This is a genomic window from Rhodococcus sp. OK519, assembly GCF_003051005.1.
In the GTDB taxonomy this organism is placed as follows: Bacteria; Actinomycetota; Actinomycetes; order Mycobacteriales; family Mycobacteriaceae; genus Prescottella.
Map to the genome: position 1 here is coordinate 1368475 of NZ_QAOW01000001.1, position 208751 is coordinate 1577225.

Consider the following 208751-nt stretch of genomic DNA (forward strand, 5'->3'; position numbering starts at 1 on the left):
CGGTAGAGGATTTCGTCCGGGGTGCGTGCCCCGATCACGAGCGTGACGTTCCGGTATCGCGTCCGGTGCGCGACGGCGGCGAGTACCGGAGACCGCACCGCCGCGAGTCCCACTCCGCCGGCGACGATCACCAGATCGGCGCCGACGGCACGATCGAGGTCCCACGCGGTCCCGTACGGGCCGCGTGCCCCGACATTCGCGCCGACCGGGGCATCGTGCAGTGCTGCACTCGCCTGCCCGACACGGCGGACGGTGTGGGTCAGGACGCCGTCGTCACGTGTCGGATCCCCGCACGACGAGATCGGGACCTCTCCGACGCCGGGGACGCTCAGCATCATGAACTGGCCCGGCCGGAAGCTCGGCAGTGCGGCCGCGGTCGGTGCCAGTTCGAGCGTGACCGAGTCATGGGTCTCGACCGTGCGGTGCAGCACTCGGTGTGCCGTCGGGACCAGTACTGATGTCGGCGTGGTCACGACGCACCCCGATTCGCGTACAGATCGAGCAGCCGGGCCCGGGTGGCTTGTAGGCGGTCGAATAGCAGTCCCGACATCGCGCGCGCCACCGCATACCCGAACGCGGGATCCCGTTCGGCCGCCTCGTGCAGCTCCGCGACGTCGATCTGCAGCGCCTCGGTCGGTTCGGCCGCACGCGCCCCGAAGCTCCACACCTCCGGCGGCCGCAGCCAGGACCAGCCCAGCACGTCGCCGCCGGACAGTGTCTCGATCACCACGTCGCCGCGACCCGGCATCGCGGTGCTGAGCTGCACTCGTCCCTTCCGCAGGAGCCAGCATCGCCGGGCGGGTTCACCCTCGCGGAAGACGATCTCGTCCGGCACCCACAATGCGGGAGTGGACAACTCCGCGAGCCGGGCGCGCGCCGCATCGGACAGGCCCGGCAGCAACAGCGATCCCATCACGGCTCGGGCCCCCGGTCCTCGGGGTCGATGGCCGGCAGCGCGCCAGTGAGCCGCGCGGCCTCGGCGGTGATGTCGATGCCGACCGGGCACCAGTCGATGCAGCGCCCGCACCCGACGCAGCCGGACGAACCGAACTGGTCGAACCAGGTGCCGAGTTTGTGGGTCATCCACTGGCGGTAGCGGGCCGCGCCGCTGGTACGTGCGTTCCCGCCGTGCAGATGCGAGTAGTCGAGTTCGAAGCACGACGCCCACCGCTGCTGCCGCTCGGTGCCCTCGCCGCCCAGTTCGCTCACGTCCTCCGCACTGGTGCAGAAGCAGGTCGGACACACCATCGTGCAGTTTCCGCAGGTCAGGCAACGGTCGGCGACGTCGTCCCACACGGGTTCGTCGCGGGCGGCGCGCAGCAGCGCCCGCAGGTCCACGTCGGGCATCGCACGTCCCATCCGTCCGCGCGCGTCGTCGACGGCCGCGCACGCCTCGTCGGCGTCGGCTCGGGTGGCGGCGGTGTGCGGGATCCGTGCGAGCAGGCGGGCCCCGGTCTCGGTGCCGGCGTCGACGACGAACCGGTGCCCGCGGTCGTCGATGCGCTCGGTGAGCGCGAGGTCGTAGCGGCCGCCGACGCCGGGTCCGGTGCCCATCGAGGCGCAGAAACACACCCCGCCGGGCTCGATGCAATTGACGGCAACCACCACGAGGTCTGCGAGGATCCGTGCGGTGTAGCCCCCGGGGTCGGCGCCCAGCACGCTTCCCAGCGTGCGGATCGCCGCGAGATCGCAGCCACGCACGCCGAGAAACGCGAATCGGGGTTCCTCGGGTTCTGGGACCGAGAACGTCCCCCCGCGCTCCGACCAGAGCACCTGCCGTGGCGGATGGACGAACGACTTCCACGACATCGGGCCCGCCGAGTGTGAGAACACGGCGCCGTCATCGCGGCGCGCGAGCCGGTACTCGCCCGGCGCGGTGACCACGCCCCAGCCGTCCGGCAGGTCGGCGCCGGACTCGAGGTCACCCAGGACCACGGCGCTCTCGCGTACCGTCGGCCCCACCACCCGACGCCCGTCGTCGCGCAGCGCGAGAACGAGGTCGTCGAGGCCGCGGCGGTCGATCAGAGCTGTCTCCCAAGTGGCCATGGCACTCCTCCCATCCATTGGCGCAGGTCGGCCGCATCATGTGAAGGGCCGTTCGGCCCTGTACCGGCCGGACCGTGCCGCCCACGATCGGATGGGGGGAGCGGGCATTCATCCGTGTCACCGCCCGGGCCCGAGGGAGGCGTCCTGCGATGCCGGCGATCGTCACGCTCACCATGAATCCGGCGCTCGACATCTCGACGACTGCCGAATGCGTCGGCCCCACCGACAAGATTCGCTGTAGCGAGCCCCGCTACGACCCCGGCGGTGGGGGGATCAATGTCGCCCGGATCGTGCGTGTGCTCGGCGAGTCCGTCGTCGCGGTGTTTCCCGTCGGCTCCGCCACGGGTGGGGTGCTCGGCGGACTGCTCGACAAGGAGGGCGTGTGGACGCGCCGCATCCCGATCGACGGAGCCACTCGCGAGAGCTTCACCGTCGACGAGGACAGCTCTGGCGAGCAGTACCGCTTCGTGCTCCCCGGCCCCCGTCTGACCCGCGCCCAGCAGGAGCAGTGCCTGGTGATGCTCGAGGAGGTGGCTCGCGACGCCCGATTCATCGTCGCGAGTGGCTCGCTGCCGCCGGGTACGCCACCGGACTTCTACGATCGAGTCGCCGCGACGGCCCACGGCCTCGGTGTGCGGTGCCTGCTCGATACGTCGGGAGAGTCATTGCAGCGCAGCAGATTCGGAGTGTACCTCCTCAAGCCGAGTATCCGGGAGCTGCGGGAGCTGAGCGGAGACGACCTCGCCGACGAGGCGGACCGGCTCGCCGCCGCCCGCCGACTCGTCGACGGCGGGCGATGCGAAGTCGTGGTGTTGTCGTTGGGTGCCGGCGGCGCCTTGGTCGTCACGGCCCATTCGGCCGCCCGGTTCGCGGCCCTTCCCGTCGCGATCCGCAGTGGGGTCGGTGCGGGCGATGCGATGCTCGCCGGGATCACCGTCGGACTGGCGCGCAACCAGCCCCTGCACGATGCGGTGCGACTCGGCATCGCTGCGGGTGCCGCGATGCTCAGGATGCCTGGCACCCGTCCGTGCCGGCGCGAGGAGATCGAGATGCTGTTCCACCGCGCCCCGGCCGCCGTCTCGGTGGACGGGGCGCGGATCGAGTCGTAGGAGCGAGACGGAGTCACGATGGCGCGCGTCCCGGCAACCGACCTCACCACGGCGACGACCGGACTGTCCTCGTCCGCCGCGGCCGCACGCCTGCGCGCCGACGGCCCCAACGTCCTTCCGTCGGTGCGGCCGGTGCCGGCGTGGCGCACGCTGCTGGCCGAGTTGACACACTTCTTCGCGCTGATGTTGTGGGTGGCGGCCGCGCTTTCGGTTGTGGCAGGAATGCCACAACTGGCGATCGCGATCGTCGTCGTGATCGTGGTGAACGGGTTATTCGCGTTCGTGCAGGAGGAGCGGGCGGAGAAGGCGTCCGAACGGCTGCGGGACCTGCTGCCGTCGGCGGTGACCGTTCGCCGGGACTGCGCGCCGCGCGTCGTGGGGGCGGCCGACGTGGTGGCCGGGGACGTGCTGCTCCTGTCCAGTGGCGACCGGATACCCGCGGACGGTCGCGTGCTTCACAGCGACGATCTCGCCGTCGACGAATCGACGCTGACCGGCGAGAGTGAACCGGTCCACGCATCTACGGGTGACGGTGTCTGCGCCGGCACTTACGTGGTGTCCGGCCAAGGGGAAGCACTGTGCGTCGCGACGGCCGACGACACCCGGCTGGCGGGGATCTCGTCCCTGACTGCCGAAGTGCGACGGCCTCGGAGTCCGTTGGCAGTCGAGCTCCAGCGCGTGGTGCGGATCATCGCCGTTCTCGCGATCGTCGTGGGATGCGCGTTCTTTGCGCTGTCGCTGCTGGTCGGATCACCGGCGCACAACGGATTCCTGTTCGCGGTCGGCGTGACCGTCGCGTTGGTGCCCGAAGGGCTCCTCCCGACAGTGACCCTGTCGCTCGCAATGGGCGCGCAGCGAATGGTACGACGCCATGCCCTCGTACGGCACCTCGAGGCGGTCGAGACCCTGGGTTCGACGACCGTGATCTGTACCGACAAGACCGGAACTCTGACTCAGAATCGGATGACTGTGGTCCGGGCGTGGACGCCCGAAGGAGAGGTGTCCATCGTCGGCGAGGGGTACCAGCCGACCGGCCAGGTCACCGCGTCCGCCGCGGCGCGCCGGGCCGGAGCGCACATGGGACGGGCAGCGACCACCGCCTCTCAGGGCGGGATCGCCTACGCCGACGGCGACTGGTCCGTGGTCGGCGATCCAATGGAGGCGGCGATCGACGCGTTCGCGCGCCGCGTGTCCGACGGGTCCGATCCGGTCCGAATGCCCACCGAACGCCGTTATGCCTTCGATCCTCGGCGCCGCCGCGAGTCGGCAGTGTCCGGTAGCACCTTGATGCTCAAGGGCGCACCCGACTCCGTCCTGCCACTGTGTACGGGGCCGGGTCGCGCCACACTCGCGACCGCGCGCCGGACCGTCGACGATCTGGCCGGACAGGGCCTGCGCGTACTCGCGGTGGCAGAGCGGGAACTCCCCGGAACCACCGAGTCGGATGTGCCGATGCCCGTGGAATCGATCGAGCGGGATCTGACCTTGCTCGGACTGTTCGGGATCGAGGACCCGCCACGCCCGACCGTGACCGACGCGCTCGACGCGACTCGCCACGCCCACATCAAGGTTGTCATGTTGACCGGCGACCATCCCGCAACGGCACTGGCGGTGGCGCGGGAGGTCGGACTGATCGGAGGGGACCGCGAACCCGTCGTGGTCGAGGGTCACGATCTCCCCGCCGACGACGCTGCGCTCGGAGAATTGCTCGACCGCGACGGAGCCGTGGTCAGCCGAGTGTCGCCCGAGCAGAAACTCGCCGTCGCCCGAGCGCTTCAGGCACGTGGTCACGTGGTCGCGATGACCGGTGACGGCGTCAACGACGGTCCAGCGTTGCGCGAGGCGGACATCGGCGTAGCGATGGGACGGGGTGGCACCGACGTCGCGCGGGCGGCCGCGGATCTTGTGCTGCTCGACGATGATTTCTCCACGATCGTGACCGCCGTCGAGCAGGGTCGCGCCACCTACGCCAACATTCGTCGATTTCTCACCTATCACCTGACAGCGAACGTCGCCGAACTCACGCCCTTCGTCGTCTGGGCGTTATCGGGCGGACACATCCCGCTCGCGATTGGAGTCCTGCAGGTGCTCTGCTTCGACATCGTCACCGATCTGTTGCCGGCACTCGCTCTCGGCGGCGAACCACCGAGCCGCGGAGTGATGGAGCGTCGGCCCGAGCACCGTCACCTCATGGACCGCGCGGTGCTGACCCGCGTGTTCGGCGTGCTGGGTCCGGTCGAGTCGTCGTTCGAGATGATCGCCTTCCTGACGGTGCTCACGCTCGCAGGCTGGCACCTGGGGGCCGACGCGCCGAGTGGCACTGTGCTGGTCACTGCGTCTGGAGCGGCATTCACCGCGGTCGTCCTCGGCCAGATCGCGAATGCTTTCGCGTGCCGCAGTGCTACCCGCCCGGTGTGGCAAGTCGGATGGCTGACCAATCGCCTGCTGGTCTGGGCGGTGGCCGCCGAATTCGTCATCCTGATTGCGCTTCTCGTCATCGGCCCGGTCGCCGCCGTGCTCGGGCAGTCCCCGCCGTCGATCGCGGGGTGGGCCATCGCGATCGCCGGCATGCCCGCTCTCCTCGCGGCGGACTACTCGAACAAGCGGATCCGACGCACCGGTGCCGGTAGAGCACGGAGGCCGAGTCCGCCGTGACATCTCTGAGGACCGTCAGGGTCGTGAGTTCGGCGCTCCGGTCGTCACTCCGGACCGTGCTGCGACCACTGCCGCCTGCGCGCGGCGTTTCACACCGAGCTTGGCCAACAAATGGGAAACGTAGTTCTTCACGGTCTTCTCGGCCAGGAACATGCGGGCGGCGATCTCGCGATTCGTGAGACCTTCGCCGAGCAAGGCGAGAAGTCGCCGCTCCTGTGCGGTCAGATCGGCGGGGAAGGCACGCCGCCGAGCCGGTGCCGCGGGCGGCGGCAGGGTGCGACCCGCGCCGACCTCGCGCACCGCCTCGATCAACTTCATTCCACGAATGTCCTTGACCACGTAGCCCTTTGCTCCGGCCGCGGCAGCCTCCTGCATGGCGCGCTCGTCGGCGAAGGCGGTGACGACGAGGCAGCACAGACCGGGAATCCTGGTCCGTAGTTGGCGGCACACGTCGATTCCGTTGCCGTCCGGTAGACGCACGTCGAGCAGGACGACGTCGGGCCGGAGTGCCGGGATCCGGGCGAGAGCCTGGGACCGGTTCTCCGCCTGCCCGACTACCCGCATCTCGTTGTCCGTTTCGACCAGTTCGGCGAGGCCGCGGCGCACCACCTCGTGATCGTCCACGATGAACACCGTCAACATTCTCGGCACCTCCCGGGTGCATACGATCCGATCGTACGACGATCCGTCCTCCACCACGTCGTGGCGGGACTTCCGGCCCTACCCGACGGTGCTTCTCGCGGCGAACGATGGGAGGCAGTCGAGGTTCGGAGGTTGCCTTGGACGCGCGCGGAGCGAAGGACCCGGTCGTCGTCGGAATCGACGGATCCGTCACGTCCTTTGCCGCCGTCAGCTGGGCGGCTCGAGCCGCCCGCCTGCACGACTGCCCCCTCGAGATCGTTTCGGCGCTGGGTACCCCGACCCCGTACGGAGACGAGATCCGGCTCCCCGCGAGCTATTTCTCCGACCGCGATCGCGCCGCACGCGCCAATCTCCGGGAGGCGAACGCGGTCGCCCGCACCATCGAGACGGCTGCGGGCGGCCTCGACATCACCACCGAGATCCTCGAGGGGCCCGCTCGACCAGCCCTGATTGAGGCGTCGAGGTCGGCACGAATGGTCGTGGTCGGCAGCCGAGGATTGGGACGGATCACGGCCGCGCTCGCGGGCTCTGTCGCGGTGGCGCTCGCCGCTCACGCTCACAGCCCGGTCGTGGTGATCCGCGGCCACGCCGGGCAGACGTACGGCGCCGGACACCGGTGCGTGGTTGTCGGTGTCGACGGGACAGAGAACAGCACGCCGGCACTCGCGACGGCGTTCGGCGAAGCATCCCTGCGCGGTGCGGGACTGATCGCGATCCACACATGGTCGCCGTTCGACCTGTCCACCGCATTCGACGACCAACTCGATCTCCAGTGGGACGAGGTCGAGGTCGCAGAGCGGGCGGTGCTCGCGGAAAGCCTCGCGGGCTGGGAGGACCGTTATCCGGAGATCGCGGTGACCCGCATCGTTCTCCGCGGCAACGCTGCGGAGGAGTTGCGAAAGCGTGCAGCGGACGCTGAACTCCTGGTGGTCGGCTCGCACGGGCGCGGCGGGTTCGCGGGAATGCTCATCGGATCGACCAGCACCGTGCTCCTGCACACCGCGGACTGCCCCCTGATGATGGTCCGGTCGTCCGGGGAGTGACCGAGCGGACAGCCGTGGATGCCCGCGACGACGAGGCCCATCTCCTCGCGGGATCGTCGGTCCCGGTGACGGACGCGATCACCTGCGCCTACGCCCAGCGCCGGCAACGCGTGGTCTGCGCAGAGGCCCTGTACGACCACGACGAATCAACCGACGGATGACATTGGACCCTGGGACGAGCCCGGCAGGAGGTGTTTGCTGGAGGGGACCCTCGAATCACACCGAGGAGCGGTGATGACAGCTCAGTCGGCCCCGGCGGGGCAACGGTGGACCGCATCGATCGACCACCTCGGGCCCACCGACGCCCCGTCGGTCGGCGGAAAGGCCGCCAACCTCGGAGAACTCGCCCGCGCCGGATTCCCGGTGCCGCCGGCGTTCGCGATCGCCGAGAACGCCTACATCGCGGCGATGGACGCGGCCGGCATCCGTGCCGAACTCGCCGACCGCGGCGCTGCGTGCCGGACGGCGGAAGATGCAGACCTCGACAGCGAATCGCAAAGCCTGCAGGACCTCGTGCGCAGGGTGAACCTGCCTGACGACATGCGAGCCGAGATCTGCCGCGCCTACCGGGGTCTCGGTCCGGACGTTTCGGTTGCGGTGCGGTCGTCGGCACCCGCCGAGGATGCCGCTGACACGTCGTTCGCGGGCATTCACGAGAGCTACACCGACGTCGTCGGTGACGACGCACTGATCGACGCGGTCCTCGCGTGCTGGTCGTCGTTATGGACGCCACGCGCGCTGACCTATCGGATCCTGCGTGGCTACGGCGACGAACCGTCGATCGCGGTCGTTGTGCAGCGCATGGTCCGGTCCGAGTGTTCCGGTGTCGCGTTCACGGCGGATCCCCGCACCGGGGCCCGGGACCGCATCGTCATCGAGGCCGCCCTGGGGTTGGGGGAGGTGATCGTCGGTGGGCAGGTCGAGCCTGACACGTACGTCGTGTCGAAGGGCAATTTCTCGCTCGTCGACAAGAACATCGGGGCGCAGGCGTTCGCGATCCGTCCCGGTCGTGACGGTGACCGGCGGGTCGACCTGCCCCGGGAGGATGCCACCCGGCAGGTCCTCGGACCGGGTCTCGTCCGCGAGATCGCGAAACTTGCTGCGGCAGTGGAGGAACACTACGGCGCCCCGCAGGATCTCGAGTTCGCAGTCGAGGACGGTGACGTGTGGCTCGTCCAGACCCGACCGATCACCACCCTCGGTGACACCGACACCGAGACCGACACCGATGGCGGCACCGGGTCCGGCGCCGCCACGACACCGCTGGTCCACGGGCTCGGTGCCGGTCCCGGGACTGCCACCGGCACCGCGCGGGTACTGACCGCGCTCGGGGACTCCGCCCGACTCGGAGACGGCGACATCCTGGTTGCCCCGATGACGCGACCCGACTGGCTGCCCGTGTTGCGGCGCGCCGCGGCGATCGTCACCGACGGTGGGGGAGTGACGTGTCATGCCGCGATCGTCGGCCGCGAACTCGGCCGGCCCGTCATCGTCGGCACCCACGACGCCACCAGCGTCATCACCGACGGTTCGGTGATCACGGTCGACGGCGACCGGGGGACGGTCTTCGCCGGGGCCGTGGCCCCGGCACGAGCCTCCCGCCCCGAGCCCGCCACGCTGCCGCCGAGCGCGGCGACGACCGAGCCGACCGCGACCGCGCTGTATGTCAACCTCGCGACCCCGGAGGCGGCCGACGCCGTCGCGGCCACTGACGTCGACGGTGTGGGTCTGCTCCGCGCCGAGTTCATGATCACCGGCGCGCTCGGTGGCAGACACCCTGCCGCGATGATCGCCGCCGGACGCCGGCGGGAGTACATCGACGACATGACGGCCGGCGTCGAACACATCGCCGCGGTCTTCGCTCCCCGTCCAGTCGTCTACCGCGCGGTCGACCTGCGTTCGAACGAGTTCGCGGAGCTCGAGGGTGGAGACGTGGAACCGGATGAGGACAACCCGATGATCGGCTACCGGGGTTGCTTCCGGTACGTGCGCGAACCCGAACTGTTCGGCCTCGACCTCGACGTCCTGCATCGTGTGCGGAGTCGCCTTCATAACGTGCACTTGATGATTCCGTTCGTCCGTACGCGCTGGGAGCTTGCGGAGTGCCTTGCCCAGCTCGACGCCCATCCGCTCGGCGCCGACCGTCGGATGCATCGCTGGATCATGGCCGAGGTCCCGTCCGTCATGTACTGGATGCCGGAGTACGCCCGGCTCGGCATCGACGGCGTGTCGATCGGTAGTAATGACCTGACCCAGCTGATGCTCGGAGTCGACCGGGACTCCGAGGTGTGCAAGGACCTGTTCGACACGATGGACCCGGCCGTCCTCGACGCAATCGATCGCATCATCGACCGTGCGCGTGCGTCGGGCCTGACGACGTCGCTGTGCGGGCAGGCCGTGTCCACCGATGCCCGATTGGCCGAGCACTTGGTCCGGAGTGGCATCACGTCGGTCTCGGTGACTCCCGATTCCGCCGCGCGCACACGTCGGGTCGTTGCCGCCGCAGAACGCCGCATCCTCCTGGACCAGGCGCGCGAGACTGCAGCAGGGACGTGATCAGATGCACGTCGTCGACGCCGGGCAGATCAGCGTCTCGGACGCCATGGCCACCCCCGTCCTGGCGGTGCGCGCCGCGACGGATTTGCGCCACGTCGCGGCGGCGTTGTCGGGCGCCGGCACCTGCGCCGTGCCTGTCGTGGACGGTTTCATCCCGATCGGGACCGTCACATGGCTCGAACTCGTCCGGGCGCTGACCGCGGATGAGCCACCCGCGTGCTGCCCCGGCGACGGCCACGGAATCAGCTCCCTTCATTCGCCGCCGATCGCAGGCGGCAGAGGAGGGGCGTTGGGCACAGGCGTCGTGCGCGGAGGACGATGGCCTCCCAGCAGTCGGAGCCCGACACAAACTGCGGGTCTCCTGAACGTCGTGGGGGATCGGCTTGCAAGGCCAGCGCTTCCACGTCACGGTCAGAGCGCTGTCCGCGATGCGATCGCGTTGTTCAACGTGCTGCCGCTGCTGATTGCGAAAGCGGTTGAGGAGGGCGGTGCCTTCTTCCGTGAGGTGCAGCACGGTGCGGCGGCCGTCCCGCTGCGAGGCCGCGCGGATCAGATAGCCGTGGGAGATGCAGTCGCTCACCATACGGCTGGCGACTGACGGGTCCACCAGGAGGTGGTCGGCAAGCCCGCCGACCGTCATCTCCGTGTTTGCCTCGGCTGCCTCGGCTGCCTCGTCTGCCTCGTCGACGATGTTGAGGGACCAGGTTGCGCTTGAGGTCCTTGGGTCCCACCGGGGCCTGCATCGCCGAAGGCCTGCGGGCCGACTTGCTGCTCGTTGACGGCGACCCCACCACCACGATCAGCGACACCCTCAATTTGCGTGACGTGTGGCGCCGAGGCACCCGCACCACGCTGTCGGCCCACTAGAAGGTCGCTCCCAGCGAAAGATCGCTGCCCGCCGTGTTTCGGACTATCGGAAAAACTCCAGCTGTGCAGCCGAATTCGCGAGGAGCGTGTTTTCTTCGGCCAGGCGCACCTGGGTGTCTTCGAGTTCGAGGATGCGGGCGATGCCGACGAGGTTCACTCCCAGTTCGACGAGCTCGCCGATCCGCTCGAGGCGCTGCAGGTCGTTCGGGCTGTAGCGCCGGGTTCCGCCCATCGTGCGGGTGGGCGAGATCAGGCCCCGCCGCTCGTAGAGTCGCAGCGTCTGCGGGCCCACCCCGGACAGTTCCGAGGTCACCGAGATTCCGTACACGCCGCGACTCTCACGTGCCCCCGCCGCAGCATCTCGCGCCACCGTGTCCTCCGCATCGATCGTGGTTGGAACTTCGATCACCCGCCACGATAGATCGTCCGCGCGGAGATTACCCGGCAGCAGCCGCACGCCGAACCGGTTCCCGGCCCGAACCCTGTGCGGCAAAGAACCTTTCGGGGGTGGGCCCAGTGCTGCTTCTCGGTCGTGCGGGCAACGGTGGTCAGTTCCGCTCACGCGGACTTGATCGCGGCGGGGATGGCTCGGGAGGGGGCGCTCGCTCTGCTCGACCGTCGACCGGGGGGGGGCGTCGAGGTGTTCGAGCTGCCGTTCTCGCTCGTCTTCCACGCGCTGTCGGTCCACATACACGCGGTGCCAGAGCGCTGCGTCGCGGGTGAGGGGAACAGGTTCCGCTCTGTCAGTGCGCGGTTCGCCGGCGTGAACCGGCGGCGAGATGCGTGCAACGCACCCTCCCGCCGGCCCAGAAACGCGTCGCGGGCTACTTTCGGTGACGTGACCTGCAGATCCGCACTAGTGACCACCATCACAGAAAGTCTGTAGTGGCGACTGTAGACAATCGTGTTTGGCCGTTGTAATCTTCCTTTCGTAAACGAGAGACGGGTCCAAAAAGCGTGGTAGAGGACGAACTGCCCGCATGAAGGCACGACTGGTTAGTAGTGGGGCGGGACGCGTCGAGAAGGTGTGTTGATGTGTTTCGGAAGGACTCGATGCGTTCCGCCGTCTACCGGGTGGTCGGATCGGCCCGGTAGGGAAAACGCAGGGAAAAGGTAGTTGCAGGACATGCGGTGCTGTCGGCCGCAGACGGGGCGGTAGCGAGATCGCCGCTCCGGAACATCGGAAAACACTCGACTGGGAGGTGGTGCACGGTCAGCTTCGACACGATCGCGTTCCGTCCGCCGAGGCGGGGAACAGGTAAGTGAATCCCCTAGGGCCCCGGCGCCGTAAAGGCGCCGGGGCCGCCCCGTCCGTTTCGACGAGAGGCGTCACGCACATTCCGACGAAGTCGAAATCCTTCGCAGCCTCGACACCGCAAAACTGGTCACCCCGATGAGATCCGAGGGTGGCCACCGGCGGTACTTCCGATACCAGCTACGCATCGCGCCACGCGCCCGCGAGCTGATCGACCAGGGCACCGCGCTCGATGCCGCCTGCCGCATCATCATCCTCGAAGACCAACTCACCGAGGCTCAACGCATCAACACCGAACTCCGGCAGGCCCAGCAGCACCCACCAACCGGCCAGGCCCCAGAACCCGAAATCTCCACCGAATAGCGGTGGTCCGGGAACGCAATGGAATTTGGTCGCGGCGCTGTGCCAATGCGGGCGCGCGCCCTTGGGGCGCCCCCCAGGGCCTCAGCTAATGGCTTTGGGGAGGCCGTGCCTGCAGCTTTGATCGCTTCCAAAGGGCCGACGAACGCCTGGATGGTGTTCATTGTGCCTTTGATGTTGAGATCGATTTGAGCGTCCCAGTTGGCGACGGCGAGGTCGCTGATTCCGGAGATGAGCTGCACGCCTGCGTTGGCGAAGAGCAGGTCAACTGTGCCGAGCTCGTTGGCGATCCGATTCGCGGTCGCAAGGACGGCGTCGCGGTCGGTGATGTCGGTCGGTAGTGCATGCGCGGTACCGCCGTTGGCGCGGATACGGTCTTCGAGTGCGTCGATGCGGTAACCGAGTCGGGCGATGAGAGCGACTGAATCGCCGAGTTCGGCGAAGCGCTGCGCGGCGGCAGCACCGATCCCGCTGGAGGCTCCGGTGACGACGGCGACTCTGTCGGCGAGTGGGCTTCGGTCTTCCCGTTGTCGGGCATCGACGCGTTCCCGGCCTTCGGCGCGACCATGTGGCGATGGGCGCAGACATCAGCGTGGACTACTACCGGTGTATGGAGCAGGGGGCGGGAGCGCCACCCTCCGAACAGATCCTCGCGGAACTGGCGCGCACCTTGCGACTCACACGCGATGAGCAACGACATCTTCACACCCTTGCTGGCGTCGCGTGGAAACTTGATGGCGACGCAGTGAAAAAGCCTGTGCCACAAGAGCGTTGCCTGCTTCTCAACACCTGGCGGGAGGCGGGAGCGGTTGTTCTCGGCCCTGTCCTCGATGTCATCGCGCTCAATGCGCGTGCCGAGGACTTGTTCAGCGGATTCGCGGACAGAAGGAATCTGCTGGAGATCGTGCTCCTCGACCCGCACGGGCGCTCGTTCTTCGTTGATTGGGAATCATCGGCACGGTCCACTGTCGCCAATTTGCGGGCTAGCGCTGATTTCGGGGCTGAGCCGGCGCGGCTTCGTGAACTCGTCGAGGAGTTGCGGCGGGACAGTCCGGAATTTTCAGTGTTCTGGGCCATGCACGATGTTCAGCCGAAAACGTACGAAATAGAGGAACTCCTCCATCACGGACGTGGCGTTCTGAAAATTGATTTCCATGCTTTCGGTGTGGCGAGTGCTCCCGGGCACCAGCTCCGCGTTTACCGGAAACGATTGCAGAACGGATCGTGACAGCGTGGGGCGCATCTGGTTTCGCCGCGGTTGTCGATCACGCCGCAAGCCCTGCATGAATGGAAGGCTTTCGCCATGGAGGACATCCCGTTCGGGCCGGCACAGGAGCCGCCTTTCGTGGCGGCCATTGTGCTGTTTCGGTTGGGCCGGCGCAGGTAGCCTATGGATCATGGTCGCCGTGATCACCCAGGGGAGTTTCCGCCACAAGGACCGAGCTCCAGTCGGGAAAAGCGTCCCTGCGCGGGCCGAGGGGACGGGCGCGCGCTCGTCGGCCCCGCCCGCGGCGTCCGAGCCGGCTGTTCGCAATGACGTACGCCGGAACTCGTTGACTGCATGTGGTCTCGAGGAGCCGAACAAGCCGGTGTCGGACACCGTCGGCGAGCCGCAGCGGCTGTGGAGAGAGGTCGTCGGTGAGCAGATCCGGCAGATCCGCACTGACCGTGCCGAGCGCTTGACGGACGTTGCCGCGCGGGCCGGGGTGTCGCCACAGTATTTGTCGGAGATCGAGCGTGGAGTGAAGGACCCGTCGTCTGAAGTGCTCGCCGCGGTCGCCGGCGCTCTGGGGACGAGCGTCGAGGGTTTAGCGCGGCGGGCATACCGGCTCGCCCCGGTTCTGCAGTTGCGCGCTGCGCCGAGTTTCGCCGGAGGACGCGGGGCGGCGGCTGGGCCGGTGCTCCTGGCAGCCTGAGCACATCTGCGCGTACGGCCGTTTCTTCAGTACACGCTGTTCGGCGGGCCCATCGCCCTCGCGATAGGCCCGCGGTCGTCGTCAGAGAGCGGAGCGGTTGCCGATGACGGTGTCGACGATGCCGTAGTCGATCGCTGCGTCGGGCGTGAGGACCAGCTGCCGTTCGATGTCGCGGCGCACCTGCTCGGCGCCGCGGCCGGTGCGGGCGGCGAGGATCTGCTCCTGCAGTCTGCGCACGCGTTCGATCTCCTCGGCCTCGATCACGAGGTCCGGGATGGGCGCGCGGCCGCCCTCGGTTATGGGCGGGTGCAGCACGACCCGCCCGTGTTGCAGTATCGCGCGCCGGCCCGGGGTGCCGCCGGCCAACAGCAGCGCCACGCTACCCACCGCCTCGCCCACACAGGTGGTCTCGATCGGGGCGCGCACGAACTGCATCGCGTCGTACAGGGCCAGGACCGACGGGATCGCTCCTCCGGGCGAGTTGATGTACAGCGCGATCGGCCGGTCCGGGCTGTCGTTCTCGAGGTGGAGCAACTGCGCGATGATCGCGTTCGCGACGCCCTGGTCTACGGCGGTGCCCAGGTAGACGATCCGGTCAGCGAGCAGGCGGCTGTAGATGTCGATGGTGCGGTCGCCGGCCGAGGTCGACAGCGTGACGTAAGGGATCGTGTAGGTGCTCACCGGGCCACCCCCAGACCGAACGTGCGCGGGAGCCGCCGTGGGATCACGTCGTCGAGCGAGGTCGCGATCCGATCGATGAAGCCGTAGTCGCGGGCCCCTTCCGCGGTGAACCAGCGGTCCCGTACCGAGTCTTCTGTGATTTCGTCGAGGGGTCGTCCGGTGTCCTCGGCGATGCAGGCGAGGACGGTGTCGCGGGTGTGGCGGATGTCGGCGGCCTGAATCGCAACATCCGGGGCCGACCCGCCTACGCCTCCGGATCCTTGGTGCAAGAGCACTTTCGCGTGTGGGAGTGCTACCCGCTTACCGCGGGTCCCGGCCGACAGCAGGAACTGGCCGGCGCTGTAGGCCATGCCGAGGTTCACTGTGGTGATGTCGTTGGGCACAGCGCGCATGCAATCGCGGATCGCGAGCATGCCGGGCACCGAGCCGCCGGGCGAGTTGATCACCAGAGCGATATCGGACTCCGGGTCCTCGGCGGCCAATACGAGCAGGGCGGTACAGATCCGGTTGGTGTTGGCCTGTTCGAGTGCATCCCCGAGCAGGATCATGCGCTGTGCGAACAGCCGCTGGTTCAGATCGCGGTCCAGCACCGCGGTGGGATCGAACGTGTTCTCGGACATGCCACTACCCTCCGACGCAACGGTCCCGGCAGGCAATGCCGCGCTGCTGTGAGCAGATCCGCCCACAGCGAAACCGCTTCTCCCGTGCACACCGCTTGCCGCGAATTTCGAACATCGGACAGGTGCGAGTGGAATCCGGGGAACGTCATCCGAGCGGCTAAGAGGCACAACGCTTTCGGCGATGCCCTTGCGCGCCCACGTCCAGACTGTGACTTCCACTCGACCGGCATCTCACTGGAGAAACCCGGCAGGACGTGGTGTACGTGGGGGCCTGCGCCCGAGCAGCCCGACGGCGCGGGGTGCAGCGCCGCGGGCTGGTCAGGGTCAGCACTCCCGCAGGTGCTGTTGCAGTGACCGTGATCTTGCTCAGTTTCCACCCCCCCTGGACCGCTGGGCGCACCGCCCTCGCCGCGGGAGCCGGTGAACGTGATGTCACAGAACACCTGTGACGATCAGTCATGTGTGGCAGGGTGGCCCGGCGGGATTTCGGCGAACGGAGGACGACCGACATGGGTAGGCACGAGGCTCTGCGACGGACGGGGCGGGGCGGGACGATCCTGCTGGTCGTCGCTGCGCTGATCCTGCTCGCGGGGGGTGGCGTTCTCGTCGCCCGTGGGTTGCAACCCGAGCCGGCGGCCGCTGCGCCGGTGCCGCGCTCGACGTTCGATCTGTCACCGGACGGTGTCGCCGACCCGGTCGACGGGGCACTGCCGGGGGTCGGTGCGGGTGGGCAGGCGCGCAAGCCCGGTCCGGCGGCGGCGGATCCGGCGGACCGGCCGCAGGTGCCGTTCGGACCGTTGCCGGACAACAGCATCGTGATCCCGGCAATCGGGGTGGAGACGACTCTCGATCCGCTGGGGTTGGCCCCCGACGAGAGCCTGTTGTTGCCGCGTGACGTGGGACAGGTGACGTATTGGACGGGTTCGGCACCGATCGATGCCGCGGACGGTGGGATCCTGGTGGCCGGTCACGTGGACAACGCGAACCAGGGTGAGGGCGCGTTGTATTGGATGCACACGTTGTATCCGGGGGACGCGGTGTACGTGACGAAGGACGGCGTCGTGACCCGGTGGAAGGTCACGAAAATGGAGCGGTTCGTCAAGCAGGCTTTGCCGGAGTGGGCGTTCCAGGGGTCGGGTGGGCCGCGTGAACTGCACATCGTCACGTGTGGCGGGGAGATCGTGAAGGACTCCCAGGGGCGGGGGACCTATCTCGAGAACGTGGTGGTCACCGCCGTCCCGTTCTGATCCGGGCGATCGGATCGGCGTCCAGGACTGCGAACGAGTGGCCGGGCAGTTCCACTGCGGACGCGGTCTCGTCGACGGTGGGCTCGTCCCACCACAGCAGCGGAATCCCGCCGACCGGCACCGTCACCGCTTCGGTTCCGAGGTTGCACACCACGCGCAGCGTTCCGCGGATCATCGCGATCCATTGCGCGTCCTCGTCGTACTCGATGCCGAGATGCTCGAGCCACGGATCGCTGATCTCGGATCGGCTACGCCGCAGCGCGATCAGGGCGCGGTAGGAATCCAGCAAGCGGGCGTGCGGCGGAACGGCCGGCTCCTCCCAGTCGAGCTTGGATCGCTGGAAGGTGGACTCCTCCTGCGGATCCGGCACGATGCCTGAGTCCCAGCCGTGTTCGGCGAATTCGCGGCGCCGCCCCTCCGCCGTCGCCTTCCCGAGCGCCTTCTCGGGGTGAGACGTGAAGTACTGGAACGGCGTCCGAGCACCCCACTCCTCGCCCATGAACAGCATCGGGGTGTAGGGGGAGCACAGGACCAGGGCCGCTTTGACGGCCAGTTGGCCGTCAGTCAGGTACGTTCCGGGACGGTCGCCCGTGGCGCGGTTGCCGATCTGGTCGTGAGTGCAGGTGTATGCGAGCAGTGCGTCGGCGGGGATACGGCGAACATCGATGGGGCGACCGTGGATTCGACCGCGGAACGTCGAGTACGTGCCGTTGTGGAAGTAGCCCTGGGTGAGCGTGCGGGAGAGGGCCTGCAGCGAACCGAAGTCGCCGTAGTAACCCTGCCGTTCACCCGATACTGCCGCGTGGATCGCGTGATGGATGTCGTCGTCCCACTGTGCGTCCAGACCGAGGCCGCCGGCGGCCCTCGCCGTGATGACGCGCGGATCGTTGAGATCGCTCTCGGCGATCAGGGTGAGTGGACGGCGTAGGTGCGTCGACAGTCGATGGACCTCGATCGAGAGTTCCTCGAGGAGATGGGTCGCGGAGTTGTCGACGAGGGCGTGGACGGCGTCGAGGCGAAGCGCGTCGACGTGGAAGTCACGGAACCAGCGCAATGCGTTGTCGACGATGTAGCGCCGAACCTCGGCGGATTCGGGACCCGACAGATTGACGTTCGCGCCCCACGAGTTGGCGCCGTCCGCGAGATAGGGGCCGAACCGGTCGAGGTAGTTGCCGGACGGGCCGAGATGGTTGTAGACGACGTCGAGGGCAACCGCGAGACCGCGTCGATGACACGCATCGACGAACCGCTGCAGTCCGTCCGGACCGCCGTACGCCTCGTGGACGGCGTACCAGAGCACGCCGTCGTAGCCCCAGTTGTGGATCCCGTTGAAAGCGGCGACCGGCATCAGTTCGACGAATCCGACACCGAGGTCGACGAGGTGGTCGAGGCGCTCGATCGCAGCATCGAACGTGCCCTCGGGGGTGAAGGTACCCACGTGCAGTTCGTATACGACGCTGCCGGCCAGTTGCCGTCCCGTCCACGCGGCGTCCGTCCAGCGGGCGGTGTCGAGGTGGTGTAGTTGGGACGGCAGGTGAACGCCTTCGGGCTGGCGTGGCGACCGGGGATCGGGCAGCACCACCGGTGAGTCGTCGAGCACGAATCCGTACCGTGCACTCGGTTCGACCGCGATTTCGGCGCGCCACCACCCGTCGGCCGCCCGCGTCATCTCGTGCTCGACCCCGTCCACGTGGACGCGAACCGAGTGGGGAACCGGGGCCCAGACCTCGAAGGTGTGCACGAAATCAGCATGCCCCGATCCCGTGCACACCGCACCCGACCGAGGTCAGCGAATGAGCGTGCCCAGGTCGACCGGCAACTGGATGCCCGTCACGTGCCGGGCCTCGTCCGACGCGAGCCACGCGACGGCGTTGGCGATGTCCTCGGGCTGGCTGATCTGGTCCGGCAGGCTGCCCATGAAGATCGGCGCCAGCGTGGTGGCGTACTCCTGGACCAGCGCATGCATGTCGTTGACCTGCATACCCGTCTCGACGCCGTTGGGATGCACGGTGTTGACCCGGATGTTGTGCGCACCGAGTTCCACGGCCAGGGTCTTCGCGAGGCCGGTGACGCCGTGCTTGCTGGCCACGTAGTGGCCGAGGAACGGCAGCCCGCGCAGACCTGCGACGGAACTGGTGATGACGATCGAGCCGCCCTCGCCCTGCTCGATCAGGTGCGGGATCGCGGCCTTGACGGTGTAGAAGACGCCGGTGAGGTTGACGTCGAGCGTCTCCTGCCACTGTTCCGGCGTGATCTCCCACGACATGGCGCCCGAACAGATGCCGGCATTCGCGATGACCACGTCGAGGCGGCCGAGTGCGGTGATGCCGTCGGACAGGGCCGCGGAGATCGCGGCGAAGTCGCGCACGTCGGCCTTGGTGGCGACGATCTTGCGGCCCAGACCCTCGACGAGCGCGACGGTCTCGGCGAGATCCGCCTCGGTGGCGCCGTCGTACGCGGTGGACTCGAAGTCGGTGCAGGCATCGACGGCGATGATGTCGGCGCCCTCGGCTGCCAGCCGCACCGCCTCCGCGCGGCCCTGGCCACGTGCTGCTCCGGTGATGAATGCGACCTTGCCGACGAATCGGTTCGCGCTCATGGGTACTGCCTCCAGTCCTCGACGATCATGTGATCTGGACCATAGGGAGTGCCGACGGCTCGGGAGGGTGCGGTCTCGGTGACCGGGAGGACAATCGAGGTCGGAGGTGCTGCGATGAATCAACCTCGGGGAGTCGGTGCCACCGCGGTGTTCGTCGCCGCGGCGCGTGCGCTCGAGACTGCGCGGGACGATCGACTGTTCGACGACACTTGGGCAGGCGAGTTCGTGCGTCGTTCGGGATGGAGTCCGCCCACCGAACAGATGGACGACGGTATGCGTGAGGTCCTGACTGCCTGGGTGGCGGCGCGGACGAAGTTCCTCGACGACTTCGTCCTCGGTGCCGTCGGTGCCGGGCTCGACACGCGTGCGTTTCGGCTTCCGTGGACCCGTCCGGTCACGGTCTACGAACTCGACACCCCGGACATGGTCGGGTTCAAGAGCGAAGTGCTCGGCGATGCCGCACCGGAGGCAGCGACTCGCGTCGTCGTACCGATCGGTCTTCGTGACGACTGGCCGGCCGCGCTGCGCGGCAGAGGGTTCCGGCCCGAGGTCCCGACCGCGTGGATTCTCGAAGGTCTGCTGATGTATCTGCCCGACGACGCTGTCGACGGGCTGATGACGCGCGTCGGAGAGTTGTCGGCGCCGGGTAGCGCTGTCGGCGCGACGATCACCAATGTCGATCCCGCGGCTGTGATGAACGACAGCCCGCTGTTCCAGAACAGCCCGATCAGCAGGGAGGAATGGCTGGCGATGCTGCGTTCCACCGGTCCTGAGGATCCGGTGACGTGGTTCGACTCATACGGATGGCGGGCCATCGCGGTGTCGGTCGACGACCTCGCCGAGCGGTACGGACGCGCGCTCCCCGAGTCGTCCGAGGCCTGGCGGGTGCGGCCTGGCCGCCGGTGGCTGGTGTCGGCCGCGAGAAAGTGATGGATACCCCGGCGAGCGGTCAGGCCCCGCCCGATGCGGGCAGGGCCTGTCCGAGGGTTCGGTAGTTCCGTCTGCTATCCCGTCTGCTATCCCGTCGACTGCACCGATGCCGCGAGGATCGCGCGGGCGGTGTCGCGTCCCATCCGGATGGCGCCGTCGACGTGCTGGTATCCGGCTCCCGCGAGGTCCGAGCACGAGAAGTGGATCGGCCCGACGGGGGTCCGCTGGTGGCGTCCGTAGCGGTGCAGCCCGCCGAGATCGTAGCTGGCGGCGTAGGCGCCGCGGGTCCATTCCTCTGCGCCCCAGTCGGATTCGTAATACACGACTGGCTCGGCTGCCTGCGGGCCGAGGAAGCGGGCAACGGATTCGAGGATCCGGCGCTTGCGCTCGTCGGCAGTCAGCTCGAACATCGCGTCGGCCTTCTCGTCCGAGACGAACGCCACCAGCGTGCCGCGGCTGTCGCCGTGGTTCGTGTTGTCGTAGACCTCCTGAACCAGTTCGGCGCCGCTGAAGCAGGTGCCGGACAGGCCGTCCGCCCGCCAGAACGGGGTCTCGTAGACCGCGTGGACCTTGATGACCAGACCGAGCGACTGATGCTGGTGCATCTGGTGCTGGCGGCGCGGTAGCGGCGGATCGAAGGAGATCCGGGTGTAGAGGTTCGGCGGGACCGCGAGAACGACGCGGCTGGCCCGCACCTCGAGGTCGCCGTCCGCGAGAACGGTGACGCCGTCCTCGTCCCAGCGGACGGTCCGGACGGGTGCGCCGAGGAAGACGTCGTCGCCGAGACGATCCGCCAGACGGATCGACACCTGCTGCATGCCGCCGACCACCCGCCGGTCGAGGATGAAGTCCTCGTCGACGAGGTTGCTGAACGAGCCGGCCGAGGCCGCCATCAGAACAGCCTGCAGTGTCGAGAACGCGTGCGCGGGCTTGGTCAGCATGCCGCCCGCGACGAACAGGCCGATGTTGTCGCGGGCCTCACGATCGTCGCTGAGGTCCTCGAGCCAGCGGCTGAAGGAGACGGTGTCCAGTTCGCGGGCGCGCGGGTGCGCCCAGGGCTCGTCGGCGCCGATCTCGGCGGCGAGGTCGTCGAGGATCGCGATGAGCCGGTCCATCTCGGAGGGCGTGTGGTCGGAGACAGGGAAGCTGTCGCCGGAGTACACGGTCCGGTCGCTGCCGGTGGCGATGTACACCGAGTCGCCCTCGCGATACCGCCCGTACGTGTCCATGCCCAGTTCCTCGAGGGTCTCGTACAGCGCAGTCTGGTCGGGCGAGACCCACTGCCCGCCGATCTCGAGAACAGCGCCGTCGATGGTGTCGGTCCAGGTCCGTCCGCCGACGCGGTCGCGTGCCTCGAGGACTGCCACGGACAGTCCGGCCTTCGTCAGCTCGGTGGCAGCGGTCAGTCCGGACGGGCCGGCACCGACGACAACGACGTCACGTGTGATTGAGGGCAAGGGATCTCCTTCGTCGGGGTGATGGCTTCGGATCTCGAAGGTGCTGATGTCAATTCTGTGGCCTCGAGCACACCCGCGGGGGTGCCTATGCGTCGAATCTGCACTCCTGGAATGCGCCACTATGGCGTGATCGGCAAGGCGTGATCAGCCGACCTACTGCGGCGGCGTCACTGCCAGGCACGGCGGCGCTGGATCCGAACCGCCTCTTCGCTGAACCAGCGGAGGAACTCGCCGCGTAGGCCACCTCGGATCGGCTCTCCGCGAGCGTCTTTCCCATTTCCTCGGTCATCAACAGCGCGGGATCCTCGGTGCGCTCGATCTGGCGAGGAGGCGGTCAGTACTGCGCATGGGCGATCCTGTTCGAGATGGTGCGGGTGGAAGGTCAGGCGGAGGTGGCGGCGCGGATGGCAGCCTCGAGCACGGTCAGCGCGTCGTCGAGCAGTTCGTCGCCGATGACCAGCGGCGGCAGCAGGCGGATCACATTGCCGTAGGTGCCGCAGGTCAGGACGATCACGCCCTGCTCGAGCGCGCGCGCCGCGATCGACTTGGTGACGCCTGCGTCGGGTTCGGCGGTGCCGGGCACGACCAGTTCGATCGCGATCATCGCGCCGCGTCCGCGGACGTCGCCGATCGCCGGGACCTCCTCGGCGAGGGCGCGCAGGCGGGCGGTCGCGGTTTCGCCGATCCGCCGGGCGCGGGCGGGCAGATCGAATTCCCGCATCGTCTCGAGTGCGGCGAGGGCGGCGACGCACGCGATCGGGTTGCCTCCGTAGGTGCCACCGAGGCCACCGGTGTGCACCCGGTCGAGCAGGTCGGCGCGACCGGTGATCGCGGACAGCGGCAGGCCACCGGCGATGCCCTTGGCCATCGTGATGATGTCGGGGACGATCTGCTCGTCCTCGCACGCGAACCACGAACCCGTACGCGCGAAGCCGGTCTGTACCTCGTCGGCGATGAACACCACGCCGTTCTCGCGCGCCCACGCCACCAGCGTCGGCAGGAATCCCTGTGCGGGAACGATGAATCCACCCTCACCCTGGATCGGCTCCAGGATGATCGCGGCCACCGACGCGGCGCCGATCTGCTTCTCGATCTGGGTGATCGCGCGCCGGGCAGCCTGCTCGCCGGTGAGACCGGCCTCGTCCCGGAACGGGTACGACATCGGCATCCGGTAGACCTCGGGCGCGAACGGGCCGAAGTTCGTCTTGTACGGCATCGCCTTCGCGGTCAGCGCCATCGTCAGATTCGTACGGCCGTGATACGCGTGGTCGAACGCGACGACGGCGTCGCGACCGGTGGCCAATCGGGCCACCTTCACTGCGTTCTCCACGGCCTCGGCGCCGGAGTTGAACAGCACGGTGCGCTTCTCGTGATCGCCGGGCGTGAGTGCGGCGAGTTCCTCGGCGACCTGTACGTAGCTCTCGTAGGGCGTGACCATGAAGCACGTGTGGGTGAAGCGGCCAACCTGCTCACGCACCGCGGCCGCGACCCGTGGATCCGACGCGCCGACGCTGGTGACCGCGATGCCGGCGCCCAGGTCGACGAGCGAGTTGCCGTCCACATCGACGATCACGCCACCGTCGGCGTCGGCCGCGTACACCGGGACGCTGGAGCCGACACCGGCCGCGACCGCGGCGCGGCGGCGCGCGCCCAACGCGATCGACTCGGGGCCGGGCAGGCCGGTGACCAGTACGCGCTTCTGGGGCAGGCGGTACGAGACGGTGCTCATGGCGGCAGTTCCTTCGAAAGAAGTTGTGGAGCAGAGATTTCGCGGCACAGATCAGTCGTGCGAGCTCATGACGTGCTCGATCCGGGTGTAGTCCTCGACGCCGTACGCGGACAGGTCGTTGCCGTAGCCGGAGTGTTCGAAGCCGCCGTGCGGCATCTCGGCGACGAGTGGGATGTGACGACCGGGCCGGCGAAGAAGCTCAACTGGTCGGCTCCGACCTTGATCTCCTCGACGGCGATGATCGCCTTCGGCCGGCCGGTGTTGCGGCATTGGGCTTCGACGAGTTCGTCGCTGTGCGCCTCGATCGCGTCGGCGAGGGCGAGTAGCGCGCTCTGACGCTGTCCGGGGGTCGCCTTGTCGGACGCGGAGTCCACGAAGGCGCCGTCGATGTAGTTCTTCAGGAGTTCGGTCGTCATCGCGCTCGGTCCTCTCGATCGGTCGGGCAGCGCCGCTCGTCGATTTCCGCCGTCAGTGGCCTTCTCAATCTGCGCTGCCTCACAAGATGCGCCATCTGCCAGAGTGACAGGGTCGGGAGTCGCTCATCCGCCGATTCGGCAAGTGGGTCGGCGCGTGGCGCCCGCCGCAGGTGATGGAGTATCGGATGACCCATTGGACTCGGGCATGTCGATCAGATCCTGGTTGGAGGAGGCCACGGACGAGTCGATGGCCGGTGCCGTCCGGCAGTGCGGGCCGAGTTGCTGCTTGCGATTATCTCCCGACGGAGCTGACCGCGAGCGCCAACTCCGCGTCGACGACGTAACCGTGAGCGCAGGGGACTCGGCCTGCGCGGCGCAGGTCGCCCATCGGATCGGTGAGGCGGGCGGTGCTGACCGGGGTGTGTCCTGCGCCAGCGGTTCACGGCGTCCGCGAGGTTCGTCCGGGCCGAGCTCCCGCAGTGCCAACTCCACGAGCCCGTGGTGGCGCTCCGACAATTCATCGGCGGATTACGTCTGCCGCCAGCGTGTCCCAGTACCGGCGCCGGCGGCGATCAGTTGTCCAGGGTCAGGGCCGGTCCAGTCGGACCAGGAGAGCGACCGGTAGGCGGTCGAACATCTTTGCCAGGGGGGTCGAGCCCGAATGGAGTTCTCCCGTGAGGCGGTCGAACCAGTTTCCCGTCGGCAGCGTGATGCTGGAACTGCCCCAGCCGCTTTCGGTGAGCAACACGCTGTGTCGAGTTGCCAACACGATGACATCGGAGGTGGTGCCGGCCGGTCCGCGCGCGAAGCCGAGCAGGTGGTCCCGGGCGGGGCCGACGCCGAAGACCGGACGGTAGTGCCCGCCGACGAAGCTGCCGGGGCGCTCCCGCCTCAACCGCAGGGCGATGCGCGTCATGTGGAGTTTGGCCGCGCCCGACGCGTCGATCGGTGGAGCGTCGACACCGGGAGTGTCCATCGATTTCAGGAGTGCACGTCGCACCGAGAAGTCGACGGAACGCCGATTGTCGGGGTCCACCAGCGAGTCCTCCCACAGCTCGGTGCCCTGGTACACGTCGGGGATGCCGGGCCCGCACAGTTGGAGGAGCTTCTGCCCCAGCGCATCCGACCATCCGTGCGGAGCGAGATGCTGCGAGATGCGGCCGATGCTGCGGCCCACGGGACCGTTGACGACGCGGTCGATCCAACCGTGGAGGGCACCCTCGAACTTCGTGTCGACCTCGGCCCAGGAAGTGTGCACGCCGGCTTCCCGGACGGCCTTCTCCGCGTACGCATGCAGGCGAGCGCGCAGATCGCCGTTGCCGGGGTCCGTTCCGTCGACCGGCCACACGCCGAACATGTTCTGCCACATCATCAGTCCGGTCACGCCGTCCGGGCTGGGTGCAGACATCTCCCAGTCGGCAACGCATCGCGCCCATAGTTCCGGGACCTGCGAGAGCACCCCGATCCGGGCACGCACGTCCTCGCCGCGCTTGGTGTCGTGGGTCGACAGCGTCGTCATCGTACGAGGCCAGTGGTGGGCCCGCTCGTGCGCGCGCAGATGGAATTCGGCGGGAGAGCAGCCGAAACCTCCGGGGTCGCCGCCCACTTCGAGGAGTGACACGAGGCGCGCCGTGCGATAGAACAGGCAGTCCTCCACCGCCTTCGCGGTGACCGCACCGCACACCTGATGGAACCGGGTGCGGGACTCGGTGCCGTCGACGATCGCGCTTGCGAGCGTGGTCAGGGCCGTCTGCCAGTCCGGGTGCCGCAAGGCTGTCTCGCCGATCACGCGCGGCAGCACCCCGGTCAATGGCATGTAGTCCGCCCGGTACACCGGCATGTGCGCGAGGACTTCGACCACGGCGTCCCGCAGTTGCTCCGGATTGCAGAAGGTCGGGGAGTCCCGCAGGACGGCCCGGATCAGCCGTCGAATATCCGGCGCGAGGTCACCGCGAGCGGCATTGCGGCGCAGCTCTTTCCCATTCGACTCCACCCAGGCGCGGTCGCCCGGCGCACCGGTGCGGGCCGCGAGTTCGGTGAGCGTCGCGGCCCCCGCCGGATCGAGGAAGACGCCACCGTACTCGGCGAGCGCGTCGTATCCCGTGGTGCCGTCGATCGGCAGTGTGGCATCGAGTGGCTCCCCGGGGGCGAGCACTTTCTCGGCCACCAGCCAGCGCTCGGGCCCGATCACTTCGCGCAGGTTGCGCAGGTAGCCGGCGGGATCGCTCAGTCCGTCGGGGTGATCGACGCGGACACCGTCCACCAGCTCGTCGCGCACCCACGACGCGAACTGGTGGTGGGTGGTGTCGAACACCCGCGGGTCCTCCTGGCGCACTGCGGCGAGATCGTTGATCGCGAAGAATCGGCGGTACCCCACTTGCCCGGCCCGCCACGGCACCAGCCGATATGCCTGCCGGGCGTGGATCTCCCGCGGTTCGCCGTCGTCGGTTCCCGGCGCGAGAGGGAAGCGCTGCTCGCCCAGCGCCAGCAGGGGAGTGCCGCCGGTGCGATCGACCTTCAACTCGGCGAGATCGCTCTCGTCCGCCAGCACGGGCAGCGCGATCCGCCCGTCGGCGCCGTTGTCGTCGCGCCAGTCGAGGTCGAAGAACCGCGCGAACGGCGATCGGTGCCCGTTTGTCAGTACGTCCCACCACCAGCGGTTCTGTCTCGGTCGGCCTATTCCGAGATGGTTGGGCACCAGATCGACGATCAGTCCCATGTCGCGTTCGCTGAGTTCGGCCGACAGCGCGACCAGTGCGGGCCGTCCACCCAACTCCATCGACACGGATGTCGGGTCGGTGACGTCGTAGCCGTGTGTGGATCCCGACACCGCCGTCAGGATCGGTGACAGATAGACGTGCGAGACGCCGAGGCGGTCGAGATAGTCGACGAGGCGGCGCGCGTCGTCGAGGGTGAGGGTGTCACCCTGCAGTTGAAGGCGGTACGTCGCGGTGATCGGTCTCATGGACGCGTATCCCGACGCGTGTCCCGGCGCAGGACGAGGAGGGATCGGGACGGCACCGTGAGGGTGTCGCCGGAAGACACAGCGAGATCTGTTGCCCCGTTGGGGGCGTCGGTGTCGAGGACGCCCACCCACCGAGTGTCGGCCCCGCCCCGCGGGATCGTGAAGTCGAGGCCCTCGTCGTGGGCGTTGAAGAACAGCAGGAACGAGTCGTCGACCACTCGTCGGCCGCGCTGGTCGGGTTCGGGGATCGCATCACCGCCCAGGTACACGACCAGGCCCTTGCCGAATCCGCTGTCCCAGTCCTCGGTGGTCATCTCCCGCCCGGACGGCGTCAGCCATGCGATGTCGCGACTGTGTTCGTCGCGGACCGGTCGGCCCGCGAAGAACCGGCGACGGCGGAAGACGGGGTGCTCGGCCCGCAGTGCCGTCGTGCGGCGGGCGAAGTCGAGGAGGTCGGCGTTCGATTCGGCCAGCGACCAGTCCATCCAGGACAGTGGTGAATCCTGGCAGTAGACATTGTTGTTGCCGTTCTGGGTGCGGCCCATCTCGTCGCCGTGCGAGAGCATCGGGGTGCCCTGGCTGAGCAGCAGCGTCGCCAGCATGTTGCGACGTTGACGGGCACGCAACGCGAGGATCGCCGGGTCGTCGGTGGGCCCCTCGACGCCGCAGTTCCACGAGCGGTTGTGGCTCTCGCCGTCCCGGTTGTCCTCGCCGTTGGCCTCGTTGTGCTTTTCGTCGTAGGACACCAGGTCGGTGAGTGTGAATCCGTCGTGGGCGGTGACGAAGTTGATGCTCGCACCGGGACGACGCCCGGTCGCCTCGTACAGGTCCGACGAACCGGTGAGGCGGGAGGCGAATTCCCCGAGGGTGGCCGGTTGCCCGCGCCAGTAGTCGCGGACCGTGTCGCGGTATTTACCGTTCCACTCGGTCCACAGGCCGGGAAAGTTGCCCACCTGGTAGCCGCCCTCACCCACGTCCCACGGTTCGGCGATCAGCTTGACCTGGCTCACCACCGGATCCTGCTGCACCAGGTCGAAGAACGCGGAGAGCCGGTCGACGTCGTGCAATTCGCGTGCCAGCGTCGATGCCAGGTCGAAGCGGAAGCCGTCGACGTGCATCTCGGTGACCCAGTAGCGCAGCGAGTCCATGATGGGTTGCAGCGTGTGCGGATGCCGCGCGTTGAGGCTGTTCCCGGTGCCGGTGTAGTCCTTGTAGAGGCCTGGATCGTCGTCGTCGAGTCGGTAGTACGCGGCGTTGTCGATGCCGCGGAAGCCGATGGTAGGCCCGCGGTGATCACCCTCGGCGGTGTGGTTGTAGACGACGTCGAGGATCACCTCGATCCCCGCCTCGTGAAACGCTCGGACCATGGCCTTGAACTCGGTGACCACCCCGCTGGGTTTGGTGGCCGACGAATATTCGGCATGGGGGGCGAGAAACCCGAAGGTGTTGTATCCCCAATAGTTTCGCAATCCCTGATCCAGCAGGATCTGGTCGTGCATGAACTGGTGCACCGGCATCAGCTCGATCGCGGTCACCCCCAGCGCGCGCAGGTGCTCGATCACGGCGGGGTGCGCCAGCCCGGCGTACGTGCCGCGCAGATCCTCCGGCACGCCGGGATGCGTCGCCGTCATGCCCTTGACGTGCGCCTCGTAGATGAGGGTCTCGTGGTACGGGGTACGCGGCGGTCGGTCCGTGCCCCAGTCGAAGTAGGGGTTGATCACGACGGTCGTCATGGTGTGCCCGAAGGTGTCGGCGCCGTGGGTGCGCAGCGACCGATCGTCGTCGAAGCGTCCGTCGAACGCCTTGCCGTACGGATCGAGCAGCAGTTTGGACGGATCGCAGCGGAGACCGGCGTCGGGGTCGTACGGACCGTGCACCCGATAGCCGTAGCGCTGCCCGGGTGTCACCGAGGGGAGATAGGCGTGCCAGACGTAGCCGTCGACCTCCTCGAGCGTTACCCGGGTCTCCGTCCCGTCCTTGCCGATGAGGCAGAGATCGACAGCCTCGGCGACCTCCGAGAATATGGAGAAGTTGGTGCCGCCCCCGTCGTAGGTCGCACCCAGCGGATACGCCCCCCCCGGCCACGTCTCGGCCGACGGTGATCCGTCCGACCTGCCGCTGCCCTCCATGCTGGTGAACCCTAGTCGGAAGCGCCCCCGTTCTCTTTGCGCGCGCCGACGTCATTCGGGGCTGACGTGATTCGGGGCTGTCGAAGCCGTGCAGGTCCGGGCTAGCGTGGAGGGAAGTCGAGTCGTCCGTCGAGGTGAGGTTCGATGTTGTCGTACAGAGATGTAGTGAGGGATGTAGCGAGGTCGGGGGCCGCCGTGTTGTGTACCGCCGCGGCGGTGTCGGGAGTCCTGTTGGCCGGGGCTGGTAGTGCGCAAGCGCAGGAGTCGCCGCGGGCGCCCGGAATCCTGGGATTCGAACTCGACGAGGAGGACGGCCGACCCACCGTCGAGATCGATTTCGTGGATCTCCAGGGCGAACGGCGCGAGATCGACGTGGATCTGCAGACCGGACGCATCGTGGAGGACGAACCCGAGGACGACACGGCGGCCGTCGCTGGGTGACGCCGACGCCGAACCGTCGACGCTCGTCCGGTGCGCCCGCGACACAGCGGTGGTAGCCGATTCTGGGGACTGACACCGCGAGATCTCTTCTCTAGACTGAAGGTTCGGCGACGCCGCACTCGCGGCAGCGCCGATCGGACGGTTTGTCCCGCATCCGACTCGTGACCGCCGGGGCGACCGGAGCATGCTCTCCGGAGGTGGCTTCCGTGACCGCAACGAATCCCGTCGACGCCGGCGACACCGCGTGGGTCCTGGTGTGCGCGGCACTGGTGCTGTTCATGGTCCCCGGGCTCGCCTTCTTCTATGCCGGAATGGTGAAGAGTCGCAACGTCTTGGTGATGATCCAGCAGAACTTCGTTCCGCTCGGTGTCGTGACAGTCGTGTGGGTGCTGATCGGCCACAGCATCGCGTTCAGCGACGACGCCGTCGGCGGACTGTTCGGTGATCTGAAGCTGTTCGCGTTGCAGAATCTGGACGAAGCGCCTAGTCCGGCAATGCATGTCGTGATGCCTGGGGTGGCCATTCCCGCGCTGGCGTTCGTCGCCTATCAGATGATGTTCGCGATCATCACCCCCGCGCTCATCACCGGGGCGACCGCGAACCGGTTGAAGATCGCGGGGTGGGTGACGATCCTCGCCGTGTGGCCGGTGATCGTGTACGCGCCGATCGCGCACTGGCTGTTCAATCCCGAGGGATGGCTGGCTCGCCGAGGGGCGCAGGACTGGGCCGGCGGGATGGTGGTGCACGCGTCGGCCGGCGCTGCCGCGCTCGCGATCCTCCTTGTCGTGGGCAGGAGGACCGGGTGGCCCGAAAGCGAAACCGTCCCGCATTCGGTGCCGCTCACAATGATTGGCGCCGGAATCCTGTGGTTCGGGTGGTTCGGGTTCAATGCGGGAGATGGGTTGCAGGCAAACGGTATTGCTGCCCAGGCCCTGCTGAACACCCACGTGGCCGCGGCGACGGGCATGGTGATCTGGCTGATCGTCGAGCGATTCCGGCAGGGACGCGCCACCGTGGTGGGCGCGGCGACCGGCGCGGTGGCGGGGCTGGCCACGATCACGCCGTGTGCCGGCTACGTGGACACCGCGACCGCGCTGGCGATCGGCGCGATCGCGGGACTGGTGTGCCAGGTCGCGCTCCGCCTGAAGGTCCTCTTCCGGTTCGACGACGCGCTCGATGTGATCGCCGTCCACTTCGTCGGTGGCATACTCGGGTCGCTCCTGCTGGGTCTGTTCGGCAAGAAGGCCATCAACGCGATCGGCGCGGACGGGCTGTTCTTCGGTGGAGGCTTCTCGCTACTGGGAAACCAGGCGCTCGCGCTCGTGGTCGTGGTGGTGTTCTCCTTTGTCGTCACCCTTGCGATCGCCTTTGCGGCGGAGAAGACCGTGGGACTGCGCCTGCCGGCCGACGAGGAGTTCGGACTGGACCGCCGGCGTCAGGGCATGGATGCCTACCAGTTCGCGCCGTCCTTCGTCGCCGGTGCGGGTCTCGCGTCCGGTGCCGTCGATCAGCCGCCGGTGACGTCCACCCGGATCGCGCCCTCGCCACCGGGCGAGCGCTACCGCCTCGTCACCGTGCTCGTCCGGGCGCTGGACGCGGGCCGCCTCGAACGGGCGCTGCGGGACGCCGGTGCGCGGTCGATCGTCGTGACCGAGGTGCATGCGCCGTCCGTGCATCGGGACACCGTGGTGATGCGCGATCGACGCAGCGAACTTGCGTTGGCGCAGCGGCTCAAGGTGGAAGTGCTGGTCCGGGAATCGGATGTCGAGGCGGTGCTCGACGCCCTCGACGAGAACACGATCGGCGGCCACGACGGATTCGTGCAGGACGCGGCGCAACCGCTGACGCCGCAGCCTCGTTCCGACGATCCCGTCAGCTGACGTGTTTCTCGAGTGGGGCGGTGTTCGGTCCCACCACCAACTGCCCGCGGTGGACGGCGATCAGCCAGACCGGCAGCACCGCGATGCACAGCACCGGGATCACCCCGAACGACGCCACCATCGTCGCGCCGATGAACAGGCCCAGCCAGCAACTGCGCACCGCCACCACCAGGGCACCCAACACCGCACACGACACCGAGAGCGCCAGCGGAACCGTGTCGAACACGGCGTGGACGAACAGACCGACATTGAGCCCGACGAACACGGACGCGAACGTCCGACCGCCGCGGAAGCCGCAACTCGACGCGACGAGTAGCGCGACGAGATTGATCAGTGCGAACAGGGCGAGGCGGCCCACCGACTGATTTCCGGCGTCCGCGGTGACCCGACCCATGTTCTCCGCGTCCTTGAAGAGAGTGTCCGGTCCGCCGACCGCGCCGAGCACGCCGAGGACGGCTCCGCCCAGACCGATCGCGAGAACCGGATTCGGCAGCGCATGGAACAGTGCGTGCATCCGGTGGAACGCCGGAACACCGAGCAGGAAGAAGACCGCAGTTCCGACTGCGATCGCCGTCCCGATCAGGACGTGACCGATCGTGGGCCACCGGTACTCGGGGACGTCGATGATGAGCATCGGGCGATCGAGCAGGAGCATCGTCGCCGTTCCCGCGCCGGCCGCGACGAGGGGAGCGAACATGTTCTCCCAGAGTTCGCCTTTCGGGCGCCGTCCGGCGAGTTCGACGAACGCCAGCGGGCCGGCCAGCGGGGTACCGAACAGCACGCCGATCGTCGCAGACGTCGTCAACCAGACGACGCGCTTGGTCGGCATGCTCGGCCACAGCCGCCCCAGAACCCACGCCGCGACCGCGACGTTGATCGCGATGAGCGGATTCTCGGGACCCAGACTGACTCCCGCGCCGAGGGCGAGGGCGACGACGAGCGCGAGCGACGGGAGCGACCTCAGCGGGATCGGTGGGCCCACCAGACCCGCGGTGGCAGGGTCCGGGCCGCCGTGGCCGGGTAGCTTCCACACCAGCAGACCGACCAGGAGTCCGATTCCGGTGAGTACCGCGAAGATCCACCATCGGGCATAGCCGTCGAATCCGACGAGGTCCGGAATCCAGGTGTACAGCAGTGCGGTGACCCGGTCGGTCACGATCACCATCACGATCGGGATGACGGCGGCGCAAACTCCCACGAGAACCGAGGGGACGGCCTCGCGGGCAATCGTTCCGGTGCTCGGGAACACGACGTCCAACAGTGCCTCCGGCGGTTGCCCGATCGACGGGTCGGAGTGCTCGCTCCTCCACGCTACGACTCGTGATTGCCCGCCCGCAGGTTCTCGCGCAAGAGATATCCGAGCAACACCAGCGCCGGGATGCACCAGATCCAGTAACCCCAGCCGAACAGCATCAGCGCGACATGGAAGGCGATCGCGCCGAACAGCCCGATTCGTGTCCACACGCCCCCGGCCAGGACGAGCACGCCGATGGCAAGTTCGCCCGCCGCGACAACCAAACCCCACAGCGCCGGGTGCGCCATGAAGACATCCCGCCACGCCGTGCGAACGAACGGCAGGTACGACAGGTCTGCGAATGGCCGGTACAGCTCGGCGTCGGCCGCGACGATGCCGACGTGGATGCCGGCGGTGAAGACGAAGAGTCCACCGACGAGCCGGCGGAGGAGATCGGCCGTACCACTCACGGCGCTCGGGGTGCTCGGGGCGCTCACGGCACGATGACTGCCCGGCCGCGCAACGTGCCGGCCGCGAGTCGGCGATACGCCTCGACACCGTCGTCGAGGGAGAACCGCTCGACCGCGATGTCGAGCACACCCTGGTGCGCGAGGTCGATCAGCTCGATGAGTTCGCTGCGCGAACCCCAGTACGGCGAAGCGACATTCGTCTCGTATGCACCGGTGAAGAAGCCGACGCGCGCAGCAGATTTCCCGTCGCCGAGCCCGACGATGGTGACGTCGGATCCGACGCCGGCGACCGCTCGGCGATCGCGCCGGGCGCACCGAGCCCGGGCGGCGCGATGCCGAGTTCCCGTGCGCGGGAGCAGTAGTTCTCGAGTCCCTGCGCGCAGTGCCAGCACCGCCCACAGCCCCACGGCCCGTACACCACGACGTTCGTGCCGATCTCGAGGTCGGTGACGCCGGCGCCCACAGCGGCGACGCTTCCGGCGCCCTCATGTCCCAGTGTCATCGGGAGGTCGTACCCGAATTGCTCGGCCGGCAGGCCCATCACGAACTCGTCGGAGTGGCAGACGCCCGCGGCAGTGATCTGGAGTAGGACTTCGCCGGGGCCGGGTTCGGGGGTCGGTATCTCGACGAGTTCCGGCTCGGCTCCGATTCGCGTGTACTGAATTGCCTTCATCTCGCGCTCCTTCGACCTGGCCGTCACATCCTGAAAATTCGCTCTGCGATCGAGCATCGCACGGATTCGTTCACTCTCGGGACAGTGCCGAACCGCGGCGCTAGGTTCAGGGTATGGGAGAGGAGACACCGGATCCCGAGCATCTCTACCGCTGCCTGTCCGAGCGGGCGCGACTTGCGTTGCTGCGCAACCCTCAGGGATTCGTGCCGCCGGAGTTCATCGGCCAGGTCATGAGCGTGTGCGGCGAAGAGAGCGTCTGCTACGCAGCCCCTGACGACGCACTGCCGCATTTCGCGATCTTTCAGGGCCCGGTGTCGGACTACCTGTATGCCCGCCGGCGGGACCTCGACGCCTGGTGGGAGGCGCTCGATCCGCAGGCACGCCGTGACCTCGCCCGTGGCCACCTGGCGCGCGAATCGGCGCTACTGGATTCCGACTACGCCGCGCTGCGCACGACTGGATCCGATTTGCGCTGATTGCCCCGGTGTTTCGATGACGGGGCGGCGTCGGCGCCGCGTCTACTGTGGAGGCTCGGATCGACGACGGGACCGGTTCGGGAAGGTGTGAGAGCGTGACGGAGGGCGTGCCGGCCGAGCTGTGGCTGCGGGGCTATCTGACGACGACGCTCTCGCGTGAGGACCTGAGCGAGTTTCTCGCCGGACTCGAGGAGTCGTTCACGACAGATGTCCCCGAACTCGCTTCGGACGCCGAACTGCAGCGGGACCTGCGCGCCGCGCTGCGCAGTCAGTTGGCCGCCTTCCTCGACGCGAGCCGGCTCTCGGCAGACGGGCCCGCTGGCGCGCCGGTGTCGAAGGAGGCGCACGGGCTGGCCCGCACGGTCGCGCAGCGGGGGCTCGAGTTGCGGGTCCTCTCGCAGCTGTACCACGCCGGTCATCGCGCGATGCTGACCTTCGCCACGGCCTTCCTCCACCACGAGGACCTGGACGCGGACTTCAAGCTCCAGGTGCTCACCACCATGTGGTCGCAGACCAGCGAGCTGCTCAATGCCATGTTGGACGAGCTCGCCGTCACGTACTCGCAGGAACGGGAACAACTCCTGCAGGGCGCCTTCGCATCTCGCGTGACGACAGTCCGCGAGATACTCGATGGCGGCGGAGATGCCGAGCAGGCCTCGGCTCGCCTCGGTTATCCGTTCCGACTCGCGCACACGGCCGTTGTCGTGTGGGCCGAGGATCCTGCACTGCTCACGGGCTCGCTCGACGGGGTCGTGTCCCGGATCGCCGGATCCCGACGAACTCTGTCCGTTCCCTCGGGGGCGCACGGAGTGTGGTCGTGGATTGTCGACGACAACCCCGAGGCAGGTCCGCCGATCGTCGACCCCCAGGCGATTCCGGTGGGTGTGAGGGTCGCTGTCGGCGGCAGCGCACTCGGTGTCGAAGGATTCCGGCGTAGCCACCGCGAGGCACAGGCCGCGCAGCGTGTCGCCGAGACCGGGCGTCGGCGTGATTCGGTGACGCGGTACCCGGATGTCGAGATCGTGTCGATGTTGTCGGCGGATCCGGTCGCCATGCGGGCGCTCGTCGAGCGGGAGCTGGGCGGACTGCTCGGGGATGAGGCCGCTTCCGAACGTCTGCGCGACACCATGCGAGCGGTGCTGGCCTGCAATGGCAACCAGGAGGCGGCGGCGCGGAGGCTGGGGATTCACAAGAACACAGTCCGATACCGTATCCAGCGTGCCGAGGAGATTCTCGGCGTCGACCTGTTAGCGCACCGGCAGAAGCTCGAACTCGCGTTGGAGTGTCTCGACGTCTTCGGTGACTGAGCTGAGCTGCGAGGCCCTGCTTCCGTCGATCTGCGACGGACGATGTGCGGCTGTTCCTCAGCTCGATCCGCTCCTACGAGATGGGCTGACGAGCCCACGTGGTGACAGGCGGCACCCCGCTGCAGGTGTCGCCTATCGGTCCTCATGCCGCGCGTGGTCCTGCGCGGTTGTGGGCGGGGATGGGTTTCCGGTACGGGTCCACCGAGCCTGGCGGTGTGAACCACGGGTGGTGATCTTCGCCGATGGCTACTTCCCAGTGGGAGTGGTGGAGTAGCCGGTGGTGGTAGCGGCAGAGCAGCACCAGGTTGTCGAGGTCGGTGGGTCCGCCGTCGGCCCAATGTGTCACGTGGTGGCCTTCGCAGTGGGCGGGTGGTGTGCCGCAGCCCGGGAAGGTGCATCCGTGGTCGCGGGCCACGAGTGCGCGGCGCTGCTTTTTGGAGACTGTTCGGCTGCTGCGTCCCAGGTTCAGCGGCACTCCGTCGTCGATGACGATGGGGGTGAGGTGGCAGTCGCAGGCGAGGCGTCGTGCGGTGGCGATCGAGAGTGGCCCCATCCATGGCATGTGGGCGATGTCTTTGTCGCCGAACGGGTCTGGATTCCCGTTGTCACCCTCATGTTCCGTGTCGGTGCGCGTGAGGTCTGTCGCGTTCACGTGCAGGGATAGGTGTGGTTTTTCGCCGCCTTCGGTGGGTGAGTCTCCGGAGTCGAGGTAGTGGCGGAGGATTTCGGTGAAGGCCTCGGCACGGCGGCTCCCGGGACTGCGCATGCCGGCGGGGTCGTCGACCGGATTCGTCGGCTTCGTCAACGCGGACAGCGCGGTGAGCAGCATCTCGCCGGTGACGGCGTCGAAATCGCCCTTCACGGCCACCCGACCGTTCAGAGTCTTCGACGCATGGAATTCGTTGCGGTCGGTGTCTTCGCTGGCGGGGAGGTCGTCGGATTCGAAGATTCGCTCGAGTTTCGCGATCGCACCCCGTAGCGCTTCCGTCGTCGCGGCAGGTCCGGTGGCGCAGTCGAGCAGCGCTTGTCGGCAGGGGCCGAGTGCTTCGTCGGGCATGCCGTTGGGGGGTTTCTCGCAGAACTTCGCGATCAGCGCGGCGTGGCCTCCGGAGATGCGACCACTCTCGTACTCGGCGGAAATCTCGGGTTGCCGACCGAGTGCGCGTCCGAGGGCGAGAATCCCTGCGGCGGCAGGCACTTCGAGCAGGGTGTTCGCCGCGAGCCACAGTTTGACGCTGCGGAACCCGAGGGTGTCGAATGAGACTGGCCGTTGGTCGATCTCGGCGACCATGGTGACCCGCAGGGCTTCGAGCCGTTCGATCTCGCGGGAGACGTCGAGAGTGGACTGCAACATCTGCGTCTCGGGGAGACGGCGCGCGTCGTCGGCGTGCAGCGATAGCGCTGAGGTGCTTGGTTCGATGATTCCCCCCGGATTCATGTACCCAGTTTAGTTCGAACTAGTGTTCGAGTCAACGGCGTCTTCTTGCGCCATCTATCGGTGGGCATATCGCAAGTTTTTGCCGCACGAGGAGCTCGGGCGTCGGTTGTAGATCGCCTGCGCCCGTTCGGATGTGGAGATCCCGCCCGGGTGGGAGGTGCATCCGCCGGTAATGGCGACCCACTGGTCGAGATCGTCGCGACGCGCTACCATTGCGCCAATGACGACTTATTCTGATCCAAGATTGGGGGCCCAGTTCACCAACGGTGAGTGCTGATGCACACTCCGACCGTGAACGGGACGGGTCCCCGACTGGCCTTCTGGCTTCGTACGCGCGAGTTCGCCGTGCCGCCGACCATGATCGAGAATGCGACAGGCCGACGTCTTGTGGGCGACTGGTCTGGCGCTTGTGCCGCAGCAGGTTTCGATACCGACATTGATCTACGGGCACTGGCCCGCCGGCACGGTCGGGATGTCGCGGGACAGGTGCTGGCCGACCTGCAGCATCTTGCACCCGACCTGCTTCGTTGGCACCTGCCGCGGGTGGCACCTGCCGGACTGCTACGCCCCGGATTGACCGTCGCGCTGGCTCGATACGGTCGGCCCGAACTTCGAAGACGTTGCAGCGGGGCCGGTTCGGTGCAACTGGTGGCCCGCACAGCTCCAGTCTGGGCGGAGGCCGGGCAGCGGATCGTGCTGACTGTGTGGGACGGCACGGATTCCACCCACCATCCCCACCCTCACCCCAACCGGCGTTACCGACTGGACCTTCACCGGCACCTGTGGGATGCGCGCAGATCCGGCGAACTACGAATGCGTTGCGGGACAGGTCGATTGCCAGACGAAGCCGTAGCCGATGTTGCCCTGGTCAAGGCGGCTCTGGGGGGCTGCGCCGTCGACCGCTGGGCAGCCGAAGCCGACATCCTGCTCCGTGTGGACGGGCAGGGCGACAGCCCCGTGAGGGTGCGGTGCGGGGGCGGGTCCGACTTGGTGGTGGAGCCGGTAAGGGCCGGCGTCGAACCCGCCGGGGTGCGAATCGTGGACGGCTACCCGCGCGGACGGTTCGCCGCGCTCCCCGTGCTACCCGATGCTGCCACCTGGGTGCTGCCCGACCTCGAGCTGATCCGCTCGGGAGCGATCACCGCCGATCAACTGCACCCGCTGGTCGGCGCCGCCCTCGATCCGGGCTGGTCGCCGCCCACTCAATCCCTGGCATCGACCCGGGAGAGCCGCACTCGCCTGGTGGACTGCCGCGGTGAACGACACCGGATCGGGCTGGTCGACGGCGTACTGGCCGCGCTCGATCACAACCCAGCCGAGATCCGGCGCGAGGAAATGCTCGTCGCACTGGGCGGCACGCCGCTTCCGTGCCTGCAGGCTATCGACCAGGCTCACCGTCGTCCGGATTGTCTGCCCGGCGTTCGTGAACGTCTGGACCACGGAGACGCCGTAGGGGCGCTGGCCGTTGTCGAAGGACTGCTCGGCCCCGACGCGGTCCTCCGTGACGGTCCGTTGCTGGACGAACTCCGGGCGTCCGCGGACCGCCATCGCACGTACGAACGGTTTCGCACCGACCCGGTGGAGGCGCCACCTGTATCGCGACCTCGGCGCGCCGAGCGGACGCGTCGCGCCCGCTCACGGTGAGCCTCCCCACACATCCTCGAAATCCGCTGTTCTGCAGTGCGGTCGGATGGCCGCATCCTGCGACTTCCCTCGACAACACAGGTGATGCACATGTCTTCCATGCTCCTTCCGAACCGGTCCGAGACCGAACTCGACAGTGCCGCAGCGCTGTCGGCGATGCTCGGCGCGGTCGCTACCGAGCCCCGTCCCGACGATCAACTCGAGGCCCTCACTCTGGCGGTGGCCGCGGACCTACCGGTATTGCTGTGGGGTGAACCGGGGATCGGCAAGACAGCCGCCCTGACTCAGCTCGCCGAGGCGGTGGATCTGCCGCTGACCACGGTCATCGCGAGCGTTCACGAGCCGTCGGACTTCTCGGGTCTGCCCGTCCTCGGGGACGACCCGGCGACACGCGGTGTCCCGATGGCCCCGCCGGATTGGGCCGTCCGGCTCGTGCAGGCCGGTCGGGGGCTGCTGTTCCTGGACGAACTGTCGACGGCGCCGCCCGCCGTGCAGGCGGCCCTGCTGCGGCTCGTCCTGGAAAGACGAATCGGGGCACTGCAACTCCCGCCTGACGTCCGCATCGTGGCGGCCGCCAACCCGCCGTCGTCGGCAGCGGACGGCTGGGAGCTGGGTCCACCGTTGGCCAACCGTTTCGTACACCTGCAGTGGACCCACGACCACGACGTCGTCGTCCGTGGTCTCGGCGGCACCTGGCCACGCGCGACGTTGCCCCGACTCGACCCGGAGAAGTTCTCCGACGCAGTGGCATTCGCCCGCCGCGCGGTCTGTGAGCTGCTCGCCGCTCGGCCCGCTCTCGTGCATCAACTTCCCAGCAGTCAGACCCGCCGCGGCGGTGCCTGGCCGTCGCCGCGGAGCTGGGACATGACCGTGCGGCTGATCGCTTTCGCGACTGCCGCCTCGTCGTCGACGGACGTGCTGTCCCTTCTGGTCCGGGGCAGCGTCGGTGACGGGCCCGGTTTCGAACTGCTGGCCGCGATCGACAGAATGGACCTCCCGGACCCCGAGACGCTGCTCGCCGATCCGACGGTTGCCGTGCTCCCCGAGCGCGGTGATCTGCGTCAGGCCGTGCTCGACGCGGTGGTCGACGCCGTCCGCCGGCGGCCGGAGAAGCCGCGCTGGGACGCGGCATGGGCGCTCCTGGTCGCCGCGGTGCAGACCGGGCCACCGGACCTCGTGGTCGTCCCGGCGACCACGCTGGCCACCCTGCGCCGAGACGACTGGGCGGTGCCGGCCGAGATCGACCAGCTCGCGGGGGTCGTGTCGGTGTCCCTGGCGGCGGACGGAGCCGCCGACCGTGTCGCTGCGCGGTCCTGTCGATGACGGCGTCGGCAGCGCTGGAAGCAGACAAGGTCTACGCGGCGCGGCTGCACGCCGCCCGCGTGCGGCCCTACCTTGCAACCGCCCTGTATGCGCTGAACATCGTTGCGTCGTCCCGCGTACCGACCATGGGTGTGGACCGGTACTGGCGCTGTTATGTCTCGCCCGTCTTCGTCGCCCAGCGGCCGGTGGAGGAGCTTGCCTCGATGCTGGTCCACGGGGTGTCGCATCTGCTGCGTGACCACCACGGTCGCAGTGATCGCTACGCCCGAGCACACGATCTGACCGGGCGCGGCGATCGGCTCCGGATGAATCTCGCCGCCGATGCGGAGATCAACGACGACGCGTTCGGCGACGGATTGCCTGCACCCGACGATGCCGTCCTGCCATCGACGCTGGGACTGCCCCCCGGCCAGCTCATGGAGGACTATCTGCGCCAGTTCCGCCTTGGCCCCGGCACGGACGGGCTGACCTGGCTCGACTGCGGCAGCGGTGCCGACGGGTTGTGTCGGGAGTGGGAGCTGGACCCGGACGGGGCGAACGCGCTCAGTGACCAGCAATGCGACGCGGTTCGTTTCCGGGTGGCGCACAGCATCGTCGGCCGGCCCGGACAGGCACCCCGCGGATGGCAGCGGTGGGCAGCGGAAGCTCTGCACCCGACGCAGCCGTGGCGAGCCCTGTTGGGCGCGGCGATTCGCTCCGCCACGTCTTCGTCCGGCACCGGTGAGAACTACACCTACCGGCGTCCGGCACGGCGCTCCGCCTCGGTGCCCGGCGCGGTGCTGCCGAGCCTGCGGCGTAACCCACCCCGGGTCAGTGTCATCGTCGACACCTCGGGATCGGTCAGCGACGGCGACCTCGGCAGCGCACTGCTCGAGGTCGCCGCCATCACTCGGGCCGTGGGGGGGCGGCGCGACCTGGTCACGGTGCTGTCGTGCGACGCGGCCGCCCGGGTCGTGCACCCGCTGTGCCGCGCCGAGGACATCCCGCTGTTCGGGGGCGGTGGTACGGACCTGCGCACCGGTTTCGCCAGGGCGCTGCACAATTGGCCTCGCCCGGACGTGATCGTCGTCCTCACCGACGGGCAGACACCTTGGCCCAGTTACCGACCCGGGTGCCGAACGGTCGTCGGTCTGTTCCCTCGGATGGATACCCGGGGTTGGCCGGGCGACGACTACGTGCCCGACCTGCCACCGGACTGGGCGCGTGTGGTGGAGATCGGCACACCTCGATCCTGAGTGTCCGGGGCGGAGGTTGGACGCTGGGTGGCCGGATCAGCTGACGATGCGGCCACGAAGAGTTGCAAGACCGGAACCCTCGAGTTCGTCCAGAACGCCGGGGCGGCCCGCCATCGACATGAGTAGGGCTTCGCCCGACCCGCGAATCTCGGGTCCAGTTCCGGAGGCCCAGTCGACGTCTGTGGCGACCAGTCGGAGGCCACGGACCCGTCGTATCGCGCCGATAGGGGGCGCGTAGCGCGCGAAATCCAAAGCGGGAATCAGTCGTCGGGCGGGGATGTCCCGTGCAATGCCGAGTGGTCGACGGATGTCCTGCTGATGGATCATCCCGTCGACGAGCGCGATTCGACCTCCGAAAGCGGTGGGGAGCCCTCGCGGCTCCAAGCTGCGATCGAGCCGATCGATGAGCTGCTGTGGGCCGTGGTCGCCGAAGTCATCGAGCCCGATTGCGTTGGCGCCGTTGAATCGCAGCCGACCACGAGCGAATCGGCGAGCGAGACCGGTCGGGCTCAGCTCTTCGTAGCTGAGCATGTGGGCGACGACGTCGCGGACTGTCCAGCCCGCGCACAGCGAGGGCGTTTGCCATTGGCTGGGCGTCAGGGATCGCAGGAGGACTGCCAGTTGGGCTCGCTCGGCGCGCGCCAGATCCTTCACGCTTCGCATCTCGGCTCCTTACCGACAGCCGACATGGGGACTCCCGTGACCGCAGACATGGGCGGAGTATTTCCCACGCGAGGGCGGCTGTGGGCTGCTTTCGCTGTCTTCAGGGAATTCGAAACCCTCGGAACGTCACGTTGCGACGTGTCCGGAAGCCGAGACCCGCGTAGACACTGATCGCCTGGGTGTTGCTCGCAGCGACGTGGAGGAAGGCGCGTTCGCCGCGTGCGGAGATTCGCTCGGTGAGCGCCCGGACCAGGCGGGCTGCGTGGCCGTGTCCGCGGGCCTCGGGTGCCGTGCAGACGGCGCTGATCTCGGTCCATCCCGGAGGGCGGAGGCGTTCGCCCGCCATCGCGACCAGTGCGCCCCGATCTCGAATCCCGAGGTATGTGCCGAGTTCCGGGGTGCGGGACCAGAACGGTCCCGGGCGGGTTCGCTCGATCAGGTCGAGCATCTCGGGACGGTCTTCGACCTCGAGTTCGACAAGTTCGACACCCGCCGGAAAGCCGTCCGCAGTGGTCGCCACAACCGGCGGTGCAACCATCTGCAGTCCGTCCAGCGTGAACACCGGATCCCATTGTCGCGGTGGCAGTTCCGGGCAACTGAACAGGTCGGCGAAGCCTCCGGGTCCGAGGAGTCGCGCCAGATCGTCCCAATCACTCGGCTGCGGGGCGACGGGAACCGAACAGAACGTCGACACGTCAGCGGCGTAGGTGGCTGCCCGGCCGACGGCGCGGGACAGGTGCGAATGCGGTCCCGCGAGGGAGGCGTGGACCGGATGGTCGAGCCCGATGTCGTCGATTCGCGCCCAGTCGTCGACCGGCGGCGAGTCCTCACGGGGTTCCGCGGGATGCCGGATCGGGAGCGTGGTCGAGTGTGGATCGGACGACATGTCTTCCACCCTCGCATTCCGCCAGGCTGTGGGTGAAATCGGCGCGGCGTCCTCGGCTGTGCAGCACTGTGCGAACCGGTACGTGGCGTGTATGTGTGGGTCGCACAAGTTTCCCCGGCGCTGCTGTTCGAATCGGCCAAGCGGGACCGCGCACCCCCGTGTGATCATGGTCACGCAGGCCGGTGTGCGGTCGGCGAGGGTCCGCGAACGAAGGAGTGTGGCGTGACAGTTCCCGGTGTTCCCGAGGGCTTCGATTTCACCGATCCCGACGTCTACGAGAAGCGTCTGCCGATCGCCGAGTTCGCGGCGCTTCGCAAGACGGCCCCCGTCTACTGGGTGGATCAGCCGCCGACGAAGGGTGGGTTTCCCGACGAGGGCTACTGGGCGGTGAGCCGGCATGCCGACGTCAAGGAGGTCTCGCGCGACAGTGACGTCTACTCGACGTGGGAGAACACGGCGATTGCGCGGTTCTCCGACGACATGCCCCGCGACACCGTGGAACTGATGCGGCACCTGCTGATCAACAAGGATGCCCCCGATCACACCAAGCTCCGCAAGGTCATCGCGCGGGGCTTCACCCCGCGTGCCATACAGGGACTGCGCCCAGCGCTGAAGGCGCGTGCCGAGAAGATCGTGCAGGACGCCGTCGCGGCGGGTTCCGGTGACTTCGTCGAACAGGTGGCGTGCGAGTTGCCGCTGCAGGCGATCGCGGAGCTGATCGGTGTGCCGCAGGAGGATCGTCACAAGATCTTCGACTGGTCGAACCAGATGATGGGCTACGACGATCCGGAGTTCGCGCAGGAGTCGGCGACGGCGTCCGCGGAGATCCTCGCTTACTCGTACGCAATGGCCGAGGACCGGCGCAAGTGTCCCGCGCCGGACATCGTCACCCAACTCGTCGAGGCCGACATCGACGGCGATGCGCTGGCCTCCGAGGAATTCGGTTTCTTCGTGCTGCTGCTCGCGGTTGCCGGCAACGAGACCACCCGCAACGCCATCACGCACGGGATCATGGCGTTCATGGACAACCCCGACCAGTGGGAGTTGTACAAGGCGGAGCGCCCGGCCACCGCGGTCGACGAGATCATCCGCTGGGCCACCCCGGTCGTCGGCTTCCAGCGAACCGCTTTGACGGACACCGAACTCGGCGGCCAGAAGATCCGCAAGGGCGATCGTGCCGTGATGTTCTATTCGTCCGCGAACTTCGACGAGGACGTGTTCGAGAATCCCTCGAAATTCGACATCACCCGCACCGACAACGACCACCTGAGCTTCGGCGGTACGGGCGCACACTTCTGCATCGGCGCCAATCTTGCCCGGATGGAGATCGAGTTGATCTTCAATGCGATCGCGGACCACATGCCCGACATCACCCAGCTCGGCGATCCGCGGCGCCTGCGCTCGGGGTGGATCAACGGCATCAAGGAACTTCAGGTGGACTACCGCGGGAAGTGCCCCGTCGCGCACTGACCGGTCCGTCACCACCATCCGGTAAGTGGTCCGAGGCGCTCTCCGAGTTCCGGGGTGAGGGTGCGCACATACGACGCGGTGAGGTGGTTCGAGTCCCGGTAGACCAGAACGTTGCCCTCGATCACCCGGCAGCGGTCGGTGCGGCAGACCGCGTCGGAGAGGTCGAACACGTTGACCGTCGGCAGGCTCGCCGACGCTGCCTGTGCCGGGTCGATCCGGGCCAGGACGGCGTTGCGATCGATGCCGCAGGACTCCGCGTCGCCACCCCGGCGGGCGAGACAGTCGGCGGCCCGGTACTGGACGCCGTCGTTCTCGAGCCACGGGGTGTCCCGGAGTGCGATCACCGGCAGATCCCGGTCGGCAAGGGTCTGCCACAGTGCGACGTACGTGTCGGGCGTGTAGTCGCCGGGACCGTCGGTGCGCGGTCGCGTCGAGGTGCTGAAGACGATGTCGGGACGTGCCGCGTCGAGCGCGTCCACGACGCCGAACGTCCATTCCTCGCATTCGCCGACCGGGGCGTCCGCGTCGGGTGGGAGAACCGCGGGGCATCCGACCTTCAGGAACGTTTCCACTCGGAAACGTTGCTGTCGGCCGAGGCTGTCGAGCGCCGGTAGCCAGTGTTCGGCGTGTGAGCCGCCGATGAGCGCGATCGAACGCTCCGCGTCGGGGTCGCCGTAGGTGCAGGCGAGTGCATCGGTGTCGCCCACCTGCGACATGCAACCGTCCAGCGTCGCGGCCGGGAGATCGGCGTGCGCGACGTAGCGGGAGGGTTGTTCGCGCTGCGGCGGGACGTCGATGCCCGCGAGAAGCGCCGCGGCGCCGGGATAGGTCTGCGGATCGAGGTCGGTCTGCTGCGCCCACTGCTCGGACCGGTGGTCGATGAACTGGGTCCATGCCACGGTGGCACTCGTGACGGTGACGGCGCCAGCCGCGACCAGTGCCACCAGCGCCGTCCTGGCGCCGCCCGATCCCGGCGGTCGGCGGATGGGGTTCTCGATCAGCCGCGTGGTCAATTCGGCGAGCACGAGCGACAGCGCGATGACGACGAGACCACCCTTCAAGCCCACGTGGGTCTCGTCGCGCAACACGAGGTAGCCGATCAGGATCGGCCAGTGCCACAGATATAGGGCGTAGGCCATGGTGCCGAGGCGGAGCATCGGGCGCGCCGTCAGGAGGCGGCTGACGGGATTACCGTCTGCCTGTTCCTCGCTCGTCGCGCCGGCGACGATCAGTGCCAGCGCGGCGCCGACCGGAACCAGGGCCCACGGCCCGGGAAACTGGTTCCGTCCGTCGAGCAGCGTTCCGCACGCGAACACCACTGCAATACCTGTGACGGACAGCACTATTCGCAATATTCGGGGGACGCGCAGCCAGGGCGCGACACACGCCAGCAGCCCGCCGGCGAGAAGTTCCCACAGTCGCGCACCGGTGTCGTAGTACAGCCACGACTGCGGCATCGAACTGGTGGTGGCATATGCCAGCGATATCGCCGTGAGCACCCCGAGGAGAACCGCTACCGGGCCCCGGACGGGTCGACCGCGGGAGCGCAGCAGCCACGCTGCGCCGAACACGACGACGAGTGCCGCGACGTAGAACTGGCCCTGCACCGCGATCGACCACAGATGCTGCAACGGGCTGACCGACGGATCGGCCGCAAGGTAGTCGCTGGCCGTGTCGGCGAGATGCCAGTTCTGGAGGAACAGCATCGACGCCGTCGTCTGCTTCGCCGTCTCATACCACGCGGTTGCAGGGTGATGGAGGACCGTGAACGCCGCGACGGCGGCGAGGATCACCACCAGCGGGGGCGTCAGACGCCGGGTGACTCGCCGCACAATGGGGACCGGATCGAGCGGATGCGACGATTCGGCAGCCCGCAGCAGCGAACCGACGAAGAAGAAGCCCGACAGAACGAGGAAGATATCGACGCCGCCGGAGACCCTGCCGAACCACACGTGATAGATCACGACCAGTGCGATCGCCAGGCCTCGAAGGCCGTCCAGATCATGCCGGTGAGCTGCGCGAACGCGGTTTGGAGAGCCCTGACGCCCCGAAGTGGGAGCGGTGGAGCGGGCTGACACGCCATCCTCTCAGGTCGGCTGGAGCGGGGAGGGTTCGAGCGCCGCACGCGGACGCACCGCCTGCGGCCACTCCACGCTACCTGCTGCTACGCCGATCGGCTGGGCCGCTTACAGTCGTGCGGCGTGAACCCCCTGAGCATGTCTTCCGACCGGATCGTCGATATCGACACGATGCATCTCTGGCATCCCTACGGCGCGTTTCCGGCGTCGACCGTCCCGCTCGTCGTGGACTCCGCGGCGGGGGCTCGCCTCACGCTCGCCGACGGCACCGAACTGGTCGACGGCATGAGTTCGTGGTGGTCGGCGGTGCACGGCTACCGCAACCCGGTCCTCGACGCGGCCGTCACCGATCAGCTCGGCCGGATGAGTCACGTGATGTTCGGCGGTCTCACCCACGCGCCGGCCGCCCGGCTCGCCCAACTGTTGGTCGAGATCACGCCGGCGGGGCTGGACAAGGTGTTCCTCGCCGACTCGGGTTCGATATCGGTGGAGGTCGCAGTGAAGATGTGCCTGCAGTACTGGCGCAGCCTCGGTCGCCCCGAAAAACACCGGTTGCTCACGTGGCGCGGTGGCTATCACGGTGACACGTTTGCGCCGATGAGCGTGTGCGACCCGGACGGGGGCATGCACGCGATGTGGACCGATGTCCTCGCCCGGCAACTGTTCGCGCCCGCACCACCGCGCGAGTTCGACCCCGGGTACGTCGCAGAGTTCGAGCGGATCGTCGCCCGGCATCGGGACGAACTGGCCGCGATCATCGTCGAACCCGTGGTCCAGGGGGCCGGCGGCATGCGGTTCCATCACCCCGACTACCTCCGGGAACTGCGACGCATGTGCGACGAGCACGGGTTGCTTCTCGTGTTCGACGAGATCGCCACCGGCTTCGGCCGCACCGGTGAACTGTTCGCCGCGGACCATGCCCGGCTGGCGCCCGACGTGATGTGCGTCGGCAAGGCGCTCACCGGTGGATATCTCACGCTCGCCGCGACGCTGTGCACGAGCGAAGTCGCCGAGGCGATCAGTGCCGGTGAAGGCGGCGGCATCATGCACGGCCCGACGTTCATGGGGAACCCGTTGGCGTGTGCAGTCGCGGTGGCCGCGGTGGAGTTGCTGCTGTCCCGGGACTGGCGGGCGGAGGTCGCCGCACTGAACGAGGGGCTCGCGCGCGGACTTGCCCCGGCTCGGGAAGTGACGGGCGTCGTCGACGTCCGGGTGCTCGGCGGCATCGGGGTGATCGAACTCGCCGAGCCGGTCGACATGCAGACCGTGACCGACGCGGCCGTCGCTGCCGGTGTGTGGCTGCGGCCCTTCCGGAATCTGATCTACGCCATGCCGCCGTACGTGTGCACCCCGGAGGAGATCGACCGGATCGCGGCGGGCATGGTCGCGGCGGCGCGCAGCCAGGCTCCCGAGCGTTAGTCTCGGAGAGTGACCGGCGACGGGGGACCGCGAGGTACTGGAACCGCTGGCCTTCTCGTCGTGTCGGGCCTGGTCATCGGTCTGTTCTCCGCTGCTCTGTGGCACGTGGCTGTGGACCCGGGTGTCCCGGTCGGTCGCGATCCGTTGCGCCCGTGGTCCCTCCCGCCCGGGCCGGGGTGGTGGCCGAGCGTCGTGTTGCTTCCGCTTGCCGGCGCCGTGATCGGCGGGCTCGTCGCCGTCCGCGCCGATGCCGCCGGGTGGCGACTGGTTCGCGATCGGCACCCCACCTGGCGTCCCCTCGGCGGCCTGGTACTCGGCCTCGCGCTCCTTTGTGGGATCACCTTCGCGGCGGCCTGGAGCGTCGCGCCGCGGCCCGGCGCCATTGCAGAGGAACCGCAGTTGACGATGATCTTCGGAACCGACGACCCCGGAGTCAGCGTGTGCTCACACGACGAGGTTCTCTGTATCGCGAACAGGGAGGATCCGGCCCACGATGCCTCGGCGGCGGGGTCGTCGCCCCGCATCGAGGTCGGTTCCCCGTGGATTGCCTTTCCTGTGCTGACCGCGCTGGCGGGGCTCGGGGTGCTCGGGATCCTCCTCGGTGCGCAGTTGCGTCTGGTGCGGCGTTCCGGCCTGCTCAGCTGAGCGTCGAGCTGTCCGGACAAGCCCACTTGAACACCGTTCAAGTGGGCTTGTATCGTGCTCCGGGTGGGTACCGATGCGACTGCTCTGGATTGGCTCGACGACGTCGAACGCGTGCGTCGCGCCGCGGGTCTGCGCCGCGAGCTGCGTCCGCGCGGTGATGCCGATGCGGTGATCGACCTCGCCTCCAACGACTACCTGGGTCTCGTCCGGCACCCCGAGGTGATCGAGGGGGCTGTCGATGCGGTCCGCCGGTGGGGTGGGGGAGCGACCGGTTCGCGCCTCGTGACGGGGACGACGTCCGATCATGCGGTTCTCGAACGGGAACTGGCCGCGTTCGTCGGCGCGGAGGCGGGATTGGTCTTCGCGAGCGGCTACGCAGCCAATCTCGGTGCCGTGACGGCGCTTTCGGGCAAGGATGCGCTGATCGTGTCGGATGCGGGCTGTCACGCCTCGCTCGTCGACGCGTGCAGGCTGTCGCGATCCCGCGTCGTGGTCGCCCCACACGCCGACACCGAGTTCCTGGCTCGAGCACTCGGCGAACGCGCCGAGGAACGCGCCCTCGTGCTCACCGACTCCGTCTTCAGTGCCGACGGCGATCTCGCGCCGCTCGCCGCGATGCACCGGGTGTGCCGCGAGCACGGCGCGGTGCTGCTGGTCGACGAGGCGCACGGCATCGGCGTCCGCGGCCGCGGTGGCCGCGGACTCGTCGAGGAGGTGGGCCTCGCCGGTGAACCGGACATCGTCGTCACAGCCACGCTGTCGAAGTCGCTGGCCAGTCAGGGGGGCGTCGTGCTGGCTTCGGGCAGGGTGCGGGCCCATCTGATCGACACGGCGCGCACCTTCATCTTCGACACGGGCCTGGCGCCCGCCGCGGTCGGGGCGGCCCGTGCGGCGCTGGCAGTGCTGATCCGCGAACCGCAGCGCGCCGCAGCGGTTCTCGATCGCGCCCGCGAACTCGCGCGCATCACCGGTTCCGCAGAGCCTGAATCGGCTGTCGTGTCGGTGGTTCTCGGGGATCCCGATGTCGCGTTCGCGGCGGCAGCGGCGTGCCGTGACCTCGAGTTGCACGTCGGCTGCTTCCGGCCGCCGTCGGTGCCGGAGGGTACGTCGCGGCTGCGACTGACCGCCCGGGCGACCATCGGTGCAGACGAGATGGTGCACATCGAATCGGTTCTGGCCAAGGTGCTTTCGGATCGCCTCGTGGGCGTGTCGGCGTGAGCATCCTCGTCGTCTCCGGGACGTCCACCGACGTGGGCAAGACGGTCGTCACTGCCGCCCTCGCTGCCACCCTGCGGGCCGCAGGTCGGTCCGTCGCAGTCTGTAAGCCCGCGCAGACGGGCGAAGTGCCGGGCGCACCCGGAGACCTGGCCGAGATTGCGCGGCTCAGCGGTGTGACAGCGACCCTCGAAGTGGCCCGCTACCCGGAACCACTCGCGCCGGACACCGCCGCGCGACGCGCCGGACTGCCGATGGTGACGCGCGAGGAGGTGGTGTCGGCGGTGCGCGAACTCGCCGCCCGGCACGACGTGACGTTGGTCGAGGGCGCCGGCGGACTGCTGGTCCGACTCGGCGCCGGCGGATTCACGGTGCGCGATGTCGCCGTCGAACTCGACGCCCCGGTCGTCGTGGTGGCCGCGCCCGGTCTGGGCACGCTCAACCACTGCGCGCTCACCGCGGAGGCGCTCGCGTCGGCGGGCGTGAAGTGCAGTGGCTTCGTCGTCGGGTCGTGGCCGGCGCAGCCGGATCTCGCGGCGCTGTGCAATCTCGACGACCTGCCGGACGTCACGGGGGTGCCGTTGGTCGGGCGCGTGCCCGAGGGTGTTGCGGGTCCGGATGTTTCGAGATTCGTCGCGGCCGCGCCCACCTGGTTCGACCGTGACTGGCTCGAGTCGATCCAGCTCAGACGATGATGCGGCAGTAGAGGCGATCTCCGCGGGACACGGCGGTGGACGCCAGCGCGGCCAATGCGCTGACGAACGGGACTGATTCCTCGGAGGGTCCGGCGGCCTCGTCGAAGATCCAGTTCCGGGCGGCAGTGACGAGAGCGCGCGGGTCGGAACCGGCGAGTGCGTCCCGGAGTTCGTCGGCGACGGATAGGACGAACGAATCACCGCTATCGCTGTCGGCCACCATCGAACCGCGCCGTGGTCCGGCGGCGACGTCCTCGTAGCTTCGGTCGGTGAGCGCGGACTCGAGCCTGCCGAGCGCGACCGTCGGGTCGATTCCCTTCGCCTGGAGGACCGGAGTTCCGCTAGCGGCGATGCGGACGCGGGGGACTGCGGCCTCGTCGGGTGATGTGCGGTAGAGCTCTGCGGCCGAGGCGATGTCCTCCGGATCGAGGTCGATCAGGCCGTCGAGGGCGGCCGCGGCAGCGGCGTCCGAGGGCGCAGAGAAGTAATCGGTGATTGCGGACATAGCGGCATCGTTGCACAGCGATCCGACACGGGGACGGAGGTTCAGGACGCGTCGAGGGCAGCCCGTCAGCGATAGCCGACTGACGTTCGCGAAAGCCCGCCCCACGATGTCCGCCGCGACTTCACCTCACGGCCTACCTGACGAACACGCCGTAAGGCTCTTTCCCCCCCGGTGGTTTCCTCGGCGCGTCGCCAACGGGTGTGCAGGTCCGGTCGTGCCCGCGCTCGCGTGATGACGGCGTCGGCGTCGGATTCCTGCCAGCCTGTGCGCAGCATCTTGTCCAGTCCGGCGTGAGGATCGGCGACTACGGCCTCCGGGACGCTCAATCCACTGGCGCGGAGCGCGGCGAAGTGCAGTCCGCCGCGCAGTTCGCGGGCCAACATCAGCGCGTGGGCGAATCGCTCGGCGGGCGCCAGCGGCCGCTCCTGTATCTGCCATCCGGCAACCAGCGGCAGCGCCGTCAGATCGGCGCCGTCGACGACCCGGTACAGCAGTTCGGTGGCCTCGTCGGTGCCGTCTGATCGGGGAAGTTCCGCGGACCCCCACGCGCCGCAGGCCCGGGTGTAGCCGCGGATCGCGTCGCCGGCGGCCACTACCGGGGCGGCCTCGCCCAACATGAGCTCGATCAGCCAGGCCGGGAAAATCCCGAACAGTGACGCGACGACCGCCGCCGGCGGGTCGCCGAGGACCGCGGAGCGACCGCGGAAGTACAGCGACCGGGCCCACATTCCGAGCCGTTCCTCTTCCGCCGCCAGTTGTGGTGACGTCATGAACGCCCCGCCCAGGTCGACGATCGGGTCGCGCATCGCCCGCGCGGCGGCAAGGTATTCCATTCGAGGTTCCTTTCATCGAAGACCGCGACTGCCGACGAGATGTCGGGGGCGGTTACCGCTTCTGCACGGAGACGTCCAGGGCCTCCAGGGCCTCGAGGAGCAGCCGGGTGTGCTCGGCGTACACCGCATAGGGAACGCCACTGCGCGCTATCAGCTGCTCGAACCGAAGTTCCAGCAGCTGCTGGCCCTTCTCGACCAACTCCTTCCCGTCGGCCGTCAGGGCCAGCTGACGTCGGTTGCCGCCAGCCGGGTCGGGGCGCAGGTCCAGGAGCCCCGCCTCGGCCAGCACACCGACGGTTCTGCTCACCGAGGGCTCTGTCACGCCCATTCGCTCGGCAAGGGCGCGCTGCGTCGCGGTCCCCAGTTCCCCGAGCATCAACAGTGCGAGGAACCGCCGGTAGGACAACCCGCATTCGGCCATCAGCAGCCGATCTGCGGAGCGGTCCATTCGGGCCGTCAGGGAGTGCAGTTCGTAGATCAGGTGACGTTCCACCGCATCACATTAACACGCTAACTTAGTGTCACAAGTTGCCGATCGGCGCAACGCCCTCGGGGGCGTCGTCGGTCGGGATCGCAGTCATCTCGGAAGCGAAGTTCGGCGATGACGCCGAGTGTGGCGTGACTAGTTGTCGGGGTGGCTCGAACAAAACCTCGCTACGCCTTCCTTCGATCAAATTGCTGCAGGTCCAACTTCACGCCCGTAATGGCCATTTATGGCCGCTACGAGGTTGTGGACTAAAGTGGCCGTCTCAAATGCGTACTTGCGCAAGGCTCTTCCGTTACGGTCGGTCTGCGGCAGGTTTCTGCGGGTACGTCATCGTGGCGGCCGACCGGACGACGGGCTCTGCGGCTTCCATTCCGGATCGTCGACGACGTTGTGCTGCAAGGGTTTTTCCTCACCGCGACGTCCGCTTGCAGGAGGTCGGGGATCAACAGGTCATTGATTAGTAGTGAGGCGGTGCTCGGTGACGACACAGGCGAGGCAGATGCGGAAGACAGGCCGGTGGCAAGGGGGTCGAGTCGCTGGGATGGCTGCGGTGGTGGGACTGGCGGTCGCGGGAACGGCAGCGACGTGGGGCGCGGGAGCGGCGGCTGCTGCTCTTCCGGCAGCGTGTGTGCAGCCGACCGCGGACGGGCCGGTGACTTGCACATACCGCACCACCGACGCCGAGCAATCACTGGCGATCCCGAGAGGGGTAACTACCGTGCACGTGACGGCGGTCGGTGGCCGCGGCGGCGGCGCCCTGGACTACATCCAGCCGGGTGCTGCGGGTCGGGCCGCCGGTGATGTGACCGTCATCCCCGGCTCCACCCTCTACATCGAGGTCGGCGGTCACGGAAAGGCCAGCGGCGAAGCCGACAGTGCGGGTTTCAACGGCGGCGGCCGTGGTGGTGGACCTTATCGGCAGTACTTCGGCGCCAGTGGCGGCGGTGGTGGCGCCTCTGATGTGCGGACCGTCAGCAGCGCCGATCCCGACTCGATGAACAGTCGACTGCTCGTCGCTGCCGGTGGCGGCGGCACCGGGTGGGCCTCACCCGGAGGCGGCATGTATTTCTTGTACAACGGCGGGGCCGCCGGCGCCGCGGCTGGGCCGGCGCAAGGCGCCGGCCAAGCAGGATCCGCGAGCGCGGGCGGCGCCGGCGGAACCGGAGGCTCTCCCGGGGCGGACGGCGTACTGGGACAGGGCGGCACCGGTGGCCATGCCGGCTTCACGGGCAACGGCGCCGAAGGGGGCGGCGGCGGTGGCGGCGGCGGCCTGTGGGGCGGGGGCGGTGGCACCGGCATCGCTGACCAGACAGGTGGCGGTGGCGGTGGCGGTGGCTCCTTCCTGATCCCCGCAGGCGGTGCCACCGACCTCGTCGATGCGAGCGTCGAGCCGCAGATTGTCATTACCTATCAGCCCGTCAGCACGCCACCTGACTCGCCGTGCGTTGGGTCTCTGGACGCCATCGGAGTGGTCGGCCTGGACTTCCTCTGCTCATCGAGCTGACCACAAGGCACGCCTCGCCCCAGTGCACGTTGCCGTCACAGTGGGTGCGCTGGGGGAAGGTAGGGCGAGGTGCTCGGAAACGACCCCGGGTTCGGCGCCGCTCGGCGCCGAACCCGGGGTCGTTCGCTGGGACGCGAGTGTCAGCCGGCCACTGCCGCCGAGTCCTCCGTAGGAGCGCTCGTGCGGATGAGGTGGTCGAACGCAGACAGTGCGGCGGTCGCGCCGGCACCGGCGGCGATCACGATCTGCTTGAACGGCACGGTGGTGCAGTCGCCTGCGGCGAAGACCCCGGGCACCGACGTCTGGCCGCGGTCGTCGATCACGATCTCGCCGCGCGGGGACAGTTCGATGCTCCCCTTCAGCCACTCGGTGTTGGGCAGCAGGCCGATCTGGACGAACACGCCTTCGAGATCGACGCTGTGCGACTCGTCGGTCGTGCGGTCCGTGTAGGTCAGGCCCGTGACCTTGCTGCCGTCGCCGAGCACCTCCGTGGTGAGCGTGCTCAGGAGGATGGTGACGTTGGGCAGGCTGCGCAGCTTGCGCTGGAGCACCTCGTCCGCACGCAGCACGGAGTCGAACTCGACCAGCGTGACGTGGGCGACGATGCCGGCGAGGTCGATCGCCGCCTCGACACCGGAGTTGCCGCCGCCGATCACTGCGACGCGCTTGCCCTTGAAGAGCGGTCCGTCGCAGTGCGGGCAGTAGGTGACGCCCTTGTTCCGGTACTCGCTCTCCCCGGGGACGTTCATCGAACGCCACCGGGCGCCGGTGGACAGGATCACCGTTCGTGCGAGCAGCGAAGCGCCACTTTCGAGTTCCACCTCGACGAGACCGTTCTCGGTGACCGACGGGACGAGCTTCGCGGCGCGCTGCGTGTTCATGAGATCGACGTCGTACTGGCGGACGTGGTTCTCGAGCGCGGCACCGAGCTTGGGACCCTCGGTGTAGGGGACGGAGATGTAGTTCTCGATCGCCATCGTGTCGAGCACCTGACCACCGAAGCGCTCGGCGGCGATGCCGGTGCGAATTCCCTTGCGCGCGGCGTAGATCGCTGCCGCGGCGCCGGCCGGTCCACCGCCGACCACGAGGACGTCATAGGGATCCTTCTCGGCGATCGCGGCGGCGGCACGATCCGCGGCACCGACGTCGAGCTTGCCGATGATCTCCTCGAGGGTCATCCGGCCGGAGCCGAACAGCTCGCCGTTGAGATAGACGGTCGGCACTGCCATGATCTGACGGCCGTCGACCTCGTCCTGGTACAGCGCACCGTCGATCGCGACGTGGCTGACACCCGGGTTGAGCACGGCCATCAGGTTCAGGGCCTGCACGACGTCGGGGCAGTTCTGGCAGGACAGCGAGAAGTAGGTCTCGAAGTGGAACTCGCCTTCGAGATTGCGGGCCTGCTCGAGCAGTTCGGGCGCTTCCTTCGACGGGTAACCGCCGACCTGGAGCAGCGCGAGTGCGAGCGAGGTGAATTCGTGGCCGAGCGGGATTCCGGCGAAGCGGACCTCGATGTCGGTGCCGATGCGGCGAATCGCGAACGACGGACGGCGCTCGTCGTCATCGCGACGTTCGTAGGTGATCTTGTCCGACATCGTGGCGATCTCGGCGAGCAGTTCGGCGAGCTCGACCGACTTGGCTCCGTCGTCGAGGGAGGAGACGAGCTCGATCGGCACGGTCAGCCGCTCGAGGAGGGACTTCAGTTGGCCGGCAAGTGAGGCATCGAGCATGCGGATCTACTCCATCCATGGGGGCGGACTGTGATCGGGTGTTTGGACCTGGTACCCATCTGGTTTCGAGGTCCGGAGCAGCCGAGGAAGCTGCGGGTGGGGCGCGGGCCCGGCAGAACCGGGCCCGCGCCGCGCGACGCGACTACGTCAGATCTTGCCGACGAGGTCCAGCGACGGCGCGAGGGTCTCTTCGCCCTCTTCCCACTTGGCGGGGCAGACCTCGCCCGGGTGCGACCGGACGTACTGAGCAGCCTTGACCTTGCGGAGCAGCTCGGCAGCGTTGCGGCCGATGCCCTCGGCGGTGATCTCCATGAACTGGATGATGCCGTCGGGATCGACGAGGAAGGTGCCGCGATCGGCCAGGCCCTGGCCCTCGCGGAGAACCTCGAAGTTGGTGCTGATCTCGAGGGTCGGGTCGCCGATCATCGCGTACTGGATCTTGCCGATGGTGGCGGAGGAGTCGTGCCACGCCTTGTGCGTGAAGTGGGTGTCGGTGGACACCGAGTAGACCTCGACACCGAGGCGCTGCAGCTCCTCGTAGTGGTCGGCCAGGTCACCGAGCTCCGTCGGGCAGACGAAGGTGAAGTCGGCGGGGTAGAAGAAGAAGATCGCCCACTTGCCCGTGATGTCATCGGACGACACGTCGATGAACGCGCCGTTCTTGTACGCGGTCGCGGTGAAGGGCGTGATCGGCTTGTTGATCAGGGCCATGTGAACCTCTGTTCGGTCGAAGTGTGGAAATCCGGACGTTCCAAAGGCTAATCAACGAGCTTGAATAGGTCCAATCTATGAGAGCTATTTCATAGATACCCATTACCTATCAACGCTGGCGAGTGCTTGGTGGGCGATTCGCCGGACTTGCCCCGCTTGCGGGCGGGTGGGCGCGACCGCGCGGGGTCGTGGTCGGTCTACCTGCGACGTTGCGCGACCGTGAATCAGCGCCGCCCCTGCGACGCCTCACGTACTGTGAGAGGCGTCACAAAGTGTAGGCAGATCGGGCAGTGGACCGGCATCTCTGCCGTCGCCCGATCCGACCGACGAATCGACCGACGCTTGTTCGGAGGTACGGATGACCACCACCGAAGTGATGGACCTGCAGCGCACCATCGGCCATCTGCGCCAGTGTGTGGGGTCGCTGCGAAACGTCTACGGCGATGCCTCGGCCGTGCGCCGGCTCGCCAACGACGTGGACCGTCTCGACATCGACGCACACGATCTCGACGAGTCGCCGCCGAGGCCGACGACGATCGCCGGTGGGGAGCGCGTGCAAGTGCCCGACACCCCGTACGACCGCTCGCTATGGCAGGGCGCGGACGACGAGGGACTCGGCGGCAATCCGCACGAGAACGCGTGAGGACGCCTCGTGTGACCGAGATCGGTGCGCCGCCGCCGGCTCGGGCGGATATCGCTGCGCGCACGCTCCGGACCGACCGGTGGTGGCTCGCACCACTTCTCACGACGCTCGGGCTCGCGGTGTTCGTCGTCTACGCGACGATCCGCTCGTTCGTGCGCACGGCCTACTGGGTCGACGACTACCACTACCTGACGCCGTTCTACTCGCCGTGCATCAGTGAATCCTGTGTCCCCGGGGCCAGCCACTTCGGGACGTGGGTGGGCGAGTTGCCGATGTGGATTCCGCTGGGGTTCCTCGTCCTGCCGTTCCTGCTGGGGTTCCGGTTGACCTGCTACTACTACCGCAAGGCCTACTACCGGTCGATCTGGTTGGCGCCCCCCGCGTGCGCGGTGGCCGAACCACATTCCACCTACTCGGGCGAGACGCGGTTTCCGCTGATCGTGCAGAACGCTCACCGCTACTTCTTCTATGTCGCGCTGGTGGTCTCGCTCGTCAACACGTACGACGCGGTCCGCGCGTACGAGGGTCCGAACGGCAGCTTCGGTGTCGGTCTGGGGAGCCTGATCATCACCGCGAACGTGATCCTGCTGTGGGCGTACACGGTGTCGTGTCACTCCTGCCGGCACGTCACCGGGGGCCGGCTCAAACACTTCTCGGCACATCCGGTCCGCTACCGGCTGTGGACCTGGGTGAGCAGGCTCAACACGCGGCACATGCAGCTGGCGTGGACCACGCTCGCGACCCTGATCATCACCGACTTCTACATCATGCTGGTCGCGAGCGGCACCGTCTCCGACCTGCGGTTGATCAACTGAGTTCCAGCGATTCCGACGTCAGCGCCGGATGTACAGAGGACGGATGCACCGAGAGGGGGAGTGCGCATGGCCGAGGTCGAGCGACACAGATACGACGTGGTGGTGATCGGTGCCGGCGGCGCCGGTCTGCGCGCGGTCATCGAGGCCCGTGAACGCGGACTCTCGGTCGCGGTGGTGTGCAAGTCGCTGTTCGGCAAGGCCCATACCGTGATGGCGGAGGGCGGCTGCGCGGCGGCGATGGGCAACGCCAACTCGAAGGACAGCTGGCAGGTCCATTTCCGCGACACGATGCGCGGCGGCAAGTTCCTCAACAACTGGCGGATGGCGGAACTCCACGCGCGCGAGGCGCCCGATCGGGTGTGGGAACTCGAGACGTACGGCGCGCTGTTCGACCGCACCGAGGACGGCCGCATCAGCCAGCGCAATTTCGGTGGGCACACCTACCCCCGCCTGGCGCACGTCGGCGACCGCACCGGGCTCGAGTTGATCCGCACGATGCAGCAGAAGATCGTCTCGCTGCAGCAGGAGGACTTCGCCGAGACCGGTGACTACGAGGCCCGGGTCAAGGTGTTCGCCGAGTGCACCATCACCGAATTGCTCAAGGACGGCGACCAGATCGCGGGCGCATTCGGGTACTGGCGGGAGTCGGGCCGTTTCGTGCTGTTCGAGACGCCGGCCGTGGTGATGGCGACGGGCGGCATCGGCAAGTCGTTCAAGGTCACCTCGAACTCGTGGGAGTACACCGGTGACGGACACGCGCTCGCGCTGCGGGCCGGCGCGAACCTGATCAACATGGAGTTCGTGCAGTTCCATCCGACGGGGATGGTGTGGCCGCCGAGTGTGAAGGGCATCCTCGTCACCGAGGGTGTCCGCGGCGACGGCGGGGTCCTCAAGAACTCCGACGGCGAGCGCTTCATGTTCTCCTACATCCCGGCGGTGTTCAAAGGCCAGTACGCGGAGACCGCAGGTGAGGCCGACAAGTGGTACGAGGACCCCGACAACAACCGCAGAACCCCCGACCTGTTGCCGCGCGACGAGGTGGCCCGCGCCATCAACTCGGAGGTCAAGGCCGGCCGCTCCACTCCGCACGGCGGCGTCTACCTCGACATCGCGTCGCGCATGCCCGCCGACGAGATCGTGCGGCGCCTGCCGTCGATGCATCACCAGTTCAAGGAACTCGCCGACGTCGACATCACCAAGGAACAGATGGAAGTCGGCCCCACCTGTCACTACGTGATGGGCGGAATCGAGGTGGATCCCGACACGGGGTCGTCCACCGTGGCGGGGCTTTTCGCTGCCGGTGAGTGTTCGGGCGGCATGCACGGTTCGAATCGTCTCGGCGGCAATTCGCTGTCGGACCTGCTGGTGTTCGGACGGCGGGCCGGTCTCGGTGCGTCCGACTACGTGCAGTCTCTCGACACGCGCCCGGTGGTGGCGGAGTCCGATGTCGCGACCGCGGCGCGGGCCGCGCTGGTGCCCTTCGATCCGCCGTCCGAGGGCGCGGGCGAGAACCCGTACACGCTGCACACCGAACTGCAGCAGACGATGAACGACCTGGTGGGAATCATCCGCACCGAGTCGGAGATCGAGCAGGCCATCGCCAGGCTCGACGACGTCCGGTCGCGCCTGCCCGGGGTGACCGTCGAGGGGCACCGGCAGTTCAATCCCGGATGGCACCTCGCGCTGGACCTGCGGAACATGGTGCTGGTCAGCGAATGTGTCGCACGGGCGGCGCTGATGCGGACAGAGAGTCGCGGCGGCCACACCCGTGACGACTTCCCGTCAATGGATCCGCGGTGGCGGTCGACGCTGCTGGTGTGCAGCACGGTGGCGGGGGATCCGGCGGCGGAGGACGGCGCGACCGTGCCCGACGTCCTCGTCACCCGCGAGGAGCAGGTCCCGATGCGTCCGGACCTGTTGGCGCTGTTCGATTTCGACGAACTCGGCAAGTACTACACCGACACCGAAATCGACGCTCATCCGGGAAGGGAGACCTGAGGTGGGATACGACGCGAAGTTCCGGGTCTGGCGCGGCGACGCGGCGGGCGGCGACCTGCGGGACTACACCGTCGAGGTCAACGAGGGGGAGGTCGTCCTCGACATCATCCATCGGATCCAGGCGACGCAATCGGCCGACCTGGCGGTCCGGTGGAACTGCAAGGCGGGCAAGTGTGGATCGTGTTCCGCGGAGATCAACGGCCGGCCCCGGCTGATGTGCATGACGCGGATGTCGACATTCACCGAGGACGAGATCGTGACCGTCACGCCCATGCGGACCTTTCCGGTGATCCGTGACCTCGTGACCGACGTGTCGTTCAACTACACGAAGGCCCGCGAGATCCCGTCGTTCACGCCGCCGCCCGGACTGGCGCCGGGGGAGTACCGGATGAAGCAGGTCGACGTGGAGCGCTCGCAGGAGTTCCGCAAGTGCATCGAGTGCTTCCTCTGCCAGAACACCTGCCACGTGGTGCGCGACCACGAGGAGAACAAGGAAGCCTTCGCGGGTCCGCGCTACCTGATGCGTGTCGCCGAGTTGGAGATGCATCCGCTCGACGTCGCGGATCGCCGCGATGCCGTGCAGGAGGAGTTGGGTCTGGGCCTGTGCAACATCACCAAGTGCTGCACGGACGTGTGCCCGGAGGACATCCACATTACGGACAACGCGCTGATTCCGATGAAGGAACGGGTCGCCGACAAGCGTTACGACCCGGTGGTGTGGTTGGGCAACAAGCTTTTCCGTCGAGGTCGATAGCGCCCGGGGGACGGGCGTTCTGCGGTGGCGGTCAGGCGTGTTGATTCGGTCGCGTGCTTCGGGCGGTGATAATTTCGAATCCCGTAGTTTCGTTCCTCTAAGGAAGTATCGCGCTCCCGATGTCTGTCCTCACCGACCGCCCCACGCCCGACCCCGATTTCGAACCCGAGCCCGCCGCGGAGCGGCCGCCGATTCTCGAAGCGGTGACCGCCTACCTGCGACGCTCGGGCGGAGACGCGTCGATAGCGCTCGGGGCGCTGTCCGTTATCACCTTCTGGACGTTCGGTTTGGGAATCGTCCTCGGCGCGGGGGCGATCGTGTCAGGAGTCGTCGCTGCGCGTGCTCGCACGCCTGACGACGCCGAACCCCGGTCTCTCGAGCCATTGTTCGGAATCCTCAGTGGCGCTCTCGGAGTCGCGGCGGGGTTGACGTTCCTGGCGGTCGCCGGCCCACAGTGGTGAGAGGCGACACGTCGGGTCACGGTTGACCTGTCGCGTCCGCGCGGCCGACGCGAAATCGTCACTCGCGTGCCCACGGAGGTCCGCCGTATCGTGAGTGCAATGACGAATATCGACGCAATTCCCGCGTCGGCGAGCGTTCTCAGCGCTCCCCGCGTGGATGGTCGGCACACGAGGCCCTGATCGAGGAGTGCCGTCGGGCCTCAGGCCCGAGGATCGGACCGACAGGTTCGTGAAAAGGTGCGGTTCTGCTGATGGAGCTTCCGTTTCGAGTCGATGCGACGCCCGGCGTGACGGACGTCGATGATCGCCTGCCGGGAGCGTTCGACCCGGCGCAGGTCATGCCGCTCACGCCGGCGCAGACAGGCCAGTGGCTGGCCCAGGAACTCGATCCCTCGGTGCCGATGTCCGTCGCTCAATTCATCGACATCCGAGGGCGCCTCGATGTCGACATTCTTTCGCGGGTCGCCTCCGAGGCGGCCCGCGAATTCGGTTCGGGCCGGATTCGTCTCGTTCTTCTCGATTCGACGCCGCACCAGATCGTCGATCCCGCGGTCGAGACCGGGACTCGCCTGATCGATTTGCGTGGCGACCCGAACCCGGCCGCCGCGGCGCACGAGTGGATGCGCCACGACGTCGAGGCGCCCCTCGATCTCCTCCGGGACCGGCTTGCCGTGTCGGCGCTGCTGCAGATCGCCGACGAACACTACTTCTGGTACACCCGCAGCCACCACATCGTGCTCGACGGCGTCGGTGCCGCGACGCTCATGTACCGCGCCGCCGATCTCTACAACGCCGCGACCTCGGGGACACCGCCACCGCCTGCAACCGCCGACGACCTGCCGAAGGTGCATGCGGCGGAGGCGAAATACGTCGGTTCGTCCCGTTGGGAGGGCGACCGCAGGTACTGGCTCGAACGAACGTCGGGTATGCCCGAACGATGCAGTCTGTCGCCGCGATCGGCCGCAGCTGTCGCGTCCAGCCGGGACGTCGGGGCAGTCCTCGACGACGACGTCTGCGCCGCGCTGGCCGACGCCCGATCCCGCTACGGGGTGAGTACCGCCGTCCTGGTGGCCGCGGCGATCGCCGCCTACACCGCGCGGCACACCGGCGGCCGGGACATCATGCTCAGTCTGCCGGTCTCCTCTCGGACCACCGCCGTGCTCCGGCGCTCGGGGGGCACCCTCGCGAATGTCGTTCCGCTGCGCTTCGACGTCGCGACCACGACCACGGTCGGAGAACTGATCGCCGATGCCGGGCGGGAACTGTCGGGGGCGCTGCGGCATCAGCGATATCGGCACGAGGATCTGCGCCGGGATCGAGGGGAACGCGGCCGCGGCCGCGGCTTCGCGGGGCCGCTGCTCAATCTCATGCTCTTCCCGACGGAGTTGCGCCTCGGTGACACGGCGACATCCCTCGAGGTGCTCTCCTCCGGTCCGATCGAGGATCTGCTCGTCAACGTCTATCAGCACGGCGCGAACGGACCCGTCCGGCTCGACTTCAAGGCGAATCCGCGGTTGTACGACGATGCAATCTTGCGCCGGCACTACGGGCGGTTCGGCAGGCTCCTGCGCGGGCTGCTGGATGCCGACCCCGGAATGTCGGTCGGAGAGTTGCCGGTCGTCGACGAGCAGGAGGCTGCCCGTGCCCTGGCGGCTCCGCACGCGCCCGCCAGCCACGACGGCGCCCCGATTCCCGAGTCGGTCGTTCGTTGGGCTGAGGAGAATGCCGACCGCGTCGCGGTCGTGTCCGACGGACACTCGCTCACTTACCGGGAGCTGACGTCCCGCGCGAATCGTCTTGCACGACAATTGCTCGCGCTCGGAGTGGGGCCCGAGGAGCCCGTCGGGGTCATTCTGGACCGCGACGCCGACCTGATCGTCGCGCTGCTCGCGGTCCTGCTCGCCGGCGGCGCATACGTTCCGATCGAGTCCGGCACGCCGCGGGCGCGGCGCGACTACGTGCTGGCCGACGCACACGTGCGTTGCGTGCTGACCACCTCCGAGGTCGCCGACGACCTGAGCCGACAGGGGATCGCCTTCGTCGTCCTCGACGATCCGGTCACCCGGGGCCGGCTCGCAACCCTGCCGGACGGCCCGATCACCGTCGCCGAGCGTCCCGGACCGCTGCGACCCGCCAACGCCGCGTACACGATCTACACGTCGGGTTCGACGGGGCGTCCGAAGGGCGTGCGGGTGAGTCATCGCAGCGCCGCCGATTTGCTCGCCAACGCCGCCGCCGCGTTCGCGATCGACGACTCGGACGTGTGGACGATGTTCCACTCGTACGCCTTCGACTTCTCGGTGTGGGAGATCTGGGGTGCGTTGACCACCGGCGGCGCCCTCGTCGTGGTGGATCAGGACACCGTCCGCGCACCGGAGGCCTTCGTCGAACTGCTCCGCCGCGAGCACGTCACCGTCCTCAACCAGACACCCGCCGCGTTCTTCCAGCTGGCGGAGGCCGAGCGTGCCACAGAGTCGGACCTACCGGACCTGCGGCGGGTGTTCGTCGGCGGTGACGGGTACGACCAGCGCCGGATGTGCGACTGGCTGGAACGGCACGACGCACCGGCGTCGCTGGTGAGCGTCTACGGCATCACGGAGACGACGGTCTTCCTCAGCCAGTGTCCGATGACGCCCGAACTCGCGGCGTCCGGTGAGGGCAACGTCATCGGACGCGGGCTGCCCGGGGTGCGGCTGTACCTGCTGGACCGGTGGCTCCACCCGGTGCCGGTCGGTGTCGTCGGCGAGCTCTACGCCGGCGGCACACAGGTGGCCCGCGGGTACGTCGGACGCGCCGGGCTCACGGCCGAGCGAATCGTCGTCGACCCGTTCGCGCGTGACGGCACCCGGATGTACCGGTCCGGTGATCTCGCGCGCTGGGACGAGCAGGGGCGACTGGTGTTCGTGGGGCGCGGCGACTTCCAGGTGCAGGTACGCGGGTTCCGGGTCGAACCAGGTGAGATCGAGGCCGCGCTCGTGGACTGCCCGGGCGTCGCGCACGCGGTGGTCGTGCCGGTGCGCGACGGCGACGAACCGGTCCGGTTGGCGGGCTACGTGGTGCCGGAGGCCGGTGTGGTCGTCGGCGCCGCAGAGGTTCGCGAGCACCTGCGGGGGCGCCTCGCGTCGTACATGCTCCCGGCGGCCGTCACGATTCTCGAGCGGCTGCCCCTGACCGTGAACGGCAAGGTGGACCGGAAGGCGTTGCCGGCGCCCGATTTCGGGGCCGGATCCGGTCACGGTCGAGCACCGAACGGGGTTGCCGAGGAGACCCTCGCCGGCCTGTTCTGTCAGGTTCTCGGGGTCGACACGGTCGATGCCGAGGACTCGTTCTTCGCGCTCGGCGGCGATTCGATCATGGCGATTCAGCTGGTCTCGCGAGCACGTGAGGCGGGGCTGACACTGACCCCGCACGACGTGTTCGAGCAACTGTCCGTAGCCGGACTCGCGGCGGTGGCGAAGGTCGTCGAGCGCCCCGGCGCAGCACCGGAGGCGGAGTCCGGCGGCGTCGGGCGGGTGGAGGCGACACCGATCGTCCGCTGGCTCCTCGAACGCGGCGGACCGTGGCAGCGTCTGTCCCAATCGGTCTGTGTCGCCCTGCCGCCGGGCGTGCGGGACAGCGATCTCCTCGCGGCAGTGCAAGCACTGCTCGACCGGCACGACATGCTCCGGGCCCGGTTCGCCGACGGCGTGTTCGACGTCCCGACCCCGGGGGCGGTCACTGCCGACGACGTCGTGCGCAGGTTGCGGGTCCCGGAGGGCGATGTCGCGGCACTGGCACGTGCGCGGGACGCCGCGACCAATTCTCTTGATCCGGGCGCAGGAAGGATGCTCGCGGTCGCCTGGTGCGATGCAGGCCCCGGACGCCCCGGGCGGCTCGTGCTCGTCGTTCATCACCTCGTGGTCGACGGGGTGTCGTGGCGAATCCTGTTGCCGGACCTGGCGACTTCGTGGCAGCAGGCGACGGTTGGACAGGTGCCGCTGCTGCCCACCGTCGGCACCTCGATGCGGAGGTGGTCCGCGGCGCTCGTCGAACGCGCGGGAGGCGACCACGCCGCCGAGATCGCCTACTGGCGGAATGTGCTCGTCGGTGCCGATCCGCCGCTCGGCACCCGACCCCTGGACCCCGGCCTCGACGTCGCGTCGACGGTCGAGACCGTGCTCGTCGACCTTCCGGGCGCGGTCACCGAGGCGCTCTCGACCGTGGTCCCGGAGTCGGTGCACGGCACCGTCAACGATGCGATGATCGCCGGGGTCGCTCTGGCCACGGCCCGCTGGCGGGGCACGTCCGACGTCCTCGTCGGCGTCGAGGCACACGGCCGCGAGGACGACGTGCTCCCGGGTGCGGATCTGTCGCGGACCGTCGGATGGTTCACGACGGTCCATCCCGTCCGGGTGGACCTGTCGGGCATCGACCTCGACGCGGTGTTCGCGGCAGCGCCCGAGGCGATCCGGGCCCTCGCGACCGTCAAGGAGCAACTTCGCACCGCACCCGACCACGGCCTGGGCTACGGCGTGCTGCGGTATCTCGCCGACCGACCGGACGGCGCGGGCGCGCTGTCGGGTCTGCGTGAGCCGCAGATCAGCGTCAACTATCTGGGCCGGATCGCGACCGCACCCCACGGCGACGGGGCCGCGGCGTGGTTGCCCGTCGACGACCTCGGCGACCTGGGCGCCGGGGTGGACCCCGGCGCGCCCGCCGGCGAGGCCCTCGACATCAACCTCATCACCGTCGACACCGCGTCCGGTCCGGTGCTGCGGGCGAGTTTCGCGTATCCGGCGGGCGTGCTCGACAGGGCTCGGGTGACCGAACTCGCGGATCGCTGGCAGGCCGCCTGCGGGGCGCTGGCGGAAGCAGGATCCCGTCCCGGAGTGGGTGGCCTGACCCCGTCGGATCTGACGGCCGACGGAATCGACCAGTCGACAATCGTCCGTCTCGAACAGGAGCACCCCGGGCTGGCCGACGTGTGGCCGCTGTCCCCGCTGCAGGCAGGACTGCTGTTCCAGACCCAGTTGGCCGGCGACGACCACGACCCGTACCTCGTCCAACTCGAATTCGACCTGCGCGGGCGGGTCGACGCCGATCGCCTGCGCCGGTCGGTGCAGGCCCTGCTCGACCGGCACGAGATCCTGCGGGTCTCGTTCACCGCCGGCCCCGACGGTGATCCGGTGCAACTGGTGCCGGATCGAGTCGAACTTCCTTGGGCGCAAGCCGATCTCGACGAACCGCTCGAGGTCGAGCGAGTGCTTGTGAACGATCGGGCCCGGCAGTTCGACATGAGCGCGGCGCCACTGCTGCGTGGGCTGTTGATACGTACGGGATCCGATCGGCACCGACTGGTCCTGACGTATCACCACATCCTGCTCGACGGATGGTCCGTACCACTGCTGGTCCGTGAACTGCTCGCGCTGTATGCCTCGAACGAGTCTGCGGGGCTACCGGCGGCGCCGTCGTTCCGGAACTATCTGACGTGGCTCGGCACCGTCGACACGTCCGCGTCCACATCGCGGTGGGCGGAGGTTCTCGCCGGCGTCGACGAGCCCACACTGCTCGGCCCGTCCGCGCGCGGACGGCAACTACCGACTGTCCCGCTGGGCGAGCGACTCCGACTCGGTGCGGAGGAGACCGCCCGACTCGACGCTGCCGCCCGCGCGCGCGGTGTCACCCTCAGCACGATCGTGCGGGCGGCGTGGGGAATCGTACTGGGCGCGTGGACAAGACGCGACGACGTCGTGTTCGGCGCGATCGTCTCCGGCAGGCCCCCACAGATCGACGGCATCGAGTCGATGGTCGGCCTCTTCATCAACACGATTCCGGTGCGGGTGCGACTGAGGCCTGGGGAGACCCTCGGGGCGCTGCTCGACCGGTGCCAGGCCGAGCAGACCGCCCTGCTCGACCACGAGCACGTCGGACTGGCCGACATCGAGCGCGCGACCGGTGCGGCGGTTCTCTTCGACACCATCACGGTGTTCGAGTCCTATCCCGTCGACCGCGGGGGTCTGACCGCGGACACCGACATCGCGGGCGTGCGGGTCGGCGACGTCACCGTGCGCGACGCGACGCACTACCCGTTCGCCCTGGCCGCGACGGTGAACGACGGACTCGAGGTTCGAATCGACTATGCCCCCGGCCTGTTCGAGCGCGCCGACGTCGAGGCTGTGTCCGAGCGACTGGGCCGCGTGCTGCGGACGATCGCCGCCGACGTCGACATCACGCTGGCAGAACTGCAGTTGCTCTCCGACGAGGAGTACCGGCTTCTCACCCCCGTCCACGGACGACCGGGACCGCCCCGGAGGACGCTCGCACGCATCCTCACCGATGCCGCGACGGTCGACCCCGCCGCACCCGCGCTGACCTGTGGCGACCGGACCATCACCTACCGCGACCTCGATGCGGTGTCGAACCGGATGGCGCGGTGGCTGATCGCGGACGGCGTGGGCCCCGAGAGCGTGGTGGCGCTCGGGCTCACCCGCTCGGTCGAGTTCGTGCAGGCCGTGTGGGCGGTCGCGAAGACCGGCGCCGCGTTCGTGCCGGTCGATCCGACGTATCCCGCGGATCGGATTTCGCACATGCTCGGCGACTCGGGCGCCCTCGCGGGCCTGACGGTGCGCGCGCACCGTGCGATGCTGTCGGACGAGGTGCCCTGGCGGGAGCTGGACGCCGACGACTACCGGTCCGGGCTCGCCCGTTTCGCGGACCATCCGGTGACCGACGCCGACCGCACCGCGACGGTCCGGATCGACAACGCCGCCTATCTGATTTACACGTCGGGATCGACGGGTACCCCGAAGGGCGTCGTGCTCACCCACCGCGGGCTCGGGAACCTGGTAGCGCAGGAACGGGAAAGCCTCACCGTCACCGCCGATTCGAGGGTGTCGCAGTTCACGTCGCCGAGCTTCGACGCCTCGGTGTTCGAACTGCTGATGGCCTTCGGATCGGGCGCACACCTGATGATCGCGCCGCCGGACGTGCTCGGCGGGCCGGACCTGGCCCGGCAACTCGCCGGTGACCGCGACACCCACGCGTTCTTCACCCCGAGCGTTCTCGACTCGTTCGAGCCGGACGGACTCGACGCACTGCAATCGCTCGCGCTCGCGGGGGAGCGGTGCCCACCCGAACTCGTGGGGCGATGGGCGACCGAGCGGCACCTGTTCAACGCGTACGGGCCCACCGAGGGCACCATCATGTCGAACATCGCCGGTCCGCTGGCACCCGACGAGCCGGTCACGATCGGTGGTCCGACACTCGGTTTCGTCGAGTTGGTGCTCGATGCGCGACTGCAGCCCGTCCCGATCGGCATCCCCGGTGAGCTGTATCTCGGCGGCCCCGCCATCGCCCGCGGCTACCACCGTCGACCGTCCCTCACCGCCGAACGCTTCGTCGCGAGCCCGTTCGTCTCGGACACCGAGCACCCCACCGAGGAGGACGAGGGCACGATGCCCGGCGACCGCCTCTACCGCACCGGCGACATCGTGCGATGGAAGCAGACCGAGGCGGGCCTCGTTCTCGAGTATCTGGGGCGCAGCGACTTCCAGGTCAAGGTCCGCGGGTTCCGGATCGAGCTGGGGGAGATCGACGCCGCCCTCGCCGAGCATCCCGGAGTCGAGTTCGCGGCAACTCTCGGCCGGACCGCCCCGTCCGGGGAGTCCGTGTTGGTGTCGTACGTGCGGTCGGGCGACGACCCGGCCGTCGATGCCGCCGAGCTGACCCGACACCTGGCGGCCCGTCTGCCCGCGCACATGGTGCCTGCACTGATCGTGTCGATCGACGACGTGCCGCTCACCCCCGCCGGCAAGCTCGACCAGAAGGCTCTGCCGCAGCCCCATTTTCCGAGCCGGGCGGACACCACCGTGCCGTCGGCACCTACACCGGTCGAGGAAATCGTCGCCGAGCACCTGCGTGTGGTTCTGGGGATCGACCGGATCGGTCTCGACGACAGCTTCTTCGACCTCGGCGGCAACTCTCTCATGGCCACCCGGGTGATCCGGCGTCTCGACGCCGCGCTCGACGCGGACCTCGACGTGCGCGCCCTGTTCGAGGCGCCGACGGTGCGCGGACTCGCCGCGCTGGCGCAGCGGACTGCCGGCGACGCCCACAGGCCGGTGCTGCGCGCCTATCCGTGGCCGCAGGTGCTTCCGCTGTCGTCGGCGCAGTTGCGGATGTGGTCGATCAATCAACTCGATCCCGAGTCGCCTGCCTACAACATCGTGATGGCGGTACGACTGCACGGCGACCTCGACGTCGAAGCCCTCCTCGCGGCCGTCGGTGACGTCGTGGAACGGCACGCGAGCCTGCGCACCACCTACCCAGTGGTGGACGGCACGCCCGCGCAGAAGATCGTCGATGCCGCCGAGTTGGCGGCCCCGGCAGTGCTGTCGGTCGTGGACGACGAGGAACTGACACACCTGCTGGAGTTCGCATCCGGGGGTTTCGATGTCAGCCGGGAGGTGCCGCTGCGTGCCGAATTGCTCCGGGTCTCCGCCACCGAACACGTCCTCGTGGTGGTGGCCCACCACATCAGCGCCGACGGGTTCTCGATGACGGCGTTGGGTCGGGACGTGCTGCGCGCCTACGAGTCCCGACGCGAAGGGGTCGCGCCGCCCTGGGAGCCTCCCGAGGTGACCTACGTCGACTTCGCGCTGTGGCAGCGGGACCTGCTCGGTTCGCCCGACGATCCCGGATCGTTGTACAGCCGCCAACTCGACTACTGGCGTCGCATCCTCGACGGCGTACCGGATTTCCTGCCGCTGCCCACGGACCGGCCCAGGCCGGCCAGGCAGTCGCTGCGTGGCGCCACCGTCGGCTTCGTCATCGACGGTGACCAGCGCGCTGCGCTCGCCGACCTCGCGCACCGCGGCAACGCCACGATGTTCATGGTCGCCCACGCCGCCCTCGCGGTTCTCGTGGCACGGATGGCGAGTACCGACGACGCCGTGATCGGCACTCCGGTGTCCGGGCGCGGGGAGGCCGCGCTCGACGACGTCGTCGGGATGTTCGTCGGAACCCTGGTGCTGCGCACCCCGATGGACCTCGGGGACGGATTCGCCGACGTCCTCCACCGGGTCCGGGACACGGATCTGGGTGCCTTCGCGCACACCGATCTGCCGTTCGAACGCCTGGTGGACGAGTTGGCTCCGGTGCGGTCGACGTCGTACGCGCCGCTGTTCCAGGTCCTGATCGAATACCGCACCGACATGTCGGGGAGCCTGCGGCTGCCCGGCATCGACGTCGAACCCGTCACCCACGACCTCGGGATCTCGAAGTTCGATCTGCAGCTGAGCGTGTCGGACATCGCAGGGGCCGAAGGCGCCCCCGCGGGAATGCGTTTCGACCTCACCTACGCCACCGATCTGTGGGATGCGACAACCGCGGAGGGCTTCGCGGAACGACTGCGCCGCATCCTCGCTGCGGCGGCGTTCGCGCCGCACCGACCGGTCGGCGACGTGGACCTGCTCACCGCTGGTGAAAGGGAGTCCCTCACCGCGCCTGCCACCGGCGGCGTCGACATCGGCGGGACCACTCTCGCGGACGTGTTCGGTGATACCGCACGTCGGTGCGGTGCCGCGCGCGCCGTCGCGGCGGGCGAGGCCACGTGGACGTACGACGATCTCGCGGCCTCGGGTAACCGCCTGGCCCGTCTGCTCGTCGCGCGCGGAGTCGGTCCGGAATCCGTCGTCGCGCTGGCGCTGCCCCGGTCGCCCGAGATGATCGCGGCGATCGTGGCCGTCACCGTTGCGGGCGGTGCCTACCTCCCCGTCGATCTCGGTTCACCGCCCGACCGGATCGCCCTCGTCCTCGGCGACGCCGAACCGGCGTGTGTCGTCACGACGACCGGCGCACGCGGCGGGCTCGGCGACGTCGCGATGCCTGTCGTGGTGCTCGACGACGCCGAGACCGCGTCGGCGTTGGACGCGATGTCCCCACGACCGCTCGGGGATGCCGATCGGGTGGCGCCCCTGCACCCGTCGAACACCGCGTACGTCATCTACACCTCCGGGTCGACGGGGCGGCCGAAGGGTGTGCAGGTGTCGCACCACAGCGCTGTCGGACTGCTCGCGAACGGCCGGCAGATCTTCGGCTTCGGAGCCTCCGATGCGTGGGCGATGTTCCACTCCTTCGCGTTCGACGTCTCGGTGTGGGAGGTGTGGGGCCCACTGTCGACCGGCGCCGTGTCGGTCCTCGTCGACGCTGTCACCGCGCGCTCGCCCGAGAGCTTCGTGGACCTCCTGCGCCGCGAGAACGTGACGATCCTGAACCAGACGCCGGCGGCCTTCTACCAGATCGTCGCGGCAGAATCCCTCGACGACCTCGCGCTGCGGTATGTCTTCGTCGGCGGTGAAGAACTCGCGCTCGAACAGGTGGAACGCTGGTACGGCCGGCGGCCCGACACGACCGACTCGGTGATCGAGATGTACGGCGTCACCGAGGCCACCGTCATCGACAGCACCGCGACCCTTCCTCGTGAGAACCTCGCGGACATTCCTGCCTCCGTCATCGGCCATCCGATGCCGGCTGTCGCACTGCACGTGCTCGACGACAGGCTGCATCCCGTCCCGGACGGTGTCGTCGGCGGTATCTACGTCGCGGGCAACGCGGTCGCGCGCGGATATGTGCGACGTCCCGGGCTCACGGCGGCGCGCTTCGTCGCCTCGCCGTTCGCGGACGGTCGGCGTATGTACCGGACCGGTGACCTGGGCCGCCGCTGCGCGGACGGACAGCTCGAGTTCCTGGGCCGCAGCGACTTCCAGGTGCAGGTCCGAGGATTCCGCGTCGAACTCGGCGAGATCGAGTCGGCGCTGCTGCGGTGTGAGGGCGTCGCGCGCGCCGTGGTGGTCGCCCGGCGCGCCGAGGGTTCCGTCGGTGCGCGGGTGATCGGATACGTCGTGCCGATGATGGGCCACGACCTCGAACCGGCGCGCGTGCGGGAACGGGCGGGCGAGTTGCTGCCGGAATACATGGTGCCCGCGTCGGTGACGGTGCTCGACGAACTGCCGCTCACCGTCAACGGCAAGGTGGACCGGAAGGCGCTGCCCGACCCCGACTTCGGCGCCGGCGCCACCGGCGGCCGCGCGCCGGAGGGCGACGTGGAAGAAGCACTGGCCACGCTGTTCGCGCAGGTCCTGGAAGTGCCGGCCGTCGCCGCGGACGACTCGTTCTTCGCCCTCGGCGGCGACTCGATCATGGTGATCCAGCTGGTGGCTCGCGCGCGGGAGAGTGGACTGACGCTCACGCCGCAGGACGTGTTCGAGTACCCCACCGTCGGGCGCCTGGCCCGGGCGGTGCGGGCCGACGAGGCGGGCGGATCGGTTCTGGACGAACTGGACGGCGGCGGTGTCGGACGGATCGAACCCACCCCGATCGTGCGGTGGCTCGCGGAGCGAGGCGACGCATGGGACCACTTCTCGCAGTCGATGACGGTGGCCGTTCCCGCGGAGGTGAATGCCGCCGATCTCGAGGTCGCAGTGCAGGCGCTGCTGGATGCGCACGATCTGCTGCGGGCGGTGCGTGTCGGGTCCGGGCGGGCCATGCACCTCGACGTCCCCGCACCGGGGGCCGTCCCGGCGGCGCGGTGCTTGCGGCGAGTCGACTGCACCGCGGTCGCGGAGGATGCGGACATCGACGCGGCCGCGGCCTGGGAACGCATCGCGGCAGTGGGACGCCTCGATCCGGCGGCCGGGCAGATGCTCGAGGTGGTGTGGTGCGACGCCGGGACCGCGCGACCCGGCCGGTTGGCCGTGGCGATCCACCACCTCGCCGTCGACGGTGTGTCCTGGCGAATCCTGCTGTCGGACCTGATGTCCGCATGGCAGCAGATCCGTGCGGGCGAGGTCCCGCAGTTGCCGCCGGTCGGCACGTCGATGCGCACGTGGGCCCACGCGCTGTCGGGCGCGGCCCGCGGTGGCGACCGCGCCGACGAGATCGACTGGTGGACCGCAGCTCTCGATCCCCCCGATCCGTCGCTCGGGGCCCGGCGCTTCGACCCCGACCTCGACACCACCACATGTCAGTCGACGCGGACGCTCACCGTCGGCCTCACCCGGTGTCTGCTGCAGCGGCTACCCGAGGCGTACCGTGCGACGCCCGCCGACGCCGTCCTGTACGCAACCGTGTCGGCCATCGGCGGGTGGCCGCGCTGGGACGAGGATCGGACGAGCGTGGTCGTCGGTGTCGAGGGCCACGGCCGCGAGGAACAGGTGGTGCCCGGCGCCGACTTGTCCCGCACCGTCGGGTGGTTCACGACCGTCTTCCCCGTCCGGTTCGATGTGACCGGAATCGATCGCGGTGACGTCGGCGCGGTGCTGAAGACCGTGAAGGAACAGGTGCGGGCGGTCCCGGACCACGGCATCGGGTACGGCATGCTTCGCTACCTCGACGACGAGGCCTCCCCGGCGCTGGCAGCGCTCGAGGACCCGCAGATCTCGGTGAACTACCTCGGCCGGGTCGGCGCGGGCGGCGTACCGGGCTGGACCGTCGCGGGCGGAGGGGAGGACGACTCCCCGGTCGGGAACGGTCCCGTGCCGAGCGCACTCGCCGTCGACGCCGTCGTCTCCGACGGTCCGGACGGCCCCCGGCTGAGCGCGACGATCCGATACGTGCCGACCGTGCTCGACGCCGATGCGGCGGAGGAGTTCGCGGCGCGGTGGGAGCGGGCGATGGAGGTACTGGGAGAACACCTCGGGCCCCCCGACGTCGGCGGTCTCACCCCGTCCGATCTGGATCTCGTCGCCGCGACGCAGCGGGAGATCACCCGCTGGGAGCGCACGCATCCGGGCACCGTCGATGTGTGGCCGCTCTCGCCGCTGCAGGAGGGGCTGTTCTTCCACGCGCTGCTCTCGGCGGGCGATGTGGACGCCTATCACGTGCAACTCGTGCTGACGCTCGACGGCGACCTCGACGAGGACCGGCTCGCGGGCGCTGCGCAGGTCCTCATGGAGAGGCATGCCACCCTGCGTACCGCCTTCGACAACCGGGACGACGGAGCCGTGGTGCAGTTGCTGCTGCGGCACGTACCCGTCGACTGGACGGGCGTGGACGCCGCGACGGACACCGAGGCCGATCGCATCGTCGAGTCGGACCAACGCCGCAACTTCGACATGCGCGGCACTCCGCTGATCCGATTCCTGCTGATCCGTCTCGGCGCCGGCCGGTTCCGGCTGGTGGTCGCCAACCACCACAGCATCCTCGACGGCTGGTCGATGCCGCTGCTCATCGCCGACCTGTTCGAGCTGTACGCGGCGGGCGGAGCGGATCCAGGGCGCGCCCTCGTGCCCTATCGGGACTATCTCGCGTGGCTGGCGGCGCGCGACGTCCCGGCCGCCGAGCGCGCGTGGGCGGGTGCGCTGTCCGGGTTGTCCGGCCCCACTCTCGTCGCCGCGCACACCGCGGGCCGGCAGTTGTCGGCGACCGCGAGCGAGTCGGTGCCGCTGGATGATTCGACCGCCGAGGCTCTCGCCCGAACCGCCGAGCGGGTAGGAGTCACGCTCAACACCGTCCTGCAGGCCGCGTGGGGAATCCTTCTCGGCCAGATGACGGCGGGAGCCGATCCGGTCTTCGGGACGACAATCTCGGGTCGGCCGCCTGCCGTCGAGGGTGTCGAGGCGATGGTGGGCCTGTTCATCAACACCGTGCCCGTGCGGGTGCGTCTGGACCCTCGGGAGACCGTGCAGCAGTTGCTGGTGCGCCTGCAATCCGAGCGGACCCGGCTGATGCCCCACGAGTACCTCGGGCTCACCGACATCCAGCAGGCCGCCGGTTTCGGCGTGCTGTTCGACACCGCGATGGTGTTCGAGTCGTATCCGATGGACCTCAGCGCGCTGGCCCGGCTGACCGAGCGGACCGGGCTACGGGTCACCGACTTGACCGGCAACGACTCGACCCACTACCCGTTGTCGCTGATGGCGTTCGAGGACACGGAACTGCGCCTGCGGCTGCGTTACTCGCCCGATGCGGTCGACCCCGCGGAGGTCACCGACTTGGCCCGACGGCTCGGCCGGGTGGTCTCCGACATCGCGCACCGGCCGTCGATCCCGGTCGGGCACATCGACCTCCTCGGCGACACGCGCCGCACCGAACTCGTCGACGTCGCGGACGGCACCGGGGTCGCGCCGACCACGTGGCCGACAATCCTCGAGCAAGCGGCGGCACGCGATCCCGGCGCCGTGGCGTTGCGGTGGCAGGGATCCGATGTCACCTACCGCGAACTCGACGAACAGTCGACCCGCCTGGCGCGGGAACTGATCTCGCGGGGTGTCGGCCCGGAGGACTTCGTGCCCGTGGCGGTGCCCAGATCGGCGGAGTCGGTGACCGCGACGTGGGCGGTCGCCAAGACCGGCGCCGCCCCGGTTCCGATCGACCCCAAACTGCCGGCGGGCCGCATCGAGTACATGCTCGGCGACTGCGCAGCGGCAGTCGGGCTCACCGCGACCACGGACCACGCGCTACCCGGGACCCTCGAGTGGGTTGCCCTCGATCACCTCGACACGGATGCGCGACCGAGCACGCCGATCCGTGACGACGAACGCACCCACCCGATTCGGCCCAGTGACCCCGCCTACCTGATCTACACGTCCGGGTCGACCGGCACCCCCAAGGGCGTCGTCGTCACCCACACCGGCCTGCCGCACCTCACCGCCGCGCAGGTCCGCCACCAGCACGCGTCGCCGGCGTCTCGGATCCTCCACGTCTGCTCGCCCAGCTTCGACGTCTCGATCCTGGAGTTGATGCTGGCGTTCGGGTCCGGGGCGACGCTGGTGGTGGCCCCGCCGGACATGTACGCGGGCGCCGAACTGGCGGAGTACGCGCGCGCGGAACACGTGACGCACCTGCTGGTGACACCCGCGGTGTGCGGCACGATCGACCCGATGTCGGTGCCCGACGTCCAGGTCGTCGAGGTCGGCGGCGAGTTGTTCGGGGCCGAACTCGTCGACGCGTGGGCGGGCCGGACGTGCCTGCTCAACGCCTACGGGCCGACCGAATGCACGGTGTGCGTGACGGTCAGTGGTGCGCTCGAATCCGGCATGCCCATCACGATGGGCGCGCCGCTCCCGCGCTCGGGTGTCGGCGCGGTCGTTCTGGACTGCTGGCTGCGGCCCGTCCCGGACGGCGAGGAGGGTGAGCTGCACCTGTTCGGTCCCGGACTGGCCCGCGGTTACCGGGGGCAGGCGGCGTTGACCTCCGAGCGTTTCGTGGCAAACCCGTTCGGCGCGAACGGCTCCCGGATGTATCGCACCGGGGATCTCGTCCGCAGGTGCGGATCGGAGGGCTTCCAGTACGTGGGCCGCACAGATTTCCAGATCAAGATCCGCGGGCTGCGCATCGAGATCGGCGACGTCGACGCGGCGCTGATTGCTCATCCCGACGTGGAGTTCGCGGCCTCGCTCGGACATCACGCCCCGAACGGGGAGACCGTGCTGGTCTCGTACGTGCGCTTGGCGCCGGACAGTGTCGCCGACGCGGCCGGGCTGCGGAAGTTCGCGGCCACGTCGCTGCCCGCGTACATGGTGCCGTCCGCGATCACCGTGCTGGACGAGGTGCCGATGAACTCCAACGGCAAGCTCGACCGCGCCGCGCTGCCCGACCCCGTCTTCACCGCCGGCGCGTACCGGGCACCCGTCACGCCCGTCGAGACGGTGCTCGCCGACGTGTTCGCCGACGTCCTCGGCGCCGAACGGGTGGGTGTCGACGACAGCTTCTTCGAGTTGGGAGGCAATTCGCTCAGCGCGGTCCGGGTGGTGGCCGAGGTGCAGTCGAGGCTCGGGAAACCACTGCCGATGCAGTGGTTGTTCGGCGATCCCACCCCCGCGGCGATCGCCGCCCGGGTCGAGGGCGGCGACGCGCCCGATCCGGCGCGGCAACTGCTGCTCCGGATGCGCGGCGGCGACGGGGCCGCCCCGCTGATCCTGGTGCACCCGGCGATCGGATTGTCCTGGTGCTACACCGGACTCGTGCCGTACGTGCCGCCGTCCCGGCCCGTGTACGGGCTGCAGTCGCCGGGCACCGTCGACGGTGGCCACGTCGCGGCGACGATCGAGGACCTGGCGAGCGACTACGTCGACCGGATCCGAGAGGTCCAGCCGCACGGTCCGTACCACCTGCTGGGCTACTCGGTGGGCGGTGCGATCGCGCACGCGATGGCCGTGCGACTGCGTGACCTCGGCGAGGACGTCGGCGCCCTCGTCATGCTCGACACCCAGACGGCCGATTCGGTGCCGGAGGAGGCGCGGACGCCGAGTCTCGGGATGCTGTTCGCCGAGTTCGCGGGTCTCGAGTCGTCGGCCAGCGGCGACGGCGACCTCACTCCCGAGCGTGCCGTGCAGTTGCTCCGTGACGACGAGGGGCCGTACTCCGCGCTCACCGCGGACGACGTCCGGCGTCTCTACGCCGACTACGTGCACACCATCGCGTTGGGACAGGCGTATCGGCCGCGGGTGTTCGACGGCGACCTCGTCTACATCGCGGCAGCCGACGGCGGGGGAGGGGGGTCGCCGACACCGTGGAATCGCTTCGTCTCCGGCGCCGTCCACACGCACCCCGTCGAGCACACCCACAACCGGCTCACCACGCCGGAGGCGATCGCGGTGATCGGGCCGATCGTCGGCAGCTGGCTGGACGGCGAATCCCGATGATCTTGCGGGGCAACCGCAACCGATGGTTTGATTGTCGGCAGCGCCGCGTGCCGATGACGGACCGCGTCAGGCATGGAGGCGTCGGATCGCAAGGGGTCTTCCATGACCGTCTCGCTCGACCACACCATCGTTCTCGCGCACGACAAGCAGCGTTCGGCACAGTTCCTCACAGCTTTGCTCGACCTTCCGGACCCGATTCCGGCCGACCCGTTCCTGGCGGTTCCGCTGGGGAACGGGGTCACACTCGATTTCGCGGACCCACCGGTGGAGGTGCAGCCGCAGCACTATGCGTTCCGGGTGAGTACGGAGCAGTTCGACGTGATCTACGGCCGGATCGTCGCGCAGGGGCTCGAACACTGGGCCGATCCGCACCAGTCGCGGCCCGGCACCTTCAATCGGAACCACGGCGGTCGCGGCGTGTACTTCCACGACCCTGCGGGCCACCACCTCGAGGTGCTGACGCGACCCGACGACGCCGCGGGTGTGGTCAGCGAGAGCTGACGGGGCCGCGGGGGCTTCGGCCTGCGTGGTGACGCCGGGATGGATCGAGCGTCGTGCGAGTTCCGCTTCTACGGGGAGTTGAACGACTTCCTCGATTCCGCGTATCGCAAGCGAAGTTTCGTACACGCGTTCGACGGCTCACCGTCGGTGAAGGATCGGATCGAATCGTGCGGTGTGCCGCACACGGAGGTTGATCTGATCCTCGTCGATGGTGAACCGTCGACGTTCGACCGTCGTCTGCGGGGCGGCGAGCGGGTCGCGGTGTATCCCGCATTCCAGTCGATCGATCTGGGCGACATTCCGCCGCTGCGCCCACCCCTGCGCAACCCGAGGTTCGTGCTCGACGTGCATCTCGGGCGGCTCGCCCGCTATCTGCGGCTGCTCGGTTTCGACAGCGTGTACTCGGACGACCGGACCGACGACGAACTGCTCGCGATATCGGGCGCCGAGAACCGGGTTCTGCTCACACGTGACATCGGTCTGCTCGAGCGTGCGGCGCTCGTGCACGGCGGCTTCCTCCACGAGACGGACTCCCGACTGCAGCTTCGTGAGGTGTTGGACCGGTACGGGTTACAGGATCGGATCGCCCCGTTGACGCGGTGCGCCCGCTGCAACGGGCTGATCGGCCCGGCCACCCCGGCGCTCGCGCGCGGTCGTGTCCCCGCGGGCGTCCTGCGTGAGCAGCGGCGCTTCAGCCGGTGCCACGACTGCGGTCAGGTGTACTGGCTGGGCGGTCACCTCGCGCGGTTGCGGGCAAGGCTCGCGGAGGTGGGCGTGTGGTTCTGACACCTGGCGTCACGGCGCGAACAGCCCCCTCACGAAGGCCGTCGCGTCCGGCAACGACGCCCGCATCGTCTCGAGATGCCCGGTGGGGTATGTGCGGAAGGTGACCGGTTGCCGCTGGACGGCCAGATCCGCCGCCAACTTCAGTGCCAGCGGGGCCGGCACCATCTCGTCGGTCAGACCCTGGCCGAGGAACACCGGCCGGTCGTACCCGGAGGTGGGAACCTCGAGCATGTTCCGGACCGCGGCGAGGAGGGCAGGATCGTCGAGTGGACGGGAGACGAGGTCGCCGATCGAGACGCCCTCCAGTCTCGGGGCCATCGTCTCGTAGCACTCGGACTCGGCGGCGGCGAGGGCATCGCGCCCCGTCGCGGTGAGGAATCGGTCGACGTCCAGATCCGGGCGTGCCGCCCGCAGGCCCGCCAGGATGTACGTCACGAAGACCGTGCTGCCGGTGAGTGGAAGTTGGGGGAATCCCGGCCGCACGAGTGTCGTCAGATTCTCGAGGTTCGACGGCGCCCCGGTCGCGACCGCACCGCGGTAGTCGAGGTCCGGTGCGTAGCGCGTCGCCCGCGCCGCGGTGAACAGTGCCGCCTGGCCGCCCTGCGACTGTCCGAGAGCCACCCAGCGCGAGGACAGGGTGGGCTCGACGTCCCGTGCTGCCCGCACCATGTCGATCACGCTGTTCGCCTCGGTGGGTCCGTCCAGATAGGGGTGCAGGCCGGGGGTTCCCAGGCCGACGTAGTCGGTGGCGACGATCGCGTATCCCTGCGACAGCCAGCGCGCCAGATACGGGGTGCCGACCGTCCCGGTCACGGTGGGCGAGCATCGATCGGCGATGCCCACCGTGCCGTGTGCCCACGAGATCACCGGCCAACCGCCGTCCGGTGGCTGTCCCGGCGGGAGGAAGACGGCGCCGGTGCTCGGTGCCGGACGGCCCAGCGGTCCGGTGGTCCAGTAGGTGAGCTTGATTCCGGTGACCGCACCCGGAATCCATGACGACGCAGGCAACGGTTCCACCGACGTCACGGACCCCGGCGAGACAGTCGAGTTCGACGTCTGCACGTGCAACGGGTGCGCGGCGGCGGCCGTCACCCCGATCGCCGTCGTGACGGTCGCGATCGCGAGTGCGGTTCGGCCTAGCAGTCTTCCGATCATCGCGTCACCCCGCAGATGTCGTGAGCGTGCGCTGCATCTCCCATTCTGCTGGCCGGGACGTGATCTCCGCACAGGATTCGGCGGCGCTAGCATCGAAAGTGCTGGACGCGGCTTCGTACTGGGGGTGTCGTTTATGGGACCGGGTGAATATCCGGGGGAGTTTGCCGGTGAGATGGCGACGCCACCGACGTGGCTCGCGGTGCTCGCGGTCCTTCCCGTCGTTGCGATGATGCTGGCACTCGCGTGGTTCGGGTGGCAGGAGTGGTCTGCGCGTAGCCGCACCCGCACCTCACCGGTACACGCCGCGGCGTGGGCGATGGATCACGACGAACTTGCCCGCGCCATCCACGCGCTCACCGACCGTGAACGCGAACTGCTCGGGGCGGGCGACGTCGACGCTGCCCGCGCGGTCGCCGTCGACCGGGACATCTGCGTCGCGGTAGCCGAACGGCGCCAGGACGTTTCCTGACCCAGGTGTCGGGTAGGTAGCGTCTCGCAGATGGGGAGCGAAACGGGATCGAGCTGGTGGGTGGCCTGGAACGGCGACGTTCGTCGGTTCCTCGAAACCGGCAGGGGCGGTAAGGCCTCGGTGCTCTCGCGCGAGGTCTGCGAACTGCTCGACGACGTCGACGCGGCATTCGCGGTCGCCGGAGCACACACTCCGCAGTGGCCCGACCCCCAGCAGGACGGCCCCGCCCCGGGAGAGGACGCTTACGAGCGGGTCACCGACCCGGACAAGTTCCTGATCGTGGTGGCCAGGGCGCGAGCATGGGCGGAGGTTCTCCTCGGTCGGGGTTGGGCGCGAGAGGCGCCGTCCGTGGAGTGGGCGCTTCGTCCGTTCGAATCGGGCGGTGCCGACACTGTCCTCGCGCCCGTCGCCGACGGTGCGGTTCCGCTGGTGTTGACGACACATACGCCGGTGGACAGCAACCACATCTACACCGTCACGGTTGCGGCGGGGGACCCCGCGGTGAGGTTGGCGGAAGTTCCCGATTGCGGATGCGACGGATGCGATCGCGGGTCCGCCGAGCTGCTCAGGGATATGGACCAGTGGGTGTTGTCAATCGTCGGCGGTTCCCTCGAAGTCGACCTGACGCTCAAAGGTTGTTCCGTTCGAACATCTTTCGGCGGAGAGGGTGGGACCGTGCAGCACGTCGTCCAACCCGCCGCGCTCACGGCAGCGTCGTGGTCCGCCGACTGGACGCCCCGGTTCGTGCCTGAGTATTGACGAGCGAAAATCCGCACCTGACGGAACAGTTGGAATAGCCGAACTCGGCTGCACTCGTACGGCTGTAAAGATGCCTGGAGGCGGTGGGCCTACGAGGGTTTGTCGGCGGGTCGGCCCAGGCGGGCCCGCACCCCGTCGATGAACAGCGCCAGTCCGAAATCGAATCGAACGGACGGATCGCCGTCGAGCAGTTCGTCGTCGGAGCCGACGTCGGCGGCGGTCGCGGTGTCGGGCGAGGCGGGCGTGCGAGTGAGGGCGCCCATCGCCTCCATCTGTGCCCGCGACTGCTCGTCGACGGTGTGGCCGAGCACGAAGTAGAGCAGCGTGTAGGCCGCGAGTTCCGCGTAGGGAAGGGGGAGTCCGGCCCGGACGCCGGCGCCCACGAAGCTTTCGCGGGCCAGGTTCGATGTCATGCGGGACGCGTAGGTTGCGGCGACCAGTTCGGCGCCGTCGCGGTGCGCGAGCAGTGCCCCGCGCAGGCGGTGTGCCAGTTCGGCGATGCCGTCGTCCCAGCGCTCGGATGAGACGGGGGCGTCGACGCCCTCGAGGATCCGGTCGGCCATTGCGCCCAGGAGGGTCTGCTTGTTGGGGAAGTGCCAGTAGAGGGCGCCGGGCTGCACGCCGAGCGAGGTCGCCAGGCGCCGCATCGTCAGATCGGCCAGGCCGTACTCGTCGAGGATCGCCATCGCCCCGTCGAGGACGTCGCCGCGTCGTAGCTGCACTGACCTGCTCCTCCGGTTCGGCCCCCGGGTCCGGGGTGGCCTGTTCCTTTGACACTAATCGACCGCGGCTCTAACGTGAACGCCGTTCAACTTGTACGGTGTTCAAGTCCGGCACCGATCTAGCTGCTGTAGTCGTCAGGTCCCGGGTGTCGGGACTGTCCGCACCCGAGGAGTTTGCAGTGACCAGCGCCCCCGACGTTCTCGACCTCGACATTCTTGCCACCGCCCGCGAGCAGGTACTCGACCGCGGAGAAGCCCTGAACCAGGAGCAGGTGCTCGAGGTGCTGCGCCTCGGCGACGACCGACTCGAGGAGTTGCTCGCCCTCGCGCACGACGTGCGGATGAAGTGGTGCGGCCCCGAGGTCGAGGTCGAGGGGATCATCAGCCTCAAGACCGGCGGCTGCCCCGAGGACTGCCACTTCTGTTCGCAGTCGGGGCTGTTCCAGTCGCCCGTGCGTGCCGCGTGGCTCGATATCCCGAGCCTGGTCGAGGCCGCGAAGCAGACCGCGAAGTCCGGTGCCACCGAGTTCTGCATCGTCGCCGCCGTCCGTGGCCCCGACGAGAAGCTGCTCGCGCAGGTCGCCGCCGGTATCGAGGCCATCCGCAACGAGGTCGACATCCAGATCGCGTGCTCGCTCGGCATGCTCACGCAGGAGCAGGTCGACCAGTTGGCGGCCATGGGCGTGCACCGCTACAACCACAATCTCGAGACCGCCGAGTCGTACTTCCCCAACGTCGTCACCACCCACACGTGGGACGAGCGGTGGGAGACTCTCCGCATGGTCCGAGAGGCCGGCATGGAAGTGTGCTGCGGCGGCATCCTCGGTATGGGTGAGAGCGTCGAGCAGCGCGCCGAGTTCGCGGCCAACCTCGCCGCCCTCGAACCGGACGAGGTGCCGCTCAACTTCTTCAACCCGCGCCCGGGCACGCCGTTCGGTGATCTGGATGTGCTGCCCGCGAGCGAGGCCCTCAAGTCGGTGGCGGCGTTCCGTCTCGCGCTGCCGCGCACGATCCTGCGTTTCGCCGGCGGCCGTGAGATCACCCTCGGCGACCTCGGCGCCAAGCAGGGCATGCTCGGCGGCATCAACGCGGTCATCGTCGGCAACTACCTGACCACCCTGGGTCGGCCCGCCGAGAGCGACCTGGATCTGCTGGTGGACCTCGAGATGCCGATCAAGGCGCTCAATGCGACGCTCTGACTCTGCGGGTGGCCCGGCTCGCACCGTGACCGCTGCGGAGAGCGAGCGTTACGACCCGTTCACCGGGCAGCGGATCGTCTCCGGAGTAAACGCCGCGACGTCCGTGTCGGCGCAGTTGGGTCTCGAGCCTCCGCGGTTCTGCGAACAGTGCGGGCGCCGGATGATCGTCCAGGTCAGTCCCGACGGCTGGTGGGCGAAGTGTTCCCGGCACGGTGTCCTCGACTCGACTCTGGTCGGCCGCAGGTAACGTCGCCTGGTGTGACGCCACCCCGACACCTCTCGCTGCGAGCCGCAGCGAGGATCGTTGCAGTACTGACGATCCTCGGTGTCCCCGCCGGGGCCGTCTGGGCTCTGCTGGCGCCGGCGGTGCACGTGCTCGTGGTCGCCGAGAGCCGGGGTGTCGTGCTCACGACCGAGAGCCTGCACCGCTTCGACGCGGTCGCGATCTTCTCGGGGATCGCGATCGTGCTCGGTGTGCTGTCGGCGGTCGTCGTGTGGGGGATGCGCAAGTCCCGCGGCCCCGGTGCGGTTGCGGCCCTGATCGTCGGGTCGGCCGCGGGCGCGGGTGTGGCTGCCCTCGTCGGCATGGGGCTCGCGGGGCTGCGCTATCCGAAACCTGAGGGTTCGGCGGTCGACACCGTTGTCGCGGTGGCTCCGGGTCTGTCGACACCACTCGTTCTGGTCGCCCAGCCACTCGCGGCCGCCCTGATCTATCTGCTGCTCGTGTCACTCAGTCCTGACGACGACCTCGGCGTCGGCGACGGGGAGCGCTCCGTCGTTGCCGAAGAACCGGCCACCGTCGACGAGGGCCCGTAGCCGGTCGGTGGATTTCAGGCCAGCATCGAGTACGCCTTGGGGATCGCCCTTTCGGTGCGTGTGCTGAACCTGGTGAACGGGGTCGCGTCGACATCAGCGGTGGTGCCCCGGCGGGGCCGCTTCCACGTGCCGACCACCCGCCCGTTGTCGACGACGGTGGGGCTGAACATGCCGTTGTTGCCGGGCTGCAGGCGCGGCTGAAACGCCCGATCCACGGCCGCGCTGCGGTCCCGGTATCCGAGGATGAACTCGTCGAATCCGGGAAGTAGGAAGATCCCGCGGGCTTCCCGTCGATGAGTCGCCAGTAGGCCGGGGGTAGCCGGATCGAGAAAGTAGTCGGTGCCGTCGACCTGGATCCGCTCGAGGTGCTCGGACGCCATCGCCAACCCGGCCCGCGCCTGCCGGACCGGGAGTTTCGTCCACCACACGAAGTCGTCGAGCGTCGCCGGGCCGTGGCTGCGGAAGTAGCGCGTCGCCCACTCGGCGAGCGCCTCGTCGCCGTGGAGTTCCCGCGCGTCCCGGATCCACTCGGCCGACAACACCACTCGTTGCTGTCCGTCGTCGACGGGACCGAGGCACACGACCCCGGTCAGCGCGAGCGTCCACATCAGGTGCTGCCCGCGCTGATTCGCTGTCGCGATTCCGGCCTGCCCCCATTCGTGCAACAGATGGCCACGGTCGAGGCCGTTGCCGGCGAGGACGTTCCGGGCCACGGCACCCGCCTGCTCCACCGCCGCGTCGTCGATGTCGAGTGCCCGGTGGCGGGCCCGCGCACTCGACAGCGTCCGAGCGCCGGTGAGGGCCAGCATCCACGGCAGGTCCTGCGCCGCGACGAAGTGCAGCGTTCCGCGCATAGGCCACGAGCGCACGACTGCGCCGGCGTTGAGCGCGTCGAGGATCGACGTACGGCCCTCGGGACCCGATCGCAGTGCGATCGACGTGAGCGCACCCGGAAAGTCCTGCGCCTGCGCAGCGGTCAATCGACGCACAGCCTCCGCCGCCGACCCGAATCCGGGGCCCGCGATCCCCTGGGCGACCAGGCGCATCAGGGCGAGTTCACGCAGCGTCGTCATGCGACGAATCTAGTGCCGCGTGGCTAAAGGAACGAGGAACCGCTCCGGATGCCTGTCGCCGCCGGAGCGCAGCGATCCAATGCCGCACCTGCGCAGCCGGATCCGCGAAGCGCGCGTCCGGCATGCTGAACGCGGCGCACCGTGCGATGCTGCGACGATGAGAACTTCACATCGAATTGTTTCCACCGCGGCCGCCGGGCTTATGGGTGCCGCCATGTTCGTTGCGGCGCCGGGCGTGGCCAGCGCCGCCGATCCGTGCCAGCTCGGGTGGTCGAACGTAGGGCCCCGGACGTGCGCTATGACCGATGTCGGAATGGCACCGGTGTGGACACTTGGAAACGGCATCTGCGCCGGAATGCTCGTCGCCTCGGGGAATGCGTTCGACGGGCCCCTCGCTGAGTACTCATCCGCTCCCGGCGCTGTTCACTCCATCGAATTGCGTATCTCGCAGGGCTTCTCCCCGCTGGGTGAGTGGGCGTCGACCGTTCTGGCCTGCGACGCAACGGCGATCATCGACTGGCAGAATCTCGACACCGGCCAATCCGGCACGGTGAGTCAGCACATTCCGGCGACCAACACGAGTACCTTCCCGGCGTACATGCATGTGGCCACCGGCCCGGGGCACGTTCGGCTCACCATGCGGACCGACCGTCCGAGCATTCCGGCCACGACCGACGTGGTCGTACCCTGACGCCGAGAACACGATCGAGCACGTGACACTCGAGTTTCGGCTCCGCGAGGTGTGAGCGACAACGGGTCTCACGCGGCGTCGGCTTTCGCGTCCGTCGCCTGCCACGACTTTGCGTAGGAGTCGATGTAGGCCTGGCCCGTCTGGTGGCCGATCGTGTGCATGAGCGAGTCGGTCGCGGCCCGCACTCCCGGCGGCCCCATGCGGCGGTAGGGCGTCAGGTCCATGGGCGGGAGAATCTGGACGACGACCCGACGCCGCCACCGGGGGCTCGAGATGCTGCGCGCCGTCCCGGTGATCGCAACGGGGACCAGGGGTGCTCCCGTCTCCATCGCGACACGGATCGCACCTGTCCGGCCCCGATGGAGACGCCCGTCGGGTGACCGCGTCCCCTCGGGATGAATGCCCCAAGCGCCTCCGCGACGGACTATGCCGACAGCGGCTTCGAGTGCCGGTGACGCCGCGGAACCGCCGCGGCGATCGACCGGAATCTGGCCGAGTGCGGAGAAGAACCGTCGCTTCGCGGCCCCGACGATGCCGCGCCCTTCGAAGTACTCGGCCTTCGCCAAGAACGTCGTCGGTCGCCGTGCCGCCAGGGTGAGATAGAAGGAGTCGGCGACCGCCAGGTGATTGGCGGCGAGGATCACGGGACCGCGGCGCGGAATGTGTTCGCGACCGATGATGCGCGGCCGGCCCATCAGGCGTAGTGCCGGTCCGATCAACACGAATCGGCACAGTGTGTAGGCGTAGCGGTTCCGTCCAGACATAGACACTGTCTACTCCGTATAGGAGACACTGTCTACGTGATGAACGACGGAACGCGGCAAGCGCTGGTGAAGGCTGGTGTCGAGCTGCTCGAGGAAACGGGATCGGCCGACGTCGGACTGCGGGCCATCGCCCGCCGTGCCGGCGTCTCGCACGGGGCGCCACGCCGCTGGTTCCCCACACACCGAAGCCTGCTTGCAGCGATCGCAGAGGTGGGATTGGCTGATCTCGCGACGGTCTTGGCCGAGGCGGCCGAACGGTCGGGGAGCGATCTCACCGAGGTGGCCGAGGCGTACGTCGCTTTCGCGGTGGGTCGGCCGGCGATGTTCACGCTCATTTTCCGGCACGACCTACTCGAGGGTTCCGGCGCCGAATTGCGGACCGTGTCGCAACCGTTGTTCCGATGGCTCGTCGAGATGGTCGAGCGTGTGTCGGGAGGCGGTGAACCCGAGGTGCGGGCGGCGGCGCTGTGGGTCGGCATCCACGGCATCGCCGTACTTGCGGCGACCGGTTCGCTCGAACTCGCCACCGACGGTGTCGATCGGCGGCGCGTGATCGGGACGGTCGTACGAAACAGTTTGTCGTCGAGGTGATCCGGTCGGGACGGTGGCGAATCGCCGACCTGCTCAGACAGGCGGTCGCAGCGCCGCGAACTCGTCCGTGACCCGCAGTTGCGTGTCGGTGAAGCGGTACAGTGCCGCCGGTCGACCGCCGGTCCGCCCTGAGCGGGCCGTGTTCCCGGTGGCGGTAATGACCCCGCGACGGGTGAGAACACGCTGCAAATTCGTCGTATCCACCTGGTAACCCAGTGCAGCGCAGTAGATTTCACGTAGCGTCGACATCGTGAACTCGTCCGGCGCCAGGGCGAACGCGATGTTCGTGTACGACAGCTTCGCGGCCAGGCGGGTGCGGGCGTGCTCGACCACCGTGCCGTGGTCGAACGACATCTCCGGCAGTGCCGAGACTGGATGCCACGCGGTGTCCGCCGGGATTTGGGGATCGGCGGGGAGCGGGACCAGGCCAAGGTAGGTCGATGCGATGCGGCGATCGCCGGGCACGCGGTGTGGATCGCTGAATACCGACAACTGTTCCAGGTGTGCCACCTCGCGGACGTCGACCTTCTCGGCGAGCTGGCGTCGGGCCGACGTCTTGAGGTCCTCGTCGTCGCGCAGGGTGCCGCCGGGCAGCGACCACGTGCCCTTCTGCGGGTCGAGTGCGCGCTGCCACAACAGCACCATCAGTTCGTCGGTGCGGCACCCGGTGGGCCCGTGATGGTCGTCACCTGCGGTGATGGTTCGCGCAGTCGGACGAACCTGGAACACCGCGGTGAGCACTTCGTGGACGGTGCTACCATGTGGCATGTTTTCGATCCTAAGTCGAAAACCTCGATTTCGGAAATTCGGGCCAGCCCGCCCGGGTTGTAGTGACGGAGCCGTCGAAGAGGCTTCGAAAGAAGGAGTGGCCATGACCTCCACGTTGTGGGCGGGTGCAGGACAGATCGTGGACGGCCCCGGTGGGTACACCGGCGTCGAGGCAGGGCCGGAGTGGGCGGCCGAGGTCCGCCGTCTGGCCAAGGAGCGCAACGCCACGATTCTGGCGCACAACTACCAGCTGCCCGAGATCCAGGACGTGGCCGACCACGTCGGCGACTCGCTGGCGCTCTCGCGGATCGCCGCGGAGGCCGAGGAGGGCACGATCGTGTTCTGCGGCGTCCACTTCATGGCCGAGACCGCCAAGATTCTGAGCCCCGAGAAGACCGTGCTGATCCCGGACGAGCGGGCCGGTTGCTCGCTCGCCGACTCGATCACCGCCGATCAGCTGCGGGAGTGGAAGGCCGAGCACCCCGAAGCGCTGGTGGTGTCCTACGTGAACACCACCGCCGAGGTGAAGGGTCTGACCGACATCTGCTGCACGTCGTCCAACGCGGTCGACGTCGTCGCGTCGATCGACCCGGACCGCGAGGTGCTGTTCCTTCCCGACCAGTTCCTCGGCGCGCACGTCAAGCGCGTGACCGGCCGCGAGAACATGCACATCTGGGCGGGCGAGTGCCACGTGCACGCCGGCATCAACGGCGACGAGCTCACCGCCAAGGCGAAGAGCCACCCGGACGCCGAACTGTTCGTCCACCCCGAGTGCGGCTGCGCGACGTCGGCGCTGTACCTCGCTGGTGAGGGCTTCGTGCCCGAGGACAAGGTCAAGATCCTCTCGACCGGCGGCATGCTCGACGCCGCCCGCGAGACCGGCGCCAAGCAGGTCCTCGTCGCCACCGAGGTCGGCATGCTGCACCAGCTGCGCAAGGCCGCGCCGGGCGTCGACTTCCAGGCCGTCAACGACCGCGCGTCGTGCCCGTACATGAAGATGATCACCGCGGCGGCCCTGCTGCGCTGCCTCGTCGAGGGCAAGGACGAGGTCCACGTGGCACCCGATGTCGCCGAGCGCGCACGAAAGTCCGTGCAGCGCATGATCGAGATCGGAAACCCCGGCGGCGGAGAGTAGTGGCCGCCGGCCACGGGGGTGACGGGGTCGTGTGGGAGGCGCGCGCCGACGTCGTGGTCGTCGGCGGCGGTGTTGCGGGTCTGACGGCTGCGCGGGTCGCCGCGGAGCGGGGTCTGCAGGTCCTCGTGGTGAGCAAGGGCGGACCCACCGACACCGCGACGCAGTACGCGCAGGGCGGCATCGCCGTGGTCGGCGATCCGCGGACCGACTCGGTCGACTCCCATACCGGCGACACGTGTGTCGCGGGGGTGGGACTGTGCGACGAGGCCGCGGTGCGCTCGATCGTGTCCTCCGGGCGTGAGGCGTTCGCGGCGCTGACCGCGCTGGGGGCGGTGTTCGACGTCGGTGCGGACGGCGCAGTCGCCCGCACGCGCGAGGGTGGGCACAGCACGCGCCGTATCGTCCACGCGGGCGGTGACGCGACCGGAGCCGAGGTGCAGCGGGCGTTGAACGCCGCCGGAATGCCGGTGCTGTTCGGAGCGGCCGCCGCCCGGGTCACCACCGACCGGACCGGGGTCACCGGTCTGATCGTGTTGTCGGACAGGGGAGTCGGAGTCATTCACGCGCCGTCCGTGGTTCTCGCCACCGGCGGTCTGGGGCAGCTGTACTCGTGCAGCACCAATCCGCCCGGCGCCACCGCTGACGGCATCGCGCTGGCGCTCGAAGCCGGTGCGGCCGTGGCTGATCTCGAGTTCGTTCAGTTCCACCCCACGGTGCTGTTCGCGCCCGGCGGGGTGGGACGACGCCCGCTCATCAGCGAGGCCGTGCGCGGTGAGGGCGCCCGGCTCGTCGATGCCGAGGGTCGGTCGGTCACCGCCGGTGTACATCCGCAGGGCGATCTGGCGCCGCGCGATGTCGTCTCCCGGGCCATCGCGCAGCGGCTGCGGGACAGCGGCAGCGATCACGTCTATCTCGACGCGCGGCACCTGACGGGATTCGTGTCGCGCTTCCCGACCGTGACCGCGTCGTGCCTGGACGCGGGTATCGACCCGTCCGAACAGCTGATCCCGGTGGCGCCGGCAGCGCACTATTCGTGTGGTGGCGTGATCACCGATGTGCACGGCCGGACCGAGATCGCGGGGCTGTTCGCGGCCGGCGAGGTGGCCCGCACGGGCCTGCACGGCGCCAATCGGCTGGCGTCGAACAGCCTGCTCGAGGGGCTCGTCGTGGGCGAGCGCGTGGGTCACGCGGCGGCGGAGCGTGCCGACCTGTCGGTCGAGGCGACCGACCTGTTGCTGCCGTTCCGGCGCCGGGCACCGCGTGATCGCGTGCAGGCGCTCATGACCGCGCATGCCTCGGTGGTCCGGGACGGCGCCGGGCTCGCCTCCGCGGCAACCGAGCTGGGCCGTAGCGGCGTTGCCGTGGCCGGCAGCGGTGCGGCACTCGAGGACACCGCGCTCACGATCGCCGCGTCGGCACTCGTGATGGCGGCGTCCGTCCGCCGGGAGAGCCGCGGCTGCCACACCCGCACCGACTACCCGGACACGTCCGACTCGTTCCGCCGCAGCATCGAGGTGCGGATCGGCCGAGACGGTGAACTCGAAGTACCGGAATTGCAATCGACAGGAGCACGATGACCACGCTGGACCGACTCGATCCGCAGGAGACGCTCGCGTTGGTGCGCACGGCGCTCGACGAGGATCTCCGCTACGGCCCGGACATCACCTCGGTCGCGACGGTGCCCGAGGACGCCGTCGCGACGGCGTCTGTGGTCACCCGCTCGGTGGGCACCGTGGCGGGCATCGACATCGGGCTGACCGTCCTCGACGAGGTGATCGGCGTCGGCAACTACGAGGTCGTGGACCGCGTGGTGGACGGAACCCGCGTGCAGCCGGGCGATTCGGTGCTGACGGTGACCGCGCCCACGCGTGGGCTGCTCACCGCGGAGCGCACCATGCTGAACCTCGTGTGCCACCTGTCCGGCATCGCGACCGCGACGTCGGCGTGGGTCGACGCCGTCGACGGCACGGACTGCAAGATCCGCGACAGCCGCAAGACCCTGCCCGGGCTGCGCGGGCTGCAGAAGTACGCGGTCCGTGTGGGTGGCGGTGTGAACCATCGGATGGGTCTCGGTGACGCGGCCCTCATCAAGGACAACCACGTCGCCGCGGCGGGTTCCGTGGTCGCGGCACTGCGTGCGGTGAAGGCCGTCGCCCCGGACATCGAGTGCGAGGTGGAGGTCGACAACCTCACCCAGCTCGACGAGGTGCTTGGCGAAGGCGTCGAACTCGTTCTGCTGGACAACTTCCCGCTGTGGCAGACGCAGATCGCGGTGCAACGGCGTGACACTCTCTCGCCGACCACCAGGCTCGAGTCGTCGGGCGGACTGACGCTCGGCGTCGCTGCGGACTACGCCGCGACCGGGGTCGACTACCTGGCGGTGGGTGCACTGACGCACTCGGTCACCGTGCTGGATCTCGGCCTGGATATGTAGCGCGCCATGTCACACGTGATGCTGCTCCTCGCGCACCCTCGCCCGGACAGCTTCTGCCATGCGATCGCGGACCGGATCCGATCGGTGCTGACCACGTCCGGGCACGACGTGCGCTTCCACGACCTGTACGCCGAGTCGTTCGATCCGATCGTCTCGGCCGAGGAGGCCTACACGACGGGGGAATCGGTCGAGGCCTACCTGGCGCGCGAGGCCGACACCGTCGTCGGACGTCACCGCATGGAACTGCAGGACGCCCGCGGTCTCGTCGTCGTCCATCCCAACTGGTGGGGAAAGCCGCCGGCGATCCTGTCCGGGTGGATGGACCGGGTCGTGGTCCCCGGCGTCGCCTACCGTCTGTCCGACGCGACCGGTGTACCGGAGAGTCTCGTCGCGGTCGAGAGGATGCTCGTGGTGAACACCTCGGACACCACCGCCGAACGAGAGGCCGCGGTGTTCGGGGACCCGCTCGAGGCGATCTGGGGGCGGTGCCTGGCGCCGTATCTCGGCGACCCGTCCTTCGTCCGCCAGGTCCTGCGGCCGGTGACCGACGCGACAGCGGCGCAGCGGGCCGCCTGGCTCGAAGACACTGCGGACCGGGCCCGCTCGCTGTTCTGTCGCTGAATCCACTCCGGTAGTCGGCAGCGCCGATGACGGGTGCGTCCTCGCTCACAGTTGATCTTGAAACGTCCTTAGCTGGGCGAAATGTCTGAAAGACTCCACACGTCGGGGAGTCCATGCAGGGTCGACGGAGGAGCGATGTGTCGCAGCAGAATTCGGATCGAACTGTGTCCGGCGACGGCGCCTCGACTCCCTCGGCGGTCGAGGTCTCCACGGCTGACCCTGCAGCACATGGCGGAATGGAGGTGCCGCGACTGTCGGTGACGGTTCAGCCCCGTGCGGACCTCTACTCGCTCCTCGACTCGGTCGTCGCGCGTGAGGTGCCCGGCCGGGTGCTGATCTGCGCCGCCGCGGGCACCGGGAAGACCGTGCTGCTCGTCGACTGGCTCGAGCGGACCGCCCGGGATCGGACGGTGATGTGGGTGACGCTCGGGCCCGACGACAACGACGTGCGGAGGCTGGAGAGCACGCTGGACAACGTGAGGTTGGGTGTCCAGACCGCGCGACGCCCGGTCATCGTGGTGTTCGATGATGCCCACGCACTGAGTGACGACGCGGCGCTCGGCATGTTGGCCGCGTTCATGGAGTCGGCGCCCGCCCATTCGACGGTGATCCTCGCGTGCCGCAGATCCCCGCAACTGCCGCTGACGCGCTACGCGATCGAGGGCTCATTGACCTGGATCGGCTGGGAGGAGCTGGCACTCGATCTTCGGTCGGTCGCCGCGATCGTCGCCGAACACGGTGGCGTCCTCGGTGCGGCGGACCTGGACACGCTCCATGACTTGACGCAGGGTTGGGCCGTGCCGGTGCGTATCGCCGCGATCAGGCTGGCACTGTACGGCGATCCGGGCGCGGCGATCGCCGACCTGGTCCGGCATCCACAACCGATTTCCGAGTACGTCGTAGCGGAGACTCTGGGTGCACTGCCCGGCTATCTCGTGCGGTTCATCGAGGCGACCAGCATCGTCGATTCGTTCGACCCCGATCTGGCGGAGCAACTCGACGAAGCGAACGTGGACCGGGCGCTCGCGGATCGGGAGCGTCTCGGGGTACCGATACGTCGATTCGTCTCGGGTGCCAAAGAGTTGCAGTACAGCTGGCACCCACTTCTCAGGTCGCATGTCCGGGCCGCCCTGCGCGGACGGGACCCCAACCTGTCCACGCGCCTGCAGATGATCGCAGCACGGTGGTTTCAGGATTCGGGGCGACCGGTGGCAGCACTGGAGCAGATGGTCGCGGCCGCCGACGAAGACGCGATCGAGGAGTTCGTCTTTCGGCACGGCGTCACCGCGGTGTTCGACCGACGGGCCGAAGAGATGTTCGGGCTCCTGGGCACGCGCTACGGCGACCTGCCGGGCGTGCCGCAACTGCGGGCGCTGGCAGCTCTCGAACTGAACTATCCGGACGCGGCACGTGCACATCTGCGCGCCGCGGCGTCGAAGTCGACCGCGCAGAGATTCCGCGTGGTCGCCGACGCGTTCACGACGGCGCTGGAGGTCGAGTGCGTCATCCTCGGCGGCGGCGCGGTTGCCGACGGGATGTCCGCCCGCCTCGAGGCGTGCCCGGCAACTGGCAACGTCGACCTGGATTGCTATGTCCTTCTACAGGATGCGCTCGCCCGCATGTTCCGGGGAGATCTCGCCCAGAGTGAACGGATACTGCGACAGGCGCTCACGCTCGCAGACGTCGGCGCTCATCCGCGCCAAGTACTGCGCAGCCTCGCGAGGCTGGCGGTGCTGTCCGGTATCCAGGGCGAGTTCGAGACGATGAGAGTGCGAGCCGCACGTGCGCTGGACTACGCGGTCGAGCACGGCGTGTCCGATCGCATCGACGCATTCCAGTGTGCGGCAGCGATCTTGATGGACGCCCACATGCGCTTCGAGGTGCTGCCGGAGAACAGCCCTGTCCATGCCCTGGTATCCGCATTGCGGCGACACTTTCGGCCCGACGGGACGACCGCCCCGGTTTCCGGGACCCACGCATCGGTCGCGTTCGCACTCCTGCGGACACGCCGGACTGCCCGCCCGACTCCCGACGACGCGGATGCCGCCGGCCGGGCACTGATCAAGTTGTTCCGGGGCGGCCCGCAATCGGGCCTGAGCAACATCTACATCACCATCGTGGTCGCGGTCCTGTTGAATGCCGGGCGAACCAACACCGCCGCAGAGGTGATCGACCACGCAGTTCGCGTGTTCGGGGACTCGCCCGACGTGATGGTGGCGCGGGCGATGACGGCCCTCTCGGGGGGCGACACGGCCACGGCGCGCGAGTTCGTCGGTACGGTGCTGAGCTCACACCTCAGCCCGACGCTCGGGGTACGGGCCTGGCTCGTCGACGCGGTGGTCGCGTATCGCGAACGCCGGAGTGCTGACGCCTCCGCATCCCTTGCGCGGGCTCTCGAACGCGCCGAACCGAATCGCACGGTGAGCCCCTTCGTCGACCACGCCGCCGATGTGGCCGACATGTTCGCGTCGTTGCCGTCGGAAGGCCAGTACACGCACGCGTTCGTGGTGCACGTCGGGGCGAAGCTGGCCGAAGCGAACGCCGGTCGCAATCCCGGCCTCACCCGCACCGAGCGGCTGATCCTCACCCAGTTGTCCACCGGAAAGCCTCTGCGCGCCATCGCCGGTGACCTGCACGTCTCGCTGAACACCGTGCGCACACACACTCGCAATGTGTATCGCAAGCTCGAAGCGTCGAGTCGGGCCGAAGCACTCGGGAACGCCCGGCGCCGTGGGCTACTCGTCGCCCGCGACCATCCGTAGCCGTCGACGATTCGAGCCGGTTCCGAACACTCTCACGCCGCCACCGGATTGGGCCGCGTGAGCTGTATCCGAAGTTGTTCCAGGGCTTGCCGGAGCAATCGGGATACGTGCATTTGAGACAGCCCGACGCGCTCCGCTATCTCTGCCTGGGAAAGCTGACAGAAATATCTGAGCCAGAGCAACTTGCGTTGGCGCTGGTCGAGTGGCGTCATCAGACGTCGGAGTAGATGTCGCTGTTCGACCCTCGAGAGGTCCGGATCGCATTCGCCGATCGACCGGTATCGGGTGTTCGCACCGTCGGGCTCGGCGGCGTCCAGTGATTCGCACGTGTACAGCTCGCCGGCATGTTCCGCCTCGGTGGCATCTTCCAGGCTCATCCCCAAGGACTCCGCAACCTCGTCGAGCCCCACGTGTCGGCCCAATTCGGTTGTCAGCGAAGCCGTTCTGTTTCGTACGGCCAGGTGAGACTCCTGAAGTCGGCGGGGGACGTGTGTGGCCCACGTGAAATCGCGGAAGTACTTGCGGATCTCCCCGCTGACTGTGGCGACGGCGTACGGAATGAAATCCGTGCCGCGGGTGGGGTCGAAGCGGCGGGTGGCGCCGACCATAGCGAGAGCGGCCACCTGTTCGAGCTCCGCCAAGGGGACGCCTCTACTCCGGTAGCGGGCGGCGGCGCGGTATGCCATCGGTAGCGCGGAGACGCACAGCTGATCGACGAGACGATCGTGTTCGGCCTCGTCGACCTCGTCGACCTCGCCATTGCCGAGGAGCAGTCGAAGGTCGTGCACGCAGCTACGTATCTTTTCGTCGCACAGTTCCCGGGTGGCGTCGGGTGAGCCGATGGTGGTGGGCATCGCACATCCTGTTCTCTGTGGGATGTAGGAGGTCAGGCGCGAAGGGCCGTGGGTGGGGTGGGATGGGCTTCTGGGGGCGGCATCATCTTCATGGTCATCGGAAGTCCTCGGTAACCGGTCGTTCCCGAATGCTCGGAATGTGGGTAGAGGATTGATCGCTCGGCAGTACGACAAAATCTATCCCATCGGCATGAGATTTGCAGGACTCGCTTCGAGCTGTGCGGTGGGGCGCCCGGGCCGGGCCGGCCACCCGCTGGGTGTGGATTCACGGCTGCCGACGTGGAGTTGGACGCTTGTTCCCGCCTCGGATGCCTGGCAGGGCGCGGTATCCACCCTGCATGCTGGGTGTGGGCCGTAGGGCCGACTACGCGCAGCTGCACCCCGTAGATGCTGACACGACGTGATCCGTGCCGAGAAAATCTGTATCGTCAGGTATAGATTGTATGTCCGTGGGCAACCTAACCCTAGGAAGGTTCGAAGGAGTCGGGCGATGTTGGATCGCCCGGTCTCGGGAGTCGGCCGGATTCACGCGGGGTGCTCCAAGTGGAGTCCGCCGTGTGCTTCAGGTCGGTGCGCAGACGCCAAGCCGCGTTGTTTGCGTTCGACGTCGGTTGTGACGTGCCCACCTTGTTCGAAACGGAGGAACGAAGTTCGTGAGGATTTCCGAAAGTGGTGAATGCCGGTCGGTGTCCAGGCGACTCGCCGATGCCGAGATCGTCCGATATCCGGATCCGAGTCCACTCGACGGCTGGTGGGCGCGCGTGGTCGCCCAGCGGCCGCCTGGGCGGTGAAAGAGCTCCAGCCCGTATGTCCGAGTTGCGCTCGGTCGGTCATGACTCAAGATGTGAAAGGACGGGAAGCCGTTGTCTGCCAAGGAATTCGATGTCCCAGGTGCGCCGAGCGCACTCACGCCGGAGAAGGTGGAGCCCACGAGCGGCCCGGTTCCCCAGCTCGCCAAAGAAGATCAGTCGAGGCCAGAGCAACTGTCGCCCACCGGTGCGGTCGACGGTGATCGTCGTCAACAGGGCGAGGCGCTGACGACGGCGCAGGGCGCTCGGCTCACCGACACCGACCATTCTCTCAAGGCGGGGCCCCGGGGACCGGTCCTGCTGCAGGACCACCACTTCCGCGAGAAGATCACCCATTTCGATCACGAGCGTATCCCCGAGCGCGTGGTGCACGCGCGTGGTGCTGCCGCGCACGGTGTATTCCGGGCGACCGGGGCTGCGGAGAAGATCACGTCCGCGGCGTTCCTGCAAAAGGACGTCGAGACACCGGTTTTCGTGCGATTTTCCACCGTCCTCGGCTCGCGTGGGTCTGCGGACACCGTGCGCGACACCCGCGGCTTTGCGACCAAGTTCTACACAGGCGACGGAACATTCGACTTGGTGGGCAACAACATTCCGGTCTTCTTCATCCAAGACGCCATCAAGTTCCCGGACATCATTCACGCCGGCAAGCCGCATCCGGACCGGGAGATCCCTCAGGCGCAGAGCGCGCACGACACGTTCTGGGATTTCGTCACCCTCCACACCGAGGCCACCGCCCACACCTTGTGGAACATGTCCGACCGGGGAATTCCTCGGTCGTACCGAATGATGGAGGGCTTCGGTGTCCACACCTTCCGGCTGATCAATGCCGACGGCGAGACCTGTCTGGTGAAGTTCCACTGGAAGCCCCGCCTGGGTGTGCACTCCCTGGTGTGGGAGGAGGCGCAGATCGCTGCCGGCGTGGATCCGGATTTTCATCGTCGGGATCTCGCCGATGCCATCGAGAGCGGCGCCTACCCCGAGTGGACCTTGGGGGTGCAGGTATTCCCGGACACTCCCGAGCAGGAGTTCGAGGGCATCGACCTGCTCGACCCGACGAAGTTCGTCCCGGAGGAACTGGCACCGGTGCAACCGATCGGTGTCATGACCTTGACCGCGAACCCCACGAACTTCTTCGCCGAGACCGAGCAGGTGGCGTTCCATCCGGGTCATCTGGTGCCGGGCATCGACGTCACCGACGACCCGCTGCTCCAGGGTCGGCTCTTCTCCTATCTGGATACGCAGCTCAGCCGGCTCGGCGGACCCAACTTCGGGCAGCTGCCGATCAACCGCCCACACGCACCGGTCAACGACATGCTGCGCGAAGGGATGCACCAGACCGGCGTGCACGACGGTGTGGCCCCCTACAAGCCGAACAGCCTCGACGGCGGCTGCCCCTTCACTGCGGCGCCCGGAACAGGGTTCGTCGACGTGCCGGTCCCGATCGAGTCGACCACCAAGCAGCGGACGCAGCCGCGTTCGTTCGACGACCACTTCAGCCAGGCGCGGCTCTTCTATAAGAGTTTGTCCGAGGTGGAGCAGCGGCATGTGGCCGAGGCGTACTCGTTCGAACTCGGCAAGTGCTACGAACAGCCGATCAAGGAGCGCGCACTCGAGGTGCTCGCGCGGATCGACAGCACTCTGTGCGAGCGGGTCGCCGGATCGTTGGGCCTTCCGGTTCCCGACGTCGGCGACGACACCGCGGACCTCGAGCCCATGGAGCCGAGCCCGGCGCTGTCGCAGCTGGGCCAGGAATGGCCGGTCGAGGGGCGCAACGTGGCGGTCGTGGTGGACGAGGGAACCGACATGGATGCACTCGACTCCGTCCTCGCGACCCTTTCCGGCGGGGGAATCGTCCCGTTGGTCACGGCCCCACACGGGGGGAAGCTCACGCTCGGCGACCGTGCGGTCACGGTGTCCCGTACCTATGACACCGCCCGTTCCATCGAGTTCGACGCGATCGTGGTCCTGACCGCCGAGGTCGATCAACGGGTGGTGCGACTCCTCGACGAAGCCTTCCGGCACGGCAAGGCCATCGGTGCGGATCCGGCTGGCGCCGAAAGCCTGTCGAACGATCGCGAGACGGCAGGCGTGCACGTGGGTGACGATCTGCAGCGGGTGGCCGACGGGATCGTGGAGCAACTGCGGTCCCACCGGGTCTGGCAGCGATAGAGGCTTTGATCGGACGGGTTCTCGACGCGATTCGAGCCTGACTCGGTTAAGTACGGCACGCCCGAATCTTCCATCCACGAGGTGCGCTGTTCGAGGGAACAGCGCACCTCGTGAGCTCCGTGCGACGGTCGGCGTCGAACAGAGGACATCGGCACGGCTCGCCCGTCGAACTCCGGGCAACTCCGAACCGGGCCGAGCGTTGCCGGCGGCCGCGGGCGTCTGACCTCCGGAGCGGGCTACGAGCCCGACGAGCCCCCTCCGAGACAACTGCGCGGCGGATCGACCAGCGAGCAGAAGGCTGCGGGCCTCACAGGTCGGTAGTCCGCGGCTACGCCGCCCGCCGCGATGAGGTCGCGGTATGCCGCGACCGCGTCGGTGGGCCGACGGGTGAGCGTCGGATCGGTGAGGGCGTCGACCGTGTACAGGCCGAATCGCGGTCGGTACGAACCCCACTCGTAGTTGTCGGTGATGGACCAGTAGTTGTAGCCCATCACCTCGGCGCCGTCGTCGCGGGCGCGGTCGATCCAATAGACGTGATCGCGTAGGTGATCAGACCGGGTGTAGCCGTCGGGGCGGGGCTGTCCGTTGTCGGTCGGCATTCCGTTTTCGACAACGTACAGCGGCATGTTCGGCAGCTTGCGGTGGTACGCCATGAGCGCGTGGTAAATCCCGTCGGGCTGCGGGTCGACGTCGTAGAACCGGTCGGTGGCCGCCGCGATCGCCGAGACGTTGTCGAGCGAGACGCCGTAGTAGTAGTCGATCCCGAGGAAGTCGAGTTTGTCGGTGACACGGTCGACGAACAGGGTGTCGAGCATCCCGAACACCGCTGGGATGAATGCCAGGTTGCTGCCGACCCGGGCGCCGGGGTCGAGTTGGTGGATCCGGTCGTAGATCGCGCGGTGCGCTCGCGTCATCCCGTCGAACATCTTGTGGACCTCGAGCAGCGAGATTCCGCCGAAGGTCAGTTCACGTTGCGCGTAGGTGGTCGGCTCGTTGAACGTGATCCAGATCGCGCCGGCGTCCTTGTAGCGATCGACGACCTTTTCGGCGTTGACCAGCCAGTCGTCGGCGGTGCGCGGATCGGCCCATCCGCCACGGTCGGCGATCCAGCCCGGATACACCCAGTGATCGAGCGTGATCATCGGTGTCATCCCGTGACTCCGGATCCGCTCGACGACGTCGTCGTAATACGCGAACTCGGCCTCGTTCCAGACTCCGGGACTCGGCTGCACCCGCGCCCACTCGATACCGAACCGGAACACGTCCACCCCGAGCGCGGCGGCGTTGTCGATGTCCTCGGCGTAGCGGTGCCGGAAGTCGACCGCGTCGCCCACCGTGTCGTGGGTCCTCCCGGACGCCGAGTAGCGCGCCCAGTTGCTGTCCGGCGACGACCCCTCGGACTGGAAGCCGGACGTCGCGACACCCCACAGGAAGTCGTCGCCCAAGGGTGACGCCTGCGCACTCGGCGCGGCGAGCAGAGTGGCAGCGAGGGCGACGATCGCGGCGCCGAGAACGGTTCTCACAGTTGCTCCTTTTAGAAGGCGGTGCCGACGTCGCTGGCGACGAGCGCGTCCATGCTGTACTCGGCGAGCGCGGCGATCGTCATCGACGGGTTGCACGCCCCCGTCGAACCCGGGATGCGTGCGCCGTCGAGGACGTACAGGCCGCGCTGGCCGTGGACGCGTCCGGCGTCGTCGCAGACGGACTCGAACGGCGCACCGCCGAGTGGATGGAACGTGTTGGTGTCGAACGCGTTCACGTCGATTGCGGACACCCCGAATCCGGCGCCGACAATCTGCTCGATCCGCGCTCGGATCGCGTCGGTGAGACCGCGGTCGTATGCCTGGTTCCAGGTGAGCACCGCGTCGTCGCGGCCCGCGTCGTAGTGCCACACGCCCAGGCCCTCGACGGCGCCGTAACCGATCACCGACGTCGTGTGCAGGTCCAGCGGGAACGGCACCGGCCCGAGCACGATTGTCAGGGCCCCGGCCGGGTTGTCCCAGTCCTTGACGCCGACGCACGCCGGCCCGCCCTGCCACGCGCCGGGACTGTCGGTGGCGCGGGTGACCATGAAGATGCGGTCGCCGTTGTTGCCCCAGCCCGTGCCGACCGCGTCCGGCAGGTTCGGGACCAGGTTCTTCGCCCGCGCCTTCACCAATAGCCGCGTTGTGCCGGGGGAGCCTGCGCCGAGGAACAGTGCGTCGGAGACGATGCGCTTGCGTTCGAGCACAGTCCCGTCCCGCCCGATCCGGTCGCAGTGCACGATCCACGTTCCGTCGCGTCCACGCTCGATGTCGTTGACGCGGTGCAGCGGCGCCACCTCCACCTTGCCGGTGGCCTCGGCCTCCGCGAGATAGGTGACGTCGACCGAGAACTTGCCGCCGTTGTTGACTCCGTAGATCACGTCGCCGGTGGTGTACGACGGGCGCATCTCCCCGCGCAGTTCACGTCGGGCGAAGTCCCAGTCGATGGGCATAGGCACCCGGAACGTGTGCAGGCCCTGGGCGTCGGCCATCTCGACGAACCGGCGCGACGAGCTGTACTGGGGTGAGTTCAGGAGGTCGTCCGGGATGGTCGCGATCCGCAGCATGCGGGCGACACGCGGGTAGTACTCCGACTCCATCCGTTCGTAGTCGATGCGCAGGGAGACGCACTTCGAGAAGTTGTCGCCGCTCGGCTGCATGGTCATGCCGTGGTAGACCAGCGAACCGCCCCCGACGCCGGCGCCGCACAGGATGTCCATGCCGTTCCCGGGAATGCGCTCCATCAGTCCCGTGAACGGTGGGAAGACGGCCGGCGGCGCGCCCGTCATCACAGGGTGCGGCTGCAGCCATGCCGACCGTTGATCGGGGGAGAGCATTCGCGGAAACGTCTCGGCGTTCGGTCCGGTAGGCCACCGGATGCCGCGCTCGAGGACGAGGGTGTCCACCCCGGCTCGACCGAGGTGCATCGCTGCGATCGCGCCACCGAATCCGCTGCCGATCACGACGGCGCGTCGGCGCTGCTCGGTGACCTCCGAGCGCAGGACGCCGGTGGCCCCCGCGGTGCCACCAGTCATCACGGCGGCGGTGCCGGCAGTCATCACGGCGGCGGTGCCGGCAGTCATTGCGGCGGCGGTGCCACCCAGAAAGGTGCGCCTGGTCACATGCGGAACGATCGCGCTCGGATCGGGGATCACGGCAGCTCCCTGCGTTGCGGTGTCGGATGCTGGGGGACGACGAGCTCTCGCAGATGGGGACTCTAGGGTGGACACGTGTCCAGTGGGGTGTCTTTCGGGCAATTCGCTGTTCAGGGGCACCGCTCGCCGCTGCGCCGAGGCCACTCGACGCGCGCGCGGGGCCGGAGCGTAAGTAACTTGCACCCATCGCGGATAATCGGTGTGAACCCCTGTTCGCCAGAGAGGACCTCTCATGCTTGCCCGCACCGACCTTCGCGGTCGTACCCCTTCCACCGCTGAGCTCCGGGGCGCGCTGCCCCGTGGCGGAGTGGACGTGGACGCGGTGCTGCATCAGGTCCGTCCCGTCGTCGAGGACATTCGCGATCGCGGCGCCGAGGCGGCGCTCGGGTACGGCGAGAAGTTCGACGGCGTCCGGCCCGCGACGGTCCGTGTGCCGCAGGCCGAGCTGGACCGCGCTCTCGTCGAACTCGACCCCGCCGTCCGCGCCGCCCTCGAGGTCGCGATCGAGCGGACCCGCAAGGTCCATGCCGACCAGCGCCGCACCGACACGGTCACCGAGGTGGTCCCCGGCGGCACCGTCACCGAGCGCTGGGTGCCGGTCGACCGCGTCGGGCTGTACGTGCCCGGCGGGAACGCCGTCTACCCGTCGTCGGTCGTGATGAACGTCGTCCCGGCGCAGGCTGCGGGCGTCGAGTCGCTCGTCGTTGCATCGCCGCCGCAGGCCGCGTTCGGGGGGCTGCCGCACCCGACGATCCTCGCCGCGGCCGCGCTGCTCGGCGTCGAGGAGGTGTGGGCCGTGGGAGGTGCCCAGGCCGTCGCGCTTCTCACCTACGGTGGCACCGACACCGACGGTGCGGAATTGGCACCCGTCGACCTGATCACGGGCCCCGGCAACATCTTCGTCACCGCAGCCAAGCGCCTGTGCCGCGGACTCGTCGGGATCGACGCCGAGGCCGGGCCGACGGAGATCGCGATCCTCGCCGATCACACCGCCGACCCCGTGCACGTGGCCGCCGACATGATCAGCCAGGCCGAGCACGACGTTCTGGCCGCGAGCGTGCTCGTCACCACGTCGACCGAGCTGGCCGACGCCGTCGACAAGGCGCTGGCCGCGCAGCTCGAGCTCACCAAGCACCGCGAGCGGGTCGAGACGGCGCTGAGTGGCAGCCAGTCCGGCACCGTCCTCGTCGACGACATCGAGTCGGGGTTGCGGGTCGTCAACGCGTACGCGGCCGAGCACCTCGAGATCCAGACCGAGAATGCGTCCGCCGTCGCCGCCCAGGTGCGTTCCGCCGGAGCCATTTTCGTCGGCCCGTGGGCGCCGGTGAGCCTCGGTGACTACTGCGCCGGCTCCAATCACGTGCTGCCCACCGCGGGCTGCGCGCGGCACTCGTCGGGCCTGAGCGTGCAGACGTTCCTGCGCGGCATTCACGTGGTCGACTACTCCGAGTCCGCTCTCGAGGAGGTCTCGGGCCACGTCATCGCACTCGCCAACGCTGAGGATCTGCCGGCGCACGGCGAGGCCGTGCGGCTGCGCTTCGAGCGTCTGACGGGCGGCGCCGCCATCGAGGCTCTGAAGTGAGCGCCGGGGTGATCCCCGGATCGGCGGTCGGCATCGACGATCTGCCTATCCGGGACAACCTGCGTGGTCAGTCTCCTTACGGCGCACCGCAGTTGACGGTGCCGGTGCAACTCAACACCAACGAGAATCCGCACCCGCCGTCGAAGGCGCTCGTCGATGACGTCGCCGAGGCCGTGCGCGCTGCCGCCGCGGACCTGCACCGCTACCCGGACCGGGACGCGGTCGCGCTGCGCACCGACCTGGCCGAGTACATGACGAGGCAGACCGGCGTCCCGCTCGATGTCTCCAATCTGTGGGCGGCCAACGGATCCAACGAGGTGCTGCAGCAGTTGCTGCAGGCGTTCGGCGGCCCCGGCCGCAGCGCGGTGGGCTTCGTGCCGTCGTACTCGATGCACCCGCTGCTGGTGACCGGCACGCAGACCGAGTGGATTCCGGCGCCGCGGCGCGAGGATTTCTCGCTCGACGTCGACACCGCGGTCCGGGTGATCGAGGAGCGTCGCCCTGACGTCGTGTTCGTCACCAGCCCCAACAATCCGACCGGACACAGCATCGCTCTCGAGGACCTGAAGCCGATCCTCGCGGCGGCGCCGGGCATCGTCGTCGTCGACGAGGCCTACGCCGAATTCTCGTCGGTGCCGAGCGCTGTGAGCCTGATCGACGAGTTCCCCACCAAGCTGGTGGTGAGCCGGACGATGAGCAAGGCGTTCGCCTTCGCCGGTGGCCGGCTCGGCTACCTGGTCGCGGCGCCCGCGTTCATCGACGCAATGCTGTTGGTGCGCTTGCCGTATCACCTGTCGGTGGTCACGCAGGCGGCCGCCCGCGCTGCGCTTCGGCACGCCGACGAGACGCTGGGCAGTGTCGCCGAACTGGCGTCGGAACGTGATCGGGTGAGCGCCGAGCTGACCGGGATGGGCTACACCGTCGTTCCCAGCGATGCCAACTTCATTCTGTTCGGGCTCTTCGAGGATGCCGCCCGCACGTGGCAGCACTATCTCGACGAGGGCGTGCTGATCCGCGACGTCGGCATCGCCGGGCACCTGCGTGCCACCATCGGCCTCGTTGCAGAAAATGACGAACTGCTGCGCGTCAGCAGGAAACTTGCCTCCACCGAATTGAAGGGCTTGTGATGACGAAGGACTGTGATGACTGATCGGATCGCGCGGGTGGAGCGGACCACCAGGGAGTCGAGCATCGTCGTCGAGCTCAACCTCGACGGAACGGGCAACGTGTCGGTATCGACAGGAATCCCCTTCTTCGATCACATGCTCACCGCCCTCGGCACGCACGCCAGCTTCGACCTGACGGTCGAAGCGAAGGGCGACGTCGAGATCGACGCACACCACACCGTCGAGGACACTGCGATCGTGCTCGGGCAGGCCCTCGGGCAGGCGCTCGGCGACAAGCGCGGTATCCGACGCTTCGGTGACGCCTTCATCCCGATGGACGAGACCCTGGCGCATGCGTCGGTCGACGTCTCCGGGCGTCCGTACTGCGTGCACACCGGCGAGCCGGAACACATGCTGCACAGCGTGATCGGCGGCTACCCGGGCGTGCCGTACTCGACCGTCATCAACCGACACGTCTTCGAGTCGATCGCGCTCAATGCGCGGATCGCGTTGCACGTGCGCGTGTTGTACGGCCGCGACCAGCACCACATCACCGAGGCCGAGTTCAAGGCCGTCGCCCGCGCTCTGCGAGAGGCCGTCGAACCGGATCCGCGCGTGTCGGGTGTCCCGTCGACCAAGGGTGCGCTGTAGGTATGGATACCGTCTTCACCTACATCCTGTTCCTCGGTGCGGGCTTCGCCATCGGTGGCGTGTACGCGCTGTGGAAAGTCAACAAGCTGGCGTCCGGCGTGCTGTTGGCCCTCGCCGCCCTCGCCGCCGCGGCAGGAACTCTCCGGCTGATCTGATGCGTGAACTCCTGCGAACACGCGGGATCCTGGTCGCTCTCCTGATGGGTGCCACCACGTTCGGCGGGTGGTCGTTGCTGCTGCCGGTGGTGCCGCTGGCCATCGCGGACGGCGGTGGTTCGGATTTGGCGGCGGGGGCGTCGACGGCGGTCTTCATGGCGACCACCGTGGCGACCCAGTTGGGTGTGCCCGCGATGCTTCGCCGTCACGGGTACCGTGCGGTACTGGCCGTCGGCTGTGTGTTGCTGGGTCCGCCGTCACTCGCGTTCCTGTGGAGCACGGCAACCGGTCCCGCTCTGGCGATTTCCGCGGTCCGTGGCGTCGGCTTCGGTCTGGTCACCGTCGCCGGTATCGGGTTGCTGGCCGAGTTGGCTCCGCGGAATCTGCTCGGCCGGGTCACCGGTGCCAACGGGGTGGCGATCGCGTCGGCGCAGATGTTGGTTCTGCCGCTCGGGCTCGCGCTGTACAAGTCGGATCACGCCCCGGTCGTGTTCGTGCTCGGTGCGCTGATTCCGACGCTGTCGCTCGTGTCGATCTCACGGTTGCCGGTGGTGCGGAATCCCGGACTCCCGGCGGGCCGCAAGGGCCTACCGCTGAGCGTGCTGTTGATCCCGTGCGTGTCGATGCTGGTCGCATCCGCGGCGTACGGCGGCATGTCGTCGTTGCTGCCGATCGCCACCGAGAGCCGGGCCACCATAGCGGGATTCGCGCTGTCGGCATCCGCCGGCGCGATGCTCGTCGGGCGCTACGGCGCCGGTGTCGTCGCCGACCGTATCGGTGCCGGGCGGACGCTGGTTCCGGCGCTCGTCCTCGCCGCGGTGGGAATGGGCCTCATCGCGCTGTCGGTCGCGGGTACCGGCGGCGATGCGGCGCTCGTGGTCGGCGCCATGGCGTTCGGCGCCGGCTTCGGCGCTGTCCAGAACGAGGCGCTGCTGACGCTGCTGGCATCGGCGGGGCCGGATCGGGTGGGTGCGGCGAGTGCCGCCTGGAACATTGCCTACGACGGCGGCACAGGTATCGGAGCAATCGCGCTCGGCGCGGTCGCGGGTGCGGCCGGCTACCCTGCGGTCTTCGCGCTGTCGGCCATCGCGGCGCTGATCGTCGCGCCGGCTGCCCTGGCGGTGCGTGGGGCGGGATTCGCACCCCGATAGAGTTTTCCTCATGACCGCACGCAAGGTTGCTCTCCTCGATTACGGCTCCGGAAATCTCCACTCGGCGCAGCGCGCCCTCGCCCGCACCGGTGCGCAGATCGAGGTGACCTCCGATCCTCAGGTCGCGCTCGCCGCCGACGGCTTGGTCGTGCCCGGCGTCGGCGCGTACGCGGCCTGCATGGAGGGACTGCTCTCGGTCCGGGGTGAGCGGATCATCGGTCAGCGCCTCGCCGGCGGACGCCCGGTCCTGGGCATCTGCGTCGGCATGCAGATCCTGTTCGAGCGCGGCGTGGAGTTCGGCGTCGAGGCCGAGGGGTGCGGCGAGTGGCCGGGCACGGTGGAACGCCTCGAGGCCGACATCCTGCCGCACATGGGTTGGAACACGGTCGACGCTCCGGAGGACAGCGTTCTGTTCGCCGGTATGGACCAGGAGACCCGCTTCTACTTCGTCCACTCGTACGGCGTGCGCACGTGGGAACTCCCGCCGTCGGACATCATCGCTCCGCCCAAGCTGACGTGGGCCGAACACGGTGACCGGTTCCTCGCGGCCGTCGAGAACGGCGCGCTCTCCGCCACCCAGTTCCACCCGGAGAAGTCCGGCGACGCCGGTGCTCAGCTGCTGGAGAACTGGGTTCGCAGTCTGTGACCCGAGACCCCGACGACCGAGACCCCGACGACCGAGCGGGCGGTGATCTGTCCATCGCCCGGCTCGCGCTCGCGACGATGGGGACCGCGGCCACCGTCCTGGTGGTGGTTGCGCTCCTCATCGTGCTCGTCGAGCCGGGGCCCATCGTCGGGCTCGTGATCGCCCTCGTCGGGGTCGTCGTGGCCATCGCGGGGATGGGTGTCGTGTCGAAACGCATGACCAACCGCGCGTACGGCGACCAGCGGCGACGGCCCGACGAGCCGGGCGACGACCCGAAACCCGGACGTGCGCGGTGACCCACTAGGATCGGCGCAGTGAGCCTCGTCCTTTTGCCTGCTGTAGATGTCGCCAACGGTGAAGCTGTTCGCCTCGTTCAGGGAGAGGCGGGGAGCGAGACCAATTACGGTGCGCCCCGCGATGCTGCCCTCGCGTGGCAGAACGACGGTGCCGAGTGGGTGCATCTGGTCGATCTCGACGCCGCGTTCGGCCGCGGATCCAACCGTGAACTGCTGGCCGCCGTCGTCGGCGAACTCGATGTGAAGGTCGAGCTGTCCGGTGGTATCCGGGACGACGCCTCCCTCGAGGCCGCCCTCGCCACCGGTTGCGCCCGCGTCAACCTCGGCACCGCCGCTGTCGAGAACCCGGACTGGTGCGCCCGCGCCATCGCCAAGCACGGCGAGCGCATTGCCGTCGGTCTCGACGTCAAGCTGATCGACGGCGACTACCGCCTGCGCGGCCGTGGCTGGGTGTCCGACGGCGGTGACCTGTGGGAGGTCCTCGAGCGCCTCAATCGCGACGGCTGCTCGCGCTACGTCGTCACCGACGTCAGCAAGGACGGCACCCTCACGGGCCCGAACCTCGAACTGCTCAGCGCGGTCTGCGCCGCCACCGACGCGCCGGTCGTCGCTTCCGGTGGCGTCTCGACCATCGCCGACCTCGAGGCTATCGCCGGTCTCGTGGGTGAAGGCGTCGAAGGCTCGATCGTCGGAAAGGCGCTCTACGCCGGACGATTCACGCTTCCCGAGGCGCTGGCCGCGGTCTCGCGCTAGAAACGATCACCCAGATGAGCCTGCCCCGGACGCCGCTCGAACTGCTCGCGATCGCGAGTGAGGTTCTCGACGGCGTCCGGGACCGGTTCGTCGCGGGACTGGGCGCGCCCAGCGCTGTCCGCAAGGGTCCCAAGGACTTCGCGACGGCCGTCGACCTCGAGCTCGAGAAGATCGTGTCGGCCGAACTCGAACGCCGCACGGGCATCGAGGTCCACGGCGAGGAGTTCGGTGGGCCCGAACTCGCCGACGGTGACGTGTGGATCCTCGACCCGATCGACGGAACGTTCAACTATTCGGCCGGCCTGCCCACTGCGGGCATGCTGCTTGCGCTGCTACGCGACGGTGTCCCCGTGCTGGGGCTGACGTGGCTGCCGCTGACCGGTGAACGGTTCTCCGCGGCAGAGGGCGGTCCGCTTCTCCGCAACGGTGTCGCGATGCCGAGGCTCGAGGCGAGTTCGTTGTCCGCCGCGATGATCGGTTTCGGCGCGTTCAACATCGACAGCCACGGCCGCATCCCCGGTGCGTACCGCTTCGAATTGCTCGGCCAACTCAGCCGGGTGTCGTCCCGGATCCGCATGCACGGGTCCACGGGCGCCGACCTCGCCTACACCGCTGCCGGAATCCTCGGCGGCGCGGTGGTGTTCGGTCACCATGTGTGGGACAACGCGGCCGGTGTCGCACTCGTGCGCGCGGCCGGAGGCGTCGTCACGGATCTGCGCGGCGACGACTGGCACGTCGGCTCGCGTTCGGTCCTCGCCGCCGCGCCCGGCGTGCACGACGAACTGCTCGACATTCTCCACTCTCTGGGCGACCCGGAGAGCCGGCCTGAAGGAGGGCCACCACAATGACTTTGGCTGTTCGAGTGATCCCGTGCCTCGATGTCGACGCGGGTCGCGTCGTCAAGGGTGTCAACTTCGAGAATCTGCGCGACGCAGGCGATCCCGTCGAACTCGCGGCGACGTACGACGCCCAGGGCGCCGACGAGCTGACCTTCCTGGACGTCACCGCGTCGAGCGGCGACCGCGGCACGATGCTCGACGTCGTCACCCGCACCGCCGAGCAGGTCTTCATCCCGCTGACAGTCGGCGGCGGCGTGCGCACGGTCGAGGACGTCGACCGCCTGCTGCGGGCCGGTGCCGACAAGGTGAGCGTCAACACCGCCGCGATCGCCCGTCCCGAGGTGCTGCGCGAGATGTCGGAGCGGTTCGGTTCGCAGTGCATCGTGCTGTCGGTCGACGCGCGCACCGTCCCCGCGGGCCAGGGGCCGACGCCGTCGGGCTGGGAGGTCACCACGCACGGTGGCAAGCGGGGCACCGGCATCGACGCCGTCGAGTGGGCCATCCGCGGCGCCGAACTGGGCGTGGGGGAGATCCTGCTCAACTCGATGGACGCCGACGGCACCAAGGCCGGCTTCGACCTGGAGATGATCCGTGCCGTCCGCGCCGCGGTGCACGTGCCGGTCATCGCCAGCGGCGGCGCGGGCGCCGTCGAACACTTCGCGCCCGCCGTCGAGGCCGGCGCCGATGCCGTCCTGGCGGCCAGCGTCTTCCACTTCGGGGACATGACGATCGGGGACGTCAAGGCGTCCATGCGTGCAGAAGGGATCACCGTCCGATGAGCCTCGATCCGACGATCGCCGCCCGCCTCAAGCGCAACGAGGCCGGCCTGTTCAGCGCCGTCGCCCAGGAGAAGTCCACGGGCGACGTCCTCATGGTCGCGTGGATGGACGACGAGGCCCTCGCGCGGACCCTCGAGACCCGCAAGGGCACCTACTACTCGCGTTCGCGCCAGCAGTACTGGGTCAAGGGCGAGACCTCCGGCCACACCCAGTACGTGCACGAGGTCCGCCTCGACTGCGACGGCGACTCCGTGTTGCTGATCGTCGATCAGGAAGGCGCCGCCTGTCACACCGGCGCTCACACCTGCTTCGACGCCGACGTGCTGCTCGCCGCCGAAAGCTGACACCGGACACCGACGGCACCGCGGCGCGTCGATCACGCTGTCGGGAGTCGTGCGGGTGGAAGCATCGCACTGCCGGCGAGTGCCAGCGCCGCGGAAATCCAGAACGCAGTGGTGAGGCTCGTCCGATCCGCCACGAGTCCGAGTAGGGGTGCGGCGGCGGATTGTCCGACTGCGATGAGCAGGAAGGTGATCCCGACGCCGATGGCAGCCCGGGTCGGGTAGATGCGGGTGCTCCAGATCAGGAGGATTCCGGTGAGGGCGATATAGACGGCCCCGAAGGCAGCCGAACCGCCCACCGCGACGGCGGCCTGCTGGGGTGCCGCGGCCAGCGCCGCGGTCGCTCCGCACATCGCCGACATCGAGATCGTCCACGCACGACGAAGCCCCACTCGCCGTGTCAGTTCCGCGGCCGCCGCACCCGACAGACCGCACGCGCCCAGGATGATCCAGGCGGTCGTCGAGAGTGCCTGGCTGTGTCCGCCGACCGTGTCGAGGAGTTCCTGGCCGAATGTCCACGTAGCCGAGCTGGCTGCCCCGACGACGGCCGCCGCGCCGAACAATCGGAGGGCGCCCGGAGGTAGCGATCGGCCGCGCTCGGTGTGGGTGGCAGTGGGCCGGTCTTCGGATGTGTCCGGGACCCGAAACCGGACCCACACCGTCACGGCCGCGGAGAGGACTGCGAACACGAGCCACGCTGCGCGCCACTGGTCGTGTGCAAGCAGAGCGACCGGGCCGGAGACCATCACGCCCAGCCCGGTGCCGGCGTTGACGATCGTCTGGACGCGGTCCCGTCGGACCTGTGTGACCCGGAGCGCGATCGCGTGCGCCAGTGGAGGCGAGGCCAATCCCGTGCTGGAGCCGGCGATCGTCACTCCCAGTGCCAGCACCGCGCCCGTGGGTGCGAGCGCGATGAGCGCCGTTCCGGCTGTCGCCAGAGACCCCGCGGCGACGGCCACCGCGCGAGCGCCGAGGCGCGGGGTCGCGACGGTCGCGGCGACGGTGCCCACGCAGTACGCGGCATAACCGGCCGAGGCGATCAGCCCGGCCCGAGAAGCGTCCAGGGCGAAGGTGTCGCGGAAGGCGGGCACGAACAGCCCGTACGCGAAGCGAGCCAACCCGTAGCAGACCGCGATCAACGACATCCCGGCGCCGGCCAACCCCAACGTCCGGGTCGCGGACGACGTGGTGAGCGGCACCCCCACCGGGCGGGCCTGATCGGTGTCGGACATTCCGGGACTCCCTTCGATTCTCTGCGCGAGCCGTCACCGGGCTGGGTATACCGATCGGTGAAGGTAGTGTCCACACGCTAGGTACACTGGTCTGTGAAGTCAAGGAGGGTGGTGGCGTGGTGGCAGCCGAGGTGGAGCTTACCGATGGGGCGCGAAGGATTCTCGACGCCGCGTCGGAGTTGTTTTACCGCAGCGGTATTCACGCTGTGGGCGTCGACGCGATCGCGGCGGAGTCCGGGGTCACCAAACGCACGCTGTACAACCGGTTCGGCTCGAAAGACGCGCTGGTGGTCGCCTACCTGGAGGAGCGGCACCGGCAATGGTGGGCGCGGTTCGAGGAACGGCTCGGGACGGCCGAACACCCCCGTGCCCTGGCCCTGTTCGACTCCTATCTCGGGGACGTCGACGACGGCGATCGTGGCTGCGCGTTCATCAACGCGGCCGGTGAACTGCCCTTCTCGCACCCCGGATACGGGGTGATCCGTGACCACAAGGCGCGGGTGTACGAACGGCTGATCGAACTGGTCGCCGAGGACGAGCTGGTTGACGACCCGCAGGCGGTGGCGGAGCACGTGTACCTACTCCTGGAGGGCGCCGCCGCCCACCGCGGCATCGACGGTTCCGACCAGCGCCTCGTACGCGCTCGGGAACTCGCCCGGCAGTTCCTCGCGCGGGCGAGACGACCGGCCGAGTGCTAGCTGCAACGCTGGATCATGCACGTCGCCCCGCCATGATTCCCCCGCCATGATTAGGACGGCCCGCGGGTGGGTAGTCCTCGCACGGACAAATCCAACCAAGGCAGTTTGTTGCCGGAACGGAGAAGGCCGTGACCGACACGTCGACCCTCATCGCACAGTTGCGCGTGCTGCTCGAGCTGACGAACACCGAGATCCAGGTAGCCGATACCCGCAGGACGCAGGCGCGCACGGAGGCTGTCGCCACCGAGTTGGCTCAGAACGCCGACAACGCGCGTGGACGCGCGGACGCGATCGAGCGGGCTCTGCGCGAGCTGGGTGGGCTTCCTGCGCTCGTGGGCCCGTTGCTGGGGCGGGCCGCGGCCGCGGTGAAGACGATGACCGAGCAGGCGCAGCCGTTCGACGAGGCGCTGCTCGGCGATCTCGCCCTCGAACATCAACTCCTCGATCGATCCCGGTATCTCAAGGCTTTGGCCACCGCCGAGCGTCAGCGAGGGCTCGTGCTGTTGGCCGACCAGCTGATCACAGCGCATTCGGCCACCGTGGAGTGGTTGACCACCGTGCTTGCCGAGGAGGCGCTGGGTGGTCCTGCCGCGTTACGTCGGACGCCGGTTCAGGCTGTGACCGGCGCTGCGGTGCGCTGGATGAACACGCCTGTCGTCTGGTCGACGAAGGGAATCGACCAGGCGATGGATGCGGTACGTTCCACCGGCCCGCGGATCAACCGTCTTCTCAGCAGAGGCGCGCATGCCGGGGACGTGGCGACGAGGACCATCGTCGCCAGCCGTGACGCGGCTCTCGAACGCGCGGAACAGGTTTCGCGTGACGAGGGTGCCGACGCGGTTGCCGCCGCGCTGCACGGTGTCCGCACGTCCACCGGCGCGCTCGAGCCCGAGGAGCTTCCGATCTCGGACTACGACGACATGAACGTCTCCACAGCCGTAGCCGCCGTCAAGGAGCTGACCGAGCCGGCCGACGTGCGGGCGGTCGTGGCCTACGAAGAGGCGAACAAGAATCGGCAGGGTGTCGTCTCCGCGGCCCAGACGCGTCTCGCGGCAATCGCGCAGGAAGTTGCCGGCATCCGCTGAGACTCCGCTGAGACTCCGCTGGGAGGCCGGGCTGCACCACACAGGTCTCCGCGTCGAGCGATCGATGCGGGGATCTGCTGTGGGCGGCGCCGTGAGGCCTTGGAGTCCCGCGCGAATCGATCGAGGCGGGCGACTACCGATTACTCGACCGCTCGCGAATCGACTCGGGGACGTCTGTTCACGAGCGGCAACGGCGGAGCGGTGGTCAACTGGTCTCATGAGCCGCGACGACTCGGGGTCGACGGATGTTCCCCGGTCGCTCCGTGGCGCCGTCCGTCATCTCCGTGCATTGGGCGAGTGGGTCGTCGGCCCGGCCGCGGAGTGCGATCGTCCGATCATCCGGGTGTGCCAGGATTCGCGGCGGGTTCAGCCCGGGGACCTCTACGCGGCCCTGCCCGGACGCCGACACCACGGAGCATCCTTTGCCGCCGAAGCCGCCGCACGCGGTGCCGTCGCAATGTTCAGCGATCGGCCGTCGGACTCATTGCCCGGCATCGTCGTCGCCGATCCTCGCCGAGCACTCGGGCCGCTGGTGTCGTGGGTGTACGACAATCCGTCCGCTGCCTTCGATCTGTACGGCGTGACGGGGACGAACGGGAAGACCAGTACCGTCTACCTTCTCGATGCCGCCCTCGTGTCAGCGGGTCGCCGAACCGGAATTGTCACGGGGGTCACCGTGCGTGGACCCCGTACCACCTACACGGCGACACGAACCACACCGGAAGCGTGCGATCTCCAACAGGCCTTCGCACAGTTCTCCCGTGAGCGGGTGGACGCGGTGGCAATGGAGGTCTCGAGTCATGGGCTGGCCGAACGGAGAGTCGATGGATCGCATTTCGAAGTAGCGGTCTTCACCAACCTTGCCCGCGACCATCTGGACTTCCACCCGAACATGGAGGCCTACTACGCCGCCAAGGCGCGGCTGTTCACGCCCGAACTCTGTGACAGTGCGGCGATCTGTATCGACGACGTCTACGGGCGCAGACTGGCCGCCGACGCCACCGTGCCACATCTGACCTTCTCCGTCCGTGACCCGTCCGCCGACCTGCACGCCACGTCGGTCCACGCCGATCGATGGGGCAGTTCGTTCACCCTCCACCACCGTGGCAGGCAGATGCCGGTCCGGCTGCGCCTGCTCGGCGGCCATCAGGTCGACAACACCGTCGCCGCCCTCGCCGCGCTGACGGTCCGCGGTGTCGAGATCGACGCTGCCATCGCGGGCATCGAATCCCTGAGTGCGGTCCCCGGCCGACTCGAGAGTGTCGATGCGGGACAACCGTTCCTGGCGTTCGTCGATTACGTCCACAACACCGCCGGCCAACGCCGTCTCCTCCCGTACCTGCGCTCGATGGCCACGGGGCGGCTCATCGTCGTGCTGGGCGCGACAGGGGAACGTGACCCGGGCAAGCGCCGCCCGCTGGGTTCCACGGCTGCGAGATTCGCGGAAGTTGTCATTGTGACGGATGAAAGTGCGTTCTCCGACAACGCCGCCGACCTTCGTGACGACGTCGCCGACGGTGCCCGGCGTGTGTCGTGCACGGACGTCCGGGTGATCCCGGACCGCGGTGAGGCCATCGCGAGCGCCGTCGCTCTCGCCCGGGCGGGCGATGTCCTCCTGGTCGCCGGCCGCGGGCACGACTCGGAACTCGTCGACAACGGTGTCGCGACTGCCTTCGATGACCGAACGGCATTACGTCGAGCGATCGTGGCGCGACCCGACTGCGGGTGACCTACACGTCGCGCTCACCGGACCTGTACGGGTGCCGGCGACGCCACTCGCGGACCCTGCTCCCTCCTGTACCGCGCTCCCGGTTCAGCGGCGTCCCCGCGGCGCCTGACTGTCCTCGTCGTCGGTATCCGTCCGGCGAACTGCGTCCGGCGCATTTTCCCGGGTAGCCATCCCGCCGTCCCGCCCGTGATCTGCCGGCCCCGGGGGATCGTCGTGGACGTCGTCCCGTGCTGCACGCTCGGTGTTGTCCTCAGTCATCTTTTGCCTTCCTGCTCGATCCGAATACGGGACGGGCCCCGGCGTCTGTGTGGCCACACCTCGTCGGTGTGGTCACACTCGGCGAGGAACCGGACGTACCCACGGTGGCGGTTGTGCCTACGGTGGCGTCGGGCCTTGGTCGTTCGCGTCGGTGTCCCGGTCCGCGTCGGCACTCATGACTTCGCGCCACCACGCGTCGAGCGGGCTCGGCTGTGGATAGCGGACGTCGGCGGGCGCGTCGGGGCCTTCCGGGCATGCACGCGGTGGGCCGAACGTGGGTGCGGTCATACCGGAGGGTTCCCCCGCGGGGCGATTGTGAAACACCGGCACCGGCACCGGCACCGGCACCGGCACCGGCACAGGCTGGCGGCAGGCCCACGCCGAGAACGCGACGCGCAACATGAACCGGGGCGCCCGCGAGTCGACGACCCCTTCGAGATCCGCCCATCCCTCGCACTGATCGTCGGTGCCGCGCGTCACGTGAACGGCGTGCCTCCGGTGACGCCGAGCGCTTCGCCTGTGACATAACTGGTTCGCTGGAAGCGAAGAACACCGGCCGGGCTTGTCGATTCGAACTTCGAACTGGAGGCCTTTTGTGGGTGAACATGTCACTTCCTTCGGACGTCGGACGCGGACACCGCCCAAATACCCTCGCTGCCGCCGAAGAATCCTCGGGCGTCGCTACCGCGCAGGATCGTGACTCGAACGCAACACCGGGGCCGAGGAGCCAATCCGTCGACCGGTTTCACGGGTAGCGGGCTCGGGTATCTCTACTGCGAGAAGTGTCGGTACCGGTGAACCCGGTTCCGGCGCGGAGCAACGAACAACGAACGGAGACACGGTGAAAATCGGATACAAACTGTTCGCGGAGGCGTACTCGCCGGCCGAGCTGGTTCGCCAGGCGGTGCGGGCCGAGGAGGTCGGATTCGATTTCGTCGAGATCAGCGACCACTTTCATCCGTGGCTGCACGATCAGAACCACTCAGGATTTGCGTGGTCGATTCTGGGCGCGATCGCGGCGAGAACGTCGACGCTCGAACTCGCCACCGGTGTGACATGCCCGTTCGTCCGGTATCACCCGGCGATCATCGCCCAGGCAGCGGCGACGACCGCTCTCCTGTCCGACGGCAGATTCGTACTGGGTGTGGGAACAGGGGAGAGGCTCAACGAGCATGTCGTGGCCCGAGGCTGGCCGCCCGCGTCGACCCGCTCGGAGATGCTCCGCGAGTCGATCGACATCATCCGTCTGCTATGGAGCGGCGGTTACCACAGCTACCGCGGACGCCACATCGAACTCGAGGACGCACGGGTTTTCGATCTGCCCGACGAGCTTCCGCCGATCATCGTCGCAGCGTCAGGAGGGCCGGCAGCGAGAATCGCCGCAGAACTCGGGGACGGGCTGTTCGCCACCGATGCCGATGCGGATCTGATCGAAAAGTACCGGAGCGCTGGAGGTTCGGGCCCGCGCTACGGTGAGGTGCCGCTGTCCTGGGCTGCAACGGAGGAGGCTGCACTGAAGTCGGCACATAAGTTGTTCCGCTTCTCGGCGGCAGGGTGGAAGGTACAGGCAGAGCTGCCGAACCCCATCAATTTCGAAGCGGCCTCGTCAGTCGTTCGAGAGTCCGACCTCGCTGACAGCTTCGGTTTGGGGCCCGACGTGCGTAGCCATCTCGAGAGGATTCGCAGTTTCGCTGATGCGGGGTTCGATCACCTGGCCCTCGTGAACGCGGGCCCCGAAGTCGACGGATTCTTCAGCTTCTACGCCGACGAACTCGCGCCCGCGCTGGCGGACACGGCCCTCTGACAGCAAGGCTCGCGTGCCCACTTGTGGGCCCACCAATCGCATCGTGACCTCGATGCGATTCCAACGTCCAGGTCGAAATCGCCGCGCCGAAAAGGCGCGGCGATCGGCGTCGAACCGCCGTCACCTTCAGTGGTCGAGCCAATGTTGCTGTGACGGACAGGAACCGCGATTCCGCAGTCGAGCGCCCGGGCCGTCCGGCCGGGTCAGTGACCCACCTGATCGGTGAGTGAGGCGTTGTCCAGTCGCTTCACCCGGCGATGTTCGGCGAGCACCAGCAGCGTCCCGAGCAGGAGCGAGGCGCCGCAGACGATTCCGGCGATCCACGCCCAGCCCACGAAGCCGTAGCCCGCCGCGACCAGCGTGAGGCCCAGCGTGACGATGGCGACGCCGATGAGCGCGTATCCGGGCCAGTTGCGTGCGTCTTCGATGGCCTCGCCCGGGTGTTCCCGGGTGGTGTGTGCGAGGTCGCGAGGATCGTTGCTGTTCATGTGAGCCTCCCCGGTGTTGCGATTATTCGACCGCGCCGGAAGGAACCGGTGCGGTCCTTGCACGTGCTCTCGATTGTCGTCCACTCCAGTGGTTCCTGCACGGCACCATCCTTGACCGATGTAGTCGGTCGGTGGGCAGTCGCACCTACGGCGGCTTCGTTGCCGTCGAAACGTCGGTGTGGCCACCGCGACGTAACGAACGGACGACGTTTGCGTTGATCGCCCTGAGGGTAGTTGTCGATCACCTACGGATATCCATCAGGAGGCAGTGGTGAAAGCGGTGACGTGGCAGGGCAAGCGGAACGTCAGTGTCGATACGGTTCCCGATCCGGAGATCGAGGACCCCACCGACGCGATCGTGGAACTGACGACCACCAATATCTGTGGGTCGGATCTGCACCTTTACGAGTTGCTCTCGCCGTTCATGAACCCCGGGGACATCCTGGGGCACGAACCGATGGGCATCGTGCGCGAAGTGGGCAGGGAAGTCGGTGATCTGGCGGTGGGCGATCGTGTGGTGATTCCATTTCAGATCTCGTGTGGGCACTGCTCGATGTGTCATCGTGGTCTGCAGACACAGTGCGAGACAACGCAAGTCCGGTCGGAAGGCACGGGGGCGGCGCTGTTCGGATATTCGAAGCTCTACGGCAGCGTTCCCGGCGCGCAGGCCCAGTACATGCGGGTGCCGCAGGCGCAATACACCCATATCAAGGTGCCTGAGGGCCCTCCGGACGACCGGTTCGTCTATCTGTCCGATGTGCTCCCGACGGCGTGGCAGGCGGTCGAGTATGCGAATGTCCACGAGGGCGACTCACTCACGGTGCTCGGCCTCGGACCGATCGGCGACATGGCCGCTCGGATCGCGACTCGTCGCGGTGTCCGTGTGATCGGCGTCGACCTCGTACCGGAGCGCCTCGCACGGCTGCGGGATCGGGGGATCGAGGTACTCGATCTCCGTGAACACAAGGACATCGGCGCGACGATCAGAGATATGACGGGCGGACAGGGATCGGATGCCGTCGTGGATGCCGTGGGTATGGAAGCGCACGGGTCGCCCGGCGCGAAACTGGTGCAGCAGGCGACGTCGTTGATTCCGGACGCCGTGGCCGGACCGCTGTTCACCCATGCGGGCATCGATCGGCTCGCGGCCCTCGATGCGGCAATCGACATCGTGCGGCGTGGCGGAACCGTGTCCATCATCGGCGTGTACGGGGGTGCGCTGGACCCGATGCCATTGTTCAAGATGTTCGACAAGCAGATCCAGTTGCGGATGGGGCAGGCCAACGTGAAGAGATGGGTCGACGACATCTTGCCGCTTCTCACCGACGGAGACCCGCTCGGCGTCGACACCTTCGCGACCCATCGTCTCCCGCTCCACGACGCGCCGCGTGCCTACGAGATCTTCCAGAAGAAGCAGGACGGGGCGGTGAAAGTGCTGCTCGAGCCCTGACCGGGGCATGACCGCGTCGCCGCTCAACCCCGGGCGATGCACCCCGCGAGCAGATCGAGAGCGGCACGCGCGGTCAGCTCGACCACCTCCGACGGGTCGCCCGCAAAGGTCATTTCCTTCGCGGTGACGGCGCCGCGATCGAAGAGTGCGAACCAGACCGTTCCCGGCGGCCGGCCGTCCTGGGGGTCGGGGCCTGCGGCGCCGGTGACGGCGACAACGGTGTCGGCGCCCAGGAGTCTCGCCGTCGCGGTTGCCATGCTGCGTGCACTGCGTTCGGAGACGACCGGCCCCGGGGGCACTCCCAGCAGTTCGTGTTTCACTTCGCTCGAGTACGCGACAATGCTCCCGCGGTACCAGTCGGACGAACTCGGCGCCGCGCCGAGCAGGCACGAGATATGCCCGCCGGTAAGCGATTCGGCGGTGGCGACGCGTCGCCCGGCCTGCTGTGCCAGATCGGAAATCTTCGCGGCCAATGACGACGTGCCGTTGCGGTGCTCCGGGATCGCCATGTCTCGGTTATACCTCTCCGGGGCGCGTGCGGCCTGTCGAGCGTCGCCGCAGCCGCCCCGCACGCGTTCACGGTCCGGCGGTGTCCGTCAGAGCGCAGACACGAGGCGCATCGGCCGTGCACGCCGATTCGATCGTCGCGTGACACTCGAAAATCTGACGGGCCCCGGTGGCTGTGAGCGCATGCTCGACCCCCCGCGTTGCCGTGATGAGCTTGAAGTCGATGCCGAGTCGGCTGGCGAGGTCTCTGGCCTCGATCAACGCGGGAACGGCTTGGACGCTCATGAAATCGACGCGGGAAAGGTCGAGGACGATGAGGTCGCCGTCCGCCAACCCGCTTGCAGTCCGGTCGACCAGCGCCCCGAACATTGCCCGGAACATGTCGACGGTATTCAGGTCCAAGTCGTAGGCGATGTCCGCGATCAGCGCCGTCGAGTCTGTGGCCGCGGATCGGTTGTGATCCTCGCCGACGCGGGTCTGCGTGCGAGGTGTGGTCGTTGCTGATATCGGAAGATCAGGCACGCGGTGCCTCCATCCGGTGAAGCCGGGTTCTACGACGTCGGCCGTCCGAGTGTCCGACGGACCACGTCTACCCGGCGACGGCCACGATCGCGCCGTCTCTGATGTGGCGACAGGCTGTGTGCTCAACCTCTCTGTCGTTTCTAACACCGACTGGCCCTCGTGTACAGGGCACCGACCTCTACGCGACCGGAGTCCGTGTACGGAACCTGTCGGTGCGGCTCGACGACCTGCTGCCGCATCTACCCCAACAGGGATAAGGTTCCACGCAGACCCACCCAGCCCGTGTCCGGTTCGCTCGTCGAACCCGTTCGAGGAGGTCGGATCTCCCATGTCGCTCACCGTGCCGCGCGGACCACTGTCCGGTAAGCCCGCTCCGGGCAACTTCACCATCGACGGGCCGGCTCACCGTCTGCTGTTCGACGACTTCCCGCGGCGAGTGCGGGCGACGTACGCGGGGGAGACGATCCTCGACACCGACCGCGGCAAGCTCCTGCACGAGACGGGACTGCTTCCGCAGTTGTACGTCCCCGAGACCGACATCCGCGACGATCTGCTGACACCCACACATCACGTCACGTACTGCCCGTTCAAGGGGGCGGCGAGGTACTGGTCGGTCACCGTCGGCGGCCGAAGCGCCGAGAACGCTGTCTGGGCCTACGCCGAACCCAAGCGGGCGGCCTCGTGGTTGAGCGGGTACCGAGCGTTCTACTGGGAGTCGATGGACGGCTGGCTGGACGAGGAGGAGTCGGTGGCCGGTCATCTCCGCGACCCCTACCATCGCGTCGACGTCCGGCACACCGGTCGACGAGTCCGGGTGCTCCTCGGCTCCGACGTCATCGTCGACACCGACCGCGCCGAATTGCTCTCGGAGACGGGACTTCCCAATCGGTTCTACGTGCCACGCGATGCCGTCGGCGCCGACCTGCTCCAACCGAGCAACACGACCACGGTCTGCCCCTACAAGGGAAGCGCCACGTACTGGACGCTGCGACTTCCCGGGCGCGTCCTCGACGACGCCGCATGGTCGTACGACGACCCACTGGAGTCGGCGCTGCAGGTCCGCGGACACGTGTGCTTCGACCACGAGCAGCTCACGGTGGTGGCCGAGAACTGAACCGCGGCGCGCGGTGCGGTGCTGCTTGCGTGACACGCAGATAGATCTGAAGCGCACCGTCGTGAGACTGCTGTCTCGGCCGACTACCGCTCGGCGTGCTCACGCAGTTTGGCGAGGGTGGCCGAGAGGATTCGTGACACATGCATCTGTGACACGCCGATCCTCGCGGCGATCTGGGACTGGGTCTCGTTGCCGAAGAAGCGCAGCAGCAGAACGAGTCGCTCCCGATCCGGCAGATTGTCGATGATCACTCTCAGGGTCTCGTGGTCCTCGACTCCGGCCAGGGCGATGTCGTCGTCGCCCAAGAGGTCACCCAGTGTCGATCCGGCTTCGTCGCCGCTCACGGCCGCGTCCACCGAGAGTGCTTGGTAACCGTTGGCGGCCTGCAGGCCCTGCACGACGTCCTCGACGCCTACCCCGAGTTCGTCGGCGATCTCGCGTGGCGTCGGCGCACGTCCGAACTGCTGGGACAACTTCGACGATGCCGTGGTGATCTCCAGGTGGAGTTCCTTCAGGCGTCGGGGTACTCGCACCGCCCACCCGGTGTCCCGGAAGTGTCTGCGTACCTCACCCATGATCGTCGGGACCGCGAAGGCCAGAAAGTCGGATCCACGGTCCACGTCGAAGCGGTCCACCGCGTTGACCAGCCCGACGCTGGCGACCTGCACGAGGTCGTCGAAAGGTTCGCCTCGCCGGTCGAAGCGGCGGGCGATGTGCTCGGCAAGTGGCAGACACCGGGTGATGATCGCGTCTCGTAGTTCGTCGCGCGAGGGATCGTCGGCATCGAGCGATCCCAGTGACGCGAACATCGGTCTCACGTCGCTGTACTCGTCGGAGCGATCGGTCGTTCGGGAAGTCACACGGCGTCTCCACACCGTACGGAGAACGAGATCGTGACGCTGGAGCCCCGCCCGTCGCCGTTACCGTGGTGGCGGTGGAGTGTCAGATCGTCGGTCAGCGTGCGCAGAACGTGCCATCCGAAGCGGCGCTCGAACGGTCCGTCCACGTCGTCAGCGGCGGCGGCCACACACGCCGAGAAGCGGAAGGAATCGGGCGATACGCGAAACCTGCACACGACGTCGCTGCCGCTCAGCGCGATCCGAAAGAGGGTGCTGCAGGCCTCGTCGACCGCCAGTCGCAGGTCTGCGAGCTGGTCCAGGGTCAGATCGCACCGCTCAGCCAGCGACGCGGACACACTCCGAATCGGCCCGAGCTGGGATGCATCGGCCGGCGTACGTAGTTCGATCACTGGCCCGAAATCCTCGGGTGCCCTCGTGGAGGCGCACGTTTCGCTCATGACTCCTCGCTTCGAAGTCGGCCTGACGGGTGCGGTCGGAGCGGCTGCGATGGTTCAGGATTCCCGCGCTGAGTGCTTTCCAAACTCCCGGTCCCGGATTCCCGATGGGTTGTCCGTACTGCGAATGCGTCGACTGCCTCGCACAGGTGGCCGGTCGGCGTCATTCATCGGCGAGGAGTGGGCCCAGCGGCCCCAGATCGATGTTGAGATCCTCGGGTTCGAGCCCGAAATGCTCGCGCAACTCCTCCATCTTCTCCTCGAGTAGCATCAGCGTGGTACCGATTCGTTCGATCTGGTCGTCGGAGAGGTCGCCGGCATCTACTCGGCGCAGGGCCTGGCGTTCCATGAGCTGGCGCAACAGTTCGACGAGCGTGAGTACGAGGGCGACGAGCCCACGTTCGACGGACTCTGGATCGGCATCGATTCGCTGCCGCACCGACGGGGAGTGCGAACGAGACACAGGCTCCTCGCCCGGGCGCCGATCGTCCGACGCGTCCGTCACCGGAGTCTTTCGGGTGGTCCGCCGAGTGGAGGCGTCAGTGCGCTGACCGACGACACGAGTGCGCGCAGTGAGATGTGAACCATGTCGACGTCGGCGATCGAGAGGGTCACTTCGCCGGCGACCACGACGCCGCCACCGAGGACTCGATCGAGAAGGTCGACCAGGGCGATCCGGCGATCGGGGTAAGCGGTCATCGCGGACTCGATCCGACGGCGGTGAACGAATAGGGAGGCCACGGCCCGGTGATCACGGTATCGACATCGTCGATGCGGGTATCGACGCTCTCTACCGCGGCAGTGAACTCGTGCACACGAGCGTTGTCGACCAGGTACGACGCGTTGAGAATCTCCGACGCTCGACGGGGGGAGAGGCCGGAGGCCGACGGTGGCTGGCGGACTGCGGCGACCGCCAGATTGCCCAGTTCCGCGAAGATCTCATCGGCGAGCCGGGCGGCCTCCGATTGGGTCTCTTCCTGCGCCGCCGCCCGCGCCCGCCGCTCCATGAGATATGCGGTCCCCGTTGTCTTGCGCTCCTTCTCGGCGGTGTCATCGCCGTCGGCTCGTCGACGATCGAGATATGACCTGATTCCCCACTCGGATCGGCCGGTGATGTGCTCCAGCGCGTCGGTGAGCTCTGCGGCGTTCTCGCGCAACATCGTTCGCACCCGATCCTCGTCGTAATACACGGTGGCCAATCGCATCGGCACGGTGGTTCCCCCCGCGCAGATCGCGGCGACGACGGCGTCATGGCGGCGTGCTGTTTCGGATAGCCAGTCGAGGTCCTCGAGGTTGCGGCGCAGAGCCTGCTCGCCGAACGTATCGAGGGCGACCGTGCCCACGACAGAGGTGAAACCACCCTCGGTCACCGTGTTCAACTCTTCTCCGGCTACACCCCGAATCCCGGTGATTCCACCGGGAAACGAACCCGCGGTGGTCACGGCGTATACCCACACGCCTTCATCGCGGGTCATGCCGGTGGTCCTCGTCGACGGGCGGGTCGGCAGGAGGGTGAGCATTCGGGTTGACGGCCTCCACAGCTTGTGGGGGACCCGTCGTCAGGTCGCTTGCTGCCCGCCCACCCGACTCCAACGCTTCGATGCGATCGCGCAGCCTCCGGTTCTCCAACTCGAGGTCCTCGGCGTCACTGCTGCGACCGGAGAGCCACGGGTCGTGTTCCCACCAATCGATTCCGACCTCGCGCGCAGTCTCGAGCGACGCGATCACCAGACGCAGTTTGATTGTGAGCAGTTCGATGTCGAGCAGGTTTACGCGGATGTCACCGGCGATGACGATGCCCTTGTCCAGGACGCGCTCGAGAATGTCGCCGAGATTCGCAGGCTCGTGCCCGGCGCCGCCGAGGCCCTGGCTGTAGCGCTGGGGATAATTGGACCCGCCACCCGAGCTGGTCACTGCTCAGCCCCCTTCCCGGACTGTCCGCGCGTGTACTGTCGGATCCTGCGGTAGGACAACAGCATTCCGTCCAGATCCAACACGACAACGTAGATGGCCATCACGTCGGACGACGACGGGATGCGGCGGTCCTCGAGAACCTCGACCTCGACGGACCATCCCTCGTCCGTGGGTGCGACCGAGACGGCTCCGATCGGTGTCCGGCCGGTCAGTTCGGCGATCTGACGGGCGGCCTCGGAGGCGGCCTCGGGCGCGGTCAGGTCGACGTGGTCTCCGGAATCTCCCGAGCCGCTCATGGGTTACTCCTCTCCGTTGCCGCCGTCGGTCGCGTCGATGTCGTCGACCCGTGCGACCCTGCCGAGGATCGTGCTTTCTTCGCACGCGGCCTCCTCGTCCGAGATCTGCCCCGAACGTCGAGCATCGTCAACTGCTTCGAGATCGCGGCGCACGGCGGCCGGACTGGAAAGCTCCTCCTCCACCTGGCGCCGCACGACCTCGCCGATCCACACGACGCCGCGGACGGGCGCGAGCGGCAAACCGGCGATGGCGGAAAAGAGCCCCATGGTCAGGCCCCCGGCGCTCGCGTCGTCACGAAGTCGTAGGCAGCGAGAGGCCCGGCCACGGTGATGTCGACCCGTCCTTGCCAGTCGTCGATCAGGGGATTCAGGGCCTTGTCGAGAGCATCGACCTGGTCTGCCGGGATCAGGACGGCCACCGAACCGGCATCCTCGTCGTGGGTCACCTCGCGGACCGTTACCGCCTTCGCAACCTGATCGAGCGCCCCGATGAGGCGCTCGGTGTCCTGCTCGCGTTTACCGGCCAGGGCTCGACTGATCAACTCGCCGAGCGCCAGTCGCTCGTCACGGGTCGCCTCCTCGGGCCGGTCACGGATCGTGTCCCGCAGACGGCTCGCCTCGGGATCGCCGGAGAGGATCTCACGGAGGATCGCGTCTTCGACATATCTGCCCTTGACCACGTATTCGACAGATCCTTCGAGCTGTTCGAGCGCGTCGCTGAACTCGTCCCGGTACGGCTCCAGAAACTCGGACACCACCGCGTCCCTGTCGGTCAGTACTGCACCGAACCGCAGCGGGAGAACCGGCGCGACGGTGGCCGTGGAGTCGAGCACCGCGGCGTGAGCACGAAGATCGTCCGGGCTGCCCAGTGGAGTGTCCGGTGGTATCTCGCTCACGAGCGCGGCTACGCCACCGTGCGTCACGATCTGCAGGGGGCGGGGAGGTGATCCGATGCCGGTCGCATCCGCATTCACTTCCACGTCGGCGGGGACCAAGCCATAGACGTACACCACGGGTGCACCACCGTCGGGTGTGGAATTCGATTCCGTCATCTCTCCTCGCCTCCACCGGAGTGCCCGCGAGGCTGCCGTTCGTGTTCTTCGTCGGAGCCGCCGATGAAGTCCATCACCTTCTCGCCTGCAGCCTCGATCGCGCCCTTGGTCTTGGACCGGGCTCCACCTTCGGTGATGTCCTGCACCATGTCGGGCAGGCCCTTCGGCTGGGTGTCGGAGATCTGCAGTCGGTTGACCGCCTCGGCGAACTTCAGGTAGGTGTCGACGCTGGCAACGACCACCCGTGCGTCGACGGTGAGCAGTTCGATGCCGACCAGCGACACACGGACGTAGGCATCGATTACGAGGCCCTTGTCGAGAATCGTGTCCACGACGTCGGCGAGGCTCTGTGAACTCGGTCCTCCGCCGCCACCCCCGCCTTGAACCATCGTCATTCGCGCGTCACCTTCTTCCGTCGACGCGCCGGGGGCGTCTCTTCGGTCCTGTCGTCGCTCGGCGCGGTCTCGTCGTCGTAGTCGTCCTCGGTGTCGTCCGGCCCGCCTGGCTCATCCGATTCCTGGTCTTGGTTCTCGTCCTGGTTCTCGTCCTGGTTCTCGTCGAACTCGGCGTCAGCGTCCTCGTCATCCTCGAGGTCCTCCTCGGGGACCACCTCGCCGTCTCGGATCTCGCCGTGCCATCCCTCCACGTCGTCCGGGTGCAGCAGGGCCTGAGTCATGACGTGGCGGCGGAAATTCTTGAGTTCCAGTCGGATTCGGCGCCCTTGGGCGCGCCAGATGTTGCCGGTCTTTTCGAAGAAGCCCTGTGGGTGATACTCGATCAGGACCAATACCCTGGTCAGGTCCGGAGTGAGTTCGTGGAACGTGATTGCGCCGTCGAGGTATCCCTTGTCGCCTTTCGACCGCCACACGATGCGTTCGTCCTGAACCTGCTCGAGGATCGTGGACTCCCACGATCGATGGGACCAGAAGACCTGCGCCTTCCACCTCGTCTTCTCGTCGGAGACCTGCTCCACCTGTTCGAGCTTCTTCATGAACCGGGGGAAATCGGCGAACTGTGTCCATTGGTCGTACACCAGATCGACCGGGGCCCCGATGTCGATCTGTTCGACGATGTTGGTGATCTTGTCCTTCTTGCCCTTGCCTTTTCCCTTCCCCTTACCTCCGGTGAGCGCGTCTTTGAGGCCGGTACCCGCGTCCTTGATCTTGTCTTTCACGCTCGTCATTCCGGCCTTGACGGCCACCTTCGCGGGTGACTCGCCCTGGGCCAGGCCGGTCATCGCCGTGGCGAGTCCACCACCGCCGCCGTTCGAGGTGAATTGGTCCAGGTTGCCGACCGCCGACGTGACGGTATCGGTCAACGATTTGACCCCCTTCTGGGCGACGGCACCGACGAGGTGCTGAAGGGATGATTTGAGTTGGTCCCCATCGTCCGAGGCGGACCGATCAGCTTCTTTCTCCTCCTTGGTTACGGTCATTTCCCTCACCTCCCGGTGCGTCGCACGGGCGCGTCTGCGGGCGTAGTGGACCGCGAGCGTGCTCGTGCCTTCGGCTCGGAATCCTTACGCGTGCGGGGAGCGCCGCGTCGCGACGACGATGCGCGGGACGCGGGGGAAGAGGTGCGGCGCCCGGAGCCTTTCGCCTCCGCCTCGGGCTGCTCCTGCTCGTCGTCGTTGTCGTCCTCGGCGGCGGATTCGTCGTGTTCGGTGTCCGCTCGCTTCCGGCGTGGGGCGCGCGAGCGTCCGCGCTCCGCCTCGGAATCGGGTGCCTCTGCCTCGGCTCCAACCTCTTCCGCTTCCTCGTCCTGATCGTGCTCCTGCTCCTCGCCCAGGACTCCTTCGCCGATCTTGCCTGCTTGCTCGCCGGCCACACCGACCCCCTCGCCGACACCTTCGATGCGACTCGTGAGCGAGTCGATTCGGTTGCTCGCTGCGGCGACAGCGGCATTCTTGGCGGCGTCGACCAGTTCGCCGCGGACGCTCTCGGTCAGCTTTCCGACCTCCGCGGAATCCCCGAGTCGTTTGATTCCTTCACGGACCAGTTCGCGAGAGTTACTCGGGAGACGGCCGGTCGCGCCCGCTCCGGCCAGCATCAATGCGACCTTCATCTTGCGCGTACGGCCCAGGAAATAGCCGACCGCGACGCCTAGGGCGATGCGCATGCCACCGTTCATGACCGGTCCTCCGTATTCGGGAGACGTGCGCCCGGTGCCCCGCCGGCCCGGATCGATCCCGCTCCATTCGTCGGGTAGCCCCCATCGCACCGAACCAAACACGAAACAGCGGCCGATTCGGACGATCTGATGCTGGGGAGACCGGACGAATGGACGGGGGCCGGGTGGGGTACGCGGACGGTGACTGACAAGGAGGACACGATGACCGATCCAGGAGCACCCGTCGGACCCGATCCCGATCCTCGCGAGACGCCGGACCTCGAGCCTGGCGGAGGCGTCCCAGCCGGGTCCACGCCGCCGGCGTCAGGTGGTACCTCAGGAATCTCGGAGCACGAGCCTGATACCCGCGGCCGGTTTCCCCCGACCGGTGCGGCGACGATCGTTGTCGTCGGCTTGATCGTGGTCGTTTTCGTCGTTGTAGTGGTCGGACTCATCCTGATGGCAGCCGGCGTCTGGTAGCGCGTACCCAGACCGCGCGCCGGAGGGTGGGCCCAGGATTGATCGGCCCGAGCAATGCGGTCGCTGACGGACGGCGCTACCTGCGGTCACCAGTCACGAATCGTCTCGTCGCTGCTCTCGGTGCACGTCGTTCATCTGCCGGGTCTTGCCTTCGGCGCTGCCCGAGTCGGAGCGCGTGGCCTTACCTTGACGCTTGCGGTACCACCATCGCAGATTGACCGCCGCAACAACGACCACGAGCGCCACAATGACGAGTACCTCCATCGTGAGTGCCCCTTGTTCGCGGTGCTATTTCTTCTCGGGATGCGTCGTCTCCGGAGGATGATCCTCACCGCGTCGGGTGCCCGACTGGTGGGCCGGACCGACGCCCTTGTCGGATGACGAAGGCTTCTCGTGCTCGACCGCGCTCTTCTGGGCCTGCCCGCCGCCATCGGGGTTGCCGGCGCGTGCGCGCATGTGCTCGGCAGACTTCGCTTGCTTCTGACGGTCGTCGTAGGGCGGAACGGCAGCATCATCCGACTCGGATCCGAGGCCCCCTGCGTCGTCGGGTCGCTGCCAGCCCGGCTCGCCAGAGGAGGTCATGGACTCGTCCTCGAACGCGCCTTCTCGGCGGTGCTCTCCCACACTGGGTGCGTCGGCGCCGGTGTCTCGCGACCCCGGTTCGCCGCGCTCTGATTGCGGTTCCTCTTCGAGATGCTCGCCCGGTTTCTGCGTCATGACTGCCTCCTCGTTATCCACCGACGTCTCGGGAACGGCGGAGGGAATGGGCGCGGTGTTCCCGTACTACCCACTCGTCGTGTCCGCTACACCATCGACGGCGGGGCGAGCCGTGATCAGCGGTGACGACTCGGGGTATCCGTCGCGTGAACGTCCCGAGTCGGAAGAGGTGCGCCGATCGGTCCCTGATCGAACGGGCCGTAGTGCGTCGTCGTCGGGTCGGTGGTCGACGTCTCGGGGTCGCCGGGATCGATCGTCGGGGCAGTGGTTTCCACGGCGGGAGTGTCGGCGGTGCCGTCGAGGTCGTCGCCGCATCCGGCTGCTAGTGCTGCCGCCGCCGCGACAGCGACTGCGGTGCCGACGAGCGTTCGGCGGTGGGGGAGGTGCTTTCGGGGGCTCATGGTGGTGTCCTTCGAGGCGTCTATTCGAGCCTTCGCTCTCAGCATCCCACCGCGGGGCGTGCAGCGGGAGGGCTCGATCAGGCCCGCCCGCCGGTCGGCCCCGCGCGGGTGGCAGCGACAATGGCGGCATGCCGCTCATACAGATCAGCCAGACGCCGGGACTGTCCGCCGAGCAGAAGCGCGAGACCATTGCCGCGGTCACCAAGGCCTACGCCGAGGCGACCGGGAAGAACGCGTCGTCGGTGTGGGTCACCATCACCGAGGTTCCGCGCGAACACTGGGGCGTCGGCGGCGAACCGCTGGGCTGACCGCGCAGCCGCGGATCGAAGCGACCTTCCGGTTCATTGCGTTCCGGATCACCCTCTGGAACAGGAAGTTCCGCACTCCGGTGAGATTCGTCCCGCTCCGTGCATAGAAGGTGTCCGGATCGTCGTAGGTGCCGAGGTCGCGGTTGACTCCGGTCTTCTGGATTGCGGTGTCGGTGCCGGTCCACGCCACCGGCGGATCGCCGATGTCGTCGGTCCCCGCGCCGTAGCCGAGGAACGGCCCGGTGGGCGCCATCGTGTTCCGCAGTCCGGTGAGGTAGCCGGCATCGAGGATGACGCCCTCCAGGTCGACCCAGCGATCGTCGAATCGCACCTCTGCCCAACTGTGGAGGATGCTCCGAGGGGCCAGTCGGTAGAGAATTCCGTCGATGACGCCCTTCTGCAGACGCTTGTCGATGGTTGCCCCGTGGAATCGGCAGGGCACGTCGACGGCCCTCAGCAGCGCCATGAGGAGGGTGGTCTTGGTGTTGCACTGGCCGTATCCATCGGCGAGCACCCGGGAGGCGGGCAGCGCGTCGTCGGTGTTGTACCCGAAGGTGATCCCGTCCCTCACGAAGTCGTAGACCGCGCCGATGCGGGTTTCGTAGGGAAGATCTCTCCATCCGCGCTCGGTGACGAGCGACTGAACGGAAGCGTCGTCGTAGTCGAGGAGCGGGGTGGGCTGAATATGAGCGTCCATGTGTCGAACGTATGGGGGCCTGGCGCCGAGAGACTTGAACGTTGCGGCTGATCTCGGTCGTGAGGGCTCGGCCGAATCACGAGGTACTGTCGGGCCACTCGTCGCGGTGAACCGTCATCCGCAGAAGGGCCGACGGACTCAGGCCGAAATTGTTCTTGAAGACCCGGCTGAGGTGCGACGAGTCACTGAACCCGGCGGACACCGCGGCCTGAGTCAGGTTGTCGCCGAACGCTACTCGTTCGGCCACGGTTCGCAGGCGGATCCACAGCCCGTAGCGGCGGAACGGTATGCCCACTTCGCGCGTGAACAGGTGTGTCAGACGCGAGGGCGAAATGTGGGCGTCGGCGGCCGCTCCCGCGAGTGTGGGCTGCGAGCCTGGCTTCTGCTCCAGATGCCGCAGCGCCGAGCGCACCGGTTCGGACAGGAGGGTGGGCCGCTGCAGCCCGCCCGGGGTGACGGCCCGAATCAAGCTGTCGATGGCGCTCGCGGCGTTCTGCTCGTCGGCATGCTCGGTGGCGATGCGCGCGAGCACGCCCTCGAACTCGCGTCCGCGCGTGCGTTCCCCGGCGAGGCCGAGTCCACGGCCCCGTGGCCCGAACGGCTCGACGAGCACCAGCAGTAGCCGGCGCGAGGTGCACTGCAACCGGTGTGGCAGGCCGCTCGGAATGACTGCGGCCGTCGCGCAAAGGTGGTCGTCCGCGAACTCGAGGACGAACGGCTCGTCCAGGGAGATCATCACCTGCACCGCGTGGTGCGCATGGAGATTCGAGTCGCCGCCGACGCCGCGATAGAGAACCGCACCGGGAGTCAGCGTCAGCGTGCCGTTCCAGGGGGAGCGGTCGGGTGTCGTCGCCGTCGACAGGGTAGTCATGGTCGGGAAACCCGTTCTAGGCCTTGCCGGTTCCTGCGGCGATGCCCTTGTCGAGTTGGGTGAGCAGCGCCTTGCCCAGGGTCGACAACTGCATCACCTGCCGCTCGTCGAGCCCCTCGAACACCAGCGACTGAACCGTCGCCACATGTCCGGGCGCGGCCTCGGCCACCTTGTCGTATCCGTCGTCGGTGAGGACCGCGAAGGCGCCGCGGGTTCCGGTCACGGTCTCGCGTCGCGCCCAGCCGCGCTTCTCGAGACGCGTGACGACGTGCGACAGGCGTGACAGCGATGCGTTCGCCTGGCACGCGAGCTCGGACAGGCGCAGCCGTCGGTCGGGCGCCTCGGAGAGCACCGCGAGCACGAAGTACTCGAAATGGCTCAGATCGGAGTCCCGCTGCAGCTGGGTGTCCAACGCTGCCGGCAACCGGGTCACCAGGGAGACGAGTGTCCGCCAGGCCTCCTGCTGGGGTCCGGAGAGCCAGGTGGTGTCGGTGCTGTCCTCTGCGCCCATCGGGTCGTTCTCCGATCGCTGAAAGTCGGTGTTCGGATACCAGCGTGTCAAACCTGTGGTGCCGACGCGGTGGCGGGGAACAGCGCACCGTCGACGGTGTCGACTTCGTGTTAAGTTGAAGCTTCAACAAAGGAGTTCTCGTGAGCGACATGCCGGCCATCTTCCTCAGTCACGGCGCACCCCCGCTGGTGGACAGCGCGCAGTGGGTCGCCGAGCTGTCCCGGTGGTCCGCGGATCTTCCGCGCCCGACGGCGATTCTCGTCGTCTCCGCGCATTGGGAGTCGGCGCCGCTCACGATCGGAGCCGTCGAGACCGGGACTCCGCTGGTGTACGACTTCGGCGGCTTTGCGCGACGGTTCTACGAGGTGACGTACCGGTCGCCCGGCGCACCCGTCCTGGCCCGGCAGGTCGCGGCGCTCATGCCCGACAGCGAACCCGTCTACCACCAGCCCGACCGTGGCCTCGACCACGGCGCGTACGTGCCACTCACCGTCATGTACCCCGACGCCGACATCCCCGTGCTGCAGATGTCGATGCCGACCCTCGATCCCCAGCGCCTGCTCGACCTCGGGCGCCGCCTGCGGCCGCTACGCGAGCAGGGTGTGCTGATCATCGGATCTGGCTTCGCCACGCACGGCCTGCCGTTCCTGCGCGACCCCTCGCCCGACGCCGTCGCGCCGGGATGGTCCGCGGAGTTCGACGCGTGGGCGGGGGAGCGGCTTGCCGCCGGTGACGTCGATGCACTGATCGACTTCCGCGTCCAGGCGCCCGGCATGCCGTACGCACATCCGACGATCGAGCACTTCGCTCCTCTGTTCGTCACGCTCGGCGCGTCGAGCAATCCCGAACAGATCGCCGAACAGGTGATCGACGGATTCTGGATGGGCCTGGCCAAGCGTTCGATCCAGGTGGCGTGACGCCGGTCAGGCGTGGTTGCGGACGAACTCGAGCGCCCGGTCGGCGTGCAGGTTGGCGCGCAGTTCGCTGGAGATCACTTCGAGCACGGTGCGATCGGTGTCGATGACGAAGGTGCTCCGCTTGACCGGGGTGATCTTGCCCAGCAGGCCTCGCTTGACGCCGAACTGCTCGGCGACGCTGCCGTCGACATCGGCCAGTAGCGGATAGTCGAACGACTGGGCCCGGGCGAAGGTCGACTGCTTGTCGACGCTGTCGCGGCTGATCCCCGCGACGGACGCCCCCGCCGCGGCGAACTCGCCCGCAAGGTCCCGGAAATGGCAGGCCTCCGCCGTGCACACCGGGGTCGAGGCCGCCGGGTAGAAGAACAGCACGAGCGGTCCGCCTGAGAGCAGCGCGGTCAGCGTGTGACGGGTGCCGTCTTGGTCGGGAAGATCGAATTCGGGCGCGCGCTCACCGGGCTTCATGAGCGCCGACGCTACCCGCGACCGCGGTGGCAATCGGAGTTCCTGGGATGATGGACGCATGCGCGGCGAGTCCACCACCATCCCAGCAGCTACCTCGGCGGTTTCGAGCGAGGGGCCACGGCACGATTCGACCACCACCCGCGAGCAGTTCCGGGCGCTGGCGGCAGAGCATCGTGTGGTCCCTGTCATTCGAAAGGTGCTGGCGGATGCCGAGACTCCGCTGTCCGCCTACAGCAAGTTGGCGGGCAGTCGGCCCGGCACGTTTCTGCTGGAATCGGCCGAGAACGGCCGGTCGTGGTCGCGCTGGTCGTTCATCGGCGCGGGTAGCCCCGCCGCACTCACCGTGCGCGACGGTGAGGCTGCGTGGTTCGGCAACGTCCCGGCCGGCGCTCCGTCCGGCGGCGATCCGTTGGTCGCCCTGGGCCGCACCCTCGAACTTCTGCGCACCGAACGGCTGCCGGATCTGCCGCCGTTGACGGGCGGCATGGTCGGCTTCCTCGGCTACGACGCCGTCCGCCGGCTCGAACGTCTGCCCAGCCATGCCGTCGATGATCTGGGTATCCCGGAGATGGTGATGCTCCTCGCGACCGACCTGGCCGCAGTCGACCACCACGAGGGCGCCATCACGCTCATCGCCAATGCGGTCAACTGGGACGGCTCCGACGAGCGGGTCGACGAAGCGTACGACGATGCGGTCGCCCGCCTGGATCGGATGACCGATGCGCTCGCGGCGCCCGCCCATTCCACCGTCTCCATGTTCGCGCGTCCGCAGCCCGAGTACCGGCGCCAGCGCACCACCGAGAGCTTCGGCGTCGACGTCCGGAGATTGATCGGCGAGATCGAGGCCGGCGAGGCATTCCAGGTGGTGCTCTCTCAGCGCTTCGAGATGGACTGCGCGGCAGAGCCGATCGATGTGTACCGGATGTTGCGCGCGTCCAACCCCAGCCCGTACATGTACCTGGTCCAGGTGCCCGGTCCGGACGGGGAGACGGCGTTCTCGATCGTCGGATCCAGCCCGGAGGCGCTCGTCACGGTGAGCGAGGGTGTCGCGACCACGCACCCGATCGCCGGCACACGCTGGCGGGGCGCCACCGAGGAGGACGACATCCTGCTCGAGAAGGATCTGCTCGCGGACGAGAAGGAGAACTCGGAGCATCTGATGCTCGTGGACCTCGGACGCAACGACCTGGGCCGGGTGTGCGAGCCGGGGACGGTCAAGGTGCACGACTACCGGCACATCGAGCGGTACAGCCACGTGATGCACCTCGTGTCGACCGTGACGGGCCGGTTGTCCGACGGCAAGCATGCGCTCGACGCGGTGACGGCGTGCTTCCCCGCCGGGACGTTGTCCGGTGCGCCGAAGGTGCGCGCGATGGAACTGATCGACGAACTCGAACCGACTCGACGTGGAATCTACGGCGGCATCGTCGGCTACCTGGACTTCGCGGGCGACGCGGACACCGCGATCGCGATCCGCACGGCACTGATCAAGGACGGGACGGCGTACGTGCAGGCCGGTGCCGGCGTCGTCGCCGACTCGGATCCCGTCTACGAGGACACGGAGGCGCGGAACAAGGCGATGGCGGTGCTCAGTGCCGTCGCCGCCGCGCAGACGCTGCGGCCCCTCGGGGGCGCTTCGGAGGTGAACGGCGTTGAGTGAGAAGAAGACCGCGGATGCTGCATCGCGAGGCAAGCGGGCGACCGGGGTGGCGGCCTTGCTGCTCGCCGTGGCGGCGCTGTGCCTGTGGGGCTCGTCCCGGATGACGTGGGTGACCGTGACGTCGGCGGACGGGCTCGGTGAGGAACGCATCACCGATCTCGATGGTGGGACCTGGGCGGCGGCGACCACGCCGCTTGCGCTCGCGCTTGTCGCCGCGATTGCGGCCGCGTTCGCGGTGCGTGGCTGGCTGCTGCGCGTGGTGGGTCTGTTGGTCGCCGTCGTCGCGGTGGTCGCAGCAATCCCGGCGATCGGGTTGCTCGCGAACGGGGCGTCGAACGACAAGGCTTCCGACATCGCAGGATTCGAGCGGGCGGCGACACGCGTCACGGACACCGAGGTGGCGACTGTGCCGGCCCTACTGGTGCTGCTCGGTTCCGTGGTCGCGCTGGTTGCCGCCTTCATGCTGATTCGGAAACCGACTGCCACGGGCGGACTCTCGTCGAAGTACGACAGCCCGGCCGCACGCCGGGAGGCGGCCGCCAGCCGCGGTGGGTCCGCCGCGGAGGACGAGCCTCCGACGCAGCGCATGCTGTGGGATGCGTTGGATGCCGGCGAGGACCCGACCGTCGAAGCGGCGGACAACGACTCTGCTGGAGGCGAGTCAAGCCGTCCGGCACGGGATGTGAGCAAGGACACCGGACCCACGGGTACCCGCCCGGAGTCCGAATAACTGCGACCTCTAGGCTGAGTCAAGTGCCGATGAGTTTCCTCACATCGGTTGACATGCCGGAAAGGACTCGGGCCACGATGACCGTTCTCGACTCGATTCTCGACGGAGTGCGCGCCGATGTCGCCGCCCGTGAAGCCGTTCTCGACCTTGCTGCGGTGAAGGCGGCTGCCGCTGCCGCTCCGCCGGCGCTCGATGCCGCCGCGGCGCTGCGTGCCCCCGGTATCGGTGTCATCGCCGAGGTGAAGCGGGCGAGCCCGTCGAAGGGTGCCCTCGCGGACATCCCGAATCCTGCGGTGCTGGCTGCGGCCTACGAGGCGGGCGGCGCGCGGATGATCAGCGTGCTCACCGAGGAGCGGCGATTCCACGGTTCCCTCGCGGACCTGGATGCGGTTCGTAAGGCCGTGAGCATTCCGGTCCTGCGCAAGGACTTCATCGTCGGGCCGTACCAGATCCACGAGGCCCGCGCACACGGCGCCGACGTGATCTTGCTGATCGTCGCGGCGCTCGACCAGCACGTGCTCGCATCCCTGTTGGACCGGACCGAGTCGCTCGGTATGACCGCGCTCGTCGAGGTCCACACCGAGGAAGAGGCCGACCGCGCACTCGAGGCCGGCGCCAGCGTCATCGGAATCAACGCGCGCAACCTCAAGACCCTCGAGGTCGACATGGACACGTTCGGGCGGATCGCCCCGGGCCTGCCCACGGACCTCGTGAAGATCGCCGAGTCCGGTGTCCGCGGCACCGCGGACCTGCTGGCGTACGCCGGTGCCGGTGCCGATGCGGTCCTCGTCGGTGAAGGCTTGGTCACCAGCGGTGATCCGCGCGCTGCGGTGTCGGATCTGGTGACGGCGGGTGCACACCCGTCGTGCCCCAAGCCGTCGCGCTGACGAGGCTCATCTCGGCGGACCCGACCGCTCGTTCTCGATGACGTTGGGGCAGACTGGGGGGGTGAGTTCACGCAATGAGGCCCTCGTGTCCAAGGGGGGCAATCTGCCCCCCGCCAGCGCCGGTCTGACGGAGCGTTCCGGTCACGAACCGGACCCCGGTGGTCATTGGGGTGTGTACGGCGGTCGGCACGTCCCCGAGGCGCTGATGGCGGTCATCGAGGAGGTCACCGCCGAGTACGAGAAGGCTCGTACGGACGACGGGTTCCTCGACGAGTTGGATCGCCTCCAGCGTGACTACACCGGTCGTCCGTCTCCGATCTTCGAGGCCACTCGGCTGCGCGAGCATGCCGGTGGCGCCCGCATCCTCCTCAAGCGTGAAGATCTGAACCACACCGGATCTCACAAGATCAACAATGTGCTCGGGCAGGTGTTGCTCGCGAAGCGCATGGGTAAGACGAGGATCATCGCCGAGACCGGCGCCGGTCAGCACGGTGTCGCGACCGCGACCGCGTGCGCTCTGCTGGGCCTCGAGTGCGTCGTCTACATGGGTGCGGTCGACACCCGACGTCAGGCCCTCAACGTCGCCCGGATGCGCCTGCTCGGCGCGGAGGTCGTGTCCGTCGAGTCGGGTTCCTCGACGTTGAAGGACGCGATCAACGAGGCGCTGCGTGACTGGGTCACCAACGCCGATCGCACCTACTACTGCTTCGGCACCGCCGCCGGTCCACACCCGTTCCCGTTGCTCGTGCGCGATTTCCAGCGCGTCGTGGGTCTCGAGGCGCGAGCCCAGGTGCAGTCGCTCACGGGCGGTCTGCCCGACGCGGTCGTCGCATGCGTCGGCGGCGGGTCGAACGCGATCGGCATCTTCCACGCGTTCATCGGTGACCCTTCGGTCAAGCTCGTGGGATACGAGGCGGCCGGCGATGGCGTCGAGACCGGTCGGCACGCAGCAACTTTCGCCGGGGGCACCCCGGGCGCCTTCCAGGGGGCGTTCTCGTACCTGCTGCAGGACGAGGACGGCCAGACCATCGAGTCGCACTCGATCTCCGCCGGCCTGGACTACCCCGGCGTGGGCCCGGAGCACGCGTACCTCAAGGACACGGGGCGCGCGTCGTACGAGCCGATCACCGACGCCGAGGCAATGGACGCGCTGCTGCTGCTGTCGCGCGCCGAGGGCATCATCCCGGCGATCGAGTCGGCGCACGCCGTCGCCGGAGCCCTGAAGTTGGGCCGTGAACTGGGCGAGGGAGCGATCATCGTCGTCAGCCTGTCCGGCCGCGGCGACAAGGACATGGACACGGCAGCGCAGTGGTTCGGGCTGTTCGACAACGACGCGGCCGCCGACACCGCCGATACTGCTGATTCGACCGAGGAAGGTACGGCCAAGTGAGTCAGAAGGATTCGCGCCTGGCGCCCACGTTCGCGAAGTGCCGCGACGAGAAGCGTGCCGCGCTGGTCGGGTATCTGCCCGCCGGCTACCCGGACATCGCGACGTCGATCGACGTCTACAAGACGATGGTCGATGCGGGATGCGACATCATCGAGGTCGGCATCGCGTACTCGGACCCGGTGATGGACGGGCCCACCATCCAGTCGGCGGCCGAGACGGCGCTGCGCAACGGTGTCCGTGTCCGCGACGTGTTCACCGTCGTCGAGCAGATCGCCTCGGTCGGTGGCAACGCCGTCGTCATGACGTACTGGAACCCGGTGCTCCAGTACGGCGTCGACCGGTTCTCCCGTGATCTCGCGTCCGCCGGTGGCCTCGGACTGATCACGCCGAACCTCATTCCCGAGGAGGCCGGTGAGTGGATGGAAGCATCCGACGAACATCACCTCGACCGGATCTTCCTGGTCGCGCCCTCGTCCACCGAGGAGCGCCTGGCGATGACGCTCGAGGCGAGCAGTGGCTTCATCTACGCGGCCTCGACGATGGGTGTCACCGGCGCGCGTGACGCGGTGTCGTCGATGGCGCCCGAGTTGACCGCTCGGATCCGCGAGCATTCGGACATCCCGGTCGGTGTCGGGCTCGGTGTGCGCTCCGGCGCACAGGCTGCCGAGATCGCCTCCTACGCGGATGCCGTGATCGTCGGGTCTGCCATCGTCTCTGCTGTCGAGAACGGGCTGGGCGCGGTTCGCGCCCTCACGACTGAACTCGCGGAGGGCGTGCGCTCGGCTACCGTGGCGTCGTGACTTCGATGGTGACTTCGACCGAATTGCTCGCCTACATCCCCAGCCCAGCGCAGGGTGTGTGGCATGTGGGGCCCCTGGCCCTGCGGGCCTACGCGCTGTGCATCATCGTCGGCATCGTCGTCGCGATCGTGTGGGGCGACCGTCGCTGGGTTGCGCGCGGTGGCGAGAAGGGCACCGTCCTCGACATCGCTGTCTGGGCGGTACCGTTCGGTCTGATCGGCGGTCGCCTGTATCACGTCATCACCGACTGGTCGACGTACTTCGGCGAGGGCGGAAGCCCCGCCGATGCCCTCAAGATCTGGCAGGGCGGCCTGGGTATCTGGGGTGCCGTCGCACTGGGCGCGGTCGGTGCCTGGATCGGTTGCCGTCGACGCGGGATTCCGTTGCCGGCCTTAGGTGACGCGATCGCGCCGGCCATCGTGCTGGCGCAGGCGATCGGGAGGCTCGGCAACTGGTTCAACCAGGAGTTGTACGGCCGCGAGACCACCGTGCCGTGGGGTCTCGAGATCTACGAGCGCACCGACGCGTCGGGCCGCGTCGACACCCTGAACGGCGTGTCGAACGGTGTCGTACAACAGGTGGTGCATCCGACATTCCTGTACGAGCTGGTCTGGAACCTGCTGATCGTCGTGCTGCTTGTCGCTGTGGATCGCCGATTCAAGATCGGCCACGGGCGTCTGTTCGCGCTGTACGTCGCCGGCTACTGTGCCGGGCGTTTCTGGATCGAACTCATGCGCTCGGACCACGCGACCGAGATCCTCGGTATCCGCGTGAACTCGTTCACGTCGGCAATCGTGTTCCTTGCCGCTGTGGCGTACTTTGTCCTGGCCAAGAAGGGGCGCGAGGAACCGTCGGATCTACAGCCGCATCGGGCGGGCGGGCAGGCCGCCGTCGCGGCGGACACGGATGACGCGTCCGTAAACACCGACCGGACCGACGGGGACAGGTCCGAAGTGAACGGGGAAAAGAAATGACCGAGCAGCCGGATCTGTCCAAGAAGTCCGGGTCGTCGGGACAGGGTGGACCGCAGGGGGCGCCGCAGCCCCCGGAGTTCGGTTCGCCGTTCGACTACGACGCCACCGCGGATGCCTCGATGACCGAATCGACTTCCGGGACGTCGTCGGTGCCGCCGTCCGGTGGCAGCACCGCCGGACCGGGCTGGGACACCTACTCGGGCGTCGGAAACGGCCCGGGCTGGGGAAGCGGTCCCAGCTACCCGTCTCCGGTGGACGATCAGTTGCCGCCGGCCTCGTGGCCGGTCGAGGAGCCTCCGCAGTACGGCGCGTCGGCCGCACCCCCGCCGCCGGTCTACCCGCCTGCATCGGCCTACCCGTCGGCCCCGGGGTATCCCGCGCCGGGTGTCGGAAATCCGGCACCCTACGGCGGGTACGGAGACCCGAGCGCGCCGTTCGGTCGCGACCCGATGACCGGCGAGCCGTACTCGGGCAAGTCGAGGGCCACCGCCGGCCTGCTGCAGATCCTGCTCGGTTTCATCTCCCTGCCCGGCATCGGCCGCCTGTACATCGGCAGCATCGGTATCGGACTGATCCAGTTGTTGGTCTTCTGGCTCGGCCTGCTCAGCACAGTCTTCGGAATCGGGTTCGTCATCTTCCCGGTGATCTGGATCTGGGCGTTCGTCGACGGCATCCTGATGCTCACCGGCGCCGTGCGCGACCCTCAGGGGCGACCGCTCAAGACCTGATTGCGGCTGGGGACATCCCACAACGAACACACCGCCCGCGCCGATTCTCGGCGCGGGCGGTTCGTATTTTCGCCATCGCTTCGGGTGGCCTTCACGCGGTAAACTTGCCCGGCCGGGTGTGGACTCGGCAACCTTCACGGGTCGACAGCAGTGCCGGAAGACCCCGATCGATGCAGTCAGCACCCGTAATGGGCGACTCCTCCAGGGCGTCGCCGTAGAAAGTGCGCGACGCGCGATGGCCCGCAGCGACCGCTTCCCGGAGCGTTCGGGGCCGGTGTGGAGGTGCTCGGTGCTGTTTTCTCGGCAACCCGATTCCGGTGGCCTCTATGTTCGTGACCGCGAATCCGATTCGTGTGGTGTGGCGATGGTTGCCGACATTCACGGCCGTCGATCGCACGGGATCGTTGCGGACGCGCTGCTCGCACTCGAGAACCTCGAACACCGTGGCGCCGCGGGTGCGGAGGTCAACAGTGGTGATGGCGCGGGCATTCTGATCCAGCTCCCGGTCGAGTTCTTCCGTGGCCTCGTCCCGTTCGAGTTGCCGGGCCTCAGCCCCGACGGCTTCCATACCTTCGCGGCGGGGATCTGTTTCCTGCCGACCGACCCGGAGATCAGGCGTGCGGCGCGCGAGCGCGTGGCCGGGATCGCGGAACAGGAAGGCGTCGACGTCATCGGCTGGCACGAGGTGGGCGTCGACCCGCTCGGGGCGGACATCGGCGTCACCGCGCACTCGTGCATGCCGCACATGACGTATCTGTTCGTCGCGGCACGGTCCGACGACGGTGCTCAGCTCGGCGGAGTCGATCTCGATCGCCGGGTGTACGGCCTGCGGAAGCGTGCCGAGCAGTTGTCGGAGGACGTCGAACGCGCCGGCACCGCGGTCTACTTTCCGTCGCTGTCAAGTCGGACGATGACCTTCAAGGGAATGCTCACCACCGCCCAACTCGGGCTGTACTTTCCCGAACTACGTGACCCGCTGATGATGAGCGCGATTGCCGTGGTGCACAGTCGCTTCTCCACGAACACGTTCCCGTCGTGGCCGCTCGCCCACCCGTTCCGGTTCATCGCCCACAATGGAGAGATCAACACGGTTCGCGGGAACCGGAACCGGATGCGTTCGCGGGAGGCGATGCTCGCGAGCGCGGTCATCCCCGGCGATCTGCGCCGCCTGTACCCGATCTGCGCACCCGACGCCTCCGATTCGGCCTCGTTCGACGAGGTCCTCGAACTGCTTCACCTCGGAGGGCGATCGCTGCCGCACGCCGTGTTGATGATGATCCCGGAGGCCTGGGAGAACCGCACCGACATGCCTGCGTCGCTGCGCGCGTTCTACCAATTCCACGCCTCGCTGATGGAACCGTGGGACGGCCCGGCGTGTGTGACGTTCACGGACGGCACCGTGGTGGGGGCGGTCCTCGACCGCAACGGGTTGCGTCCCGGCAGGTGGTGGCGCGCCGGCGACGGACGGGTCGTGCTGGCGAGTGAGAGCGGCGTGCTGCCCATTCCGCAGTCCGAGGTGATCGAGAAGGGTCGACTCGAACCGGGGGAGATGTTCCTCGTCGACACCGAGGCGGGCCGTGTCGTGCCGGACAAGGAGGTGAAGGAGCAACTGGCGGCGCAGCTGCCTTACGAGGAATGGCTGCACGCCGGCCTGCTCGCCCTGCGGTCGCTGCCGGGCCGAGGCCGGGCTGTCCACGACCACGAGTCGGTGGTCCGCCGGCAGTTGGCGTTCGGCTACACCGAGGAGGAGCAGCGGGTGCTGATGTCGCCGATGGCGACGTCGGGCGGGGAACCGATCGGCTCGATGGGCACAGACACCCCCATTGCCGTGCTCTCGCAGCGTCCTCGCCTGCTCTACGACTACTTCGTCGAGCTGTTCGCGCAGGTCACGAACCCGCCACTGGATGCGATCCGGGAGGAGATCGTCACGTCGCTGCGTCGCGTGATGGGTCCCGAGCAGAACTTGCTCGAGCCCACCGCTGCGTCGTGCCGGCAGATCGTGCTGTCCTGGCCGGTGCTCGACAACGACGAGCTGGCGAAGATCGTCGGCATCAATGCGGACGGGGACTGCCCCGGGTTCGCGACAACGGTGCTGCGAGCTCTGTATCGGGCGGACTCCGGCGGCGAGGGAATGGCGGAGGCGATCGAGGATCTGCGCGCGGAGGCGAGCGCGGCGATCGCGAACGGGTATCGCACACTGGTGATCTCGGATCGGGACTCCGATCATCTGCGAGCGCCGATACCGTCGTTGCTTGCCGTGTCGGCGGTGCACCACCACCTCGTCCGGACGAAGGAGCGGACGAAGGTCGCGCTGGTGGTGGAGACCGGCGACGCCCGCGAAGTGCACCACATCGCGCTGCTGATCGGGTGCGGGGCCGCCGCCGTCAACCCGTACCTGGCGATGGAATCCATCGAGGACCTGGTGGCCGAGGGCGAACTGACGGGAGTGGAGTCGTCCGTGGCGGTGCGGAACTACCTCGTCGCGCTCGGCAAGGGTGTGCTCAAGGTGATGTCGAAGATGGGCATCTCGACGGTCGGGTCGTACACCGCCGCACAGGTTTTCGAGGCAATCGGGCTCTCGAACGAGGTGGTCGACGAGTACTTCACCGGGACCGTCAGCCGTCTGGGAGGCGTCGGGTTGGACGTCCTGGCGCGCGAGGTGGAACTACGGCACCGCGAGGCGTACCCGGAGAATCCGTCGTCGCAGGTGCATCGACGCCTCGACGTCGGCGGAATCTACCAGTACCGGCGCGGGGGCGAGCTGCACCTGTTCACCCCCGAGACCGTGTTCTTGCTGCAGCACGCCACCCGGACGGGTCGGGTAGACGTCTTCGAGCGGTACAGCGCCGAGGTCGATCGGCTGTCCGCGGAGGGCGGGACGCTGCGCGGGCTGTTCGAGTTCCGCCGCGGGCTGCGGCCCCCGGTGCCGATCGAGGAAGTCGAACCGGCAGAGTCGATCTTCGCGCGATTCAACACGGGCGCGATGAGCTACGGATCGATCTCGGCGGAGGCGCACGAGACGATGGCGGTGGCAATGAACCGTCTGGGTGGCCGTTCCAACTCGGGTGAGGGCGGCGAGGACGTCGACCGCCTGTACGACCCGATGCGGCGCAGTGCCGTCAAACAGGTCGCGAGCGGGCGGTTCGGGGTCACCAGCGACTACCTCGTCCACGCCTCCGATATCCAGATCAAGATGGCGCAGGGCGCCAAGCCCGGTGAGGGCGGCCAGCTTCCGGCGTTCAAGGTCTATCCGTGGATTGCGCGGACTCGGCACTCGACACCCGGGGTGGGTCTCATCTCGCCGCCGCCGCACCACGACATCTATTCCATCGAGGACCTGGCCCAGCTCATCCACGATCTCAAGAATGCGAACGAGAACGCTCGCGTGCACGTCAAGCTCGTCAGCTCGGTGGGCGTCGGCACGGTGGCGGCCGGGGTCAGCAAGGCGCACGCCGACGTGGTCCTCATCTCCGGGCACGACGGCGGTACGGGGGCATCGCCTCTCACCTCGCTCGAACACGCGGGCCTGCCGTGGGAGGTGGGACTCGCGGACGCGCAGCAGACCCTCGTGCTCAACGGTCTCCGTGACCGGATCACGGTGCAGTGCGACGGCGGCCTGCGGACCGCGCGCGACGTGATGGTCGCGATGCTGCTCGGCGCCGAGGAGTTCGGATTCTCGACCGCGCCGCTGATCGCGGCCGGCTGCATCATGATGCGAGTCTGTCACCTCGACACCTGCCCGGTCGGCGTGGCCACGCAGAATCCGGAGCTGCGCAAGAGGTTCACCGGCAAGCCCGAGTTCGTCGAGGAATTCTTCCGATTCGTCGCGGCAGGTGTCCGCGAGCATCTCGCCGAACTGGGATTCCGCACCATCGACGAGGCGGTGGGGCATCCCGAACTGCTCGAGACGGCGGTCGGGGTCGCGCACTGGAAGAGTCGGGGTCTCGACCTCACCCCGATCTTCGCGAACGAGGACACACTCACCGGTGTCGGGATTCCGCAGCGGCGCCGCGTCCGCGCGCAGGAACACGGACTCGATCTGGCATTGGATCGCACCCTGATCCAACTGGCAGAAGGCGCCCTCGAGGACGCGCTGCCCGTACGCCTCGAGTTGCCCGTCCGCAACGTCAACCGGACCGTCGGGACACTGCTCGGCTCCGAGGTCACCCGGCGGTACGGCGCGGCCGGTCTGCCCGACGACACGATCCGGGTCCAGCTCGAGGGGTCGGCGGGACAGTCGCTCGGGGCCTTCCTGCCGCACGGGATCACGATCGATCTCGTCGGCGACGCGAACGACTATGTCGGCAAGGGGCTCTCGGGCGGACGCGTGGTCGTCCGGCCCGCCGACGACGTGCTGTTCCTGCCGGAGACGCAGGTGATCGCCGGGAACACGCTGCTGTACGGAGCCACGTCGGGCGAGGCGTTCCTGCGCGGCAAGGTGGGTGAACGCTTCTGCGTGCGCAACTCCGGAGCGGTCGCGATCACGGAGGGCGTCGGCGACCACGCCTGCGAGTACATGACCGGCGGCCGAGTGGTCGTCCTCGGCCCGACCGGCCGAAACCTCGCGGCCGGCATGTCGGGCGGGATCGCGTTCCTGCTCGACGCCGACCGGACGAAGATCAACACTGCGATGGTCCGGTTGCTGGTGCCCGACGGCGACGACCTGCAGTGGCTGCGGGTGGTGATCGAACAGCACCTGCGGTGGACCGGTTCCGCGGTGGCCGCGTCGGTGCTTGCCGACTGGCCGCGTCGCTCGGCGCTGTTCACGAAGGTCATGCCCACCGACTACCAGCGCGTCCTCGAGGCGACGCGGGTAGCACGGGCCGAAGGACTCGACGTCGACACCGCGATCATGGAGGCGGCCCGTGGCTGATCCCCAGGGATTCCTGCACGTGGCCAAGCAGGAAGCGCGCAAACGTCCCGTCGACGAACGCATCCACGACTGGCGCGAGGTGTATGCGGCGCAGTCCGCCGCCGAACGGGCCCACGAGGTGTCCGAGCAGGCGCGCCGGTGCATGGACTGCGGGATCCCGTTCTGTCATTCGGGCAGTGCCGGGTGCCCGCTCGGGAACCTGATCCCCGAGTGGAACGACCTGGTACGACGCGGGCGGTGGGATGCCGCGGCCGAACGGCTGCACGCCACCAACAACTTTCCCGAGTTCACCGGCCGGGTCTGTCCGGCACCCTGCGAGGCCGCGTGCGTGCTGTCGCTCGCCGACACCCACACCACCGGGAGTGTGACGATCAAACGGATCGAGCAGGCCATCGCCGACGTCGCCTGGGATATGGAGGTGGTCCCGCCGGTGCGTGCGGCGCTGCGGACCGGCAAGAACGTCGCGGTTGTCGGCTCGGGCCCGGCAGGATTGGCGGCCGCGCAGCAACTCACCCGTGCCGGCCACGAGGTGACGGTGTACGAGCGTGACGACCGGCTCGGCGGATTGCTGCGGTACGGCATCCCGGAGTTCAAGCTCGAGAAGGCCGTGGTCGAGCGGCGTCTGACCCAGATGCGCGTGGAGGGAACGCATTTCGTCACCGAGGTGGAGGTGGGTGTCGACCTGGCCGTTCCGGATCTGCACGACCGGTTCGACGCGGTGGTGCTCGCGACCGGGGCTCTGCTCGCGCGTGACAACCCGGGTGTCCAGGGTAGGAACCTCGACGGCGTCCACCTGGCGATGGAGTATCTGGTCGCCTCGAATCACGAATGTGAGGGCGACGGCGCGACCCGTATCAGCGCGAAGGGCAAGCACGTGGTGATCATCGGGGGCGGTGACACCGGTGCCGACTGCCTGGGGACGGCGCATCGCCAGGGTGCATTGTCGGTGACGCAGCTGGACTACCACCCGGCCCTGCCGGAGGAGCGGGACGAGGCCTCGATGCCGTGGCCGGCGTGGCCGATGGTGTTACGCACGTCACCGGCACACGCCGAAGGGGGTGTCCGCCGCTACGAGGTTGCGGTGCAACGATTCCTCGGTGACGCCGACGGTCACGTCCGCTCGATGGTGCTTGCGGAGGTTCGGCTCGCGCGCGACGAGCACGGTCGTCGAGTGATCATGCCCGTCGGGGAGGAAATCGAATTGCCCTGTGATATGGCGCTTTTCGCGATCGGATTCGAAGGCGTCGAACACGGTCCGCTGCTCGACGACCTCGGGCTCGAGACCAACCGGCGCGGCTCGCTGTCGTGTTCGTCGGACTGGCAGACGGCCGCGCCCGGCGTGTTCGTGTGCGGCGACGCGCATCGCGGTGCGTCGTTGGTGGTGTGGGCGATCGCAGAAGGCCGCTCGGCGGCGCGGGGTGCCGACGTCTACCTGATGGGCTCGTCCGAACTGCCCTCACCCGTGCATCCGACGGCGCTCCCGCTCACCGTCCTCTGACGCTCACCGTCCTCTGACGCTCACACGGATGTCATCACACGTTTGCCTGCCGAATAGAGTTCGTTCCCCGGATTGACTAGGCTTTCCCCGTGACCCGACGCACGAAGATTGTCTGCACTCTTGGCCCTGCTACCGCAAGCGGCGACCGTGTCCGCGAGCTCGTCGAGAGCGGGATGGACGTAGCCAGACTCAACTTCAGTCACGGCGAACACGCTGATCACGAGGACAACTACAACCGTGTGCGGGCCGCCTCCGAGGCGACCGGTCGCGCGGTGGGCATCCTCGCCGACCTGCAGGGACCGAAGATCCGCCTCGGTCGTTTCGTCGAGGGCAAGACGTACTGGGCGACCGGCGAGCAGGTCCGGATCACGGTCGAGGACTGTGAGGGAACCCACGATCGGGTCTCGACCACCTACAAGCAGTTGGCGCAGGACGCGAAGCCCGGCGACCGCCTGCTCGTCGACGACGGCAAGATCGGCGTGGTCGTCGAGGCCGTCGACGGCGACGACGTGGTGTGCCGTGTCACCGAGGGTGGCCCGGTCAGCAACAACAAGGGTGTGTCGCTGCCCGGCATGAACGTGTCGGTGCCCGCGATGTCCGAGAAGGACATCGAAGATCTCGAGTTCGCGCTCCGACTGGGCGTCGACTTCATCGCGCTGTCCTTTGTGCGCTCGCCCGCGGACGTCGAACTCGTTCACGACGTGATGGACCGCGTCGGTCGCCGCGTGCCGGTGATCGCGAAGCTCGAGAAGCCCGAAGCGATCGAAAACCTCGAGGCCGTGGTCCTGGCGTTCGACGCGGTCATGGTCGCGCGCGGCGACCTGGGAGTGGAACTGCCGCTCGAGCAGGTGCCGCTCGTACAGAAGCGGGCCATCCAGATCGCCCGCGAGAATGCCAAGCCGGTGATCGTCGCGACGCAGATGCTCGAGTCGATGATCGAGAACTCCCGTCCCACGCGCGCCGAGGCATCGGACGTCGCGAATGCGGTGCTCGACGGCGCCGACGCCGTGATGCTCTCCGGTGAGACGTCGGTCGGCAAGTACGTGATGGAGACCGTGCAGACGATGGCGCGAATCCTCGAGGCCGTCGAGACGGATCCGGCACGTGTCCCGCCGCTCACGCACGTCCCGCGCACCAAGCGCGGCGTCATCTCGTACGGCGCCCGCGACATCGGTGAGCGTCTGGACGCGAAGGCGCTGGTGGCGTTCACGCAGTCCGGCGACACCGTCCGCCGACTCGCGCGACTGCACTCGCCGCTGCCGCTGCTGGCTTTCACGCCTCTCGAATCGGTGCGCCGCCAGTTGGCACTGTCGTGGGGCACCGAGACGTTCATCGTGGACCCGGTGGCCTCGACGGACCAGATGTTCACGCAGGTCGACCACGCACTGCTCTCGCTCGCCCGTTACAACAAGGGCGACCTCGTCGTCATCGTCGCCGGCTCCCCGCCCGGCACAGTAGGCTCGACCAACCTGATCCACGTGCACCGGATCGGGGAGGAAGACCACTAGCGAGGGGACCGCACGTGAACGAGGTGGGGGCGGCGCTGCGTCCGGCGCGATCGGCCGATCTGGAGACCCTGCTGGGGCTCTTCGATCTGGAGCAGATCGGGGAGGACACCTACCTCGGTCGGCATCCCGCGCAGGTCGGCAGCCGAACATTCGGCGGACAGTTGGTGGCGCAGGCATTGGTGGCGGCGGGCCGGACGGTCGACGGCGACCGTCCGGTTCACGCCGTCAACGCCCACTTCATCCGCGGCGGTGACGTGAAACTCCCGATCGAGTACCGCGTCGACCGGCACCGGGACGGCCGGGCGTTCGCGAATCGCCAGGTGACCGCATACCAGGACGGGAACGTCCTCTTCTCGATGTTCGCGGCATTCCAGGACTGGGGTTCCGGGCTCGAGCACGCCGTCGCAATCCCCGATGTCGACGGACCCGAGGAACTGCCGACGATCGGTGATCATCTCGTCGGTTACGAGGACCGCCTGCGGATGTTCGTCGACGCCCTCAAGCCGTTCGAGATGCGCTACGCGAACGACCCCACGTGGGTCCTCAAGGATGCCGGCGAGCGCCTGAACCACAACCGGGTCTGGATGCGCGCCGACGGCGGTCTGCCCGACGATTCGTGGGTGCACAGCGCGGCGCTCGCCTACTCGTCGGACACCACCGTCCTGGACTCGGTCCTCACCACCCATGGGTTGTCGTGGGGTCTCGACCGGATCGTCGCGGCGACAGTCAACCATTCGATCTGGTTCCACCGTCCGTTCCGGTTCGACGAATGGGCGCTGTATGCAACCGAATCGCCCGTGGCAGCGGGATCGCGAGGTCTGGCAACCGGCCGGTTCTTCACTCGTGACGGTCAGTTGATCGCAACGGTCGTGCAGGAAGGCGTCATTCGGCATTTTCCGGCCCGGCGCTGAGATGACCGTCCGCGGCACCACCGCGGCGATTAGAATTCTGGTTCTCTGATCACGGCACGCCATCTGTGATGGGGGAGCCACATGCGAGACGAACCGATCGACTGGAGCCACGAGGCCGTGGCCAGTCTGCTGTGGACGTCGAGAGCCTTCCTGATCGCGCTGGTCTGTTTCCTCGCGGTCGGTGCCCTGTTGGCGCGGCGCACCAACTGGGGCAGACAGTTCTGGCGGATCACCGGGCGGTACTTCTCGACGCGTGACAGTTGGCGCCCGTGGTCGCTGGTCGTCGTGCTGCTGTTCCTGACGATCCTCGGCGTGCGGATCCTGGTCTTGCTGTCCTATCAGAGCAACGAGATGTACACCTCGCTGCAACTGGTGGCTCAGTCGATCCAGGCCGGCGACGCCGCAGCGCTCGACGACGCCAAATCGATGTTCTGGCGCTCCATCGTGGTGTTCGCGGCGCTCGCGACTGTGCACGTGGTGCGGGCGCTTCTGGCGCAGTACGTCGGCCAGGCCCTCGAGATCCTGTGGCGTGCGTGGCTCACTGATCGCGTCACGACGGACTGGCTGGACGGGCGCGCCTACTACCGGGGCCGCTTCATCGACGGTTCGATCGACAACCCGGACCAACGCATCGAGTCCGACATCACCGAGGTGGCGACGACGTCACAGACGCTGTCGATGGGACTGGTCAGCGCGGTGGTCTCGGTGGTGTCGTTCACCGGGATCCTCTGGGATCTGTCGGGACCGATGAACGTGTTCGGCGTCGAGATCCCCAGAGCGATGGTGGTCCTTGTCTACGTCTACATTCTCGCCGCCACGGCGATCGCCTTCTGGATCGGCCGTCCACTGATCAGCCTGAGCTTTCTGAAGGAACGACTGACCGCCAACTTCCGCTATGCGCTCGTGCGATTGCGCGACAGCGCCGAGAACGTCGCTTTCTACCGTGGTGAGGACGTCGAGAAGCGCGGACTGCTCGGACGTTTCGCGGCGGTCGTCACCAATGCGTGGCAGATCGTCTTCCGGACACTCAAGTTCAACGGCTTCAATCTCGGCGTCAGTCAGGTCGCCGTCGTGTTCCCGATCGTGATCCAGGCGCCCAGGTTCTTCGCCGGCACAATCACGCTCGGCGACATCACCCAGAGCGCGCAGGCCTTCGGTCAGGTGTCGGACGCGCTCTCGTTCTTCCGGCAGTCGTACGACGTGTTCGCGGTCTACCGCGCCAGCCTGATCCGACTCGACGGCCTGATCGACGCGGACGAACGCTCGCGGCGGTTGCCGTCGATCCGGACACGGGGCCGGGACCGCGTGGTGGAACTCGACAGCATCTCCGTCCGGACCCCAGACGGCAGATTGCTCATCGACGAACTCGATCTGCAACTCCAGGCCGGTGACGCCTTGCTGGTCAAGGGATCGTCCGGGAGCGGCAAGACGACTCTGTTGCGCAGCCTGGCCGAGATGTGGCCCTTCGCCGACGGTTCGGTGTCGCGGCCGGTGGGGCAGGACGCGTTGTTCCTGTCCCAGTTGCCGTACCTGCCGTTGGGTGATCTGCGGAGCGCGGTCGCGTACCCGGCGCGTGCGGAGGATCTGAGTGACGACCGGATACGCGACGCGCTGCGCGACGTCCACCTGGGCAACCTCGTCGGACGATTCGACGAGCGTGCAGACTGGGCCAAAATCCTGTCCCCGGGCGAGCAGCAACGGATCGCGTTCGCCCGCATCATCCTGATCCGACCGCAGGCCGTTTTCCTGGACGAGGCCACGTCAGCTGTCGACGAAGGCCTCGAATACTCTCTCTACCAACTGATCCGAGAGCGTGTTCCCGAGTGCATCCTGTTCAGCGTGAGCCATCGGAGCACCGTCGACCAGCACCACACACGCCAACTCGAACTGCTCGGCGACGGGCCGTGGCGGCTCTCGGCGGTGGCGGTGAGCTGAACTCTCCCGCGCGCTGAAGCGATCCTTCACGCGCGGAGAGCGCATGAAGGATCGCTTCATTCACGGGTTGCCTGAGGGGGTCAGAGGAGCTGCCCGCAGGACGGCCACGCGCCCGGGCCGGACGTGGACAGAACCTCCTCGGCGACCCGGATCTGCTCGCTGCGCGAGTTGTTGTGTGGCAGGCCGGAACCGCCGTGCGCGCCCCAGGTGTCGGCGCTGAACTGCAGTCCGCCGTAGTAGCCGTTGCCGGTGTTCGCGGCCCAGTTACCGCCGCTCTCGCACTGTGCCACGGCGTCCCAGTCGCCGGATGCGGCATGTGCAGGGCTGACGCTCACGACGAGCGGTGCTGCGACGGCTGCCGTGGAGGCGGCGAGGCCGCCGAGGAGGCGTGTGATGGTTTTCGGCATCGATGGTGTCCTCTCCGTACTGATGGTGAGGTCTCGAATGGCGCCGCAACGAGGGCGCCGATGGTGCGATCCCTCACGTCTGCCCTGGAAGGTCTTCGTGTCCGATCCGGCGGGCAGAGCGACGGTGAAAGCGGATCGGCGGTGGGCTCTTTCGGGTCGAGCCGTTGTCGACGCTAGGACGGACTGCCGCCGGCGTCACGAGTTGGTTTTCTGGTACGCCTGTCCGTGTTCGGGGCGAGATCTTCGCGCTCTTCCCTGGTGAGCGTCCGAAACTGGGTGTCGAGGCGACGGTGAATTCCGGTTCAGAAAGTGACCAGGGTCACTCGACCCTAGTGAGCTACATCACATTTCACAGTGGCGCGAAACGCCCTCGTGATCCGATAGCGCGCGGCGGTAACGAAGTGGGCAAGCGACGCGAGGGGAGCAAAACAGCAGGTCACACGGTGAAAGTCAGGCCGGCGACGAGATCTTCGACGGTCAGCGGTGCGACACCGATCGCGCGGACGTTCGAGAGCCGCTCCGGGGTCACCTGTGAAGTCGCGTCGGTGACGAGGACGGTGCGATAGTCCCGTGCGCTCGCGTCGAACAGTGTTGCGTGGGGACAGTTCGGCAGATTGCAGCCCGCGACGACGACGGTGTCGACGCCGAGGTCGATGAGGTGCGCGTCCAGGCGCGTCCGGTGGAACGCGCTCCAGCGGGGCTTCCACATCACTGCCTCCGCGTCGCCGACCGCTTGGAACCCGCCGTCGAGGAGCAGTTTCGGGTCGAGGTGCTCTGCTGCCGCCGGCAGGAGTCCACGTGAAATCTGCGACCCGACGGTGCCCGGGCGGACAATCGGTGCGTCGTCACGGGTAATCGTGGTGCGGCGCACGAGGTCCACGTCGTCACCGTCGTAGATCCGGACGACGTGCACGATCGGCCGGTGTGCTCGGCGGAACGCCTCCACGAGCATTGTCAGCCTCGGGAGTATTCCGGTCGTTCCCGGCACCGGCATCGTTCCGTCGTCGAGGAAGTCGTTCTGCACGTCGATCACCACGAGCGCGGACGATCGCAGATGCGGTCGAACATACTCGTCGAGGATGATCGGGCCCGTCATGTCGTCGAACATACTGGTGTGCAAACGGTTCCGAATGCGAATCGGTTCCGAAAGTGCGAAACGCTCCCCATCCATGTGGATGGGGAGCGCTTCGTGCGACGTACCGATCGGATCAGGCGGAGACGATGACCGATGAGCCGTGGCCGAACAGGCCCTGGTTGGCGGTGATACCGACGCGGGCACCCTCGACCTGACGGCCCTCGGCCTGTCCGCGCAGCTGCCAGGTGAGCTCGCAGACCTGCGCGAGTGCCTGGGCGGGAACGGCCTCGCCGAAGCAGGCCAGCCCACCGGACGGGTTGACCGGGATGCGGCCGCCGATGGTGGTGTCACCCGCGCGCAGCAGATGCTCGGCCTCGCCGCGCTTGCACAGGCTCAGGTCCTCCATCCAGTCGAGCTCGACCGAGGTCGCAAGGTCGTAGACCTCGGCGACGTCGACGTCCTCGGGGGAGATGCCGGCCTCTTCGTAGGCTGCGTCGCCGATCGACTCCTTGAACGTGCGCTCCGGTGCGGGCACCGCGGACGCCGACTCGGTGGAGAAGTTCGGCATGTCCATGATCGTCTGCGGGAACGTGGGCGTGACCGTCGAAATCGCCTTGATCCGAACGGGATCCACGATGCCCTTCTTGCGGGCGTACTCCATGGAGGTCAGGATGATGGCGGCGCCGCCGTCCGACGTGGCGCAGATGTCGAGCAGGTGCAGCGGATCCGCGACCATCGGCGACGCGAGCACGTCCGCGGCGGCAACTTCCTTGCGGTAGCGCGCGTTCGGGTTGTTCAGGCCGTGCTTGGCGTTCTTCACCTTGACCGCGGCGAAGTCCTCGGGCGTCGCTCCGTAGAGGTCGATGCGGCGACGAGCGTTGAGCGCGAAGTACGCCGGGTTCGTCATGCCCATCAGGCGGAAACGCAGCCAGTCCGGATCGTCCCAGCGCTCACCGGCGACCGGAGCGAGAAAGCCCTTCGGGGTGGTGTCGGCGCCGACGACCAGTGCGACGTCCGACAGGCCGGCGAGGATACGAGCGCGGGCGGTGTCCAGGGCCTGTGCACCCGTCGCGCACGCGGCATACGACGTCGCGACGCGGGCGCCGTTCCATCCGAGCGCCTGAGCGAACGTGGCGCCGGCCACGTAGCCGCCATATCCGTTGCGAATCGTCTCGCCGCCGACGACCAGGTCGACGTCCGTCCAGTCGATACCGGAATCTGCGAGGGCGGCGCGGGCTGCTGCCACGCCGTACTTGACGAACGAGTGGCCCCACTTGCCCCACGCGTGCATGCCGACACCGAGAACGGCCACGTCGTTGTTGCTCATGCCTGTGCCCCGTTCTCTGCTGCCGCGGACGGCTTCCAACGCCAGATGCTGCGGTCGCCCGTCTCGTCCGTGTAGAGGGTCTCGATGACCAGCTCGACCGGGTTGCCCACCTTGAGGTCCGCGACGCCGAAACCGTCGGCGACCTGTCCGAGCACGACGAGGCCCTCGGGCAGCTCGACCGCTGCGAGCGCGAACGGAACATAGGGATCGGTGTTCGCGATGTACGGAGCCGGCGGCTTGTACTGCGCGTCGGTGTACGACCACACCTTGCCGAAGCGAGACAGCTCGACGTCGTCGTACTCTTCACCGGAACACGCCGGGTTCTTGCAGAAGGTGGTCTCCCGCGGGAACGAAATCGTGCCGCAGGACCGGCACTTGGTGCCGATCAGGGCCGGCTCCGGCCCGGTGGTGAACCAGCCTTCGACGGCCGGTGTGGCGGTGTCGCTCATGCAAACCTCATCTGCTTGTCGAGCCTGAACGGCCGGTCGAGACGGTGACCGGCAACGGAACGGGTTGCAGTATGGCATGAGTTAACTGATTCCCGATGTGTGGTCCCATCCACCGGACGGCGCTGCCGGTTCCAGTCCCGGAGAGGCGACTGCCGACCGAATGAACGTCCGTCCAGTGGGACCGGGTCGCGGACGTGCGGCCGTACCGAAAACGACCAAACGGCCGAAACGGACCACCCGTGAGGACCTGGGCGAACGCGATCATTCGGCGGACCGGTCCGCGTTTCGAAACACGCGTCAATTCCTGGTGGCGAAGTCCGTCATTGTCGGGCGACCGACCGTTATCGTGATGGCGACTCGTCGGAGGTGCGCTGTGCCCAGAGTGACTGTCAGGCCCGAAGATCGGGTGATCAGTTTGCGAGATGGTCGGTCGATGGGATTCGCCGACTACGGTCCCGCAGATGGCTTCGTCGTGGTCAATGCCCATGGTGGGCTGTCGTGTCGCCTCGATATCCGGGCCGCCGCCCCCGTTGCCGAAGCTGCCGGGATCCGACTCATCTCGCCGGATCGCCCGGGAATCGGTTTGTCCGACCCCAGCCCGGGACGGACGGTGCTCGACTGGGCGGCGGACGTCGAGGAACTGGCCGATCACCTCGGCGTGGAACGCATGGGTGTCCTGGGATGGTCGATGGGCGGTCAGTACGCGGCCGCGCTCGGGTACGCGCTCGCCTCTCGGATCAGTCGCGTGGCGATCGTCGCCGGCGCGCTGCCGCTGACTGAGGCTGGAACGTTCGCGCGGCTGCCGCGGATGGACCGCTTCTTCACGCGGATGTCCGAGGGCTGTCCGGCGCTGGCCGGGGCGTCCTTCCGGGGGCTGTCGGTGCTGGCGCGTGCGATGCCCAGGCAGTTCGCGCGGATCTCGGCCCGCTCCCTCGCGCCCGCCGATGCCGAGGTGGTCAACAACGAACTGAAGGCGTTCTCGGCGATGACCGATGAGGGTCTGCGGAACCCGGCGGGCGTCGTCGAGGACTACCGCGCGTGGATGCGGCCGTGGGGGTTCGATCCGGAGGATCTGCAGGTGCCCGTCGACGTGTGGTGGGGAGACTCGGATCGGCTCATCCCGCGCGAGTGGCCTGCCGAACTGGCGATTCGAATCCCCAAGTCGACGTTGAACATCGGGTCGGGCGGCCACTTCATGGCGCATCTCCACTACCGCGCGATCCTCGACTCGCTCGCGGATGCTGCCTGACGCGAAACAATCCGAATGCCCGGCACGACTGGATCTTCTGCGTGCGTGAGTATTTCGGATTCGAGTCGGGTTCCGCTGCCTGCCAACGATTGATTCTGTCCCACCACAAGCATCTCGTTCCGACACCGCGGTGACCGCGACGCGAAGCGGCCCTACCGCGAGGCCTGCGACGGGGTGACGACCCACGCCCTCGCCGGTGTTGCATCGATCACTCGGACGATTCGAATCTCGTTCGTCATCACCTTGCGCCGCCGGGAAAGGCCGGGGTCGCGGCGCCTACGCGCGGGATTCGGAAAGTTCCGCCTCGGCGTCGTCGAACGATTTCACCATCAGTTTCACTCCCCGAGGCACTGGGCGCACTCGCGGAGTTGTGGCACTCTGGGTATTGCTCCTTTTGGTAGGGGAGACCGAGAAGGCCTCGAGATCGCGAGATCTCGGGGCCTTTTTCGTAGGGAAACCGCGTGAACCGGAATCGGGACGACCGCAGCCCTTGGTTGCAGCAGTTCGGTGGGTTCAATAGCGGGATCGCGGTGATGTGTCGTGGTGCCCTCGGTGAGACTCGAACTCACACTGCACGGGTTTTGAATCCGTTTCCTCTGCCAATTGGGATACGAGGGCTTGCTGCGGGTTCCTACTCTAGAAGATCACGGAGCACAGTCAAACCACCGGTACCCTCGAAGCGTTCGCGCCCCGATCGGCGGGCGCCGACTCCGAGGAGACAGCTGACTATGAACGCTCCCGCCACGCAGGGCACCGAACGACGGCCGCGGCGTGTGGTGGTGGCGGAGGACGAGGCGCTGATCAGGCTCGACCTGGTCGAGATGCTCCGCGAGGAGGGCTACGACGTCGTCGGTGAGGCCGGTGACGGACAGCGCGCCGTCGAGTTGGCGGAAGAACTCCGCCCGGACCTGGTGATCATGGACGTGAAGATGCCGCGGCGCGACGGCATCGACGCCGCGTCGGAGATCGCTGCCAAGCGCATCGCTCCGGTGGTGATCCTCACCGCGTTCAGTCAGCGCGAACTGGTCGAGCGCGCGCGGGACGCCGGCGCGATGGCGTACATCGTCAAGCCGTTCTCGAAATCGGATCTGGTGCCCGCAGTGGAATTGGCGGCGAGCAGGTTCGACGAGATCTCGTTACTCGAGCGGGAGGTTGCGAATCTGTCCGAACGGCTCGAGACGCGCAAGCTCATCGAACGTGCCAAGGGCGTACTGATGCAGTCGCAGAACCTGTCCGAGCCCGAGGCCTTCAAGTGGATCCAGCGGGCCGCGATGGATCGCCGGACGACGATGAAGGCAGTCGCCGAGGTGGTCCTCGACACGCTCGGTGGCGGTGGCTCACCCGCCTGACCGGGCGGCGACTCGTTCCGGCAGGCGACGCGCGGGGACGTGCGACGTGGGTGTCGGCGCCCGTCCCTAGACTGGTCAACCGTGAGCCCCGCAACCACGTCCTCGTCCACGACTCCTGCTACTGCCGACGCGTCCGGTTCGGACCGGCCGACGCTTCTGCTCCTCGACGGACACTCTCTGGCCTACCGCGCGTTCTTCGCGCTGCCGGCCGAGAACTTCAAGACGCAGAGCGGGCAGGCCACCAATGCCGTGTACGGCTTCACCTCGATGCTGATCAACCTGCTGCGGGACGAGAAGCCGACGCACGTCGCGGCCGCATTCGACGTCTCGCGTCAGACGTTCCGCGCCGAAGCCTTCCCGGAGTACAAGGCCAACCGCAGTAAGACCCCGGACGAGTTCAAGGGGCAGGTGGAGATCACCAAGGACGTGCTCGGGGCCATGGGCATCCCGGTGATGGCGATCGACGGCTTCGAGGCCGACGACGTCATCGCGACGATCACCACGCAGGCCACCGCGTTGGGCTACCGCGTGCTGGTCGTGACGGGCGATCGCGACTCGCTGCAGTTGGTCACCGACGACGTCACCGTGCTCTACCCCCGCAAGGGCGTCTCCGACCTCACGCGATTCACGCCCGAGGCCGTCGAGGAGAAGTACGGGCTCACCCCGCAGCAGTACCCGGATTACGCCGCGCTGCGTGGCGACCCGAGTGACAACCTGCCCGGCATCCCCGGCGTCGGAGAGAAGACCGCCGCCAAGTGGATTCGCGAGTACGGCTCGTTCGAGAACTTGGTGAACGAGGTCGACAAGGTGAAGGGCAAGGTGGGTGAGTCGCTGCGGGCGAATCTGCCCGCGGTCGTTCTCAATCGTCAGCTCACCGAGATGGTGCGCGATGTCGCGTTGCCGTACACGCCCGATCAGCTGGCGCTCGCACCGTGGGACCGCGAGCGCATCCACGCACTGTTCGACGACCTCGAGTTCAAGGTGCTGCGTGACCGCCTGTTCGCCACGCTCAGCTCGGCCGAACCGGAGGCGGAGGAAGGTTTCGAGGTCCGCGGCCGTGCGCTGGCGCCTGGTGAGGTGGCCGGCTGGCTCGCCGAGCATGCGTCGACCGGGGAACGGCACGGGCTGTCCGTCGTAGGAATCACGACCCCGTACGGCGGCGACGTCACGGCCGTCGCGATCGCGGCGGCCGACGGCGAAGGCGCCTATATCTCCACCACCGCGGCCACGCCCGAGGACGAGGCGGCACTGACGGCGTGGCTCGCCGACGCGAGCCGGCCCAAGGCTCTGCACGAGGCAAAGCGCGCGATGCATGCCCTGTGGGGGCGCGGCTGGACCCTCGCCGGACTGACAAGTGACACCGCGCTCGCTGCGTACCTGGTGCGTCCGGGTCAGCGAACCTTCAACCTCGACGACCTGTCGCTGCGCTACCTCAAGCGCGAACTACGCGTCGAAGAGTCGGGGCAGCAGCAGCTTTCGCTGCTGGACGACGAAGAGGCGGCCGACGCCGAAATGGCCGAGGCGGAGATTCTGCGCGCCCGCGCCGTCGTCGACCTCGCTGCCGCGCTCGACACGGAACTCGCCGACATCGAGGCGACAAGGCTGCTCTCCGACATGGAGTTGCCGCTGCTCGAGGTGCTTGCCCAGCTCGAGGCGACCGGCATCGCGGTCGACACCGCGCACCTCCACGACCTGCAGTCCACGTTCGCCGCGCGCGTCGCGGAGGCCGCCGACGCCGCGTACGCGGTGATCGGCAAGCAGATCAATCTGGGCTCGCCCAAGCAGTTGCAGGTGGTGCTCTTCGACGAGCTCGAGATGCCCAAGACCAAGAAGACCAAGACCGGCTACACCACCGACGCCGATGCCCTGCAGTCGTTGTTCGAGAAGACGCAACATCCGTTCCTCGAGCACCTGCTCGCGCACCGCGACGCGACGCGTCTCAAGGTCACCGTCGACGGTCTGCTCAAGACGGTCGCCGAGGACGGCCGCATCCACACCACGTTCAACCAGACGGTGGCCGCGACCGGCCGTCTGTCGTCGACCGAGCCGAATCTGCAGAACATTCCGGTCCGCACGGACGCCGGACGTCAGATCCGCGACGGGTTCGTCGTCGGCGAGGGCTTCGAGACTCTGCTGACCGCCGACTACAGCCAGATCGAGATGCGAATCATGGCGCACCTGTCGGGCGACGAGGGTCTGATCGAGGCGTTCAACACGGGCGAGGACCTGCACAGCTTCGTCGGATCGCGTGCCTTCGGCGTGCCGATGGACGAGGTGACACCGGAACTGCGGCGCCGGGTGAAGGCGATGTCGTACGGACTTGCCTACGGGCTCAGTGCTTTCGGTCTTGCAGCGCAGTTGAAGATCTCCACCGATGAGGCGCGCCAGCAGATGGACGCGTACTTCGCACGTTTCGGCGGCGTCCGCGACTACCTGCACGAGGTCGTCGAGCAGGCGCGCAAGGTCGGCTACACCGAGACCCTGTTCGGGCGTCGCCGCTACCTGCCGGACCTCACCAGTGACAACCGGCAGCGCCGGGAGGTCGCCGAGCGTGCCGCGCTCAACGCGCCGATCCAGGGCACGGCCGCCGACATCATCAAGGTCGCGATGATCGACGTGCAGCGTTCGCTGCAGGACGCCGGGCTGCGGTCGCGAATGCTGCTGCAGGTCCACGACGAACTCGTCCTCGAGGTCGCAGCGAGTGAACGCGATCAGGTGGAGCAGTTGGTGCGGGAGAAGATGGCCTCGGCCATCGAGTTGTCGGTGCCCCTCGAAGTGTCGGTCGGCACCGGACGCAGCTGGGACGCCGCGGCGCACTGATTCGTGCGCCGGTCGGCGTCCCAGGAGCTGAGGCGAGAGCGGTCAGTTGCCCGTCTGTGCCGCGATCTCCTTGCGGACCTCGTCCATGTCGAGCGCCTTGATCTGGGTGACCAGGTCCTCGAGGGCCGCCGGGGGCAGAGCGCCGGCCTGGTTGAACACGAGGACGCCGTCGCGGAACGCCATGATGGTCGGGATCGACCGGATACCGGCGCCGGCAGCGAACTCCTGCTCGGCCTCGGTGTCGACCTTGGCATGGACGATGTCGGGGTGCTTCTCCGAGGAAGCCTCGAAGGTCGGCGCGAACGACTTGCACGGGCCGCACCACGAGGCCCAGAAGTCGACGAGAACGATGCCGTTGTCGTCGATGATCTGCTTGAAGTTCTGCTGAGTCAGGGTCTGGGTGGCCACAATGGGTCCTTTCCGGGAAGTCGTCGTCGGATGTCCGGGGGTTGGCCGGTTCAACGCTTCCACCGCCGGAATTCTTCCGTATCCGTGCGCGACGCAGGCCCGTCCCGGACGGGCGTCGGTGCCCGTAGCCGATCGTCGCTGGTCAGGGGTGGCGTGTGATCCGCCACTCTCGCTTCTCGTCGGAGTTCCACCTCCGAACCCCGTCCGACATTCCGACGACGTCGCGGCTGCCCGCACGGGTGACCATCACCGCCGTGCCCAGGTCTGTCGACTGGATGCGCCGCGACAGCGTGACGTGGGGGGTCCATTCGCCGGGCACGACGTGCGGGGGCACGCCCTCGCAGTCCGCGATCAGTTCGTAGACGATCCGTTGCAGGGTGAGGAGCTCGGTCGTCGGGACCACCAGGCGCGCCAAGGTCAGTCGGCGGCCGCCGAAGACCACCACGCCGCCGAGGCGGATCGGGAGCGGCGCCGATGGGAGTTCCCGTACCAGGGCATCCTCTACGTCGTCCGGGATGTGGCTCGCGACGCCCATCGTGATGTGCGGTCGGTTCGACTCCGCAGTGATTCGATCCTGACTGGGTAGGCGCGCGGCCGAGAGCCGTCGCCATTCGGCGCGCACCGCCATGTCGATATCGCGGTCGAGCAGCAACTCCACGGACTGGACCATCGTGAGTAATGATTGTCGGGTGGGGATCGCCAGTGCAGAAGAATTGCCGAATCCGCGTCTCGGTTTGTTGCAGGGCGACGGCATCGGCCGTGAGATCGTCCCGGCGACCCGGGACGTCGTCGACGCCGCGATGTCGGCCGTCGGCCTGCCCGATGTGGACTGGGTGCCACTGCCGATCGGGTTCGACGCGATCGCGTCGCACGGGACGCCGATGCCCGAGAGCACCCTCGTCGCACTGGCCGAACTCGACGCGTGGATTCTCGGGCCGCACGACAGCGCCTCCTACCCCGACCCGTTCCAGATGCAGTTGACCCCGGGCGGGGCGATCCGTAAGCGCTTCGATCTCTACGCCAACATCCGGCCGGCGCGGGCTCTGCCGTCGGTGCGCGCAGTGTCGCCGCACATGGACCTCGTGATCGTCCGGGAGAACACGGAGGGGTTCTACGCCGACCGCAACATGTTCGCGGGCAGTGGTGAATTCATGCCGACGCCCGACGTGGCGATGGCGGTCGGGGTGGTGACACGGCAGGCATGTGAACGCATTGCGCACACGGCCTTCGGGCTCGCGCGGCGTCGCCGCAAACGGGTCACGGTGGTGCACAAGGCGAATGTGCTCTCCACGACCACCGGTCTGTTCCGCGACGTGTGTCGTGAGGTGGGCGAGCACTATCCGGACGTCCGACTCGACGACGAGCACGTCGACGCGATGGCCGCGTATCTGGTGCGGCGCGGCGACGACTACGACGTCATCGTCACGGAGAACATGTTCGGCGACATTCTGTCCGACCTGGCCGCGGAGCTGGCCGGTTCCCTCGGCACGGCGGCGTCGATCAACGCCTCCGAGTCGAAGGTGATGGCGCAGGCCGCGCACGGTGCTGCCCCGGACATCTCCGGGAGGAACCGGGCGAATCCGATGGCCCTGATGTCGTCGGCGGCAATGCTCCTCGACTGGTTGGCGTCCACCGGTCACGATCCGCGACTGGCCGCCGTATCGGCCAGGATCCGCAGCGCGATCGAACGGACCGTCGAGGCGGGAGTCGCGACGGCCGACCTTGGAGGACTCGCGTCGACGAGCGAGTTCACGGAGACGGTGATCGCCCGGGTCCATCGCCGGTGAGCAATTCGATTTCCGTGCGCCCCAGGCAGTAGTGTGTCCCGGGTTCGACGGTCGGGAAACGGAGGTTCGAGGCGCCCGTGTTCGCTCGATTCGCAAGTCGCGTGACCGCTGCCGTCGTGGCATCCGTCGTCGCGTTCGGCGCCGTGGGATGCGTCACGAACGAAGAGGGTCTGGTGCCGGTGCTGCCGGAGATCGACGTCCAGCGCGTCGCTGCGATCGCCGACCAGTTGCCCCCGGCGATCGCCGACTCCGGCGAACTCCGGATCGGCACCAATCCGCCGTACGCGCCCAACGAGTTCAAGGACGAGACGGGCGCGATCGTGGGATTCGACGTCGACCTGATGGAAGCCGTGGGCGCCGTCCTCGGATTGACCCTCGACCTCAAACAGACCGACTTCGACAAGATCATCCCGGCTGTGCAGGCCGGGACGCTCGACGTCGGGATGTCATCGTTCACCGACACACTCGAACGGGAGAAGAGCGTCGACTTCGTGACCTATTACAGCGCCGGTGTGCAGTGGGCGCAGCGTGCAGGCGACGATATCGACCCGGACGACGCGTGTGGGCTCCGTGTGGGTGTCCAGACCACGACGATCGAGGATATCGACGAGGTGCCGGCGAAGAGCGCGGCGTGCGTCGCGGCCGGGAAACCACCGATCCGGAAGATCAAGTACGACAGCCAGGACGATGTCGCCAACGCGCTCATCCTGGGCCGTGTGGACGCCCTGTCGGCGGACTCGCCCGTCACCTCCTACGCAATCAAACGGAGCGACGGGCGCATCGTGCCTGCCGGCGGCGTCTACGACGCGAGCCCGTACGGATGGGTCGTGGCGAAGGGCTCGCCGCTGGCGCCGGTGCTGCAGCAGGCAGTGCAGTACCTGATCGACGGCGGCCAGTATCGCGCGATTGCAGAAGCGTGGGGCGTCGAGGCGGGGATGATCGACACATCGGTCGTCAACGGCGCGACGAACTGAAAATGGGAGAGGGAACAGTCATGCCAGCCAACGAGAGCCGGCCACCGGACGTCGTGGCGGACTCCGAGCCGGAGCCGATCGAGGCTGTCCCGTTGCGGCACCCCGGCCGTTGGGTCGCGGCGGTGGTCGTACTGGCGCTGTTCGCGCTCTTCGTCTATGGCGCCGCCACCAACGGCGCCTTCCACTGGGACGTCTACGGCCAGTACCTGTTCGACAAGCGGATCACCGCCGCCGCGTGGAAGACGATCCAGCTCACGGTGCTGGCCATGGCGATCGCGATCGTGCTCGGCGTGATCCTCGCCGTCATGCGCTTGTCACCCAACCCCGTGTTGAGAGCGGCGGCGTGGGTCTACCTCTGGGTTTTCCGCGGAACACCCGTGTACGTGCAGTTGGTGTTCTGGGGCTTGTTCCCGGCTATCTACCAGACGATCGACCTGGGGATCCCGTTCGGACCCCAGTTCGTGCACCTCGACATCAAGACCCTGGAGGCGGGGTTCCTCTTCGCGGTCATCGGACTGGCGCTCAACGAAGCGGCGTACATGGCCGAGATCGTTCGGGCGGGGGTGGGCTCGGTGAGCGAGGGACAGACCGAGGCGTCGACCGCGCTCGGCATGTCGTGGGCTCAGACCATGCGCCGCACCGTCCTGCCGCAGGCGATGCGCGTCATCATTCCGCCCACCGGCAACGAGCTCATCAGCATGCTCAAGACCACCTCGCTCGTCGCGGCCGTGCCGTACAGCCTCGAGCTGTACGGGCGTGCGCGGGACATCTCCGGCGCCAACTTCTATCCGGTGCCGCTCCTCCTGGTGGCCTCCACGTGGTACCTCGCGATCACGAGCATCCTGATGGTCGGCCAGTACTACATCGAGCGGCACTACTCGAAGGGCTCCTCGCGGACCTTCACCGCCGGACAGCTCCAGGTCCTCGCGAAGGCCCAGCGCCGTGACGAAGGGGGCGGAGCATGACGACCCCGATGGTTCGCGCGGACCGCGTGTGCAAGCACTACGGCGAGCTTCAGGTGCTCCGGGGCATCTCTCTCGAGATCGAACGCGGTCAGGTGCTGTGCCTGATCGGACCATCCGGATCCGGCAAGTCCACCTTCCTGCGTTGCATCAACCACCTCGAGCGCGTGGACGCCGGCCGGCTGTACGTCGACGGCGAGCTCGTCGGCTACTCGGAACGCGGCGGCAAGCTGCATGAACTGAGCCCGCGCGCGGCCGCACGGCAGCGTCGCGACATCGGCATGGTGTTCCAGCACTTCAACCTGTTCCCGCACCGCTCCGTCCTCGAAAACATTGTCGAGGCGCCGGTGCTGGTGAAGAAGGTGCCGCGTGCGAAGGCCGTCGCTCAGGCGCGGGAACTGCTCGACCGGGTGGGCCTCTCGTCGAAGGCCGACGCCTACCCCGTGCAGCTGTCCGGCGGTCAGCAGCAGCGGGTGGCGATCGCCCGCGCCCTCGCCATGGAGCCCAAACTGATGCTGTTCGACGAGCCGACGTCGGCTCTCGACCCCGAGCTGGTGGGGGAGGTTCTCGGCGTCATGAAGGAACTTGCGCAGGACGGCATGACGATGGTCGTCGTCACCCACGAGATGGGTTTCGCACGCGAGGTCGCCGACCGGCTCGTGTTCATGGACGGCGGGGTCGTGGTGGAGGCGGGGGAGCCGCGGGAACTGCTTGCCAACCCCCGGCACGACCGCACCAAGGCCTTCCTGTCCAAACTGCTGTGACCGCAGTCGCGGGAGTCAGGCCGGCTTGCGGGTCACGAAGATCGCCGTGCCGGGGAACAGTTGGCCGCGCAGCGGACTCCATTGGCCCCACTCTCGGTCGAGCCATTCGGGCCATTCGGGTTCGATGATGTCGCGAACCTCGAGGCCGGCACCGACGGCTTCGCGGACGCGGTCCCCGATCGTTCGGTGGTGCTCGACATAGGTCGGGACGCCTTCGTCGTCGACCTCGACGTACGGCGTGCGGTCGAAGTAGGGGAGCGTCGCGGTGAGACCACGCGGTCCGGGATCGTCGGGGAAGATCCACCGGATCGGGTGATTGACCGCGAACACCCACAGTCCGCCCGGCCGCAACACTCGCGCGACCTCGGCCATGACCTGTGCGGAATCCGCGACGAACGGAACCGCCCCGAAGGCCGAACATGCGAGGTCGAAGCTCTCGTCCGCGAACGGCAGCGCCTCGGCGCCGGCCTGGACGAGGGGAATCCGCCCACCGGCCTGGTCCATCGCAGACACGCCGCGGGCCAGCATTCCCATCGACAGATCGAGGCCGACGACGTCGGCGCCCTGCGATGCGAGCCATCGCGCGCACGGCGCCGAACCGCAGCCGACCTCGAGGATGCGCTTACCTGCGACGTCACCGAGGAGATGCACATCGCCCTCGTGCAGCCCCTCGGGGCACCACACGAACTCGCCGGCGCTCGACTCGACGCCCAGGAACTCGCCGTGGGTGCGGTGGTAGTCGTCGGCATCGGCGTCCCACCACGCGCGACTGGCCCGTTCGCTCGCGGCCGAACCGATCCGGGCGCGGGCAACCCCGCTGGTTCCGAGCGTGGAGATGGCGGCGGCATGACGATCGTCGGACATGGAGATCAAGCCTAGATGCCGGGGACGGAACGCCTCGTGCCCGCCCGTCGTCGGCGTCGGACGCGTCGGTGACGCCGGAGTTTGCCCAGCTAGCCGGAGGTCGCGTACCCTGTTGCTCGCGAGTGTCTTCGGTGCGATTCGCCGCCGGCTGCAGTTTGGGTCGGCAGGGTCGTCCGAGAGATCTCGTGGTGGACCGGAAGATCGGTCGGATCCGGCATTTGCGTCGGAACTTACGGCACTCCGATCCGCCTGTCTGACAAACACCGTCAACCGACTAACAACCCGTCCGGAGCAACTCAACATATGCCCTCCAACACCGTGACCTCGCCGCAGGTAGCCGTCAACGACATCGGCTCCGCCGAGGACTTCCTCGCCGCCATCGACGCCACGATCAAGTACTTCAACGATGGCGACATCGTCGAAGGCACCATCGTCAAGGTCGACCGCGACGAGGTCCTTCTCGACATCGGTTACAAGACCGAAGGCGTCATCCCTTCCCGTGAGCTCTCCATCAAGCACGATGTCGACCCCAATGAGGTCGTCTCCGTGGGCGATGCGGTCGAAGCCCTGGTCCTCACCAAGGAGGACAAGGAAGGTCGACTGATCCTGTCGAAGAAGCGTGCTCAGTACGAGCGCGCCTGGGGCACCATCGAGGAGCTCAAGGAGAAGGACGAGGCCGTCAAGGGCACCGTCATCGAGGTCGTCAAGGGTGGCCTCATCCTCGACATCGGTCTCCGTGGCTTCCTTCCCGCTTCGCTCGTCGAGATGCGCCGCGTCCGCGACCTCCAGCCGTACGTCGGCAAGGAGATCGAGGCCAAGATCATCGAGCTCGACAAGAACCGCAACAACGTGGTCCTGTCGCGTCGCGCATGGCTCGAGCAGACCCAGTCCGAGGTCCGCAGCGAGTTCCTGCACCAGCTCCAGAAGGGCCAGGTCCGCAAGGGCGTCGTGTCCTCCATCGTCAACTTCGGTGCCTTCGTGGACCTGGGTGGCGTCGACGGCCTGGTTCACGTCTCCGAGCTGTCCTGGAAGCACATCGATCACCCGTCCGAGGTTGTCGAGGTCGGCAACGAGGTCACCGTCGAGGTTCTCGACGTCGATCTGGACCGCGAGCGCGTCTCCCTGTCGCTGAAGGCGACCCAGGAAGATCCGTGGCGTCAGTTCGCCCGCACCCACGCCATCGGCCAGATCGTGCCCGGCAAGGTCACCAAGCTGGTTCCGTTCGGTGCGTTCGTGCGTGTCGAAGAGGGAATCGAAGGCCTCGTCCACATCTCCGAGCTGGCCGAGCGCCACGTGGAGGTTCCGGACCAGGTTGTCGGCGTCGGCGACGATGCGCTCGTCAAGGTCATCGACATCGACCTCGAGCGTCGCCGCATCTCGCTGTCGCTGAAGCAGGCCAACGAGGACTACAACGCCGAGTTCGATCCGTCCAAGTACGGCATGGCCGACTCGTACGACGATCAGGGCAACTACATCTTCCCCGAGGGCTTCGATCCCGAGACCAACGAATGGCTCGAGGGCTTCGACAAGCAGCGTGAAGAGTGGGAAGGCCGCTACGCCGAGGCTGAGCGTCGCCACAAGATGCACACCGCTCAGATGGAGAAGATGGCTGCCGACGAGGCTGCTGAGGCTGCGGCCGGCGCTTCGGGCACCAACTACTCCTCCGAGTCGGGCTCCGACGACGAGGATGCTGCTGCACCCTCCGAGTCCGCTGGTGGCTCGCTGGCCAGCGATGCGCAGCTCGCTGCTCTGCGTGAGAAGCTGTCGGGCAACGCCTGATAGCAGTGGCCTGAGCATTCAGGTCTGATCTACCGGAAGACCCCGGCCCTGTTCATCCAGGGCCGGGGTCTTCTGTTCGTTCCCGCAGATTCCCGGGTGCGGATACGACGATGGCCCGATCCCTTGTGGGATCGGGCCATCGTGTGTCGTGCGTGCGGTCAGTTCGCTGCGGCTGGCACCCAACGGGTGGGCATGGTCGCCGTTCGCTTCTTGATGCTCGCGAAGCTGTGGCGGGCGGGGCTCAACATACTGGTGAACCAGTTGCGTCGATGCTCGGCAAGTGCCGACGCGACCTCGGGTATGAGGATGACGTGAATGCCGCTCTCCATGCCGAGACGGTGCCGACCGGGACGGGTGGGATTGCTGGGCATGCGCTTCTCCTACTCGAATCTCGAATCGGCTGTCGGACGGTCACCGAAAGGGTATCTGACCAGGTCGAAGAACCCCGTCATTTGGCGCATAGATGATCTTCGGCGTGTTTGGTGAGAGACTGGTCGACGTGTTGAGAGTGGGCCTCACGGGAGGCATCGGAGCCGGCAAGTCGACCGTGTCGAAGGTCCTCGCGGAGTTGGGGGCAGTGATCGTCGACGCCGATCTGATCGCGCGAGAAGTTGTAGAACCCGGCACCCCGGGCCTCGCGGCTCTGGTCGACGCGTTCGGACTTGGGATCCTCCACGACGACGGTTCGCTGAACCGGCCGGCGTTGGCGGAGGAGGCGTTCGGCAGCGACGACTCGCGGCTGCTGCTGAACTCGATTCTCCATCCCCGCATCGGTGCGCGCACCGCGGAACTCGTCGACGGCGCGCCCGCCGACGGAATCGTCGTACAGGACATCCCCCTCCTGGTGGAGGGGCGAATGGGCGCTGCGTTCAACCTGGTAGTCGTCGTGTACGTCGACCAGGAGGAGCGGGTCCGACGGCTCGTCGAGCTGCGGGGGATGCCGGAGGCGGACGCGCGTGCGCGGATCGCGGCGCAGGCGTCCGACGAGCAGCGCCGTGCTGCGGCCGACGTCCTCCTCGACAACAGCGGTGCTCCCGAGTTGATTCGGGAACAGGCCCGAGCTCTGTTCGAGGACCGCTTGCTGCCCTTCGAGGCGAACCTGCGGGCGGGGACGGCGGTGTCGGTGCCGCCGATCGTGCGCCCGTCGAATCCCGAGTGGGCCGCCCAGGGGCGCCGACTCGTCGAGCGTTTACGTCTGGTGTGCGGAGACCACGCCGTCCGGGTCGATCACGTCGGGTCCACTGCCGTGGCCGGTCTCGATTCGCGCGACCTGATCGACATCCAGATCACAGTGAAGGACCTGGCGGCCGCCGACGCGCTCGCCGATCCGCTCGCGGCAGCCGGGTTCCCGCGCCTCGCCGACGAGAACCGCGATTCACCCAGGCCGGCATACGGGGTCGGTGGCGAGGGCGATCCGGGTCTGTGGGACAAGCGGACACACGGCGGTGCGGATCCCGGTCGGCCCGTGCACATCAGCCTGCGTGTCGAGGGGTGGCCCGGGCAGCAGTTCGCGTTGCTCCTGCGGGACTGGCTGAACGCTGACGAGGATGCTCGCGCGGACTTCGTAGCGGTCAAGCAGTCCGCGGTGGCGACGGCCGCCGAGAACCTGCACGAGGACGACGCGGTGACGGCCTACACCGAAGCCCTCGCCCCTTGGTTCGATCTGGGCTACCAGCGGGCGTGGGCGTGGGCCGAGTCGACGGGCTGGACGCCCGGCGACTGAGATCGTCGTCACCGCCAGGTGATCGGCATGCCTTTCGACGCTAGCCACGCGTTTATGTCGTGACCGTGGGCGGCGATGCCGTCCACTGCGGCAACCGCGCGCTGGATCGCCCGGTCGGCCGTCCGCGGCGAAATGTAACCATGGGCGGTCGCCGAGATCAGCTCGTCGACGTCGAGGAGCTCGGTCTCGCGCCCGGTGCGGACGACCAGGTCGAGGTAGTGATCCTCCGACTTCCAGACGTCCGGACCCCGCGTGAAGTCGCCGATGTCGACGTAGTGGTCCTGATCGCGCTCGTGATACGGGTGGAAGTGGAAGACGGATGCGCGGATTCCGAGATCCGGGATCAGCCACGACTCCAGGTAGTGGAACTGCGGGTGATCGGCGGTCCGTGCCATGTAGAGACCCCACGGTTCGAGCCGGAAGTGGTCCACCGGGCGGACGTAGCCTTTGGGATCGGTGTTGGTGCCCTCGGTGACGTTGAAGAACTCAGTCTTCGGGCGGTGTGCGGGCCCCAGGTCGATCGTCGGCACGTACGTGGGCGGCACGGGCGCGACGGCTTCTGCGGTGAACTTCCCGGCGCCCCGTTCGACGTTCTCCATACAGGTAGAAAGTACAGGCTGACGCCTCGCTCGGCAGTGTTGATCGCCCCTGCCGGGAGGAGGCGTTATCAGAACTTGTCGGTACCGGCGCATACCCTGGAGTCATGGCGTTCGCATCCGAGCACCCTGTGGTGGCCCATTCCGAGTTCCGACCCGTCAGCGAGGTCGAACGGTCCGAGGCGCGCTTCCAGGTCGTGAGTCCGTACGAGCCGGCGGGCGACCAGCCGCAGGCCATCGATGATCTCGAGCGCCGGTTGCGTGCGGGGGAGAAGGACATCGTTCTTCTCGGCGCGACCGGAACCGGAAAGTCGGCGACGACGGCCTGGCTGATCGAACGAGTGCAACGGCCCACCCTGCTGATGGCGCCCAACAAGACTCTCGCGGCTCAGCTCGCCAACGAGCTCCGGGAGATGTTGCCCAACAACGCTGTCGAGTACTTCGTGTCGTACTACGACTACTACCAGCCGGAGGCGTACATCGCGCAGACGGACACCTACATCGAGAAGGACTCCTCGATCAACGACGACGTCGAGAGGCTCCGGCACTCGGCGACGTCGAGCCTGCTGTCGCGCCGCGACGTCGTGGTGGTTGCCTCGGTGTCGTGCATCTACGGCCTCGGTACTCCGCAGTCGTACCTGGACCGGTCGGTTCAGCTCGAGGTCGGTGTCGAAGTCGATCGTGACGCGCTGCTGCGCCTGCTGGTCGACGTGCAGTACAACCGGAACGACATGGCCTTCACCCGCGGCTCGTTCCGCGTCCGGGGGGACACGGTCGAGATCATCCCGTCGTACGAGGAACTCGCGGTCCGGATCGAGTTCTTCGGCGACGAGGTCGAGGCGCTCTACTACCTGCACCCCCTGACGGGAGATGTCGTGCGGCAGGTGGACACCGTGCGGATCTTCCCGGCCACGCACTACGTTGCCGGGCCGGAGCGGTTGGAGCGAGCCGTCCACGACATCGAAGCCGAGCTCGAGGAGCGGCTGGCGGATCTCGAGAATCGCGGCAAACTGCTCGAGGCGCAGCGGCTCCGGATGCGCACCCAGTACGACCTGGAGATGATCAAGCAGGTCGGATTCTGCTCCGGCATCGAGAACTATTCGCGGCACATCGACGGTCGTCCGGCCGGATCGGCGCCCGCGACGCTGATCGACTACTTCCCGGAGGACTTCCTGCTCGTCATCGACGAGTCGCATGTGACCGTGCCGCAGATCGGCGCGATGTACGAGGGCGACATGTCGCGCAAGCGGAACCTCGTCGAGTTCGGGTTCCGGTTGCCGTCGGCGACTGACAATCGGCCCCTCACGTGGGAGGAGTTCGCCGGCCGTATCGGGCAGACGGTGTATCTGTCGGCCACCCCCGGACGCTACGAACTGGGGCAGGCGGGCGGCGAGTTCGTCGAGCAGGTGATCCGTCCGACGGGTCTGGTCGATCCGGAGGTCGTGGTCAAGCCGACGAAGGGGCAGATCGACGACCTCGTGCACGAGATCCGTCAGCGCACCGAACGTGACGAGCGGGTTCTCGTCACGACGCTCACCAAGAAGATGTCCGAGGACCTCACCGACTATCTCCTCGAGCTCGGCATCCGGGTGCGTTACCTGCACTCGGACATCGACACGCTCCGTCGCGTCGAGTTGCTGCGCCAGTTGCGACTGGGTGAGTACGACGTCCTGGTGGGCATCAACCTGCTGCGGGAGGGTCTCGACCTGCCCGAGGTCTCGCTGGTCGCGATCCTCGACGCCGACAAGGAGGGCTTCCTACGCAGCACCACCAGCCTGATTCAGACGATCGGTCGCGCGGCCCGCAACGTGTCGGGCCAGGTGCACATGTATGCCGACAAGATCACCGACTCGATGCAGCGGGCGATCGAGGAGACCGAGCGGCGCCGCGAGAAGCAGATCGCGTACAACCTCGAGAAGGGCGTCGACCCGCAGCCGCTGCGCAAGAAGATCGCCGACATCCTGGACCAGGTCTACGAGGAGGCCGAGGACACCGAGGTCGAGATCGGCGGGTCTGGGCGCAACGCCAGCCGCGGTCGGCGCGCGCAGGGCGCGGCCGGTCGCGCAGTGAGTGCCGGCATCTACGAAGGCCGGGACATCAAGTCGATGCCGCGCGCTGAATTGGCGGATCTGGTCAAGGAACTCACAGATCAGATGATGAACGCCGCGCGCGACCTGCAGTTCGAACTCGCGGGACGTCTGCGGGACGAGATCGCGGATCTCAAGAAGGAGCTACGAGGGATGGACGCGGCGGGCCTGAAGTAGTCCCCACTACGCTTCCTGGACATGGACGTACATCTCGCCGGGCGCACCGCGCGTTCGCTCGAACTCTTGCATTCGCTCGCCTACTTCGCACCCGAGGTCGAAGCGGAACTTGTGGGGAGCGGCCTCGAGTCGGGCCGAATGACTTACTTCGCCGGACGCTCCGCACCGATGGGGGCGGTGTCGGCAGGGGTCGTGACCGCTGTCTTCTACAACTTCAACCCCGCGTTGATCGCCGACGTGGTGCCGCGCGCCTGGAAGCTGGCGGATCCCGAAGCGGTCGTGCAGGCGCGGTACCGCGGCGTCGATGCCGCCTATCGCACGCTGCTCGGAGAGAAGGTGATCGGGTCGGCGGAGATGTCGGAGGCCGCTCAACTCGCAGCCATTGCGGCACAGGCAATTCCGGGCGTCGACGGGCGACCGCTGTACGCCGGATACGCGACGCTGGAATGGCCCGAGGAGCCGCACCTCGTGCTGTGGCATGCGCTGACGCTGCTTCGCGAGTACCGCGGCGACGGTCACGTCGCGGCGCTGCAGACGGCCGGGCTCAGCGGCCTCGAGGCATTGATCACCCACACCGCCGCAGGAATCGGTTTCCAGAAGTCCTTCGCGAAGTCGCGCCGTGGATGGAGTTCCGAGGACTGGGGCGCCGCGGTCGGCGGGTTGATCGACCGTGAACTGTTGACCTCCGGCGGCGAGCTCACCGCCGATGGTCGCGAATTGCGAGAGGTCGTGGAGGATCTCACCGACGAGCTCGCATCGGCCCCGTGGGCGGGCCTGGGGGAGGACGGTGCCGCGTGTCTCGCCGAGCTCGCCGCGCCGTGGTGCCGCACTGTGCGGAAATCGGGGCTGTTCCCGGAGTCGCTGTTCGGCCCCCGCTACGGCGAGTCACGCTAACGCGTCGCCGATCGGGCGGATCCCGTGGTGAAATGGTGCCAGGGGTGGGTCCGTCCACCGGGGGATGAAGCATGTTGTGCCGCAATTCCACCTGACCGCGCGCTGATGCGGATAGTGTCAGCGCAGCGAACGGTGAACTCGGTCGAACAGGGCACGCTGCCACAATCCTCGATCGAACGCACACATGATGGAGGAATGAATGAGCGCCTACCGGACAGTCGTCGTCGGTACCGATGGATCGGATTCGTCGTTCCGGGCAGTCGACAAGGCCGCGGCCCTCGCTGGAGCGGCGGGGGCGAAGCTCGTGATCGCGTGCGCCTACTACCCGGCAGACCCGAAGGACACCGAGGTTGCGCAGGACACGCTGCGTGAGGACGCCTACCAGGTGACGGGCTCGGCGCCCACCTACGAGATCCTTCGGACCGCTCGTGAGCGCGCCGTCGCGGCGGGCGCGAAGGAGATCGTCGAGCGGGCCGTGGTCGGTGCGCCCGTGGATTCTCTTCTTGCGCTGGTCGATGAGGTGGAGGCCGACCTCCTGGTGGTGGGCAATCGTGGCCTCAACACGCTGACCGGTCGCCTCCTGGGTTCGGTTCCGTCCGACGCGGCACGCAAATCCACCTCGGACGTCCTGATCGTCCATACGGTGCTCTGACCATTCGGTTCAGCAGAAGTCGCTGCGCGTCGAAACCAGCAACACCGTTGCCGCCCGATCCGCGGTGAGTGCGCCGCCGGATTGGCTCGCCGCGTAGGCTGCGGTCGGGCCCAGGTGGGTGAGGATTGCCGAATCGGGTGTGCCGGTGGCCGTTTGCCGGCACACCCCGTCGGCCAGCGCGAACAGTGTCTGTGGGGGGACGACCGCCGGGAATCCTGCAGTCGCGAGCACCTCGGTGAGGTGCGTCGTGCGAGCGTCGGCCACGGTCGCGTTCGTGGACGGCTCGAACGATTCCGTGATCGGCCCGGCGGGATCCTGAGAGGGGTTCGTGGCGCCGCACGCTCCCGCTGATATCGCGATTCCACCTACAACCAATGCGGTGGGGAGTGCGCGCACAGCGCGCCCCGACAGACGCGATTTGGTCACGGATACTTCCTGTTCCTGTGGTGTAAGCGACGATCCGGGCCGTCGAGACGGGAACCGGGCCCCGGGGCACGGTACCGCCTCGCCGACCCGCGAGGGCGGGGGTTACGCAATCAATTTCGTGCGACCACGGATTCGTCGAGTGCCCCGAGCACCGCGGGCAGTGGGCGGGCATGCACGATGCCGAGTCGCTGGGTCGCTCGTGTCAGCGCGACGTACAGGTCGTTCATGCCGCGCGGTGACTCGTCGAGAAGATTCTGAGGCTCGACGATGATGACGGAATCGAACTCGAGTCCCTTTGCGTCCTTGACGGTCAGCACGCTCACCGACTCCGATCGCAGATCGGCCAGTTCGGCGACGTGATCGTGGCCGGCGAGTACGGCGGTCAGGCCGGGACCGGACTCTTCGGCGACCCGCCGCCGGACCTCGTCGAGGACCGTGGACGTATCGACCCGCTGCGCCCATGGCGCGTGGCCCGATGCACGCACCGAGCGCGGCACCGTCTGGCTCGGGTCGATCTCCGCGAGCACCCGGTGCGCGAAGTCCATGATCTCCGAGGGCGTCCGGTAGTTGACGGTGAGCTCGGTCAGCTTCCAGCGCTGTGCGACATACGGTCCGAGGACGTCCTGCCAGGACGAGCTGCCGGCCGGGTCGCCGGTCTGTGCCGTATCGCCGACGAGCGTCATCCAGCGGTTCGGGATGCGGCGCATCAGCATCCGCCACGCCATCTCCGACAGCTCCTGAGCCTCGTCGACGATCACGTGGCCGTAGGTCCAGGTGCGATCCCCGGCAGCGCGCTCGGCAGTGGTCTGGTGTCGGCCGAGTTCCTGCCGTTCGGCGAGCTGACTGGCGTCGATGAGGTCGTACGCCATGAGGATCTCGGGGTCCATCTCGTCCTCGAGGTCCTGCGGTGCCGAACCCGTGAGGATGTCCAGCGCGCCCTGCGCGTCAGCGATCTGAGCCCGCCAGCGACGTTGCGCGCGTTCGCGTTCGGCGGCATCGTCGACACCGAGGAGTTCGGCCAGCTCGTCGAGCAGTGGAGCATCGGCCGCGCTGAATCCCACGCCCTCGGTGCGGAGGAGCACGGCCCGTTCGGCATCCGTGAGATCCGGGGCCGCCGATGCCAGCCGTGCGGGGGAGCGCAGCAGATCGGTCAGCACCTGCTGGGGCGTCAGATCCGGCCACAGTGCGTCGAGCGCAGACATGATCGCCGGATCCTCTCGCATCTCGTCGCGCATGTCGGCGATGTCGTCGCGGCTGAGCAGGTTCGAACCGTCGACGACATTCATGCCGAGCGTGGCCGCGAGTTGGTCGGCGAGCGCCTCGATCGCTGCGGACACGAAGATCGGCCGCGCCAGATTGTGCGGGCGCCGGGACGATCGGGCACGCCCGCGAGCGCGGGTGACGATCTTGCGGTCGAGCGTGATCGGATAGGTGTCGAAGCGCAGTTCGATGGGTGCCTTCGGCAGGTCCTGGCGGTCACGGACCGCCTTCTTGAGCACGTCGACCATTGTGAGCGCGCCCTTGAGTTCGCCCGCCGAGAGCGAGTCTTCGCGGCTGGCTCGGACACCGGGGTAGAGGTCGCCGATCGTGGACAGCAAAACACCGGTCTCACCGAGCGACGGCAGCACCTGGCTGATGTAGTCGAGGAACGTGGCATTGGGTCCGACGATCAGGACGCCGGCCTTCTCCAACTGCTGCCGGTATGTGTAGAGCAGGTAGGCGGCACGGTGCAGGGCGACGGCGGTCTTGCCGGTGCCCGGTCCGCCCTGGACGACGAGGACGCTTCGGTGGGTGGACCGAATGACGGCGTCCTGTTCGCTCTGGATGGTCTCGACGATGTCGTGCATCTGGCCGGTGCGGGCCGCGTTGAGAGCGGACAACAGAGCACTCTCGCCCGCGACTCCGCCGGCACCGCTACTGTCGTGAGCTTGCGCCGCGTCGAGGTCGAGGTATTCGTCGTTGAGCGCGGTCACGGTCCGACGTCGTGAGCGGATGTGCCGGCGGCGGGTCACGCCTTCCGGGGCGGCGGGTGTGGCGAGGTAGAAGGGGCGGGCGAGCGGTGCCCGCCAGTCGAGCAGCAACGTGTCGTAGTCGCCGTCCTCGTCGAGGATGCCGACGCGTCCGACGTAGCGCGGCTCGCCGTCGCCGTCGATCCGGCCGAAGCACAGGCCGTTCTCGGCGGCGTCGTAGCGGGCCAGGTCCTCGGAGTACATCTGGGTGAACGACTCGCGTTCGCTTCGCGCCTGAGGAGTTCCGCCGGTCTCGAGGAGCACGCGGCTGAGCCGGTTCTTCGCGTACGCCCGCAGGCCGTCCAGGCGCTCGTAGAGCATCGACACGTACCCCTGCTCGTGCTCGAGTTCGGGGTGCACGGGGGCCTCGTCCGGCAAGAAGGTCTCCTAGGTTGGAACGGCAGAAAGCGCCCAAGCATTCTAGTGCGCCGCGAGCTCTCGCGCAGAATCCCAGCTTGCGGGATCGCGACGGTGCGGCATGCATGACCGGAGCCCGATCGGGGTACTGCGTCAAGCGAAGCTACCCGAGCAACCGAGATGAAGGGGGAGTGCGCATGACCTCGACCAGTGTGCAACCGATGAGCGCGTCGGGTCCCGACCCGACACCGTTTCACACGGTGGATCCGTACACGGGACGATCCATCGCGGAGTATCCGTATCTCGTCGGCGAGCAGATCGATGCCATCGTCGAGCGCGCCGACGCAGCGTTCGAGCAATGGCGGGAGGAACCCGTCGAGCGGCGCGCACGGATTCTCGCGCGGACGGCCGAGATCATTCGGGAACGCAAGGACGATCTCGCGGCGCTCGTGACGCGGGAGATGGGCAAGCTGATCGGTGAGAGTCGCGCCGAGGTCGATCTGGCGGCGGACATCTTCGACTACTACGCCGAGCAGGGGCCGGGCTTCCTGGGTCCGCGCCGGATCGAGGTCGAGAAGGGCTCCGCCGAGCTGATCACGGAGCCGCTGGGAGTACTCCTCGGAATCGAGCCCTGGAACTTCCCGCTGTACCAGGTGGCGCGGTTTGCCGCCCCCAATCTGTTGGTGGGCAACACGATCCTGCTCAAGCACGCCAGCTCGTGTGCGCAGACGGCACTGGAACTCGAGAAGATCGTCACCGAAGCCGGTGCACCCGTCGGCGTCTACAACAATGTCTTCCTTCAGATCTCGGACGTGGAGAGGGTGGTCGCGAATCCGGCGATCCAGGGGGCATCGCTCACTGGCAGTGAGCGGGCCGGCGCATCGTTGGCCGAGATTGCGGGCCGACATCTCAAGAAGTGCGTTCTCGAGCTGGGTGGCAGCGACCCGTTCGTCGTGCTCGATGCGGACGACCCGGACGCAACGCTGTCGGCCGCCGCCGCGGGTCGGCTCGGGAACACCGGGCAGAGTTGCGTCGCCTCGAAACGATTCATCGTGCCGGAGGCGATCTACGACGACTTCGTCGACGGACTGTCGCGGCGTTTTGCGGATCTGGTGGTGGGGGACCCCTCGGACCCGCAGACCACACTGGGTCCGCTGTCCTCGGAGCAGGCGGCGCAGACACTGCTGGACCAGATCGACGACGCACTCGACAAGGGCGCCACGGTCGCGGTCGGAGGCGCCCGTCCACTCGACCGCGGGCCGGACGGGAACGGAGCCTTCATCGAGGCAACGGTGCTGACGGACGTGACGCCGGACATGGAAGCCTTCGCCGAGGAACTTTTCGGACCGGTCGCCGTCGTATATCGGGTCGGGGACGAGGACGAGGCAATTCGACTCGCCAATTCGACTCGGTTCGGTCTCGGAGGCACGGTCTTCGGATCGGACCCCGACCGTGCCCGATCGGTCGCCGACCGTATTCGCAGCGGGATGGTGTGGATCAACCACCCGACGTCGACCGAGCCCGAACTCCCATTCGGGGGTGTGAAGAGTTCGGGCTTCGGACGCGAGCTGAGCGACCTGGGTCTGTTCGAGTTCGCGAACCGGAAACTGATCCGCGCCTTCCCCGCCGGTAGCGGAACGGAGAATGCCGCGACGGGCTGACAGTCGAGTGCAGCTTGGAGCGACGATTGACTGCCATTGCGACGGTTGTCGGGCTCGACGACAGCGGGGCCGATCGCCGCGGCGCTGATGCGTGCGGCGATCGACTCGCTACGGCGCGAAGCAGTTCCCGCCGGCCACGCGCGTCGTCGAGCCCGACCCGATCAGTGGTTGCGGAGCGCTGAGATCAACTCTGACTTCTTCATCGACGAGTACCCGGTGAGCCCCAGTTCCGCGGCCCGGTCGCGCAGTTCTTCGACGGTTCGGTCCTCGTAATTCTCCGCCTTGCCGCCCTTGTGGCCGATCGACGAACGGCCCTCGTCGGCGGCGGCATTGGAGATGCGGGCCGCCTTCTCCTTGGACTCGCCTTCGTCGCGGAGCTTCTCGTACAGTTCCTGATCCTTCAGATGCGGATCGGAATCTTGCGATCGATCAGTGGGCATCTCGGCGACCTTCCGTCGACGTGTCGGTCAGTCCTGAAGTTCCGCAGCTTTCGCCCGTGCAGTCGCGAGCGCACGCTCGGCCTGCTTGCGGGCCCGGCGGCTGAGCTCCTCACCCTGCTCGCTCGCGGTGGCGGCCCATTCCGTGCCGCGTTCCCGTGCCAGGTGGGCCAGCTCGGTGCCGCGCTCACGCGCCACCTCCGCGAGGACGGGGCCGCGTTCGCGGGCGACCTCGCCCAGTTCCGCCCCACGTTCCTTGGCGAGATGTGCCAGCGCAGCGCCCCGGACGCGGGCGGCGTCGAGCAGTTCTCCGCCGCGCTCACCGGCCTGCTCGGCGGCGGATCGGGCACGGTCGGAGACCACCTGCACGGCGTGGTCGGCGTGGTCGGCGCCGTCGTCGCCGCTCGAGAAGGCGTCCACCACGGTCGCCTGTGCCTTGCGCGCTGCGCGGCGGCCACGCCAACCCAGCGACGGCTTGCCCTCGGTGTCGACCGCGGCGATCAGGAGCCCGCCGAGCATGGTGAGGTTCTTGAAGAACTGCATGCGCTGCATCGCGCGCTGCTGCGGGTCCTCGACGTTCCAGAAGTCGTGTCCCGCGACGGTCGTCGGGACCAGAGTTCCGGCCAGGACCAGTGCTGACGCGCGCGGAGCCTTGCCGATCGCGAGGAGTGCGCCGGCCCCGACCTGCAGGGCGGCGTTGATCTTGATCAGTGTCTCGGGGTCCGACGGCAGCTTGTCCGTGACGACGCCGGGAAGCGTCTCGACGCTCTTCTCGAGGAACGGCGCGGCGGCCTGCGCCTTCTGTGAGGGGCTCCGCAGTGAATCGATGCCACCGGCAATGAACACGGTGGACAGAAGCGGGCGGGCAATACGGCGAACGATCATGGGGCCTCCCTACCTGGATTGTGTTTCCACCGTATCCAGGTAGGGATCATTCGGCACGGCACCGTTGGAGCTCGGTGCCGTCACAAGCTGTCACCAGCCCCGTTCGCGCCATTCCTGAAGGTGCGGGCGCTCGGCGCCGAGGGTGGAGTCCTTGCCGTGGCCGGGGTAGAAGGCGGTGTCGTCGGGGAACCGTGCGAACAGCTTGGTCTCGACGTCGTCCACGAGCGACGCGAAGCGCTCGGCGTCGGGGGTTTTGCCGACGCCACCCGGGAAGAGCGAGTCTCCGGTGAACAGGTGGACGCGCCCGTCGCCGTCGTTCTCGGTGAGTGCGAGCGTGATACCGCCCGGTGTATGCCCGCTCAGGTGAATCACTTCGAGGGTGAGATCGCCCATGGTCACGATGTCACCGTCCTCCAGGCTGCGCGTGGGAGTGACCGACAGGATCTCCGAATCGAGGGGGTGCGCGGCGGTCGGCAGGCCGGTCTTCTCGGCGACCTCGGCCAGCGCGAACCAGTGGTCGTGGTGCTGGTGCGTCGTGACGATCAACTCCAGTTGCGGCGCCTGCTCGTCGATGAGCTGCAAAATCCGTCCCGCGTCGTTCGCGGCGTCGATGAGCAGCGATCTTCCGGTCGCGGAGCACGTGATCAGATACGTGTTGTTGTCCATCGGACCGACGGACATCTTCGTGATCGTGGCGCCGGGGACAGTTCGTCGCTGTGCCGCGGAACTGCCGGACAGCTCGCCCGTGTAGTCGTCGTCGATGGTGATGCGCTGCTGCTCCATGATCGGGAGGCTACCGTCGAATCGGGGTGTCGCTGTCGGCTGCCGTCGATCATCGCCGAAACCCGCTGGTCGTCGAGTTTGTCGGTGCCCGCGCCTACCATGGGCTTCGCCCGGACGAGTGTCCGATCAAGCTGTACCGAGAAGGGAATACGTGTGGCGGATCGCCTGATCGTGCAAGGTGCGCGTGAGCACAATCTGCGAGGGATCAATATCGATCTGCCCCGGGACAGCCTCATCGTCTTTACAGGTCTGTCCGGCTCCGGAAAGTCCAGTCTCGCGTTCGACACCATCTTCGCGGAGGGGCAGCGACGCTATGTCGAGTCGCTGTCGGCGTACGCGCGTCAGTTCCTGGGACAGATGGACAAGCCGGACGTCGACTTCATCGAGGGGCTGTCGCCCGCGGTGTCGATCGACCAGAAGTCCACCAACCGCAACCCGCGCTCCACCGTGGGCACCATCACCGAGGTGTACGACTACCTGCGCCTGCTCTATGCGCGCGCGGGCACGGCGCACTGTCCGGTGTGTGGCGAGCAGATCGCGCGGCAGACGCCGCAGCAGATCGTCGACCAGGTGCTGGAGATGGAGTCGGGTACCAAGTTCCAGGTTCTCGCCCCGGTCGTGCGGACGCGCAAGGGCGAGTTCGTCGATTTGTTCGAACAGCTCAACACGCAGGGCTACTCGCGTGTGCGTGTCGATGGTGTCGTCCACCAACTCACCGACCCTCCCAAGTTGAAGAAGCAGGAGAAGCACGACATCGAGGTGGTCGTCGATCGCCTCACCGTCAAGTCGAGCGCGAAGCAGCGACTCACCGACTCCGTCGAGACGGCGCTGCGCTTGGCCGAGGGAATCGTCGTCCTCGATTTCGTGGACCGCGACGAGGATGCGCCCGATCGCGAGCGGCGCTTCTCCGAGAAGTTGGCGTGCCCCAACTCTCACCCGTTGTCGATCGACGATCTCGAGCCGCGGTCGTTCTCGTTCAACTCGCCGTACGGCGCGTGCCCCGAGTGCACGGGCCTCGGTATCCGCAAAGAAGTCGACCCGGACCTCGTCGTGCCGGATCCCGAACTGACGCTCGACGACGGCGCCATCGCTCCGTGGTCGATGGGGCAGAGTTCGGAGTACTTCGGACGGCTGTTGTCGGGCCTCGGCGACATCATGGGCTTCGACATGTCCACGCCGTGGAACAAACTGCCGGCCAAGGCCCGGCGGGCGATTCTCGAGGGCAGTACCGAGCAGGTGCACGTCAAGTACAAGAATCGCTACGGGCGAACCCGCTCCTACTATGCGGAGTTCGAAGGTGTCATGCCCTTCCTGCACCGCAGGCTCGAGCAGACCGAGTCCGAGCAGATGAAGGAACGCTACGACGGCTACATGCGCGACACGCCCTGTCCCGCATGTAACGGCGCCCGGCTGCGCCCAGAGATCCTGTCGGTGACGATCTCGTCCGAGACGTACGGCAAGAAGTCGATCGCCCAGGTTTGCGAACTCTCCATCGCGGAGTGCTCGGCGTTCCTCAACAGCCTCACCCTGGGATCTCGTGAGGAAGCGATCGCCGGTCAGGTCCTCAAGGAGGTTCAGGCGCGGCTCGGCTTCCTGCTCGACGTCGGACTCGAATACCTGTCGTTGGCTCGTGCCGCGGGGACGCTCTCCGGCGGCGAGGCGCAGCGCATCCGCCTGGCCACGCAGATCGGCTCCGGGCTCGTCGGCGTTCTCTACGTCCTCGACGAGCCGTCGATCGGTCTGCATCAGCGTGACAACCGCCGTCTCATCGAAACCCTCACGCGGCTGCGGGATCTCGGCAATACCCTGATCGTGGTCGAGCACGACGAGGACACCATCCGGACGTCGGACTGGGTCGTCGACATCGGCCCGTTGGCCGGCGAGCACGGCGGTCGCGTGGTGCACAGCGGCACCTACAAGGAGCTGCTCGACAACAAAGAATCCCTCACGGGTGCCTACCTTTCGGGTCGCAGCGTTATCGAGGTGCCGTCCGAGCGCCGCGCGGTGGATCGCAAACGACAGATCACCGTCGTCGGAGCGCGGGAGAACAACCTGCGGGGCATCGACGTCAGCTTCCCGCTCGGCGTGCTCACCTCGGTCACCGGCGTGTCCGGTTCCGGCAAGTCGACGCTCGTCAACGACATCCTGGCCACGGTGATGGCGAACAAGCTCAACGGCGCACGGCAGGTCCCCGGTCGGCACACTCGGATCAACGGCTTGGACCAGCTCGACAAACTGGTTCAGGTCGACCAGTCGCCGATCGGTCGGACGCCCCGCTCCAACGCCGCGACATACACCGGGGTGTTCGACAAGATTCGCACCCTGTTCGCCGCGACGACCGAGGCCAAGGTGCGGGGCTATCAGCCGGGACGATTCTCCTTCAACGTCAAGGGCGGCCGGTGTGAGGCATGCTCCGGTGACGGCACCCTGAAGATCGAGATGAACTTCCTCCCTGACGTATACGTCCCGTGCGAGGTCTGCCACGGCGCCCGCTACAACCGCGAGACGCTCGAGGTGCACTACAAGGGCAAGACCATCGCCGAGGTCCTGGACATGCCGATCGAGGAAGCAGCCGAGTTCTTCGAGCCCGTCACCTCGATCCACCGCTATCTGAAGACGCTTGTCGAGGTCGGACTCGGGTACGTTCGGCTGGGCCAGCCCGCACCGACACTGTCTGGCGGTGAGGCGCAGCGCGTCAAGCTCGCGGCGGAACTGCAGAAGCGTTCCACCGGGCGCACCGTTTACGTCCTCGACGAGCCGACCACCGGCCTGCACTTCGAGGACATTCGGAAGCTGCTCAAGGTCGTCAACGGTCTGGTCGAGAAGGGCAACACTGTCATCGTGATCGAGCACAACCTCGACGTCATCAAGACGTCCGACTGGGTTGTGGATATGGGCCCGGAGGGCGGTTCGGGCGGTGGCACCGTAGTCGCCGAGGGAACGCCGGAAGCGATCGCTGACGTGCCCGAGAGCTACACCGGGCGGTTCCTGAAGGAAGTGCTCTCGGTGACGCAGGCCGCCGCGAACGGTGCGGCAGCGCGCCGAACCGCGTCCGGCAAGGCTGGCACTGCGCCCCGCAAGCGTGCGAGGAAGGCCGCCACGGTCGGATAGTAGGCCGCTCGCCGGGGGCGATGTCGCCGGCGCCGCCTGGGTAGACGAACGGCGGTGGGAACCGAGGTTCCCACCGCCGTCAAGCTGTCAGACGTCCGCTCAGGGCTGCTGCTGCTCGGACGATCCACCGAGCAGGGAGCCCAGCAGGGCGGTGATGTCGAGGTCTCCGCTGCTGAGTGCGCTGATCAGGCCGGGGAGGATTTCGGTGATCGATCCCATGTTTTTCTCCTTCGAATCGGTCCTTCGGGGGAAGGACCCAGTGGGGGGTTTGCGTGACCTGGATCACTTCCTGGTCACGCGATGGTCACGCTACCAACACGATGGGCCGAATCGGGACGGTTTTCGCAAACTGGTTCTTCGTAATCGATCAGGGAGTCTGCGCAGGCCAGGCGGTAAATTGGACATCTGTCCAATAATGCCTGGTAGTGAGGCCGGGAACCCGCAGTCCCGTAGGTCGTTACCGAAGCTCAGGACTCGCCGAGTTGTCGGGCGGCCGCCACGGAACGCTCGATCAGTTCGATGAGGACCTTCTCGTCGACGCCCGCGAGTCGGGTGATGTACAGGCAGCCCTTGCCGAGTCGGTGGGGTCCGAGCTTGTCGAGGTCCTCGCGTACGTCGTCGAACTCGAGGGCGAGGTAGAGGCTCAGTGCGGTACCTCTGGGGGAGTAGCCGACGAATGGGGTCTCGCCTGTCCGTCCACTGGCGTACCGGTAGCGGCGGGTGCCGAAGCCCACGATGTTCGTTCCCCACATCACGGGCGGCTCGCCGCTCGCATCCTCCATGATCGACTGGAGTCGCCGCGCGTCTGCTCGCCTGGTGGGATCCGGAATGCCGTCGATGAACGCGTCGACGCTCGAATCGGTGGCGTCTTGTTCGCGGCGGCCATGAGTGGAGGCTGGGCCGGGGACGCGGCAGCGTCGACGCCGCCGCCCGTGCCGCGAAATGGGTCGTGACAAACAGAACGGCGGCGGGGGCTGATGCCCCCGCCGCCGGAAAGTCGGGACCTACTGGCCGCCACCCTGCTGCTGCTCGGCGGAGCTGTTGAGGAGGCCGCTCAGGAGGGCAGTGATGTCGATGTCGCCGTTGGTGATGGCGCCGATCAGGCCGCTGAGGATGCTGGAGACGGAACCCATAGTGTGACTCCTTTGGTTCGGCCCTCTGAATCGAGGGTCCGGTAGGGGAAGCGCGTGATCGAGATCACGCCATCCGCACGCTACCAATGGGGCGGGCGTTACGGGTGTTAATTCGCATTCGACTCGTCGTATCCGCCCGGTGTCTCCGTGCTTCCGCTCGATTCGAGAACGGCAGCCCTATGTCCGGAAGGTCAGTAGACCGGCCCGGTGTACTTCTCTCCGGGGCCCTTGCCGGGCTCGTCGGGGTGCGCGGACGATTCGCGGAAGGCCTTCTGCAGTGCCTGGAGGCCCTCGCGAATCGGTCCGGCGTGCGGGCCGAGGTACTCGACGGATGCGGTGACGAGACCGGCCAGTGCGGTGATGACCCGTCGTGCCTCGTCGAGGTCCAGGTTCGGACTCTTCTCGGGCTCGGGGTCGGACAGGCCCAGCTTCTCGGCGGCCGAGCTCATCAGCATGACGGCGGCGCGGCTGATCACCTCGATGGCGGGAACGTCGGCGAGCTCGCGAATATCGTCGAGATCGTCCTCGGCATGCTGGACGGCTTCGGCCGGATCGGGGTTCTGCGTCATGTTGTCAGGATTCCATTCGGGATCGCGTCCGAGATCGGCCGGGTGGTGCGCTCGACGGCGGATTCGTTCGCCGGCCCGGGAGGTGTTAGGCTGTGCGTCACGACCGCCCTCGGCTCCGGCCAGGGCAGCAAAGTGGAGTCCGACTCCCACCTCTGCGCGGCACCGAAGGTGCAGTTCAGTGGTCCGGTCGCCGCCCAGTAGAAGTGCTGGACGGCTCCTTCGGTCATTCGAGGGGATGTACGGTCCGAGTTTTCGGATTCGGCATCGCACCGGTCGACATCGGGCCCCGCACGACGTTCATCGTCGACGCGGGGCTTTCTTGTTGGGGCAGAGGGCTCACGGGCTGCGGCGCGGTCAGTGGACTGCATCGCACTACCTAGGAGGCCCCATCAGCACCGAGACCCGCATCAACGAGCGCATCCGCGTCCCCGAGGTTCGCCTCATCGGACCGGGCGGTGAGCAGGTTGGGATCGTGCGTGTCGAGGATGCGCTTCGTGTCGCACTCGAGGCCGATCTCGACCTGGTCGAGGTGGCGCCGGACGCCCGTCCGCCGGTCTGCAAGATCATGGACTACGGCAAGTTCAAGTACGAGACGGCGCAGAAGGCGCGCGAATCGCGCAAGAACCAGCAGCAGACGGTCATCAAGGAGCAGAAGCTTCGACCCAAGATCGACGACCACGACTACGAGACGAAGAAGCGTAACGTCGTCCGCTTCCTCGAGGCTGGTTCCAAGGTCAAGGTGACGATCATGTTCCGTGGTCGCGAGCAGTCTCGGCCCGAGTTGGGCTTCCGTCTGCTGCAGCGCCTGGGCGCCGACGTCGCTGATCTGGGTTTCGTGGAAACGTCCGCCAAGCAGGACGGCCGCAACATGACGATGGTGCTGGCGCCGCACAAGGGTGCGAAGACCCGCGCGAAGGCGCAGGAAGAAGTTCAGGCTGCGCAGCCGAGGCCGGCCGCCGGAGACGGTGGCTCCGCTCCTACGCCGAGCAGCTAGTCGGCCGACCGGACCACTTCACGAAGACCGAAGTACAGATCACAAGAACTGAGGACTCCATGCCCAAGTCGAAGACCCACAGCGGCACCGCGAAGCGATTCAAGGTGTCCGGTAGCGGAAAGATCCTGCGCCAGAAGGCCGGACGTCGCCACCTGCTCGAGCACAAGAGCTCCCGCGTTACCCGTCGTCTCGACGGCGTTGCCGTCGTCAGCGACAAGGATGCTCCTCGCATCAAGCGCCTGCTCGGCATCTGAGCACTTTCCACCCTTGACCGCACGGGGCTGCACGAGCGCCCCGAAGATTGACAGGATTTTGCAGTGGCACGCGTAAAGAGGGCAGTCAACGCCCAGAAGAAGCGTCGTTCGATTCTCGAAGCCTCGAGTGGCTACCGTGGACAGCGTTCGCGCCTGTACCGCAAGGCGAAGGAGCAGCAGCTCCACTCGATGACCTACGCCTACCGTGACCGTCGCGCGCGCAAGGGCGACTTCCGGAAGCTGTGGATCGCTCGTATCAACGCTGCGGCTCGCGCCAACGACATCACCTACAACCGCTTCATCCAGGGCCTGAAGGCTGCGGGTGTCGAGGTCGACCGCAAGATCCTCGCCGAGCTGGCCGTCTCCGACGCCGCGGCGTTCGCCGGCCTGGTTGCCGTGGCGAAGGCTGCTCTGCCGGCCGACGTCAACGCTCCGGCCGGAGAAGCGGCCTGAGTCAGCAGTTCCGGAATCGACCCGTGGAACCGTTCACCGAGCGGACTCCACGGGTCGTTTCTGCTGTCAAGCTCCTGCGCGGCGCAGAGCGCAGGAAGACGGGCCGTTTCCTGGTGGAGGGCGAGAACGCCGTCACCGAGGCGCTCGCCTCCGTGCCCGTGCACGAGCTGTTCTTCACTGAACACGCCGCGGACCGCTACCCCGGGCTGATCGAGCACGCCGACGCCGACGGCGTGCGCAGTTCGCTGGTCACCGACCGGGCGATCCGGGCGCTCAGTGACACGGTGACACCGCCCGGAGTCGTGGCGGTGTGTGACCTGCTCGACGTCCCGCTCGACACCGCCGTGACGTCGCAGACACGTCTCTTGGCGGTCCCGGTCGCGATCAGCGAGCCGGGTAACGCCGGCACCGTGATCCGCGTGGCCGACGCGGTGGGCGCCGACGCCGCGATCCTGGCCGGCGACAGCGTCGACCCGCACAACGGCAAGTGTGTGCGGTCGTCTGCCGGCAGTCTGTTCCATCTTCCGATCGTGCGGGAACGCAGCGTCGACGCAGTGCTCGACGCTCTCGCATCGGCGGGCATCCAGATTCTGGCGACCGCGGCCGACGGTGAGGTCGATCTCGACGCGGCGGACGACCTGTTGGCACGTCCGACCGCGTGGCTGTTCGGCAACGAGGCCCACGGACTCGATCCTGCGGTGGCGGCACGCGCCGATCACCGCGTTCGGATCCCGATCCGAGGCCGCGCCGAGAGCCTCAATTTGGCGACGGCAGCGTCGATCTGCCTGTACGCCAGCGCACGGGTGCAGGGTCGGCAGTCCTGACCGGACCACGAACTCGTTCGAATCGTGCTGGGGCAATCGCCTACGATTCGAGTGTTGTGCCTGCGCGCGCTGATATCCATCGATTGACAAGGAGTAGCACCGGTCGTGGCTAAGAATGAGGGCGGCGCCCCGCCGACTGTCGATGCGAATGCACTCACCGAGGAGTCGCTGAACGCCGCCGCGGTCGCGGCCGAGGAGGCCTTCGCGGCTTCCTCTGATCTCGATGCGCTCGCCAAGGCCAAGATCGAGCATCTCGGCGACAAGGCCCCGATCGCGCTGGCCAAGCGCGGTCTGGGTGCACTGCCCGGTAGCGAGCGGGCCGAGGCGGGCAAGCGGGTCAACGTCGCGCGCACGCGGGTGACGACGGCCTTCGATGCGCGCCGCGAGGTGCTGTTGGCGGAGCGGGACGCGGCGGTTCTGGTCGCCGAGTCCATCGACGTGACGCTGCCGTCGGACCGCCGTCCTGCGGGCGCCCGGCACCCGATCACGATCATCTCGGAGCAGATCGCAGACGTGTTCGTCGGCATGGGCTGGGAGGTGGCCGAGGGTCCCGAGGTCGAGACCGAGCATTTCAATTTCGACGCGCTCAACTTCCTGCCCGACCACCCGGCGCGCACGATGCAGGACACGTTCCACATCGCGCCGGAGGGCTCGCGCCAGGTGCTGCGCACCCACACGTCGCCAGTGCAGGTCCGGACGATGCTCTCCCGCGACATCCCGATCTACGTCGTGTGCCCCGGCCGCACGTTCCGCACCGACGAGCTCGATGCCACGCACACCCCCGTGTTCTCGCAGGTGGAGGGCCTCGCGGTGGACAAGGGTCTGACGATGGCACACCTGCGCGGCACACTCGACGCCTTCGCGCGTTCGCTGTTCGGGCCCGACACCCGGACGCGCATGCGCCCCAACTACTTCCCGTTCACCGAGCCGTCCGCGGAGGTGGACGTGTGGTTCCCGAGCAAGAAGGGTGGCGCAGGCTGGGTCGAGTGGGGCGGCTGCGGCATGGTGAATCCGAACGTGTTGCGCGCGGTCGGCATCGACCCTGACGAGTACTCGGGCTTCGCATTCGGCATGGGCCTCGAGCGGACACTGCAGTTCCGGAATGGCATCCCCGACATGCGCGACATCGTCGAGGGCGACGTGCGATTCACGCTGCCCTTCGGTGTCCAGGCCTGATCGCGACGAGAACGAGAGAGCTGAGTAGACGTGCGAGTAGCGCAATCGTGGCTGACCGAGATCCTGCAGCGGGCAACGCCCGGGTGGCAGGTGAGCCCCGAAGAACTGGACGCGGGGTTCGTCCGTGTCGGTCTCGAGGTCGAGGAGGTCGATTCCCTCGAGCCTGTGGCCGGTCCGTTGGTGGTCGGCCGGGTCCGGGAGATCACCGAACTCACCGAGTTCAAGAAGCCGATCCGTTTCTGCAAGGTGGACGTCGGAGCCGACGAGCCGCAGGAGATCGTGTGCGGCGCCCGTAATTTCGCCGAGGGCGACCTGGTGATCGCGGCGCTGCCGGGTGCCGTGCTGCCGGGCGGGTTCGCGATCGCATCTCGTAAGACGTACGGCCAGGTGTCCAACGGCATGATGTGCTCGGCGTCCGAGTTGGGTATCGGCAAGGATCACTCCGGGATCCTGGTGCTCGAGCCCGGCACGGCCGAGCCCGGCACCGACGCCAATGTGCTCTTGGGCCTCGACGACACGGTCATCGAGCTGAACATCACGCCGGACCGTGGCTACTGCTTCTCGGTGCGTGGGCTCACACGTGAGCTGGCGTGTGGCTTCGATCTGGACTTCGTCGATCCGGCCGCGGTCGCGGCGCTTCCGTCGGACGGCGGCGAGGCGTGGCCCATCGCAGTCGAGCCCGAGTCCAAGGCCACTCGCTTCACGGCGCGCCGCATCACCGGCATCGACCCGAAGGCGGTCAGCCCGTGGTGGCTGCAGCGTCGCCTGCTGATGTCGGGCGTGCGCCCGATCTCGCCGGCGGTCGACGTCACCAACTACGTGCTGCTCGAACTCGGGCAGCCGCTGCACGCGTTCGACGCGGCGAAGGTCCAGGGCGGACTCGTCGTGCGTCGTGCGCAGGCGGGGGAGAAGCTGACCACCCTCGATGGGATCGAACGGACCCTCGATCCCGAGGACGTCGTGATCGCCGACGACTCCGGTGCGGTGTCGCTCGCGGGCGTCATGGGTGGTGCCTCCACCGAGGTCCACGACGGCACCACCGACATCCTGCTCGAGTCGGCGACGTGGGATCCGCTGGCGGTGTTCAAGACGTCGCGGCGGCACAAGCTGATCAGCGAGGCGAGCAAGCGGTACGAACGCGTCGTCGATCCCGAGGTGGCGCTGCCGGCGCTCGACCGCGCGGCCGCACTGCTGGTCGAGATCGCGGGCGGCACGGTCGAACCCGTGCTGACCGATGTCGGCGCCGTGGCGCCGGCCGGGCAGATCCGGATGGACATCGACCTGCCCGACCGGGTGGCCGGGGTCGCCTACCCCAACGGCACGGCCGCGCGTCGGCTGACGCAGATCGGCTGCACCGTCGAGGTCGGCGTCAGCGAGACCGGTCACGGTCAGCTGGTCGTCACGCCTCCGTCGTGGCGCCCGGACCTGGTGCAGCCCGCCGACCTGGTCGAGGAGGTGCTGCGCCTCGAGGGGCTCGAGCAGATCCCGTCGGTGCTGCCGCACGCCCCGGCCGGTCGCGGCCTGACCCCGCAGCAGCGGCGCCGCCGCGCCGTCGGGCGCATGCTCGCCGCGTCGGGCTGCGTCGAGATCCTGCCGCCCGTGTTCCTGCCGCACGCCGTGTTCGACACCTGGGGCCTGGATGCCGACGACCCGCGTCGTGACACCACCAAGGTGCTCAACCCGCTCGAGTCGGATCGACCGGAACTGGGGACGACTCTGCTGCCGGGCATGCTCGAAGTGCTGGCACGCAACAACTCTCGCGGCCAGCGTGACCTCGCGCTGTACGGCATCGCGCAGGTGGTGCAGCGGGGCGCGGACACCAAGCCCGTCGAGGCGCTGCCGGTCGATCGCCGGCCCACCGACGAGCAGATCGCGGAACTGCAGAGATCGCTGCCGGCCCAGCCGCTGCACGTGGCCGTCGTGCTCTCGGGCATGCGTGAGCCGTCGGGCCCGTGGGGCCCGGGCCGCGCGGTCGAGGCATCGGACGCCTTCGCTGTCGTCCGGACGATCGCCGACGCTGCCGGTGTCACCGTGGAACTGCGTGCCGCGCAGTACCTTCCCTGGCACCCGGGTCGCTGCGCGGAGGTCGTGTTCGACGGCACCGTGGTCGGTCACGCCGGCGAGCTGCACCCCGCGGTGCTCGAGCGTGCGGGTCTGCCGGCCCGCACCTGCGCCGTCGAGATCGACCTCGATGCGCTGCCGATCTCCGAGGTGCTTCCGGCGCCCAAGGTCTCGCCCTTCCCGGCGGTCCTGCAGGACGTCGCTGTCGTCGTCGACACGTCGGTGCCCGCCGCGGCGGTCGAGGCGGCGCTCCGCAGCGGCGGCGGCGAACTGCTCGAGGACATCCGTCTGTTCGACGTCTTCGAAGGCGAGCAGGTGGGCGAGGGCCGCAAGTCGCTGGCGTTTGCGCTCCGTTTCCGTGGGGCCGACCGCACGCTGACCGAGGACGAGGCCAGCGCGGCCCGTGATTCGGCAGTCGCGGCGGCCACCACCGCTGTCGGGGCCGTCCTGCGCGGCTGACATCGGAGTTCGACCGGGGAGGGGCTCCTCTCGGTAGCCTGGACAGTGCTATCGAGAGGAGCCCCTCATGGTTGATTCGGACGAGACGCTCACGCGCCTGCACGGTCTGGACGACGCCGAGTTGCTGGCGGTCGTGCTTGCGGTCACGGCCGGTCGACCGGCGCTGGCTCCAATTCACGCCGCGGCATCCATGCTCGCGGCGGGCGCCGGGCACACCGCCGACGTCCCACCGGACCCGTCGCGTCCCGCCGGTCCGCCCGATGTTCCGCCGCCGACGATGATCGGTACGACTCCGCCGTCCGGCGTCGACTACACCGAAGCGGGAGTCCCGACGTTCGATCGGGTCCGCGACCGGATCGAGGAACGTTTCGGCACGGCCATCGGGTCGGAGGAACTGGAGCGCGAGAGCCGGGCCGGGCAGGACGTCGATGAGCAGTGGCAGGCGCGGGAGAAGGCAGCCCGCACCAGACTCGACGAGATTCGCCGATCGATGAACGACAGCTGAGGACACGAGGTCTAGGCTCGTCGAGCAGGCGCAACCGAGGTGAAGGGTGACCGTGTTCAGTCGATTCGTGGCGATCGGTGACAGCCAGAGTGAAGGACTCAACGACGGGGACGATCTGCGGGGCTACCGCGGCTGGGCGGACCGGCTCGCCGAGCGACTCGCGGAGATCAACCCGGAGGTGTCCTACGCCAACCTCGCGATCCGGGGCCGGTTGGCGCGCCAGGTCCGGGAGGACCAGCTGGGTCCGGCGTTGGCACTGCAACCTGACCTGGCATCTGTCGTCGCCGGGGTGAACGATCTGCTGCGTCCGAAGTTCGAACCTGTGGCAATCGCTTCGGAACTCGAGATCGCCTTCGAGGCCCTGACCGCGTCGGGTGCGCGGGTGCTGACGATGGCCTTCCCGACGCTCGGGGCCGGCATGCCGGGCGGACGCGCGATCATGGGCCGGATCTCGGCGCTGAACGCGGAGATCCGGGCGGCTGCGGAACGGCACGGCGTCGCGGTGATCGACCTCGAGGCCTACCCGGTCGCGACGGACCCCCGGCTGTGGAGTTGGGATCGCCTGCACCTCAACGAGGATGGGCACGATCGCCTCGCCGCGGCCGCCGCCACGGTGCTCGAGCTCCCCGGTACGGACCTGAGTTGGCAGGACGGCCTGGGTCCTCTCCCGCGGGTTACCGTGCAGGGCCGGATTCGTGCGGACACCGCGTGGGCGGTCCGGTTCCTCGGGCCGTGGCTGGGGCGGCGGGTGCGTGGAACGTCGTCGGGTGCGGGGCGCGTCGCGAAACGTCCGGACCTGGCACCGGTCCGAGTGGTCTCCGGATGAATAGATTTGCATGATGGTGCATAATCATCCGTATGGGTACTTCTGGAGACTCTGGAGCTACGACGGCCGGTAGCCGGTCGACGATCAAGGTCGCGATCGCAGGTGCGAGCGGTTACGCGGGCGGCGAGATTCTGCGCCTGCTGCTCGGACATCCCGCCTACCGCGACGGATCGCTGGTGATCGGTGCGCTCACGGCCGGCGGCAACGCGGGCAGCACGCTCGGCTCGCATCACCCGCATCTGCTGCCGCTGGCGGACAGGATCCTCGGCCCCACCGACATCGACAACCTGTCCGGTCACGACGTCGTCTTCCTGGGCCTGCCGCACGGCAAGTCTGCCGAGATCGCCGAACAGCTGCCGCAGTCCACCGTGATCATCGACTGTGGCGCCGACTTCCGGCTCACCGACGCGGCTGCGTGGGAGAAGTACTACGGCAGCCCGTACGCCGGGAGCTGGCCGTACGGACTGCCCGAGCTGCCGGGCGGCCGGGACAAGCTCGTCGGTGCGACGCGGATCGCGGTGCCCGGCTGCTACCCGACGGTATCCTCACTCGCGCTGGCCCCGGCCGTCGCGGCGGGTGTCGTGGAGCCGCGGGTCAACGTCGTCGCCGTCAGCGGCACGTCCGGTGCAGGCAGGGCGCCCAAGGCGGACCTGCTCGGCTCCGAGGTCATGGGCTCGGTCCGGGCCTACGCCATCGGCGGCGCACACCGGCACACGCCCGAGATCAAGCAGAACCTCTCCGCGGCCGCCGGTACCGACGTCGCGGTGTCGTTCACTCCGGTCCTCGCCCCGATGCCGCGCGGCATCCTCGCGACCTGCACCGCACCGACCACCGCGACTGCCGACGAGATCCGCGCGGTCTACGAGAAGGCGTACCGGGACGAGCCGTTCGTCCACGTGCTCCCCGCAGGCCAGCTGCCGCAGACCGGTGCCGTCGTCGGTTCGAATGCCGTACAGATCGCGGTCACCGTGGACGCTGCTGCCGGACTCCTTGTGGCGGTCGCCGCTATCGACAACCTCACCAAGGGCACCGCGGGCGGTGCCGTCCAATCCATGAACCTGGCCCTGGGCCTGCCCGAGACCGATGGTCTCTCGACTGTGGGAGTTGCTCCGTGACAACCGAATCCGACTTCGCCGACGCTATCGATATCGCCGGGGGCCGGCTCCTTCGCACTCAGGGTGTCACCGCGCCGGCAGGCTTCCGGGCCGCCGGTATCAAGGCCGGTATCAAGGTCAGCGGTCGCTCGGACCTGGCGCTGGTGTTCAACGAGGGTCCGGAACTGGCGGCGGCGGGCGTGTTCACCGCGAACAAGGTGAAGGCCGCGCCCGTTCTGTGGTCGCAGCAGGTGCTCACCACCGGACGCCTGCGGGCCGTCGTCCTGAACTCGGGTGGCGCCAACGCCTGCACCGGAGCCCCCGGCTTCCAGGACTCGCACAAGACCGCCGAGCACGTCGCCGCGTCGCTCAGCGACTGGGGTACCGAGACCGGGGCCATCGAGGTGGCCGTGTGCTCGACCGGTCTGATAGGTGACCGGCTGCCCATGGACAAGATCCTGTCGGGCGTGACCGACATCGTGCACGAACTGGCCGGCGGCATCTCCGGCGGTACCGACGCTGCGCACGCGATCATGACCACCGACACCGTTCCGAAGCAGGCCGCGCTGCACCACGCCGACAAATGGAACGTCGGCGGGATGGCCAAGGGCGCGGGCATGCTCGCACCGTCTCTCGCGACGATGCTGTGCGTGCTCACCACAGACGCCCTCGTGTCCGCGGAACAGCTCGACGAGGCGCTGCGTCATGCGACGCGGATGACGTTCGACCGGCTCGATGTCGACGGCGCCACCTCCACCAACGACACCGTCGTGCTGCTGTCGTCCGGCGCCAGCTCCGTCACCCCGTCGCAGGACGAGCTCAATGCCGCCGTGCTCGCGGTGTGCGACAGCCTCGCCGACCAGATGATGGCGGACGCCGAGGGCGTCACCAAGCGGGTCCGGGTCACCGTGAGCGGGGCCGCGTCCGAGCAGGATGCCCTCGTCGCCGCTCGCACCGTCGCCCGTGACAGCCTCGTCAAGACCGCACTGTTCGGCTCCGACCCCAACTGGGGCCGCGTCCTGGCGGCGGTCGGTATCGCTCCCATCGCCCTCGACCCGAACCGGATCACGGTGTCGTTCAACGGCGATCCCGTCTGCATCGACGGCGTCGGCGCGCCTGGCGCCCGTGAGGTGGACCTGTCGGGCATGGACATCGATCTGGTCATCGAACTCGGTGTCGGCGAGCACAGCGCGTCGATCCGGACGACGGACCTCTCGCACGCGTACGTCGAAGAGAACTCGGCGTACTCGTCGTGAGCGGCGACATCGAGAACCTGACGCCGAGCCAGAAGGCGCACGTCCTGGCGGAGGCGTTGCCGTGGCTGCAGCGCTTCCACGACAAGATCGTCGTGATCAAGTACGGCGGCAACGCCATGATCGACGACGATCTCAAGAGTGCGTTCGCGGCCGACATGGCGTTCCTCCGGACGATCGGCATCCACCCGGTCGTCGTGCACGGCGGCGGCCCGCAGATCAACGCGATGCTCACGCGCCTCGGCATGGAAGGTGAATTTCGCGGAGGTTTCCGCGTGACCACCCCTGAGGTCATGGACATCGTGCGGATGGTGCTGTTCGGGCAGGTGGGCCGTGAGCTCGTCGGCCTCATCAACGCACACGGCCCGTTTGCGGTCGGCATCTCCGGCGAGGACGCACGTCTGCTGACCGCGACCCGCCGCACCGTCCAGGTCGACGGCGAGGCGACCGACATCGGCCTGGTGGGCGACGTCACCACTGTGAATCCCGAGGCCGTGCTCGATCTCATCGCGGCCGGACGCATCCCCGTCGTGTCGACGATCGCGCCCGACGACGACGGCGTGGTGCACAACATCAACGCCGATACGGCGGCTGCGGCCATCGCCGAGGCGATCGGTGCCGAGAAGCTCGTCGTCCTCACCGACGTCGAGGGGCTCTACACCGACTGGCCCGATCGCTCGTCGTTGGCGTCCGAGATCGACGCGGCCGCACTGCGTCAGCTGCTGCCGAGCCTCGACTCCGGCATGGTCCCCAAGATGGAGGCGTGCCTGCGTGCCGTCGAGGGTGGCGTGCCGACCGCACACGTCATCGACGGCCGTGTCGCGCACGCGGTTCTGCTCGAACTCCTCACCGGCGAGGGCATCGGGACGATGGTTGTTCCCGCCCCCGTTGTCGAACTCGTCACCACGGAAGGACTGGAATGACTGCCACGACGGATCTCCAGCAGCGCTGGTCCGGCGCACTGATGAACACCTACGGCGTGCCGCGGGTGGCGCTCGTCCGTGGCGAGGGTGCGGTGGTCACCGACGCCGACGGCAAGCAGTACCTGGATCTGCTCGCCGGCATCGCCGTGAACATCCTGGGGCACGCGCACCCGGCGATCGTCTCAGCGGTCACCACCCAGCTGTCGACGCTCGGCCACGTGTCGAACCTGTACGCGAGCGAGCCGGCCGTCGAGCTGGCCGAGCACCTCCTCGCGCATCTGGGTGTCGGGGACAACGCCGGCTCCGTGACGGGCCGGGTGTTCCTGTGCAACTCAGGCACCGAGGCCAACGAGGCCGCGTTCAAGCTGGCCCGGGCCACCGGACGGCGCAAGATCATCGCCGCCGAGAAGGCGTTCCACGGCCGGACGATGGGCGCGCTCGCGCTCACAGGTCAGCCCGACAAGCGGGCACCGTTCGAGCCGATGCCGGCAGGCGTCGAGCATGTGCCTTACGGCGATCTCGAGGCGCTCGATCGGGCCGTCGACGAGGACACCGCCGCGGTGTTCCTCGAGCCGATCATGGGTGAGGGTGGCGTCGTCGTGCCGCCCGAGGGCTACCTCGCGGGCGCCCGGAAGATCACGGCTGAGCGGGGTGCACTGCTCATTCTCGACGAGGTCCAGACCGGCATCGGGCGCACCGGGTGGTTCTACGCGCACCAGGCGGCCGGCATCGTGCCCGACGTCATGACGCTCGCGAAGGGACTGGGCGGTGGCATGCCGATCGGCGCGTGCATCGCGACCGGCGCGGCCGCCGAACTCTTCGGCCCCGGTAAGCACGGCACCACGTTCGGTGGCAACCCGGTGTGCTCGTCGGCTGCCCTCGCGGTACTGAAGACGATCGCCGCCGAGGACCTGCTCTCGCACGCGGACAACTTGGGCAAGGTGCTCTCCGCTGGAATCGAGGGTCTCGCGCATCCGCTCGTCGACCATGTCCGCGGCTCGGGCCTGCTGCTCGGTGTCGTGCTCACCGACGATGTCGCGCCCGCAGTCGAGACCGCCGCTCGCGATGCCGGGTACCTGATCAATGCTGCACAGCCGGGCGTGGTCCGGTTGGCCCCCCCGCTGATCCTCACCGAGGAGCAGGCGGAAGGATTCGTCGCGGCGCTGCCGTCGATCCTGGATACCGCAGTTGCGGCGTCGGAAGCTTCCTCACAAGGAGACAAGTAGTTCCATGACCGTTCGACACTTCTTGAGGGACGACGACCTGACCCCGGCCGAGCAGGCCGAGGTCTTGGCGCTCGCCCACGAGCTCAAGGCGAACCCGTTCTCGCGGCGGCCGCTCGACGGTCCGCGTGGAGTCGGCGTCATCTTCGACAAGAACTCGACCCGCACGCGCTTCTCGTTCGAGATGGGAATCGCGCAGCTGGGCGGCCATGCCGTCGTCGTCGACGGCAGCAAGACCCAGCTGGGTCGTGAGGAGACCCTGCAGGACACCGGACGGGTCCTGTCGCGATTCGTCGACGCGGTCGTCTGGCGCACGTTCGGCCAGGAGCGCCTCGACCAGATGGCCGAGGGTGCGACGGTCCCGATCGTCAACGCGCTCTCGGACCAGTTCCACCCGTGCCAGGTGCTCGCCGATCTGCAGACGCTCGCCGAGCGCAAGGGCGAGCTGAAGGGCCTGAAGCTGACCTACCTCGGCGACGGCGCCAACAATATGGCCCATTCGCTGCTGCTCGGCGGCGTCACGGCCGGGGTGCACGTCACGATCGCGGCTCCGGTCGGGTTCGGGCCGGATCAGGAGGTCGTGGATGCGGCGCGGGTTCGGGCGGAGCAGACCGGCGCGATGATCACGATCACCGACGATCCGCAGTCCGCGGTCGTCGGCGCCGACGCGCTCGTCACCGACACCTGGACGTCCATGGGGCAGGAGGAGGACGGTCTCGACCGTGTCGGACCGTTCCGGCCGTTCCAGATCAACGCCGACCTGGTCGCGAAGGCCGCGCCCGACGCCGTCGTCCTGCACTGTCTGCCCGCGCACCGCGGCGAGGAGATCACCGACGAGGTGCTCGACGGCCCGCAGTCCGGTGCGTGGGACGAGGCGGAGAACCGCCTGCACGCGCAGAAGGCCCTGCTCGTCTGGCTGCTCGAACGCGCCGGGTCGCGGCCGTGATCTCCGCCCCGGGCCCGGTCCCTGCGCAGCCCGCCGCTGCCGTCGCGCACACGCGCGCCGGCCGGCAGGCGAGGATCACCGCTCTCGTCTCGGAGCGGCACATCCGCAGTCAGGCCGAACTCGCAGCGCTGCTGGGCGCCGAGGGCATCGAGGTGTCGAACGCGACCCTCTCGCGTGACCTCGAGGAACTCGGCGCGGTCAAGCTGCGCGCCGCGGACGGCGGGGCCGGGGTGTACGTGGTGCCGGAGGACGGTTCGCCCGTGCGTGGCGTGTCCGGCGGCACCGACCGGCTGTCCCGGCTGCTCGGCGAGCTGCTGGTGTCGACAGATGCCAGCGGGAACCTCGCCGTGCTGCGCACCCCGCCGGGGGCCGCGCACTACCTGGCCAGTGCGCTCGATCGGGCGTCTCTGCCCGACGTCGTCGGCACTATCGCGGGCGACGACACCATCCTCGTCGTGGCGCGCGAGCCGCTCACCGGAGCAGAGCTTGCCGCGGCGATAGAGCGCCTGGCCTGACCACTAGACTCTTTCTCGAACACTTCGATTTCTAAGGAGCACACACACCATGGCTGAACGCGTCGTACTCGCCTACTCCGGCGGGCTGGACACCTCGGTGGCCATCAGCTGGATCGGCAAGGAGACCGGCAAAGAGGTCGTCGCCGTCGCCATCGATCTCGGCCAGGGCGGCGAGGACATGGAGGTCGTGCGTCAGCGTGCCCTCGACTGCGGCGCCGTCGAGTCGGTCGTGGTGGATGCGCGTGACGAGTTCGCGAACGAGTACTGCCTGCCGACCATCCAGGCCAACGCGCTGTACATGGACCGCTACCCGCTGGTCTCGGCCATCAGCCGCCCGCTGATCGTCAAGCACATCGTCGAGGCCGCGCGTGCGCACGGCGGCACCGTCGTCTCGCACGGCTGCACCGGCAAGGGCAACGACCAGGTCCGCTTCGAGGTCGGCTTCGGCGCCCTCGCGCCCGACCTCGAGGTCATCGCGCCGGTCCGCGACTACGCGTGGACCCGCGAGAAGGCGATCGCCTTCGCCGAGGAGAACAACATCCCGATCAACGTCTCGAAGCGCTCGCCGTTCTCGATCGACCAGAACGTGTGGGGCCGCGCCGTCGAGACCGGGTTCCTCGAGGACCTGTGGAACGCTCCCACCAAGGACGTCTACGACTACACGCAGGATCCGACACTCAACTGGAACGCCCCCGACGAGCTGATCGTCAGCTTCGAGGCCGGCAAGCCGGTTGCGATCGATGGCAGGCCCGTCACCGTGCTCGAGGCCATCCAGGAGCTCAACAAGCGCGCGGGCGCGCAGGGTGTCGGTCGCCTCGACGTCGTCGAGGACCGCCTCGTCGGCATCAAGAGCCGTGAGATCTACGAGGCCCCGGGCGCGATGGTCCTCATCACCGCCCACCAGGAGCTCGAGCACGTCACCCTCGAGCGCGAGCTGGGCCGCTACAAGCGTCAGATGGAGCAGCGCTGGAGCGAGCTGGTCTACGACGGCCTGTGGTTCTCGCCCCTCAAGGACGCGCTCGACTCGTTCGTCGCGAAGACCCAGGAGCGGGTTACGGGCGACATCCGCCTGTTCCTGCACGGTGGCGCGATCACCGTCAACGGCCGCCGCAGCCCCGAGTCGCTGTACGACTTCAACCTCGCGACCTACGACGAGGGTGACTCGTTCGACCAGTCGTACGCGAAGGGCTTCGTCAACATCCACGGCCTGTCCTCCAAGGTCGCGGCGAAGCGCGACCTGGGCCTCTGATCGTGACCGCCCAGAGCAACACCGGGGGTGCTCCGCACCAGGGCACCAACGAGGGTGCCCTGTGGGGCGGCCGGTTCGAGTCCGGACCGGCCGCGGCCATGGCGGCCCTGAGCAAGTCGACGCACTTCGACTGGGTTCTGGCCCCGTACGACGTGCGGGCGTCGCAGGCGCATGCCAAGGTCCTGCACAAGGCCGGCCTCCTCAGCGAGGCCGACCTGGCGACGATGCTCGACGGCCTCACCCGGCTCGGTGACGACGTCGCTTCCGGCGCGTTCGGGCCGGCGGAATCCGACGAGGACGTGCACGGCACTCTCGAGCGTGGGCTCATCGAGCGCGTGGGCCCCGAGGTCGGTGGACGACTGCGTGCCGGTCGGTCCCGCAACGATCAGGTGGCCACGCTGTTCCGCATGTGGCTGCGTGACGCGGTCCGGCGGGTCGCCGACGGTGTGCTCGACGTTGTCGACGCGCTCGCGACCCAGGCCGCCGCGCATCCCGACGCCGTCATGCCGGGCAAGACACACCTGCAGGCTGCGCAGCCGGTGCTGCTGGCGCACCACCTGCTCGCGCACACGCATCCGCTGCTGCGCGACGTCGCGCGTCTGCGCGACTTCGACAAGCGGGCCGCGGTGTCCCCGTACGGTTCCGGTGCACTCGCGGGGTCGTCGCTGGGGTTGGACCCCGACGCGATCGCCGCGGAGCTGAAGTTCGATTCAGCGGCCGAGAACTCGATCGACGCAACGTCGTCCCGCGACTTCGCGGCCGAGGCCGCGTTCGTGTTCGCGATGATTGCGGTCGACCTGTCCCGGATGGCCGAAGAGGTCATCATCTGGAGCACACCGGAATTCGGGTACATCACGCTGGCCGACGCATGGTCGACCGGTTCGTCGATCATGCCGCAGAAGAAGAATCCGGACGTCTCCGAGCTCACGCGCGGCAAGGCCGGACGGCTGATCGGCAACGTCACCGGTCTGCTGGCCACGCTCAAGGCGCAGCCGCTCGCGTACAACCGCGATCTGCAGGAGGACAAGGAGCCGGTCTTCGACTCGGTGGCTCAGCTCGAGTTGCTGCTGCCGGCGATCACCGGGCTGGTCTCGACGCTCGAGTTCCATACCGACAGGATGGCGGAGCTGGCCCCGGCCGGGTTCACGCTCGCCACCGACATCGCGGAATGGATGGTGCGTCAGGGCGTTCCGTTCCGAGTGGCGCACGAGGCCGCGGGTGCGTGTGTCCGTGTCGCGGAGGCACGCGGTGTGGGCCTCGACGAGCTCACCGACGAGGAGTTGGCCGCGGTTGATCCGTCGCTGACTCCTGCGGTGCGTGAGGTGCTCACCGTTCACGGCTCGATCGCCTCACGAAACGCGCGTGGCGGCACCGCCGGAATCCGGGTCGCCGAGCAGTTGGGCGGCGTGCGGGCGTCGGCGAACACGTTGCGTGAGTGGACCCGCGCCTGACGAGAATCGAAGATCGACTCGGTGTAACCCCGCGTCCACAAGCACAGTAGTGTGGAAGGCTCATCGAACAGGATGTGATGCAAGTCACGATGAGTTGGTGGGGGAGTGCACTGGTGAGTCTGAGCTCCGACTACGTGGTGGGTTCGCTTCGGCGGGCAGTCGCCACGGCGCAGAACGGCCTCGAGGTGGTTCGACTCGGCGGTCTGGAGACGGGCGCGACGCCTTCCCCGTTCCAGATCGTCGAGCGCGCACCGATGTATCGCCTGCGCCGATACTTCCCGGACACGGACACGGACACGGACACGGAGCCGGCGGAGGCCGGGCCGCCGATCGTGCTGGTGCCGCCGATGATGATGTCCGCGGACGTGTACGACGTCACGCGCGACCAGGGCGCGGTCGGCATCCTGCACGAGATGGGCATCGACCCGTGGGTCGTGGACTTCGGTTCGCCGGATTCTGAGGAGGGCGGCTGGGACCGCACGCTCGCCGACCACATCGTTGCGATCAGTGAGATCGTCGACCGTGTCCACGAGCACACCGGACGCGACGTCCACCTGTCGGGCTACTCGCAGGGCGGGATGTTCTGCTACCAGGCGGCGGCGTACCGCCGGTGCCGCAACGTCGCGAGCCTCGTCACGTTCGGCGCCCCCGTCGACACCCTGGCGGCGTTGCCGTTCAACATCCCCGCGGGACTTGCGACCAAGGGCGCGGACCTGCTTGCCGACCACGTCTTCAATCGACTCTCCATTGCAGGTTGGATGGCACGCACCGGTTTCCAGTTGCTGGATCCGGTCAAGTCCGCGAAGTCCCGCGTCGACTTCCTCCGTCAGTTGCACGATCGGGATGCGCTGCTTCCGCGCGAACAGCAGCGCCGGTTCCTGGCGCAGGACGGCTGGGTCGCATGGTCCGGACCGGCCGTCGCGGAGTTACTCAAGCAGTTCATCGTCCACAACCGGATGATGACCGGCGGGTTCGTCATCAAGGACACCGCCGTCAGCCTGGCCGAGTTGTCGTGTCCGATCCTCGCGTTCATCGGCGAGGTCGACGACATCGGCCAGCCCCTGGCGGTGCGCGGCATCAAGCGGGCTGCGCCCCGCGCGGAGGCGTTCGAGTCGACTTTGCGTGCAGGCCATTTCGGTCTGGTGGTCGGATCGGCCGCTGCGTCCCGCACATGGCCCACCACCGGAGAGTGGGTGCTCTGGCGGGAAGGCGCCGGCGCGCGACCCGAGGCCGTAGACGTGATGATTCACGACGAGCCGTCGGGCAACGACAGTGGCGTCAGCATCGCCAATCGCATCACCCATACGGTCGCGTCGATCGCGGAAGTCGGTGTCGGGGTGGGGAAGGGCATCGCCGACCTCGCGACCGACACCCTGCGTGGGACCCGCGAGATCTCGATCGAGGCCGCCCGCGCGCTGCCGCGTCTGGCCCGGCTCGGACAGTTGCAGCCGCACTCGCGGATCTCGCTCGGACTGCTGCTCGCGGAGCAGGGCCGGCAGGCGCCCGGGGGCGAGTGCTTCCTGTTCGACGACCGGGTCCACACCAATGCTGCGGTCAACACCCGGATCGACAACGTCGTACGCGGACTCATCCACGCCGGCATCCGGCCCGCGAACCACGTCGGCGTCCTCATGGAGACCCGTCCCAGTGCGTTGGTCGCGATCGCGGCACTGTCCCGTCTCGGCGCCGTGGCCGTGCTGCTGCCGCCCGGCGGAGATCTCGACGAGGCGATCCGCCTGGGTCGTGTCGACCGGATCGTCGTCGACCCGGACAACCTCGAGGACGCTGTCGCGACCGGCAAGAAGGTCCTGGTGCTCGGTGGCGGCGAGTTCCGCGGTCTCGCGGTGGAACTCGGCCCCGACGTCGTCGACCTCGAGCAGGTCGACCCCGACGCGGTGACCCTCCCGGGGTGGTACCGCCCGGATCCCGGTCTGGCGCGCGAACTCGCGTTCGTGATCTTCAGCGGATCGTGTGGCAGCCTCGAGGCCAAGTTCATCACCAACTATCGGTGGGGGCTGTCGGCGTTCGGCACGGCCTCCGCCGCGTCCCTCAGCCGCGGCGACACCGTGTACTGTCTCGCGCCGCTCCATCATTCGTCGGGGCTGATGGCGACTATCGGTGGAGCGGTCGCCGGCGGCGCACGCATCGCGCTGTCGCGCGGCCTCGATCCAGAGCGCTTCGCGGAGGAGATCCACCGCTACGGCGTCACGGTCGTCAGCTACACGTGGACCATGATGCGCGAGATCCTCGAGGCGAAGTCGCTTCCCCTCGACGAGGGGCATCCGGTTCGGCTGTTCATCGGTTCGGGTATGCCGCCCGGCCTGTGGCGCCGGATCACCGACAGGTTCGCGCCGGCCAGAGTGCTCGAGTTCTACGCGTCCACCGAGGGCGACGTCGTGCTGGTCAACGTTTCCGGCGCGAAGGTCGGTTCCAAGGGGCGGCCGTTGCCCGGCAGCGCCGAGGTGCGCGTCGGCGCATACGACCCGATCGAAGGGCGACTGCTCGAGGATGCCCGGGGCTTCGTACGCGAGTGCGAGGACGACGAGGTCGGCCTGCTCCTCGGTCGCCCCGGCGCCCGGGCGGAGGCGGGACCCGGCGTGATGCGAGGGGTGTTCGCGGCCGGCGATGCCTGGGTGCCGACGGAGAACCTCTTCCGGCGTGACGCGGACGGCGACTACTGGCTCGTCGACCACAAGCGGACCGTCATCGACGCGGCCCGCGGGCCGGTGTTCACGCAGCCGATCGTCGACGTGCTCGGCGAGATGCCGCAGGTGGATCTCGCTGTCGCCTACGGTGTTCGAACAGGCGACCATCAAGTGGCTGTTGCCGCGATCACGGTGCACGACGGCCGGGTGCCGACCGCCGCGGAGGTCACCGCCGCACTCGGATCGTTGCCGATCTCGGAGTGCCCGGACATTGTCCATGTGGTGGATCGGATACCGCTGGGCGCGTCGTACCGGCCGCGTTCCACGGAGTTGCAGGTCGCCGGCCTGCCCAAGCCCAGTGTTCGATCGTGGTACCTCGACACCGCGACCGGCCGGTACAAGCGTTTCACCAAGGCCGTCGCGGCCCGTCTCGACGACCGTCCGGCGGGTCCCGGTGGGGTGCCCGCGTAACACGCGCGGTTCCGACTTGTAGCCTGGACCGGCCGAGATTCCGGACGGCCCGAGAGGACTGAAGTGGCTATTGATCCCACCCTGCTCAGCATTCTGGCGTGCCCGCAGGACAAGGGGCCGTTGCTGTTGATCGGCGACGAAGTGCTCTACAACCCACGGTTGCGCCGCGCTTACCCGATCGAGAACGGTATTCCGGTGCTGCTCATCGACGAGGCGCGTGACGTGACCGACGCCGAACACGATGATTTCGTCGCGCGCGGTGCCGCCTCCGACACAGACTAGACAGGCGGATCGAGCGGTCCGGTGAGATAGCGCTGCAGCGTCGGCGCGATCAACCGAACCGCTCGTTCCGTCGGTAGCGCTCGTAGGGCGTCGATGCCGAGAAGATGACGGGTCACGAACAGTCCCGTCATCTGAGATGCGACGAGTGCCACCCGCAATAGCCCAGATCCGGGTGGTGAGTCGACTCGCACGGCGATGTCCTTCAGGGCGACGTCGAGGAGGAAACTGCGCACGAGGTTCTCGTCGCCGCTGGTCAGTGCCGACCGCACAGCCGCCACCACCGCCGGCTGGTGGACGGAGTCCCATACGCCGATCACGGTGCGGGCCAACGTCTCACCCAAGTTGTCGACCGGAGCGGCTTCGAGCGTCGCGAGCACCGTGTCCGGATCGAGTGGAAGCTCGATGGCGTCGACGAGTAGACGCCGCTTGGTTCCGAAGTAATGGTGGACGAGTGCGGAGTCGACGCCGGCCTCCGATGCGATCGAGCGGATCGTCGTATGATCGAACCCCTTGCCTGCGAACTGATTTCGTGCAGCCTGGAGTATCCGATCCCGGGTGTTCGCGTGTCCCGGGCGCCGACCCGGGCGCGTCGGTGTCGCGGGATCGGTCATCACGGTGTCCTGCGACGCAGGGTGGCGGCGCCGAGACAGAGCGCGACGACCACGAACAGCGCGACGATCCCGAGGTCCCGCCACATCAGACCGGTGGTGCCCGGGTGGGTGGCGACCTGTTGCAGCGCCTCCACCGCGTAGCTGAGGGGGAGGACGTTGCTGATCCACTCCAACCACTGCGGTAGTTGGTCCCGCGGCACGAGCAGTCCGCAGAGCAGGAGTTGCGGGATGACGATGACGGGCATGAACTGCACCGCCTGGAACTCGGTGCGCGCGAACGCGCTGCACAACAACCCCAGCGAGACGCCGAGAACCGCGTTGACCACTGCGATGAGCAGCACCCAGAACACGTTGCCCTCGGTCGTGAGGCCGAGGAAGCCGAACGCGACTGCACATGCCAGGCCGGCCTGCGCGGCGGCGGCGATGGAGAACGCGGTCCCGTAGCCGGCCAACAGATCGAGCTTCGACAGCGGCGTGGTGAGCAGACGTTCGAGCGTGCCCGAACTACGTTCGCGCTGCATTGCGATCGACGTCACCAGGAACATGACGATGAACGGGATGATGCCCAGCATCGTGATCGCGATCCGGTCGAACAGCGAAATCTGGCCGGGAGGCGTCGGGACGTTCTGATAGAGGAAGTACAGAAGCACCATGAGCAGCGAGGGCACGAACAGGATCATCGCGACGGTGCGTCGGTCGACCCGCAACTGGCGGAGGATCCGCGTCGTGCTCGACGCGTAGATGCGCGGGGTGAGGATCATGGCTCGACCCCGATCTTCTGCTCGCGGATGAGGGCGAGGAACGCCTCCTCGAGGTTCGACCGCCCGGTCCGCCGGCGAAGCTCGTCCGGGGGCACGTGAGCGAGGATGCGGCCGTCCCGCATGAGGACGAGGTTTTCGCAGTGGTCGGCTTCGTCCATCACGTGGCTCGAGACGAGGAGCGTCGTGCCCGACGCAGCCAGCGTGGCGAAGTGATCCCACAGGTCGGCCCGCAGCACCGGGTCGAGCCCGACGGTCGGTTCGTCGAGCACGAGTAGTGCGGGCCCGGCCACCAGCGCGCACGCGAGCGACACCCGTCCCAGCTGACCGCCCGAGAGGTCGCCGGCTCGATGGTTCACGTGGGTCGTCAGCCCCACGGCGTCGATCGTCTCGGCGACGGCGTCGTGTCCGCGACCGTAGAGCGCTGCAAAGTACCGGACGTTGTCACGAATCGTCAGGTCGAGGTACACGCTGGGCGCCTGCGTGACGTAGCCGACGCGCTTGCGGAGTCCAGCCGATCCTGCCGCCTGGCCCAGTACCGTCACCGTTCCCGACTCGACGATCTGGGTGCCCACGATGCACCGCATCAGCGTCGTCTTCCCGCAGCCGGACGGGCCGAGCAATCCGGTGATCGAACCTCGCGGAATGGTCAGGTCGATGTCCCGAAGCGCGGGAGCGCCGCCCCGTCGTACCTGCAGTGCGCGTACCTCGATCGCCGGTGCCGCGTTCCCCGGGTCGCTGGTCCTGGCATCCGTCATGTCGACCTCGATTCACCGTCCGATGAACTCATCGTGTGATGAATTCTTCGCCCGGCCGGAGCCCACGGTCAATGGTTTCCGTCGGGTACGCGGGTTTCGATGTCGTATACGTGGACAATCGTCACCGTGACCGACCGACGATCGATCCTGCGTGACGCGGGCAGCCCGATCGACGCCGCGCGCCGCATCCTCGGGAGCACGCTCGTTGTCGGCGCAGTGCAGGCCCGCATCGTGGAGGTCGAGGCCTACGGCGGTGATCCTTCCGGCCCGTGGCCCGACCCGGCGGCGCATTCGTTCCGTGGCCCTAACCCCCGGAACGCGGTCATGTTCGGGCCCGCGGGCCACCTGTACGTCTACCGCAGCTACGGGATGCACTTCTGCGCCAACGTCTCGTACGGACCCGAAGGGGTGGCCGGGGGAGTGTTGCTGCGGGCGGCCGAGATCCTCGAGGGCCACGAACTGGTGGCGTCGCGACGGCCGGGAGTCCGACGGCACTTCGACGCCGCGCGTGGGCCGGGCAATCTGGGTTCGGCGCTGGGGCTGACGCTCGACGACGACGGCCTCGATCTGTTCGGTGAGGACGCGGGAGTGAGTCTCGAACTGGGCGAAGCGACCGATTGCGGTAGTGGTCCACGCGTGGGGATCTCCGTGGCGTCGGACTGGCCGTGGCGGCTGTGGATTCCCGGATCGCCCGCGGTGTCGGCCTATCGCCGCAGCCCGCGCGCACCTGCCCCCACCTGACGGTGGGATGATCGGATGCGTGACTGAGAACATCCTTGACGAACTGACCTGGCGGGGGCTCATCGCCCAGTCGACCGATCTGGACGCATTGCGTCGTGAGACCGAGGCCGGTCCAGTCACGTTGTATGCCGGGTTCGATCCCACCGGCCCGAGCCTGCATGCCGGGCACCTGGTGCCGTTGCTCGCGCTCAAGCGCTTCCAGCGGGCCGGCCACCGTCCGATCGTCCTGGCCGGCGGTGCCACCGGCATGATCGGCGATCCGCGTGATGTCGGGGAGCGGGTCATGAACACCGCGGACACCGTTGCCGACTGGGCCGATCGCATCCGCTCGCAGCTCGAGCGTTTCGTCGACTTCGACGAGTCGCCGACCGGCGCAGTGATCGAGAACAACGCCAACTGGACGTCGAAGCTGACGGCGATCGACTTCCTCCGCGACATCGGCAAGCACTTCTCGGTGAACGTGATGCTGGCGCGCGACACCGTCAAACGTCGTCTGGAATCCGACGGCATCTCGTACACGGAATTCAGCTACATGCTGCTGCAGGCGAACGACTTCGTACACCTGCGCCGCAACTACGGCTGCGCGTTGCAGGTGGGCGGCTCCGATCAGTGGGGCAACATCATCGCGGGAGTCGACCTCAACCGGAAGCTCGACGGGGTATCCGTGCACGCCATGACCGTGCCACTGGTGACCTCCGCCGACGGCAAGAAGTTCGGCAAGTCCACCGGTGGCGGCAGCCTGTGGCTCGATCCCGAGATGACGAGCCCGTACGCCTGGTACCAGTACTTCGTGAACACCGGGGACGCCGACGTCATGCGCTACCTGCGCTGGTTCACGTTCCTCACCCAGGACGAGCTCGCCGAGCTCGAGACCGCGACTGCCGAACGTCCGCAGGCGCGGGAAGCCCAGCGTCGTCTCGCGGCGGAGATGACGACACTCGTGCACGGCCAGGCGAACACCGACGCGGTCGAACTCGCCAGCAAGGCATTGTTCGGACGCGCGGAGCTCGCCGACCTGGACGAATCCACTCTCGGGTCCGCGCTGAAGGAAGCCTCGATCGCAGAGGTCGCCGCGAACGAACCGCACACGATCATCGACCTCCTTGTCGCGAGCGGGCTGTGCGACACCAAGGGTGCGGCACGTCGCACGGTCAAGGAGGGCGGCGCGTACGTCAACAACCAGCGCGTCGAGGCCGACGACTGGGCGCCCGAGTCCTCGGATCTGCTGCACGGCCAGTGGCTGGTGATCCGTCGCGGACGCAAGAACTTCGCAGGCATCAAGGTGCTCGCCGGCTGACGTGTCCGGCGTCACCATGAGTGTTTTCGGCCCGAACGGGACGGGGTCGACCCCGTCCCGTTCGGCCTACCTGCAGGTTTGCGATCCTGCACCGATGCCATCCAGCTCTGACCTGGCAATTTGGCGTTGAGGGGATCGGGCCCGTAACTTAGTCCAGGTCAGAGCGACACGGACACCGACCCGGACGCGATCTTCACAGGTCAGCGAGGGAAAACGAGGTTGTACGGGGAGCGCCTGATACTCCCGGAAGTTGCTTTTCTTCTCTCGTGTAGGGTTGTGGAGCGCCTTCGGGTGGCCGAGAAAGTGCCGGATTTGCTTCCGGTGCGGGATCGGGTTAGGCTGGAACGGTTGCCCCGGAGCGAGAAATCTTAGGGTTTCGAGTGATGGTGTGCGCGTGTTCTTTGAGAACTCAACAGTGTG

General features: G+C 68.0%; 190 protein-coding genes, 1 tRNA gene and 3 pseudogenes (1 of these 194 running past the window's edge). 112 read left to right on the forward strand and 82 right to left on the reverse strand.

Translation table 11 applies throughout. The features are described from left to right. The 3 genes in view from C8K36_RS06390 to C8K36_RS06400 are tightly spaced (each overlapping or abutting the next) and all read right to left on the reverse strand, a layout consistent with a single transcriptional unit that may run on beyond the window. Positions 1-473, reverse strand: the 5' portion of a protein-coding gene (locus C8K36_RS06390; RefSeq protein ID WP_107983497.1) for an FAD/NAD(P)-binding protein. Its footprint begins 361 nt before the window's first position; the window shows 473 of its 834 coding nt (coding positions 1-473); its start codon is at positions 471-473; its stop codon lies off the left edge, out of view. Then, positions 470-916, reverse strand: coding sequence for a cyclic nucleotide-binding domain-containing protein (locus C8K36_RS25085; protein ID WP_107983498.1), 447 nt, complete (start codon positions 914-916; stop codon positions 470-472). Before C8K36_RS25085 ends, C8K36_RS06390 begins: the two co-directional genes overlap by 4 nt. Next, entirely contained in the window at positions 913-2064 is a 1152-nt protein-coding gene (locus C8K36_RS06400; RefSeq protein ID WP_107983499.1) for a 4Fe-4S dicluster domain-containing protein, read from the reverse strand. Before C8K36_RS06400 ends, C8K36_RS25085 begins: the two co-directional genes overlap by 4 nt. Before the next feature lie 131 nt (positions 2065-2195). Between C8K36_RS06400 and C8K36_RS06405 the strand changes: the two genes are divergently transcribed. Together C8K36_RS06405 and C8K36_RS06410 are read left to right on the forward strand one after the other, a co-directional pair. After that, positions 2196-3155, forward strand: a complete 960-nt coding sequence (locus tag C8K36_RS06405) for a 1-phosphofructokinase family hexose kinase (RefSeq protein ID WP_107983500.1) — start codon at positions 2196-2198, stop codon at positions 3153-3155. 18 nt (positions 3156-3173) lie between these two features. Continuing rightward, positions 3174-5810, forward strand: coding sequence for a cation-translocating P-type ATPase (locus C8K36_RS06410; protein ID WP_107983501.1), 2637 nt, complete (start codon positions 3174-3176; stop codon positions 5808-5810). A gap of 15 nt (positions 5811-5825) precedes the next feature. On the opposite strand, the gene C8K36_RS06415 is transcribed toward C8K36_RS06410, so the two are convergent. Beyond that, positions 5826-6452 carry a response regulator gene (locus C8K36_RS06415; RefSeq protein WP_107983808.1) on the reverse strand — a complete coding sequence of 209 codons (627 nt, stop codon included), beginning with the start codon at positions 6450-6452 and terminating at the stop codon, positions 5826-5828. Between the two features lie 137 nt (positions 6453-6589). Here C8K36_RS06415 and C8K36_RS06420 point away from each other — a divergent pair, with 137 nt between their 5' ends. The 4 genes from C8K36_RS06420 to C8K36_RS25090 all read left to right on the forward strand — a co-directional run bounded on the left by C8K36_RS06420 (position 6590) and on the right by C8K36_RS25090 (position 10649). Next, complete coding sequence (locus C8K36_RS06420) at positions 6590-7495, forward strand: universal stress protein (RefSeq protein WP_181319393.1); 906 nt, start codon at positions 6590-6592, stop codon at positions 7493-7495. After that, positions 7492-7656 carry a hypothetical protein gene (locus tag C8K36_RS24690; RefSeq protein ID WP_181319395.1) on the forward strand — a complete coding sequence of 55 codons (165 nt, stop codon included), beginning with the start codon at positions 7492-7494 and terminating at the stop codon, positions 7654-7656. Before C8K36_RS06420 ends, C8K36_RS24690 begins: the two co-directional genes overlap by 4 nt. 73 nt (positions 7657-7729) lie before the next feature. After that, complete coding sequence (gene ppsA / locus C8K36_RS06425) at positions 7730-10051, forward strand: phosphoenolpyruvate synthase (RefSeq protein ID WP_107983503.1); 2322 nt, start codon at positions 7730-7732, stop codon at positions 10049-10051. Positions 10052-10097: 46 nt separating this feature from the next. Beyond that, a complete protein-coding gene (locus C8K36_RS25090) occupies positions 10098-10649 on the forward strand; it encodes a hypothetical protein (RefSeq protein WP_420910860.1) in 552 nt (183 codons plus the stop codon). Here the strand turns inward: C8K36_RS25090 and C8K36_RS25395 are convergent. Continuing rightward, positions 10629-10691, reverse strand: a pseudogene (locus C8K36_RS25395) (hypothetical protein); the annotation flags it as partial. The gene C8K36_RS25090 and the pseudogene C8K36_RS25395 sit on opposite strands and share 21 nt — an antisense overlap. Before the next feature lie 71 nt (positions 10692-10762). On the opposite strand from C8K36_RS25395, the gene C8K36_RS24695 reads away from it, so the two are divergent. Continuing rightward, on the forward strand, positions 10763-10918 hold the full coding sequence (locus C8K36_RS24695; protein ID WP_181319460.1) for a hypothetical protein: 156 nt from the start codon (positions 10763-10765) through the stop codon (positions 10916-10918). A gap of 43 nt (positions 10919-10961) precedes the next feature. Here C8K36_RS24695 and C8K36_RS06435 read toward each other — a convergent pair whose 3' ends face one another. Then, a complete protein-coding gene (locus tag C8K36_RS06435; protein WP_107983809.1) occupies positions 10962-11288 on the reverse strand; it encodes a MerR family transcriptional regulator in 327 nt (108 codons plus the stop codon). Between the two features lie 1023 nt (positions 11289-12311). On the opposite strand from C8K36_RS06435, the gene C8K36_RS06445 reads away from it, so the two are divergent. Next, positions 12312-12536, forward strand: a complete 225-nt coding sequence (locus C8K36_RS06445; protein ID WP_258195163.1) for a hypothetical protein — start codon at positions 12312-12314, stop codon at positions 12534-12536. Here the strand turns inward: C8K36_RS06445 and C8K36_RS25400 are convergent. Beyond that, positions 12452-13117 carry an SDR family NAD(P)-dependent oxidoreductase gene (locus tag C8K36_RS25400; protein ID WP_107983506.1) on the reverse strand — a complete coding sequence of 222 codons (666 nt, stop codon included), beginning with the start codon at positions 13115-13117 and terminating at the stop codon, positions 12452-12454. The two genes, C8K36_RS06445 and C8K36_RS25400, sit on opposite strands and share 85 nt — an antisense overlap. Between C8K36_RS25400 and C8K36_RS06455 the strand changes: the two genes are divergently transcribed. Further along, the gene (locus C8K36_RS06455) at positions 13108-13761 is read left to right on the forward strand and encodes an XRE family transcriptional regulator (RefSeq protein ID WP_107983810.1); all 654 of its coding nucleotides are present in this window, start codon (positions 13108-13110) and stop codon (positions 13759-13761) included. The genes C8K36_RS25400 and C8K36_RS06455 overlap by 10 nt on opposite strands. Positions 13762-14086: 325 nt before the next feature. Further along, positions 14087-14449, forward strand: coding sequence for a helix-turn-helix domain-containing protein (locus tag C8K36_RS06460; protein ID WP_258195165.1), 363 nt, complete (start codon positions 14087-14089; stop codon positions 14447-14449). A gap of 81 nt (positions 14450-14530) precedes the next feature. Here C8K36_RS06460 and C8K36_RS06465 read toward each other — a convergent pair whose 3' ends face one another. Next, a complete protein-coding gene (locus C8K36_RS06465) occupies positions 14531-15130 on the reverse strand; it encodes a ClpP family protease (protein WP_107983508.1) in 600 nt (199 codons plus the stop codon). Beyond that, positions 15127-15750, reverse strand: coding sequence for a ClpP family protease (locus tag C8K36_RS06470; protein WP_107983509.1), 624 nt, complete (start codon positions 15748-15750; stop codon positions 15127-15129). Before C8K36_RS06470 ends, C8K36_RS06465 begins: the two co-directional genes overlap by 4 nt. A 509-nt stretch (positions 15751-16259) precedes the next feature. Between C8K36_RS06470 and C8K36_RS06475 the strand changes: the two genes are divergently transcribed. After that, positions 16260-16997 (forward strand): class F sortase, encoded by a 738-nt coding sequence (locus C8K36_RS06475; RefSeq protein ID WP_258195167.1) that lies wholly within the window; start codon positions 16260-16262, stop codon positions 16995-16997. On the opposite strand, the gene treZ is transcribed toward C8K36_RS06475, so the two are convergent. Together treZ and C8K36_RS06485 are read right to left on the reverse strand one after the other, a co-directional pair. Continuing rightward, positions 16978-18738 (reverse strand): malto-oligosyltrehalose trehalohydrolase, encoded by a 1761-nt coding sequence (gene treZ, locus C8K36_RS06480; RefSeq protein ID WP_107983510.1) that lies wholly within the window; start codon positions 18736-18738, stop codon positions 16978-16980. The genes C8K36_RS06475 and treZ overlap by 20 nt on opposite strands. Positions 18739-18783: 45 nt before the next feature. Continuing rightward, positions 18784-19596, reverse strand: coding sequence for a mycofactocin-coupled SDR family oxidoreductase (locus C8K36_RS06485; RefSeq protein WP_107983511.1), 813 nt, complete (start codon positions 19594-19596; stop codon positions 18784-18786). Between the two features lie 114 nt (positions 19597-19710). Between C8K36_RS06485 and C8K36_RS06490 the strand changes: the two genes are divergently transcribed. Continuing rightward, positions 19711-20526, forward strand: coding sequence for an SAM-dependent methyltransferase (locus C8K36_RS06490; RefSeq protein ID WP_146176464.1), 816 nt, complete (start codon positions 19711-19713; stop codon positions 20524-20526). Positions 20527-20612: 86 nt separating this feature from the next. Here C8K36_RS06490 and C8K36_RS06495 read toward each other — a convergent pair whose 3' ends face one another. From C8K36_RS06495 to glgX, 5 genes and pseudogenes are all read right to left on the reverse strand, one after another. Next, positions 20613-21983, reverse strand: coding sequence for a flavin monoamine oxidase family protein (locus tag C8K36_RS06495; RefSeq protein ID WP_107983513.1), 1371 nt, complete (start codon positions 21981-21983; stop codon positions 20613-20615). Positions 21984-22365: 382 nt separating this feature from the next. Continuing rightward, on the reverse strand, positions 22366-23712 hold the full coding sequence (gene gabT / locus C8K36_RS06500; protein WP_107983514.1) for a 4-aminobutyrate--2-oxoglutarate transaminase: 1347 nt from the start codon (positions 23710-23712) through the stop codon (positions 22366-22368). A 185-nt stretch (positions 23713-23897) separates the two neighbouring features. After that, a pseudogene (locus C8K36_RS06505) lies at positions 23898-24128 on the reverse strand (aldehyde dehydrogenase family protein); the annotation flags it as partial. Between the two features lie 586 nt (positions 24129-24714). Beyond that, positions 24715-27093 carry a malto-oligosyltrehalose synthase gene (gene treY / locus C8K36_RS06510; protein WP_107983516.1) on the reverse strand — a complete coding sequence of 793 codons (2379 nt, stop codon included), beginning with the start codon at positions 27091-27093 and terminating at the stop codon, positions 24715-24717. Then, complete coding sequence (gene glgX / locus C8K36_RS06515) at positions 27090-29222, reverse strand: glycogen debranching protein GlgX (protein ID WP_107983517.1); 2133 nt, start codon at positions 29220-29222, stop codon at positions 27090-27092. Before glgX ends, treY begins: the two co-directional genes overlap by 4 nt. A 165-nt stretch (positions 29223-29387) precedes the next feature. On the opposite strand from glgX, the gene C8K36_RS06520 reads away from it, so the two are divergent. Continuing rightward, on the forward strand, positions 29388-29663 hold the full coding sequence (locus C8K36_RS06520) for a peptidase (protein WP_258195175.1): 276 nt from the start codon (positions 29388-29390) through the stop codon (positions 29661-29663). 206 nt (positions 29664-29869) lie between these two features. Then, positions 29870-31543, forward strand: coding sequence for an ammonium transporter (locus C8K36_RS06525; RefSeq protein WP_107983812.1), 1674 nt, complete (start codon positions 29870-29872; stop codon positions 31541-31543). On the opposite strand, the gene C8K36_RS06530 is transcribed toward C8K36_RS06525, so the two are convergent. From C8K36_RS06530 to C8K36_RS06540, 3 genes and pseudogenes are all read right to left on the reverse strand, one after another. Then, entirely contained in the window at positions 31536-32792 is a 1257-nt protein-coding gene (locus tag C8K36_RS06530) for an ion channel protein (RefSeq protein ID WP_258195285.1), read from the reverse strand. The two genes, C8K36_RS06525 and C8K36_RS06530, sit on opposite strands and share 8 nt — an antisense overlap. A gap of 62 nt (positions 32793-32854) precedes the next feature. Further along, complete coding sequence (locus C8K36_RS06535; protein ID WP_258195176.1) at positions 32855-33274, reverse strand: hypothetical protein; 420 nt, start codon at positions 33272-33274, stop codon at positions 32855-32857. Beyond that, positions 33271-33920 (reverse strand): annotated as a pseudogene (locus C8K36_RS06540) (alcohol dehydrogenase catalytic domain-containing protein). Before C8K36_RS06540 ends, C8K36_RS06535 begins: the two are co-directional and overlap by 4 nt. Before the next feature lie 113 nt (positions 33921-34033). Here C8K36_RS06540 and C8K36_RS06545 point away from each other — a divergent pair. Both C8K36_RS06545 and C8K36_RS06550 read left to right on the forward strand, forming a co-directional pair. Continuing rightward, positions 34034-34396 (forward strand): hypothetical protein, encoded by a 363-nt coding sequence (locus tag C8K36_RS06545; protein WP_107983521.1) that lies wholly within the window; start codon positions 34034-34036, stop codon positions 34394-34396. A 95-nt stretch (positions 34397-34491) separates the two neighbouring features. Next, positions 34492-35703, forward strand: coding sequence for a PucR family transcriptional regulator (locus C8K36_RS06550; protein WP_107983813.1), 1212 nt, complete (start codon positions 34492-34494; stop codon positions 35701-35703). A 142-nt stretch (positions 35704-35845) separates the two neighbouring features. On the opposite strand, the gene C8K36_RS06555 is transcribed toward C8K36_RS06550, so the two are convergent. Next, positions 35846-37141, reverse strand: a complete 1296-nt coding sequence (locus C8K36_RS06555) for an HNH endonuclease signature motif containing protein (protein WP_107983522.1) — start codon at positions 37139-37141, stop codon at positions 35846-35848. Positions 37142-37975: 834 nt separating this feature from the next. Between C8K36_RS06555 and C8K36_RS25405 the strand changes: the two genes are divergently transcribed. From C8K36_RS25405 to C8K36_RS06570, 3 genes are all read left to right on the forward strand, one after another. After that, the gene (locus C8K36_RS25405; protein WP_420910849.1) at positions 37976-38785 is read left to right on the forward strand and encodes a hypothetical protein; all 810 of its coding nucleotides are present in this window, start codon (positions 37976-37978) and stop codon (positions 38783-38785) included. 84 nt (positions 38786-38869) lie between these two features. Beyond that, on the forward strand, positions 38870-40108 hold the full coding sequence (locus C8K36_RS06565; protein WP_107983814.1) for an AAA family ATPase: 1239 nt from the start codon (positions 38870-38872) through the stop codon (positions 40106-40108). After that, a complete protein-coding gene (locus C8K36_RS06570; RefSeq protein ID WP_107983524.1) occupies positions 40105-41343 on the forward strand; it encodes a DUF2201 family putative metallopeptidase in 1239 nt (412 codons plus the stop codon). Before C8K36_RS06565 ends, C8K36_RS06570 begins: the two co-directional genes overlap by 4 nt. A 36-nt stretch (positions 41344-41379) precedes the next feature. Here C8K36_RS06570 and C8K36_RS06575 read toward each other — a convergent pair whose 3' ends face one another. Continuing rightward, on the reverse strand, positions 41380-42006 hold the full coding sequence (locus C8K36_RS06575) for a maleylpyruvate isomerase family mycothiol-dependent enzyme (RefSeq protein WP_107983525.1): 627 nt from the start codon (positions 42004-42006) through the stop codon (positions 41380-41382). 100 nt (positions 42007-42106) lie between these two features. Beyond that, positions 42107-42892 carry a GNAT family N-acetyltransferase gene (locus C8K36_RS06580; protein ID WP_107983815.1) on the reverse strand — a complete coding sequence of 262 codons (786 nt, stop codon included), beginning with the start codon at positions 42890-42892 and terminating at the stop codon, positions 42107-42109. A gap of 222 nt (positions 42893-43114) precedes the next feature. Between C8K36_RS06580 and C8K36_RS06585 the strand changes: the two genes are divergently transcribed. After that, positions 43115-44362, forward strand: a complete 1248-nt coding sequence (locus C8K36_RS06585) for a cytochrome P450 (RefSeq protein ID WP_107983526.1) — start codon at positions 43115-43117, stop codon at positions 44360-44362. 8 nt (positions 44363-44370) lie between these two features. Here the strand turns inward: C8K36_RS06585 and C8K36_RS06590 are convergent, their stop codons facing one another. Further along, positions 44371-46440 (reverse strand): acyltransferase family protein, encoded by a 2070-nt coding sequence (locus tag C8K36_RS06590; RefSeq protein ID WP_107983527.1) that lies wholly within the window; start codon positions 46438-46440, stop codon positions 44371-44373. 138 nt (positions 46441-46578) lie between these two features. Here C8K36_RS06590 and C8K36_RS06595 point away from each other — a divergent pair, with 138 nt between their 5' ends. The 4 genes from C8K36_RS06595 (at position 46579) to bioD (ending at position 50414) form a co-directional block, all read left to right on the forward strand. Further along, positions 46579-47859 carry an adenosylmethionine--8-amino-7-oxononanoate transaminase gene (locus tag C8K36_RS06595; protein WP_107983816.1) on the forward strand — a complete coding sequence of 427 codons (1281 nt, stop codon included), beginning with the start codon at positions 46579-46581 and terminating at the stop codon, positions 47857-47859. 9 nt (positions 47860-47868) lie between these two features. Further along, on the forward strand, positions 47869-48504 hold the full coding sequence (locus C8K36_RS06600; protein ID WP_146176465.1) for a hypothetical protein: 636 nt from the start codon (positions 47869-47871) through the stop codon (positions 48502-48504). 63 nt (positions 48505-48567) lie between these two features. Next, entirely contained in the window at positions 48568-49722 is a 1155-nt protein-coding gene (locus tag C8K36_RS06605; protein ID WP_420910850.1) for an 8-amino-7-oxononanoate synthase, read from the forward strand. Continuing rightward, entirely contained in the window at positions 49719-50414 is a 696-nt protein-coding gene (gene bioD / locus C8K36_RS06610) for a dethiobiotin synthase (protein ID WP_107983530.1), read from the forward strand. Before C8K36_RS06605 ends, bioD begins: the two co-directional genes overlap by 4 nt. Here the strand turns inward: bioD and C8K36_RS06615 are convergent. From C8K36_RS06615 to C8K36_RS06625, 3 genes are all read right to left on the reverse strand, one after another. Further along, a complete protein-coding gene (locus C8K36_RS06615; RefSeq protein ID WP_107983531.1) occupies positions 50404-50919 on the reverse strand; it encodes a hypothetical protein in 516 nt (171 codons plus the stop codon). The two genes, bioD and C8K36_RS06615, sit on opposite strands and share 11 nt — an antisense overlap. A 65-nt stretch (positions 50920-50984) precedes the next feature. Next, positions 50985-51752, reverse strand: a complete 768-nt coding sequence (locus C8K36_RS06620) for an SCO6745 family protein (protein ID WP_107983532.1) — start codon at positions 51750-51752, stop codon at positions 50985-50987. Between the two features lie 52 nt (positions 51753-51804). After that, on the reverse strand, positions 51805-52245 hold the full coding sequence (locus C8K36_RS06625) for a MarR family winged helix-turn-helix transcriptional regulator (RefSeq protein WP_146176466.1): 441 nt from the start codon (positions 52243-52245) through the stop codon (positions 51805-51807). Between the two features lie 535 nt (positions 52246-52780). Between C8K36_RS06625 and C8K36_RS06630 the strand changes: the two genes are divergently transcribed. After that, entirely contained in the window at positions 52781-53743 is a 963-nt protein-coding gene (locus C8K36_RS06630; protein WP_107983534.1) for a glycine-rich protein, read from the forward strand. Positions 53744-53883: 140 nt separating this feature from the next. Here the strand turns inward: C8K36_RS06630 and ahpF are convergent, their stop codons facing one another. Both ahpF and ahpC read right to left on the reverse strand, forming a co-directional pair. Next, positions 53884-55473: an alkyl hydroperoxide reductase subunit F gene (gene ahpF / locus C8K36_RS06635; RefSeq protein WP_107983535.1), complete on the reverse strand. Its 1590-nt coding sequence runs from the start codon at positions 55471-55473 to the stop codon at positions 53884-53886. Between the two features lie 147 nt (positions 55474-55620). Further along, the gene (ahpC, locus tag C8K36_RS06640) at positions 55621-56184 is read right to left on the reverse strand and encodes an alkyl hydroperoxide reductase subunit C (protein WP_107983536.1); all 564 of its coding nucleotides are present in this window, start codon (positions 56182-56184) and stop codon (positions 55621-55623) included. Between the two features lie 358 nt (positions 56185-56542). Between ahpC and C8K36_RS06645 the strand changes: the two genes are divergently transcribed. The 8 genes from C8K36_RS06645 (at position 56543) to C8K36_RS06680 (ending at position 78764) form a co-directional block, all read left to right on the forward strand. Next, complete coding sequence (locus C8K36_RS06645; RefSeq protein WP_107983537.1) at positions 56543-56827, forward strand: hypothetical protein; 285 nt, start codon at positions 56543-56545, stop codon at positions 56825-56827. 11 nt (positions 56828-56838) lie between these two features. Beyond that, positions 56839-57642 (forward strand): hypothetical protein, encoded by an 804-nt coding sequence (locus tag C8K36_RS06650; protein ID WP_258195181.1) that lies wholly within the window; start codon positions 56839-56841, stop codon positions 57640-57642. 66 nt (positions 57643-57708) lie between these two features. Then, positions 57709-59640, forward strand: coding sequence for a fumarate reductase/succinate dehydrogenase flavoprotein subunit (locus C8K36_RS06655; protein ID WP_107983539.1), 1932 nt, complete (start codon positions 57709-57711; stop codon positions 59638-59640). Position 59641: 1 nt separating this feature from the next. After that, positions 59642-60394 (forward strand): succinate dehydrogenase/fumarate reductase iron-sulfur subunit, encoded by a 753-nt coding sequence (locus tag C8K36_RS06660; protein ID WP_107983540.1) that lies wholly within the window; start codon positions 59642-59644, stop codon positions 60392-60394. A gap of 119 nt (positions 60395-60513) precedes the next feature. Next, on the forward strand, positions 60514-60855 hold the full coding sequence (locus C8K36_RS06665; RefSeq protein ID WP_107983541.1) for a hypothetical protein: 342 nt from the start codon (positions 60514-60516) through the stop codon (positions 60853-60855). A gap of 251 nt (positions 60856-61106) precedes the next feature. After that, complete coding sequence (locus C8K36_RS06670; protein ID WP_107983542.1) at positions 61107-77477, forward strand: amino acid adenylation domain-containing protein; 16371 nt, start codon at positions 61107-61109, stop codon at positions 77475-77477. Between the two features lie 102 nt (positions 77478-77579). Beyond that, the gene (locus C8K36_RS06675; protein WP_181319397.1) at positions 77580-77978 is read left to right on the forward strand and encodes a VOC family protein; all 399 of its coding nucleotides are present in this window, start codon (positions 77580-77582) and stop codon (positions 77976-77978) included. A gap of 39 nt (positions 77979-78017) precedes the next feature. After that, positions 78018-78764 carry a Mut7-C RNAse domain-containing protein gene (locus C8K36_RS06680; RefSeq protein WP_107983544.1) on the forward strand — a complete coding sequence of 249 codons (747 nt, stop codon included), beginning with the start codon at positions 78018-78020 and terminating at the stop codon, positions 78762-78764. A 9-nt stretch (positions 78765-78773) separates the two neighbouring features. Here the strand turns inward: C8K36_RS06680 and C8K36_RS06685 are convergent, their stop codons facing one another. Further along, positions 78774-79919, reverse strand: a complete 1146-nt coding sequence (locus C8K36_RS06685) for a lipase family protein (protein WP_107983545.1) — start codon at positions 79917-79919, stop codon at positions 78774-78776. A gap of 172 nt (positions 79920-80091) precedes the next feature. Here C8K36_RS06685 and C8K36_RS06690 point away from each other — a divergent pair, with 172 nt between their 5' ends. Both C8K36_RS06690 and C8K36_RS06695 read left to right on the forward strand, forming a co-directional pair. Next, a complete protein-coding gene (locus tag C8K36_RS06690) occupies positions 80092-80388 on the forward strand; it encodes a hypothetical protein (RefSeq protein WP_107983817.1) in 297 nt (98 codons plus the stop codon). A 30-nt stretch (positions 80389-80418) separates the two neighbouring features. Further along, entirely contained in the window at positions 80419-81147 is a 729-nt protein-coding gene (locus tag C8K36_RS06695; protein ID WP_107983546.1) for a DUF6226 family protein, read from the forward strand. An 89-nt stretch (positions 81148-81236) separates the two neighbouring features. On the opposite strand, the gene C8K36_RS06700 is transcribed toward C8K36_RS06695, so the two are convergent. After that, complete coding sequence (locus tag C8K36_RS06700; RefSeq protein WP_107983547.1) at positions 81237-81869, reverse strand: TetR/AcrR family transcriptional regulator C-terminal domain-containing protein; 633 nt, start codon at positions 81867-81869, stop codon at positions 81237-81239. A gap of 179 nt (positions 81870-82048) precedes the next feature. On the opposite strand from C8K36_RS06700, the gene bioB reads away from it, so the two are divergent. Genes bioB through C8K36_RS06715 form a run of 3 tightly spaced genes read left to right on the forward strand, consistent with a single transcriptional unit; the run spans position 82049 to position 83884 of the window. Continuing rightward, entirely contained in the window at positions 82049-83068 is a 1020-nt protein-coding gene (gene bioB / locus C8K36_RS06705) for a biotin synthase BioB (protein ID WP_107983818.1), read from the forward strand. Next, complete coding sequence (locus C8K36_RS06710; protein ID WP_107983548.1) at positions 83055-83315, forward strand: hypothetical protein; 261 nt, start codon at positions 83055-83057, stop codon at positions 83313-83315. Before bioB ends, C8K36_RS06710 begins: the two co-directional genes overlap by 14 nt. A gap of 11 nt (positions 83316-83326) precedes the next feature. Beyond that, the gene (locus tag C8K36_RS06715; RefSeq protein WP_258195194.1) at positions 83327-83884 is read left to right on the forward strand and encodes a DUF2567 domain-containing protein; all 558 of its coding nucleotides are present in this window, start codon (positions 83327-83329) and stop codon (positions 83882-83884) included. Positions 83885-83898: 14 nt separating this feature from the next. On the opposite strand, the gene C8K36_RS06720 is transcribed toward C8K36_RS06715, so the two are convergent. After that, a complete protein-coding gene (locus C8K36_RS06720) occupies positions 83899-84957 on the reverse strand; it encodes a winged helix DNA-binding domain-containing protein (RefSeq protein ID WP_107983549.1) in 1059 nt (352 codons plus the stop codon). Between the two features lie 298 nt (positions 84958-85255). On the opposite strand from C8K36_RS06720, the gene C8K36_RS06725 reads away from it, so the two are divergent. After that, a complete protein-coding gene (locus C8K36_RS06725) occupies positions 85256-85648 on the forward strand; it encodes a hypothetical protein (RefSeq protein ID WP_107983820.1) in 393 nt (130 codons plus the stop codon). A 68-nt stretch (positions 85649-85716) separates the two neighbouring features. On the opposite strand, the gene C8K36_RS06730 is transcribed toward C8K36_RS06725, so the two are convergent. Continuing rightward, complete coding sequence (locus C8K36_RS06730) at positions 85717-86412, reverse strand: lysophospholipid acyltransferase family protein (protein WP_107983550.1); 696 nt, start codon at positions 86410-86412, stop codon at positions 85717-85719. 39 nt (positions 86413-86451) lie between these two features. Here C8K36_RS06730 and C8K36_RS06735 point away from each other — a divergent pair, with 39 nt between their 5' ends. Further along, on the forward strand, positions 86452-87003 hold the full coding sequence (locus C8K36_RS06735) for a TetR/AcrR family transcriptional regulator (protein WP_107983551.1): 552 nt from the start codon (positions 86452-86454) through the stop codon (positions 87001-87003). A gap of 33 nt (positions 87004-87036) precedes the next feature. Here the strand turns inward: C8K36_RS06735 and C8K36_RS06740 are convergent, their stop codons facing one another. Then, the gene (locus C8K36_RS06740; protein WP_107983552.1) at positions 87037-87771 is read right to left on the reverse strand and encodes an NUDIX hydrolase; all 735 of its coding nucleotides are present in this window, start codon (positions 87769-87771) and stop codon (positions 87037-87039) included. Positions 87772-87874: 103 nt separating this feature from the next. On the opposite strand from C8K36_RS06740, the gene nadA reads away from it, so the two are divergent. The 5 genes from nadA (at position 87875) to C8K36_RS06765 (ending at position 94723) form a co-directional block, all read left to right on the forward strand. After that, positions 87875-88906 carry a quinolinate synthase NadA gene (gene nadA, locus C8K36_RS06745; RefSeq protein WP_107983553.1) on the forward strand — a complete coding sequence of 344 codons (1032 nt, stop codon included), beginning with the start codon at positions 87875-87877 and terminating at the stop codon, positions 88904-88906. Continuing rightward, positions 88906-90483, forward strand: a complete 1578-nt coding sequence (locus tag C8K36_RS06750; protein WP_107983554.1) for an L-aspartate oxidase — start codon at positions 88906-88908, stop codon at positions 90481-90483. The genes nadA and C8K36_RS06750 overlap by 1 nt, the downstream gene beginning before the upstream one ends. Next, positions 90480-91340: a carboxylating nicotinate-nucleotide diphosphorylase gene (gene nadC / locus C8K36_RS06755; protein WP_107983555.1), complete on the forward strand. Its 861-nt coding sequence runs from the start codon at positions 90480-90482 to the stop codon at positions 91338-91340. The genes C8K36_RS06750 and nadC overlap by 4 nt, the downstream gene beginning before the upstream one ends. A gap of 6 nt (positions 91341-91346) precedes the next feature. Beyond that, complete coding sequence (locus C8K36_RS06760; RefSeq protein WP_107983556.1) at positions 91347-91961, forward strand: NAD(P)H-dependent oxidoreductase; 615 nt, start codon at positions 91347-91349, stop codon at positions 91959-91961. Between the two features lie 257 nt (positions 91962-92218). Further along, the gene (locus C8K36_RS06765; protein WP_258195196.1) at positions 92219-94723 is read left to right on the forward strand and encodes a LuxR C-terminal-related transcriptional regulator; all 2505 of its coding nucleotides are present in this window, start codon (positions 92219-92221) and stop codon (positions 94721-94723) included. Positions 94724-94755: 32 nt separating this feature from the next. Here the strand turns inward: C8K36_RS06765 and C8K36_RS06770 are convergent, their stop codons facing one another. Further along, positions 94756-95577, reverse strand: coding sequence for a sigma-70 family RNA polymerase sigma factor (locus C8K36_RS06770; RefSeq protein WP_107983558.1), 822 nt, complete (start codon positions 95575-95577; stop codon positions 94756-94758). An 863-nt stretch (positions 95578-96440) separates the two neighbouring features. Here C8K36_RS06770 and C8K36_RS06775 point away from each other — a divergent pair. Further along, positions 96441-98558 carry a catalase gene (locus tag C8K36_RS06775; protein WP_107983559.1) on the forward strand — a complete coding sequence of 706 codons (2118 nt, stop codon included), beginning with the start codon at positions 96441-96443 and terminating at the stop codon, positions 98556-98558. Positions 98559-98794: 236 nt separating this feature from the next. On the opposite strand, the gene C8K36_RS06780 is transcribed toward C8K36_RS06775, so the two are convergent. Further along, positions 98795-100081, reverse strand: a complete 1287-nt coding sequence (locus C8K36_RS06780) for a glycoside hydrolase family 1 protein (RefSeq protein WP_107983560.1) — start codon at positions 100079-100081, stop codon at positions 98795-98797. A gap of 11 nt (positions 100082-100092) precedes the next feature. Beyond that, a complete protein-coding gene (locus C8K36_RS06785) occupies positions 100093-101664 on the reverse strand; it encodes a GMC oxidoreductase (RefSeq protein WP_258195290.1) in 1572 nt (523 codons plus the stop codon). 304 nt (positions 101665-101968) lie between these two features. Between C8K36_RS06785 and hisD the strand changes: the two genes are divergently transcribed. Genes hisD through hisI form a run of 11 tightly spaced genes read left to right on the forward strand, consistent with a single transcriptional unit; the run spans position 101969 to position 110038 of the window. Then, complete coding sequence (gene hisD / locus C8K36_RS06790; protein ID WP_107983562.1) at positions 101969-103318, forward strand: histidinol dehydrogenase; 1350 nt, start codon at positions 101969-101971, stop codon at positions 103316-103318. Then, complete coding sequence (locus C8K36_RS06795) at positions 103315-104445, forward strand: histidinol-phosphate transaminase (RefSeq protein ID WP_107983563.1); 1131 nt, start codon at positions 103315-103317, stop codon at positions 104443-104445. Before hisD ends, C8K36_RS06795 begins: the two co-directional genes overlap by 4 nt. Positions 104446-104460: 15 nt before the next feature. Beyond that, positions 104461-105075, forward strand: coding sequence for an imidazoleglycerol-phosphate dehydratase HisB (hisB, locus tag C8K36_RS06800; RefSeq protein ID WP_107983564.1), 615 nt, complete (start codon positions 104461-104463; stop codon positions 105073-105075). A gap of 2 nt (positions 105076-105077) precedes the next feature. After that, complete coding sequence (locus C8K36_RS24700) at positions 105078-105230, forward strand: hypothetical protein (RefSeq protein ID WP_181319399.1); 153 nt, start codon at positions 105078-105080, stop codon at positions 105228-105230. After that, entirely contained in the window at positions 105230-106381 is a 1152-nt protein-coding gene (locus tag C8K36_RS06805) for an MFS transporter (RefSeq protein ID WP_107983565.1), read from the forward strand. The genes C8K36_RS24700 and C8K36_RS06805 overlap by 1 nt, the downstream gene beginning before the upstream one ends. 10 nt (positions 106382-106391) lie before the next feature. Next, a complete protein-coding gene (hisH, locus tag C8K36_RS06810) occupies positions 106392-107027 on the forward strand; it encodes an imidazole glycerol phosphate synthase subunit HisH (protein WP_107983566.1) in 636 nt (211 codons plus the stop codon). Beyond that, complete coding sequence (locus tag C8K36_RS06815; RefSeq protein ID WP_107983567.1) at positions 107024-107323, forward strand: hypothetical protein; 300 nt, start codon at positions 107024-107026, stop codon at positions 107321-107323. The genes hisH and C8K36_RS06815 overlap by 4 nt, the downstream gene beginning before the upstream one ends. A gap of 18 nt (positions 107324-107341) precedes the next feature. Beyond that, positions 107342-108076, forward strand: coding sequence for a bifunctional 1-(5-phosphoribosyl)-5-((5-phosphoribosylamino)methylideneamino)imidazole-4-carboxamide isomerase/phosphoribosylanthranilate isomerase PriA (gene priA, locus C8K36_RS06820; protein ID WP_107983568.1), 735 nt, complete (start codon positions 107342-107344; stop codon positions 108074-108076). Between the two features lie 14 nt (positions 108077-108090). Continuing rightward, positions 108091-108924 carry an inositol monophosphatase family protein gene (locus C8K36_RS06825; protein WP_107983569.1) on the forward strand — a complete coding sequence of 278 codons (834 nt, stop codon included), beginning with the start codon at positions 108091-108093 and terminating at the stop codon, positions 108922-108924. Next, positions 108921-109694 (forward strand): imidazole glycerol phosphate synthase subunit HisF, encoded by a 774-nt coding sequence (hisF, locus tag C8K36_RS06830; protein ID WP_107983570.1) that lies wholly within the window; start codon positions 108921-108923, stop codon positions 109692-109694. Before C8K36_RS06825 ends, hisF begins: the two co-directional genes overlap by 4 nt. Continuing rightward, positions 109691-110038: a phosphoribosyl-AMP cyclohydrolase gene (hisI, locus tag C8K36_RS06835; protein ID WP_107983571.1), complete on the forward strand. Its 348-nt coding sequence runs from the start codon at positions 109691-109693 to the stop codon at positions 110036-110038. The genes hisF and hisI overlap by 4 nt, the downstream gene beginning before the upstream one ends. A 32-nt stretch (positions 110039-110070) precedes the next feature. Here the strand turns inward: hisI and C8K36_RS06840 are convergent, their stop codons facing one another. After that, entirely contained in the window at positions 110071-111267 is a 1197-nt protein-coding gene (locus C8K36_RS06840) for a YbfB/YjiJ family MFS transporter (RefSeq protein WP_107983572.1), read from the reverse strand. 116 nt (positions 111268-111383) lie between these two features. On the opposite strand from C8K36_RS06840, the gene C8K36_RS06845 reads away from it, so the two are divergent. From C8K36_RS06845 to C8K36_RS06855, 3 genes are all read left to right on the forward strand, one after another. Next, positions 111384-111965 carry a TetR/AcrR family transcriptional regulator gene (locus C8K36_RS06845; RefSeq protein WP_107983573.1) on the forward strand — a complete coding sequence of 194 codons (582 nt, stop codon included), beginning with the start codon at positions 111384-111386 and terminating at the stop codon, positions 111963-111965. Positions 111966-112093: 128 nt separating this feature from the next. Next, on the forward strand, positions 112094-113050 hold the full coding sequence (locus C8K36_RS06850) for a hypothetical protein (protein WP_107983574.1): 957 nt from the start codon (positions 112094-112096) through the stop codon (positions 113048-113050). A gap of 217 nt (positions 113051-113267) precedes the next feature. Continuing rightward, complete coding sequence (locus tag C8K36_RS06855) at positions 113268-114779, forward strand: UDP-N-acetylmuramoyl-L-alanyl-D-glutamate--2,6-diaminopimelate ligase (RefSeq protein WP_107983575.1); 1512 nt, start codon at positions 113268-113270, stop codon at positions 114777-114779. Between the two features lie 84 nt (positions 114780-114863). Here C8K36_RS06855 and C8K36_RS24705 read toward each other — a convergent pair whose 3' ends face one another. Beyond that, positions 114864-115037, reverse strand: a complete 174-nt coding sequence (locus C8K36_RS24705; RefSeq protein WP_181319401.1) for a hypothetical protein — start codon at positions 115035-115037, stop codon at positions 114864-114866. 117 nt (positions 115038-115154) lie between these two features. Beyond that, positions 115155-115517 (reverse strand): hypothetical protein, encoded by a 363-nt coding sequence (locus C8K36_RS06860; protein ID WP_107983576.1) that lies wholly within the window; start codon positions 115515-115517, stop codon positions 115155-115157. A gap of 361 nt (positions 115518-115878) precedes the next feature. On the opposite strand from C8K36_RS06860, the gene C8K36_RS06865 reads away from it, so the two are divergent. After that, on the forward strand, positions 115879-116841 hold the full coding sequence (locus tag C8K36_RS06865; protein WP_107983577.1) for a TIGR03557 family F420-dependent LLM class oxidoreductase: 963 nt from the start codon (positions 115879-115881) through the stop codon (positions 116839-116841). Between the two features lie 203 nt (positions 116842-117044). Here the strand turns inward: C8K36_RS06865 and C8K36_RS06870 are convergent, their stop codons facing one another. Further along, positions 117045-117329: a hypothetical protein gene (locus C8K36_RS06870; RefSeq protein WP_107983578.1), complete on the reverse strand. Its 285-nt coding sequence runs from the start codon at positions 117327-117329 to the stop codon at positions 117045-117047. 271 nt (positions 117330-117600) lie between these two features. Here C8K36_RS06870 and C8K36_RS06875 point away from each other — a divergent pair, with 271 nt between their 5' ends. Further along, positions 117601-118779 (forward strand): zinc-dependent alcohol dehydrogenase, encoded by a 1179-nt coding sequence (locus tag C8K36_RS06875; RefSeq protein ID WP_107983821.1) that lies wholly within the window; start codon positions 117601-117603, stop codon positions 118777-118779. Between the two features lie 23 nt (positions 118780-118802). Here C8K36_RS06875 and C8K36_RS06880 read toward each other — a convergent pair whose 3' ends face one another. Together C8K36_RS06880 and C8K36_RS25095 are read right to left on the reverse strand one after the other, a co-directional pair. Then, positions 118803-119288 carry a CinA family protein gene (locus tag C8K36_RS06880; protein WP_107983579.1) on the reverse strand — a complete coding sequence of 162 codons (486 nt, stop codon included), beginning with the start codon at positions 119286-119288 and terminating at the stop codon, positions 118803-118805. A gap of 67 nt (positions 119289-119355) precedes the next feature. Beyond that, positions 119356-119808 carry an STAS domain-containing protein gene (locus C8K36_RS25095; protein WP_258195205.1) on the reverse strand — a complete coding sequence of 151 codons (453 nt, stop codon included), beginning with the start codon at positions 119806-119808 and terminating at the stop codon, positions 119356-119358. Positions 119809-120136: 328 nt separating this feature from the next. Here C8K36_RS25095 and C8K36_RS06890 point away from each other — a divergent pair, with 328 nt between their 5' ends. Continuing rightward, positions 120137-120922: a DUF427 domain-containing protein gene (locus C8K36_RS06890; protein ID WP_107983581.1), complete on the forward strand. Its 786-nt coding sequence runs from the start codon at positions 120137-120139 to the stop codon at positions 120920-120922. An 83-nt stretch (positions 120923-121005) separates the two neighbouring features. Here C8K36_RS06890 and C8K36_RS06895 read toward each other — a convergent pair whose 3' ends face one another. From C8K36_RS06895 to C8K36_RS06950, 12 genes are all read right to left on the reverse strand, one after another. Then, positions 121006-121782, reverse strand: a complete 777-nt coding sequence (locus C8K36_RS06895; protein ID WP_107983582.1) for a SigB/SigF/SigG family RNA polymerase sigma factor — start codon at positions 121780-121782, stop codon at positions 121006-121008. After that, positions 121779-122219 carry an ATP-binding protein gene (locus C8K36_RS06900; RefSeq protein ID WP_107983583.1) on the reverse strand — a complete coding sequence of 147 codons (441 nt, stop codon included), beginning with the start codon at positions 122217-122219 and terminating at the stop codon, positions 121779-121781. Before C8K36_RS06900 ends, C8K36_RS06895 begins: the two co-directional genes overlap by 4 nt. A gap of 160 nt (positions 122220-122379) precedes the next feature. Continuing rightward, the gene (locus tag C8K36_RS06905; RefSeq protein ID WP_107983822.1) at positions 122380-122679 is read right to left on the reverse strand and encodes a gas vesicle protein K; all 300 of its coding nucleotides are present in this window, start codon (positions 122677-122679) and stop codon (positions 122380-122382) included. A 38-nt stretch (positions 122680-122717) separates the two neighbouring features. Further along, entirely contained in the window at positions 122718-122915 is a 198-nt protein-coding gene (gvpJ, locus tag C8K36_RS06910) for a gas vesicle protein GvpJ (RefSeq protein WP_107983584.1), read from the reverse strand. Continuing rightward, positions 122912-123691, reverse strand: a complete 780-nt coding sequence (locus C8K36_RS06915; RefSeq protein ID WP_107983585.1) for a GvpL/GvpF family gas vesicle protein — start codon at positions 123689-123691, stop codon at positions 122912-122914. The genes gvpJ (C8K36_RS06910) and C8K36_RS06915 overlap by 4 nt, the downstream gene beginning before the upstream one ends. Beyond that, the gene (locus C8K36_RS06920; RefSeq protein WP_107983586.1) at positions 123678-124130 is read right to left on the reverse strand and encodes a gas vesicle protein; all 453 of its coding nucleotides are present in this window, start codon (positions 124128-124130) and stop codon (positions 123678-123680) included. Before C8K36_RS06920 ends, C8K36_RS06915 begins: the two co-directional genes overlap by 14 nt. Then, positions 124127-124426: a gas vesicle protein gene (locus tag C8K36_RS06925; protein ID WP_107983587.1), complete on the reverse strand. Its 300-nt coding sequence runs from the start codon at positions 124424-124426 to the stop codon at positions 124127-124129. The genes C8K36_RS06920 and C8K36_RS06925 overlap by 4 nt, the downstream gene beginning before the upstream one ends. A 3-nt stretch (positions 124427-124429) precedes the next feature. Beyond that, positions 124430-124693 (reverse strand): gas vesicle protein GvpG, encoded by a 264-nt coding sequence (locus C8K36_RS06930; protein WP_107983588.1) that lies wholly within the window; start codon positions 124691-124693, stop codon positions 124430-124432. A gap of 2 nt (positions 124694-124695) precedes the next feature. Next, positions 124696-125478: a GvpL/GvpF family gas vesicle protein gene (locus C8K36_RS06935; RefSeq protein ID WP_107983589.1), complete on the reverse strand. Its 783-nt coding sequence runs from the start codon at positions 125476-125478 to the stop codon at positions 124696-124698. Beyond that, complete coding sequence (gene gvpJ, locus C8K36_RS06940) at positions 125475-125873, reverse strand: gas vesicle protein GvpJ (protein ID WP_107983590.1); 399 nt, start codon at positions 125871-125873, stop codon at positions 125475-125477. The genes C8K36_RS06935 and gvpJ (C8K36_RS06940) overlap by 4 nt, the downstream gene beginning before the upstream one ends. Next, the gene (locus C8K36_RS06945) at positions 125870-126796 is read right to left on the reverse strand and encodes an SRPBCC family protein (protein WP_258195206.1); all 927 of its coding nucleotides are present in this window, start codon (positions 126794-126796) and stop codon (positions 125870-125872) included. The genes gvpJ (C8K36_RS06940) and C8K36_RS06945 overlap by 4 nt, the downstream gene beginning before the upstream one ends. 122 nt (positions 126797-126918) lie before the next feature. Next, on the reverse strand, positions 126919-127608 hold the full coding sequence (locus C8K36_RS06950) for a hypothetical protein (protein ID WP_107983592.1): 690 nt from the start codon (positions 127606-127608) through the stop codon (positions 126919-126921). Positions 127609-127809: 201 nt separating this feature from the next. Between C8K36_RS06950 and C8K36_RS06955 the strand changes: the two genes are divergently transcribed. Next, a complete protein-coding gene (locus tag C8K36_RS06955; RefSeq protein ID WP_107983823.1) occupies positions 127810-128067 on the forward strand; it encodes a DUF6480 family protein in 258 nt (85 codons plus the stop codon). Between the two features lie 93 nt (positions 128068-128160). Here C8K36_RS06955 and C8K36_RS24710 read toward each other — a convergent pair whose 3' ends face one another. The 3 genes from C8K36_RS24710 to C8K36_RS06965 form a co-directional block, all read right to left on the reverse strand. Beyond that, the gene (locus tag C8K36_RS24710) at positions 128161-128331 is read right to left on the reverse strand and encodes a hypothetical protein (protein WP_181319403.1); all 171 of its coding nucleotides are present in this window, start codon (positions 128329-128331) and stop codon (positions 128161-128163) included. A 24-nt stretch (positions 128332-128355) separates the two neighbouring features. Then, positions 128356-128784 carry a hypothetical protein gene (locus C8K36_RS06960; RefSeq protein ID WP_107983593.1) on the reverse strand — a complete coding sequence of 143 codons (429 nt, stop codon included), beginning with the start codon at positions 128782-128784 and terminating at the stop codon, positions 128356-128358. Between the two features lie 116 nt (positions 128785-128900). After that, positions 128901-129185 (reverse strand): hypothetical protein, encoded by a 285-nt coding sequence (locus tag C8K36_RS06965; RefSeq protein ID WP_107983594.1) that lies wholly within the window; start codon positions 129183-129185, stop codon positions 128901-128903. Between the two features lie 128 nt (positions 129186-129313). On the opposite strand from C8K36_RS06965, the gene C8K36_RS06970 reads away from it, so the two are divergent. Then, complete coding sequence (locus tag C8K36_RS06970) at positions 129314-129493, forward strand: tautomerase family protein (protein WP_005512856.1); 180 nt, start codon at positions 129314-129316, stop codon at positions 129491-129493. Here the strand turns inward: C8K36_RS06970 and C8K36_RS06975 are convergent. From C8K36_RS06975 to C8K36_RS06985, 3 genes are all read right to left on the reverse strand, one after another. Beyond that, positions 129441-130190, reverse strand: coding sequence for a transglutaminase-like domain-containing protein (locus tag C8K36_RS06975; RefSeq protein ID WP_107983595.1), 750 nt, complete (start codon positions 130188-130190; stop codon positions 129441-129443). The two genes, C8K36_RS06970 and C8K36_RS06975, sit on opposite strands and share 53 nt — an antisense overlap. A 76-nt stretch (positions 130191-130266) precedes the next feature. Beyond that, complete coding sequence (locus C8K36_RS06980) at positions 130267-131061, reverse strand: helix-turn-helix transcriptional regulator (RefSeq protein WP_107983596.1); 795 nt, start codon at positions 131059-131061, stop codon at positions 130267-130269. A 16-nt stretch (positions 131062-131077) separates the two neighbouring features. Continuing rightward, positions 131078-131572 (reverse strand): MarR family winged helix-turn-helix transcriptional regulator, encoded by a 495-nt coding sequence (locus C8K36_RS06985; protein ID WP_107983597.1) that lies wholly within the window; start codon positions 131570-131572, stop codon positions 131078-131080. Positions 131573-131721: 149 nt separating this feature from the next. Between C8K36_RS06985 and C8K36_RS06990 the strand changes: the two genes are divergently transcribed. Beyond that, entirely contained in the window at positions 131722-132489 is a 768-nt protein-coding gene (locus C8K36_RS06990; protein ID WP_107983824.1) for a DODA-type extradiol aromatic ring-opening family dioxygenase, read from the forward strand. Positions 132490-132495: 6 nt separating this feature from the next. On the opposite strand, the gene C8K36_RS06995 is transcribed toward C8K36_RS06990, so the two are convergent. After that, positions 132496-132954, reverse strand: coding sequence for a peroxiredoxin (locus tag C8K36_RS06995; RefSeq protein WP_107983598.1), 459 nt, complete (start codon positions 132952-132954; stop codon positions 132496-132498). Between the two features lie 58 nt (positions 132955-133012). Between C8K36_RS06995 and C8K36_RS07000 the strand changes: the two genes are divergently transcribed. The 12 genes from C8K36_RS07000 (at position 133013) to C8K36_RS07055 (ending at position 150848) form a co-directional block, all read left to right on the forward strand. After that, positions 133013-134614, forward strand: a complete 1602-nt coding sequence (locus tag C8K36_RS07000) for an anthranilate synthase component I (RefSeq protein WP_107983825.1) — start codon at positions 133013-133015, stop codon at positions 134612-134614. Further along, positions 134607-135344 (forward strand): TIGR02234 family membrane protein, encoded by a 738-nt coding sequence (locus C8K36_RS07005; protein WP_107983599.1) that lies wholly within the window; start codon positions 134607-134609, stop codon positions 135342-135344. Before C8K36_RS07000 ends, C8K36_RS07005 begins: the two co-directional genes overlap by 8 nt. A gap of 77 nt (positions 135345-135421) precedes the next feature. Continuing rightward, positions 135422-136231, forward strand: coding sequence for an indole-3-glycerol phosphate synthase TrpC (gene trpC, locus C8K36_RS07010; protein ID WP_107983600.1), 810 nt, complete (start codon positions 135422-135424; stop codon positions 136229-136231). A 61-nt stretch (positions 136232-136292) separates the two neighbouring features. Continuing rightward, complete coding sequence (gene trpB / locus C8K36_RS07015; RefSeq protein ID WP_107983601.1) at positions 136293-137621, forward strand: tryptophan synthase subunit beta; 1329 nt, start codon at positions 136293-136295, stop codon at positions 137619-137621. Then, positions 137618-138421, forward strand: coding sequence for a tryptophan synthase subunit alpha (gene trpA / locus C8K36_RS07020; RefSeq protein WP_107983602.1), 804 nt, complete (start codon positions 137618-137620; stop codon positions 138419-138421). Before trpB ends, trpA begins: the two co-directional genes overlap by 4 nt. Before the next feature lie 5 nt (positions 138422-138426). After that, on the forward strand, positions 138427-139395 hold the full coding sequence (lgt, locus tag C8K36_RS07025) for a prolipoprotein diacylglyceryl transferase (protein ID WP_258195291.1): 969 nt from the start codon (positions 138427-138429) through the stop codon (positions 139393-139395). Next, on the forward strand, positions 139392-140123 hold the full coding sequence (locus C8K36_RS07030) for a TM2 domain-containing protein (RefSeq protein WP_107983603.1): 732 nt from the start codon (positions 139392-139394) through the stop codon (positions 140121-140123). The genes lgt and C8K36_RS07030 overlap by 4 nt, the downstream gene beginning before the upstream one ends. Positions 140124-140412: 289 nt before the next feature. Further along, positions 140413-144996, forward strand: coding sequence for a glutamate synthase large subunit (gene gltB, locus C8K36_RS07035; protein ID WP_107983826.1), 4584 nt, complete (start codon positions 140413-140415; stop codon positions 144994-144996). Continuing rightward, a complete protein-coding gene (locus tag C8K36_RS07040) occupies positions 144989-146494 on the forward strand; it encodes a glutamate synthase subunit beta (RefSeq protein ID WP_107983604.1) in 1506 nt (501 codons plus the stop codon). Before gltB ends, C8K36_RS07040 begins: the two co-directional genes overlap by 8 nt. Before the next feature lie 89 nt (positions 146495-146583). Further along, positions 146584-148002, forward strand: a complete 1419-nt coding sequence (gene pyk, locus C8K36_RS07045) for a pyruvate kinase (protein ID WP_107983605.1) — start codon at positions 146584-146586, stop codon at positions 148000-148002. Positions 148003-148016: 14 nt separating this feature from the next. Next, positions 148017-148913, forward strand: coding sequence for an acyl-CoA thioesterase (locus C8K36_RS07050; protein WP_107983606.1), 897 nt, complete (start codon positions 148017-148019; stop codon positions 148911-148913). Between the two features lie 81 nt (positions 148914-148994). Next, positions 148995-150848 (forward strand): ABC transporter ATP-binding protein/permease, encoded by a 1854-nt coding sequence (locus tag C8K36_RS07055; protein ID WP_107983607.1) that lies wholly within the window; start codon positions 148995-148997, stop codon positions 150846-150848. Positions 150849-150928: 80 nt separating this feature from the next. Here C8K36_RS07055 and C8K36_RS07060 read toward each other — a convergent pair whose 3' ends face one another. From C8K36_RS07060 to C8K36_RS07075, 4 genes are all read right to left on the reverse strand, one after another. Continuing rightward, positions 150929-151255: a transglycosylase family protein gene (locus C8K36_RS07060; RefSeq protein WP_107983608.1), complete on the reverse strand. Its 327-nt coding sequence runs from the start codon at positions 151253-151255 to the stop codon at positions 150929-150931. A gap of 436 nt (positions 151256-151691) precedes the next feature. Beyond that, positions 151692-152351, reverse strand: coding sequence for an isochorismatase family cysteine hydrolase (locus tag C8K36_RS07065; RefSeq protein WP_107983827.1), 660 nt, complete (start codon positions 152349-152351; stop codon positions 151692-151694). 112 nt (positions 152352-152463) lie between these two features. Beyond that, positions 152464-153657, reverse strand: coding sequence for a lipid-transfer protein (locus tag C8K36_RS07070; RefSeq protein WP_107983609.1), 1194 nt, complete (start codon positions 153655-153657; stop codon positions 152464-152466). Beyond that, complete coding sequence (locus C8K36_RS07075; RefSeq protein WP_107983610.1) at positions 153654-154106, reverse strand: Zn-ribbon domain-containing OB-fold protein; 453 nt, start codon at positions 154104-154106, stop codon at positions 153654-153656. Before C8K36_RS07075 ends, C8K36_RS07070 begins: the two co-directional genes overlap by 4 nt. A 349-nt stretch (positions 154107-154455) precedes the next feature. Here C8K36_RS07075 and C8K36_RS07080 point away from each other — a divergent pair, with 349 nt between their 5' ends. Then, positions 154456-155355, forward strand: a complete 900-nt coding sequence (locus C8K36_RS07080; RefSeq protein ID WP_181319405.1) for an alpha/beta fold hydrolase — start codon at positions 154456-154458, stop codon at positions 155353-155355. A 541-nt stretch (positions 155356-155896) separates the two neighbouring features. Here the strand turns inward: C8K36_RS07080 and C8K36_RS07085 are convergent. Then, positions 155897-155973, reverse strand: a tRNA-Leu gene (locus C8K36_RS07085). 110 nt (positions 155974-156083) lie between these two features. On the opposite strand from C8K36_RS07085, the gene C8K36_RS07090 reads away from it, so the two are divergent. Together C8K36_RS07090 and polA are read left to right on the forward strand one after the other, a co-directional pair. After that, positions 156084-156704, forward strand: coding sequence for an ANTAR domain-containing response regulator (locus tag C8K36_RS07090; protein WP_107983612.1), 621 nt, complete (start codon positions 156084-156086; stop codon positions 156702-156704). Positions 156705-156785: 81 nt separating this feature from the next. Further along, complete coding sequence (polA, locus tag C8K36_RS07095) at positions 156786-159524, forward strand: DNA polymerase I (RefSeq protein WP_107983613.1); 2739 nt, start codon at positions 156786-156788, stop codon at positions 159522-159524. Positions 159525-159566: 42 nt separating this feature from the next. On the opposite strand, the gene trxA is transcribed toward polA, so the two are convergent. Further along, a complete protein-coding gene (gene trxA / locus C8K36_RS07100; RefSeq protein WP_107983614.1) occupies positions 159567-159932 on the reverse strand; it encodes a thioredoxin in 366 nt (121 codons plus the stop codon). Between the two features lie 142 nt (positions 159933-160074). After that, positions 160075-160602 carry a 2'-5' RNA ligase family protein gene (locus C8K36_RS07105; protein ID WP_107983615.1) on the reverse strand — a complete coding sequence of 176 codons (528 nt, stop codon included), beginning with the start codon at positions 160600-160602 and terminating at the stop codon, positions 160075-160077. A 43-nt stretch (positions 160603-160645) separates the two neighbouring features. On the opposite strand from C8K36_RS07105, the gene C8K36_RS07110 reads away from it, so the two are divergent. The 4 genes from C8K36_RS07110 (at position 160646) to C8K36_RS07125 (ending at position 164419) form a co-directional block, all read left to right on the forward strand. After that, a complete protein-coding gene (locus C8K36_RS07110; RefSeq protein ID WP_107983828.1) occupies positions 160646-161719 on the forward strand; it encodes an isocitrate/isopropylmalate family dehydrogenase in 1074 nt (357 codons plus the stop codon). 77 nt (positions 161720-161796) lie between these two features. Next, positions 161797-162693, forward strand: coding sequence for an ABC transporter substrate-binding protein (locus tag C8K36_RS07115; RefSeq protein WP_107983616.1), 897 nt, complete (start codon positions 161797-161799; stop codon positions 162691-162693). A 20-nt stretch (positions 162694-162713) separates the two neighbouring features. After that, the gene (locus C8K36_RS07120) at positions 162714-163658 is read left to right on the forward strand and encodes an amino acid ABC transporter permease (RefSeq protein ID WP_107983829.1); all 945 of its coding nucleotides are present in this window, start codon (positions 162714-162716) and stop codon (positions 163656-163658) included. Further along, complete coding sequence (locus C8K36_RS07125) at positions 163655-164419, forward strand: amino acid ABC transporter ATP-binding protein (RefSeq protein WP_107983617.1); 765 nt, start codon at positions 163655-163657, stop codon at positions 164417-164419. The genes C8K36_RS07120 and C8K36_RS07125 overlap by 4 nt, the downstream gene beginning before the upstream one ends. Positions 164420-164434: 15 nt before the next feature. Here the strand turns inward: C8K36_RS07125 and C8K36_RS07130 are convergent, their stop codons facing one another. Further along, a complete protein-coding gene (locus tag C8K36_RS07130) occupies positions 164435-165283 on the reverse strand; it encodes a class I SAM-dependent methyltransferase (protein ID WP_107983618.1) in 849 nt (282 codons plus the stop codon). Positions 165284-165586: 303 nt separating this feature from the next. On the opposite strand from C8K36_RS07130, the gene rpsA reads away from it, so the two are divergent. Beyond that, on the forward strand, positions 165587-167062 hold the full coding sequence (gene rpsA, locus C8K36_RS07135) for a 30S ribosomal protein S1 (protein ID WP_107983619.1): 1476 nt from the start codon (positions 165587-165589) through the stop codon (positions 167060-167062). A 158-nt stretch (positions 167063-167220) separates the two neighbouring features. Here rpsA and C8K36_RS07140 read toward each other — a convergent pair whose 3' ends face one another. Beyond that, entirely contained in the window at positions 167221-167433 is a 213-nt protein-coding gene (locus tag C8K36_RS07140) for a hypothetical protein (protein WP_107983620.1), read from the reverse strand. Positions 167434-167561: 128 nt separating this feature from the next. Between C8K36_RS07140 and coaE the strand changes: the two genes are divergently transcribed. Beyond that, positions 167562-168785 (forward strand): dephospho-CoA kinase, encoded by a 1224-nt coding sequence (gene coaE / locus C8K36_RS07145; RefSeq protein WP_181319459.1) that lies wholly within the window; start codon positions 167562-167564, stop codon positions 168783-168785. A gap of 8 nt (positions 168786-168793) precedes the next feature. Here the strand turns inward: coaE and C8K36_RS07150 are convergent, their stop codons facing one another. After that, positions 168794-169384, reverse strand: a complete 591-nt coding sequence (locus C8K36_RS07150; RefSeq protein ID WP_258195224.1) for a DUF402 domain-containing protein — start codon at positions 169382-169384, stop codon at positions 168794-168796. Positions 169385-169488: 104 nt separating this feature from the next. On the opposite strand from C8K36_RS07150, the gene uvrB reads away from it, so the two are divergent. The 3 genes from uvrB to C8K36_RS07165 all read left to right on the forward strand — a co-directional run bounded on the left by uvrB (position 169489) and on the right by C8K36_RS07165 (position 173191). After that, positions 169489-171645: an excinuclease ABC subunit UvrB gene (gene uvrB, locus C8K36_RS07155; protein ID WP_107983622.1), complete on the forward strand. Its 2157-nt coding sequence runs from the start codon at positions 169489-169491 to the stop codon at positions 171643-171645. Between the two features lie 21 nt (positions 171646-171666). Further along, entirely contained in the window at positions 171667-172539 is an 873-nt protein-coding gene (locus tag C8K36_RS07160) for an SCO6745 family protein (protein ID WP_107983623.1), read from the forward strand. A 199-nt stretch (positions 172540-172738) separates the two neighbouring features. Further along, positions 172739-173191: a universal stress protein gene (locus tag C8K36_RS07165; protein WP_107983624.1), complete on the forward strand. Its 453-nt coding sequence runs from the start codon at positions 172739-172741 to the stop codon at positions 173189-173191. Positions 173192-173200: 9 nt separating this feature from the next. Here the strand turns inward: C8K36_RS07165 and C8K36_RS07170 are convergent, their stop codons facing one another. After that, positions 173201-173617, reverse strand: coding sequence for a hypothetical protein (locus C8K36_RS07170; protein WP_107983625.1), 417 nt, complete (start codon positions 173615-173617; stop codon positions 173201-173203). 110 nt (positions 173618-173727) lie between these two features. Next, positions 173728-175947 carry a 3'-5' exonuclease gene (locus C8K36_RS07175; protein WP_107983831.1) on the reverse strand — a complete coding sequence of 740 codons (2220 nt, stop codon included), beginning with the start codon at positions 175945-175947 and terminating at the stop codon, positions 173728-173730. 233 nt (positions 175948-176180) lie between these two features. Between C8K36_RS07175 and C8K36_RS07180 the strand changes: the two genes are divergently transcribed. Next, positions 176181-177644: an NAD-dependent succinate-semialdehyde dehydrogenase gene (locus tag C8K36_RS07180; protein WP_107983626.1), complete on the forward strand. Its 1464-nt coding sequence runs from the start codon at positions 176181-176183 to the stop codon at positions 177642-177644. A 161-nt stretch (positions 177645-177805) separates the two neighbouring features. On the opposite strand, the gene C8K36_RS07185 is transcribed toward C8K36_RS07180, so the two are convergent. The 3 genes from C8K36_RS07185 to C8K36_RS07195 form a co-directional block, all read right to left on the reverse strand. Next, positions 177806-178084: a DUF7218 family protein gene (locus tag C8K36_RS07185; protein WP_107983627.1), complete on the reverse strand. Its 279-nt coding sequence runs from the start codon at positions 178082-178084 to the stop codon at positions 177806-177808. Between the two features lie 27 nt (positions 178085-178111). Next, on the reverse strand, positions 178112-178966 hold the full coding sequence (locus C8K36_RS07190; RefSeq protein ID WP_107983628.1) for a DoxX family protein: 855 nt from the start codon (positions 178964-178966) through the stop codon (positions 178112-178114). Positions 178967-179056: 90 nt separating this feature from the next. Then, complete coding sequence (locus tag C8K36_RS07195) at positions 179057-179749, reverse strand: MBL fold metallo-hydrolase (protein ID WP_107983629.1); 693 nt, start codon at positions 179747-179749, stop codon at positions 179057-179059. Between the two features lie 153 nt (positions 179750-179902). Between C8K36_RS07195 and uvrA the strand changes: the two genes are divergently transcribed. Further along, positions 179903-182860 (forward strand): excinuclease ABC subunit UvrA, encoded by a 2958-nt coding sequence (gene uvrA / locus C8K36_RS07200; RefSeq protein ID WP_107983630.1) that lies wholly within the window; start codon positions 179903-179905, stop codon positions 182858-182860. A gap of 467 nt (positions 182861-183327) precedes the next feature. Here uvrA and C8K36_RS25410 read toward each other — a convergent pair whose 3' ends face one another. The 3 genes from C8K36_RS25410 to C8K36_RS07210 all read right to left on the reverse strand — a co-directional run bounded on the left by C8K36_RS25410 (position 183328) and on the right by C8K36_RS07210 (position 184562). Further along, entirely contained in the window at positions 183328-183816 is a 489-nt protein-coding gene (locus C8K36_RS25410; RefSeq protein WP_420910851.1) for a DUF1801 domain-containing protein, read from the reverse strand. Positions 183817-183864: 48 nt separating this feature from the next. After that, positions 183865-183993, reverse strand: coding sequence for a hypothetical protein (locus C8K36_RS25100; RefSeq protein WP_258195227.1), 129 nt, complete (start codon positions 183991-183993; stop codon positions 183865-183867). 191 nt (positions 183994-184184) lie between these two features. Further along, on the reverse strand, positions 184185-184562 hold the full coding sequence (locus C8K36_RS07210) for a DUF1844 domain-containing protein (RefSeq protein WP_107983631.1): 378 nt from the start codon (positions 184560-184562) through the stop codon (positions 184185-184187). A 322-nt stretch (positions 184563-184884) separates the two neighbouring features. Between C8K36_RS07210 and infC the strand changes: the two genes are divergently transcribed. From infC to C8K36_RS07305, 18 genes are all read left to right on the forward strand, one after another. Continuing rightward, positions 184885-185556 (forward strand): translation initiation factor IF-3, encoded by a 672-nt coding sequence (gene infC / locus C8K36_RS07220; protein WP_258195233.1) that lies wholly within the window; start codon positions 184885-184887, stop codon positions 185554-185556. 59 nt (positions 185557-185615) lie between these two features. After that, the gene (rpmI, locus tag C8K36_RS07225) at positions 185616-185810 is read left to right on the forward strand and encodes a 50S ribosomal protein L35 (RefSeq protein WP_107983633.1); all 195 of its coding nucleotides are present in this window, start codon (positions 185616-185618) and stop codon (positions 185808-185810) included. A 63-nt stretch (positions 185811-185873) separates the two neighbouring features. After that, on the forward strand, positions 185874-186263 hold the full coding sequence (gene rplT / locus C8K36_RS07230) for a 50S ribosomal protein L20 (RefSeq protein WP_031938929.1): 390 nt from the start codon (positions 185874-185876) through the stop codon (positions 186261-186263). A gap of 23 nt (positions 186264-186286) precedes the next feature. Further along, positions 186287-187087, forward strand: coding sequence for a TrmH family RNA methyltransferase (locus C8K36_RS07235; RefSeq protein WP_107983634.1), 801 nt, complete (start codon positions 186287-186289; stop codon positions 187085-187087). A gap of 105 nt (positions 187088-187192) precedes the next feature. After that, the gene (pheS, locus tag C8K36_RS07240) at positions 187193-188263 is read left to right on the forward strand and encodes a phenylalanine--tRNA ligase subunit alpha (protein ID WP_107983635.1); all 1071 of its coding nucleotides are present in this window, start codon (positions 187193-187195) and stop codon (positions 188261-188263) included. A gap of 30 nt (positions 188264-188293) precedes the next feature. Further along, positions 188294-190783, forward strand: a complete 2490-nt coding sequence (gene pheT, locus C8K36_RS07245) for a phenylalanine--tRNA ligase subunit beta (RefSeq protein WP_107983636.1) — start codon at positions 188294-188296, stop codon at positions 190781-190783. A 67-nt stretch (positions 190784-190850) separates the two neighbouring features. Continuing rightward, complete coding sequence (locus C8K36_RS07250; RefSeq protein WP_107983637.1) at positions 190851-191288, forward strand: hypothetical protein; 438 nt, start codon at positions 190851-190853, stop codon at positions 191286-191288. Between the two features lie 46 nt (positions 191289-191334). Next, a complete protein-coding gene (locus C8K36_RS07255; protein ID WP_258195237.1) occupies positions 191335-192114 on the forward strand; it encodes an SGNH/GDSL hydrolase family protein in 780 nt (259 codons plus the stop codon). Between the two features lie 32 nt (positions 192115-192146). Next, positions 192147-193229 (forward strand): N-acetyl-gamma-glutamyl-phosphate reductase, encoded by a 1083-nt coding sequence (gene argC / locus C8K36_RS07260; protein WP_107983638.1) that lies wholly within the window; start codon positions 192147-192149, stop codon positions 193227-193229. Beyond that, the gene (gene argJ, locus C8K36_RS07265; protein WP_107983639.1) at positions 193226-194464 is read left to right on the forward strand and encodes a bifunctional glutamate N-acetyltransferase/amino-acid acetyltransferase ArgJ; all 1239 of its coding nucleotides are present in this window, start codon (positions 193226-193228) and stop codon (positions 194462-194464) included. The genes argC and argJ overlap by 4 nt, the downstream gene beginning before the upstream one ends. Then, on the forward strand, positions 194461-195384 hold the full coding sequence (gene argB, locus C8K36_RS07270) for an acetylglutamate kinase (RefSeq protein WP_107983640.1): 924 nt from the start codon (positions 194461-194463) through the stop codon (positions 195382-195384). Before argJ ends, argB begins: the two co-directional genes overlap by 4 nt. Continuing rightward, positions 195381-196610: an acetylornithine transaminase gene (locus C8K36_RS07275; RefSeq protein WP_107983641.1), complete on the forward strand. Its 1230-nt coding sequence runs from the start codon at positions 195381-195383 to the stop codon at positions 196608-196610. The genes argB and C8K36_RS07275 overlap by 4 nt, the downstream gene beginning before the upstream one ends. Before the next feature lie 4 nt (positions 196611-196614). Continuing rightward, positions 196615-197553: an ornithine carbamoyltransferase gene (gene argF / locus C8K36_RS07280; protein ID WP_107983642.1), complete on the forward strand. Its 939-nt coding sequence runs from the start codon at positions 196615-196617 to the stop codon at positions 197551-197553. Further along, on the forward strand, positions 197550-198068 hold the full coding sequence (locus C8K36_RS07285; protein ID WP_107983643.1) for an arginine repressor: 519 nt from the start codon (positions 197550-197552) through the stop codon (positions 198066-198068). Before argF ends, C8K36_RS07285 begins: the two co-directional genes overlap by 4 nt. A gap of 49 nt (positions 198069-198117) precedes the next feature. Next, complete coding sequence (locus tag C8K36_RS07290) at positions 198118-199317, forward strand: argininosuccinate synthase (RefSeq protein WP_107983644.1); 1200 nt, start codon at positions 198118-198120, stop codon at positions 199315-199317. Between the two features lie 2 nt (positions 199318-199319). Next, positions 199320-200768 (forward strand): argininosuccinate lyase, encoded by a 1449-nt coding sequence (argH, locus tag C8K36_RS07295; protein ID WP_107983645.1) that lies wholly within the window; start codon positions 199320-199322, stop codon positions 200766-200768. Between the two features lie 77 nt (positions 200769-200845). Continuing rightward, on the forward strand, positions 200846-203884 hold the full coding sequence (locus tag C8K36_RS07300) for an acyl-CoA synthetase (protein ID WP_107983646.1): 3039 nt from the start codon (positions 200846-200848) through the stop codon (positions 203882-203884). A gap of 63 nt (positions 203885-203947) precedes the next feature. After that, the gene (locus C8K36_RS07305; RefSeq protein WP_107983647.1) at positions 203948-204166 is read left to right on the forward strand and encodes a Trm112 family protein; all 219 of its coding nucleotides are present in this window, start codon (positions 203948-203950) and stop codon (positions 204164-204166) included. Here C8K36_RS07305 and C8K36_RS07310 read toward each other — a convergent pair. Genes C8K36_RS07310 through C8K36_RS07320 form a run of 3 tightly spaced genes read right to left on the reverse strand, consistent with a single transcriptional unit; the run spans position 204163 to position 206293 of the window. Then, positions 204163-204777: a TetR family transcriptional regulator gene (locus C8K36_RS07310; RefSeq protein WP_181319410.1), complete on the reverse strand. Its 615-nt coding sequence runs from the start codon at positions 204775-204777 to the stop codon at positions 204163-204165. The genes C8K36_RS07305 and C8K36_RS07310 overlap by 4 nt on opposite strands. Further along, positions 204777-205538 carry an ABC transporter permease gene (locus tag C8K36_RS07315; protein WP_107983649.1) on the reverse strand — a complete coding sequence of 254 codons (762 nt, stop codon included), beginning with the start codon at positions 205536-205538 and terminating at the stop codon, positions 204777-204779. Before C8K36_RS07315 ends, C8K36_RS07310 begins: the two co-directional genes overlap by 1 nt. Continuing rightward, on the reverse strand, positions 205535-206293 hold the full coding sequence (locus tag C8K36_RS07320; RefSeq protein ID WP_107983650.1) for an ABC transporter ATP-binding protein: 759 nt from the start codon (positions 206291-206293) through the stop codon (positions 205535-205537). The genes C8K36_RS07315 and C8K36_RS07320 overlap by 4 nt, the downstream gene beginning before the upstream one ends. A gap of 99 nt (positions 206294-206392) precedes the next feature. Here C8K36_RS07320 and C8K36_RS07325 point away from each other — a divergent pair, with 99 nt between their 5' ends. Both C8K36_RS07325 and tyrS read left to right on the forward strand, forming a co-directional pair. Then, the gene (locus C8K36_RS07325) at positions 206393-207034 is read left to right on the forward strand and encodes a DNA-3-methyladenine glycosylase (protein ID WP_107983651.1); all 642 of its coding nucleotides are present in this window, start codon (positions 206393-206395) and stop codon (positions 207032-207034) included. A gap of 19 nt (positions 207035-207053) precedes the next feature. Continuing rightward, on the forward strand, positions 207054-208331 hold the full coding sequence (tyrS, locus tag C8K36_RS07330) for a tyrosine--tRNA ligase (protein ID WP_107983835.1): 1278 nt from the start codon (positions 207054-207056) through the stop codon (positions 208329-208331). The last annotated feature ends 420 nt before the right edge of the window (positions 208332-208751 follow it).

Bases quoted from the DNA above. Each gene is read 5' to 3' on its own strand.
- C8K36_RS06400 (WP_107983499.1), bottom strand. From the start codon at position 2,064: ATGGATGGGAGGAGTGCCATGGCCACTTGGGAGACAGCTCTGATCGAC.
- C8K36_RS06405 (WP_107983500.1), top strand. From the start codon at position 2,196: ATGCCGGCGATCGTCACGCTCACCATGAATCCGGCGCTCGACATCTCG.
- C8K36_RS06410 (WP_107983501.1), top strand. From the start codon at position 3,174: ATGGCGCGCGTCCCGGCAACCGACCTCACCACGGCGACGACCGGACTG.
- C8K36_RS06415 (WP_107983808.1), bottom strand. From the start codon at position 6,452: ATGTTGACGGTGTTCATCGTGGACGATCACGAGGTGGTGCGCCGCGGC.
- ppsA (WP_107983503.1), top strand. From the start codon at position 7,730: ATGACAGCTCAGTCGGCCCCGGCGGGGCAACGGTGGACCGCATCGATC.
- C8K36_RS25090 (WP_420910860.1), top strand. From the start codon at position 10,098: ATGGCCACCCCCGTCCTGGCGGTGCGCGCCGCGACGGATTTGCGCCAC.
- C8K36_RS06445 (WP_258195163.1), top strand. From the start codon at position 12,312: ATGAGATCCGAGGGTGGCCACCGGCGGTACTTCCGATACCAGCTACGC.
- C8K36_RS06455 (WP_107983810.1), top strand. From the start codon at position 13,108: ATGGGCGCAGACATCAGCGTGGACTACTACCGGTGTATGGAGCAGGGG.
- C8K36_RS06470 (WP_107983509.1), bottom strand. From the start codon at position 15,750: ATGTCCGAGAACACGTTCGATCCCACCGCGGTGCTGGACCGCGATCTG.
- C8K36_RS06475 (WP_258195167.1), top strand. From the start codon at position 16,260: ATGGGTAGGCACGAGGCTCTGCGACGGACGGGGCGGGGCGGGACGATC.
- C8K36_RS06485 (WP_107983511.1), bottom strand. From the start codon at position 19,596: ATGAGCGCGAACCGATTCGTCGGCAAGGTCGCATTCATCACCGGAGCA.
- C8K36_RS06490 (WP_146176464.1), top strand. From the start codon at position 19,711: ATGAATCAACCTCGGGGAGTCGGTGCCACCGCGGTGTTCGTCGCCGCG.
- gabT (WP_107983514.1), bottom strand. From the start codon at position 23,712: ATGAGCACCGTCTCGTACCGCCTGCCCCAGAAGCGCGTACTGGTCACC.
- treY (WP_107983516.1), bottom strand. From the start codon at position 27,093: ATGAGACCGATCACCGCGACGTACCGCCTTCAACTGCAGGGTGACACC.
- glgX (WP_107983517.1), bottom strand. From the start codon at position 29,222: ATGGAGGGCAGCGGCAGGTCGGACGGATCACCGTCGGCCGAGACGTGG.
- C8K36_RS06545 (WP_107983521.1), top strand. From the start codon at position 34,034: ATGGGAGAGGAGACACCGGATCCCGAGCATCTCTACCGCTGCCTGTCC.
- C8K36_RS06555 (WP_107983522.1), bottom strand. From the start codon at position 37,141: ATGAATCCGGGGGGAATCATCGAACCAAGCACCTCAGCGCTATCGCTG.
- C8K36_RS06565 (WP_107983814.1), top strand. From the start codon at position 38,870: ATGCACATGTCTTCCATGCTCCTTCCGAACCGGTCCGAGACCGAACTC.
- C8K36_RS06570 (WP_107983524.1), top strand. From the start codon at position 40,105: ATGACGGCGTCGGCAGCGCTGGAAGCAGACAAGGTCTACGCGGCGCGG.
- C8K36_RS06575 (WP_107983525.1), bottom strand. From the start codon at position 42,006: ATGCGAAGCGTGAAGGATCTGGCGCGCGCCGAGCGAGCCCAACTGGCA.
- C8K36_RS06580 (WP_107983815.1), bottom strand. From the start codon at position 42,892: ATGTCGTCCGATCCACACTCGACCACGCTCCCGATCCGGCATCCCGCG.
- C8K36_RS06595 (WP_107983816.1), top strand. From the start codon at position 46,579: ATGTCTTCCGACCGGATCGTCGATATCGACACGATGCATCTCTGGCAT.
- C8K36_RS06615 (WP_107983531.1), bottom strand. From the start codon at position 50,919: ATGTCCGCAATCACCGATTACTTCTCTGCGCCCTCGGACGCCGCTGCC.
- C8K36_RS06620 (WP_107983532.1), bottom strand. From the start codon at position 51,752: ATGGAATACCTTGCCGCCGCGCGGGCGATGCGCGACCCGATCGTCGAC.
- C8K36_RS06630 (WP_107983534.1), top strand. From the start codon at position 52,781: ATGGCTGCGGTGGTGGGACTGGCGGTCGCGGGAACGGCAGCGACGTGG.
- ahpF (WP_107983535.1), bottom strand. From the start codon at position 55,473: ATGCTCGATGCCTCACTTGCCGGCCAACTGAAGTCCCTCCTCGAGCGG.
- ahpC (WP_107983536.1), bottom strand. From the start codon at position 56,184: ATGGCCCTGATCAACAAGCCGATCACGCCCTTCACCGCGACCGCGTAC.
- C8K36_RS06645 (WP_107983537.1), top strand. From the start codon at position 56,543: ATGACCACCACCGAAGTGATGGACCTGCAGCGCACCATCGGCCATCTG.
- C8K36_RS06655 (WP_107983539.1), top strand. From the start codon at position 57,709: ATGGCCGAGGTCGAGCGACACAGATACGACGTGGTGGTGATCGGTGCC.
- C8K36_RS06665 (WP_107983541.1), top strand. From the start codon at position 60,514: ATGTCTGTCCTCACCGACCGCCCCACGCCCGACCCCGATTTCGAACCC.
- C8K36_RS06670 (WP_107983542.1), top strand. From the start codon at position 61,107: ATGGAGCTTCCGTTTCGAGTCGATGCGACGCCCGGCGTGACGGACGTC.
- C8K36_RS06675 (WP_181319397.1), top strand. From the start codon at position 77,580: ATGACCGTCTCGCTCGACCACACCATCGTTCTCGCGCACGACAAGCAG.
- C8K36_RS06680 (WP_107983544.1), top strand. From the start codon at position 78,018: ATGGATCGAGCGTCGTGCGAGTTCCGCTTCTACGGGGAGTTGAACGAC.
- C8K36_RS06685 (WP_107983545.1), bottom strand. From the start codon at position 79,919: ATGATCGGAAGACTGCTAGGCCGAACCGCACTCGCGATCGCGACCGTC.
- C8K36_RS06690 (WP_107983817.1), top strand. From the start codon at position 80,092: ATGGCGACGCCACCGACGTGGCTCGCGGTGCTCGCGGTCCTTCCCGTC.
- C8K36_RS06695 (WP_107983546.1), top strand. From the start codon at position 80,419: ATGGGGAGCGAAACGGGATCGAGCTGGTGGGTGGCCTGGAACGGCGAC.
- C8K36_RS06710 (WP_107983548.1), top strand. From the start codon at position 83,055: ATGCGACGCTCTGACTCTGCGGGTGGCCCGGCTCGCACCGTGACCGCT.
- C8K36_RS06720 (WP_107983549.1), bottom strand. From the start codon at position 84,957: ATGACGACGCTGCGTGAACTCGCCCTGATGCGCCTGGTCGCCCAGGGG.
- C8K36_RS06725 (WP_107983820.1), top strand. From the start codon at position 85,256: ATGACCGATGTCGGAATGGCACCGGTGTGGACACTTGGAAACGGCATC.
- C8K36_RS06730 (WP_107983550.1), bottom strand. From the start codon at position 86,412: ATGTCTGGACGGAACCGCTACGCCTACACACTGTGCCGATTCGTGTTG.
- C8K36_RS06735 (WP_107983551.1), top strand. From the start codon at position 86,452: ATGAACGACGGAACGCGGCAAGCGCTGGTGAAGGCTGGTGTCGAGCTG.
- C8K36_RS06740 (WP_107983552.1), bottom strand. From the start codon at position 87,771: ATGCCACATGGTAGCACCGTCCACGAAGTGCTCACCGCGGTGTTCCAG.
- nadA (WP_107983553.1), top strand. From the start codon at position 87,875: ATGACCTCCACGTTGTGGGCGGGTGCAGGACAGATCGTGGACGGCCCC.
- nadC (WP_107983555.1), top strand. From the start codon at position 90,480: ATGACCACGCTGGACCGACTCGATCCGCAGGAGACGCTCGCGTTGGTG.
- C8K36_RS06760 (WP_107983556.1), top strand. From the start codon at position 91,347: ATGTCACACGTGATGCTGCTCCTCGCGCACCCTCGCCCGGACAGCTTC.
- C8K36_RS06770 (WP_107983558.1), bottom strand. From the start codon at position 95,577: ATGCCCACCACCATCGGCTCACCCGACGCCACCCGGGAACTGTGCGAC.
- C8K36_RS06785 (WP_258195290.1), bottom strand. From the start codon at position 101,664: ATGACTGCCGGCACCGCCGCCGTGATGACTGCCGGCACCGCCGCCGTG.
- hisD (WP_107983562.1), top strand. From the start codon at position 101,969: ATGCTTGCCCGCACCGACCTTCGCGGTCGTACCCCTTCCACCGCTGAG.
- hisB (WP_107983564.1), top strand. From the start codon at position 104,461: ATGACTGATCGGATCGCGCGGGTGGAGCGGACCACCAGGGAGTCGAGC.
- C8K36_RS24700 (WP_181319399.1), top strand. From the start codon at position 105,078: ATGGATACCGTCTTCACCTACATCCTGTTCCTCGGTGCGGGCTTCGCC.
- C8K36_RS06805 (WP_107983565.1), top strand. From the start codon at position 105,230: ATGCGTGAACTCCTGCGAACACGCGGGATCCTGGTCGCTCTCCTGATG.
- hisH (WP_107983566.1), top strand. From the start codon at position 106,392: ATGACCGCACGCAAGGTTGCTCTCCTCGATTACGGCTCCGGAAATCTC.
- C8K36_RS06825 (WP_107983569.1), top strand. From the start codon at position 108,091: ATGAGCCTGCCCCGGACGCCGCTCGAACTGCTCGCGATCGCGAGTGAG.
- hisF (WP_107983570.1), top strand. From the start codon at position 108,921: ATGACTTTGGCTGTTCGAGTGATCCCGTGCCTCGATGTCGACGCGGGT.
- hisI (WP_107983571.1), top strand. From the start codon at position 109,691: ATGAGCCTCGATCCGACGATCGCCGCCCGCCTCAAGCGCAACGAGGCC.
- C8K36_RS06840 (WP_107983572.1), bottom strand. From the start codon at position 111,267: ATGTCCGACACCGATCAGGCCCGCCCGGTGGGGGTGCCGCTCACCACG.
- C8K36_RS06855 (WP_107983575.1), top strand. From the start codon at position 113,268: ATGAGCCGCGACGACTCGGGGTCGACGGATGTTCCCCGGTCGCTCCGT.
- C8K36_RS24705 (WP_181319401.1), bottom strand. From the start codon at position 115,037: ATGACTGAGGACAACACCGAGCGTGCAGCACGGGACGACGTCCACGAC.
- C8K36_RS06870 (WP_107983578.1), bottom strand. From the start codon at position 117,329: ATGAACAGCAACGATCCTCGCGACCTCGCACACACCACCCGGGAACAC.
- C8K36_RS06880 (WP_107983579.1), bottom strand. From the start codon at position 119,288: ATGGCGATCCCGGAGCACCGCAACGGCACGTCGTCATTGGCCGCGAAG.
- C8K36_RS06890 (WP_107983581.1), top strand. From the start codon at position 120,137: ATGTCGCTCACCGTGCCGCGCGGACCACTGTCCGGTAAGCCCGCTCCG.
- C8K36_RS06900 (WP_107983583.1), bottom strand. From the start codon at position 122,219: ATGAGCGAAACGTGCGCCTCCACGAGGGCACCCGAGGATTTCGGGCCA.
- gvpJ (WP_107983584.1), bottom strand. From the start codon at position 122,915: ATGACCGCTTACCCCGATCGCCGGATCGCCCTGGTCGACCTTCTCGAT.
- C8K36_RS06915 (WP_107983585.1), bottom strand. From the start codon at position 123,691: ATGACCCGCGATGAAGGCGTGTGGGTATACGCCGTGACCACCGCGGGT.
- C8K36_RS06925 (WP_107983587.1), bottom strand. From the start codon at position 124,426: ATGAGCGGCTCGGGAGATTCCGGAGACCACGTCGACCTGACCGCGCCC.
- C8K36_RS06930 (WP_107983588.1), bottom strand. From the start codon at position 124,693: ATGGGGCTCTTTTCCGCCATCGCCGGTTTGCCGCTCGCGCCCGTCCGC.
- C8K36_RS06935 (WP_107983589.1), bottom strand. From the start codon at position 125,478: ATGACGGAATCGAATTCCACACCCGACGGTGGTGCACCCGTGGTGTAC.
- gvpJ (WP_107983590.1), bottom strand. From the start codon at position 125,873: ATGACGATGGTTCAAGGCGGGGGTGGCGGCGGAGGACCGAGTTCACAG.
- C8K36_RS06950 (WP_107983592.1), bottom strand. From the start codon at position 127,608: ATGAACGGTGGCATGCGCATCGCCCTAGGCGTCGCGGTCGGCTATTTC.
- C8K36_RS06955 (WP_107983823.1), top strand. From the start codon at position 127,810: ATGACCGATCCAGGAGCACCCGTCGGACCCGATCCCGATCCTCGCGAG.
- C8K36_RS24710 (WP_181319403.1), bottom strand. From the start codon at position 128,331: ATGGAGGTACTCGTCATTGTGGCGCTCGTGGTCGTTGTTGCGGCGGTC.
- C8K36_RS06960 (WP_107983593.1), bottom strand. From the start codon at position 128,784: ATGACGCAGAAACCGGGCGAGCATCTCGAAGAGGAACCGCAATCAGAG.
- C8K36_RS06965 (WP_107983594.1), bottom strand. From the start codon at position 129,185: ATGAGCCCCCGAAAGCACCTCCCCCACCGCCGAACGCTCGTCGGCACC.
- C8K36_RS06970 (WP_005512856.1), top strand. From the start codon at position 129,314: ATGCCGCTCATACAGATCAGCCAGACGCCGGGACTGTCCGCCGAGCAG.
- C8K36_RS06975 (WP_107983595.1), bottom strand. From the start codon at position 130,190: ATGGACGCTCATATTCAGCCCACCCCGCTCCTCGACTACGACGACGCT.
- C8K36_RS06980 (WP_107983596.1), bottom strand. From the start codon at position 131,061: ATGACTACCCTGTCGACGGCGACGACACCCGACCGCTCCCCCTGGAAC.
- C8K36_RS06985 (WP_107983597.1), bottom strand. From the start codon at position 131,572: ATGGGCGCAGAGGACAGCACCGACACCACCTGGCTCTCCGGACCCCAG.
- C8K36_RS06990 (WP_107983824.1), top strand. From the start codon at position 131,722: ATGCCGGCCATCTTCCTCAGTCACGGCGCACCCCCGCTGGTGGACAGC.
- C8K36_RS06995 (WP_107983598.1), bottom strand. From the start codon at position 132,954: ATGAAGCCCGGTGAGCGCGCGCCCGAATTCGATCTTCCCGACCAAGAC.
- C8K36_RS07000 (WP_107983825.1), top strand. From the start codon at position 133,013: ATGCGCGGCGAGTCCACCACCATCCCAGCAGCTACCTCGGCGGTTTCG.
- trpC (WP_107983600.1), top strand. From the start codon at position 135,422: ATGACCGTTCTCGACTCGATTCTCGACGGAGTGCGCGCCGATGTCGCC.
- lgt (WP_258195291.1), top strand. From the start codon at position 138,427: ATGGTGACTTCGACCGAATTGCTCGCCTACATCCCCAGCCCAGCGCAG.
- C8K36_RS07030 (WP_107983603.1), top strand. From the start codon at position 139,392: ATGACCGAGCAGCCGGATCTGTCCAAGAAGTCCGGGTCGTCGGGACAG.
- C8K36_RS07055 (WP_107983607.1), top strand. From the start codon at position 148,995: ATGCGAGACGAACCGATCGACTGGAGCCACGAGGCCGTGGCCAGTCTG.
- C8K36_RS07060 (WP_107983608.1), bottom strand. From the start codon at position 151,255: ATGCCGAAAACCATCACACGCCTCCTCGGCGGCCTCGCCGCCTCCACG.
- C8K36_RS07065 (WP_107983827.1), bottom strand. From the start codon at position 152,351: ATGACGGGCCCGATCATCCTCGACGAGTATGTTCGACCGCATCTGCGA.
- C8K36_RS07070 (WP_107983609.1), bottom strand. From the start codon at position 153,657: ATGAGCAACAACGACGTGGCCGTTCTCGGTGTCGGCATGCACGCGTGG.
- C8K36_RS07075 (WP_107983610.1), bottom strand. From the start codon at position 154,106: ATGAGCGACACCGCCACACCGGCCGTCGAAGGCTGGTTCACCACCGGG.
- C8K36_RS07080 (WP_181319405.1), top strand. From the start codon at position 154,456: ATGGCGACTCGTCGGAGGTGCGCTGTGCCCAGAGTGACTGTCAGGCCC.
- C8K36_RS07090 (WP_107983612.1), top strand. From the start codon at position 156,084: ATGAACGCTCCCGCCACGCAGGGCACCGAACGACGGCCGCGGCGTGTG.
- C8K36_RS07105 (WP_107983615.1), bottom strand. From the start codon at position 160,602: ATGGTCCAGTCCGTGGAGTTGCTGCTCGACCGCGATATCGACATGGCG.
- C8K36_RS07120 (WP_107983829.1), top strand. From the start codon at position 162,714: ATGCCAGCCAACGAGAGCCGGCCACCGGACGTCGTGGCGGACTCCGAG.
- C8K36_RS07125 (WP_107983617.1), top strand. From the start codon at position 163,655: ATGACGACCCCGATGGTTCGCGCGGACCGCGTGTGCAAGCACTACGGC.
- C8K36_RS07130 (WP_107983618.1), bottom strand. From the start codon at position 165,283: ATGTCCGACGATCGTCATGCCGCCGCCATCTCCACGCTCGGAACCAGC.
- rpsA (WP_107983619.1), top strand. From the start codon at position 165,587: ATGCCCTCCAACACCGTGACCTCGCCGCAGGTAGCCGTCAACGACATC.
- C8K36_RS07140 (WP_107983620.1), bottom strand. From the start codon at position 167,433: ATGCCCAGCAATCCCACCCGTCCCGGTCGGCACCGTCTCGGCATGGAG.
- C8K36_RS07150 (WP_258195224.1), bottom strand. From the start codon at position 169,384: ATGGAGAACGTCGAACGGGGCGCCGGGAAGTTCACCGCAGAAGCCGTC.
- uvrB (WP_107983622.1), top strand. From the start codon at position 169,489: ATGGCGTTCGCATCCGAGCACCCTGTGGTGGCCCATTCCGAGTTCCGA.
- C8K36_RS07160 (WP_107983623.1), top strand. From the start codon at position 171,667: ATGGACGTACATCTCGCCGGGCGCACCGCGCGTTCGCTCGAACTCTTG.
- C8K36_RS07165 (WP_107983624.1), top strand. From the start codon at position 172,739: ATGAGCGCCTACCGGACAGTCGTCGTCGGTACCGATGGATCGGATTCG.
- C8K36_RS07175 (WP_107983831.1), bottom strand. From the start codon at position 175,947: ATGCTCTACGAGCGCCTGGACGGCCTGCGGGCGTACGCGAAGAACCGG.
- C8K36_RS07180 (WP_107983626.1), top strand. From the start codon at position 176,181: ATGACCTCGACCAGTGTGCAACCGATGAGCGCGTCGGGTCCCGACCCG.
- C8K36_RS07185 (WP_107983627.1), bottom strand. From the start codon at position 178,084: ATGCCCACTGATCGATCGCAAGATTCCGATCCGCATCTGAAGGATCAG.
- C8K36_RS07190 (WP_107983628.1), bottom strand. From the start codon at position 178,966: ATGATCGTTCGCCGTATTGCCCGCCCGCTTCTGTCCACCGTGTTCATT.
- C8K36_RS07195 (WP_107983629.1), bottom strand. From the start codon at position 179,749: ATGGAGCAGCAGCGCATCACCATCGACGACGACTACACGGGCGAGCTG.
- C8K36_RS25100 (WP_258195227.1), bottom strand. From the start codon at position 183,993: ATGGGTTCCGTCTCCAGCATCCTCAGCGGCCTGATCGGCGCCATCACC.
- C8K36_RS07210 (WP_107983631.1), bottom strand. From the start codon at position 184,562: ATGACGCAGAACCCCGATCCGGCCGAAGCCGTCCAGCATGCCGAGGAC.
- rpmI (WP_107983633.1), top strand. From the start codon at position 185,616: ATGCCCAAGTCGAAGACCCACAGCGGCACCGCGAAGCGATTCAAGGTG.
- C8K36_RS07250 (WP_107983637.1), top strand. From the start codon at position 190,851: ATGGTTGATTCGGACGAGACGCTCACGCGCCTGCACGGTCTGGACGAC.
- argC (WP_107983638.1), top strand. From the start codon at position 192,147: ATGGGTACTTCTGGAGACTCTGGAGCTACGACGGCCGGTAGCCGGTCG.
- C8K36_RS07275 (WP_107983641.1), top strand. From the start codon at position 195,381: ATGACTGCCACGACGGATCTCCAGCAGCGCTGGTCCGGCGCACTGATG.
- argF (WP_107983642.1), top strand. From the start codon at position 196,615: ATGACCGTTCGACACTTCTTGAGGGACGACGACCTGACCCCGGCCGAG.
- C8K36_RS07290 (WP_107983644.1), top strand. From the start codon at position 198,118: ATGGCTGAACGCGTCGTACTCGCCTACTCCGGCGGGCTGGACACCTCG.
- C8K36_RS07300 (WP_107983646.1), top strand. From the start codon at position 200,846: ATGCAAGTCACGATGAGTTGGTGGGGGAGTGCACTGGTGAGTCTGAGC.
- C8K36_RS07310 (WP_181319410.1), bottom strand. From the start codon at position 204,777: ATGACCGATCCCGCGACACCGACGCGCCCGGGTCGGCGCCCGGGACAC.
- C8K36_RS07315 (WP_107983649.1), bottom strand. From the start codon at position 205,538: ATGATCCTCACCCCGCGCATCTACGCGTCGAGCACGACGCGGATCCTC.
- C8K36_RS07320 (WP_107983650.1), bottom strand. From the start codon at position 206,293: ATGACGGATGCCAGGACCAGCGACCCGGGGAACGCGGCACCGGCGATC.
- C8K36_RS07325 (WP_107983651.1), top strand. From the start codon at position 206,393: ATGTCGTATACGTGGACAATCGTCACCGTGACCGACCGACGATCGATC.